181 protein-coding genes and 20 pseudogenes (2 of these 201 running past the window's edge) are annotated in these 230686 nt (G+C 60.6%); 66 read left to right on the top strand and 135 right to left on the bottom strand.

Annotated elements, in window-relative coordinates:
- Positions 1 to 589, bottom strand: a pseudogene (locus LRS56_07040) (amino acid adenylation domain-containing protein) (it extends 5669 nt beyond the left edge of the window).
- A gap of 478 nt (positions 590 to 1067) precedes the next feature.
- Here LRS56_07040 and LRS56_07035 point away from each other — a divergent pair.
- Together LRS56_07035 and adeC are read left to right on the top strand one after the other, a co-directional pair.
- Positions 1068 to 1862 (top strand): helix-turn-helix transcriptional regulator, encoded by a 795-nt coding sequence (locus LRS56_07035; GenBank protein WDU64246.1) that lies wholly within the window; start codon positions 1068 to 1070, stop codon positions 1860 to 1862.
- The gene (adeC, locus tag LRS56_07030) at positions 1862 to 3286 is read left to right on the top strand and encodes an AdeC/AdeK/OprM family multidrug efflux complex outer membrane factor (protein ID WDU64245.1); all 1425 of its coding nucleotides are present in this window, start codon (positions 1862 to 1864) and stop codon (positions 3284 to 3286) included. The genes LRS56_07035 and adeC overlap by 1 nt, the downstream gene beginning before the upstream one ends.
- Before the next feature lie 111 nt (positions 3287 to 3397).
- Here adeC and LRS56_07025 read toward each other — a convergent pair whose 3' ends face one another.
- Both LRS56_07025 and LRS56_07020 read right to left on the bottom strand, forming a co-directional pair.
- A complete protein-coding gene (locus LRS56_07025; protein ID WDU64244.1) occupies positions 3398 to 4330 on the bottom strand; it encodes a pyridoxamine 5'-phosphate oxidase family protein in 933 nt (310 codons plus the stop codon).
- Positions 4331 to 4441: 111 nt separating this feature from the next.
- A complete protein-coding gene (locus LRS56_07020; protein WDU64243.1) occupies positions 4442 to 5314 on the bottom strand; it encodes a LysR family transcriptional regulator in 873 nt (290 codons plus the stop codon).
- 134 nt (positions 5315 to 5448) lie between these two features.
- Here LRS56_07020 and LRS56_07015 point away from each other — a divergent pair, with 134 nt between their 5' ends.
- The 3 genes from LRS56_07015 (at position 5449) to LRS56_07005 (ending at position 8049) form a co-directional block, all read left to right on the top strand.
- Positions 5449 to 6222: a glucose 1-dehydrogenase gene (locus LRS56_07015; GenBank protein ID WDU64242.1), complete on the top strand. Its 774-nt coding sequence runs from the start codon at positions 5449 to 5451 to the stop codon at positions 6220 to 6222.
- Between the two features lie 14 nt (positions 6223 to 6236).
- Positions 6237 to 7289 carry an L-idonate 5-dehydrogenase gene (locus tag LRS56_07010; GenBank protein WDU64241.1) on the top strand — a complete coding sequence of 351 codons (1053 nt, stop codon included), beginning with the start codon at positions 6237 to 6239 and terminating at the stop codon, positions 7287 to 7289.
- Between the two features lie 181 nt (positions 7290 to 7470).
- Positions 7471 to 8049 carry a hypothetical protein gene (locus tag LRS56_07005; GenBank protein WDU64240.1) on the top strand — a complete coding sequence of 193 codons (579 nt, stop codon included), beginning with the start codon at positions 7471 to 7473 and terminating at the stop codon, positions 8047 to 8049.
- Positions 8050 to 8243: 194 nt separating this feature from the next.
- Here LRS56_07005 and fetB read toward each other — a convergent pair whose 3' ends face one another.
- Both fetB and LRS56_06995 read right to left on the bottom strand, forming a co-directional pair.
- Entirely contained in the window at positions 8244 to 9038 is a 795-nt protein-coding gene (gene fetB / locus LRS56_07000) for an iron export ABC transporter permease subunit FetB (protein ID WDU64239.1), read from the bottom strand.
- Positions 9035 to 9712 (bottom strand): ATP-binding cassette domain-containing protein, encoded by a 678-nt coding sequence (locus tag LRS56_06995; GenBank protein WDU64238.1) that lies wholly within the window; start codon positions 9710 to 9712, stop codon positions 9035 to 9037. The genes fetB and LRS56_06995 overlap by 4 nt, the downstream gene beginning before the upstream one ends.
- A gap of 155 nt (positions 9713 to 9867) precedes the next feature.
- Here LRS56_06995 and LRS56_06990 point away from each other — a divergent pair, with 155 nt between their 5' ends.
- Positions 9868 to 10581, top strand: coding sequence for a hypothetical protein (locus LRS56_06990; protein ID WDU64237.1), 714 nt, complete (start codon positions 9868 to 9870; stop codon positions 10579 to 10581).
- Positions 10582 to 10640: 59 nt separating this feature from the next.
- Here the strand turns inward: LRS56_06990 and LRS56_06985 are convergent, their stop codons facing one another.
- The 12 genes from LRS56_06985 to nac form a co-directional block, all read right to left on the bottom strand.
- Positions 10641 to 11474 (bottom strand): ABC transporter substrate-binding protein, encoded by an 834-nt coding sequence (locus LRS56_06985; GenBank protein WDU64236.1) that lies wholly within the window; start codon positions 11472 to 11474, stop codon positions 10641 to 10643.
- A 59-nt stretch (positions 11475 to 11533) separates the two neighbouring features.
- The gene (locus LRS56_06980; GenBank protein WDU65702.1) at positions 11534 to 12262 is read right to left on the bottom strand and encodes an amino acid ABC transporter ATP-binding protein; all 729 of its coding nucleotides are present in this window, start codon (positions 12260 to 12262) and stop codon (positions 11534 to 11536) included.
- A 23-nt stretch (positions 12263 to 12285) separates the two neighbouring features.
- Complete coding sequence (locus LRS56_06975; GenBank protein ID WDU64235.1) at positions 12286 to 13029, bottom strand: amino acid ABC transporter permease; 744 nt, start codon at positions 13027 to 13029, stop codon at positions 12286 to 12288.
- Positions 13030 to 13035: 6 nt separating this feature from the next.
- A complete protein-coding gene (locus tag LRS56_06970) occupies positions 13036 to 13737 on the bottom strand; it encodes an amino acid ABC transporter permease (protein WDU64234.1) in 702 nt (233 codons plus the stop codon).
- Positions 13738 to 13847: 110 nt separating this feature from the next.
- Positions 13848 to 14600 (bottom strand): SDR family oxidoreductase, encoded by a 753-nt coding sequence (locus tag LRS56_06965; protein WDU64233.1) that lies wholly within the window; start codon positions 14598 to 14600, stop codon positions 13848 to 13850.
- Between the two features lie 93 nt (positions 14601 to 14693).
- Positions 14694 to 15467: a 5-oxoprolinase subunit PxpA gene (locus tag LRS56_06960; GenBank protein WDU64232.1), complete on the bottom strand. Its 774-nt coding sequence runs from the start codon at positions 15465 to 15467 to the stop codon at positions 14694 to 14696.
- Positions 15464 to 15856 carry a hypothetical protein gene (locus tag LRS56_06955; protein ID WDU64231.1) on the bottom strand — a complete coding sequence of 131 codons (393 nt, stop codon included), beginning with the start codon at positions 15854 to 15856 and terminating at the stop codon, positions 15464 to 15466. The genes LRS56_06960 and LRS56_06955 overlap by 4 nt, the downstream gene beginning before the upstream one ends.
- Positions 15853 to 16827: a biotin-dependent carboxyltransferase family protein gene (locus LRS56_06950; GenBank protein ID WDU64230.1), complete on the bottom strand. Its 975-nt coding sequence runs from the start codon at positions 16825 to 16827 to the stop codon at positions 15853 to 15855. Before LRS56_06950 ends, LRS56_06955 begins: the two co-directional genes overlap by 4 nt.
- The gene (gene pxpB, locus LRS56_06945) at positions 16824 to 17480 is read right to left on the bottom strand and encodes a 5-oxoprolinase subunit PxpB (protein WDU64229.1); all 657 of its coding nucleotides are present in this window, start codon (positions 17478 to 17480) and stop codon (positions 16824 to 16826) included. The genes LRS56_06950 and pxpB overlap by 4 nt, the downstream gene beginning before the upstream one ends.
- Positions 17477 to 18829 carry an acetyl-CoA carboxylase biotin carboxylase subunit gene (gene accC / locus LRS56_06940; GenBank protein ID WDU64228.1) on the bottom strand — a complete coding sequence of 451 codons (1353 nt, stop codon included), beginning with the start codon at positions 18827 to 18829 and terminating at the stop codon, positions 17477 to 17479. The genes pxpB and accC overlap by 4 nt, the downstream gene beginning before the upstream one ends.
- Before the next feature lie 33 nt (positions 18830 to 18862).
- Positions 18863 to 19273, bottom strand: a complete 411-nt coding sequence (locus LRS56_06935; protein ID WDU64227.1) for an acetyl-CoA carboxylase biotin carboxyl carrier protein subunit — start codon at positions 19271 to 19273, stop codon at positions 18863 to 18865.
- A gap of 114 nt (positions 19274 to 19387) precedes the next feature.
- Positions 19388 to 20293: a nitrogen assimilation transcriptional regulator NAC gene (gene nac / locus LRS56_06930; protein ID WDU64226.1), complete on the bottom strand. Its 906-nt coding sequence runs from the start codon at positions 20291 to 20293 to the stop codon at positions 19388 to 19390.
- A gap of 639 nt (positions 20294 to 20932) precedes the next feature.
- Between nac and LRS56_06925 the strand changes: the two genes are divergently transcribed.
- The 4 genes and pseudogenes from LRS56_06925 to LRS56_06910 all read left to right on the top strand — a co-directional run bounded on the left by LRS56_06925 (position 20933) and on the right by LRS56_06910 (position 25815).
- A complete protein-coding gene (locus LRS56_06925) occupies positions 20933 to 22141 on the top strand; it encodes an aspartate transaminase (GenBank protein ID WDU64225.1) in 1209 nt (402 codons plus the stop codon).
- A gap of 9 nt (positions 22142 to 22150) precedes the next feature.
- Positions 22151 to 23692, top strand: coding sequence for an MFS transporter (locus LRS56_06920; protein WDU64224.1), 1542 nt, complete (start codon positions 22151 to 22153; stop codon positions 23690 to 23692).
- Between the two features lie 63 nt (positions 23693 to 23755).
- Positions 23756 to 25087, top strand: a complete 1332-nt coding sequence (locus LRS56_06915; GenBank protein WDU64223.1) for an OprD family porin — start codon at positions 23756 to 23758, stop codon at positions 25085 to 25087.
- A 392-nt stretch (positions 25088 to 25479) separates the two neighbouring features.
- Positions 25480 to 25815: pseudogene (locus LRS56_06910) on the top strand (formate dehydrogenase).
- A 14-nt stretch (positions 25816 to 25829) separates the two neighbouring features.
- Here the strand turns inward: LRS56_06910 and LRS56_06905 are convergent.
- The 11 genes and pseudogenes from LRS56_06905 to LRS56_06855 form a co-directional block, all read right to left on the bottom strand.
- A complete protein-coding gene (locus tag LRS56_06905; protein WDU64222.1) occupies positions 25830 to 26411 on the bottom strand; it encodes a peroxidase-related enzyme in 582 nt (193 codons plus the stop codon).
- Positions 26408 to 26872, bottom strand: a complete 465-nt coding sequence (locus LRS56_06900) for a CMD domain protein (GenBank protein WDU64221.1) — start codon at positions 26870 to 26872, stop codon at positions 26408 to 26410. The genes LRS56_06905 and LRS56_06900 overlap by 4 nt, the downstream gene beginning before the upstream one ends.
- Positions 26869 to 28128 carry an acyl-CoA thioesterase/bile acid-CoA:amino acid N-acyltransferase family protein gene (locus tag LRS56_06895; GenBank protein ID WDU64220.1) on the bottom strand — a complete coding sequence of 420 codons (1260 nt, stop codon included), beginning with the start codon at positions 28126 to 28128 and terminating at the stop codon, positions 26869 to 26871. The genes LRS56_06900 and LRS56_06895 overlap by 4 nt, the downstream gene beginning before the upstream one ends.
- Positions 28128 to 29692: pseudogene (locus tag LRS56_06890) on the bottom strand (ABC transporter substrate-binding protein). Before LRS56_06890 ends, LRS56_06895 begins: the two are co-directional and overlap by 1 nt.
- A 9-nt stretch (positions 29693 to 29701) precedes the next feature.
- Positions 29702 to 30688 (bottom strand): ABC transporter ATP-binding protein, encoded by a 987-nt coding sequence (locus LRS56_06885; protein ID WDU64219.1) that lies wholly within the window; start codon positions 30686 to 30688, stop codon positions 29702 to 29704.
- Positions 30678 to 31676 (bottom strand): ABC transporter ATP-binding protein, encoded by a 999-nt coding sequence (locus LRS56_06880; protein ID WDU64218.1) that lies wholly within the window; start codon positions 31674 to 31676, stop codon positions 30678 to 30680. The genes LRS56_06885 and LRS56_06880 overlap by 11 nt, the downstream gene beginning before the upstream one ends.
- On the bottom strand, positions 31673 to 32557 hold the full coding sequence (locus LRS56_06875; protein ID WDU64217.1) for an ABC transporter permease: 885 nt from the start codon (positions 32555 to 32557) through the stop codon (positions 31673 to 31675). The genes LRS56_06880 and LRS56_06875 overlap by 4 nt, the downstream gene beginning before the upstream one ends.
- On the bottom strand, positions 32554 to 33528 hold the full coding sequence (locus tag LRS56_06870; protein WDU64216.1) for an ABC transporter permease: 975 nt from the start codon (positions 33526 to 33528) through the stop codon (positions 32554 to 32556). The genes LRS56_06875 and LRS56_06870 overlap by 4 nt, the downstream gene beginning before the upstream one ends.
- Positions 33525 to 34985, bottom strand: a complete 1461-nt coding sequence (locus LRS56_06865) for an NAD(P)/FAD-dependent oxidoreductase (protein ID WDU64215.1) — start codon at positions 34983 to 34985, stop codon at positions 33525 to 33527. Before LRS56_06865 ends, LRS56_06870 begins: the two co-directional genes overlap by 4 nt.
- A gap of 45 nt (positions 34986 to 35030) precedes the next feature.
- Entirely contained in the window at positions 35031 to 37529 is a 2499-nt protein-coding gene (locus LRS56_06860; protein ID WDU64214.1) for a TonB-dependent receptor, read from the bottom strand.
- A gap of 224 nt (positions 37530 to 37753) precedes the next feature.
- Positions 37754 to 38704, bottom strand: coding sequence for a LysR family transcriptional regulator (locus tag LRS56_06855; GenBank protein WDU64213.1), 951 nt, complete (start codon positions 38702 to 38704; stop codon positions 37754 to 37756).
- A gap of 112 nt (positions 38705 to 38816) precedes the next feature.
- On the opposite strand from LRS56_06855, the gene LRS56_06850 reads away from it, so the two are divergent.
- The 4 genes from LRS56_06850 to LRS56_06835 all read left to right on the top strand — a co-directional run bounded on the left by LRS56_06850 (position 38817) and on the right by LRS56_06835 (position 42799).
- The gene (locus tag LRS56_06850) at positions 38817 to 39641 is read left to right on the top strand and encodes an acid phosphatase (GenBank protein ID WDU64212.1); all 825 of its coding nucleotides are present in this window, start codon (positions 38817 to 38819) and stop codon (positions 39639 to 39641) included.
- A 102-nt stretch (positions 39642 to 39743) separates the two neighbouring features.
- On the top strand, positions 39744 to 40562 hold the full coding sequence (locus LRS56_06845; GenBank protein ID WDU64211.1) for a transporter substrate-binding domain-containing protein: 819 nt from the start codon (positions 39744 to 39746) through the stop codon (positions 40560 to 40562).
- Positions 40559 to 41389, top strand: a complete 831-nt coding sequence (locus LRS56_06840; GenBank protein ID WDU64210.1) for an amino acid ABC transporter permease — start codon at positions 40559 to 40561, stop codon at positions 41387 to 41389. Before LRS56_06845 ends, LRS56_06840 begins: the two co-directional genes overlap by 4 nt.
- 36 nt (positions 41390 to 41425) lie before the next feature.
- Positions 41426 to 42799: an LLM class flavin-dependent oxidoreductase gene (locus LRS56_06835; protein WDU64209.1), complete on the top strand. Its 1374-nt coding sequence runs from the start codon at positions 41426 to 41428 to the stop codon at positions 42797 to 42799.
- A 341-nt stretch (positions 42800 to 43140) separates the two neighbouring features.
- On the opposite strand, the gene LRS56_06830 is transcribed toward LRS56_06835, so the two are convergent.
- Genes LRS56_06830 through gabT form a run of 3 tightly spaced genes read right to left on the bottom strand, consistent with a single transcriptional unit; the run spans position 43141 to position 45660 of the window.
- Positions 43141 to 43629, bottom strand: coding sequence for an Lrp/AsnC family transcriptional regulator (locus LRS56_06830; GenBank protein ID WDU64208.1), 489 nt, complete (start codon positions 43627 to 43629; stop codon positions 43141 to 43143).
- 45 nt (positions 43630 to 43674) lie between these two features.
- The gene (locus LRS56_06825) at positions 43675 to 44319 is read right to left on the bottom strand and encodes a 2-haloalkanoic acid dehalogenase (GenBank protein WDU64207.1); all 645 of its coding nucleotides are present in this window, start codon (positions 44317 to 44319) and stop codon (positions 43675 to 43677) included.
- Between the two features lie 48 nt (positions 44320 to 44367).
- Positions 44368 to 45660: a 4-aminobutyrate--2-oxoglutarate transaminase gene (gabT, locus tag LRS56_06820; protein ID WDU64206.1), complete on the bottom strand. Its 1293-nt coding sequence runs from the start codon at positions 45658 to 45660 to the stop codon at positions 44368 to 44370.
- A gap of 193 nt (positions 45661 to 45853) precedes the next feature.
- On the opposite strand from gabT, the gene LRS56_06815 reads away from it, so the two are divergent.
- Positions 45854 to 46780, top strand: a complete 927-nt coding sequence (locus LRS56_06815; protein WDU64205.1) for a glyoxylate/hydroxypyruvate reductase A — start codon at positions 45854 to 45856, stop codon at positions 46778 to 46780.
- An 852-nt stretch (positions 46781 to 47632) separates the two neighbouring features.
- On the opposite strand, the gene LRS56_06810 is transcribed toward LRS56_06815, so the two are convergent.
- The 12 genes and pseudogenes from LRS56_06810 to LRS56_06755 all read right to left on the bottom strand — a co-directional run bounded on the left by LRS56_06810 (position 47633) and on the right by LRS56_06755 (position 61669).
- Positions 47633 to 48718 (bottom strand): tartrate dehydrogenase, encoded by a 1086-nt coding sequence (locus LRS56_06810; GenBank protein WDU64204.1) that lies wholly within the window; start codon positions 48716 to 48718, stop codon positions 47633 to 47635.
- 20 nt (positions 48719 to 48738) lie between these two features.
- Positions 48739 to 50199, bottom strand: coding sequence for an NAD-dependent succinate-semialdehyde dehydrogenase (locus LRS56_06805; GenBank protein ID WDU64203.1), 1461 nt, complete (start codon positions 50197 to 50199; stop codon positions 48739 to 48741).
- A 117-nt stretch (positions 50200 to 50316) separates the two neighbouring features.
- Positions 50317 to 51474, bottom strand: a complete 1158-nt coding sequence (gene argE / locus LRS56_06800; GenBank protein ID WDU64202.1) for an acetylornithine deacetylase — start codon at positions 51472 to 51474, stop codon at positions 50317 to 50319.
- A complete protein-coding gene (locus tag LRS56_06795) occupies positions 51471 to 52625 on the bottom strand; it encodes an FAD-binding oxidoreductase (protein ID WDU64201.1) in 1155 nt (384 codons plus the stop codon). The genes argE and LRS56_06795 overlap by 4 nt, the downstream gene beginning before the upstream one ends.
- The gene (locus LRS56_06790) at positions 52622 to 53998 is read right to left on the bottom strand and encodes an FAD-dependent oxidoreductase (protein ID WDU64200.1); all 1377 of its coding nucleotides are present in this window, start codon (positions 53996 to 53998) and stop codon (positions 52622 to 52624) included. Before LRS56_06790 ends, LRS56_06795 begins: the two co-directional genes overlap by 4 nt.
- On the bottom strand, positions 53980 to 54288 hold the full coding sequence (locus LRS56_06785; protein WDU64199.1) for a (2Fe-2S)-binding protein: 309 nt from the start codon (positions 54286 to 54288) through the stop codon (positions 53980 to 53982). The genes LRS56_06790 and LRS56_06785 overlap by 19 nt, the downstream gene beginning before the upstream one ends.
- Positions 54285 to 56126 (bottom strand): ABC transporter ATP-binding protein, encoded by a 1842-nt coding sequence (locus LRS56_06780; GenBank protein WDU64198.1) that lies wholly within the window; start codon positions 56124 to 56126, stop codon positions 54285 to 54287. Before LRS56_06780 ends, LRS56_06785 begins: the two co-directional genes overlap by 4 nt.
- Position 56127: 1 nt before the next feature.
- Positions 56128 to 57003: an ABC transporter permease gene (locus LRS56_06775; protein ID WDU64197.1), complete on the bottom strand. Its 876-nt coding sequence runs from the start codon at positions 57001 to 57003 to the stop codon at positions 56128 to 56130.
- The gene (locus tag LRS56_06770) at positions 57000 to 57956 is read right to left on the bottom strand and encodes an ABC transporter permease (GenBank protein ID WDU64196.1); all 957 of its coding nucleotides are present in this window, start codon (positions 57954 to 57956) and stop codon (positions 57000 to 57002) included. Before LRS56_06770 ends, LRS56_06775 begins: the two co-directional genes overlap by 4 nt.
- A 13-nt stretch (positions 57957 to 57969) precedes the next feature.
- Positions 57970 to 59607 carry an ABC transporter substrate-binding protein gene (locus tag LRS56_06765; protein ID WDU64195.1) on the bottom strand — a complete coding sequence of 546 codons (1638 nt, stop codon included), beginning with the start codon at positions 59605 to 59607 and terminating at the stop codon, positions 57970 to 57972.
- 95 nt (positions 59608 to 59702) lie between these two features.
- Positions 59703 to 60978 (bottom strand): annotated as a pseudogene (locus tag LRS56_06760) (FAD-binding oxidoreductase).
- 22 nt (positions 60979 to 61000) lie between these two features.
- Positions 61001 to 61669 (bottom strand): haloacid dehalogenase type II, encoded by a 669-nt coding sequence (locus LRS56_06755; protein WDU64194.1) that lies wholly within the window; start codon positions 61667 to 61669, stop codon positions 61001 to 61003.
- A gap of 1294 nt (positions 61670 to 62963) precedes the next feature.
- Between LRS56_06755 and LRS56_06750 the strand changes: the two genes are divergently transcribed.
- The gene (locus tag LRS56_06750) at positions 62964 to 63815 is read left to right on the top strand and encodes a GNAT family N-acetyltransferase (GenBank protein ID WDU64193.1); all 852 of its coding nucleotides are present in this window, start codon (positions 62964 to 62966) and stop codon (positions 63813 to 63815) included.
- Between the two features lie 22 nt (positions 63816 to 63837).
- Complete coding sequence (locus tag LRS56_06745) at positions 63838 to 64551, top strand: cupin domain-containing protein (protein ID WDU64192.1); 714 nt, start codon at positions 63838 to 63840, stop codon at positions 64549 to 64551.
- Position 64552: 1 nt separating this feature from the next.
- Here the strand turns inward: LRS56_06745 and LRS56_06740 are convergent.
- Positions 64553 to 65436: pseudogene (locus tag LRS56_06740) on the bottom strand (LysR family transcriptional regulator).
- 95 nt (positions 65437 to 65531) lie between these two features.
- On the opposite strand from LRS56_06740, the pseudogene LRS56_06735 reads away from it, so the two are divergent.
- The 4 genes and pseudogenes from LRS56_06735 (at position 65532) to LRS56_06720 (ending at position 70265) form a co-directional block, all read left to right on the top strand.
- Positions 65532 to 66667 (top strand): annotated as a pseudogene (locus LRS56_06735) (DSD1 family PLP-dependent enzyme).
- Positions 66657 to 67841 carry an FAD-binding oxidoreductase gene (locus LRS56_06730; protein ID WDU64191.1) on the top strand — a complete coding sequence of 395 codons (1185 nt, stop codon included), beginning with the start codon at positions 66657 to 66659 and terminating at the stop codon, positions 67839 to 67841. Before LRS56_06735 ends, LRS56_06730 begins: the two are co-directional and overlap by 11 nt.
- Positions 67838 to 68668 (top strand): GNAT family N-acetyltransferase, encoded by an 831-nt coding sequence (locus LRS56_06725; GenBank protein ID WDU64190.1) that lies wholly within the window; start codon positions 67838 to 67840, stop codon positions 68666 to 68668. The genes LRS56_06730 and LRS56_06725 overlap by 4 nt, the downstream gene beginning before the upstream one ends.
- Positions 68669 to 68801: 133 nt before the next feature.
- A complete protein-coding gene (locus LRS56_06720) occupies positions 68802 to 70265 on the top strand; it encodes an aldehyde dehydrogenase family protein (GenBank protein ID WDU64189.1) in 1464 nt (487 codons plus the stop codon).
- A 1307-nt stretch (positions 70266 to 71572) separates the two neighbouring features.
- Here the strand turns inward: LRS56_06720 and LRS56_06715 are convergent.
- Complete coding sequence (locus tag LRS56_06715; protein ID WDU64188.1) at positions 71573 to 72061, bottom strand: type VI secretion system tube protein Hcp; 489 nt, start codon at positions 72059 to 72061, stop codon at positions 71573 to 71575.
- Positions 72062 to 72246: 185 nt separating this feature from the next.
- Here LRS56_06715 and LRS56_06710 point away from each other — a divergent pair, with 185 nt between their 5' ends.
- Positions 72247 to 73137: an NAD synthetase gene (locus LRS56_06710; protein WDU64187.1), complete on the top strand. Its 891-nt coding sequence runs from the start codon at positions 72247 to 72249 to the stop codon at positions 73135 to 73137.
- A gap of 573 nt (positions 73138 to 73710) precedes the next feature.
- On the opposite strand, the gene LRS56_06705 is transcribed toward LRS56_06710, so the two are convergent.
- The 28 genes and pseudogenes from LRS56_06705 to LRS56_06570 form a co-directional block, all read right to left on the bottom strand.
- Positions 73711 to 75321 carry an ABC transporter ATP-binding protein gene (locus LRS56_06705; protein ID WDU64186.1) on the bottom strand — a complete coding sequence of 537 codons (1611 nt, stop codon included), beginning with the start codon at positions 75319 to 75321 and terminating at the stop codon, positions 73711 to 73713.
- Positions 75318 to 76172, bottom strand: a complete 855-nt coding sequence (locus tag LRS56_06700) for an ABC transporter permease (GenBank protein ID WDU64185.1) — start codon at positions 76170 to 76172, stop codon at positions 75318 to 75320. Before LRS56_06700 ends, LRS56_06705 begins: the two co-directional genes overlap by 4 nt.
- Positions 76169 to 77119 (bottom strand): ABC transporter permease, encoded by a 951-nt coding sequence (locus LRS56_06695; GenBank protein ID WDU64184.1) that lies wholly within the window; start codon positions 77117 to 77119, stop codon positions 76169 to 76171. The genes LRS56_06700 and LRS56_06695 overlap by 4 nt, the downstream gene beginning before the upstream one ends.
- Complete coding sequence (locus LRS56_06690) at positions 77116 to 78690, bottom strand: ABC transporter substrate-binding protein (protein WDU64183.1); 1575 nt, start codon at positions 78688 to 78690, stop codon at positions 77116 to 77118. The genes LRS56_06695 and LRS56_06690 overlap by 4 nt, the downstream gene beginning before the upstream one ends.
- Positions 78687 to 80030 carry an LLM class flavin-dependent oxidoreductase gene (locus LRS56_06685; GenBank protein WDU64182.1) on the bottom strand — a complete coding sequence of 448 codons (1344 nt, stop codon included), beginning with the start codon at positions 80028 to 80030 and terminating at the stop codon, positions 78687 to 78689. The genes LRS56_06690 and LRS56_06685 overlap by 4 nt, the downstream gene beginning before the upstream one ends.
- Positions 80031 to 80043: 13 nt before the next feature.
- The gene (locus LRS56_06680) at positions 80044 to 82485 is read right to left on the bottom strand and encodes a TonB-dependent receptor (protein ID WDU64181.1); all 2442 of its coding nucleotides are present in this window, start codon (positions 82483 to 82485) and stop codon (positions 80044 to 80046) included.
- A 6-nt stretch (positions 82486 to 82491) separates the two neighbouring features.
- Complete coding sequence (locus LRS56_06675; GenBank protein ID WDU64180.1) at positions 82492 to 83448, bottom strand: ABC transporter substrate-binding protein; 957 nt, start codon at positions 83446 to 83448, stop codon at positions 82492 to 82494.
- Positions 83449 to 83458: 10 nt separating this feature from the next.
- The gene (locus tag LRS56_06670; GenBank protein ID WDU64179.1) at positions 83459 to 84292 is read right to left on the bottom strand and encodes a class II aldolase/adducin family protein; all 834 of its coding nucleotides are present in this window, start codon (positions 84290 to 84292) and stop codon (positions 83459 to 83461) included.
- Positions 84293 to 84733: 441 nt separating this feature from the next.
- Entirely contained in the window at positions 84734 to 86062 is a 1329-nt protein-coding gene (locus tag LRS56_06665) for an LLM class flavin-dependent oxidoreductase (GenBank protein WDU64178.1), read from the bottom strand.
- Positions 86063 to 86148: 86 nt separating this feature from the next.
- On the bottom strand, positions 86149 to 86571 hold the full coding sequence (locus LRS56_06660) for a RidA family protein (protein ID WDU64177.1): 423 nt from the start codon (positions 86569 to 86571) through the stop codon (positions 86149 to 86151).
- Positions 86572 to 86582: 11 nt separating this feature from the next.
- Complete coding sequence (locus tag LRS56_06655) at positions 86583 to 88166, bottom strand: FAD-dependent oxidoreductase (GenBank protein WDU64176.1); 1584 nt, start codon at positions 88164 to 88166, stop codon at positions 86583 to 86585.
- 10 nt (positions 88167 to 88176) lie between these two features.
- The gene (locus LRS56_06650) at positions 88177 to 89100 is read right to left on the bottom strand and encodes an ABC transporter substrate-binding protein (protein WDU64175.1); all 924 of its coding nucleotides are present in this window, start codon (positions 89098 to 89100) and stop codon (positions 88177 to 88179) included.
- A gap of 18 nt (positions 89101 to 89118) precedes the next feature.
- Entirely contained in the window at positions 89119 to 89892 is a 774-nt protein-coding gene (locus LRS56_06645) for an amino acid ABC transporter ATP-binding protein (GenBank protein WDU64174.1), read from the bottom strand.
- Positions 89885 to 90850: an amino acid ABC transporter permease gene (locus tag LRS56_06640; GenBank protein WDU64173.1), complete on the bottom strand. Its 966-nt coding sequence runs from the start codon at positions 90848 to 90850 to the stop codon at positions 89885 to 89887. The genes LRS56_06645 and LRS56_06640 overlap by 8 nt, the downstream gene beginning before the upstream one ends.
- A gap of 12 nt (positions 90851 to 90862) precedes the next feature.
- A complete protein-coding gene (locus LRS56_06635; protein WDU64172.1) occupies positions 90863 to 93256 on the bottom strand; it encodes a TonB-dependent receptor in 2394 nt (797 codons plus the stop codon).
- Positions 93257 to 94075: 819 nt separating this feature from the next.
- Positions 94076 to 94348: a DUF6124 family protein gene (locus tag LRS56_06630; protein ID WDU64171.1), complete on the bottom strand. Its 273-nt coding sequence runs from the start codon at positions 94346 to 94348 to the stop codon at positions 94076 to 94078.
- A 743-nt stretch (positions 94349 to 95091) separates the two neighbouring features.
- The gene (gspD, locus tag LRS56_06625) at positions 95092 to 97338 is read right to left on the bottom strand and encodes a type II secretion system secretin GspD (protein WDU64170.1); all 2247 of its coding nucleotides are present in this window, start codon (positions 97336 to 97338) and stop codon (positions 95092 to 95094) included.
- A pseudogene (locus LRS56_06620) lies at positions 97335 to 97858 on the bottom strand (general secretion pathway protein GspN). Before LRS56_06620 ends, gspD begins: the two are co-directional and overlap by 4 nt.
- Positions 97855 to 98466: a type II secretion system protein GspM gene (gspM, locus tag LRS56_06615; protein ID WDU64169.1), complete on the bottom strand. Its 612-nt coding sequence runs from the start codon at positions 98464 to 98466 to the stop codon at positions 97855 to 97857. The pseudogene LRS56_06620 and the gene gspM overlap by 4 nt, the downstream one beginning before the upstream one ends.
- Positions 98441 to 99484 (bottom strand): PilN domain-containing protein, encoded by a 1044-nt coding sequence (locus tag LRS56_06610; GenBank protein ID WDU65701.1) that lies wholly within the window; start codon positions 99482 to 99484, stop codon positions 98441 to 98443. The genes gspM and LRS56_06610 overlap by 26 nt, the downstream gene beginning before the upstream one ends.
- Positions 99481 to 100206 carry a type II secretion system protein GspK gene (locus tag LRS56_06605; GenBank protein ID WDU64168.1) on the bottom strand — a complete coding sequence of 242 codons (726 nt, stop codon included), beginning with the start codon at positions 100204 to 100206 and terminating at the stop codon, positions 99481 to 99483. The genes LRS56_06610 and LRS56_06605 overlap by 4 nt, the downstream gene beginning before the upstream one ends.
- A complete protein-coding gene (locus LRS56_06600) occupies positions 100203 to 100832 on the bottom strand; it encodes a prepilin-type N-terminal cleavage/methylation domain-containing protein (GenBank protein ID WDU64167.1) in 630 nt (209 codons plus the stop codon). Before LRS56_06600 ends, LRS56_06605 begins: the two co-directional genes overlap by 4 nt.
- On the bottom strand, positions 100829 to 101197 hold the full coding sequence (locus tag LRS56_06595) for a type II secretion system protein (protein ID WDU64166.1): 369 nt from the start codon (positions 101195 to 101197) through the stop codon (positions 100829 to 100831). Before LRS56_06595 ends, LRS56_06600 begins: the two co-directional genes overlap by 4 nt.
- Positions 101194 to 101625 (bottom strand): prepilin-type N-terminal cleavage/methylation domain-containing protein, encoded by a 432-nt coding sequence (locus LRS56_06590; GenBank protein ID WDU64165.1) that lies wholly within the window; start codon positions 101623 to 101625, stop codon positions 101194 to 101196. The genes LRS56_06595 and LRS56_06590 overlap by 4 nt, the downstream gene beginning before the upstream one ends.
- Before the next feature lie 9 nt (positions 101626 to 101634).
- On the bottom strand, positions 101635 to 102060 hold the full coding sequence (gspG, locus tag LRS56_06585; protein WDU64164.1) for a type II secretion system major pseudopilin GspG: 426 nt from the start codon (positions 102058 to 102060) through the stop codon (positions 101635 to 101637).
- Positions 102061 to 102080: 20 nt separating this feature from the next.
- Complete coding sequence (gspF, locus tag LRS56_06580) at positions 102081 to 103283, bottom strand: type II secretion system inner membrane protein GspF (GenBank protein ID WDU64163.1); 1203 nt, start codon at positions 103281 to 103283, stop codon at positions 102081 to 102083.
- Entirely contained in the window at positions 103280 to 104935 is a 1656-nt protein-coding gene (gene gspE, locus LRS56_06575) for a type II secretion system ATPase GspE (protein ID WDU64162.1), read from the bottom strand. Before gspE ends, gspF begins: the two co-directional genes overlap by 4 nt.
- Before the next feature lie 216 nt (positions 104936 to 105151).
- Entirely contained in the window at positions 105152 to 105364 is a 213-nt protein-coding gene (locus LRS56_06570) for a hypothetical protein (protein ID WDU64161.1), read from the bottom strand.
- 509 nt (positions 105365 to 105873) lie between these two features.
- Here LRS56_06570 and LRS56_06565 point away from each other — a divergent pair.
- Positions 105874 to 108626: pseudogene (locus LRS56_06565) on the top strand (glycoside hydrolase family 3 C-terminal domain-containing protein).
- Positions 108627 to 108772: 146 nt separating this feature from the next.
- Here the strand turns inward: LRS56_06565 and LRS56_06560 are convergent.
- Both LRS56_06560 and LRS56_06555 read right to left on the bottom strand, forming a co-directional pair.
- Complete coding sequence (locus LRS56_06560) at positions 108773 to 109387, bottom strand: TetR/AcrR family transcriptional regulator (protein ID WDU64160.1); 615 nt, start codon at positions 109385 to 109387, stop codon at positions 108773 to 108775.
- 62 nt (positions 109388 to 109449) lie between these two features.
- Positions 109450 to 110490 (bottom strand): LacI family DNA-binding transcriptional regulator, encoded by a 1041-nt coding sequence (locus LRS56_06555; protein ID WDU64159.1) that lies wholly within the window; start codon positions 110488 to 110490, stop codon positions 109450 to 109452.
- A gap of 209 nt (positions 110491 to 110699) precedes the next feature.
- Between LRS56_06555 and LRS56_06550 the strand changes: the two genes are divergently transcribed.
- From LRS56_06550 to LRS56_06540, 3 genes are read left to right on the top strand one after another with little or no spacing between them, the layout of a single operon-like run.
- Positions 110700 to 112883 (top strand): TonB-dependent receptor, encoded by a 2184-nt coding sequence (locus LRS56_06550; protein WDU64158.1) that lies wholly within the window; start codon positions 110700 to 110702, stop codon positions 112881 to 112883.
- A gap of 2 nt (positions 112884 to 112885) precedes the next feature.
- Positions 112886 to 114217, top strand: a complete 1332-nt coding sequence (locus LRS56_06545) for an LLM class flavin-dependent oxidoreductase (GenBank protein ID WDU64157.1) — start codon at positions 112886 to 112888, stop codon at positions 114215 to 114217.
- Positions 114214 to 115146, top strand: a complete 933-nt coding sequence (locus LRS56_06540) for a sulfonate ABC transporter substrate-binding protein (GenBank protein ID WDU64156.1) — start codon at positions 114214 to 114216, stop codon at positions 115144 to 115146. The genes LRS56_06545 and LRS56_06540 overlap by 4 nt, the downstream gene beginning before the upstream one ends.
- A gap of 113 nt (positions 115147 to 115259) precedes the next feature.
- On the opposite strand, the gene fecE is transcribed toward LRS56_06540, so the two are convergent.
- From fecE to LRS56_06510, 6 genes and pseudogenes are all read right to left on the bottom strand, one after another.
- A complete protein-coding gene (gene fecE / locus LRS56_06535; GenBank protein WDU64155.1) occupies positions 115260 to 116051 on the bottom strand; it encodes a Fe(3+) dicitrate ABC transporter ATP-binding protein FecE in 792 nt (263 codons plus the stop codon).
- A 4-nt stretch (positions 116052 to 116055) separates the two neighbouring features.
- Complete coding sequence (locus LRS56_06530) at positions 116056 to 117024, bottom strand: iron chelate uptake ABC transporter family permease subunit (GenBank protein WDU64154.1); 969 nt, start codon at positions 117022 to 117024, stop codon at positions 116056 to 116058.
- The gene (gene fecC / locus LRS56_06525; GenBank protein ID WDU64153.1) at positions 117021 to 118010 is read right to left on the bottom strand and encodes an iron-dicitrate ABC transporter permease FecC; all 990 of its coding nucleotides are present in this window, start codon (positions 118008 to 118010) and stop codon (positions 117021 to 117023) included. Before fecC ends, LRS56_06530 begins: the two co-directional genes overlap by 4 nt.
- A gap of 2 nt (positions 118011 to 118012) precedes the next feature.
- Positions 118013 to 118933 (bottom strand): Fe(3+) dicitrate ABC transporter substrate-binding protein FecB, encoded by a 921-nt coding sequence (locus LRS56_06520; GenBank protein ID WDU64152.1) that lies wholly within the window; start codon positions 118931 to 118933, stop codon positions 118013 to 118015.
- A gap of 219 nt (positions 118934 to 119152) precedes the next feature.
- Positions 119153 to 121558 carry a TonB-dependent receptor gene (locus tag LRS56_06515; GenBank protein ID WDU64151.1) on the bottom strand — a complete coding sequence of 802 codons (2406 nt, stop codon included), beginning with the start codon at positions 121556 to 121558 and terminating at the stop codon, positions 119153 to 119155.
- Positions 121559 to 121648: 90 nt separating this feature from the next.
- Positions 121649 to 122130, bottom strand: a pseudogene (locus LRS56_06510) (Lrp/AsnC family transcriptional regulator).
- Positions 122131 to 122248: 118 nt separating this feature from the next.
- Between LRS56_06510 and LRS56_06505 the strand changes: the two are divergent.
- Entirely contained in the window at positions 122249 to 123649 is a 1401-nt protein-coding gene (locus LRS56_06505; GenBank protein WDU64150.1) for an L-lactate permease, read from the top strand.
- Positions 123650 to 123655: 6 nt separating this feature from the next.
- On the opposite strand, the gene LRS56_06500 is transcribed toward LRS56_06505, so the two are convergent.
- From LRS56_06500 to LRS56_06475, 6 genes are all read right to left on the bottom strand, one after another.
- Entirely contained in the window at positions 123656 to 125266 is a 1611-nt protein-coding gene (locus tag LRS56_06500; GenBank protein ID WDU64149.1) for a gamma-glutamyltransferase family protein, read from the bottom strand.
- 17 nt (positions 125267 to 125283) lie between these two features.
- Positions 125284 to 126375, bottom strand: a complete 1092-nt coding sequence (locus LRS56_06495) for a polyamine ABC transporter substrate-binding protein (protein ID WDU64148.1) — start codon at positions 126373 to 126375, stop codon at positions 125284 to 125286.
- A 20-nt stretch (positions 126376 to 126395) separates the two neighbouring features.
- Positions 126396 to 127175, bottom strand: a complete 780-nt coding sequence (locus tag LRS56_06490) for an amino acid ABC transporter ATP-binding protein (protein WDU64147.1) — start codon at positions 127173 to 127175, stop codon at positions 126396 to 126398.
- 2 nt (positions 127176 to 127177) lie between these two features.
- Positions 127178 to 127954 carry an amino acid ABC transporter permease gene (locus tag LRS56_06485; GenBank protein ID WDU64146.1) on the bottom strand — a complete coding sequence of 259 codons (777 nt, stop codon included), beginning with the start codon at positions 127952 to 127954 and terminating at the stop codon, positions 127178 to 127180.
- 12 nt (positions 127955 to 127966) lie between these two features.
- Positions 127967 to 128773, bottom strand: coding sequence for an ABC transporter substrate-binding protein (locus tag LRS56_06480; protein WDU64145.1), 807 nt, complete (start codon positions 128771 to 128773; stop codon positions 127967 to 127969).
- A 63-nt stretch (positions 128774 to 128836) separates the two neighbouring features.
- Positions 128837 to 129505: a GntR family transcriptional regulator gene (locus LRS56_06475; protein ID WDU64144.1), complete on the bottom strand. Its 669-nt coding sequence runs from the start codon at positions 129503 to 129505 to the stop codon at positions 128837 to 128839.
- A 295-nt stretch (positions 129506 to 129800) separates the two neighbouring features.
- Here LRS56_06475 and LRS56_06470 point away from each other — a divergent pair, with 295 nt between their 5' ends.
- The 3 genes from LRS56_06470 to LRS56_06460 are packed head-to-tail and all read left to right on the top strand — an operon-like array spanning position 129801 to position 132263.
- The gene (locus tag LRS56_06470) at positions 129801 to 130529 is read left to right on the top strand and encodes an SDR family NAD(P)-dependent oxidoreductase (protein ID WDU64143.1); all 729 of its coding nucleotides are present in this window, start codon (positions 129801 to 129803) and stop codon (positions 130527 to 130529) included.
- A gap of 15 nt (positions 130530 to 130544) precedes the next feature.
- Positions 130545 to 131378, top strand: a complete 834-nt coding sequence (locus tag LRS56_06465) for a CmcJ/NvfI family oxidoreductase (GenBank protein WDU64142.1) — start codon at positions 130545 to 130547, stop codon at positions 131376 to 131378.
- 36 nt (positions 131379 to 131414) lie between these two features.
- Positions 131415 to 132263, top strand: coding sequence for a helix-turn-helix domain-containing protein (locus tag LRS56_06460; protein WDU64141.1), 849 nt, complete (start codon positions 131415 to 131417; stop codon positions 132261 to 132263).
- Here LRS56_06460 and LRS56_06455 read toward each other — a convergent pair.
- Together LRS56_06455 and LRS56_06450 are read right to left on the bottom strand one after the other, a co-directional pair.
- Positions 132260 to 133738, bottom strand: coding sequence for a class I adenylate-forming enzyme family protein (locus tag LRS56_06455; protein ID WDU64140.1), 1479 nt, complete (start codon positions 133736 to 133738; stop codon positions 132260 to 132262). The two genes, LRS56_06460 and LRS56_06455, sit on opposite strands and share 4 nt — an antisense overlap.
- Positions 133739 to 133740: 2 nt before the next feature.
- Positions 133741 to 134763, bottom strand: coding sequence for an alcohol dehydrogenase catalytic domain-containing protein (locus LRS56_06450; protein ID WDU64139.1), 1023 nt, complete (start codon positions 134761 to 134763; stop codon positions 133741 to 133743).
- Positions 134764 to 134911: 148 nt separating this feature from the next.
- Between LRS56_06450 and LRS56_06445 the strand changes: the two genes are divergently transcribed.
- The 5 genes from LRS56_06445 (at position 134912) to LRS56_06425 (ending at position 142104) form a co-directional block, all read left to right on the top strand.
- Complete coding sequence (locus LRS56_06445; protein ID WDU64138.1) at positions 134912 to 135613, top strand: enoyl-CoA hydratase/isomerase family protein; 702 nt, start codon at positions 134912 to 134914, stop codon at positions 135611 to 135613.
- 105 nt (positions 135614 to 135718) lie between these two features.
- Positions 135719 to 138244, top strand: a complete 2526-nt coding sequence (locus LRS56_06440) for a TonB-dependent receptor (GenBank protein ID WDU64137.1) — start codon at positions 135719 to 135721, stop codon at positions 138242 to 138244.
- Positions 138244 to 139557: an MFS transporter gene (locus LRS56_06435; protein WDU64136.1), complete on the top strand. Its 1314-nt coding sequence runs from the start codon at positions 138244 to 138246 to the stop codon at positions 139555 to 139557. Before LRS56_06440 ends, LRS56_06435 begins: the two co-directional genes overlap by 1 nt.
- Before the next feature lie 21 nt (positions 139558 to 139578).
- The gene (locus tag LRS56_06430) at positions 139579 to 140763 is read left to right on the top strand and encodes an acyl-CoA dehydrogenase family protein (protein WDU64135.1); all 1185 of its coding nucleotides are present in this window, start codon (positions 139579 to 139581) and stop codon (positions 140761 to 140763) included.
- Between the two features lie 15 nt (positions 140764 to 140778).
- Complete coding sequence (locus LRS56_06425) at positions 140779 to 142104, top strand: amidohydrolase (GenBank protein WDU64134.1); 1326 nt, start codon at positions 140779 to 140781, stop codon at positions 142102 to 142104.
- Here the strand turns inward: LRS56_06425 and LRS56_06420 are convergent.
- The 3 genes from LRS56_06420 to LRS56_06410 are packed head-to-tail and all read right to left on the bottom strand — an operon-like array spanning position 142077 to position 144543.
- Positions 142077 to 142523 carry a hypothetical protein gene (locus LRS56_06420; protein ID WDU64133.1) on the bottom strand — a complete coding sequence of 149 codons (447 nt, stop codon included), beginning with the start codon at positions 142521 to 142523 and terminating at the stop codon, positions 142077 to 142079. The genes LRS56_06425 and LRS56_06420 overlap by 28 nt on opposite strands.
- A gap of 56 nt (positions 142524 to 142579) precedes the next feature.
- On the bottom strand, positions 142580 to 143863 hold the full coding sequence (locus tag LRS56_06415) for an ATP-binding protein (GenBank protein ID WDU64132.1): 1284 nt from the start codon (positions 143861 to 143863) through the stop codon (positions 142580 to 142582).
- Positions 143860 to 144543, bottom strand: a complete 684-nt coding sequence (locus tag LRS56_06410; protein WDU64131.1) for a response regulator transcription factor — start codon at positions 144541 to 144543, stop codon at positions 143860 to 143862. Before LRS56_06410 ends, LRS56_06415 begins: the two co-directional genes overlap by 4 nt.
- A gap of 176 nt (positions 144544 to 144719) precedes the next feature.
- Between LRS56_06410 and bamA the strand changes: the two genes are divergently transcribed.
- The 3 genes from bamA (at position 144720) to LRS56_06395 (ending at position 149729) form a co-directional block, all read left to right on the top strand.
- Positions 144720 to 147086: an outer membrane protein assembly factor BamA gene (bamA, locus tag LRS56_06405; GenBank protein WDU64130.1), complete on the top strand. Its 2367-nt coding sequence runs from the start codon at positions 144720 to 144722 to the stop codon at positions 147084 to 147086.
- A gap of 102 nt (positions 147087 to 147188) precedes the next feature.
- Positions 147189 to 148037 carry a lipopolysaccharide biosynthesis protein gene (locus LRS56_06400; GenBank protein WDU64129.1) on the top strand — a complete coding sequence of 283 codons (849 nt, stop codon included), beginning with the start codon at positions 147189 to 147191 and terminating at the stop codon, positions 148035 to 148037.
- A gap of 300 nt (positions 148038 to 148337) precedes the next feature.
- Positions 148338 to 149729 carry a tyrosine-type recombinase/integrase gene (locus LRS56_06395; protein ID WDU64128.1) on the top strand — a complete coding sequence of 464 codons (1392 nt, stop codon included), beginning with the start codon at positions 148338 to 148340 and terminating at the stop codon, positions 149727 to 149729.
- Between the two features lie 584 nt (positions 149730 to 150313).
- On the opposite strand, the pseudogene LRS56_06390 reads toward LRS56_06395, so the two are convergent.
- The 6 genes and pseudogenes from LRS56_06390 to pyk form a co-directional block, all read right to left on the bottom strand.
- A pseudogene (locus LRS56_06390) lies at positions 150314 to 151080 on the bottom strand (TerC family protein).
- Between the two features lie 159 nt (positions 151081 to 151239).
- A complete protein-coding gene (gene gpmI / locus LRS56_06385) occupies positions 151240 to 152763 on the bottom strand; it encodes a 2,3-bisphosphoglycerate-independent phosphoglycerate mutase (GenBank protein WDU64127.1) in 1524 nt (507 codons plus the stop codon).
- Positions 152764 to 152771: 8 nt separating this feature from the next.
- Positions 152772 to 154396: pseudogene (locus LRS56_06380) on the bottom strand (NADP-dependent glyceraldehyde-3-phosphate dehydrogenase).
- Between the two features lie 97 nt (positions 154397 to 154493).
- Positions 154494 to 155273 carry a triose-phosphate isomerase gene (gene tpiA / locus LRS56_06375; GenBank protein ID WDU64126.1) on the bottom strand — a complete coding sequence of 260 codons (780 nt, stop codon included), beginning with the start codon at positions 155271 to 155273 and terminating at the stop codon, positions 154494 to 154496.
- Between the two features lie 3 nt (positions 155274 to 155276).
- Positions 155277 to 156577: pseudogene (gene eno, locus LRS56_06370) on the bottom strand (phosphopyruvate hydratase).
- 176 nt (positions 156578 to 156753) lie between these two features.
- The gene (gene pyk, locus LRS56_06365) at positions 156754 to 158202 is read right to left on the bottom strand and encodes a pyruvate kinase (GenBank protein WDU64125.1); all 1449 of its coding nucleotides are present in this window, start codon (positions 158200 to 158202) and stop codon (positions 156754 to 156756) included.
- Between the two features lie 319 nt (positions 158203 to 158521).
- On the opposite strand from pyk, the gene LRS56_06360 reads away from it, so the two are divergent.
- The 3 genes from LRS56_06360 (at position 158522) to LRS56_06350 (ending at position 161896) form a co-directional block, all read left to right on the top strand.
- Positions 158522 to 160144, top strand: a complete 1623-nt coding sequence (locus LRS56_06360) for a methyl-accepting chemotaxis protein (protein ID WDU64124.1) — start codon at positions 158522 to 158524, stop codon at positions 160142 to 160144.
- Positions 160145 to 160295: 151 nt separating this feature from the next.
- On the top strand, positions 160296 to 161261 hold the full coding sequence (locus tag LRS56_06355) for a GntR family transcriptional regulator (GenBank protein ID WDU64123.1): 966 nt from the start codon (positions 160296 to 160298) through the stop codon (positions 161259 to 161261).
- On the top strand, positions 161258 to 161896 hold the full coding sequence (locus LRS56_06350) for an aldolase (GenBank protein ID WDU64122.1): 639 nt from the start codon (positions 161258 to 161260) through the stop codon (positions 161894 to 161896). Before LRS56_06355 ends, LRS56_06350 begins: the two co-directional genes overlap by 4 nt.
- A gap of 49 nt (positions 161897 to 161945) precedes the next feature.
- Here the strand turns inward: LRS56_06350 and acnA are convergent, their stop codons facing one another.
- The gene (acnA, locus tag LRS56_06345) at positions 161946 to 164627 is read right to left on the bottom strand and encodes an aconitate hydratase AcnA (GenBank protein ID WDU64121.1); all 2682 of its coding nucleotides are present in this window, start codon (positions 164625 to 164627) and stop codon (positions 161946 to 161948) included.
- A 238-nt stretch (positions 164628 to 164865) separates the two neighbouring features.
- Between acnA and LRS56_06340 the strand changes: the two genes are divergently transcribed.
- Positions 164866 to 165582: an ABC transporter substrate-binding protein gene (locus tag LRS56_06340; protein WDU65700.1), complete on the top strand. Its 717-nt coding sequence runs from the start codon at positions 164866 to 164868 to the stop codon at positions 165580 to 165582.
- A 29-nt stretch (positions 165583 to 165611) separates the two neighbouring features.
- Here the strand turns inward: LRS56_06340 and LRS56_06335 are convergent, their stop codons facing one another.
- The 4 genes from LRS56_06335 to LRS56_06320 all read right to left on the bottom strand — a co-directional run bounded on the left by LRS56_06335 (position 165612) and on the right by LRS56_06320 (position 169833).
- Positions 165612 to 166661, bottom strand: coding sequence for an AbrB family transcriptional regulator (locus tag LRS56_06335; GenBank protein ID WDU64120.1), 1050 nt, complete (start codon positions 166659 to 166661; stop codon positions 165612 to 165614).
- On the bottom strand, positions 166658 to 167722 hold the full coding sequence (locus LRS56_06330) for a lactonase family protein (GenBank protein WDU64119.1): 1065 nt from the start codon (positions 167720 to 167722) through the stop codon (positions 166658 to 166660). The genes LRS56_06335 and LRS56_06330 overlap by 4 nt, the downstream gene beginning before the upstream one ends.
- Before the next feature lie 42 nt (positions 167723 to 167764).
- Positions 167765 to 168646 carry a LysR family transcriptional regulator gene (locus LRS56_06325; protein WDU64118.1) on the bottom strand — a complete coding sequence of 294 codons (882 nt, stop codon included), beginning with the start codon at positions 168644 to 168646 and terminating at the stop codon, positions 167765 to 167767.
- Positions 168647 to 168762: 116 nt separating this feature from the next.
- Entirely contained in the window at positions 168763 to 169833 is a 1071-nt protein-coding gene (locus LRS56_06320; GenBank protein WDU64117.1) for an isocitrate/isopropylmalate dehydrogenase family protein, read from the bottom strand.
- Positions 169834 to 170230: 397 nt separating this feature from the next.
- Between LRS56_06320 and dctA the strand changes: the two genes are divergently transcribed.
- Positions 170231 to 171586 carry a C4-dicarboxylate transporter DctA gene (gene dctA / locus LRS56_06315; protein WDU64116.1) on the top strand — a complete coding sequence of 452 codons (1356 nt, stop codon included), beginning with the start codon at positions 170231 to 170233 and terminating at the stop codon, positions 171584 to 171586.
- 54 nt (positions 171587 to 171640) lie between these two features.
- Here dctA and LRS56_06310 read toward each other — a convergent pair whose 3' ends face one another.
- From LRS56_06310 to LRS56_06295, 4 genes and pseudogenes are all read right to left on the bottom strand, one after another.
- A complete protein-coding gene (locus LRS56_06310) occupies positions 171641 to 172591 on the bottom strand; it encodes an amidohydrolase family protein (protein WDU64115.1) in 951 nt (316 codons plus the stop codon).
- A 149-nt stretch (positions 172592 to 172740) separates the two neighbouring features.
- Entirely contained in the window at positions 172741 to 174009 is a 1269-nt protein-coding gene (locus LRS56_06305) for a four-carbon acid sugar kinase family protein (protein WDU64114.1), read from the bottom strand.
- A 116-nt stretch (positions 174010 to 174125) separates the two neighbouring features.
- Positions 174126 to 175151, bottom strand: a complete 1026-nt coding sequence (locus tag LRS56_06300) for an isocitrate/isopropylmalate dehydrogenase family protein (GenBank protein ID WDU64113.1) — start codon at positions 175149 to 175151, stop codon at positions 174126 to 174128.
- Positions 175151 to 175197: pseudogene (locus tag LRS56_06295) on the bottom strand (hypothetical protein). Before LRS56_06295 ends, LRS56_06300 begins: the two are co-directional and overlap by 1 nt.
- A gap of 255 nt (positions 175198 to 175452) precedes the next feature.
- On the opposite strand from LRS56_06295, the gene rraA reads away from it, so the two are divergent.
- On the top strand, positions 175453 to 175935 hold the full coding sequence (rraA, locus tag LRS56_06290) for a ribonuclease E activity regulator RraA (GenBank protein ID WDU64112.1): 483 nt from the start codon (positions 175453 to 175455) through the stop codon (positions 175933 to 175935).
- On the opposite strand, the pseudogene LRS56_06285 reads toward rraA, so the two are convergent.
- Positions 175928 to 176865, bottom strand: a pseudogene (locus tag LRS56_06285) (GntR family transcriptional regulator). The gene rraA and the pseudogene LRS56_06285 overlap by 8 nt on opposite strands.
- Positions 176866 to 177096: 231 nt before the next feature.
- Between LRS56_06285 and LRS56_06280 the strand changes: the two are divergent.
- The 5 genes from LRS56_06280 (at position 177097) to LRS56_06260 (ending at position 181401) form a co-directional block, all read left to right on the top strand.
- On the top strand, positions 177097 to 177756 hold the full coding sequence (locus LRS56_06280; protein WDU64111.1) for an arylsulfatase: 660 nt from the start codon (positions 177097 to 177099) through the stop codon (positions 177754 to 177756).
- 30 nt (positions 177757 to 177786) lie between these two features.
- Positions 177787 to 178575, top strand: a complete 789-nt coding sequence (locus tag LRS56_06275) for a TIM barrel protein (protein ID WDU64110.1) — start codon at positions 177787 to 177789, stop codon at positions 178573 to 178575.
- A 130-nt stretch (positions 178576 to 178705) separates the two neighbouring features.
- Entirely contained in the window at positions 178706 to 179449 is a 744-nt protein-coding gene (gene phbB / locus LRS56_06270) for an acetoacetyl-CoA reductase (protein ID WDU64109.1), read from the top strand.
- Positions 179450 to 179567: 118 nt separating this feature from the next.
- On the top strand, positions 179568 to 180902 hold the full coding sequence (locus LRS56_06265) for a CitMHS family transporter (protein WDU64108.1): 1335 nt from the start codon (positions 179568 to 179570) through the stop codon (positions 180900 to 180902).
- Positions 180903 to 181182: 280 nt separating this feature from the next.
- Positions 181183 to 181401 (top strand): hypothetical protein, encoded by a 219-nt coding sequence (locus LRS56_06260; GenBank protein WDU64107.1) that lies wholly within the window; start codon positions 181183 to 181185, stop codon positions 181399 to 181401.
- A gap of 533 nt (positions 181402 to 181934) precedes the next feature.
- Here LRS56_06260 and LRS56_06255 read toward each other — a convergent pair.
- Positions 181935 to 182424, bottom strand: a pseudogene (locus LRS56_06255) (transporter substrate-binding domain-containing protein).
- Here LRS56_06255 and LRS56_06250 point away from each other — a divergent pair.
- Together LRS56_06250 and LRS56_06245 are read left to right on the top strand one after the other, a co-directional pair.
- Positions 182422 to 183524: pseudogene (locus LRS56_06250) on the top strand (MFS transporter). The pseudogenes LRS56_06255 and LRS56_06250 sit on opposite strands and share 3 nt — an antisense overlap.
- A gap of 62 nt (positions 183525 to 183586) precedes the next feature.
- The gene (locus LRS56_06245; GenBank protein WDU64106.1) at positions 183587 to 184915 is read left to right on the top strand and encodes an OprD family porin; all 1329 of its coding nucleotides are present in this window, start codon (positions 183587 to 183589) and stop codon (positions 184913 to 184915) included.
- A gap of 142 nt (positions 184916 to 185057) precedes the next feature.
- Here LRS56_06245 and LRS56_06240 read toward each other — a convergent pair whose 3' ends face one another.
- From LRS56_06240 to LRS56_06225, 4 genes are all read right to left on the bottom strand, one after another.
- Entirely contained in the window at positions 185058 to 186026 is a 969-nt protein-coding gene (locus LRS56_06240; GenBank protein ID WDU64105.1) for a GGDEF domain-containing protein, read from the bottom strand.
- On the bottom strand, positions 186005 to 186781 hold the full coding sequence (locus LRS56_06235) for a CHASE domain-containing protein (protein ID WDU64104.1): 777 nt from the start codon (positions 186779 to 186781) through the stop codon (positions 186005 to 186007). The genes LRS56_06240 and LRS56_06235 overlap by 22 nt, the downstream gene beginning before the upstream one ends.
- A 46-nt stretch (positions 186782 to 186827) precedes the next feature.
- Positions 186828 to 188468: a methyl-accepting chemotaxis protein gene (locus LRS56_06230; protein ID WDU64103.1), complete on the bottom strand. Its 1641-nt coding sequence runs from the start codon at positions 188466 to 188468 to the stop codon at positions 186828 to 186830.
- Between the two features lie 923 nt (positions 188469 to 189391).
- The gene (locus LRS56_06225; protein WDU64102.1) at positions 189392 to 190132 is read right to left on the bottom strand and encodes a GntR family transcriptional regulator; all 741 of its coding nucleotides are present in this window, start codon (positions 190130 to 190132) and stop codon (positions 189392 to 189394) included.
- Positions 190133 to 190236: 104 nt separating this feature from the next.
- On the opposite strand from LRS56_06225, the gene LRS56_06220 reads away from it, so the two are divergent.
- The 6 genes and pseudogenes from LRS56_06220 to LRS56_06195 all read left to right on the top strand — a co-directional run bounded on the left by LRS56_06220 (position 190237) and on the right by LRS56_06195 (position 196974).
- Positions 190237 to 191592 (top strand): adenylosuccinate lyase family protein, encoded by a 1356-nt coding sequence (locus LRS56_06220; GenBank protein ID WDU64101.1) that lies wholly within the window; start codon positions 190237 to 190239, stop codon positions 191590 to 191592.
- Positions 191593 to 191681: 89 nt separating this feature from the next.
- Entirely contained in the window at positions 191682 to 192983 is a 1302-nt protein-coding gene (locus LRS56_06215) for a cation:dicarboxylase symporter family transporter (protein WDU64100.1), read from the top strand.
- Between the two features lie 60 nt (positions 192984 to 193043).
- Positions 193044 to 194426, top strand: a complete 1383-nt coding sequence (locus LRS56_06210) for a class II fumarate hydratase (protein WDU64099.1) — start codon at positions 193044 to 193046, stop codon at positions 194424 to 194426.
- On the top strand, positions 194423 to 196042 hold the full coding sequence (locus tag LRS56_06205; protein WDU64098.1) for a methyl-accepting chemotaxis protein: 1620 nt from the start codon (positions 194423 to 194425) through the stop codon (positions 196040 to 196042). The genes LRS56_06210 and LRS56_06205 overlap by 4 nt, the downstream gene beginning before the upstream one ends.
- Before the next feature lie 21 nt (positions 196043 to 196063).
- Positions 196064 to 196220, top strand: a pseudogene (locus LRS56_06200) (aromatic ring-hydroxylating dioxygenase subunit alpha).
- 223 nt (positions 196221 to 196443) lie between these two features.
- Positions 196444 to 196974, top strand: a complete 531-nt coding sequence (locus LRS56_06195) for a cytochrome b/b6 domain-containing protein (protein ID WDU64097.1) — start codon at positions 196444 to 196446, stop codon at positions 196972 to 196974.
- Between the two features lie 115 nt (positions 196975 to 197089).
- On the opposite strand, the gene LRS56_06190 is transcribed toward LRS56_06195, so the two are convergent.
- Positions 197090 to 197614: a substrate-binding domain-containing protein gene (locus LRS56_06190; GenBank protein WDU64096.1), complete on the bottom strand. Its 525-nt coding sequence runs from the start codon at positions 197612 to 197614 to the stop codon at positions 197090 to 197092.
- Between the two features lie 818 nt (positions 197615 to 198432).
- On the opposite strand from LRS56_06190, the gene LRS56_06185 reads away from it, so the two are divergent.
- The gene (locus tag LRS56_06185) at positions 198433 to 199575 is read left to right on the top strand and encodes a pectate lyase (protein WDU64095.1); all 1143 of its coding nucleotides are present in this window, start codon (positions 198433 to 198435) and stop codon (positions 199573 to 199575) included.
- Between the two features lie 104 nt (positions 199576 to 199679).
- On the opposite strand, the pseudogene LRS56_06180 reads toward LRS56_06185, so the two are convergent.
- Positions 199680 to 199814, bottom strand: a pseudogene (locus tag LRS56_06180) (type II secretion system protein GspF).
- A 1131-nt stretch (positions 199815 to 200945) separates the two neighbouring features.
- Positions 200946 to 201500, bottom strand: a complete 555-nt coding sequence (locus tag LRS56_06175) for a cysteine hydrolase family protein (GenBank protein WDU64094.1) — start codon at positions 201498 to 201500, stop codon at positions 200946 to 200948.
- A gap of 107 nt (positions 201501 to 201607) precedes the next feature.
- Here LRS56_06175 and LRS56_06170 point away from each other — a divergent pair, with 107 nt between their 5' ends.
- Positions 201608 to 202585, top strand: a complete 978-nt coding sequence (locus tag LRS56_06170) for a helix-turn-helix domain-containing protein (GenBank protein WDU64093.1) — start codon at positions 201608 to 201610, stop codon at positions 202583 to 202585.
- 519 nt (positions 202586 to 203104) lie between these two features.
- Entirely contained in the window at positions 203105 to 203818 is a 714-nt protein-coding gene (locus LRS56_06165) for an SLC13 family permease (protein WDU64092.1), read from the top strand.
- Positions 203819 to 204081: 263 nt separating this feature from the next.
- Here LRS56_06165 and LRS56_06160 read toward each other — a convergent pair whose 3' ends face one another.
- Positions 204082 to 205089 (bottom strand): AraC family transcriptional regulator, encoded by a 1008-nt coding sequence (locus tag LRS56_06160; GenBank protein ID WDU64091.1) that lies wholly within the window; start codon positions 205087 to 205089, stop codon positions 204082 to 204084.
- Between the two features lie 185 nt (positions 205090 to 205274).
- Between LRS56_06160 and LRS56_06155 the strand changes: the two genes are divergently transcribed.
- Together LRS56_06155 and LRS56_06150 are read left to right on the top strand one after the other, a co-directional pair.
- Positions 205275 to 206051 (top strand): class II aldolase/adducin family protein, encoded by a 777-nt coding sequence (locus LRS56_06155; GenBank protein ID WDU64090.1) that lies wholly within the window; start codon positions 205275 to 205277, stop codon positions 206049 to 206051.
- 110 nt (positions 206052 to 206161) lie between these two features.
- Entirely contained in the window at positions 206162 to 207061 is a 900-nt protein-coding gene (locus LRS56_06150; protein ID WDU64089.1) for a bile acid:sodium symporter family protein, read from the top strand.
- Between the two features lie 23 nt (positions 207062 to 207084).
- On the opposite strand, the gene LRS56_06145 is transcribed toward LRS56_06150, so the two are convergent.
- The 10 genes and pseudogenes from LRS56_06145 to LRS56_06100 all read right to left on the bottom strand — a co-directional run bounded on the left by LRS56_06145 (position 207085) and on the right by LRS56_06100 (position 218568).
- A complete protein-coding gene (locus LRS56_06145; protein ID WDU64088.1) occupies positions 207085 to 208206 on the bottom strand; it encodes a phosphotransferase in 1122 nt (373 codons plus the stop codon).
- Between the two features lie 325 nt (positions 208207 to 208531).
- Positions 208532 to 209155, bottom strand: coding sequence for a PqiC family protein (locus LRS56_06140; protein WDU64087.1), 624 nt, complete (start codon positions 209153 to 209155; stop codon positions 208532 to 208534).
- Entirely contained in the window at positions 209152 to 210822 is a 1671-nt protein-coding gene (locus LRS56_06135) for an MlaD family protein (GenBank protein ID WDU64086.1), read from the bottom strand. The genes LRS56_06140 and LRS56_06135 overlap by 4 nt, the downstream gene beginning before the upstream one ends.
- Complete coding sequence (locus tag LRS56_06130) at positions 210815 to 211429, bottom strand: paraquat-inducible protein A (protein ID WDU64085.1); 615 nt, start codon at positions 211427 to 211429, stop codon at positions 210815 to 210817. Before LRS56_06130 ends, LRS56_06135 begins: the two co-directional genes overlap by 8 nt.
- Positions 211426 to 212037, bottom strand: coding sequence for a paraquat-inducible protein A (locus LRS56_06125; protein WDU64084.1), 612 nt, complete (start codon positions 212035 to 212037; stop codon positions 211426 to 211428). The genes LRS56_06130 and LRS56_06125 overlap by 4 nt, the downstream gene beginning before the upstream one ends.
- Positions 212034 to 215095, bottom strand: a pseudogene (locus LRS56_06120) (efflux RND transporter permease subunit). Before LRS56_06120 ends, LRS56_06125 begins: the two are co-directional and overlap by 4 nt.
- Positions 215096 to 215098: 3 nt before the next feature.
- A complete protein-coding gene (locus tag LRS56_06115) occupies positions 215099 to 216229 on the bottom strand; it encodes an efflux RND transporter periplasmic adaptor subunit (GenBank protein WDU64083.1) in 1131 nt (376 codons plus the stop codon).
- A gap of 17 nt (positions 216230 to 216246) precedes the next feature.
- Positions 216247 to 217086 carry a MipA/OmpV family protein gene (locus LRS56_06110; GenBank protein WDU64082.1) on the bottom strand — a complete coding sequence of 280 codons (840 nt, stop codon included), beginning with the start codon at positions 217084 to 217086 and terminating at the stop codon, positions 216247 to 216249.
- Positions 217083 to 218078, bottom strand: coding sequence for a TolC family protein (locus tag LRS56_06105; protein WDU64081.1), 996 nt, complete (start codon positions 218076 to 218078; stop codon positions 217083 to 217085). The genes LRS56_06110 and LRS56_06105 overlap by 4 nt, the downstream gene beginning before the upstream one ends.
- Complete coding sequence (locus tag LRS56_06100) at positions 218056 to 218568, bottom strand: hypothetical protein (GenBank protein ID WDU64080.1); 513 nt, start codon at positions 218566 to 218568, stop codon at positions 218056 to 218058. The genes LRS56_06105 and LRS56_06100 overlap by 23 nt, the downstream gene beginning before the upstream one ends.
- 97 nt (positions 218569 to 218665) lie before the next feature.
- Between LRS56_06100 and LRS56_06095 the strand changes: the two genes are divergently transcribed.
- Positions 218666 to 219355 carry a response regulator transcription factor gene (locus LRS56_06095; GenBank protein WDU64079.1) on the top strand — a complete coding sequence of 230 codons (690 nt, stop codon included), beginning with the start codon at positions 218666 to 218668 and terminating at the stop codon, positions 219353 to 219355.
- Positions 219352 to 220535, top strand: a pseudogene (locus tag LRS56_06090) (ATP-binding protein). Before LRS56_06095 ends, LRS56_06090 begins: the two are co-directional and overlap by 4 nt.
- Positions 220536 to 220850: 315 nt before the next feature.
- Here LRS56_06090 and LRS56_06085 read toward each other — a convergent pair.
- On the bottom strand, positions 220851 to 222473 hold the full coding sequence (locus tag LRS56_06085; protein ID WDU65699.1) for a methyl-accepting chemotaxis protein: 1623 nt from the start codon (positions 222471 to 222473) through the stop codon (positions 220851 to 220853).
- Positions 222474 to 222738: 265 nt separating this feature from the next.
- On the opposite strand from LRS56_06085, the gene LRS56_06080 reads away from it, so the two are divergent.
- Positions 222739 to 223743, top strand: coding sequence for an AraC family transcriptional regulator ligand-binding domain-containing protein (locus LRS56_06080; protein ID WDU64078.1), 1005 nt, complete (start codon positions 222739 to 222741; stop codon positions 223741 to 223743).
- Between the two features lie 186 nt (positions 223744 to 223929).
- Entirely contained in the window at positions 223930 to 224136 is a 207-nt protein-coding gene (locus LRS56_06075; protein WDU64077.1) for a hypothetical protein, read from the top strand.
- A 679-nt stretch (positions 224137 to 224815) separates the two neighbouring features.
- On the opposite strand, the gene LRS56_06070 is transcribed toward LRS56_06075, so the two are convergent.
- The 7 genes from LRS56_06070 to LRS56_06040 form a co-directional block, all read right to left on the bottom strand.
- Complete coding sequence (locus LRS56_06070) at positions 224816 to 226438, bottom strand: acyl-CoA synthetase (protein ID WDU64076.1); 1623 nt, start codon at positions 226436 to 226438, stop codon at positions 224816 to 224818.
- A gap of 194 nt (positions 226439 to 226632) precedes the next feature.
- Positions 226633 to 228111, bottom strand: coding sequence for an aldehyde dehydrogenase family protein (locus LRS56_06065; protein WDU64075.1), 1479 nt, complete (start codon positions 228109 to 228111; stop codon positions 226633 to 226635).
- Entirely contained in the window at positions 228104 to 228535 is a 432-nt protein-coding gene (locus tag LRS56_06060) for a hypothetical protein (GenBank protein ID WDU64074.1), read from the bottom strand. The genes LRS56_06065 and LRS56_06060 overlap by 8 nt, the downstream gene beginning before the upstream one ends.
- Positions 228536 to 228560: 25 nt before the next feature.
- Complete coding sequence (locus tag LRS56_06055; protein WDU64073.1) at positions 228561 to 230069, bottom strand: aldehyde dehydrogenase family protein; 1509 nt, start codon at positions 230067 to 230069, stop codon at positions 228561 to 228563.
- Positions 230070 to 230079: 10 nt separating this feature from the next.
- Positions 230080 to 230310, bottom strand: a complete 231-nt coding sequence (locus tag LRS56_06050; protein WDU64072.1) for a hypothetical protein — start codon at positions 230308 to 230310, stop codon at positions 230080 to 230082.
- Between the two features lie 13 nt (positions 230311 to 230323).
- Positions 230324 to 230578: a hypothetical protein gene (locus tag LRS56_06045; protein ID WDU64071.1), complete on the bottom strand. Its 255-nt coding sequence runs from the start codon at positions 230576 to 230578 to the stop codon at positions 230324 to 230326.
- 5 nt (positions 230579 to 230583) lie between these two features.
- Positions 230584 to 230686: the 3' portion of a cupin domain-containing protein gene (locus LRS56_06040; protein WDU64070.1), read on the bottom strand. It continues 242 nt past the right edge of the window; only the last 103 of its 345 coding nucleotides appear in the window; its start codon lies beyond the right edge, outside the window; the stop codon is at positions 230584 to 230586.

Genomic DNA, 230686 nt, shown 5'->3' with positions numbered 1-230686 from the left:
AATAGGCGCGATCGCGCAGGTAGCGCGCAGAACGGTGGTAGCGCTGATCGGCGTCGATAAAGTCGATATAGGACGCGGCCGTCGCCTCCGATTGCCGACCCTGTTCCAGCGCGGTGTACAGCTGCGCCAGGGATTGCAGCATCTGGCCAAAGCCCCAACCGTCGAGGATCAGGTGATGGGCCTGGGTACCCAGGCGGTAGTGGTTGGCCGCCAGCTTGACCAGGAAAAAGCGCCACAGCGGCGCGCCTTCCATCGCGTAGGGCCGGGCCATTTGCGCCTGCATCAAGGCTTGGGTCGCAGCCTGTGGATCGGGCAAGGCAGAGAAGTCATGCAAGGGCAGGTCCAGCGCCAACGCGGGGGCGAAGCTCTGGCGTGGCAAGCCCGCGGCATCGCTGTGCAGTTGGATGCGCAATGCATCGTGCCGGGCAACCAGCTGCTCAATGGCCTGGCGGATCCGCTCAGGCACCACGGCACCCGCGAAATCGACATAGCCGCCGATGTTGTACAGCGGTGAATCGCCCGCCCGCAGTTGGTCGAGCCAGATGTCCTGCTGGGCGGCAGTAAGGGGGAAGCTGGAGGAATGCTTCATAAGATCCTTCTCATGGGTGCAGGCACTGGCCGTGCAGGGGCGCGAAATGGCCGGATTTGAGCATGCGCCCCAGGGCCCGTCTGACACCTGAAACCCGGACATCCCGGGAGCGGGAAACGGGCTTGGCTGATGGTTCATTGCTGAAACGATTAAAGGGCTGTAGGAGATTGGCTATAACCGGCCGCTGTCGGCTTTTTGAAAAGGTTATTTTATTTTTAATATTTACCCTATATATCAGTTACTTATTCAAATAAAAGGCTGCTTGTCAGGTTTTATTCGCCGGAAACGCACGTGAGAAACGTCGAATTAATGACGATGTTTTTATGGCACGTTGTGTCCCTCGTTTCTGCTACATACGTAGGACGAATCCCCGGGCTAAATACACTCTCGAGTGCCGACTCTGCTTCATGAGGAACGGATCGCCCCGCAGAGGCCCAGGGAGTTTGTGACGGTTTTCGACATCAAGGATGAGATGGCTATGAGTTTGACCAGCAGTATTGCCACCCCGGAAAGCGCGCATTTTTATGCCGAAATGGGCGAGTTGATTTCAAACAGTGGCCACGCGGATTTTGCCGCCCACATGCTGCATCTGGTGGGTAAATGGGTGCCGATCCACTGGGTGGACCTCAGCGAATGGACGTTGGACGAGTTGCGCGATTGCGTGCTCGATATCAAATTGCTCGGCAGCGCCGGCCAGAAGCAAGACCTGCCGCCGCCCCTGCCCCTGCACTCGATGGGCGACCATCCCCTGCTGCGCGACATGCTTGGCATGCAGGATCCGCTGCTGATCCAGCTCAAGGCCAAGGCCAACAGTGCACACCCGCGTGGCACCTCGCACCAATGCAACCTGGTGTCGCGTCAGGGCAACCGGCGCTGTGTGATTTCGTTCTACCGGCCGCCGACCCAGCGCGGTTTTTCGCTGGCCGAGTTGTCGTTTCTCAAGTGCTTGTCGGCCACCCTGCTGCCGCTGATCGAATGCCACGCGCAGAGCCTGCGCCAGGCCCCCCACACCCAGGCCGAACCAGCCCATACCCTGCTCGAGCAATCGCAATTGCAACGTGAGTTCTACAAGCGCCTGTCCCTGGGGGACATCACCCTGTCGGCACGCGAGCAGGAGGTCTGCCTGGGCCTGTTGACGGGCGGCACCGTGCCGCAAATGGCGGAAAAACTCAGCGTGAAAAACAGCTCCATCGAAACCTACCTCAAGCGCGCCGCCGCCAAGCTGGGCGTGAGCGGCCGGCATGGCCTGGCCAAATGGATGGTTGGCGCCTGATGAACACACGCACCCTCACCACCCTCGGCATGGCCTGGATGCTCGGCGGTTGCTCGCTGATACCCGAGTACCAGCGGCCCGCGCCACCGGTGCCGGCGCAGTACCCCCAGGGCGGGGTCTACAGCCTGGCGCAGGCCGGCAGCGCGGCCTCGACAGCGGACTGGCAGGCCGTGTTCCACGACCCGGCGCTGCAACAACTGATTCGCCACGCGCTGGCCAATAACCGCGACTTGCGGGTGGCGGCGCTGAATGTCGAGGCGTTCCAGGCGCAGTACCGTATCCAGCGCGCCGACCTGTTCCCGGCGGTGTCCGCCACCGGCGCCGGCAAGCGTCAGAAGCTGCCGGGCGATGTGACCGGTACGGGCAAGTCCGCGATCACCTCCAGCTATTCCGCGACCCTGGGCATCAGCGCCTATGAACTGGATTTGTTCGGCCGCGTGCGCAGCCTCAGCGAACAGGCGATGCTCACCTACCTGGGCACCGAAGAAGCCCGGCGCAGTGCACAACTGAGCCTGGTGGCCAACGTCGCCAACGCCTACCTGACCTGGCGCGCCGACCAGGAGCTACTGGCCTTGGCCGAGCAAACCCTGGCCGCCGACGACCACAGCTGGCAACTGACCCGCCGCAGCAAAAGCGCGGGCAAGGCGTCGGCACTGGACGTGGTGCAAGCGCGCACCAGTGTCGAAAGCACCCGCGCCAGCGTTGCCCGCTATCAACGCCAGGTGGCTCAGGACCTCAACAACCTGACCCTGCTGGTGGGCGGCCCGGTGGATGAAACCCTGCCCGCCCGCCCGCTGGCCGAGGACCTGGTGGCTCGTGTGCCCGCCGGCCTGCCCTCGGACCTGTTGCAACGCCGCCCGGATATTCTCCAGGCCGAGTACCAGCTACGGGCTGCCAACGCGAATATCGGTGCAGCCCGTGCTGCGTTTTTTCCGTCGGTCAGCCTCACGGCCAACGCGGGCAGCGCCAGCACCGAACTGTCGGGCCTGCTCAAGGGTGGCTCGGGCACCTGGACCTTCCAGCCGCAGATCAACCTGCCGATCTTCAACGCCGGCAGCCTGCGCGCCAGCCTGGATTACGCCAAGCTGCAAAAAGACATCAGCGTGGCCCAGTATGAAAAATCCATCCAGACCGCCTTTCAGGAAGTCGCCGACGGCCTGGCCGCCTCGCAAACCTTTACCGACCAGCTCACTGCGCAACGGGATTTTGTCGCCGCCAACCAGGCCTATTACGACCTGGCCCAACACCGCTACCGCAGCGGCGTGGACAGCAACCTGACCTTCCTCGACGCCCAGCGCTCGCTGTTCAGCTCGCAACAGGCATTGATAGTGGATCGGTTGGCGCAATTGGTGGCGCAGGTGAACCTGTATACGGCCTTGGGGGGTGCGTGGAGCGATGCGTCGGCGTTGACGGCGCGGCGCTAGCGCCTGAAAACCTGTGGGAGCTGGCTTGCCTGCGATGCAGACACCGCAGTCCAACAGTCGTACCGGGGCGATGCTATCGCAGGCAAGCCAGCTCCCACAGGTGAACCTCAGTTACCAACTGCCCATCGCCAGGATGTGCGGCGAAAATGCTGCAAACTGCCAGCTCAAGGCCAACGCTGCCGGGCGGCGCACCAGGTGTTCCACGGTGACCGTCCACAAGCGCTGCGCGCCGTCGAAGCTGGCCACTTGCGGGCCGTCGAGGATCAACGAAGTGCGCCCGGCCACTTGCAGCACATCCCCCGAGGCAAAGTCGATAAACAGTAAGCCCGCCACCGGGTTAAGTTGCAGGTTGCCCAGGGTGTTGAAGAACAGGTTGCCGGCGAAGTCGGGGATGGTCAGCACGTCACCCTCGACGCGCACAAAACCCGTATTGCCACCGCGATGGGACACGTCCACCGACCGCTCACCGCCGACGTCCGCGTAGCTGGCGACGAAAAAAGTATCGGCGTTGCGGATCATCTCCTGTGCGGCGGCGTCCAGGCCGTTGAGGCGCTCGAGCTGAGTCCCGGGTTTACGGGCGATGCCGTCGACCGGTCGCAGCTGGATGTATTTGGGGCAATTGCCGTAGGCGTGTACCACATCAACCGAGAAGCCAGCGTGATCCAGGCTGCCGATGCGGCCGTTCAAGCGATTGCGTCGACGGGTGTTCAGGTCAATCCCGAGCAAGCCCACGGCAGCGCCGCTGTGGAATGCTGCACGGGCAGGGTCGCGTGCAGACGGCAAGCTGTCGACCTGCAAGGTCCGCGGGGCTGGTGAATGAGCAAACCCCGGTGCGCCTTCAAGCATTGTCGCCCAGGGAACACCCTGTTCATCTACCACACCCAGCATCAGGTACGGCAACAAGGGGTAGAAATCCCGGTGTTGCTCCGGCAGATGATCGCGAATCACCTTAGGCCCGACCACGGCCATGCGCTCGGCCACGCCAACCGCTGCTTGCAGGTGCCGTTCGCCGGCATGCCAGGGGGACTGTTCAATCGGGTTCATGGCGACCACCTCTTGTTGGATGCCCTTATGCTGCGCCCGGCCAGCAGTTGAGGGAATACCCACGCTGCGCCGTCACGCAGGAGTGGCCGCGCATTTCACCGTGCTAAACAATCACTCGCCAAATAACTCCACGATCAGATTGAACAGTGTGGTCTTCACCGCGCTATCCAACTCGGTCCAGGCCAGGCCCGTAGTGGCCTGGAACGCGCCCAGTTCCAAGTGGCGCGACACGCAATTGGCCGGCAACGCCCGCGCCGCCTGTTGCGGCAACACGCCTACCCCCAACCCGGCGGAGACCAGCGCGAGCATGGTGGTGAATTCGCCCAGCTGCGAGGCGATCTGCAGGCTGATGCCCAGGGCCTGGATAAACTCGTCGTGGAACCCCGGCGCATAACGCCGCGCAAGAATGTACACCGGCACATCAAGCAGGTCGGTGGGCTGGATCGATTCCTGCGCCGCCAACGGGTGATCCATCGGCAAGGCCACGCAGAAACGCTCATGCAGCACCGCACGGGTCTGCACCCCAGGGTGCGCGGCAGGCAGGCGCATCAAACCAAAATCCAGCAGGCCGCTTTTCAGCGCGGCGGCTTGATCGGGTCCGGGCATGTCCTTGAGTTCCAGCTCGATACGCGGGTAGCGCTGATGCACGGCGCGGATCAATTGCGGCAACAATTGCGGGAGTACCGACGACACAAACCCCAGCCGCACCCGGCCGATTTCCCCACGGCTGGAGGCCCGTGCCGCGTCCGCCGCACGGGCCGCCTGGTGCAAGGTGGCCTGGGCTTCCGGCAGGAATACCCGGCCCGCGTCGGTCAACGTCACCGAGTGACGATTGCGGTCCAGCAGGCGCACGCCAAGGCCGCTTTCCAGCAGCTTGATCTGCATGCTCAGCGCCGGTTGCACAATCGATAACTGCGCCGCCGCCCGGCCGAAATGCAGCTCTTGGGCCAGCACCACAAAGGCGCGCAAGTGCTTGAGCTCCATCCAGCCTCCTCGGTTATCACGGTTTTTGATCAGCCGATCATAAATGAACATTGGACCAGCACCCTACACTGGGGTGAAGTTAGCCTCATCAGCCAATGTTTTGCTATCACCCGCGCGCCCGGAGAAAACTGCCCATGCACAGCGTTCTAGACACCTTTCGCCTCGATGGCCGGCTCGCGCTGGTCACCGGTTCCAGTGCGGGTATCGGCCTGGCTATCGCTCGTGGCCTGGCCCAGGCCGGCGCACGGGTGGTGCTCAACGGGCGCAACCGCAGCACCTTGCGCGACGCGGCCGCGATGCTCACGCTGGAGGGCCTGGAGGTGCACACTCAAGCCTTTGATGTGACCGACAGCGCCGCCATCCAGGCGGCTGTGGCGAATATCGAAGAACGCCTCGGCCCGCTGGAGATTCTGGTGAACAACGCTGGCATGCAGCGACGCGGCCCGCTGGAAGACTACAGCGAGCAGCATTGGCGCGAACTGATCAGCACCAACCTCGACAGCGCGTTTCTGGTGGGCCAGGCCGTGGCACGGGCGATGATCCCGCGCAAGCGTGGGCGCATCATCAATATCTGCTCGGTGCAAAGTGAACTCGGCCGCCCGGGGATTGCACCCTATGCGGCCAGCAAGGGCGCGCTGAAAATGCTCACCAAGGGCATGGCCATTGACTGGGGCCCCCATGGGCTGACCATCAACGGTATCGGCCCTGGTTATTTCAAGACCGAGTTGAACGCCAACCTGGTGGCCAACCCCGAGTTCAGCGACTGGCTGGTGCAGCGCACCCCAAGCCGGCGCTGGGGCGATGTGGCCGAGTTGGCCGGTGCGGCGGTGTTCCTCGCCAGCGACGCCGCAAGCTTCGTCAACGGCCATATTCTGTATGTCGACGGTGGTATTACCGCGTCGCTGTGACTCTGGAGAACCTTATGCACGCCATCGTTTGCCACGCATCAAAAGACTTGCGCGTCGACCCTCAGGACGCGCCGCCCCCCCTCGCCCCCGACCAACTGCGAGTGCGCATTGCCCGAGGCGGCATCTGCGGCTCGGACCTGCATTACTACCAGCACGGCGGCTTCGGCACCGTGCGCCTGCGCGAGCCGATGGTGCTCGGGCATGAAGTGTCGGCGGTGATCGACGCGATAGGCAGCGATACCGGACTGTTCAAGGTCGGCCAGCGCATTGCGGTGTCGCCGTCACGCCCGTGCGGCGCCTGCCGTTACTGCCATCAAGGGCTGCCGAACCATTGCCTGAACATGCGGTTCTACGGCAGTGCGATGCCCTTTCCGCATATCCAGGGCGCGTTTCGCCAGAGCCTGGTGATCGAAACGCATCAAGCGCATCTGCTGGCGGATCATGTCAGCCTCGCCGAAGGTGCGCTGGCCGAGCCACTGTCGGTGGGCTTGCATGCCATCCAACGCGCCGGTGCGGTATTCGGCAAGCGCGTGCTGGTGACCGGCTGCGGCCCGATTGGCAACCTGTTGATCGCCAGCCTGCGCGCTGCCGGCGCCGGTGAAATCGTCGCCGTGGACCTCTCCGCCAGCGCCCTCGCCTGCGCCGAAAAAATGGGCGCCACGCGCACCCACAACCTGGCCGACGGCAACGACGCGCTCAAGCGCTACGCCGCCGAAAAGGGTTACTTCGAGGTGATGTTCGAAGTCTCCGGCAGCGCCGTGGCCTTGCGTAACGGCCTGGAATGCATTGCACCACGCGGTGTGCTGGTCACCGTCGGGTTGGGCGGCGATGTGTCGCTGCCGCTCAACCTGCTGGTCAGCCGCGAGATCGATTTGCGCGGCACGTTCCGCTTCCACAGTGAGTTTGCCCAGGCGGTGGATCTGCTCAACCGCCAGATCGTCGACGTGCGCCCGGTGATCTCCCACACCGTGCCGTTTGACGAGGCGGTGCAGGCGTTCGAACTGGCGGCGGACAAGACCCAAGCGATGAAAGTGGTGCTGGATTTTGGGGTAGCGGACCAGCCCTGATCCCAAGGTTGCGCCCGCGCTGCCGAGCCTACCTCCTGTGGCGAGCGGGCTTGCCCGCGTTGGGGCGCGAAGCGGCTCTGCCTTGAAACATGCGGTGTATCAGGCACATTTTGGCGCCTGATTTCAGGGCTGCTGCGCAGCCCAACGCGGGCAAGCCCGCTCGCCACGAATGAAGACCCGAATGGCCAGCGGACATTTACTCAATCGCCCGATCGTCGACATGCGCTCGGTAATCTTCCACACCGTGCCGTTTGGTTGCGCCCGCGATACCGAGCCTACCGCCTGTGGCGAGCGGGCTTGCCCGCGTTGGGGCGCGAAGCGGCCCTGCCTTGAAACATGCGGTGTATCAGGCACATTTCGGCGCCTGATTTCAGGGCTGCTGCGCAGCCCAACGCGGGCAAGCCCGCTCGCCACGAATGAAGACCCGATGGCCAGCGGACATTTACTCAATCGCCCGATCGTCAACGTGCGCTCGGTGATCTTCCACACCGTGCCGTTTGGTTGCGCCCGCGATGCCGAGCCGATTGTCTGTGGCGAGCGGGCTTGCCCGCGTTGGGGCGCGAAGCGGCCCTGCCTTGAAACATGCGGTGTATCAGGCACATTTCGGCGCCTGATTTCAGGGCTGCTACGCAGCCCAACGCGGGCAAGCCCGCTCGCCACGAATGAAGACCCGATGGCCAGCGGACATTTACTCAAGATCGTCGACGTGCGCTCGGTAATCTTCCACACCGTGCCGTTTGGTTGCGCCCGCGATGCCTAGCCGATTGTCTGTGGCGAGCGGGCTTGCCCGCGTTGGGGCGCGAAGCGGCCCTGCCTTGAAACATGCGGTGTATCAGGCACATTTTGGCGCCTGATTTCAGGGCTGCTGCGCAGCCCAACGCGGGCAAGCCCGCTCGCCACATCAAGCGGGCTAGCCACGACTCGATGGCCAAGGGTTGCAACAACACCTGAGACTCAGGCGCGCTCTTCGAGCCTAAAACGCAAGAACCGATGGCTCGCGGAAAACAACCGTCGGTAGGTGAGCAACACAGCACCGACCGTGCCCAAGGCCGAGGACGCGGCGATCAGAAACATGATCACGATCTGATAACGCACCGCGTCCACCGGGCTCTCCCCTGCCAGCACCTGCCCGGTCATCATGCCAGGCAGGCTGACGATGCCGACCACGGTCATCTGGTTCAGCGTCGGGATCATCCCGGCGCGCACAGCCTGGCGGATCGCTTCCTGCGCCGCTTCCCAGCGTGAACCGCCGAGGGCCAGGATCATCTCGATGGTGTTGCGCCCCGAGGTCAGTTCCTGGGTCATGCGCTCGATGCCCAGCGACACGCCGGTGAGGGTATTACCGAGAATCATCCCCAGGATCGGTATCGCATATTGCGGCTCGTACCAGGGGTGGATGCGAATCACCGCAAACAGGCCCACCGCCGTCACCAGCCATGAACTGCCCCACACCGACAGAATGCTATCGGCCCGCTGCCCGCGATACGTACGCCGCCCACGCCCCGCCGCCGACAGCCCGGCAATCAGGGTCATCGCACACATCAACGGCAGCACCACGTACCAGTAGGCAAATTCGAACACCCAGCCCAGCAGATAACCGATGGCCAACAATTGCACCACGGTGCGCACCGCCGCCCACAGCAACTGGCGCCCCAGGCCCAGGCGCAGCAGCAGCGATAGCGCGCCATTGATCAGGATCAGCGAAGCGGCGATGCCCATGTCCAGCGCGGTGAGGTTGTGATAGTTCATGGTTGGGCGGCCTCACTCAATACACCGGCACTCATCTGCAAGTGGATATCGCTCATGCGCCGGGCCTGGTCGAGGTCATGGGACACCCAGATATAGGCCCGTGCGTTGTCCCCGGCAAACCACGCATCGATCAGCGCTTCGACATCGCGTGAGGACGCCGGGTCGAGCGCGGCAGTGGGCTCATCCAGCAACAGCACTTCGGGGTTGAGTTGCAAGGTGCGGATCAGCGAAACCACCTGGGATTCACCGCCCGAGAGGTCACCGGCGTTCTTCGTCAGGAAGTCCGGGGTTTTACCCGCGTGGCCGAGCAGCGTGGTAACGGCGTGTAAATCAAAGCTGCGTTTGCGCAAGGTCTTGAGGCTGAAGGGGAAGCGCAGATTGTCTTCCACCGTGCCTTCAAGCAACGCCGGGCGTTGGGACAGGTAGCCGATATGGCTGCGGTAGTGAGGGATTTGTGGGTTGGCAATCGGCTGGCCATTCCACAGGACCTGCCCGGAGGTGGGCGCATCCAGCAGCGCCAACGCTCGTAGAAACACGCTTTTACCGGAGCCCGATGAGCCGGTGATCGACACACGATCGCCGTGGCTCAAGGTGAAATTCGTAGGTTGGAGCAAGGGCAGTTGGCGACGCTCGTCGCTGCGCGTGAGGGCGCGGGTTTCTATCAGTGCGTTCATGGACGCAAGATTCCTCTTGATTCTGTTCGGCGCATGGTGAGGCAGGAGGGTCGCGGGGGTCCAGTGTTTGGGCGTATAAGAGTCGGCTGAGTGGCACATGACCTACCTCCGCGCCGTGCCCTCCAGACTCCGCACGCTCACAGAAAGGATGCTCAATGGAAAACCAGAAAGACACCAATGCTCACGTTTCCCAGGTTAACGCCGCATGGTTATGGAGGGTTGTAAAACTTGAAAGCTTGCCGATCATGCTGCTGTTGTTTGCAGTGTTTTATTCAAACGGGTACGCGTATCTAGAGACCTATCACGGCAAGCTCGGCATGCCCGTGAATCGACTGGGATACGACGCGTATCAATTTGTGGTGTTCGGCGGAATCGACGTACTGGTTAAATTCGCCGCACTCCTGATCGTCATCACAGCCGTTGCCATACTTACCTGCTTGATTTACTTCACAGAAAATCCTGATCGGGTACCCTCCTCTACGACGCTACCCCCCATGAGCCGTCGCTACCGGCTATCGCAACGGCTGTCGAAAAGCTACACAAAAGCCAGGCTGCCGGTACGTGTGACGTTGCTGCTCACCTTTCTAGCGATGGGGATGTGGAGTATCTGGACGCTGACGTTCTCTCAATCGATTGCACGCGGAAAGTTGAATGCCTATGAAGAAATTCGTAAGTGCAAACCATCAACCGTCCTGCTCAAAAACCTGGACGTCGTTACAGCCTGCGTCGTCGGCGAGAGCGACGATATGCTGTACCTCATCGACAAACACACTGAAGACGGCAAAATCCTTTTTCAGGAACGCAGCATTCCCAAGGACAGCATCCGCTCAACCACGGGCCCAGCGACGCCACTGGAAAAACCAGCCTGAGCAGGGCCGTTGTGGTGAGCGGGCTTGCCCCAATCACCACAAGAGCATGGGCCTGCGTTTTACGGCAACGGCTCGAACTTCAGCGCACTCAAGCTTTGCACCTTGTCCTCACGCACCATCTTGTATTCGGTGTTCGGCCCGATCCAGCGCTCCCAGATCGCGTCGATTTCGCCGGCTTTTTCCATCGCCATCAACGACTCATTGACCTTGGCCAAAAACGCCGGTTCGTCGCGACGCATGCCCGCACCGATCGGCTCCAGGGCCATCGGCTCTTTCGCCAGCGCCAGTTCGACACCGCTGGCCTTGGCCTGGTTGACCAGCTTGAGCGCGGTCATGGTGTTGGTCACCAGGCCCACCACTTTATTCTGCTGCAGTGCCATGTAGGCCGAACCGGTGTCCTGGAAGGTCACCGGCGTGGCGCCGGCCAGGCGGATCGACTGCTCGGAGGTCGAGCCCTTGGTGGAGCTGATGCGCTTGTCCTTGAAGAAGCTTTTCGGTTGGTCGGCGTTCGCTGCGCGCACCACCAGGGTTTCCTTGGCGATGTAGTACGGGTCGCTGAACTGGATCTGTTCGGCGCGGGTCTTGGTGTAGGCCAGGTTGGCGAAGATCACATCGACGCGGCCCATTTTGACTTCGGGAATCCGCGCTTCAACCGACAACGGTTTGAGCTCCAGGGCCACGCCCATGGTCTTGGCCAGCGCCTTGCACAGGTCGACGTCCATGCCCACCAGCTCGCGGGTTTTCGGGTCCGGCGCGGAAAATGGCGGCACGTCGGCGTACACGCCGCAGCTCAGGGATTGCTTGGCCATGATGTCGCTCAATTGGTCGGCCTGCGCCACGGCGATCGCCAATGGCCCCAATGCCAGCGCGGTAAACAGATGCTTCATACCCATGGGAAATCTCCAGAAAGTTGGACCAGCAAAAATGGCAGAGGGAGCAAAGCCGCCGCAGCTCAATGGGCCCGCAGGTCGGCGATAAAACGTTGCGCTCGCGGGTGCGAAGGCTGGGTGAAGAAGGCGTCGGGGCTGTTCTTTTCCAGAATCTGCCCCGCGTCCATAAACCAGATGGTGTCGGCCACTTCGCGGGCGAAGTTCATTTCGTGGGTCACGCACATCATGGTCATGCCGTCCTTGGCCAACCCCTTCATCACGCTCAGCACTTCACCGACCATTTCCGGGTCGAGGGCGCTGGTGGGCTCGTCGAACAACATCACCGGCGGTTCCATCGCCAATGCCCGGGCAATCGCCACGCGTTGCTGCTGGCCGCCGGACAGCTGCGCCGGGTAGGCACCGGCCTTGTGCGCCAGGCCGACGCGATCCAGCAGCTCCATGGCCTTCTGTTTGGCCGCCGCACCCTTGAGGTTGCGCAGCTTGTTTGGCGCCAGGGTGATGTTTTCCAGCACGGACAGGTGCGGGAACAGGTTGAAGCTCTGGAACACAAAACCGACGCGGCTGCGCAGGCGGTTGATCTGCGCGTCGGTGCCGTGCACGTCCTGGCCGTCGAACAGGATCTGACCCGCCTGGATGTCTTCCAGGCGGTTGACGGTGCGAATCAAGGTCGACTTGCCCGAGCCCGACGGACCGCACAGCACCACCACTTCGCCGGGTTGCACTTCGGCGGTGATGTCGGTGAGCGCCTGGTACTCGCCGTACCATTTATTGATTTTCGAAAACATGATCATTGGATGCATGAGCGCAGCCCTCTTCAATTATCGGTAACCAGCAACGGCTCGCCTGGCAGGGTTTTTCCAGCATCCCCCAGGCGCTTGCGCGCAATGCGTCGCTCCACCCAACCGGCCAGGCGGGTCAGGCCGAAACACAGCAGGTAGTAGATGATCGCCAGGATGAAAAACACCTGGAACGGCTTGGTCAGCAGTTGGTTGTTGACCTGGTTGGCGGCAAAGGTCACTTCCTGCACGTTGATCACGTAGCCCAGGGAGGTTTCCTTGATGATCGAAATAAACTGGCTGATCAGGCTCGGCAGCGCGTTGTACAACGCCTGGGGCAAAATCACCCAGAGCGTGGTGCGCACGTAGCCCAGGCCGAGGGCGCGGGACGCCTCGTACTGGCCACTGGGCAGCGCCTGGATACCGCCGCGAATGATTTCGCACAGGTAGGCGCTCTGGTAGATCACCAGCGTGCAGAGCATGGTCATGAAGCCGGTGATGTTGTGGCCGATCATCAGAGGCACCAGGAAATAGGTCCAGAAGATCACCATCAGCAACGGGATGCCGCGCAGCACGTAGACCCACACCGTGGCGACCCAGTACAGGCCCTTCCACGGCGACACCCGCGCCAGGGCCAGCAGCAAGCCGAACGGGAAGGCCAGCAGCAACGCCAACGCCGCCAGGATCAAGGTACTCGCCAAGCCACCTAACGGGCCGTGGGGGTATTGGCCGATAAGGAACAGCGTCCAGTTCTGCTGCACAATCGAGAACATATCGAACATCGCGGGCTACCTCGCCAGGGCTTTGCTGAAGTGCCGGGCCAGCAACGCGCCGGCGCCCATCAGCAGCAGGGAAAACACCAGGTAGAACACCGTGGCCACCAGGTACGACTCAAAGGTGCGGAAGGTGTAGTTCTCCACTTCACGGCTGGCGTAGGTCAGTTCCATCACGCCAATCGCCATCGCCAGGCTGGTGTTCTTGAACAGCAGCACGGTGTGATTGATCAGCGACGGCAGGCAGTTGCGCACGCCCTGGGGCAGGATCACATAGCGCATCGAACGCACGTAGCCCAGGCCCAGGGCCCTGGACGCTTCGGTCTGCCCGGCGGGAATGGCGCGCAGGCCGCTGCGGATGTCCTCACAGAAATACGCCGCCTGGCACAGCCCCAGGGCGATCACCGAGAACAGGTATTCGGTGTTGTGGTTGGCCAGCCACAGCTGCGCGGACTCGCTGAGCAGCGTCGGCACGCCGAAGTACCACAGCATCAGTTGCACCAGGGTCGGCACATTGCGGTGGTAGGACACGTAACCCGCCACCAGGCGGTCGGCCAGCTTATTGCCGGTCAGGCGCACCGTGACCAGCGTCAACGCCAGCACCATCGCCAGCAGCCAGGCGAACAACGCCAGCTGCAAGGTCATTTCGATGCCCTTGACGATCAGCTCGGCATATTCGCCTTGCAGAATCGCGGCCAAATCGAAGTCTTGCTTCATGGTCAATCCCTATCGGCATTGGGCTAGGGCAGAAATCAAAATCACCCGGCGTGGCCGTGGCGGGATGCAGCGATGACGGATCGGTCCGTTCTGTTTTTAGCGGCTGGATGTCAGCCTTGGTAATCCTGCGGCCGTGCGGTGGAAAGCCCGCCCGGCACTTGCAAGGTCGGGGTGATTTCCATATGCCCGATGTTCACGGCAATCGGCGCGGCAATCGCAAAGGCGATGGCGTTGGCGATGTCTTCGGCCAGGGGCAATTCAAAGCCCTCGACGAAGCGCTTGTAGGTCTCTTCGGAGTCGCCGTGCACATGCGCGAAGATATCCGTGGCCACCCGCCCCGGGCAGATCTCGGTAACACGCACGCGCTTGCCGAACGCATCGATGCGCAGCTGGCGCGAGAGCATGCTCACGGCCGCCTTGGTCGCGTGGTAGGTGGAGTTGCCGCCAAAGTTGTAGGCCGCGGCAATCGAGCTGATGTTGATGATGTGCCCGCAGTCGCGCTCGACCATGCCAGGCAGCGCCAGACGTGCCAGGTGCAGCACGGCACGCAGGTTGACGTCGATCAGCAGGTCGATGCCGTCGGCATCGGCGCTGAGCAACGAGCCGGGTTTGTCGACACCGGCGTTGTTGACCAGGATGTCGAAGGTATTTTCAGCAAACAGCCTGGTCAACCCGGCGAGGTCGGTGACGTCAATGGCGTGGGCGATGCAACCGGTTTTGGCCGCCAGTTCCTGCAGCTTGTCGGCACTGCGGGCCAGGGCATGCACCTGCACGCCTTCCTGGCACAAGCGCTCGACAACGGCGGCGCCGATGCCGGAGGACGCCCCGGTGACCAGCGCGGTTTTGTAGTCGGAAAATGGCATGGGGTGGTCCTTGTGCTACGGGTTATGGTTCGACTCTATCCAGCCTTCAGGCGCTGGACCAAGACGCAATGGTTGTGTGGCGATAAGGCCAGCTTATGACGCGGCCAGCAGCTGCGAGACAGGCGTAATCTGCCCGCCCATGCGCTCGATTTCCTGGCGAATCGTGCGCGCCAGTTCGACCGCGCCGGGGGTATCGCCGTGCAGCAGGATCGAGTGCGCCGGCACCCGCAGCACCTTGCCGCCAAGGGCCGTTACCGTGCCCTCCTCCAGCAGTTGCCGCACCCGGCGCAGCACCGCCGTCGGGTCCTTGATCACCGAGCCCTCGACCTTGCGCGGCACCAGCAGGCAGTCATCGTCATAGGCGCGGTCGGCGAGAAACGTGGTGGCCACGCGCAAGCCGCATTTTTCGGCTGCGCCCTCAATGGCGCGGCTGCTCGACGAGCTGATGATCAGCGCCGGATCGAACGCGGCTACCGCCCGCACCAGCGGCTCGGCCAGCGCGGTATCGGCGGCGGCCATATTGCCCAGGGCGCCGTGGAAGCTCATGTGGGTCAGGCGATGGCCGTTCACCGCCGCAATCCCCGCCAGCGCGCCAAGCTGGTAGATCACATAGGTAGCCAGCTCCTTGATCTCGATATTCATCTGGCGACGGCCGAAACCCATCAGGTCCGGGAAGCCGACATGTGCGCCCAGATCGATGCCACCGGCCTTGGCCAGGCGCACGGTGTTGTCCATGATCAGCGGGTCGCCGGCATGAAACCCACAGGCCACGTTGGCCGACGAGATCAGGCTCATCAGCGCCTCGTCTTCGCCCATGCGCCAGGGGCCGAAGCCCTCGCCCAGGTCGGCGTTCAAATCAATCTTCATGCTTGCTTCTCCACGCCCAGAAACGCTTCGCCATAGCCGACGGTGGTGCCGCACGGCACACGTACATCGACAACCCGTGCAGCGCAGGGGCTGCGCTGTGGCAACAGCAGCTCACCGACTTGCAGCAGTGCGACCAACTGGCCGGCGCTGAGCTGGTCGCCCACGGCCACCAACGGTTCGGTTTGTTGCGGATGGGTCAGCAGCAAGCGACCCAGGCCGGTCGTACGCAGCACCTGGTCTTCAACCGCAGCGACCGCAGGTGCCACAACGGTGACGGGCTCGCCACCGCGCTTGAGCGTCAAGTGCACACCCGGGCGGCTGATTTCGGCACCGGCCAGGTGGTGTTCCTTGAGCCACGCCGCCAACTGGCGAATGTCCTCGAGGGTCATGGTTTAACTCCTTCACGGTGCAGATCCACCAGGCGGCCGACCTCGCGCAGGTAACGTCGATTGGTTTCCAGGGCCTCGACGGCCTCCAGGTAGCTGCACTCGATAAAGCGCACCTTGCTGCCGATAGGCGCCTGCCCCAGGCGCCACAGGTCGGCTTCGATCACACTGCCGAACTTGGGGTAACCGCCGCTGGGCTGGGCGTCGCGCATCTGGATAATCGGCTGGCCGCCGTGCGGCACCTGGATCACCCCCGGCACAATGCCGTGGGAGCGGATTTCCATGGGGGCGATGGGCAGCAGCGCCTGGCCTTCCATGCGGTAGCCGTAGCGATTGCTCTGGGTGGTGATCTTCCACTCACCGGCCCAGAACGCCGCACGCGAAGCTTGCTGGAAACGCTCGTATTCGGCGGCAGGCAACACCCGCATCGCGGGCACCCCATCGATGTGCAACGGCAGCGCCAGGCTCGGCGCCAACACGCCAATGTCCAGCGGCAAGCGGCTGATACCTGGGCGCAAGGCACCGAGTCGATCGCCTTGTTGCAGCGCACGTCCGTGCAGGCCCCCGAACTCGCCACGCAGTTGCGTGCTGCGCGAGCCGAGCACCGACGGCACATCCACGCCGCCGGCCAGGCACAGGTAGGCACGGCTGCCGGACGTCGGGTAACCCAAGTGCAACACCTGGCCTTCGCGGCCCTGGTACACCCAGTTCGGCGGCAGCGGCTGGCCGTCCAACGTGGCGTCGCACGCCGCGCCGGTCACGGCAAATGCGCAGTCCTGCACCAACCGTACTTCGAACGGAAACAACGGTATTTCAATCGCGGCGGCATCTTCGGGGTTGCCCAGCAACAGGTTGCCCAGGGCCAGGGCCAGGTGGTCCATGGCGCCCGAGGTACCCACGCCGTAACCCAGGCTGCCGAAGCGCCCGAAGTCCTGCACGGTGGCCAGGGCGGTGGCCGATAGAATCTCGATCATCGAATGATCCTCTCGATGCGCAAGCGCAGGAAATCCCCCGGCCGCAAGATCGCCGGCGGGGTTTGGGCGGGGTCGAAAAATGCCATTTCAGTGCGGCCGATGGTGTTCCAGCCACTCGGGCCAGCCGACGCGGAGACCCCGGTTTGCACGCCGCCGATGGACACCGAGCCCGCGCCGATATTCAACACCGGCACCTGGCGCCGTGGCGTGGCCAGGCGTGGGTCCATGCCGCCGAGGTAGCAGTAACCGGGGTGGCTGCCCAGGGCATACACCGGGTACAGCGGTTCGCAATGCAGGTTGGCGATGGTCTCGATGTCCAGCCCGGTGTGGGCGATTACATCCGCCATATGCGGGCCGAATTCACCGCCATACACCACCGGCAACTCGACGATGCGCCCTTCCAGGGGCAGAGGCTCGCTCTGCTCCCAGGCTTGCAGCAAGCGCTGGCACAGCCCGTTGAGCTCGCGCGGCGGCTTGAGGAAGGTCAGCATCAGGTTATTCATGCCCGGCACCGCTTCGTGGATCTCGGGCCATTCACTGGCCTGCAATGCCAAGCTCCAGATCCGCTGTTGCGGGGCCAGGTCCAGCTCACCCGGCGCTTCGAACAGCAAGGCGCTGGAGCCCAACAGGCTGATGGAAGGTGCGGTGCTCATGTCGGACTCCTTTGCTGCAACCAGCGCTCCAGGTGATGAATGTCGACACCGCCGGCGCAAAAGGCCGGGTCGTCAAGAATGTCGCGGTGCAGCGGGATATTGGTGCTGATGCCTTGCACAACCATTTCGCTGAGCGCCAGGCGCATTCGCGCCATCGCCTCTTCGCGGGTGGCGCCGTGGGTGATGACCTTGGCCACCATCGAGTCGTAATACGGCGGCACGCGGTAGCCGCTGGTGACATGGGAGTCGACCCGCACGCCAAAGCCGCCCGGCACTTCCCAGCGCTGGATCAAGCCAGGCGTGGGCATAAAAGTCACCGGGTCTTCGGCGTTGATCCGGCACTCCAGAGAGTGGCCGTTCAGCTGCACATCCTCCTGGCGCAGGCTCAGCACCTCACCCCGCGCCATGCGCAGTTGCTGCTGGACAATATCGATGCCGGTGGTCATCTCGGTGACCGGGTGTTCGACTTGCAGACGCGTGTTCATCTCGATAAAAAAGAACTCGCCGTCCTCGTACAGGAATTCAAACGTGCCCACACCGCGATAGCCAATCTGGCGGCATGCCTCGGCGCAGCGTTCGCCGACCTTGGCGATCAATGCGGGATCGATGCCCGGTGCGGGCGCTTCTTCCAACACTTTCTGATGGCGGCGTTGCAGGGAACAGTCGCGGCAGCCGAGCCAGATCGCATGGCCATGGGCATCACACAGCACCTGGATTTCCACATGCCGCGGGTGGCCGAGGAATTTCTCGATATACAGTTCAGGGTTGCCGAACGCCAGCCGCGCTTCTTCACGGGTAAGCCCGATGGCGGCAAGCAACTCACCTTCTGCCTGCACCACGCGCATACCGCGACCACCGCCACCGCCGGCGGCCTTGACGATGACCGGGTAGCCGATTTCAGCGGCGATGGCGAGGATGCTCGCGTCGTCGGTAGGCATTGTCGAATCAGGCCCCGGCACGCACGGCACACCGGCTTCACGCATGGCACGCTTGGCGGCCACCTTGTCGCCCATGGTGCGGATGCAGGCTGCGCTCGGGCCGATAAAGGTCAGGCCGGCGGTTTCGATGCGCTCGGCAAACCCTGCGTTTTCCGAAAGGAACCCGTAGCCAGGGTGGATCGCCTGGGCGCCGGTGACCTTGGCGGCGAACAGCAACGCCGTCTGGTTGAGGTAGCTCAGACCGGGTGCGGCCGGGCCGATGCACAGCGATTCGTCAGCGTTTTGCACGTAGTGGGCGTGACGGTCCGCTTCGGAAAACACCGCCACGGTCTTGATGCCCAGGCCATGGCAGGCACGCTGAATGCGCAGGGCGATTTCGCCACGGTTGGCGATCAGCACTTTGTCGAACATTGGATTCACCTGAATAACGAATACGCGTAAGGGTCAACCGAGCCGGAACAGCGACTGGCCGGCGTCGACTTCAACCCCGGCCTCGACCAGGATCTCAATCACCTGGCCCGCCACCTTGGCCTTGACCGGGTGGAACATCTTCATCGCCTCGATCACCGCCACGGTCTGGCCGGCCTCGATGCTTTGCCCCACGGTCACAAAGGGCGGCTCACCGACGGCGGGCGTCAGGTGCAGCACGCCATAGAGGCTGGCCTTGATGCTCCCGGCAACGGGCGCCGCAACGGTTTTTGGCGCCGCCACTGCCGTGGTCGGCGTAACGCTGACAACCGCCTGCCCCGCCTGCTTGAACAGCCGCAGTGTGCTGTCGCCTTCGGTGAGGCTCAGTTCCAGCAGATCGGATTCGGCCAGCAAATCCATCAACCCCTTGATACGTGCTGAATCCATGTATGGCCCCTGCCTGTCGAGCGTGTCTTGAGTGGATGAGCCCAATCTACCGAGCCCCTCGAAACGCGGCCAAGACGCTTTGGCTTTGGGGTGATAAGCCGACCTTATGACGCCTCACACGGCGCTGCCACGCATCTGCGCCACCAGCTCCAGCAGAATCGCCTTGACCGCCTGGGCCGGCACGGACAACGGCAAATGCCCGGACAGGCACAACGCCAACGGCGCCTCCACCTCGGGCTCGACGATGCGGCACATATGCACCGAAGGGTCCGCGGCCATGACCCGCGCCGACGACTCAGGCAGGATGGTCGAACCGAAGTGGTCGGCCACGGCGGCGGTGAGCGTGGTGGACGATTCAATCTCGGCCACTACCCGCACACCCAGGCCGATACGCAGGAAGGCTTCGTCCACCATCCGACGCATGACGTTGTAGGGGCGCGGCAACAGCATGTCCATGTCGGCCAACTCGGCCAGCGGGATGTCTTCGCGACTGGCAATGGCCGGATCCGCACTTACCAGGTACAGCGGCTCGCGCAGCAGCGAGACGAAACTCAAACCATGCACCTCCCGCCCGCCGTAAAGCACGGCCATGTCCATGCGGCCGTTCATGATCAGTTCGCTCAACGTGGTGCCGAAGTTTTCATTGAGGTACAGCAGAATGCCGGGGTGACGTTCGCGCACGGTGCGCAGCAACGGCAGCGACAACGTCGACGCCGCCGTCCCCGGCGCCAGCCCCACCGACACCTGCCCGGACAAGGCATGGCCGGTGGCATTGATATCGCTCTGAGCCTGTTCGCACTGGCGCAGGATAATCTGCGCATGGCCATACAACACCTTGCCCGCCTCAGTCGGCGTCACGCCGCGCTTGGTGCGGATCAGCAATTGTTGTTGCAACTCGGCTTCCAGGGTCGCCAGTTGCTGACTCAACGCCGGTTGCGCCACATGCAACACATCAGCGGCCTGGGTCATGCTGCCGATGTCGACCAGTTTTACGAAATACTTCAATCGACGCAGGTTCAAAATGGCGATGCTCTTATGCTGGAAATAGAGGGTTTTGCTTTGCTTCTGATCTCAGACGCCCCGTCAACCACGCTGGCCGCACGCCGAGCCTGGGCGAGGTGCGCGGGGCGAGAGCCTTTTGCTTACTGTTGGCTGGGCCGGCTTCCGGCTCTTCCAGAAGTGACCCGCTGTAAGCGCAGAACCACAAGCCGCCGTTACCGCAGAAACGGATATGCACACCACCACACCGCCATCGCAGGCAAGCCAGCTCCCACACTTGAACCGGATTACACCGGGTAAAACTCGACCGACTGTCAGGCCGCCTTCGCGAGCAAGCCCGCTCCCACATTTGGATCGCGTGAAATCAGTCAACTAATCGTCGGCGAAAAGGCTGCCTTCACAGGCAAGCCAGGCCCCACACCGACCTGTGCTGTTTTGCAAAACCCAGGCCACCCCCACAACCAGCCATAAGCCTTCGCTATGGCTAGCCCAAAATCCCCCTGCCAAGCACCCACGCGGCGCACCCTGGGCTAGACGCACCCATTCAGTGCACACCCAGCCATAAGCACTGCCTATCAAACCAGAACAAACTCATCTTATGGCGCCCTCCCCCACCGCTCGTACTGTGAACCCCGTCCACACCACCAACGAGGAACGCCCGTGACTGCCTCCCGCATCGCCGCCCGTGTGCAACGCATCAAACCATCGCCCAGCAGCGCCGCGTCCGACCGCGCCAACGAGCTGCGTCGCCAGGGCCAGTCCATCATCAACCTGGTGGTGGGCGAACCCGACTTCGACACACCTGCCAACATCCGCCAGGCCGCCAGCGCCGCCATCGAACGCGGCGAAACCCGCTACACCCAGAACGCCGGCACTCCAGAACTGCGCCAGGCCATCGTCGACAAACTGGCCCGCGAAAACGGCCTGAGCTACACCGCCCAGCAAATCCTGGTGACCAGCGGCGCCAAGAGCGCGATCTTCAACGCGTTCGCCGCCACCCTCGGTGCAGGTGATGAGGTGCTGATCCCGGCCCCGTACTGGGTGTCCTACCCGGATATGGTGCTGGCCTGCGAAGGCGAGCCCGTAACCCTCGCCTGCCCGGAACACAACGGCTTCAAGCTGACCCCGGAGCAACTGCGCGCAGCCATCACCCCACGCACCCGCTGGCTGTTGCTCAACTCGCCCAGCAACCCGACTGGCGCCAGCTATAGCCACCACGAATTACGCGCCCTGGCCGATGTGCTGCTGGACTACCCGCATGTGCTGCTGATGACCGATGACATCTACGAGCACATCCGCTTCGACGGCCTGGATAACCCGCATATCCTGGCCATCGAACCGGCCTTGGGCGAGCGCACGCTGGTGGTCAATGGTGTGTCCAAGACCTACGCCATGACCGGCTGGCGCATCGGTTACGCCGCCGGCCCCAACGACCTGATTGGCGCCATGGCGACCCTGCAATCGCAGTCCACCAGCAACGCCTGTTCGGTGAGCCAGGCGGCTGCGCTGCAAGCGCTCACCGGCGACCAAAGCTTCGTCAAACAGAGCGTCGAGGTTTACCAGCAACGCCGTGATCGCTGCCTGGACCTGCTCAACGCGATTCCCGGCCTGAGCTGCCGCAAGCCCGACGGCGCGTTCTACCTGTATGTGAATTGCGCCGGCCTGCTGGGCAAAACCACGGCCGACGGCAAGGTGCTGCACACCGACAGCGATGTGGTGATGTACCTGCTGGAAAGCCAGGGCGTGGCAGTGGTCGCGGGCACCGCCTATGGCCTGGCGCCGTTTTTCCGCATGTCGATCGCCACCGCGATCAGCACCCTTGACCAGGGCTGCGAACGCATCAAAGCCGCCGTCGCCGCGTTGCGTTGAGGACCGAACATGACCGTGGCGGCCCACCCTCCCCTGAGTTTCAAGCAAGCCCTGCTGGCGATGCTCGGCATCTCCTTGGTGCTGATGCTCTCGGCACTCGACCAGACGGTGATCGGCAACGCCTTGCCGAGCATCGTCGCCGAGCTGGATGGCTTTGAACTCTATGCGTGGGTGGCCACCGGGTATCTGCTGGCGTCCATCGTCACCATCCCGATTTTCGGGCGGCTGGGCGATTACTACGGGCGCAAGCCTTTTGTGCTGGCTGCCACGCTGATTTTTACCCTGGCGTCCCTGGCCTGCGCCGTGGCCAATGACATGCTGGTGCTGGTGATCGGCCGCGCCTTGCAGGGGGTGGGCGGCGGCATGCTGATCGGCACCGCCTTCGCCTGCATCCCCGAACTGTTCCCTGATACCCGTCAACGCCTGCGCTGGCAGATGCTGCTGAGTGCGCTGTTCAGTGTGGTCAATGCGATTGGGCCGGGCTTGGGCGGTTACCTGACCGGGGCCTTCGGCTGGCGCTCGGTGTTTTACCTCAACCTGCCTTTGGGCTGCCTGGCGTTACTGATCGCCTGGCGTTTTCTGCCCTGGTATCGGCCGACAGTGCGCAGCGGCATTCGCCTGGATTGGCCCGGCGCGTTGTTGATCACCCTGGCCCTTGGCAGCCTGCAATTGTTTGTGGAATGGCTGGGGCATTCGAGCCTGGCACTCAGTGCGGCGCTGGGCCTGGGCTGCATCGCCGCGATGGTCGCGCTGTGGCATTGGGAGCGGCGCTGCCCCCACGCGCTGTTGCCTGCGGCGTTGTTCCGCCTGCCGAGCCTGCGCCTGTTGTTCATCCTCTCGGTGGCGGCCGGCGCGATCATGTTTTCGCTGTTGTTCTACTTGCCGCTGTTGCTGCAGGGCGCCTACGGCTACTCACCCCAGGACGCCGGCCTGTTGATCACGCCACTGGCGCTGAGCATCACCCTGGGCGCCATCGTCAACAGCCGTATCGTGACCCGGCTGCGCAACCCCAACCGCTTGCCGCTGGCGGGGTTTGTCGCGCTGCTGCTGGCATGCCTGGGCCTGGCGGTGGTCGGGCGTGGAGCGTCGTTCAACCTGTTGCTCGGCTTGATCCTGCTGGCCGGCCTGGGGCTGGGCTTTATCCTGCTGAACCTCACGGTCTTCACCCAGACCCTGGCCGACCGGCAGTTCCTGGGGATCGCCACAGCGCTGACGCAATCGCTGCGACTGGTCGGTGGGTTACTTGGCACAGCGGGCATGGGGGTGCTGGTCAACCTGTTGTACAGCGCGAACCTGCAGCGGGTGTTGCTTGCCGCGAATCACGCCGAGGGCATTGCCTTGTATGCCGACCCGCAAGCGCTGTTGCACCCCTCCCTCGAAGCCTCGCCCTGGCTCGACCTGGCCCGCGATGCGCTGGCCCAGTCGGTGGGTGTTGGCCTGTTGCTGTGCGCCGGCATCGGCGTCGTGGCGCTGATGATTCTATACCGCTTGCCGCCGGTGCGACTGCAGGTCGTGCCGGCCACCGTTGCTCCTGCTCCCGAGAAAAAATAGAAAACTTTTACTGCCGCTTTTGACTGCCCTCAAAAACACTAATCACACATGGGGATCACTCCGATGGAGCTTTTCAATCGCGCACCGATAGTACTGGCCGGCCTTTGTGGCTTGCTCATCGCCCAGCAGGGCTATGCCGCAGGGCTGGTGGAAGACAGCAAACTCAACGTGCTGGCCCGCAACTTCTTCAGTAACGCCGACAACCGCAGCGGCGCGGCCGACCCCAACTACACCCAGGAATGGGGCCAGGGGTTTATCGCCAACTTCGAGTCAGGCTACACCCAGGGCACCGTGGGCTTCGGCGTGGATGCCATTGGCATGTTCGGGGTGCGCCTGGACTCCGGAAAGGGCCGTCACTACAACCCGCAAAGCACCGCGTTCAACGGTAACGTGTTCCCCACCGACCACGATGGCCGTGCGGTGGACCAGTTCGGCAGCCTGGGCCTGACCGCCAAGGCGCGCTTCGCCAAGACCGAATTGAAGTACGGCACCCTGGTGCCGATGCTGCCGGTGGTGATGTCCACCGACCGCATGCTGCAACAGACCTTCAATGGCGGCCAGGTGCAGTCGCGGGACCTGGACCACTTCACCTTCACCCTTGGCCAACTGGAACACGTGAAGGGCCGTGGCTCGAGTGACCAGATGGGCATGTCGATCCCCGGCGCCAACAACGCGCGTACCGGTGAGTTCGTCAACAAGTTCTACTACGGCGGCGTCGACTACAAACCCACCAAAGATCTGACCTTGCAGTACTACTACGGCAACCTGCAGGACTTCTACAAACAGAACTTCCTGGGCCTCAAATACGACTGGCAGATCGGCCCCGGCACCCTGCGCACCGACCTGCGCCACTTTGACAACCGCTCTGACGGCGCCAACGGCAACGACCCGGCGTTCTACACCTTCGGCTACTACGGCGACGGCGTCACCAAGGGCAAGGTGGACAGCCGCCTCAACAGCGCCCTGTTCACCTACCTGGTCAACGGCCACACGATTGCCGCCGGGCTGCAGCAAGTCAGCGGCGACAGCGATGCGGTGTGGTTGAACCAGGGCGACGGTTCCACCGCGTATTTCATGACCGAGTCGATGATCGGCAAATTCCAGCGCGCCGGCGAAACCACCTGGCAGGTGCGGTACGGCTATGACTTCGCGTCGGTCGGCGTACCCGGCCTGAGCTTTATGGGCATGTACGAAAGCGGCTCGAATATCCGCACGCCGACGGGCGATAAAAGCGAGTGGGAACGCAACCTGACGGTGAGCTACGTGATCCAGCAGGGTCCGCTGAAAAACCTCAGCATCGCCTTGCGCCATGCCTCGCTGCGCACCGAAGTGACCACCCAGCGCGACAGTGACGAGCACCGGGTGATCGTGAGTTATCCGTTGAGCATCCTGTAAAACACCAGCGCTTGTGGCGAGGGAGCTTGCTCCCGTTGGGCTGCGCAGCGGCCCCACAATCCTGGGAGCGCTACGCACTCCAACGCAAGCAAGCTTGCTCGCCACATTGGGTGGCGGGGCTCGTCAGTTATCCGCTGAACATCCTGTAAAACGCCAGCGCTTGTGGCGAGGGAGCTTGCTCCCGTTGGGCTGCGCAGCGGCCCCACAATCCTGGGAGCGCTACGCACTCCAACGCAAGCAAGCTTGCTCGCCACATTGGGTGGCGGGGGTCGTCAGTTATCCGCTGAACATCCTGTAAAACGCCAGCGCTTGTGGCGAGGGAGCTTGCTCCCGTTGGGCTGCGCAGCGGCCCCACAATCCTGGGAGCGCTACGCACTCCAACGCAAGCAAGCTTGCTCGCCACATTGACGCTGCGCAGCAACGACCAATTCAACACCACCATCTATGGGTATGACGACCGTTTTCGCGGTATCAGCGGCACCCGCGAGGTGATCTTCATGCACCGCAATGACATCGCTCGCCTGGGTTTCGAGAACGGCCAGGGCGTGATGCTGACCACGGCGGTCGAGCCGCAGGTCAAGCGTCAGGTCGGACCGCTGGAAATCGTCGCCTACGACATCCCCGATTACCCCGAGTGCAACCCTTTGGTGCCGCTCTGGCACCACGCTGAACGCAGCAAGGTGCCGGCGGCCAAATCGGTGCCGGTGCGGCTCAGCCTGGCCGGCTGATGCCCACGCCTAGCTCACGGCCACACCGGCTCCCCCAGGTTCAGCATCAAGCGATTGGCCCAGGCGAAGATCGCGATGGCGTGGATCAGGTCAAGGATCTCACCGTCATCCAGACCTTGCTCGCGCAGACCCAGCAACGTGGCGGCGTCGATCTCGCCAGGGCTGAGCGTCAGGTCGATGGCGAACTGCACGATGGCTTTTTCACGTGGTGTGGTCCCCGCGCTGTGCGGGTCGGCGAACACCTGGGCAATCACATCGTTGCGCTTGGCCAATTGTTCGAAACGCTGGGCATGCACCGAGGCGCAGTACACGCATTGGTTGATGCGCGACACCACCGCACTCGCCAACTCACGCTCGGCCCGCGACAGCCCGCCCGGCGCATACATGATCGCGTTGAACGCCAGGGAGCGCTGGCGCAGCACTGCGGGTTGGTGGATCAGCGTCAGGTAGTATTCCGAGACCTTGGCCTGGGGATGGCTTTCTTCCAGCACCGCCACTTGCTCGGGGTTGGCCTGGGCCAGGTCGAGGGTCGGCAGCCAGGCTTTCCAGCCCAGGCTGCGATTGGTGAAGCCTTGAATGTCCAGGGGTTCGCTCATCGCAATTGCTCCAGTGCTTTCAGCCCGCTCGCCAGGCGCACCTGGTAGGAAATAAAGGCGATCAACTGGCTGAGGGTGACCACATCCACCGTCTCCAGGCCCGCGTCCAGCAGCGGTGCCAACGCCTCACGATCACCTTCCACAGGCGCCAGCACCAGGGTGCGGGTGAAGTCGAGGATGGCCTTCAGACGTGGCGAATCCTGGGTCGGTGGCAGGGCTTGCAGGCGCTCAAGGTAGTGCGCCGCCAACTCCGGTTGCGGTGTCAGTTGGCAGGCGTACTCGGCCACCAACAGGCGTTCTTCAAGGCTCAGGCTGCCGGGCAGGTCTTCAGCAAACAATGCCTGGTAGCTGCCTTCGGTAGCATCTGTGACCTTGGCCCGCGCCTGGCGCAGGTTGTGCACCGGGCTGTGCTCGTTGAGCAACAGCCGGGTCAGCAGGTCGGGTAAAACGGAACGACTCATTGCAACTCCTTAAAATATGCGCGGCGCTCGGCCACCGCGTTATGCAGGAAATCCACCACGGCCAGCCATGACTGCTGGTTGGCCTGGGCATTCGCCTCGGGCTGACCGTCATCGCTGTAGGTGCTCGGAATGTTGGGCAACAAAATGCTGTGACCGGCCAGGGGAAAGTCGCGCTGCACCACCGGCCATGGGTGGTTGAAGCGCTGGAGACGCTCGCGGACCATCTGCCCGAAACGGCTGGACGGCCACGCCGCGTCGTCGCCGGCGGTCAGCATCAATACCGGCCCGCGAATTTTTTCCACTGCAATGCGCGCCCGCTCCACCGCCTCCGTGTCCTCAAGGGCGGTGCTCATCGACAGCGCATTGCGCAACCCCGCATCGCGGGCGGCCCACGACGCATGACGGTTGTTGTTCCACAGGTGCACCAGCGGCTGGCCGCGATACAACCAGGCCGGGCCGTCGCGCCCCACCGCCGGGTCGGCGGCGGCCTGCCCGCCATGCACCAGGGCACTCGGCACATAGCCAATCACCGCCGCTACCGACTCAGGAAACATGCTGGCGAGCAACAGCACCAGCTCACCCCCTCGGGATTGGCCGCTGAGGGCGATAAAACCATCGGCCGGCGCCAGTTCGCGGCGCATCCAGGCCAGGCCCTGCTCGAAGTATTCCAACCGGGTGTTGGAAATATAGTCCGACAGCCCCGGCGCTTTGAAATACCCCAGCGCCAACGCACTGTAACCCCGCGACGCATACAGCGCGGCGCGCGCTTCATTGATACCGCCACCGGAGCCATTGAGCACCATCACCGCCGGATGCGGTCCCGCGCCCGCTGGCTGGAACAAGGTGCCCACCAGGCCATCCTCGCGCACCTCGCGACGGGTCACACCGGCAGCCGCCAGGCGTTGCACCAGTACCTGCGAAGGGTCACTGCCTTGTACCTGGATACGCGTGTGCAACGGCTCCAGCACGGCGTCGGGAAACACCGCCGCGCTGTGGCCCTGCTCGATTCGCTGGCTCCACAGCAAGCCCATGCCCGATACGCCGCTGTAATCACCCGCTACCGGCGCGTCACGTTCAAGGTCGACACGCCCCTGGGCGTCGGCAACGAACGTCGCCGCACTGCTCCAGGCGCGGTTGCCACCGCGCAGGGTGCGAGTGGTCAAGGTCACCTGCGCGCCCGGCGCCAGCCCGTCGACGACGATATGGCGCGGCTCATCCAGCAGGCCATCCAGAGGGGTGATTGCCAGGCGCGCCATTACTTTTCCTCCGTCACCATCGACGCGGTGGTGCGATCACTTACCAGAGGATCAACACGCAGACCTTTGCGAGCGGCCCAGATATTCTGGTAGTGGAACAACGGCAGGATGCCCACGTCGTCGCTCACGCGCTTGACCGAATCGCGCAGGATCGCTTCGCGCTTGCCTTCATCGAACTCGGCCGATGACAGCTCCAGGTCCGCGTCCACCTGCGGGTTGCTGTAGCGCCCCCAGTTCGACGAACCCACGCCTTTGCTGGAATCGGCACTGGCCAGCACATTGAGCAGGCCATAGCCGGCCTCGCCGGTGCCATTGCCCCAGGCGATCACAGTGACCGCGTATTCGTTTTTGTTGGCGCGGCTGGCGTACACCGACCATGGCACCACCTGCAGATCGACCTTGATGCCAATGCGCGCCCAGAACTGCGCCACCGCTTGCATCGTTTCCGGCGCCAGTGGGTAGCGGTCGCCGGGCACGTGCACGGTTAGCTGAAAACCGTTCGGGTAGCCGGCTTCGGCCAGCAGTTTTTTCGCCTGGGCCGGGTCGTTGGGAATGTCCTTGACCTCAGGGTTGTAGCCAAAGGTATTGGCCGGCATCCACTGGTTGGCCTCGGTCACGGTGTTCTGCAAGATGCGCTCGACAATCGCCTTGCGGTTGATTGCCAGCGACAGCGCCTGACGCACCCGCACATCGCGCAGCGGGTTCTCGGCCAGCGGCTTGCCCTGGTTGTCACGCACGAATTCATTCGGCCCCGAGCGAAAGCTCGGCTGAATCAACAACGCGCGCAGGCCCGGATAGGCAAACACCTTGACGCTCGGCGTAGCTTGCAGCTTTTTCACGTCCTGGGGCGAAACCTTGTCGATCACATCCACGTCACCGGCCAGCAACGCGGCGGTACGGCTCGCCGGGTTGGCGATAAAGCGATAGTCCACGGTGTCCCACAACGGTGGCTTGCCCCAGTAGTCCTTGTTGCGCTCGAACAGGGTGCGGTCGCCTTGGGCATACGACACCAGCCGATAAGGCCCGGTGCCAATCACCGCCTTGCCGCTGTTGTAGTCCTCGGTGCTGGATTTGGCGCCGATATGCCGGCTGACGATGTAGACCGAGTCGATGTTCTGCACCAGCAACGGGTTGGGCACCAGGGTCTTGACCCGCAGGGTGTAAGGGTCTGGCGCGCTGACCGACTCGACCGTGCGCAGGCTGCTGGAATACGGCGCAACACTGCCGGGCACATTGCGTGCGCGCTCCAGGAAAACACCAGGTCATCGGCGGTGAAGGGCTGGCCGTCCTGCCATTTCACGCCCTGGCGAATCTTGAATTCCCAGGTGTTGGCGTCAATCGCCTTCCAGCTTTCGGCCAGGCCCGGCAGGTTCTTGTCATCGCGACGATCCAGCAGGGATTCCCACACATGCAGTGCGATGGAACGGTCACCGGCGTGGTTGTTCAACTGCGGGTCCAACGACGATACCGGGTCGGCGTAGGCAATACGCAGGGGCTGGGCGGTGGCACCGTTGGCGCCGGTCAACAGCGCGGCAGTCAGTAGCGTCAGCAGCAAGGGCTTCATGGCAAATTCCTAGGAGGCAAGGTTGAGGTGGCAGGCGCTCAAGTGGTCGGGTGACACTTCTCGAAGCGGCGGGATTTCTTCACGGCAACGCGCCGTGGCATGTGGGCAACGCGGGTGAAAGTGGCAACCCGTGGGCGGGTTCAAGGGGCTCGGGATTTCGCCGCGAATCGCCTGGTACTGGCTGCGGCGCAATTCGAACTTGGGGATCTGCGCCAGCAACGCCTGGGTGTAAGGGTGATTGGCGCGGGCGAACAATTCGCCCACCGTTGCCGACTCCACCACCCGCCCGAGGTACATCACCACCACGCGGTCGCAGAGGTGTTCGACCACCCCCAGGTCATGACTGATAAACAGGTAAGTCAGCCCCAGTTGCTCGCGCAGGTCCATGAACAGGTTGAGGATCTGCGCCTGGATCGACACGTCCAGCGCCGCCACCGACTCGTCGCACACCAGCAACTGCGGCTGCACCGCCAGGGCGCGGGCGATGCCGATGCGTTGGCGCTGGCCGCCGCTGAACTGGTGCGGATAACGCTGGCGCAGCTCGGGGCTCAGACCGGCGCGGCGCAACTGCGCGCTGACGTATTCGTCAAACCCCGCACGGTCGGTGAAGCCCTGGCGCAAAGCACCTTCACCGACAATGCGGTCGACCCGCAGCCGTGGGTTGAGGCTGGCGTAGGGGTCCTGGAAGATCATCTGCACCTTGAGCTTTTGCGCCGGGCTCAATGCCTGCATGGGCTGGCCGTCCACCGTGACACTGCCGCCGGAGGTGGGCAGCAGGCCCGCGACCATGCGCCCCAGAGTGGATTTGCCGCAGCCGGACTCCCCTACCAGCCCCACCACTTCGCCTCGGGCAATGCGCAGGTCGACGCGGTCCACCGCGTGAGTCTGCGGGCGGGTACGGCTCAGGCCCAGACGTTGCAGCACGCCGCCAGGCGCCTGGCCAAACTGTTTGCTGACCTGACGCAACTCGATCAGCGGCACGGGTTCATTGGCCATGGGCAACTCCTGGATGGAAGCAACGCACAGTGCGTCCGGGTTCGATTTCAAGGGCCTGCGGCTGCTCGATACAGGCACTGCTGACACGGCTGCAGCGCTCGGCAAATGCACAGCCGGCGGGCATCGACAGCAGGTCGGGGGCCATCCCCGGAATCTGGCGCAAACGCTGACCGCGCTGATTGCGGCTCGGCAGGCTGTCGATCAAGCCTTGGGTGTAGGGGTGCAACGGCCGGTCGAGCACCGCGTCCACACTGCCCTGCTCCACGATGCGCCCTGCGTACATCACCGCCACGTCGTCGGCCAAGCCTGCGACCACCGACAGGTCATGGGTGATCCAGATCAGCGCGGTGCCCTGTTCGCGCACCAGTTTCTGCACCTCGCCGAGAATCTGCGCCTGGATGGTCACGTCCAGCGCCGTGGTCGGTTCATCGGCGATGATCAGGTCGGGGCGATGCAACAACGCGATGGCAATCGCCACCCGCTGGCGCATGCCGCCGGACAATTGATGGGGGTAGGCCCGCAGGCGCTCTTCGGGGCTGGCAATGCCCATCGACGCCAGCGTGTCGCAGGCATGTTGGCGCGCTTCGCGTTTACTCATCGGGTTGTGGGCACGCACCGCCTCGACCATTTGCGTGTCGATGCGCAGCACTGGGTTGAGGGTCATCATCGGGTCTTGAAAGATCATCGCGATACGGTTGCCCTGCAACTGCCGCAATTGGGCCGGGCGCAAGCGGGTCAGATCACGCCCCTGGAACAGGATCTCGCCACCGCTGATGCGCCCCGGTGCATCCACCAGCCCAAGGATGGAAAAGCCGGTGACGGATTTACCCGACCCCGACTCCCCCACCAGCCCCAGAATTCGCCCCGGCTGCAGACGCAGGGATACGTCGCGCACCGCCGGCAGGATGCCGTCGCGGGTATGAAAAGACGTCGACAGGTTGCGCACCTCAAGGGTCGCCGGCAGTACTGCGTTTTCCAGCGCGTTCATCGTTGCAACCTCGGGTTGAGCACATCACGCAGGCGATCGCCCACCAGGTTGATCGCGACGATGGTCAGCAGCAGGGCCAGGCCGGGAAACACACTGATCCAGTATTCGTCGCCGAGCATGAACTGGAAGCCATTGGCGATCAGCAGGCCCAGGGACGGCTCGGTAATCGGTACGCCCAGGCCAAGGAACGACAGGGTCGCTTCCAGGGTGATGGCACGGGCAATCTGCAAAGCGCCGATCACAATCAACGGCGGCAGGCAATTGGGCAGAATGTGCCCGACCAGGATGCGCCAGCGGCTGATGCCCTGGCCGCGTGCGGCCTCGACGTATTCACGGCGGCTTTCCACCAGCGCCTGGCCACGCGCCGTACGGGCGTAATACGCCCACTCCAGCACCACCAGGGTCAGCACCACATTGCCCACGCCTTTGCCCAGCCAGGCCAGGATCATCAGCGCCATGAGGATGCCGGGGAACGACAACAACAGGTCCACCAGGCGCATCAGCAACGCATCCACCCAACCGCCGGCATACGCCGAAATCAACCCGAGCAAGGTGCCGATCACCGCCGCGATCAACGCCGACCCGACCCCCACCAGCAAGCTGATACGCAGGCCGTAGACAATCGCCGAGTACAGGTCGCGGCCCTGCCCGTCGGTACCCAGCCAATAGGTGTAATGCCCTTCGCTGCTACTGGCGCCAGGGGCCAGGCGCGCATCCAGCACATCCAGTTGCATCAGGTCATAGGGGTTTTGCGGGGTGATCCACGGCGCAAGCAACGCCGCCAGCACGATCACCGCCAGAATCAGCAGGCCGACAATGGCCATGGGCGAACGCAGAAAATCCAGTGCACCACGCTGCCATAACGATTCCACGCGGATCATTGCGCACCTTCCAGCCGCACACGCGGATCGAGCAGGCGGTACAGCACGTCCACCAGCAAGTTGAGGGTCACGAAAATCACCACGACCACCATCAGGTACGCCACCACCACCGGCCGATCGAGGCTGTTGATGCTGTCGAGGATCAGCTTGCCGGCGCCAGGCCAGGCGAAAATGCTCTCCGTGACCACCGCGTAGGCGATGGTCGAGCCCAACTCCAGGCCGAGCACCGTCACCAGCGGGATCAAAGTATTGCGCAACACATGCATAAGGGTCACTCGCAGCGGTGACAGGCCCTTGGCCCGGGCGAACTTGACGAAGTCCTGGGGCAGGATTTCGCGCACGCCGGCACGGGTCAGGCGCAGCACCAGGGAGATTTTGAACAGTGCCAGGTTCAGCGCCGGCAGCAGCAAGTGCTGCCAGCCGTCGAGGGTCAGCCAGGACCATTGAATGCCCAGCCACTCGCGGGTGGCCCCGCGACCACTGGCGGGCAACCAGCCCAGGTGCACCGAGAACAGCATGATCAGCATCAGCGCGACCCAGAACGACGGCAGCGAGAAACCGACGATGCTGGCGCTCATCATCAGCCGTGAGGCGAGGTGATCGGGGTACAACCCGGCAAACAGTCCCAGCGGCACACCGATCACAATCGCCATGAGCAAGGCGCTGAAGGCCAGTTCGAAGGTCGCCGGCAAACGCTGCAGAATCAACTGCAACGCGTCTTCGTGATGCACGAAGCTTTTGCCCAGGTGCCCGTGCAACGCGCCATCGAGAAACGTGAGGTATTGCTGCCACAGCGGCTGGTCCAGGCCCAGGCGTGCAATGGCTTGCAAGCGTTCGGCCTGGTTGAGGTCTTCGCCGATCAGGATATCCACCGGGTTACCGATGGCGTTGAGCCCGACGAACACAATCAAGGTCATCAGCAGCATCACCAGCACGGCCTGGCCCACGCGCCGCAGCAACCATGCCGTCATGTGCGCCGCTCCTCGGCGCGCAGGCTGCCGACCTGCCATTCATCACCTTGCAGTTCGGGCTCGGCGTAGGTTTGCATCGCGGCAAAGTGCAACGCGACGTCGTCGTTGAACAACTGCCCCGCCAGGCCCTGGGCCATGCGCTTGGCGCCTTCGCTGATGGCCGGGATGTCCCCCGACACGCCGCCGTAGGTCAGCGCCGCCGGGTAGCTGAAGCAGTGCACGCGGTCCAGCCCGGGGCAGGCACCGGGGATGCGCGGCTGGAATTCGAACAGCGGACCGAGGTCCGGCAGTTGCGACAGCTCCAGGTCTTCCTGGCCCGCAGGGGCGGTGAAGCGGTCGCGCCAGAGCTTGATATGCGGGGCGAACGGCGAGAACTCCGGGCGCAGGTCAAGGTTGCTGCGAAACCCCGTGGCGAACACCAGAAAGTCATAGCTCAACCGCGCCGCAGGGGTGTGCAGCAACAGGCTGCCATCGGCTTGCACCGCCACCGATTCGATCGGGCTGCCCAGCAAAAACCGCGCATTGACGTGACGCGACACACGCAAGGTGCTGCCATGCGGCGGCGGTACCTGTTGCAGGTTCAAGTAGTGGCGGATGCTCCATTTCCAGTCGTCCGGCAAGCGCCAGTAACCGTGGGTCATGCCGGGGCTGCCGGCGCCCTTGCCCTTGTTGATGCGCGGCAAATCCTTGCGCCGCACCAACAGGTCGACGCTACGGGCACCAGCTTCCAGCGCCGTGCCGGCAGCGTCCATCGCCGAGGCGCCACCCCCAATCACTGCGACGCGCTTGCCAGCGAACCAGGCGTCCTGCAGGCCGTCGGCCGAATGCGCCCAGTACTCGCGAGGCAACTGGCGCGCCAGCTCGGGCACCCAGGGGCCGCCCAGACCGTCACGCCCGGTGGCCAGCACCACGTGCCGTGCGGAAAAAACCTGCGCCTGGCCCTGGGCCTCGATGTGCAACTCCACCCGCCCATCGGCCTGGGGTTGTACCCGGGTGACGCGGTGCTGGTTGCGCACATCCAGGCGCAGCACCTGGCGATACCAGCGCAGGTAGTCGGCCCATTGCAGGCGCGGGATCTTGTCCAGCGCCTCCCAGGCCGCCAGCCCGAACTGCGCCTGGAACCAGGCGCGGAATGTCAGCGCGGGCAGGCCCAGGGCCGGCCCGCTCAATTGCTTGGGCGAACGCAGCGTCTGCATGCGTGCCGTGGTTGCCCACGGCCCCTCGAAACCTTGTGGCGCCTGGTCGAACACCACCACGCGCACCCCCAGATGGCCGAGTTCGGCGGCCACCGCCATACCCGCCATACCGCCGCCGATCACCGCCACTTCAAGCAGTGGTCGGCCCTCGAGCTGGCGCGGTTTTACCCAGGGCTGTGCGGGAAGATCGAGCCACTCCAGGTCCTCGCGCAGGCGCGCTTCGAGGGCGGGTAGACCGATGGGGGCGGTGGTGTGCGGCATCGTTGAAGTACTCGATCAAGTGAGCGGGCACGCGGCCCGCAGAGGTTAAAAGTCGATGTTCAGGCGGCTGTAGTAGAACGCCCCGTAGGAACCGAACGGCGAGATCGACGAGTAGTAGGAACCGCCGGAGACGTCAGTTACGGTGTGCTTGTCGGGGTAGACGTTGAACAGGTTGTCGGCGCCCAGGGAGACCCGCACGTTGTCGGTCAGGGCATAGGTCACGTCGACATCGGTGATCCATTTGGCACTGAAGGTTTCATCCACCCCAGTGGTGCCGCTGCCCAGGCGCTTGACCTTGCCGTAGCGAGTGGCGCGTACGCCCACATCCCAATCGTTGACCTGCCAGTTGAGGCCGACGATGTATTTGCTCTTGGGGGTCAGGTCGGTGATGCCACCCAATTCGGTGCGCTCGAAACGTTGCAGGCCCAGGCTTTGCAGTTGCGACGGGTTGGCCTTGAGGTCGGTGATGGTCGCCTTGTTCCAGTTGGCCCCGACGTTCCAGCGCAGGCGGCCGAAACGGTCCAGGTGCTGGGTGTAGTCGGCCACCAGGTCCAGGCCCTTGGTGCGGGTGTCGAAGGCATTGGCGTAATACTGCACTTGCTGCACATGCGAAAAACCATTGGCGGCAAGAATCTGGTCGACCGCCGCGCCCGACAATGGGCTGATCAGCGCGATGCGGTCTTGCAGGTCGATCAGGTAGGCGTCCAGCGCCACGTTGAGGTCTTTGACCGGGGTCCAGGTCAGGCCGGCAGACACGCTTTGCGACTTCACCGGCTCCAGGTCTTCGGCGCCCAGGGCCCGGCCGATGGCCGAATAGGTCTGTACGCGTTTGATCATGATGTCCTGGGTGGTGTTACCCACGGTACGGCGGCCCAGACCGGTCTTGGCATAGCCCTGCTGCACCATCGAGGGTGCGACGAAACCGCTGCTGAGGGCGCCGCGTGCGGCGATTTCCGGGGTGAAGGCATAGCGCGTGGAGAGCTTGCCGGTCCAGGTATTGCCCGAGCTGTCGGTGTAGTGCTCAAAACGCCCGGCCGCGCCGACGAACCATTTATCGGTCACGTCCAGCCCCAGGTCGACGTAGGCCGCCGAGTTGCTGCGGCGCAGGTTTACTTCGTCTTCCGGCAGCAAGAGGTAGTTGCCCAGCGCGCCAATGGCCGCCAACTGGCCGGCACGCGGATGGCCGACCGGGTAGCGGTAGTTGCCGTTGCGGTAGGAGTCCACATCGCCGGATTCGGTGCGGTACTGCTCGAAACGGTACTCCAGGCCGGTGGCGAAGTTCAGCGGGTTACGCGTGCCGATATCGAGCTTGCGGTTGAAGTCCAGGTTGGTGGTCCACTGGGTGAACTGGTTGGTTTGCAAAGTGAAGTCGGTGGGGCTGGCCGTGCCCAGCGAAGGGTTGAGGTTGTTGTCGGTCATCTGCTTCTGGCGGTTGGCGCCATAGGAGGTGCTCAGGTCCCAGCCCCAGCCTGCCAGGTCATCACCACGGGCACCGAAGGTGCTTTGGTAATCGAGGCTTTCAAAGGTGAAATCCGGCGCGATGCCGTCCGGGTACAGCTCATTGATGATGGTGTTGGAATTGGGCCGCCGGAAACCAATGGACACCAGCGCGTCCTGCTTGCCCAGGGTGCTGAAGGAGTACAGCGCGGTCGAATCGTTGAGCGGTAACTCGGCGTTGTACGACAGGTTGATCTGCTCGATCTCCGGCAAGCCGCCGCCGTAGCTGCGCTTCTCCACGGTGTTTTCCCGTGGGTCGGGTTGGCCATTGACCGGGTAGTAGAACGCGCCGGTGGCAACCCCCGAACGTTTGGTGCTGTCCTGCTTCTTGGCGTCCAGCGCAAAGTTGAAGAACCCCTCGTTGGGCAGCGGCAAGCCGTAGTTGAACGTCTGCTGGTAGGTCTCGCCATTGGAGCCCACGCCGCTGGCGTAATGGGAACGGCGCCCGGCCATGGTGCTGGAGCTGCCACCGCTGCTGTCGGACTTGAGGATGATATTGATCACCCCGGCAATGGCGTCCGAGCCATATTGGGCGGCCGCGCCGTCACGCAGCACTTCCACGCGGTCGATGGCGCTGATGGGGATCAGGTCCAGGTCCGCCGGGTTCCAGCCTTCGACCAGTACCGAGTTTTCCGAGGCCACCGAACCACCGTGGCGGCGCTTGCCGTTGACCAGCACCAGCACGTAGCCACCGCCGAGGCCACGCAGGCCAGCCGCGCGCGCCACGTTGCTGTAGGCGCCACCGGTGACCTTGGCCACGTTGAAGGAAGGCAGCAGGTGCTCCAACGCATCGCGCAGCGCAGTGCTGCCGCCCTGCTTCTGCAGGTCCTCGCCACCGATCACGTCAATCGGCACGGCGCTTTGCGCCACCGTACGCTGGTTGCCACGGTTACCCACCGAGACCACGGTCTGCATGACCGGCTCGGCTTTCTTGCGTTCAGTGTCCTGCTCCTCCTCTGCCAACAGCGGCGTGGAAGCCAGGCACAGGCCGGTCAGCGCAAACGCTGCCGGTGAAAATAATGCAGTCGATGAAAAGCTGGGTTGCATCTGCGAACTCCCCGAGAAATCGCCAAAAGGGTGTAACTGGTCGTGCGGCGATTTGCCGAGGTCGGCTGGATGTCCGCGAAGCAAGATGAACTGGGTGAACAGTCATCAATTCGTTTTCGTTATTCATTGGCGCATTGAATGCGGTAAATGAATACTAAGGCGCATCACTTATTCCATCTACTAATTAATAGAGCTATGCATATCTCCAGATTGAATATAAAGCGTCAGCTGGCGTAGATACGCTGCATCAAGGCGTCATGGCGGTTGGCCGGATGGATAATCATGCCGGGCAGCAATTCCTGCGAGGACGCTTGCAGCGCCTCGATCAACGCCTGGGCAACGTCGGACAACGGGCTGGCGTAGGCCGAAATCAAGCCGAAGAAAAACGGGATGGTGCTTTCGATCGGCCGCACCACCACGCCACTGAGCGGTACGCCGAACGCGGTGAACGGGTCTACCAGCGCCACGCCCAGACCGGCACGGGCCATCTGCATGGCGGTCAGCGAGGTGTTGGTTTCGAGGATGTGCTGGGGCTCGGCGCCCACCTCCTCAAAAGCTTTGTTGATACGCCGGCGGAAACGAAACGGGTTGGAAATACTGATCAACGTGTGTTGCGCAAGGGTCTGCATGCTCAGCACCGACTCTGCCGCCAACGGTGAATCCTCGGGCAGCACCGCCACGCAGGACGCCTCCCCGATCCAGTGCACCTCAAGACCCCGATGCTCCAAGGGCAGGCTCACCACGCCGAGGTCGACGGTTTTGGCCAGCACCGCCTGCACCACGCCTTCGGGGGTCAGACTCTGGATCTGCAACTGCTGCGGCCGCAGATTCGCCGGCAAGCGCGCCAGCGCCGGAGGTACAAGCCCAGCCGCCAGGGCCGGCGTGGCAACTACGCGCAGGCTGAGGTTTTCGTCACGCGCAATATTCAACGCACGCTGCTGTACATGCCGCACGCCTTGCAGCGCGCTGTCCACGTCGGCAGCAAGCTTGAAGGCTTTCTGGGTGGGCGTGACTTTCGGCCCACTGCGTTCGAAGAGGGCGAAACCCAGCTCCTGCTCCAACTCCTGGATCAAACGCGTCACCGTCGGTTGCGAACGGCCAAGCATCTGCCCTGCACCGGTGACACTGCCTGCCGACATGACCGCGGCAAATGCTTCCAGTTGGCGTAAGTCCACCCGACTCTCCTTTGAAGTAACTGATGGCGGTGGAGTGTACACAGCGATACCGCTTCGGGGCAGGTCAGTCGATACTGTGCGCCGCCACCTTCCCTTTCGAGGCTGATTTTTAATGCGAAACCTGATCTTCGCCAGCGTGTGCCTGCTGGTCGGCTGCCAGCAAACCCCGCCGGCCAACGACCAACTCGACGCCGTGCTCTGGACCCAAACCTCCATCGAGCATGAACTGATCTACCGCCAGTTATTCGCCAATGCCACCCGCCAGCTCGACGTGGCGCTGGCCGATCCCGACTGGGACGCACTGCCCTTCCCGGCGCGCAACCTCAGCGGCCTGCCGCCGGCGGTGGTGGTCGACATCGACGAAACCCTGCTGGACAACGTGCCGCTCAACGCCCGCGACGTGGTCAACAACCAAATCTACTCCTACGACCGCTGGAACACCTGGGTTGACCAGGCCAAGGCTCAGGCGCTGCCGGGTGCGGTGGACTTTCTGCAAGCCGCCAGGCAAAAAGGCATCAAGGTCTACTACCTCACCAACCGCGAACACAGCCAGGTCGCGGCCACGGTGGAAAACCTGCGCCTGCGCGGTTTCCCGGTTGAGAGCACTGAACAAGTGCTCGCCGCCAGCACCCCCACCGGCCACTGTGAAAGCGCCGGCTACGGCAAGAACTGCCGCCGCCAATGGGTCGCCGGCCACGCCCGCGTGCTGTTGATGGCGGGCGACTCGCTGGGGGACTTCGTACAGGCCGACCACAATAGCCTCGCGGCCCAGCGCAAGGCGGTCGAACCCTATGTGAGCTGGCTGGGCCAACGCTGGTTTTTGCTACCCAACCCGACGTATGGCAACTGGTACAGCGCGCCGTACGCGGACAATGAAAAGCTGCCGTTCGAGCAAAAGCGCCAGCTCAAACAGCGTGCACTCGACCTGCAGGAATAGCCGCAAAACATATAACTGAAAGCGCACTCGACAGCACTTTAAATCATTAAACAGAAAGCATTTATCGCGTTTAAATATAAAAAACTCGCTTGGATGCTTTTTATGAACTTACGCACTGTCACCGCCCTCAGCCTTACTTTGCTACTGGCCAGCCCGGCCGTATTCGCCGGGCAAACCCTGGACCGCATCACCCAATCCAAGCAGCTGGTCGGTGTGTTGATGGAGAACTACCCGCCCTTCTCGTTCCTCAACGAGCAAAACCAGCTGGATGGTTTTGACGTGGACGTGACCAAAGCCGTGGCCGCCAAACTCGGCGTGAAGTTGAAACTGGAAACCCCGTCCTGGGAAGTCATCGCCGCCGGCCGCTGGAACGGCCGTTATGACGTGTGCATCTGCTCCATGACCCCGAGCGCCGCCCGTGGCCAGGTGTTCAACTTCCCGTTCGAGTACTACGCCTCGCCTGCCGTGGTGGTGGTGAATGCCGACGACAACTCGATCAAATCAGCAGCGGACCTCAGCGGTAAAAAAGTCGGTGTGGGCAGTGCCTCCACCTACGAAGCCTACCTGGCCAAGGACCTGGTGATCGAAGGCGCGAGCAAACCCATCGACTACCCGTTCAAGGCCGTGCAGGCGGTGCCCTATGACAACGAAACCATCGCCTTCCAGGACCTCGCACTCGGCACCGGCAAGCGCCTGGATGCCATGGTCACCAACCTGGTAACCGCCAAGGAACGCATCGACCACGACCCACGCTTCAAGATCACCGGCGAGGCGCTGTACGCCGAACCCAATGTGGTCGCCACCGAAAAAGGCGACGCGCAGTGGGATGCCAAGCTGACCCAGGTCCTGGCCGAGCTGAAAAGCGACGGCACCCTGGCGAAGATCTCGCAGAAATGGATCGGCTCAGACATCACCCAATGAGTGTATTCCCCACCCCACCGGCCGTGGTGAAACCACCGCCGGTCAAGCGCAAGCTGCTGTCATTCAAAGTACGCCTGTGGCTGACCTGGGCCGTGATGTTGTGCCTGTTCGCCGGGATGTTCCTGAGCTTCGACCTCAAATTCGCGATCGTCGCCGACAAGTGGCAGAACCTGGTGGGGCTGCACCTGTCACCCCAGGGCTTTCTGCAGGGCGCGGCGTTGACGCTGTTTTTGTGTTTCTGCTCGATCTGGCTGTCGTTGGCCCTGGGCTTCGCCACCGCCCTGGCGCGGTTGTCGGACAGCGCGGTGGCGTTCGGCGTCGCCAGCTTCTACGCCTCATTCTTTCGCGGCACGCCGTTGTTGATCCAGATTCTGTTGATCTACCTCGGCCTGCCGCAACTGGGCGTGGTGCCGGGCGCCATCAGTGCCGGGATCATCGCGTTGTCGCTGAACTACGGTGCGTACCTGAGCGAGATTTTCCGCGCAGGCATCCTCGGCGTGTCCCAGGGCCAACGTAACGCTGCGGCCGCGTTGGGCATGGGCCGGGCGGTGACGTTCTGGCAGATCGTGCTGCCCCAGGCCATGCGCACCATCATTCCGCCGACCACCAGCCAGTTCATCTCGATGCTCAAGGACTCCTCGCTGGTCTCGGTGATGGGCGTGTGGGAGGTGATGTTCCTCGCACAATCCTATGGTCGCTCGTCTTACCGCTACATCGAAATGCTCACCACCGCTGCCGTCATCTACTGGCTGCTCTCCATCGGCCTGGAATTGATCCAGGCCCGGCTGGAACGGCACTACGGCAAGGCTTATCTCCACGGGCGATAGTCTGTCGCCCCACCCTTTTGACCTGCAGGAAGCACCATGTCCGATCCTACCCCGCTGTTATTCGGCCTTTACGAACAAGCCAGTGTCGGCTGTGGCGGCGCGCCCAGCCTGTGGACCCACCCCGCCGACGAGCGCCTGGGCATCAACACCCTCAAGTACTGGTCGAACCTGGCCCGCACGGCGGATGAAGCCAACCTCGACCTGATGTTTTTCGGTGATGTGCTGGGCTTTTACGATGTGTTCGGCGGCAACGAGGCCGCCGCCTTGAAATGGGCCGTGGAAGCCCCCGCCAACGACCCGCTGACCATCATTCCAGCCCTGGTGGCCCTCACCGAAAAGCTCGCTTTCGGCGTCACCGTCACCACCACCTACGAGCATCCGTTTACCCATGCCCGGCGCTTCAGCACCCTGGATCATCTGTCGGACGGGCGCATCGGCTGGAACATCGTCACCTCGTACCTGTCCAGCGCCGCACGCAATTTCGGCCTGGAGCAGATGATCAAGCACGACGACCGCTACGAACGCGCCGAGGAGTTTCTCGACGTGGTCTACAAGCTCTGGGAAGGCAGCTGGGCCGATGACGCGGTGCGCGCCGACAAGCTGGCGCACACCTACGCCGACGGGTCGCGGGTGCGGCCGATCCTGCATGCGGGCGAGCATTACCGAGTGGCCGGGCCGCACCTCACGTCGCCATCGCCGCAGCGTACGCCGCTGCTGATCCAGGCCGGCTGGTCGGCACGCGGGCGGCAGTTCGCGGCCAAGCATGCGGAGCTGGTATTTATCGCCAAATCCAACCCACTGGAAATCCGCCAGGGCCTCGAAGACATCTGGCGCCAGGCCGAGGCCCGGGGCCGCCAGGCTGCGGACGTGAAGTCGCTGACCGTGCTGCGCATCGTCACCGCGCCTACCGCCATCGAGGCGCAGAAAAAATACGACACCCTGCAAAGCAATTATCACCTGCAAGCGCAACTGGTGAGCTACGCCGGCGACACCGGCATCGACATCAGCCGCTACGCCGACAACGAAGCACTCTCGACCCACACCGAAGGCATGACCTCCTACGTGATGAAACCCGACGGCAGCGGCAAACCGCTGACCGCCGGCGAGGTGCGCCAGCGCTTTGCCAACGTGACACGTGGCAGCGACCTGATCCTGGTCGGCACCCCGGAACAGATCGCCGACAAGATCGAGGAACACGCACGTATTTCCGGCACCAGCGGCTATATGCTCAACCCACTGATCAGCCCAGGCTCGCTGAATGACTTTGTCGAACTGGTGATCCCGGCGTTGCAAAAGCGCGGCCTCTACCGCACCACCGCACAAAGCGGCACGCTGCGCTCACGCCTGAGCGCCGACCACAATGACCGCCTGCCAAGCTCGGCATACGGCGCCTCGTTCCGGTTCGCGTAGCTTGCGCTGGGCTTTTGATCTTGATCTCAAACGCCCCATTAACCACGCTGGCCGCACCGAGCTTAAGCGAGGTGCCGAGTGGTGGGGCGAAGCGTTTTTGGTTACTTTTGGCTGGGCCGCATTCGGACTCTTCCAAAAGTGACCCGCTGTAAGAGCGGAGCCATAGGCCGCCGTTACCGCAGCCATGGATATGTACACCGCCACACCGCCTTCGCGAGCAAGCCCGCTCCCACACTTGGGCCGCGTGACACCCGTCAACTATTCGTCGGCAATCGAACCGCTATCGCAGGCAAGCCAGCTCCCACATTTGAATGAGTTCACACTCAAGCCAGGCGGCAATTTCAGTGCCGCAGCAACTTACGCAACGGCACACCATCCTTGAGCACCGGCGACTTGATCACGATATAGCTGAAGTACTTGGAAATGCCGATATTCTTGTCCAGCAAGCTTTCGACAACCTCCTGGTAATGCTGAATGCTGCGCGTCATAAAACGCACCAGGTAATCGTAACCGCCGCTGATCAGATGGCATTCAAGCACTTCATCCACCAAGCGGATATTGGACTCAAACTTGGCGAAGTCTTCGCGCTTGTGGTCGCTGAGGGTGATCTCGGTAAACACCGTGACCGAATCGGTGATCTTGGCCAGGTTCAAGTGCGCCTTGTAGCTGGAAATATACCCGGCCGACTCCAGCCGCTTGACCCGTTGCAGGCACGGGCTGGCAGACAAGCCCACGGCGTCGGCGAGGCTGACATTGGTCATCCGGCCGTCCTTTTGCAGTTCAACCAGAATGCTGATGTCGATCCGGTCCAGCTTTACTAGCCCTTCCATTGCGTACCTCTTGACTGCCATTTGTAAGACAATCTTCTAGCAAAATCAGCGCCGTAAAGACAGCTGATGCTGCGCCACCAGATCCGCCATGCTGTTGATGCAGTAATCCGCCGCACACGGCGAAGGCTGCCGGGCCCGGTGGCGGCCGATCAAACAGCGGTCCAGCGCCGCGTGTGCGCCGACCGACGGTCGCGTCACGTGCAGCACCGGTTGCAGTTGCTCGCCCTGGTCCGTGAGCCATTGCGGGTCTTCAGCCAGGGAAATGAAATCTTCCGGTGCAATCCCCAGCCGCTCGCACAACACCCCGCGATCCTCGGCGTCGCGGTCACCGCGCACCAGCAAGCGATAGAACTTGCGCAGGTACAGCATCGCCCCCGGTGCGTCTTCGAACAACGACCAATTGCCCGCCGAACGGGCAAAGCTCATGCCCTCCTCCCAACTGGCGTGCAGCCCCCAGCTCTCGGCCAGTTGGCGATGGGCAAAACACAACACGCCACTGAAGCCCAGCTCAGCGAAACGCGGGTAGAGCTTGGCGACCTGCGCGTTGAATTCCGCCAGCACCTGATCCTTGGCCGGCTGCCCGCCACGGCTGTCGAGCAGCGGCTGCAACGCCGCCCACACCCCGGAATCGCGATCCACCAGTACTTCATCGCAATCGATCAGCAACGCTCGATAATCTGTCAATCCCATGTGGGGTCAAGCCTCCAATGATGCAGTTGGCCCGTAGCGGGCACAGCCTCAGTTCAAGACCCGTGCCAAGGCGCCGTCGAGGATTTTCAGCGCTTCGTCGACCTGGGCTTCGGTGGTCACCAACGGTGCGAGGAAGCGCAGTACATTGCGATGCACCCCGCACTTGATCACCAGCAACCCACCGGCCCGCGCTTCATCAATCACCCGTTGATTGAGGTCGGCATCCGGGGTGCGCTCCGAATCATTGCGGATCAGTTCCATCGCCAGCATAAAGCCGGTGCCACGCACATCGCCGATGCGCGAGTAGCGCGCCTGCAAACCGAGCAAGCCCTGGCGCAGGCGTTCGCCCAGCACTTGGCTGCGCGCCAGCAACTGTTCCTGTTCAAACGCCTCGATCACCGCCAGCGCCGCCGCGCACGCCAGCGCATTGCCGCCGTAGGTGCCACCCAGCCCGCCGGGCAGCGGTGCGTCCATGATGTGCGCTTTGCCGACCACGCCGGACAACGGCAAGCCGCCGGCCAGGCTCTTGGCCACGGTGACCAGGTCGGGCTGGATGCCCGCGTGCTGGAAGCCGAACCAGGTGCCGGTGCGGCCGAAACCGGTCTGGATCTCATCCAGAATCAACACAATGCCGTGCTTGTCGGCCAACGCGCGCAATGCCTGGAGAAACTCGGGCGGTGCGCTGAGGAAACCACCGTCGCCCTGCACCGGCTCGATGATGATCGCGGCCACCCGCTCCGGCGCGACTTGGGTCGCCAGCAATTCATCCAGCGCCTTGAGCGCGACCTCGCTGGTCACCCCGCGATAGGCGTTCGGGTACGGGGTGTGGAACACCTCCGGCGCGAACGGCCCGAAGTTCTGTTTGTAGGGTTGGCTCATGCCGGTGAGCGTGGTGCCGAGCAAGGTGCGCCCGTGGAAACCACCCCGAAAGGCAATCACCGCCGAGCGATTGGTGTAGGCCCGGGCGATCTTCACGGCATTTTCCACCGCCTCGGCGCCGGAGGTGAAGAACGCGGCCTTATAGGCCTCCTGCCCGCCGATCATTTCACACAGGCGCTGAGCCAGGTCGAGGTAAGGCTGGTAGGCCACCACCTGGAAGCAGGCGTGGGACACCTTCTGCAACTGGGCCTGCACGGCCGCGACCACCTTGGGATGGTTGTGGCCAATATTGAGCACGCCGATGCCGCCGACGAAGTCCAGGTAACGCTTGCCATCCACGTCCCACAATTCGGCGCCCTGGGCACGGTCGATCACCAGCGGGTGCGCGGTAACCAGCCCACGGGGCACGAATTGCTCGCGCTGACGGAGCAAATGAGGGGTTTCGTCGACTTTGCTATTCATGGCATTTCCCATCGTGAGTCCGGCAACCGGAAGGTGGTTGCGATGTTGTCCAGATTACGGCCTGCGCAAAACGGACTACGCCGAACTTGCCCCGTGAGAAATTCGGATCAACTGTTTTGGCCCTGCGTTTCAACAGATCCTGCGCCGGGCTTGGGGGATGATGAGCGTTACCTAAATCCTGCAGGAAATGCCCATGGCCTTGCTCTACAAAGCTGACCCGGTGCGCGGCCAACATTGGCAGGCACTGTTTGCCGAACACGCCCCGGATATCGAATGGCGCGCCTGGCCCGACATCGGCAACCCCGCAGAGGTCCAATACCTGGCCGCCTGGCAGGCACCGGAGGATCTGGCGCAGGTGCTGCCCAACCTGAAGGTGTTGTTTGCGTTGTCGGCCGGGGTCGACCAACTGGACCTGGGTCGCCTGCCGGTGGGCTTGCCGGTGGTGCGCCTGCTGGATCCGGGCATCACGCGTGGTATGTGCGAATACGCGAGTTGGGCGGTGCTCAGCCTGCACCGAGACATGCTGCGCTACCGCCAGCAGCAGGTTGCGCGCTGTTGGCAGGCGCACCTGTTGCAGCCGGCCGCGAACCGACGTGTGGGGGTGATGGGGTTGGGTGCGCAGGCGCAGCAGATTCTGGCGACTCTGGCGCCGTTGGGGTTTGCGTTGTCGGGGTGGGCGCGCAGTGCGCACCGAGTGTCGGGCGTGGAGTGTTATGCCGGAGAGGCGCAACTGGCGGCGTTTCTTGGCCAGTGCGACATTCTTTTGTGTGTGTTGCCGTTGACGGAGCAGACCCAGGGGATTCTGGATCGGCGGCTGTTTGCGCAACTGCCACGGGGGGCGGCGCTGATCAACATGGGGCGTGGGGGGCATTTGGTTGAAGAGGATTTGTTATCGGCGCTGGAGAGTGGGCAGTTGAGTGGGGCGGTGTTGGATGTGCTGCGGGAGGAGCCGGCGGCAGAGGATCATCCGTTTTGGGAGCATCCGCAGGTGGTGTTGACGCCGCATATTGCGGCGATGACGCAGCCGGAGAGTGCGTTTGGGGTGTTGTTGGAGAATATTCGGCGGTTTGAGCGGGGTGAGGGGATGGTGGGTGAGGTGGATCGGGGGCGGGGGTATTGATGTGGGGTATATCCGTTATTTGGGTAACGGCCGCGTATGGTTCCGCTCTTACAGCGGCTCACTTTTGAAGAGCGCAAAAGTAAGCAAAACGCTCTTGCCCCAACACTCGGCACCTCGCCTCCGGCTCGGTGTGCCCGCACGCAGACTTGAATCCGTGGGCCGCCGCGATGGGCCATCCTTGGCCCAGCGCGGCTAACCCGGCGTCCTGCCGGGTTACCCACGGATTCAAGCCTGCGTGCGGCCAGCGTGTTTAATGGGGCGCCAAGGATCAAGATCAAGATCAAAAGCGCAAAAGATCGCTGACTTCGTCAGCGCAAAGGATGTAAGGGCCAGATCAAAAACAAAGCAAAGCAAGGCGGCCTGACAGCCGACCTGATCATTAAAGCCATACTCGGTCAAATGTGGGAGCTGGCTTGCCTGCGATGCAGACACCTCGGTCTGTCAGGCACACCGAGTTGATGCTTTCGCAGGCAAGCCAGCTCCCACAGAAAAGCAAATCCACTGCGTACGCCAAACCGCTCTTGATCTACACCACTCAGGTCGGCTACTAGGCCGCCGTGCTCTGCTTTTGATCTTGATTTTGATCTAAGGCGCCCCGTCAATCACGATGGCCGAACGCAGGCTTGAATCCGCGGGCAACCCGGCAGGACGCCGGGTTAGCCGCGCTGGGCCATGGATGGCCCATCGCGGCGGCCCACGGATTCAAGCCGGAGTGCGGGCACACCGAGCCTAAGCGAGGTGCCGAGTGATGGGGCAAGAGCCCTTTTGGTTACTTTTGGGGCTCTTTTCCAAAAGTGACCCGCCGTAAGGGCGGAACCCATATCAGCCATCACCAAAAAAACGGATATGTACTCAATCAAAAAGCCGCCCAACAATCGCAGCCCCCACCTCCTGAGTAGACCCCGCACCCCCCAAATCCGGCGTAACCACCCCCTCGGCAATCACCCCCTCAATCGCCCGCAAAATCCCATCATGCGCCGCCCGATACCGCCCTTCCCCATTCCCCAGAAAGTCCAACATCAACGCCCCCGACCAAATCATCGCAATCGGATTCGCAATATTGCGCCCATAAATATCCGGCGCCGACCCATGCACCGGCTCAAACAACGAAGGAAACCGCCGCTCAGGGTCCAGATTAGCGGATGGCGCAATCCCGATGGTCCCCGCACACGCCGGCCCCAGGTCAGACAAAATATCGCCAAACAGATTCGACGCCACCACCACATCAAACCGATCCGGTTGCAACACAAACCGCGCACACAAAATGTCGATATGCTGCTTGTCCCACGTCACCTCAGGATACTTGGCCGCCATCAGCGCCGTGCGCTCATCCCAGTACGGCATGCTGATAGAAATCCCATTGGACTTGGTCGCCGCCGTCAAACGCTTGCGCGGGCGGGTCTGCGCCAAGTCAAAGGCGAACTTGAGAATGCGGTCGACACCCCGCCGGGTGAACACCGACTCCTGTAACACGAACTCATGCTCGGTGCCTTCGAACATCTTGCCGCCCACCGACGAGTATTCGCCCTCGGTATTTTCGCGAATCACCACAAAGTCGATATCCCCAGGCTCACGCCCAGCCAGCGGGCACGGTACGCCGAGGAACAGCCGCACCGGGCGGATGTTCACGTACTGGTCGAAGTCGCGGCGGAACTTGAGCAGCGAGCCCCACAGGGAAATATGGTCCGGGACTTTGTCCGGCCAGCCCACGGCGCCAAAGTAGATCGCGTCAAAACCCTTGAGCTGCTCGAACCAGTCCTCGGGCATCATCTGCCCGTGTTCCAGGTAATAATCGCAGTGGGCCCAGTCGAGCACTTCGATGCTCAGGTTCAGGTCCCAGATCCTGGCGGCTTGCTCGAGTACCCGCAGCCCTTCGGGCAACACTTCCTTGCCGATGCCATCGCCGGCAATCGCGGCGATTCTGAATGCCTTGCTCATGGTGCATGCCTCGCAAAAAATCAGTTCAACCCGCCGATATGGAAGGCTTTGACTTCAAGGTATTCGTCCAGGCCGTACTTGCTGCCTTCGCGCCCCAGGCCCGATTGCTTGATGCCGCCAAACGGCGCGACTTCCATCGAGATAATCCCGGTGTTGAGCCCCACCATGCCGAACTCCAGGGCCTCGCCAAAACGCCACGAACGCTGCAGGTCTTGAGTGAAATAGTAGGCGCCCAGGCCGTAGGGCGTGGCGTTGGCCAGGGCAAGTGCCTCGGCTTCGTCGGTAAAGCGCATCAGCGGCGCCACCGGGCCGAAGGTTTCTTCGTTGGCCAGCAACATGCCGGCGTGGGTGTCGCCGAGTACCGTGGGCTGCACAAATTGGCTGTCGCCACCGGGGACTGCGCCGCACAGCAGCTGCGCGCCCTGGCTCAGGGCATCATCGATGTGCCGTGCGACTTTGTTCACCGCTGCGGGGTTGATCAGCGGGCCAATGGTTACGCCGTCTTCCAGGCCGTTGCCGACCTTGAGCTTGCCCACTTCCTCCACCAGGCGCGCAGCGAAACGCGCATAGATACCGGTCTGCACCAGGATGCGGTTGGCGCACACGCAGGTTTGCCCGGCGTTACGGAATTTGCTCAACATGACTCCGGCCACCGCCTGTTCCAGGTCGGCGTCGTCGAACACGATAAACGGCGCGTTGCCACCCAGCTCCAGGCTCAGGCGCTTGATGTGCTCGGCACTCTGGCGCATCAACAGGCGGCCAACGGCGGTGGAGCCGGTAAAGGAAATCTTGCGCACCGCCGGGTTGCCGGTCAGCTCTTCGCCGATGCCGACGGGCAGCCCGGTAATCACGTTGAACACGCCCGCCGGAATGCCGACGCGCTCGGCCAGCACCGCCAGGGCCAGGGCCGACAGCGGCGTGAGGTCCGACGGTTTGACAATGATCGGGCACCCAGCCGCCAACGCCGGCGCGCATTTGCGTGTGATCATCGCGTTGGGGAAATTCCACGGGGTGATGGCGGCACACACGCCCACCGGTTGCTTGAGGGTTAGCAGGCGGCGGTCGCCGCTGGGCGCGGGCATGGTTTCGCCATAGACCCGGCGCGCTTCCTCGGCGAACCATTTGACGAAACCGGCGCCGTAGCGCACTTCGCCACGGGCTTCGTTCAGCGGCTTGCCCTGCTCGCAGGTCATGATCAGCGCCAGGTCGTCGAGGTTGTCGATCATCGCCTGGTACCAGCGCTCCAGCAGCGCCGCACGTTCTGCGGCCGGGCGAGCACGCCAGGCGGGCCAGGCGCGCTCGGCGGCTTCGATGGCGCGGCGGGTGTCCACTGCGTGCATGGCCGGGACCTGTGCGAGCAAGTGGCCGGTAGCAGGGTCGCGGATGTCCAGGGTGGCGCCGCTGTCGGCGGCGATCCATTGGCCATCTACGTAGGCGAGTTCAGCCAGCAGGCTGGGGTCTTGCAAGCGATTCTTGAGCATGGTCGAGTCCTGATCCGAGACACGCTCCAGTCTAGGGAGGTGCCACGGACGAGGATGCCGAAAGCGCGGTCAAAGCAGCGTGCCGTGCTGAAATTCAGCCCAGGACGGCAGGCTCTGCTAGGCCATCAACGAACCGAGCAACCCTTGCAAAAAGCGCTCGCCGGCGTCCATCTGGCTGATCTCGATAAACTCGTCGGGCTTGTGCGCCTGCTCAATGGAGCCCGGCCCGCACACCACCACCGGCACGTCCAGGCGCTGCTTGAACAGGCCGCCTTCGGTGCCGAACGAAACCTTGGAGGTGCCGGTGCCCGGTGCGGCGAATTGCTTGAGAAAACGCACCGCTTCAACACTGGGGTGGGTGTCGAGGCCGGGGTAGACGTTGACGGTTTCAATCTCGATCGCCGCCACGCTGGACAGCTTCTGCGCCTCGCGCACGATCACTTCGGCGCGCTCACGCATCTGCTCCAGGAACTGGTCCAGATCGTCGGCCGGCAGGTTGCGCACTTCAAAATCCAGGCTGCACAGGTTGGGCACGATATTCAGCGCCTTGCCGCCGACAATCTGCCCGACATGCACCGTGCTGTAGGGCACGTCGTAGTCGTGGTCCTGGGCGCCGTGTTGCTGCAACTGCTGCTGGCTCTCACGCAGCGCGGCGATAAAGTCGCAGGCCACATGGATCGCGTTGACCGAGCGCGGCGCCAGCGAAGAATGGGCCTCCTGGCCCCGACAATAGGTGCGGTACGAGCCCTTGCCCTTGTGCCCCAGCACAAATTGCATATTGGTCGGCTCGCCGATCACACACAGAAACGGCCGCACCGGTGCCAGGTGCAGTACATCGAGCAAGCGCCGCACGCCGACACAGCCAATCTCTTCGTCATGGGACAGGGCCAGCTGCAGCGGGCGGTTCAAGGTGTGGTCGGCGGCATCGAGCATGGCGTCGATGGCCAGGGCGATAAAGCCCTTCATGTCGCAACTGCCGCGCCCATAGATTCGCCCATCCTGCACGGTGGCGGCGAAGGCCGGAAAGGTCCACGCCTGCCCCGCCGCCGGCACCACGTCGGTGTGCCCGGAGAGCAATACGCCGGGTTGCTCCTTGGGCCCGGTGCTGGCGAACAGGTTGGCTTTCTTGGCGCTTTGATCCTTGACGATCAGCGACTCGATGCCCTTGGTCAGCAGCAGGTCGCGCACGTAGTCGATCAGGGCCAGGTTCGATTCCGATGACACCGTGTCGAAGGCCATCAGCTGTTTGAGAATCTCGAGAACGCGGGGTTTCATGAGGCCTGGCTCCGTTGCTCGGCAGGGAGGGCGAACCGGGTAATGGAGAACGGCTCGATCGGGGTACTGGTGCTGCCGGTGGCGAGCAGTTCGGCCATCACATCGCCGACGCCCGGGCCGAGCTGGAAGCCGTGCCCGCAAAAACCGAACGCATAGAACAAGCCGTCGACGGTGCCGCTGGGGCCCATCACCGGCAGCGAGTCCGGCAGGTAGCCTTCGATGCCACTCCACACCCGGATGATATTCAGGTTGCCCACGCCGGGCAGCAGGCGGCGCATCTGGTTGATTTGGTTGATGATGCTGCGCGGCTCCACATAGGCACGACGGTTGAGCATGTCCGGCTTGCTGCGGTAACCACCACCGATCACGATATTGCCCCGGGGGATCTGGCGGAAGTAAATCACTTCCTCGGGAATCTTGGTGTACACGCCGATCACCGTCGGCAGCGCGTAAGGCACCGGCTCGGTCACCGCCATTTGCGGACCGTTAGTGTCCAGCGGCACGGGTTCGCCGAACTGCGCCGAGAGCTTCTGGCCCCAGGCGCCGGCGGTGATCAACAGTTGCGCGGCGTGGAACTGGCGGCCATCGGTGGTGGTGATGTGAAAATCAGCGCCGACCTTCTGCACCTCGGCCACTTCAGTACGTTCTTCAATCTGCGCCCCCAGGCGCCGGGCGGCGCGGGCAAACGCCGGCGCGGCGAGGCGCGGGTTGGCGTGGCCATCGTGGGGCGCATAGGAGCCGCCTTTCACGTCCGGGCCAAGGAAGCTGAAGCGTTGATGCAACTCCGCGCCGCGATAGATTTTCAGGTCCAATTGTTCAGCTTCCGGCGCGTCGGCATAAGCCTCCAGCTCGGCGATTTCATCTTCGCGATAACACACGCGCATATGCCCGCTGGGGATGAATTCCAGATCGTCGTCGATCAGTTCCGGCAGGCGTTTCCACAACGCCCAGGAGCGATTGGCCAACGCCAGTTGCCCAAGGAACCGTCCCTGCCGACGCACGTTACCGAAGTTCACGCCGCTGGCGTACTGGCCGATCTGGTCGCGCTCCAGCAGGATGACCGACTGCCCGCGCCGACGCAGGAAAAACGCGGTGGCCGAGCCCATCAGGCCGCCGCCGACAATCACCACATCTGCTTTTTGCACGCTCATGACGAAACCTCCTCGGTCAGCATCGACAACGGTTTGACTGGCGCCTGGCCGCGCTGGCGACCAACCTCCTGCACCTGCACGCCCGCCTCTGCAGCAATCACTTCTGCCCCCGCCTGGGAGCAATAACGCCCTTGGCAACGACCCATGCCAACCCGGCTGAAGGCCTTGGCGCGGTTAACTTCGCAAGCGCCCTTCTCATTCACCGTGCGGCGCAATTCGCCGGCGCTGATCATCTCGCAGCGACACACAATGGCACTGTCCGGCAGCGCCTTGGCCTGTTCGCTGGGCCAGGGAAATGCCTGGGCCAGGCCGAGGCGAAATTGGTCCATCACCGCCAACGCCTGCTGTTGTTCATCGCGCAGGCCGGTGTTGACCGGTTGCTGCCAATCTTCAAGCAGGGCCAACGCCACCAGGCGCCCGGCGTGCTCGGCGGCATCGGCGCCGCGTATTTTCGAACCGTCACCGGCGGCATATACACCTTTGACCGAGGTGCGCCCGGCGTCATCCGTGGCCAGCCACCATTGGCTGGAGGCCTGGTCGAACGCCATGGCGCAACCGGCCAGGTCGCCCAACTGGGTTTCCGGGCGCAGGTGGTAGCCCAGCGCGACTGCATCGGCCTGCACCGTCACGGTCTGCCCGTTGCCCGCAACAAAACGCACGCCACCGACGCCATTGGCGGCATCGCCCATCACTTGCAGCGGCTTGATACCCAGGTGCACCGCCACCTTGGCGCGGTACAGTTGCGCCAGCAGCTTGAGCCCGGTGAATAGCACGCCGGGGCGCGCCAGCAGCTTGGGCAATGCCTTGATTCGCAGGCTCAACGGCGAGGTGTCGAGCACCGCCGCCACTTCGGCGCCGGCTTTGACGTATTGGCTGGCGACCAGGTACAGCAACGGCCCGCTGCCCATGAACACCACGCGATGGCCGATGGACACGGCCTGGTTTTTCAGGGCGATCTGCGCCCCGCCCAGGCTGTAGGTGCCCGCCAGTTGCCAGCCTTCGATAGGCATCAAACGGTCGGTAGCGCCGGTGCACAGGATCAGCGCGTCGTAATCCACCGTGCTGTGGCGGCCCTGGCTCACGCAGCACAGTTGCCCCGGCGTGAGGTTCCACACCAGGGTGTCGGGGCGGTAGTCGATGGCGTCGCGCAGGCGGTCGAAACTCTGGTGCAGGTCCTGGGCCTTGGCGGCTTCGCTGCCGTACAAGGTGGTGTAGTCGCGGGTAAACCCGTGCGGCTGACGACGGTAGATCTGCCCACCGTCGCGGCGGTTTTCGTCAATCAGGATCGGTTTGATCCCGGCCGCCAGCAGGGTTTCGGCGCAGCGCACCCCCGCCGGTCCAGCGCCCACAATAACTACCCGTGCAGTGGCCATGTCGCCTCCGGTTGTGTGGTAACGATGTCCAGCCCCTCACGGACTTCATTGGAGCAGGCGCGCAGGCGTTCGCCGCTGCGGGTCCACACCCAGCAGTCCTGGCACGCGCCCATCAGGCAGAAACCGGCGCGGCGCCCGCTGTCGAATTCGGACTGGCGCAGCGCGTTGCCCTGGGTCAGCAGCGCGACCATCAGGGTGTCGCCCTGCAAGGCCTCGACGGCTGCGCCATCCACGGTCAGGCTGACCGTCGGCCGGCCCTGTTCGGCCAGCCTCACAAAACGCCCGTTCATGCATAGGCTCCCAAGCTGATGGTAGTGACGCCCTGCTGGGTATTCAGCAAGTGGGCGCTGTCGTGGTGGCAAAGGATTTCACCGCCGTTGTCGAGGGTGCGGCGGCTCGGCGCGGTGCGGTTGCACAGGCCATCGACGCGTACCGGGCAGCGGTTGAGGAAGGTGCACAGTTCCGGCACGTTGGCCCGTTCGCCAATCGCCGGCAGGGTTTCGCACGCGGTGCCGCACGTTTCCAGCCAGCCCTGGCGCAGCTCGGGCACCGAGTGAATCAGCAGGTCGGTGTAGGGGTGGAACGGTGGCTCGGCAAACGACTGGCGGCTGCCAGCCTGCACTTTGTGGCCGCTGTACATCACCACAATGTCATCGCACAGCGCACGCACGGTGGAGATGTCGTGGCTGATAAACAGGTAGGACACCCCCAGTTGCTGGCGCAGGTCGCGCAGCAGTTCGAGGATCGCCGCGCCCACCACCGTGTCGAGTGCCGAGGTCACTTCATCGCACAGGATCAGGTCGGGCTTGGCCGCCAGTGCGCGGGCCAGGTTGACCCGCTGCTTTTGCCCGCCGGACAGCTCATTCGGACGCCGCTCGGCCAGGGTGCGCGGCAGGCGCACCAGGTCCAGCAACTCACCGACGCGGGCCTTCAAGGCGGCGCCCTTGAGACCGAAATACATCTTCAGCGGGCGGCTGAGGATGGTCGCCACGCTGTGCATCGGGTTGAGCGCGGTATCGGCGTTCTGGAACACCATCTGGATCCGCCGGAATTGTTCCGGAGTGCGCTCGGCCAGGCTGCCGCCCAAGGGTTGCCCGTCGAAGGCCAGGCCGCCGAGGGCCGGAGTCAAGAGCCCGGCCACCACCCGGGCCAGGGTGGATTTGCCCGAGCCCGACTCGCCGATCACGCCAATGGCCTGGCCACGGCGCACGGTGAGGTCGATGTCTTCAAGCACGCGGATCGCCGGCATGCCGTGCATGTTTTTGTTGCCGTAGCCGGCGGTAAGCCCGGTGATCGTCAGCAGCGGCACGTCTTCGGCAACGCCGCAGGGCGGCCGAATGCTGGCGTCAGGCCGTGCGGCCGCCAGCAGGCTGCGTGTGTATTCGTGGGCCGGGGCCTTGAGCAATGGCGCCGTGGCGCTTTGCTCAAGAATCTCGCCGCCGTTGAGCACCACGATCTGGTCGGCCATTTGCGCCACCACCGCCAGGTCGTGGGACACGTACACCGCCGTGGCGCCGCGCTCGCGCACCACCCGTTTGAAGGCGCGCAGCACGTCGATCTGAGTGGTCACGTCCAGCGCCGTGGTCGGCTCGTCGAGCACCACCAGCAGCGGGTCACTGATCAGCGCCATTGCCGCCATCACCCGTTGCAGTTGCCCGCCGGAGACCTGGTGCGGGTAGCGCCGACCGATACGCTCGGGGTTGGGCAATGCCAGGTCGCGAAACAAACCGATGGCCTTGGCTTCCAGCTCGGCGCGAGTGCCGAGGCCGTGGATCAGGGCGCCCTCCACCACCTGGTCGATAAGTTTTTTGGCCGGGTTGAAGGCCGCAGCGGCGCTTTGTGCGATATAGGACACGCGGTTGCCGCGCAGGCTTTGCAGGTGTTTTTCGCTGAGGGCGAGCATGTCGTGCTCACCGATCTGCACCACCCCACCGGACAACCGACAGCCGCGCCGGGCATAGCCCAGCAGGGCCAGGGCGATGGTGGTCTTGCCCGAGCCGGACTCACCGATCAACGCCAGCACTTCGCCTTTTTCCAGGGCAAAGCTCACGCCTTTGACGATTTCTACCTCGCCGTGCTCGCCACAGGCGACCACGCGCAGGTCTTCGACGCGAATCAATTCGGTCATTTCAATGGCCTCCCGTGCGTCGACTACGTCGTGAGGACAGGTAGTCGATCAACAGATTCACGCCGATGGTCAGCGTGCCGATGGCCAGCGCCGGAATGATGATGGCCAGCGCGCCCTGGTTGAGGCCGCCGATGTTTTCCCGCACCAGCGAACCGAGGTCGGCGTCGGGTGGTTGCACGCCAAGGCCGAGAAAACTCATGCCGCTGAGCAACAGCACGATGTAGCCAAACCGCAGGCCCAGGTCGGTCAAGACCGGGTTGAGCATGTTCGGCAGGATTTCCATGCACGCCACATACAACCGGCGCTCGCCGCGAGTACGCGCCACCTGCACGTATTCCAGGGCTTCGATGTTGACCGCCATGCTGCGGGCGACGCGGAATGAGCCGGGGATATAACTGATCACCGCCGTACAGATCAGCAGGGTCACGGAGGAGCCAAAAGCCGAGACCATGATCAGTGCAAGCATTTTGCTCGGGATCGAGATGAAGGCATCCATGATGCGGCTGATGATCTCGTCCAGCCACTTGGGCGAGACTACCGACAACAGCGCACACCCGGTGCCGAAAGTGCTGGCCAGCAAAGCTGCCACCAGCGCCAGCCCGACCGTAAACCGCGCCCCTACCAGCACCCGGCTGAGCATGTCGCGGCCCAGGTAATCGGTGCCGAACGGGTGCGCGAGGCTGAAGCCTTCGAAGATGTTATCGGACACCACCTCACCCACCGGGTGGGGCGCCAGCCACGGGCCGAGCAGCGCTACCAGCAGCCAGGCGACGCAGACCACGCCGCCCACCAGACCCAGCCAGGACGGGCCGCTGGAGACCTTGGCCAGCGCCAGGGCGGAGGAGACAGGCTTGGATTTCGCAATGAGGTTGTTCATTGGTTTCTCAGCCTCGGATTGGACAGGATCGCGCACAGGTCGGCGAGCAGCACCAGGCCCAGGTAGGCCGCGCAGAACAGCATGGTGCACGCCTGCACCAGCGCCATGTCGCGGTTAGTCACGGCATCGACCATCAAGCTGGCAATGCCGGGGTAGTTGAAAATGGTTTCGACGATCACCACCCCGCCCAACAGGTACGACAGGCTCAGGGCGATGGCGTTGGCAATCGGCCCGATGGCATTGGGCAAGGCATGGCGCAGCACAATGCGGATCGGGCTGACGCCTTTGAGGCGGGCCATTTCCACGTAGGGGCTGTCGAGCTGGTCGATCACCGCAGCGCGGGTCATGCGCGCCATTTGCGCGACGATCACGCAGCACAGCGTCATCACCGGCAAGGCATAGGTGCGCAAAAACTGCAGCGGAGAGCTGATGTCACTGGCATAAGACAGTGCCGACAGCCAACCGAGGTTGACCGCAAAAATCAGCACGGCCAGGGTCGCCACCAGAAACTCCGGCACGGCGACCATCGCCAGGGTGACGAAGCTCAGGCAGCTGTCGATGCGCCCGCCCCGGCCCATCGCCGAGCCGATGCCGAGCACCAGCGCCACCGGCACCGAGACCAGCGCCGTGGCGCCGGCCAGCATCAGGGTGTTGGGCACCCGGCCGGCCATCAGTTCACCCACCGGCATGGCATTGGAGACCGACACGCCCATGTCGCCGGTGAGCAGGCTTATCAACCAGTGCAGGTAACGCAACACACCGGGCTGGTCCAACCCCAGTTTCAGGCGCAGTGCCGCCACCTGTTCAGGGGTGGCGAACTGGCCCAGGGATTGTTGCGCCGCGTCCCCCGGCAGTACCGCCGTGATCGCAAACACGACCATGGACACGATCAACAAGGTCACGACCCCCGCGCCGAAGCGCCGGCCGATCAACCACAGTGTATTGCTATTCATCGCCCTGCCCTCCTCAAGCGTCCAACCACACCTGCTCGGCAAACATGTAGCCCATGAAACCGCCCAGCGGGTTGGTGCCGTAGCCTTTGACGCGCTGGTCGACGCCATCGATGTTGCTGATGAACACCGGCACGCCGATACCGCAGTGGTCGTGCACCAGGGTCTGCATGTCGCCATACATCTTGGCGCGCTTGGCGTCATCGGTTTCGCCACGGGCCAGCATCAGCAACTGGTCGAACTGGTCGTTCTGCCAGCCGGACTCGTTCCACGGCGCCTTGGACTGGAAGAACTGCGAGAACATCACGTCGGCATTCGGCCGTGGGTTGATGTTGCCGAAGCTCAACGGGTGCTTCATCCAGTGGTTGGACCAGTAGCCGTCGCTGGGCAGGCGGTTCACGTCAAGCTTGAGCCCGGCCTGTTTCGCCGATTGCTGCAACAGCACCGCAATGTCCACCGAGCCGGTGGCGGCCGGCGAGGCCATGACGGGCATGGTGATGCTTTCCATGCCAGCTTTCTTCAGCAGGAACTTGGCCTTTTCCGGGTCGTAGACCGTTTGCGGCAAGTCGGTGTTGAAGTAGCGCGAACCCGGCGCAATCGGGTGATCGTTGCCCACCACCGCAAAACCACGGAACACCGCGGACTTGACCTGTTCACGGTCGAGCAGCAGCTTCATGGCCTGGGTGAATTCCGGGCTTTTGCCGGGCAACTGGTCCTGGCGAATGATCAAGTCAGTGTAGTTGCCCGACGGCGCATCCACGACCCGGTGTTTGGCACTCGCAGCAATACGCGTGGTGGAGCGCGGGTTGACCTCATTGATCATGTGCACGTCGCCGGACAGCAGCGCGTTGACCCGCGACGGCTCGTCGGCGATAGCGATGAATTCGATCTCGTCGAGGTACGGCAGGCCGGGCTTCCAGTAATTCTTGTTGCGTACCGCAATCGAACGTACGCCAGGCTTGAACTCGCCCACCGTGAACGGCCCGGTACCGATGCCTTTATTGAAATCGGCGGTGCCCTCGGGGACGATCAACAGGTGCGACACCGCCAGGATCGACGGCAGCTCGGCGTTGGGCGCGCTGAGGCGAATCTGCACTTCGTTCGGGCCGCTGGCCTTGATCTCGGCGAACTGCTCCATCAGCGGCATGACCTTGGAGCCGGTCAGCGGGTCTTTGTGGCGGTTCAGCGAGAACACCACGTCGGCGGCGGTCAGGGCCTTGCCGTTGTGGAAGGTCACGTCTTTGCGCAGGGTGATGGTCCAGACGGTGGCGTCGGTATTGTCAATGCGCTCGGCCAATTCCAGCTGCGGCACCAGGTGCTTATCGAAGCGGGTCAGGCCGTTATAGAACATGTAGTGGCGAGCGTAGTCGGTGGACAGCGCGCCCTTGGCCGGGTCGAGGGTGTCGGCGGTGGAGCTGGACATGCCGGCCACGCGGATCTTGCCGCCCGGCTTGCCTTTGCCCTCGGCGGCCGCTTCATCGGCGAACAGCTTGCCGGCGGCGCCAAACAGGCTGCCGGCGCCAGCGGCGGCGACACCGGCCACACCGAGCATTTGCAGGGCGTTGCGGCGCGACATGCCACGGTTGAGACTTTCGAACACCCGCAGGCTCTCCTGGCCGGAGATGAGCTCGGGTGTGTTTTTGTTGTCAGTCATATCAAGGCTACCTGTCGATAATCGGAAGAATCGAGTGCTCACGGATGTCCGGAGCGTCCTGGAAACACAAACGACGGTGACGCAACAACGGCAACTCAGTGCAAATAGTCCTGGAAGCGGTAGTAAGCCCCCACGAACGGCAAGAACCAGGGCTTGCCGAAATGCCCGGGAATCGCCGGCCATTCCAGTTCGCGCCACGGGTTGGCCGCGGTATTGCCGGCCATGACCTCAGCCATTACCTGACCCATGTGCACCGACATCTGCACCCCATGGCCGCTGTAGCCCATGGAGTGAAACACGCCGCCATGCTGGCCGGCGCGGGGCAGGCGGTCGGACGTCATGTCCACCAGGCCACCCCAGCAATAGTCGATCTTCACGTGTGCCAACTGCGGGAACATGTTCAACATTGCCGCTTGCAGCACCTTGCCGCTCTTGGCGTCGGAAACGCTGTCGGACATGGCAAACCGCGCACGCCCGCCAAACAGCAGGCGGTTGTCCGGGGTCAGGCGAAAGTAGTTGCCGATCATGCGGCTGGTCACATAGGCCCGGTGCTGTGGCAACAACTGGTCGATCAGCGCCTGTGGCAAGACTTCGGTGGCGATGACAAAACTGCCCACCGGCACAATGCGCCGACGGTACCAACCGAGGTCGCCATGCTGGCAGGCGCCGGTGGCCAGCAGCACCTGCCCGGCGTGCAGCGCGCCCTTGGCAGTGTTGACCTGATAACCGCCGGCCTGGGCTTTCCAGTCCTTGACCTGGGTGTGCTCGTAAATCATCGCGCCACGCCGCGCCGCCGACTCGGCCAGACCAACCCCGAAGCGGCCGACATGCATCTGCACGCCGTTGCGTTGCAGCAGGCCGCCGTGGAACTGCGCCGAGTTGACTTCGGCATGGGTCTGCTGCGCGCTGAGCAACTCGACATCGGCATCCACCTCCTGGCGGATCAGCTCACAGGTGCGGGCCAGGCCTTCGTAATGCATAGGCTTGGCCGCCAGCTTGAGCTTGCCGTTGCGCACCAGGTCGCAGGCGATCGCTTCCTGCTCGACCAGCGACACCACCGTCTGCACCGCACTTTCATACGCCTGGTAATAGGCACGCGCCTTGGCGGCACCGAGGCTGGCGTGCAACCCGGCGTAATCCTGGGCGACCCCGGTGTTGCACTGCCCACCGTTACGCCCCGAGGCTTCGCCGATCACCCGCCCGGCGTCGAGTACCACCACACTGGCACCCTTGAGCGCCAACGCCCGCGCCGCCGCCAGGCCGGTGAACCCACCGCCGACCACAGCCACATCGACCTGCTTGGGCAAGCCGCTCCAGCTGGGCACCGGTGAACGCCGGTGCGGTGTCGAGCCAATAGGATTCACTGCCCATGTCTTACCCTCAAGGTGTGCGTTTACAGACCGACCAGCGCCGGCAGCCCACCGATATCGGTGATCTGCTGGTAACCGTAGAACGCATTGGCCGGCACTTCGTGGCCACGGGCAACGAAGGCCTTGTTTTTGATCTTCATGTCATGGGCCGGCATCAAGTCGTAACGGAAGCTTGAAGACACATGCAAGATGTCTTCCGGGCCGCAGCCGAGGTTGTCGAGCATGAATTCAAAGGCCGCCAGGCGGGGCTTGTAGGCTTGGGCCTGTTCGGCGGTGAAGACCTTGTGGAACGGCGCGCCGAGCTTGTCGACGTTGGACATGATCTGACTGTCGCTGGCATTGGAGAAGATCACCAGGGGAATCTTGTCGGCGATCTTCGACAGGCCGGCCGGCACGTCCGCATGGGGGCCCCAGGTCGGTACGGCGTCGTAATACAGCTGGCCTTCTTCGCGATAGTCGATACCCCAGCGTTTGCAGGTACGGGCCAGGGCGGTCTTGAGGATTTCGTCGTATGGGCGCCAGTCGCCCATGACTTGGTCGAGGCGGTAGGCCGAGAAGTCTTTGACGAACTGGTCCATCTGTTCGGGCTTGATGCGATCGGCGAACAGCTCGCGGGTCATGGTGCCCATATGGAAGTTGGTCAGCGTACCGTAGCAGTCGAACGTAATGAATTTGGGACGAAGAAAGCTCATTGAGTGCGGTCCTGAAGTTCGTTGAGTGTGACAAGCGTTCACTGCCCTGGCGGCGCGTCGGCCTCTTTGCAGCACAGGTTCATTACACCACTGTGAAATCAGCATATGCCGTCTAAAAAGACCTTCGCTCAATACAAACCACCGTTTTGGTGGCCGGGCTCAGCAGACTTTGCGGTGCGCGCCAGGCTTGGGCAGGGCCTTTGTTTGTGCGCTTTTAGGGGGCTTTGGGGGGTGGGGAGGCTTAAGAACGGGGGGTGGGGGCGGCAGAAAGTGTGGCTGGGTGATTGGGGGCATATCCGTTTCTGCTGTGACGGCTGATAGTGGTTCCGCCCTTACGGCGGGTCACTTTTGGAAAAGAGCCCCAAAAGTAACCAAAAGGGCTCTTGCCCCAACACTCGGCACCTCGCCTCCGGCTCGGTGTGCCCGCACTCCGGCTTGAATCCGTGGGCCGCCGCGATGGGCCATCCTTGGCCCAGCGCGGCTAACCCGGCGTCCTGCCGGGTTACCCACGAATTCAAGCCTGCGTGCGGCCAGCGTGTTTTACGGGGCGCCAAGGATCAAGATCAAGATCAAAAGCGCAAAAGATCGCTGACTTCGTCAGCGCAAAGGATGTAAGGGCCAGATCAAAAACAAAGCAAAGCACGGCGGCCTGACAGCCGACCTCGGTCAAATGTGGGAGCTGGCTTGCCTGCGATGGCATCGACTGGGTTTGCCTGATGTACCGAGTTGCCAGCATCGCAGGCAAGCCAGCTCCCACAGAAAAGCCCACCCCACTGCACACGCCGAACCGCTTTTGATCTACACCACTCAGGTCGGCTACTAGGCCGCCGTGCTCTGCTTTTGACTTTGATCTGAGACGCCCCGTCAATCACGCTGGCCGAACGCAGGCTTGAATCCGTGGGCAACCCGGCAGGACGCCGGGTTAGCCGCGCTGGGCCATGGATGGCCCATCGCGGCGGCCCACGGATTCAAGCCGGAGTGAGGGCACACCGAGCCGGAGGCGAGGTGCCGAGTGATGGGGCGAAGACCTTTGCTTACTTTTGGGTCTTTCCAAAAGTGACCCGCTGTAAGAGCGGAACCATAGGCAGCCGTTACCTAAACAACGGATATGTACTCAACCATACCCCGTGGCATTTGCTGCCGCCCCCCACCCCGAATTAAGTAGTAACTGTGGTCTAGCCCCAAACCCCACAAGGAATCTACCGAATATCGCCACACCCCTTGCCAGCCCCCAACCCAGATGGGATACAACCCCCCTGACGTCACAAAAAACAACGCTCTACGGAGGCTCGCCATGCCCGCCCTGCCACACCCCGCATACCTCTACCGCCCAATGACCGTGGCCGACCTCCCCGCCGCCCACGCCCTGTCTGTGCAACTCAAATGGCCCCACCGCCTCGAAGACTGGGCAATGCTGCAGCGAGTCAGCGAAGGCTTTGTGGTGATGGACGGCGACCGGCTGATCGGCAGCGCCTTCACCTGCCCCCAGGGCGACTACGCCACCATCGGCCTGGTGATTGTCAGCAATGACTACCAAGGCCAAGGCATCGGCCGTCGCCTGATGGAAAAAGCCCTCGCCGCGTGCGATGCGCGCACGCCAGTGCTCAATGCCACCCTCGCCGGCGCGCCGCTGTATGCGAGCCAGGGGTTCGTCGAATTCGGCCGAGTGCAGCAACACCAGGGCCAGGCGTTGGTGCCCGAGCTGCCGGCGCTGGCCGCGGGCGAAACCTGCCGCGCTCTACGCGCCGATGATCACGCCAGCCTGCTCGCGCAGGCCAAGGCCGCCAGTGGCCTGGACCGCCGCGAAGTGCTGCGTGACCTGCAGGTGGAGCACGCCGTGGGCATCGAACGCGATGGCCAGCTACGCGGCTTTGCGCTGCTGCGACCGTTTGGCCGTGGGCGCTGCATCGGCCCGGTGGTGGCGGAAAATATCGAGCAGGCCAAACACCTGATCGCCACGTTACTGGCCCAGGTGCCGGACACCTTTGTGCGCATCGACATCCCCGTCGCCTGCGGCCTCAGTGACTGGCTCGAACAGGCAGGCCTGAAGAACATCGACACCGTCGCGCAGATGGCCCGAGGCACGCCGCCCCAGGCCAGCCAAGGCGTACACCCCTTTGCCCTGATCACCCAGGCGATTGGCTGACTTTCCTCCCGGAGCACTCCCCATGTCATCTCCCGGTATCCTGCTGTTGGCTCGCGCCGACGGCAGCCGTGTTGTCACGTCTTTCACGCCTGGCGCCGTGAGCGCGCTGGACCCGTTCGGCGACAGCCGTCAACTCGCCTGGCGGGGCGACGATGGTGTGTCCGCAGGCGTGGTGGCCTTCAGCGGCGACGCCGTGATCGAAGACTTCCCCTACAGCGAAACCCTGGTGGTGCACGCAGGCCATGTGGTGCTCAGCAGCGCCGAACAGACACTGCAATTGGGTGTCGGCGCCAGCGCCGTGATCGGCCGTGGCACACGCCTCACGGTGCAGGCGAGCGCCGGCAGCCAATGGGCGTTCTGCAGCGTCGACCAGGCCGATGCGCCCGTCTGCCCGGGCCTGACCTTGCTCGACCCGCGCACCCTGCTTAACCCCTCCGCCGCGCCGGAGCCACAGATCCTGATCGGCCCCGCCCCGCAGTGCCGTGCGTTCAACCTGTTCGACGATGCGGTCACCGAGCTGCGCATCGGCATTTGGGACTCGACGCCCTACGCCCGCCACGGTCGCCCGCACAAACTGCATGAATTGATGCACCTGCTCGAAGGCAGCGTCACCCTGCAAGACAACGAAGGGGACGCGGTCACGGTTAATCCCGGGGACACAGTGTTTGTGGCCAAAGGGGCGCCGTGCGCCTGGACCAGCACTGTGTATGTACGCAAGGTCTACGCGGTGAAGTAACTCAGGCTTTCAACGCCTCTTCCAGAAACGTCACCAGGGCCTGGACCCGCGGGCTGCGCAATTTGCGCGACGGCACCAGCAGCAGGATCGGCGCGCTGTCAAAACTCCAGTCCGCCAACACCCGCACCAGGCTGCCGCTGGCCACGGCGTCGCTCACATCCCACTGTGAGCGCAGCACCAACCCCAAGCCTTGCTCGGCCCAGCGCCGGGCAACGCTGCCATCGTTGCTCAGCAACGCCGGTTCTAGGCGCAGCGTCTTGCGGCTCTGCCCTTTGCGCAGGTGCCACAGGGTCACGTCTTCATCGTTTTCCCGAATACAAATGCAGCGATGGGACGCCAGTTCGTCCGGCAAAACCGGCACGCCGTGGGCTTGCAGGTAGGCCGGGCTGGCGCACAACCAGCGCTCGTTTGGCGTGAGCGGCCGCGCCGTCCACAGGCTGTCATTGAGATGGCCGATATGGATCACCGCATCGCTGTCGTGACGATCAGGCCAGGGGTCTCGCGCAAATCCAGGTGCAGGCGCAGCTGCGGGTGCACTCTGGCAAACCGCGCCAACAGCGGCGCGATGCGCTGCCGGCCATAACCAAACGGCGCCGCCAGCCGCAAGGTGCCCACCAGCGTTTCGTCCTGTTGCCGGAACGACTCCGGCAACGCTTCCAACTGCTCCAGCAGCAGCGCGCTTTCCCGCGAAAACCGCTCGCCATCCGCCGTAAGGCTGAGGCGGCGTGCATCGCGATTGGCCAGGGTCAGCCCCAGCAGCGTCTCCAGTTTGCGCAGGCGCATGGAGAGCGCCGGCGGCGAGACGTTCAAGGCTCTGGCGGCGGCACTCAGTGACTCGGAGCGTGCAAGGGTCACCGCAAGTCGCAGGTCTTCGATAGAAATCATTCAATTTTACTTAATGATTGATTAGCTTTGATTGAACCATAAGTTAAGGATCGCTGAGTAGCGTGATGCCTGTACCCAGCCACTCGAGTTCCGCCATGTCCACACCGATTGCTTGCCTCGACACGCCTGCCGCCCTCGTCGATATCCCGCGAATGCAGCACAACATCCAGCGTATGCAGCAGCGCATGGGCAGCCTGGGCGTGCGGTTGCGCCCGCACATCAAAACCAGCAAGTGCCTGCCGGTGATCCAGGCCCAGATTGCCGCAGGCGCCAGCGGTGTCACGGTTTCCACGCTCAAGGAAGCCGAGCATTGTTTCGCCGCCGGCATCCGCGATGTGTTCTACGCCGTCGCCATCGCACCGGGCAAACTGCCTCAGGCCCTGGCACTGCGGCGCAAAGGTTGCAACCTGAGCCTGCTCACCGACAGCGTCCCAGGCGCCCAGGCGATCGTCGCGTTCGGGCAGCAGCATGACGAACGCTTGAACGTATGGATCGAAATCGATTGCGACGGCCACCGCTCCGGCCTCGCCGCGCAAGACCCGGCACTGCTCGACGTTGCACGCACCCTCAGCGATGGCGGCATGCAACTGCGCGGTGTGATGACCCACGCCGGCTCCAGTTACGAGCTGGACAGCCTGCCCCCCTGCAAGCACTGGCCGAGCAGGAACGCGCAGTCTGCGTACGCGCCGCAGAAAACATCCGCGCCAGCGGCCTGGCGTGCCCCGAGGTGAGCGTCGGCTCGACCCCCACGGCACTCTCCGCCCTGAACCTGGACGGCGTCACCGAAGTGCGGGCGGGCGTGTATGTGTTCTTTGACCTGGTGATGCGCAACATCGGCGTGTGCCAGGCCGATGAGTTGGCACTGAGCGTGTTGACCACAGTGATTGGCCATCAGCCGGACAAAGGCTGGATCATCACCGACGCCGGCTGGATGGCGATGAGCCGCGACCGTGGCACCCAGCGCCAGCGCCAGGACTTCGGGTATGGCCAAGTGTGTAGCGAAGCGGGCGACTGGATCGAAGGCGCGCTGGTCACCGGCGCCAATCAGGAACACGGCATCGTCACCCTGGGCGGCGCCGCCCATGACGATCTGGTCACGCGCTTCCCCATCGGCAGCCGGCTGCGCATCCTGCCCAATCATGCCTGCGCGACCGGCGCGCAGTTTCCGGACTATCACGCCGTGGACGCTGACGGCGGCGTGCACACGTGGAGCCGTCTCCATGGCTGGTAATTGCTCAGTCTCAAAAAGCGATGTGCTGATCATCGGCGGCGGCATCATGGGCGCGTCGTCGGCGTTTTTCCTGCGGCGGCGCGGCTGCTCGGTGACGTTGCTGGAGCGCGATCAGATCGGCCAGTACGCCAGCGGTGTGAACTTCGGCAATGTACGCCGCCAGGGCCGCTACCTGGGGCAACTGGAGCTGGCCAATCGGTCGTGGGCGCTGTGGAAACGCCTGCCGGAGCTGATCGACGACGACCTGGAGTTCATCCCCAGCGGCCACATGCGCGTGTGCTACCGCGAGGATGAAATCGCCGAACTCGAGGCCTACGCCGCCGCACCGGAAGCCGCGCAACTGGACCTCAAAATCTATCGCGGCGCCGAGCTGCACCGACGTTTCGGCTTTCTCGGGCCGGACGTGAAAGGCGGCTCCTATGCGCCGCACGATGGCCACGCCAACCCACGCTTGGCCGCGCCGGCGTTTGCCCGCGCAGCCCGGCGCCTGGGCGCGCGCATCGAAGAAAACACCGAAGTGGCCGATGTCGAAAAGGTCAACGGCCTGTTCCACGTCACCACCACCGACGGGCAATTATTTGTCGCCGAACAGCTGTTAATTACTGCCGGCGCCTGGGCGGCCAGGTTGTCCGAGCGCTTCGGTGAACCAGTGCCGCTGGAGCCCAACGGCCCGCAGATGTCGGTCACGGAACCGGTGCCCTACGCCTTGCCTACAGTGATCGGCGTGTTCACCAAGATCAAGGAAGAGGTGATCTACTTCCGCCAGATTCCACGCGGTAACATCATCATCGGTGGCGGCGCTCGCTGCACGCCGGACATGCTCAACCGACGGGCGTTTTTCAAACCCGAGAGCCTGCTCAACCAGATGCGCCAGATGAAACGGCTGTTACCGGGCGCCGAGAAGCTGAACATCATCCGCGTGTGGAGCGGTATCGAAAGCTATACCCCGGACTCCCTGCCGGTGATGGGCCCGAGTGGCAGCGTGGACGGGCTGTTTTATGCGTTCGGCTTCTGTGGCCACGGCTTCCAGCTCGGCCCAGGGGTTGGGGATGTGATGGCCGAACTGATCAGTACCGGCAGCACCAGCACCTTGATCAGCCCCTTTGATATCCGGCGGTTTACCCAACCTTCGACGGTGCCTGCCAACGCTCCCACCACAGGAAAACTGATATGAACCACGCCTATACGTATCGCCCGGCCACTGCCGCCGACATGCCCGCCGCCCACGCGCTGTCCGTGCACCTGAAATGGCCGCACCGCGAGGAGGACTGGGCGATGGTGCAGCGCACGTCCGAGGGTTTTGTCGCCGAACATGATGGGGCGTTGGCAGGCGTCGCGTTCACCTGCCATCAGGGTGCTTATTCTTCCATCGGCCTGGTGATCGTCAACGCTCAGCACCAGGGCAAAGGCATCGGGCGCCGGTTGATGAACCTGTGCCTGGAGGCTACGGCCCCGCGCACGCCGATCCTCAATGCCACTGAGTCCGGGGCACCGCTGTACACCAGCATGGGCTTCCTCGACTTTGCGCGCATCCAGCAACATCAAGGCGTGCCGCAGATACCCCTGATCGATTCCAACTGTCGCGAATTGAGCCTGGCCGATTACCCCGAGGTGATCGAACTGGCGAATGCCGGCAGCGGCCTGGACCGCACCGTGGTACTCAACGATCTGCTGCCGAAGGCCGAGCACGTAGTGGGCATCGAGGCAGACGGGCAACTCAAGGGGTGCGCCCTGCTCCGCCGGTTTGGTCGGGGCCACCTGATAGGTCCGGTGGTCGCGCAAAACCAGGAACAGGCCAAACAGTTGATCACCCACCTGCTGCGGCGGATTCCGGGGGCCTTCGTACGCTTCGACATTCCCACCGCCTGCGGGTTGGCCGACTGGCTGGAAAGCCTGGGCCTGCCCTGCGTGGATAAAGCCCCGCGCATGGTGCTGGGCGTGCCGCCGCAATCGAGCGGCGGCATCACCCAGTTTGCGCTGGTGACACAAGCCATCGGCTAGCTCGCCAGATTCAGCAGATTGTCCCTTGCAGCGGTGAATAACGGCATCTTTGGGCTGGAGCCTTTTGCTAGCTTAGCCACATACAGAGCGGTGCTGTTCGCAGCACCTATTAACGCGCCAGGGAGCCCGTTGGATGACCACATACGCTTCGAACAGCTACAGCGCTGATGCGCAAACGTCCCAGCAGTTTTACATCGACGGCCGCTGGGTGGCCCCGGCCATTGCGGCCAGTTTGCCGGTGGTCAATCCGGCCAGTGAAGCGGTGGTTGCCGAGGTCGCACGCGGGTCGGCTGAAGATGTCGATCGGGCCGTCGCGGCAGCGCGTGCGGCGTTTGCCGGTTGGTCGGCGACCAGCGCGGAGTCAAGAGCAGAGGTGCTGGGGAAAATCCACGCGCTGATCCTTGAGCGCAAAGAGCAGCTGGCGCAGGCGCTCTCCCTGGAGATGGGGGCGGCCATCGGTTTTGCGCGGGCGATGCAAGTGCCGCTGGCGGCCGAACACGTTCGGGTCGCCCGTGACTTGCTGTCCAGCTATCGCTTCCAGACCGTTGAAGGCGGCACTGCCATCGAGCGCGAACCCATCGGCGTCTGCGGGCTTATCACGCCGTGGAACTGGCCGTTGTATCAAATCACCGCCAAAGTCGCCCCGGCCATTGCCGCCGGCTGCACCGTGGTGTTGAAGCCCAGCGAACTGTCGCCCCTGAGCGCCCTGCTGTTTGCCCAACTGGTGCATGACGCCGGCCTGCCGCCTGGGGTGTTCAACCTGGTGAACGGCAGCGGCGCCGAGGTCGGTGCTGCCATGGCGGCGCACCCGGATATCGACATGATATCCATCACCGGCTCCAACCGCGCCGGCGCGCTGGTTGCCCAAGCGGCCGCGCCAACGGTGAAGCGCGTCACCCAGGAGTTGGGCGGCAAGTCGCCGAATGTCCTGCTGCCCGACGCCGACTTCGCCAAAGCCGTGCCGTTGGGGGTGATGTCGGCGTTTCGCAACGTCGGGCAATCCTGCAGCGCGCCGACCCGAATGATCGTGCCCAAAAACCGCCTGGCCGAAGTCGAAGCCTTGGCGGCGGCAACCGCCAATGCGCTTATCGTGGGTGACCCGCAATCGGAAGACACCCAACTGGGGCCGATTGCCAACGAAGCCCAGTTCAATCGGGTCCAGGCCATGATCCAGGCCGGCCTCGACGAGGGCGCGAAACTGGTGTGCGGCGGGCCTGGGCGGGTGGCGGGTTTTGATAAAGGTTTCTATACCCGGCCGACGGTTTTCTCTGAGGTGGACAGCGCCATGCGCATTGCCCAGGAGGAAATATTCGGCCCGGTGCTGTGCATCATTGCCTATGAGACGGTGGATCAAGCGGTCGCCATCGCCAACGACACGGTCTACGGGCTGGGCGCCCACGTTCAGGGACAAGACCTGACCCTGGCACGCGCCGTGGCATCGCGTATTCGTGCCGGGCAAGTGCACCTGAACTACCCCGCATGGAATCCGATGGCGCCGTTTGGTGGCTACAAACGCTCGGGCAATGGTCGGGAGTATGGCGTGCAGGGGTTCGAGGAATATCTGGAAACCAAGGCCATTGTGGGGTTTGGTGAGTGATTCAGAGGGGGGGCGAGCAGAACCTGCCTGACTGGAATCGGCCTCTACACACGTTTCCAAGGGGCTATCACCTACCCATGTAGCGAGCGGGCTTGCCCGCGTTGGGTTGCGCAGCAACCCTGGAACCTGCACCTCGGTTAATCCTCACACAGTGCGGCGGCGCTTATTGGGGCTGCTGCGCAGCCCAACGCGGGCAAGCCCGCTCGCCACAGGAGCGGAGGCAAGGTGTAATGGCAGTGCCGCAAGCGTCAACGCTTTTTTGCAGGGCGTTCGTTTGCAGAACCTGCCTGACTGGAATCAGCCTCTACACACGTTTCCAAGAGGCTATCACCTACCCATGTGGCGAGCGGGCTTGCCCGCGTTGGGTTGCGCAGCAACCCTGGAACCTGCACCTCGGTTAATCCTCATACAGTGCGGCGGCGCTTATTGGGGCTGCTGCGCAGCCCAACGCGGGCAAGCCCGCTCGCCACAGGAGCGGAGGCAAGGTGTAATGGCAGTGCCGCAAGCGTCAACGCTTTTTTGCAGGGCGTTCGTTTGCAGAACCTGCCTGACTGGAATCGGCCTGTACACACGTTTCCAAGTGGCTATCACCTACGCATGTGGCGAGCGGGCTTACCCGCGCTGGGTTGCGCAGCAACCCTGGAACCTGCACCTCGGTTAATCCTCACACAGTGCGGCGGCGCTTATTGGGGCTGCTGCGCAGCCCAACGCGGGCAAGCCCGCTCGCCACAGGAGCGGAGGCAAGGTGTAATGGCAGTGCCGCAAGCGTCAACGCTTTTTTGCAGGGCGTTCGTTTGCAGAACCTGCCTGACTGGAATCAGCCTCTACACACGTTTCCAAGGGGCTATCACCTACCCATGTGGCGAGCGGGCTTGCCCGCGTTGGGTTGCGCAGCAACCCTGGAACCTGCACCTCGGTTAATCCTCAGACAGTGTGGCGGCGCTCATTGGGGCTGCTGCGCAGCCCAACGCGGGCAAGCCCGCTCGCCACAGGAGCGGAGGCAAGGTGTAATGGCAGTGCCGCAAGCGTCAACGCTTTTTTGCAGGGCGTTCGTTTGCAGAACCTGCCTGACTGGAATCGGCCTGTACACACGTTTCCAAGGGGCTATCACCTACCCATGTGGCGAGCGGGCTTGCCCGCGTTGGGTTGCGCAGCAACCCTGGAACCTGCACCTCGGTTAATCCTCAGACAGTGCGGCGGCGCTTATTGGGGCTGCTGCGCAGCCCAACGCGGGCAAGCCCGCTCGCCACAGGAGCCCGCTCGCCACGGGAGCCTGCTCGCGACAGATTAGGGCACGTGGCGAGGCTTCAGGCTTTTACGTTCTGGCGGATATTCCAGCCAAACTTCACCGGCCCGCCGTCCTTGGCGCCATCGGCCTTTTGCGGCTGGTAGCTGACGTCGACGGTGGCGAAGTTCAAGGCAATGCTGTCGTACAACACGTCATCGCTACTTTCAGCACCAGTGCCGTAGGACACCACCATCACTTCTTTCAGAGTGATCACCAAGTACTCCACCGGGCTGGCCCCGCCCGCCTTGCGTACCACCAATCGCGCCTCCGGGTAATGCTTGCCGCTGGCGCAGGCCATCATCAAGTTGGGGCTGGATTTATCCAGCGGTTTTGTCAGGTTCAAGTTATTAAAATCAGCCTTGCCCGCACCGCCACCGCTGCCGGAATGCATCGAGCCGGTCTGCGAAAGCCCCCATGCCCACCGAGTGATATCGATCTCCTCGCGATGCGCCTGGTCGCGTGATTCGCCCTTGATATCGCCGAGTTTCAAAAACATATCGACTGCCATGTGTGCTCCCTCTCCTGTCATGCGTCGGTGGTGACGTGGGTCGCACTTTTCCCGAATCGGGGCGGTGTTCACAAGGTGGTAAAGCGGATTCAGGAAGCGCCTTCCGGCAAAAGACGAAACTTCCGACATCCATCGGGGGCGCCGCATCTTTACTCTTTCGACTCCCGCCAATCAGGAGTTAAGGAATGACTGCCGCCCTGCTCAAGGATGGATTCCCTTCAGCCCATCTCACCACGCGCCAACGGCTTGAAAGCAGCATCGACCTGCGCCGGTTGTTCTTCGCCATCGACACCGACCCGGCGCTGATTGGCGCGGGCGTGGTGTATATCGATGAGGCGTTCAATGTAGTGGTGCTGCGTGAGTTTCAGGCGATTTGCAGGGTGCAGCCGATCAAGGTGGTACTGCGTGAGGCGCCGAAGTACGTGGGGGCGGTGGAGTTCAAGCGGATGTTGGAGCATGAGCCGCGGGAGTCCAAGTTGGTGATGGAGGCGGTGAAAACAGCAGCCGCATGTACGGGAGCGGCACTGAGTTGGATGGTCGTTACCGGCGGGTTTGTACTGATGCCATTTACGGCGGGAACAAGTGCGGTGATTACGTTTATTGGTCAGGCCGCCATGGCTGCCAGCATCGCCCAATGTTTAATTGGTGTAGGTAGAACCGGCACCGAAATGATCTCGCCGCAAAGTCTTGACCGCCTAGACAGCGAAGCATGGTTCCAGGCAGTAACCGCCGTGCTGGATGGCGTTACATTTTTGGGAATCGGGGCATCAGCGTTGACTACGGTAAAAGCGATCAACGTCAGTACAAAAGCAACGGGACAGCCCCTAACGCAGGTGCTGAAAAGACTCACCCGACAGGAGCGAGCGAAACTCAATGATGAATTGCTCAGAATCCAAGACCCGCGATTGACAATCAAACTGCTCAAGCTGAAACAGGCCGCTGGCACCGCCTCCAAGCGTATCAGCGCGACAGATATGCGACACGCAACGGCCAACCACATTAGAGATGCATTGGCTGCAACATTAGGACTTACCAACGCTATTGCTATCGGACTCTATGAAGAGTTCAGCCAATGAAGAAGCAGAGAGCACTAAAAGCCCTGGAGAAGATGGGGCACAGCAGTAGGCTTTCCGACTTAAATACGCTGAGCGGAAAAAATCTCTTCTACTCGGTGTTCTACATTGAAGACCCACGACCGCTGCGTAAACGTTACGGTCCTGTGATGGGTGGATGGATGCTTGCCGGGTGTTTTTCAGTTGCCATGACCGGGTTGCTGATATTGGACACTTATCTGTCACGAGCCCCTGAGGATGCGACGCTACGCAATTGGTTTTTTAGCGGGTTGGCAATACACGTGGTGTTTTCTATTGCCCAGATACAGGTGCTATACGGCCGCCCCCACTGGGCCTGGGTCAATATCGCGATCTACCTCATCTGCCTGCTGGTATCACTTCCCGCCATCGCCTACCGCCCCAACACTTATCTTTACTCGATGGCCCTCCTCTCCCCCCCTGCTCGGTCTGCTGATCATCAACAGCAACCGCTGCCGCGAACTGCGGCAAAAGTCGGTGGAGATACGCCAAAAGCGCGAAGCCATCATCGCGACCCTGAAACAACAGGGTCGCTGGAAATGGTGGTAATTATTCCCCTTAACCCACCGCCAACAACCGCCCCGGAATATCCGCCAACAACCCCCGCGTGTAGTCACTGGCAGGCGCGGCGAAAACCTGTTCGCAGGCGCCTTGCTCCACCACCCTGCCCGCCTGCATCACCACCACATGGTCGGAAATCTGCCGCACCACTGCCAGGTCGTGGGAAATAAACAAATAGCTCAAGCCCAGTTGCGCCTGCAACTGCGCCAGCAAGGCCAAAATCTGCCCCTGAATCGACGCATCCAGCGCCGACAGCGCTTCATCCAGCACCAGCAACTGCGGCTCCAGCGCCAACGCCCGCGCAATCGCCACGCGTTGGCGCTGCCCACCGGATAACTCAACCGGGCGGCTGCCCAGCAGCCGCGCCGGGAGTTCTACCTGCTCCAGCAAGCTCGCTGCCCGCTGCCGCCGCCAGGCAGCATCGCCGATATCAAACGCCTGCAACGGCTCGCTGATGATCTGTTCCAGGCTCAGCCGTGGGTTCAGCGATGCATAAGGGTTCTGGTAGACCACCTGGATCTGCCGCCGCAACGCCAGCCATTCGCGGCGCGATACGTGGCTGATGTCCTGGCCGTCAAATACCACGCGGCCGCTGTCGAGTTGCTCCAGGCCGAGAATCAAACGGGCCGTGGTGGATTTGCCCGACCCGGACTCCCCCACCAAGCTGGTAGTGCCATGCCGTGGCAGGTGAAACGATACGTCATCCACCGCCAGCGGCGCCGGTTGGCGCCAGGTGGAGAAGTCCTTGCGCAGCCCGTGCACCGTCAACAGCGGGGACGCATCGGCACTCGCCGCACTCACCGGCCGCCGCTGCTGCACCAACCGACTTGGCGCGGCGTGCAACAATTGCCGGGTATAAGTGTGCTGCGGCGCCTCGAACACGCGGCGGGCGTCGCCGGTTTCGACGATGCGTCCCTGGTGCATCACCAGCAAACGGTCGGCACGGTCCAGCGCCACACCCAGGTCATGCGTGATCAGCAAGACCGCCGTGCCGCGCTCGCGGGCCGAGGCTTGCAGGCGGTCCAGGATCTGCCGTTGCACCCCTACATCCAGGGCGCTGGTGGGCTCGTCGGCGATGACCAGCGGTGGGTCGTTGGCCAACGCGATGGCGATCAACACCCGCTGGCGCATGCCGCCGGAGAGTTGATGGGGATAGCCACGCGCCACGCGTTCGGCGTCTACCAGCCCGACTTCGCGCAGCAGCGCCAGGCTGCGTTGGCGCGCCAACGGCTTGGGTACGCCATGCAGGGTCAACGCCTCCACCAATTGGTGGCCGATGCGCTTGACCGGGTCCAGGGACAAACCCGGGTCCTGCGGCACAAAACCCACGCTACGCCCGCGAATGCTTTGCCACTGGCGCTCGCTGGCCGTGGTCAACTCCTGACCCGCCAGGCGGATGCTGCCGGATTCGACCTGCGCGTTACCGGCCAGCAAGCCCACCAGGGCCGCCGCCGTGGTGGATTTGCCCGAACCGGACTCGCCGACAATCGCCAGGATCTCCCCGGCCTTGAGTTGAAAATCAATCCCAGCCACGCCCTCAGTGCGCCCGTCGCGGCCGTGGTAGGCGATGCGCAGGTCGCGCACCTCCAGCAAACTCTGCTCGGTCATCGTCCAGCTCCTTGATCCTGCTGCAACGCCCGCGCCAGTTGGTTGGCCGACACCACCACCGCCGCCACCACCAGGCCCGGCAGGCTGGTGTACCACCACGCGGCAATCATGTAGTTGCGCCCTTCCGCCACCAACAGGCCCCATTCGGGTTGCGGCGGCGGCGCGCCAAAACCGAGAAAGCTCAGGGCCGACACCGACAGCACTGCGCTGCCGAATTCCAGCGCGGCCAGCGCCAGCACCGGCGCGCTGGCGTGGGGCAGGATATGCCGCACGATAATGGTCCACGGCCCCACGCCACAGGCCGACGCGGCCTCGACAAAGGTACTGGCCCGCCAGCGCAACACCTCGCCGCGCACCAGGCGGGCAAAGGTCGCCACTGAGGACAAGCCCACCGCCAGGGCGATGTTCAGCGTGCCGAACCCCAGCACCGTGATCACCGCCATCGCCAGCAGCAACGCGGGGATCGCCATCAGCACTTCCACGCAGCGCATCAGCAGCGCATCCACCCAGCCGCCAAAGAACCCCGCCAGCACGCCGAGCACGATGCCGCTGAACAAGGCAATCAGCACCGCCAGCAAGGTGGCGCGCAAGGACAGCCCGGCGCCGTACACCGTGCGGCTGTAAAGGTCGCGGCCCAGATGGTCGGTGCCGAACCAGTGCGCCGCAGAAGGACGCTGCAATGCATCGGCCGGCACCCCGAGCAAGGGGTCAACATGCGTGAACAGCTGCGGCCACAGCGCCCAACCCAATACCAGCAGCAGGACGATCACGCCCAACGGCAACAACGGGCGGCGGCGCAACACACCAAAGTGTCGCGGGCGAGACAAAACGGCGGTCAGTGCAAGGCTCATCGTGCGGCTCCGCGAATACGTGGGTCGAGCAAGGGGTACAGCAGGTCCACCAGCAGGTTGACCGCGATAAAGATCAGCGCGGCCAACACCACCACGCCCTGTACCACCGGAATATCCTGGGTGCTGACCGCGCCCTGGGCCAGGCGCCCGACGCCTTCGCGGGAGAACACGGTCTCGGTGACCACCGAGCCTGCCAGCAGCGAGCCGACAATCACCCCGCTCAAACTGAGGATCGGAATCACCGCGTTATGCAGCACATGGGCGAGCAGCACGCGCAGCGGGCTCAGGCCCTTGGCGCGCAGGGCGTCGACAAACGGCAGGCGCGAAGTGGCGGCCAGGGAACGCGCCAGCACCTGGGCGATCACCGCGCTGGTGGGGATCGCCAGGGTCAGCGTCGGCAATACCAGCGAGGCCAGGCCCTGGTTGCCCATGGCCGGGAACCAGTGCCAGCCGAAGGAAAACCACTGCAACAGCAACAGCCCGACCCAGAATGTCGGCAACGATACGGCCACCGCCGGCAACCCCAGCAGCAGGTCATGCAGCCAGCGCCGACGGGTCAGGCTGGCGACCAGCGCCAGGCTCACCCCCACCACCAGCGCCACCGCCAACGACACCAGCGCCAGTGCCGCGGTCTTCGGCAAGGCCTCGGCCAGTGACGCCGACACCGGCTGGCCACTCTGGATCGAGTTGCCGAAATCCAGCTGCACCGCGTGCCACAGGGCAATGCCGTACTGCACCGCCAGCGGCTCGTCGAGGTGGTACTGCGCGCGCAACGCCGCCACTTGCTGCTGGTTGAGCGTGCTTTGCTCGCCGCTCTGGTTGAGCATGATGCTCACCGGGTCGCTGGGCAGCGCATACAGAATCACGAACGACAGGCTGAACGCCGCCCACAGCACCAGCAACGCTTGGCCGCCACGGGCCGACAGGTACAGCAGCGTGCCCCTCATGGCTGCAACCAGGTATCGAAAAACTGTAGGCGCGACGACGCCTCGTAGTGCAGGCCCTGGACCTCTTTGCCGTGGGCCAGCACGGTCGCCAGTTCCACCAACGCAATCGCATGGCCGTCACGCAATAACAGCTCGCTCGCCTGATCGATCAGCGCCTGGCGCTGGGCGCTGTCGAGAGTCTCGGACGACTCGCGCAACAGCTGGTCCACCGCCCCCGGCTCACGCTTGTTGATGTTGTAGCCCTGGGCGTAATACACCGTGCGCAGCACGTCCGGGTCGGCGCGGGTCAGGTTGAGAAAACGCACACTGAAATCGCCCCCGGCCTGAATCGCCGTGACCTGGCTGATGGTGGATTTATTCAACTGGAAGTCGATGCCCACGGCTTTGAGCTGCTGCTGCACCAGTTCCAGGATCGGCGTCTGCTGCCAGTAGTCCAGGCGAAACGCCAGCCGCTTGCCGTCCTTGACCCGCACCCCATCCGCGCCGACTTGCCAACCGGCCTCCTCCAACAGCTTGCGTGCGACCTCCGGTTCGTAGGCCAGCAGGCTGGAAAAGTCGCGGTACAGCGGCGTGCTGCTAGCGAGCAAGGCTGTCGCCGGTTTCTGGTAGCGGGAAATAATGCGCTGCAACTGCGCCCGGTCAATCGCCTTGTTCAGCGCCTGGCGCACCTTGATATCGGCGAACAACGGTGTCGATTCGTTCAGCGCCAGGTTGAACACCACGCCTGGGTTGGCCCGGGTCAACAGCACCAGGCCCTGGCCCTCGATGCTCGGCTCATCCTGGGGTGCGACACTGGTGTTCACCTCGATCTGTCCGGACGCCAGGCTGCCCAGGCGCACACCGGATTCGGGGATGATCAGGAATTCGATGCCCTCAAGCCACGCCTTGCCCTTGTGGGCAGCCAGCGACGAGCCCCAGGCGTAGTCCTCGCGACGCGTCAGCGCGACCTTCTGGTTATGCACGAACGACTTGAGCACAAACGGCCCCGACCCGACCAATTGGCCCTGGCACCGGTCACCGGAGGGCAACGCCAGGTTGGCCGGCGACAACAACCCCAGGGTCATGGTCGAGGTGGCTTGCAGGAACTGCGCATTCGGCTGTTCGAACTCGACCACCACCGTGTGGCTGTCCGGCGTGTCGATACGCTTGAGGCCGGCGAGGTAGGTCGAGCCCAGAATCGAACGTGCGCCCAGCGCCACGATGGCCTCCAGGTTGGCCTTGACCGCCGCCGCATCCACCGCCGCGCCGTCGCTGAAGGTCTCGCCCTGGCGCAGCACGAAGGTAAAGCGCCGTGAATCCGCGTCCACCGTCCAGCGCTCGGCCAGCCACGGCACGATAGCGCCGGTGAGCGGGTCCTGGTCGGTGAGCGAGTCCACCAGTTGCCGCCCCACATTCAGCGCCGTGTTATTGCCGGCCTGCTGCGGATCGACACATTGCGGGTCGCCGTCCAGTGCTACGCGCAAGGTGCCGCCGCTACGGGGTTTGGATGCGTCGCCCTGGCTGACCTCGCCGGAGGGGCCGCCGCACGCCGCCAACAGCAGCGCCAGGATTGCGACTGAAAGCTGCCTCATGCCTGCGCTCCTTGATGACGGTTGGCGATATACGGCAAACCGAGGTTTTCGCGCAGGGTCCGGCCCTGGTACTCATGGCGAAACAGCCCGCGCCGCTGCAACTCCGGCACCACGCCGTCGGCGAAGTCAGTGATGCCTTGGTGCAAGCCGGAGAACATCACGTTGAAGCCATCGGCGGCGCCGTTTTCGAACCACTCCTGGAAATCATCCGCCACGCTCTCAGGCGTACCGATCAGGATGCGATGCCCACCGGCAGTGAGCTTGTTGAACAGCTCGCGCACGGTCGGGCGCTCGCGGCGGATCAGGTCAAACACCAGCTTCTGCCGGCTCTTGTGGGTGTTGGTGTCGAACTGTTCCGGCGGCAACGGCACCAGCGAATCAAACGGCAACTCGGACAAATCGAACCCCAGGCTGGTAAAGCGCGAGATCGAACGGAGGAACGCCTTGGGGTCTTGCAGCTCCTGCAACTGATCGTATTTGGCCTGGGCTTCGGCCTGGGTGCGGCCGATCACCGTGGAGACGCCCGGCAGCACTTTCAGGTGCTCGGGGTTGCGCCCCAGGCCGGCCGCCGTCTGTTTGATTTCGCGGTAGAACGCCTGGCCCTGCTGCACCGTGTGCTGGGCGGTGAAGATCAACTCACCGGCCCGTGCCGCCAGGCGCCTGCCGGCGTCGGACGAACCGGCCTGGGCAATCACCGGGTAGCCCTGCACCGGCCGCGAGGCGTTGAGCGGGCCCTGCACCTGAAAGTGTTTGCCGTGGTGGTTGAGCACGTGCAACTGGTCGGTATCCAGCCATTGCCCGGAGGCTTTGTCCTGGATAAACGCATCGTCGCCCCAGCTGTCCCACAGGCCGGTGACCACGTCGTAGAACTCTTCGGCGCGCTCGTAGCGGTCGGCATGCTGGATGTGATCATCACGGTTGAAATTCTCGCCGCCGCCCAGCGACGTCACCAGGTTCCAGCCCACCCGGCCACCGCTTAAGTGGTCGATATTGGCGAACTTGCGCGCAATGTTGTACGGCTCGTTGTAGGTGGTGCTGGCGGTGGCGATCAGGCCGATATTGCGCGTGGCCAGCGCCAGCGCCGGCAGCAGCACCAGCGGGTCCCAGCGCACGCTGTTGGGCCCGCGTGCCAGGGCCAGCGGGTCGAGGTCGACGTTCACCGAATCGTTGAAAAACAACGCATGAAAGCGCGCCGCCTCGAGCTTCTCGGCGATCCAGCGGTAATGCTCGAAGTCGCGGAACGAGTCACTGCCCGCACTCGGGTGGCGCCAGGCGGACCCCATGATCCCGGCACTGGGGATGAAGGCGCCGAGCAATATTTGTCGATCTTGTTGGCTCATGTCGCAGTCCTCATCAGAAGTTGTAGGTGGCGCGGGTGTACCAGAACGCACCGTACGGATCGAACGGCGAGATGCTGCCGAACTTCGGAAAGCCGTTGATATCGCCTTGGGGGAATGCGTTGTTGTCGGCCTTGACGTTAAGAATGTTGTTGGCGCCTACCGCCAGGTTCAGGTCCTTGGTCAGGTTGTAGGCCACCTCCAGGTCGGTGAGCCACTTGGCGCCGTAGGTCACGTCATAGGCGGGGTTGGTGTCGCGGGCGATCACCTTGTCGTAACGGGTCAGGCCGGCGTTGATGTCGAACTTGTCGACCTTCCAGTTGGCACTCAGGATCAGCTTGGTCTTGGGGTTGGCCACGGTCAGGTAACCCTGGGCCACACGGTCGAACAGCACCAGGCTGCTGCCCACGGCGGTGAGCGCGGCGGGCGTCGACTTGATGCTGTCGATCGTGGTTTTGTTGTAGTTGGCGGCCAGCCCGTATTTGACGCTGCCGAAGGCGCCGTAGTCGACGCGGTAGTCGGTGACCAGGTCGATGCCACGGGTGGTGGTGTCGGCGGCGTTGGTGAAGTATTTGACCCGGTAACCTGGGCGGTAACCGTTGGCCTGCAGGATCTGGTCGACGCCGTTGCCGAACAGGAAACCGGTCTGGGCAATGCGGTCGCTGATTTCGATCTGGTAGGCATCCACGGTGATATTGGCTTGCGGCACCGGCTTATAGGCGAAGCCGAGGCTGATGTTGCGCGACTTCTCCGGCTTCAGGTCCTCTGCGCCGAGCGCCTGGGCCAGCGGTGAATCGACCCGCACCGACTTGGCCTCGACAAACTGCGCCACGCCATTGACGGTGGTGTATTGGTTGGCGGTTTGCGCATACACCGACTGCGACAGCGACGGCGCACGAAAGCCGTTGCTCAAGGTGCCGCGCAAGGCGAATTCCGGGGTGAAGTCATAGCGCATCGAGAGCTTGCCGCTGCTGGTGTTGCCGGAGCTGTCGTCGTAGTGCTCGAACCGCCCGGCCACGCCCACATAGAATTTCTCGGTGGGGTTCAGGCCCAGGTCCACATAGCTGGCGTAGCTGTTGCGGCTGGCCTGGCCTTCGTCCTCCGGGGTCAGGGTAATCGCGCCCTGGGCGCCTACCGCCCCCGGTTGCCCGGCCAGCGGGCCGCTGGGGTAGGTATAGCCGCCATTGATATACGACAGCGGGTTGCCCGACTCGGTCTTGTAGCGCTCGTGCCTGTGCTCAAGGCCGGCCGACACTTGCAGCGGCTTGCTCAGGCCGACTTCAAAGGCGCGGGTCAGGTCGAGGTTGTTGGTCCACTGGTCGAAATAGTTGGTGTAGGTGGTGAAGTGGGTCGGGCTTGACGGGCCGAGGGACGCGTTGAGGGTCTCGTCGGCGCCGGCCACGCCTTTGTCGCGGCCGAAAGTGGAGCTGAGGTCCCAGTTCCACTCGGCGACCTTGCCCTTGCCGCCGGCCGCCACCTGGTAGTCGGTTTCGCGCAGGGTGTAGAACGGCGCGGTGCCGTCCGGGTAAATCGACGGGATGATATTGGTCGAGTTCGGCCGCCGGTAGTTCTGCCCGCCCCGTGCATCGCGGTTACTGAGGGTGGAAAACGAATACAGGGTCACATCGTCCAGCGGCAGTTCGGCGTTGTAGGCGACGTTAATTGCCTTGATTTTCGGCAGGCCGTTTTTCTGCACATCCTTGTCGTTGGCCTCACGCGGGTCGGCGGAGCCGTCAGGCTGGCGATAGTAGAACGCACCGGTCGCATCCCGGGCGCGCACGGCGGTCTGCTGGGACTTGGCGTCCAGCGACAGGTTGAAAAAGCCGTCGTTGGGCAACGCAAAACCGTTGTTGAAGGTCTGGCGAATGGTGCCGCCGTCGCCCTTGGTGTATTCGCCGTAGGAGGTGCTGACCGAACCGCCATTGTCGTTCTGCTTGAGGATGATATTGATCACCCCGGCAATCGCGTCCGAGCCGTACTGCGCCGAGGCGCCGTCGCGCAGCACTTCGATATGGTCGATGGCGCTGACCGGGATCATGTCCAGGTCCACCGGGTTGGTGCCGTAGGCTGCCGTGGAATCGAGGTTGATCACCGCGCTGTTGTGGCGGCGCTTGCCGTTGACCAGCACCAGCACGTTGGAGCCGTTGAGGCCGCGCAGGCTGTAGGGCCGGGCGATACTGTCGTTGGAGGAGCCCGATGGCCGCTGGGAAAACGACGGCAGGGTTTTCTGCAAGGCAGCGCGCAGGCTGCTGGAGCCGGTTTTTTCAAGCTGCTGGGCGCTGATCACGTCGATCGGCGCAGGGCTGCTGGTGACGGTGCGCGCCTCGCTGCCGCGGGAGCCGGTGACGATCACCGTGTCCAGGGTGTCATCGCCGGCGCCATAGGCGGGCAACATGGAAAAACCAGCGAACATCAGCGGGGCGAGTTGCAGGGCGGATCGGTAGGCAATGGGTTTCATGGCAGGTCAACTGTTCAGAATAGGGTTGAAGTCGTCGCGCCACAGCGGTCGTGCATCGACGCTCTGGCTGATCAAATGGTTGGCGTAAAACAGGTCGGCCACCTGTTGCTGGGAAGCCATGGCGTCGGCATCGATACCTTGCAGGCGGCCCGGCCGGCTGCGCTGCTGGAACTGGCGCAGGTACAGGGCACGGTCGATACCGGTCAGCGCTTCACTGCGCTCGGCCCAACGTTCGGGGTGGGCGTTGACCCAGGCCCAGGTGGCTTGCTCACGCCGCAAGAAATCGCCTACCTGGCTGCGGCGTTGAGGGTTGGCCAATACCTGTTGCGTGGTCGCAATCACGTAATTGCCGGAGTAGTAGCGACTGACGTCCGCCAGCAGTTCGCCGTCCATCTGGCTGGTGGCTTGCAGCGCACTGATGCCGCCGGTGGCGATGGCGTCCACATGGCCGTTGCGAAACGCCGTGAGCGCGTCCTGCATCGGCAGCGGCACCGCCGTCACATCGGCCAGGGACAGGCCGTTCTGCGCCAGCATGTTCAACACGAAATAGTGGGTGTTGGTGGCCCGTACATAGCTGATGGTCTTGCCCTTGAGGTCCTGGACCGTACGGATGCCGCTGGTTTTTTTCACCACCAGGCTCGTGTCGTTCTGGTCGCCCTGGTAGAGCGCCACCAGCGCAATCGGCACCTTGGCGATCGAGGCGAAAATCGGCGGGATCTCGCTCATGAACGCATAGTCCAGGTGGCCGCTGCTCAAGGCTTCCAGCACCAGGTTGCCGCCGCTGATATCCACCCATTCCACCGGGTAGGGCGTGTCGGCCTGGCCGGCGTCGGCCAGGAACGACGCGGCTGTGCCCTTGTAGCGCCACACGCGCAGGGGCTCGGCCGCTTGGGCGCCCAGCAGGGATGCGGCCGCGAGCGTGCCGCCGGCCAGCAATAATTGCCGACGAGTCAGGGTGTGCATGGCGGGCGCCTCAGTTGAGCAGGTCGGGTTCTTCGGTACGGATCTGGTCCCACAGCGGCAGGAAGTTGAGCCAGGCGAAAAACTCATGGCGCGCCTTGTCGATGCCGCCTTCCAGCGCATCTGGCGCAGGCACCAGCGGCGTCCCGGCCGAACGCGCCAGCAGGTGCACGCGGGCGGTGTCTTCGGCGAGGATGAAACGCCAGGCGGCGCTTTCCACGGTTTCACCGGTGACCCACAGGCCGTGGTTCTGCCACACCAGCAGGTTGTTCTGGGCGAAGGTCTCGACAAACGCCTGGCTGACGATGTTGCGATCCTGCTCCAGCGCGCCGCCGGCGGTGCGCAGGGCATGGCGCGCAAAGATCACCTGGTCATTGAGGAAGGCCCCGGACTCGGCGGTAATCGGTTCGAACAGCTGGCCCAACGACGACCACACCCGGCCATGGAAACCGTGAAAGTGCGCGATCCCCACCACCTCCGGGCGTGCCTGTTGCAAGTCGTGGTGCAGCTCCAGCGCGCTGGTATTGAGCAAGCCTTCGCCCTCCACCACCTGGCCCTCGCCATCCACCCGCAGCAGGTGCGACACGGTGATCTGCGAGAACGGTACGCCCAACGGGTTGATCCAGTAGTGCTCGGGGTGGACCGGGTCGCGGGCGGTGAAATGCCCCGCCACGCCTACTTCAAAACCGAGGCGCCCGAACAGCCGGTAGGCGGCGGCCAGACGTTGTTTACGGTGCAGGCGCTCTTGCAACGGGTCGTCAAGTTTGGGCACGGCGCCCAAGGCCAGGCGATTGTTGGCGTAAGGCAAGGTGTAGATGGTTTGCGGGAACAGCGCGGAATGACTCATGCGGGCAACCCTGATCAGGCAGTTTTTTATAGGCGAACGAAACCGTGGCTCGGCGAAGGCCGGCGACGAAAACGCAAGGACGGTGTGGCGGCGGGAAGTGCGGTCAGGTCGTCATGATCAGGGGGCCCCTCGCAGGTGATTACAGCGAATGCTCTCCTCCACCATGCGAGGGGTCGGGTCGAGTGTGTCGTTAGAGAAATATCTCTGTACTGAAAGATATTCGTCTAAGAATCGTCTGTAAAAGGCTTTGTAGTTATATTCTAATAATCAGCTTTTTTAATATCTAACATCAAAAATAATCAAAAAAACGCATTAACAAAAATCAACCCCCAATCCAAATGTGGGAGCGGGCTTGCCCGCGAAAGCAGTGGGTCAGTCAATAAATTACCGCCTGACACACTGCTTTCAAGCACTGGCGCACTCCCCAATCGTTGACCGCGTTCAGGCCGCACGCGCCGCCGTATGCCGATTCACCGGCACCGGTAACCCCAGATGCCCCCGCAACGTACTGTGGCTGTACTCACTGCGAAACAACCCACGCTCACGCAGCAGCGGCAGTACCTGATCGGTAAACCGTGCAAAGTCCTCCGGTGCGCCCACATGGATATTGAAACCATCCACCGCGCCTTCAACAAACCAGCGCTCGATCTCGTCCGCCACGGTCTTGGGCGAGCCGACAAAACTGGAGAACGGCTTGGCAAAACGCAGCGCCGCCTGGCGCAAGGTCAGCTTCTGATCACGGGCCACTTGCTTGATGTTCTCGGCGTGCCCGCGATAGCCGTTGCTGCCCAGGTCGCCCAGCTCCGGGAACGGTTCATCCAGCGGGTACTGGGTGAAGTCGTGGTAGTTGAACGGCCGCCCCGGTTGCACCAGCGCTTTGTTCAGGTCCAGCTCGCCATTGCGTTCGCGGTCGATGGCCTGGGCCTGTTCGTCGGTGTCGGCAATGATCGGCGAAATGCCCGGCAGGATGGTCACGTGATCCGGGTTGCGCCCGGCAGCGGCGGTGCGTTGTTTGATGTCGCGGTAATACGCCTGCGCGTCCTCGAAGTTACCCACGCCGGCAAAAATCCCCTCGGCATAATTCGCCGCCAGGCTGCGTCCGGATTCGGAAATCCCGGCCTGGAAAATCACCGGCTGGCCCTGGGCCGAGCGCTGGATATTCAACGGCCCGGTCACCGAGAAAAACTCGCCATGGTGGTCGAGGCGATGCTGACGCTGCGGGTCCAGGAACACCTTGCTCGCCTTGTCCCGCACAAACGCGTTGTCCTCGTAGGAATCCCACAGCCCTTGCACCACGTCCAGGTGTTCGGCCGCACGGCGGTAGCGCTCGGTATGGTCGATATGCTGTTCAAGGCCAAAGTTGCCGGCCGCGCCTTCCAGGCCGGTGGTGACCACGTTCCAGCCGGCGCGACCGCCGCTGATCAGGTCCAGGGAAGCGAACTGGCGCGCCACGTTGAAGGGTTCGGTATACGAGGTGGTCAGGGTGGCCACCAGGCCGATCTTCGACGTGGCACCGGCCACCGCCGACAGCAGCGTCAGCGGCTCCAGGCGATTGAGAAAGTGCGGCGCCGAATCCGCGGTGATGTAGGGGCTGTCGACGATGAACACCAGGTCGAACTTCGCCGCTTCGGCCTGCTGGGCCTGGGCGCGATACCAGTTGATATCCACACTGGCGTCGCCTGGGATCTGCGGGTGCAGCCATTCGTTTTGCGCGGTGCCGACGCCGGTAAGGATGGCGCCGAATTTGAGTTGCCGAGGGGATATGGGCATTGCACTGCTCCTTCATGGATGAACATGAACCACCGTGGCGAGCGGGCAAGCCCGCTCGCCACGACAAGCTTTATCGCTACAACAATTCAAACGGTTCGGGCGGCGATGGCTTCGACTTCCACCAATGCGCCAGGCAAGGGCAGCGCCACTACTTGCAGGGCAGTGCGTGCCGGTTTGTTGGGTTGCTCGGGCGTGCCGAAAAACTGCGTATAGCCGCGCTGCAAACCCGCGAAATCGAGCTTGCCGTCGGTCTCTTCGGCGCCCACCAGGAACACGCGCAGTTGCACGATATCGCCAAGATCCAGGTCTTGCTGGCGCAGGATCCGGCGCAGCTTGTTGAACACCGACACCGTCTGTACTTCGGTATTTCCATACACCCCCGGCACTTGCGGATCAGCCGGGTCGGGCAAGGTGCCGCTGACAAAAATCAGGCTGGCGGAGGCCGGTACGGTGACGGTCTGCGAAATCGGAAAATCGCCGACGCTGGTGCGTTGAATGCTGTCGCTCATGGTTAAGCTCCTTATGAGGCGGCCAATGCCGCAAGGTGTGTTTGCCGGGTAACCCGTTCAGCCAGTTGCGCAACCACATGACGCGCCGAGTTGGCCGCCGATTCCTGCCAGATGCCGACGCCGCTTTGCACCAGGCCGTCGCCGGCGAAATACACGCGGCCATGGCCTTGCTCCAGCAGGGCGCTGGCGTCAGCCGGGAAGTGTTCGCGTTGCAGCCACGGGCCTTCACTGAAGGGGATCTGTTCCCAAGACACCGCCAACGGGTGGCGCAGGTGTTTGGAATAGCCCGGATGCAACAGCTCCACAGCTTCCCTGGAGGTGGCGTACTGCTGGTCGAACGGCCGTGCGCCAAACACATCGGCGCCCTCCCCGGTCACGTAGCCCGCTACCAGCAAACCTTCGCGGGTGTTGAGGTCGTTGCTCGGATACCACAGCAGGCGCGCCGGGTGCTCGATCCACGACAGGCCGCCGTAGGTGCGGTAGTCGGTCTCCCAGAAGCGCGGCGATTGCCACGCCACCTTGGTTGCCTGATCGCTGCGGGTGGTGAGCAAGGCGGCCTTGATCGGGTCGCTGAAATCGGTGTCGAGTTTGGCCAGCAGCGGCAGCGGCAAGGTCGAGACCAGATAGTCGGCACGCACCACGTTTTCGCGGCCGCTGAGCTGGTCGTGGTAGGTCACCGCCACGCCGCCTTCCAACTGGCGGATTTGCCGCACTTGGGCGCCCAGTTGGACATGCCCGCGCACGCGCTCATAGAAGGCGTCGGTGATGCGGTCCATGCCGCCGACCGGCTGGAACATGGTCGCCGAAAACTCTGGAAATTCGGTGTGCAGCAACGCGCCCCACAGCTCCGGGTGCAGCAATTGATCCAAGGCCAAGGGGCTGCGGCTGGCGGGCAAGGCGCCGGGATGCGCGGGGGATTCAAGGTGCCCCGAACGAATCGTGCCCTCAAAAGCCAGCTCCTGGGACAGGTCGCCATACACCTGCAAAAACGCCAGCAAGCGCGTGCGTTCATCGCGGCTCAACACATCGTCGAGGGCGTCGCGCTGTACCGCTTTGGCCAGCAACCCGGACACGTGCCCACGCACATCGTTGATCGCCTGGCCGACGGTAAATGCCGGCTGTTGCAGATCCGGCCGCACCTGGGCGCCATGGCTGCTGTTGACCAGCACTTCCAGCGGCACACCCAACTCACTGCAGTAGTCGAGAATGGTCCGATGCTGGCTGGGAATCCTTGCCGGGCCGGCGTTGAAATACAGGCCCTGGTCGAAGGCCACGGTTTGCGTGCGGCCGTCCTTGTAGTCCACGCGGTCGCCGTGGCGCAGGGTCCAGGTGCGCCCGCCCACGCGGTCACGGGCCTCCAGCACTTGCACGCTGAACCCGGCGCGGGTCAGCTCCAGGGCGGTGACCAAGCCGGCAATCCCGGCGCCGAGCACCAGCACGCGAGTGCCTTGCCCCAGGCCGTCCTTGAGCTTCAGCGGTTGCGGCCGTCGGTGTGACGACGGCCCCAGACCCAATACCGCCAGCGCGTCCTTGAGCGCTTTTTCGCCGCCTACCGCAGCCAGGCTGGAGAGCGCTTCACGTCGTGTCAGTCCCATGTCGATTCTCCTAGTCCGGCAGTCCCGGTGGGTTGATCAGCGACTTGTCGACACGCTCCACGTCCAGGCCCCAGCGTTGCAGCACCTGTTCGTATTGGCCGCCGGCAATCGCGCCTTCCAGGGCGGTGTGGATCGGTTTGACCAGGCCGTTGTCCTTGCGCGTGGTCACGGCGATATCCGCCTGCAATGGCCAGCCACCGTTGACGGTGCCGACACGCTTGATGCCGCCCGTGATCGCGGCGGAATAGGCGTACACCGAGTTGGGCCCGAACAGCGCATCGCTGCGCCCCGACTGCACCGCCAGCTGCGCGGCGGCCTGGTCGTCGAAGTACTGCAACAACGCGGGCTTGATGCCGGCCTTTTCGTTGGCCTCGTTCCAGGCCAGCAGGACTTTTTCCTGGTTGGTGCCGGAGCCGACGATGATCTTCAGGCCGGCAATATCTTGCGCCTGCTTGATCTCGCTGATCTTGCTGGTGCTCTTGACGTAAAACCCGAGCACGTCCTGGCGATAGGTGGCGAAGTCAAAGCGCTTTTTGCGCGCCTCGGTCACGGTGACGTTGCTGATCACCGCGTCATATTTGCCCGAACTCACGCCCAGCGGCCAGTCCTCCCAACTGGTCTGCACCACGTTGAGTTGCAGGCCCAAACTATCAGCGACAAGCTGCGCCGTGTCGGCTTCGCTGCCGATGGTGGTCTTGTCGTCGTTGGCCAGCAGCGCCAGCGGCGGCCCGGCCACACCGGACACAGCCACGGTGAACTTGCCCGGCTGGGCGAACTTGAAGCCCGGCGGGATCTGCGCGATGGCCGCTTCGTTGCGCGGCACATGGATGCGCGGGCGGTCGGGGCTGAGGTCGACCTGTTGCACGGCGAGCGCACTTTGCGCGGCACTGACGGCCAGCGTCAGCAAGGCCACGCGGGCGGTATTGATCAACATGGGCAGTCACTCCTTGAACTAAAGCACCTTGCCGAGAAAGGCCACGGTGCGGGGATGTCGGGGTTGGCGGAAAATCTGTTCGGGCGGGCCCTCTTCGATCAGTTGCCCGTCGCAAAGGAACACCACGTGGTCGGCCACCTCGCGGGCAAAGCCGATCTCGTGGGTGACGATCACCAGGGTCACGCCCAGCCGGGTCAGGCCCTTGATCACATCGAGCACCTCGCCCACCAGTTCGGGGTCGAGGGCGGAAGTCGGTTCATCGAACAGCAGCACCTTGGGGTCTAGCGCCAGGGCGCGGGCAATGGCCACGCGTTGCTGCTGGCCGCCGGAGAGTTGGCGCGGGTAGGCATCCACCTTGTCCGCCAGGCCGACCTTGGCCAGCAGCTCGCTCGCTTTGGCCTGCGCCTCAGCCTTGCTCCAGCGCTTGTGGGCCAGCGGCGCTTCGGCGACGTTTTCCCAGGCGGTGAGGTGCGGGAACAGGTTGAAGTTCTGGAACACAAAACCCACGTCGATGCGGCGCTTGAGAATCTCGCGCTCCTTGAGCTCAAACAGCAGATCGCCCTTGCGCCGATAGCCCACGTATTCACCGTCGATGGTGATATGCCCGCTGTCGATCTTCTCCAGGTGGTTGATGGTGCGCAGCAAGGTGGATTTGCCCGAGCCGGAAGGCCCGAGAATCACTGTGACCTTGCCCGGGTCGATGGTCAGGTCGATGTCTTTCAATACCTGCTGGTTGCCAAAGCGCTTGCCCACGCCCTGGATCTGGATACGGCCTGCGCGTGCTTCAGCCATGGGTCTTCTCCTTCAGCCAGGCGCGCAGGCGCTGCAACGGCGTAGGCGGCAGCACACGCGCGGTGCCGCGTGCAAAGTGGCGCTCGACGTAGTACTGGGCGCTGGTGAGCACGGTAGTGATGATCAGGTACCACACGGTGGCGACGATCAGCAGCGGGATCACCGCCTGGGTGCGGTTGTAGATGACCTGCACGGTGTAGAACAGCTCCGGCAGGGCCAGCACGTAAACGATGGACGTGCCCTTGACCAGGCCGATGATTTCGTTGAAACCCGACGGCAGAATCGAGCGCAGCGCCTGGGGCAGGATGATCCGGAAAATCCGCCGCGAGGCCGGCAAACCGAGGGCCGCCGCCGCTTCATGCTGGCCGGCGTCGACACCGATCAGGCCGCCGCGAATGATCTCTGCCGCGTAGGCCGCCTGCATCAGGCTCAGGCCCAGCACGGCCACGGTGAATTGGCTGAGTACATCCACCGTCGACCACTCGGCGAACACCACGCTGGTGAACGGCACGCCGAGCACAATGTGGTCATACAGATACGCAAAGTTGTAGAGGATGATCAGCACCAGCAGCGCCGGCATCGAGCGGAAAAACCAGATATAGCCCCACGCCAGGGCCGCCAGCAGTGGCGAACCCGACAGCCGCGCCAGGGCCAGCGCGGTACCGAGGATGATGCTGAACACCGTGCTCAGCAGTGTCAGCAGCAGCGTCTGGCCGAGGCCGCGCAGCACCGACGGCGAGAAAAACCACTGGCCGAACACGCCCCACTCCCAACGCGGGTTGGTGGCCAGGGAATGCACAATGGCGAGCAGCACCAACGCGGCGAAGATCGACCCCGCCCAGCGCCAGAGATGCCTCGCGGGCACCACTTGCAGCGCTTTGATCGGTGTAGACACACGGGCCTGACGCACCGGGCTGGACGCGTCAATCAGGTCGTAGGATTTGGCAACGATGGGCATGTTTTATTCCTCTTAGAAGGCGTAAGTCAGCCGGGTGTAGTAGTACCCGCCGGTAAAACCGTAGGGCGAATAGGTGCCGTAGCTGCTGACCATGGTGCTGCTGGGCACGCCTTGTTTCTTGGGGTAGACGTCGAACAGGTTCTTGGCGCCGATGGCCACGTTGAGGTCTTTGGTGAGGTTGTAGCCAAGGTCGAGGTCGGTGATCCATTTGGCGCTGTAGACCCGGTCGAGGCTGCGGTCGTCCGAGACGTTGACCTCTTTGTAAGAGCCGTAGCGGGTCAGGGCCAGGTTGAGATTGAAGCGGTCGATGCTCCAGTCGCCGCCCAGGATCAGCTTGGTGCTGGGCTGCACGCCGGTGATCAGGTTGCGCGCCTGGCGGTCCATCAGGTCATAGGACGTACCGAGGATCGTGGTGGACTCCTTGTAGTTGAGGATCTTGGTCTGGTTCCAGTTGAACGCCGCCGTCCACTTCAGCGCGCCGTATTGGCCCAGGTCCTGGTTGTAGTTGCCCACCAGGTCCAGGCCCTTGGTGCGGGTGTCGGCACCGTTGATGAAGTACTGCCCGCCGGAGGTCGACGTGATGCCATTGCCTTGCAGCACCTGGGTGATCTCCGAGCCGAGCAAGGTGCCGGTCAGGGTGATGCGATCACGCAGGTTGATCACGTAGGCGTCGGCGGTGAAGTTCAGGCGATCGGTGGGTGTAAGGGTGAAACCGAGGCTGAAGCTGGTCGAGCGCTCGGGCTTGAGTTCCTGGGCGCCGAGAGCCTGGGCAGCCGCCGAACCCACCGGCAATACCCCGTAGTTGATCGACTGATACACCCCGTTCACCACGCCATAGGTGGTGGAGCGCGCACTGAACAGGCTGTTGGCCAGGGACGGCGCCCGGAAGCCGTTGCTCACGGTGGCGCGCACCGCGAACTCGGGGGTGAAATCGTAGCGGGTGGTCAGCTTGCCGCTGCGGGTGGCGCCCACGCCCTGGTTGTAATGCTCGTAGCGAAAGGCGGTGCCCACGTACCAGTCCGGCACCGGGTTAAAGCCCACGTCCACGTAACTGGCCAGGCTGTTGCGCGAGGCGCTGCTTTCCTCGTCCGGCGAAATCCCGTTGGTGACCTGCGCCCCGGACGACGCGCAGTTGCCCGGCGCCACGCAGTAGCCGCCGTTGGCATAGGACGCATAGTCACCGGCCTGCACCTCATAGGTGTCGCGCCGATGCTCGAAGCCGTAACTCAGGTCCAGCGGCTTTTGCAGGCCGACATCGAAGCCGCGCTTGAAGTCCAGGTTGGTGGTCAGCTCGGTAGAGATCCAGGTGCCGGAGGTGAAGTGATTCGGCGTGGCCTCGCCCAGGGACGGGTTCTGGTTGTGCGTGGTGCCCTGCTCCGCATCGTTGCGCCCGTAGGTGGTGGACAAGTCCCAGTCCCACTCGCCGACCGTACCCTTACCGCCGAATGCGGCCTGGAAGTCATCCTCATCGATAAACCAGGTGGGCGTGTAGCCACCGGGGTAACCGTTGGGGCCGGTGGTGATGGTGTTGGTGATGGTCGGCAGGCGGAAGTTCTGACCCTGCTCGGCCTTGCGCCGCGAATAGGTGGTGAAGGAATACAGGCTGAAGCTGTCATCGATCGGCAACTCGGCGTTGTAGCCCAGGGTCAGCAGGTTAGTCTTGGGCGTGCCGTAGCCGCCGTAAGTGGAGCGGCCGGCCTGCTCGTAGGCCTGAGCGTAGGTGTAGCCGTTGGCGCTGGCCTTGTTGTCGTCGTTCTGGCTGCGCGCATCCAGCGCCAGTTGCACGATACCGCCGTTGCCGATTTCGAACCCCTTGTTGAGGCTTTGTTGCACGGTCTGTTTCTTGCCGTCGTAGCCCTGGCCGACGTTGGTCACCGAGGTGCCGCTGGTGTCGGCCTTGAGGATCACGTTGATCACCCCGGCGATGGCATCCGAGCCGTACTGGGCGGCGGCGCCGTCACGCAGCACTTCCACGTGGTCGATGGCGCTGATGGGGATCAAGTCCAGATCGGCCGGTGCCGCGCCGGTGTTGATGCCGTTGATATTCAAAGTGGCGGCGGTGTGGCGGCGCTTGCCATTGACCAGCACCAGCACTTCGGCGGCGCTCAGGCCACGCAGGTTGGGCGCCCGGGCGATGCCGCTGGCGTCCCAACCGGTTTTTTCCGGCAGGGTCAGCGAGGGGATCACTGCGCTCAAGGCTTCCATCAAACCGGGCTTGCCGGTGCTCTGCAATTGCTTGGCGCTGACCACGTCGATTGGCACGGGGCTGCTGGTGACGGTGCGTTGTTCGGCGCCACGGTTGCCGGTGACTACGACGGTGGACAGGGTGCTGTCGTCCTGGGCCTGGGCGGTGCTGGCCAATAAGGCGAGTGTTAATAGGGCGGTGGGTTGCAAGACTTGCTTCATAGCCATTCTCAGCTTTTTCAAATCGCGAGGTCGGGCGGTCACGCGGCATACGGGGGAGCGCGTGGTGCACGGTTGGGGGTGTGGCGGCGATTTGGAGCTAGGTGTGGCGGGGGGTTGAATTGGCAACATACGTTGAACTCCCTTCCAACGATTCTGCTGCGGGGTTGATTGCCCGGTTAGGTGTGCAGAATCTTGATTACGCTGGGTACCATCCGAGGTCAGGGGTAGGCTGTTGCGTTCAAACATAACGGAATGGGTTTTGAAAATATAATGCTATTTGGGCATAAGCTAATATTCTTGTATTTCATTATTTTTTGGGGTTTTTATTCATAAAAATGATGTCTTTTTGAGATTGGGCTTTGGGGTGGGTACATATCCGTTATTTGTGTTATGGCGGCTTATGGTTCCGCTCTTACAGCGGGTCACTTTTGGCAAACGCCCCAAAAGTAACCAAAAGGTCTGTGCCCCATCACTCGGTGCCTCGCCTAGGCTCGGCATGCCCTCACTCCGGCTTGAATCCGTGGGCCGCCGCGATGGGCCATCCTTGGCCCAGCGCGGCTAACCCGGCGTCCTGCCGGGTTGCCCACGGATTCAAGCCTGCGTTCGGCCAGCGTGATTGACGGGGCGCCTGAGATCAAAATCAAGATCAAAAGCAGAGCACGGCGGCCTAGTAGCCGACCTGAGTGGTTGGATCAAGGGCGGGCTTTTCTGGGGGAGCTGGCTTGTCGGGTCGCCGCATCGCTGCGATGCTGGCAACTCGGTGCATCAGGCAAATCGAGTTGATGCTTTCGCGGTGATGCGGCAAGCCAGCTCCCACAGTTAACGCACTGAGGTAACAGGACTGGTTTTATCCAGCGCCTTGTCCACCAGCAGTTGTACGCCTTCGAGCATTCGGCATAGGCCCAGGGCTACGTTGCGCTGGGCACCGTCGATTTCAAAGGCCAGGTGGGTGGCGATATCGCTGATGGACGCCAAGTCTTGGGAGGCATTGACCAGCAAGGTCTCCGTGTCCAGATCGGCGCGCAGGGTGAAGAGCCCTTCGCAGGCGTCGGCGCCTGCAGAGCTTGGGGGATTTGGGCTGTCTTTAATCATGGTGGAACTCCTGGTGGTGGAGCTACCATCACTCGCGGTCAAACGAAATGGGGTGGCAGCTGTACGCGGGTTGACCGACCGGAACCAGTGATCCGGCATACCCGAAGGTATCCCGCGCACAGCTGCCGCGACACGATACATCAAGCTTGGAAAAAACGCCTGATATAGGTCTTGGGTGCTGAGCACACTGGTTTAGTCGGACGGTCAAATCCGATCGCTGAATGGTCAGCGACGAAAAGGAGGTTAGTCAGCGCAGTTCCGAGCGACAACCTGAAAGCCTTGTCGGAAAATTCCGAGACCCTGCGATACAGACAACTAGCTACATCAGGTAAACCGAGTTGATGCTTTCGCAGGCAAGCCAGCTCCCACATTTGACCGAGTATGGCTTTAATGATCAGGCCGGCTGCCAGGCCGCCTCGCTTTGCTTTGTTTTTGATCTGGCCCTTACATCCTTACCGCTGACGAAGTCAGCGATCTTTTGCGCTTTTGATCTTGATCCTGGGCGCCCCGTAAAACACGCTGGCCGCACGCAGGCTTGAATCCGTGGGCAACCCGGCAGGACGCCGGGTTAGCCGCGCTGGGCCAAGGATGGCCCATCGCGGCGGCCCACGGATTCAAGTCTGCGTGCGGGCACACCGAGCCGGAGGCGAGGTGCCGAGTGTTGGGGCGAAGCGTTTTTGGTTACTTTTGGCGCTCTTCCAAAAGTGACCCGCTGTAAGAGCGGAACCATAGGCAGCCGTTACCTAACCACCGGATATACACACAACCTCACCCCCCGGCCGCAACAACTGCATCTGCTGCCGATAATCATCCGTCACCTGCCGCGCCTGACTGCTACTGGTAATCACCCTAGGCGTAATCAACACAATCAACTCCGTGCGATCCTTGGACTTACTGGTATTCCCAAACAACCACCGCAACCCCGGAATCTTCCCAAGATAAGGCACCGCACTCACACTCTCCGCATTGTCCTGCTTGATCAACCCCCCCAGCAGCACCGTCTGCCCACTCTGCACAGCCACCTGCGTCGACACCGACCGCGTAGAAATACGCGGATTATTCTGCGTGTCACTACTCGACGACGCCTGATCCTGCGCATCACTGACCTGCTGCTGAATATCCATATACACCAACCCCCCCGGATTAATCCGCGGCACCACATCCAGGATCACCCCGGTCTGCACATACTCAACACTGCTCAACGTGGTGTCAGAGGTGCCGGTATTCACCGTGGTCTGGCTGATCGGAATGTTGTCACCCACCTGAATCTGCGCCGGCTGGTTGTTCATCACCACCAGCGACGGCGCCGACAGCACCTGGGTGCGCCCATTGGTTTCCAGCGCGTGCAAGGCCACCTGCAGGTTGGAACTGACAAAGGAATAAAACAACGAATCCGTAGCGCCCAAGCCCGCCCCGCCACCGCCCAATGCGCCCTGGCTGCCGGCGGTGTTGCCCACGGTGGTGCTGGTGGAATTACCCGCCAGGCGCCCCAAGTACCACTGCACGCCCAGGTCCAGTTCACCGGTGAGTTTGACTTCGAGGATGCGCGTCTCGATCTGCACTTGCAGCGGCGGGTTGTCGAGGCGTTTGATCGCCGATTCGATCTCCTTCCATTGCACCGGGCGGGTGCGCACCAGCAGTTGGTTACTGCTTTTTTGCGCGGTGATGCGGGTGCCGGCGTCGAGGCTTTTGGCCGGGGCGTCTTCGGTGGTGCCCTGCTCGGCGCTGTCCGGCTCGGCTTCGGGCTCCTGCGCCTCGTCGTCAGCGGCGGGCTGGCTGTTATTCAGGTTGTTGCTCAGGCCACCGGGCGTGCTGCCGGAGGTGCTGTTGGTGCCGGGCGACGACAAGGTCGCCGTGCGCAAACCGGGGGCGACCTTGGCCGGGGTGTCGTCCTTGATCGCGCCGCTGCCGTAGATTTGCCGCAGGTATTTGGCCAGGTCCGTGGCCTTCATATTGCGCACGTCGTACACGTACATCTGTGGCTCGTTGCCGCCGCCTTCATCGATGGTGTGGATCCAGTCGCCGACTTCGCTGAGGTACTGCGGCTGCGACGAAATCGCGACCACCGAGTTGGTCCGCTCGATCGGCAAAAAGCGCACCATGCCTGCCAGGGGCATGCCGCTGTCGGGGCCGAACATCTTTTGCAGCTCGGGCATCAACTCGGCCACCGAGGCGCGTTGCAGGCCGAACACCCCCACCGACATGCCCTTGAGCCAGTCCACGTCGAAGGTGTCGATGGTGTCCTGGTAGTTGGCCAACTCTTCCGGGGTACCGGCCAGGCTCAGCACATTGCGCGCCGGGTCCACCAGCAGGAAGGCATTCTCGCGGGCAAAGGGCTTGAGCAGTTTCTGCATCTCGGTGGCCGAGATATAACGCAGCGCAAACAGCCGCGCCGACAGGCCGCTGGAGGGCTGCGACACGCGCATCTCAGGCACCAGCTTGCCCGCCACCGCCTGGTTGGCCGGCAGGATCACATACCGGTTGCCCTGCTTGATCATCGCGTTGTCGGTCCAGGACAACAGGGTTTCGAGAATCGACAGCGCCTGCTGCTTGTTCACCGGTTTTGAGGTGGAGAAGCTGACGTTGCCTTTTACCCCCTGCGCAATGCTGTAGTTCTCGTGCAGCAGGTCGCCCATCACGCTGTTGATCACCGCCTCGATCGGCTGGTCGGCGAAGTTGAACACGATGTCACCGCTGCCCTCCTCCTTCATCGCCGGTGCCGCCGACGGCGGGCGCACGAATTGCTGGTTGCCGCGAATCAATTGGCGCTGCGGCGGGGTTTTCGCCTGGGGCTGGCCGCTGTCGACCGGGGCCTGTTCGCTGGCCGGGTCCACGGGCGGGCGTTGCGAGCCGGTGCCCTGCATCGCCTCATGCAGCAGGGCCTCGTCCGGGTCGAGATGCTCGGGGAAGGTGCCGCAACCCGCGAGGGCAACGGCGCTGGCCAGGCAGAACACGGTGGTGCGCAAAGCGCCGGGGAAAGTATCGATCAAGGGGCGGACTCGTGAGGAAGGGTAATCGGGGGGTAGTCGACGGCGCAGGCAAACGCAGGGCGCGCAGGCTCAGGGTCTGCGTGCGGCCATCCAGGGCAAAGCGTGCTTCGCGGGGCGTAAGGTGTTCCAGGCGCCAGCCATTGGGCAGGGTCTGGTCTTGATGGACTTTCAGCGGCGGGCCATCAGCGCGCTTGAGCAAGGCGACGCGCAGGTTGCCGTCGAGGACGATTCCGGTCAGGGTCAGGCTCGACAGGCTCGAGACGGCTGCCTCGCCGACCGCCCGATCTGGGCTGCGGTCGGGGCTGAACAAGGGCGCCTGCCAGGTGCCGGCGAGGCTTTCCAATGTCGCACTCGGGGCCGCCAGCACCTTGGCTGCGGCGTTGGCGCGTGCATCGGGCGCAGGCGCCGGCAACCACTGCGGCGCATCGCCGATGCTGCTGAGAATGCCGACCATCAGCAGGCCCAACAGCCCCGCCACGCCGAGCAACAGCCATTCCAGGGGGCGCAATGCAGTGATCATCGGCGCACCTGCTGGGCGGCGGCCGGTTGCAGGTAGCCGCGCACCAACAGGTGCACCACCAGCTTGCCGGCGCCGCCGCTGACGGGCGCATTCGGCGGGCGGCGGATGCTCATTTCATCCACGAACAGAAACGGGCGCTGGTACTCCAGTTCATGCAGGATCGCAGTCAAGGGTTCGATGGCACAGTCGAGGGTCAGGCTGACTTTGACCTGGCGATACGGCTCGCTGTCGTCCTGTTCCGGGGTGATCGGCATGCGCTGGGTCAGGCTGCAGCCGCCACCGAGGCCGGCGCGGCTGTTGATCAGGTCGGCGATGCGTTGCATCAGGTCGGCGGCGACGGCGCTGGGGTCATCGCCGGGCAACAGGCTGGTACTGCTGGCCGGGTCCTGCCGCGCTTGCTCAAGCTGTTGGCGCAGGGAGTCGCCCTGAAGCAATACGCCGGCGTAGCGCTGTTGCTGCTCGCGTAACTGCTCGGCCTGCTCGCCCATGGTGCGCAGGGGGCCGGCGAACCAGCTGTCGATCAGCAGCCAGTAACCGGCGCCGAGCACCAGGGCCAGGCCGATCAGGGCCGCGCCACGGCGTTCACGGGGTGTCAGTGGTCGGCGCATCGGCGGCCTCCTGGTGCAGGTGGGCGCGCAAGGAAAACTGATCCTTGCCGGTTTGCGCGTCGGGTTGGATCACCCCTTCGAACTGGGCGTTTTCCAGGCTGTGGCAGCCCTTGATCCGGGTGATCAGGGCACTCGCCTTGGCGCTTTGCCCGGAGAAGGAAACGTCGGCACCGTCATTGACCTCCAACTGGTCGACCCAGGTATCGGGCGGCAGGCAGGCGGTCAGTTCGTTGAGCAGTGCGGCCAAGGGCGGCTGGGCCGTCTTGCGCCGGATCAAATACTGCGCGGCGCCACGGGTATTGAGCAGTTGCTGGCGCAGGGCCTGGACCTCGGCGACCTGGGCCCGTTGCTCACGTACGCTTTGGTGCATGGCGTCAAGCACGCGCTGGCGGTCGTTGAGCCACAGCAGCATGGCCGCAATCAACAGCGCGCCGCACAGCCACGGCAAGCTGCGTTGCAAGCCTTTGCCCGCAGGCCGCTGGCGTGGGCGCAAGGGCGCCGGTAACAGGTCGATGCCCATCGGCGCACCGGCGGCGTCCTCCACGTCCACGGCATGGGGCTGCAAGCCGAGCGCGGCGCAGTCGCTGAGGATCTGGTCCAGGCGTTCGCGCAGGATCGCCACCAGCGTTACCTGCACGTGGGTGGCGGTGCGGCGCTCCTGACGCGCCACGAAGTACAGCTGGGCGGCGTCGAACGGCGTGAAGCGGTCCAGTTCATAGCCGACCACAGTCGACAGGTTGCGCGCCGCGGCCGGTGGCAGCTGCAGGGTTTGCACCAGCACCGCCGAGGGCGCGAGCAACAGCACCTGGCGCACCTCGCCCGCGAGGGGAGCTACGGGCGCAGTCAGCGGCCAGCGGTAGACATGCTCGGGGATGTCCTGCAGCGACAACCATCCCGGCAAGCAGGCGCGCAATTCCTTGAGCCACAGCCGCCACCCCAGTTGCAACAGGCTGCCGCGCCAGCGCTGGGCGATCGGCAGCGCCAGCACCTGCAGCCGCGCGGATAAGTGTTCATTTATTCTTGCCAACGTAGCACTCGATAAGGTTGTGCGCTGCCTTGCGCGGGGCTCAATAACACCGTGGCTTGCAACCGGGCGTGATAGCCGCCGGGGCGTTGTGCGCGGCTGTCGACCACCAGCACATCGCCGGGGTCGGCGCCCACCGCACTCTGGTGCGGCAGGTTCAGTGCGCGGCGCATCAATGCGCTGGCGAACGCCGGATCGGGCCGGTCCAGGCCACTCCACAGGCTGATTTCGGGTACCAGCGCGCTGTACAGCGCCTGGCTCATGCCCGGCAGTTGCCGCAGTTCTTCCACCACGCGAAACGGCGCCAGTCCCTGGTTGCGGCGTACTTCCAGGTCTCTGGCGAGTTGGTTGGCCTGGGCCTGTGTCGCACCGCAGGCCAGGGCCAGGCGGGCAAAGTCCGCCACCTCGGCGCTGTTCAAATACAGCTTGCCGCGCTCACTGCGCAGGCTGACGTGCAACTGCGCGTCATCGAACACCAGCGGCACTTCGCGCCCGTCGGCGATCCATTGCTTGCGCTGCAACGGATCAGCCAGCGCCTGCATCGCCAGCGCCACTCCCGCCTCGGCAGCCAGTACCGCCTGGGTATGCTGGCGATGCCAGGCAGCCTGGCGCGTTTCCAGTTGTACCCAGCCAGCCAGCCCACCCAGCAACAGGCTGAGCAAGGCCAACACCCACAGCACCAGCAGCAAGGCGACACCACGCTGATGCCTGATCATTCTGGAGCCCCGCCGGACAGGTTCAGGCGCAACGCAATCACCTGGGTAACCCACGGCACCGGCCCATTGACCCGCGCCGCAATGCGCACCGCATACGGCAGGCGTTTGGACCACGGCCAGTCGCTGATCCAGCCGGTGGCCTGGCCCTTGGGCGACACACCGCGATAGCTGAATTGCAGGTCCTGGATGCCGTTCAACAACACCTGCGGCTCACTGCGCGAGGCCGGCACACTGACCTGTGCCGATGACTCGAATCGGGCGAACGCCACTTGCAAATCGCGCTGCGCCTCGGGGCCCGTCAACTGCAAAGTGAAACGCTGAATGCCGCCGCCGAGCACGCCGGGCAAGGTCGCGACAAACTGCATGCGCTGCGGCCCGCCGCTGAAAAACCCGTCGACCTGGCTGTCATCCTCGGTGACGTCCAACGGCAGCGCCTCGCTGATGGCGCTGCGCAAAAACTGCTGCGCGGCGCGCATTTCATCCAGGCTGACCGTGTAGCGCTGCGCCTTGAGCACCGCACGATTGGCCCCCAGCAATGCACCGCCGACCAGCACCAGCAACACCCCGAGCAAGCTGAGCACGATCATGATTTCGAGCAAGGTGAAACCCTGCTGATGCCGCTTCACAGGCCGGCCCTGTCATTGACGGCACGCAGTTTCAAGGTGCTGAAACTGGCCTGCCGCGAACCTTCGCTGACGCGCAGGTCAAGGCGAAACAGCTGCGGCTGCCCGATCCGGGTGGGCTGCTGGGCGATGCGCAGTTGCCAGCCGATACCGTCCAGCTCGCCCTGACGCACGCCATTGGCCAAAGGCCCCGTCGCTTCCTGATCCAGCACACTGATGGCGGCATGGGTCAGGCGGTCGCTGTGGGCAACTTGCAGCAGCGAACGCGCACTCTGGCCGAAGGCGACCAGCAGCACCGTGCTGCAAATTGCCATCAGCACCAGCGCGGCGAGCATTTCCAAGAGCGTGAAACCGCCTTGAGCCTTCATGGCAGCGCCTTGGACTGCACGCTGCCGGTCAGCCAGCCAATATCGATGCGCCAGCGCCGGCTGCCGTTGGCCAGCAGCAGGTTGCCGCCGGTGGAGCTGCCGTCGGGATAGAAGTCCACCGCCGAGCCCGCCTGCTCGGCGGTATGCAGGGTCACTTGCAGGTCGGCCGGCCAGTGCTGCAGCGGCCGACCCGGGGCCTGGAAGCTCAGGCGGCGCAGGTCAAACCGTGTGCTTTGGGTGGTGCCGCTGACAATCGCCCGCGCTCGCGTGCTGCGCAACGCCTCGACCATCTGCCCGACCGCCTGGCGCTCTTTGGCGGCGCGCAGGCCCTGTTGCAAGCCAAATCCCACCAACCCGGCGGCGATGCTGATCAAAACGATCACCACCAGCATTTCCAGCAGAGTAAAGCCGCGTTGGGGGCTGAGCATGGTCGCCGGTTATTCCCAGTTGCCCAGGTCGGCGCTGTAGCCTTCGCCGCCGGGTTGGCCGTCCTGACCGTAGAAAATCAGGTCAAAGGCGCCATGTTCACCGGGGAAGCGATAGCCGAACGCGTGGCCGAACGGGTCCTTGAGGTCCGACGGCTTGGCATACGGCCCAGCCCAGCCTGCGCTGTTGCCGGGTTTGTCGACCAGTTGCTGGAGGGTCTTGGGCGGCGAGCCGACATCCAGGCCATAGCTTTCGATCTTCATGCTCAGGCTGGCCAGCTGCGCCTTGCCCGCGCCGTATTTGCCCTTGTCCACATTGCCGCCGACCTGGCGTACCACGATGGTCGCGACGATGCCCAGCAGCACGATCACCGCGAGCATTTCCAGCAAGGTAAAACCGCCCTGGCGGCGGGCGGGCTTGAATCGGGTATGGCGCATCGGCTTGCTTCCTTAAGGGTTCATATATTGCTGGTGAGGCTCATCAGCGGCAGCATGATCGCGAGCATGATCACCGCCACCAGCACCGCCATGACCACCGTCAGCGACGGCACCAGTGCGGCGAGCAGGCGGTCGATACCGCGCTTGGCTTCCACGTCGAACACGTCGGCGACCTTGAGCAGCATGCTGTCCAGTTCACCGGCCTGTTCGCCGACTTCAATCATTTGCAGGGCCAGGTCCGGCAGCAGCGGTTGCGTGCCGAACGCGCTGGCCAGGGTGCCGCCGCCCTTGACGGACTCGGCAGCCTGGGCAACCTGGGCTTGCAGGGCGCGGTTGGTGCAGACCTGCCGGGCGATCACCAGCGCCTGCAGCAGGGCCACGCCGTTGCTCAGCAAGGTGCCCAAGGTGCGCGCCAGTCGGGCGGCTTCGACCCGTTGCAGGAGCGGGCCGATCACGCGCAGGCCGAGGACGCGGCGGTCGTATTTTTCGCGGCGTTGCGGGTCGCGCAGGCGTGCGGCCAGGGTCCAGACCAACACGATCAGCCCCGCCAGCACCGCCAAACCATAGGCCCCCAGAAATTGGCCGAGGCCCAGGATCACTTCGGTGATCAGCGGGATGGGCACGCCCAGGTCCTTGAAGATCGGCACGAACTGCGGCACCACGTAAGCCAGCAATAAGGCCAGCGAACCGAGTACGCCGACCACCAGAAACGCCGGATAGATCAGCGCGTTGATCACCTCGCCCCTCAGCAACTGGCTACGCTCCAGGTAGTCGCTGAGCTGGCGCAGAGTGTTTTCCAGGGCGCCGCCGGCCTCGCCCGCACGCACCATGCTCAGGTACAGCGGCGAGAACTGGCTGCCCTCTTCTTCCAGCGCCTTTGATAAAGGCTGGCCGGCTTTTACATGTTCGCGAATTCGCTCGATAAGGGCGCGGGTCTGCGGCTGCCCGGGTTGTTTGAGCAGGATGCCCAGGGAGCGTTCCAGCGGTTGGCCCGCGCCCAGCAGCGTGGCCAGTTGCTGGGTGAAACTGACCAGGGCCGCGCCATTCAATTGACCACGGCCCAATGCATTGCGCAGCCCCTGGGCACCGGCGACGTCGATCTGCAGCAACAGCAGGCCGCGCTTGTGCAGGACGGCGACGGCGGCGTCCTGGTCCTTGGCTTCAAGCGTGCCGTTTTGCGGCTGGCCCTGGCTGTCCAGGGCGCGGTATTTGAACAGGCTCACGCGCCCTCTCCACGGGTCACGCGCAGCACTTCTTCCAGCGACGTCACCCCGGCCACGGCCTGGCGCAGACCCTCTTCATGCAGGATGCGCAGGCCGCCACGGCGGGCGGCCTGCTCCAGCGTGGCGGCGTCTGCCTGGCGCATCAAAAGGCTGCGCAGTTCGTCATTCATCACCAGCAATTCGGTGATTGCACTGCGGCCGTGGTAACCGCCACCGGGGGCATCGGCGCGGGGGCGATAGAGCCGGATCGGGCGCTCGTCGGTAAAGCGATCCAGGCCATGCTCGGCGATCAGTTCGGGCGGCGCATCGAAGGCTTCGCGGGTGGCCGGGTCGAGGCGGCGCACCAGGCGCTGGGCCAGGATGCCGTTGACCGTCGAGGCGATCAGGTAGCTTTCCACGCCCATATCCAGCAGCCGCGTGATACTCGCCGCCGCGCTGTTGGTGTGCAGGGTCGAGAGCACCAGGTGGCCGGTCAGGGAGGACTGGATGGCGATGCGGCAGGTTTCCAGGTCGCGGATTTCACCGATCATGATCACGTCCGGGTCCTGGCGCACGATGGAGCGCAGCGCACCGGCAAAGTCCAGGCCGATGGCCGGTTTGACCTGAATCTGGTTGATGCCTTCGAGCTGGTATTCCACCGGGTCTTCCACCGTGATGATCTTGCGTTCGGCGGTATTGAGGCGTGACAACGCGGTGTACAGCGTGGTGGTTTTGCCCGAACCGGTGGGGCCGGTGACCAGCAGGATGCCGTGGGGCCGTTCCAGCACTTCGAGGAAGGTTTGCAGGCGCTGGCCATCAAAACCCAGGCTCTGGAAATCGAACTGCACGGTCTGCCGATCGAGCAAACGCATCACCACCGATTCGCCAAAACTGGTGGGCACCGTGGACACCCGCAAGTCGAGTTCCTTGCCCTGGATGCGCAGCATGATCCGCCCGTCCTGGGGCAGCCGCCGCTCGGCAATGTCCAGCCGCGCCATGATCTTCACCCGCGAGATCACCGCCGCCGAAGAACTGGAAGGCGGCGCCTCGGCCTCGTGCAGCACGCCGTCGATGCGGTAGCGCACTTTGAGCTGGTTTTCGAAGGGTTCGATATGGATATCCGAGGCGCGATGTTCCACGGCGCGCTGCAGGATCAGGTTGACCAGGCGTATCACCGGCGCTTCGGAGGCCATGTCCTTGAGGTGTTCGATGTCTTCCAGCGCACCGCCCTGCTCGTCGAGGTTTTCGATCAGGGTGCCCATGGCCGAACGGCCTTGGCCGTAGTAGCGCTCGATCAGGGTTTCGACCTCATTGCGCGGGCCCACGGCCAGCCACACCGGCACGCCACAGGCATAGGCCATGGCCTGGAACGGGTACACCTGCGACGGGTTGGCCGCCAGCACCCGCAAGCCACCCTGGCGCCAGCCCACGGGCACCACCTGGTAGTGACGCATAAAGCGCTCGGTCAATGCCGGCAGGGGGTCAAGCAGCGGCGGCGCGGCGTCGGCCAGCAGCAAGGGCGCGTCGAGCAAGTCGGCCCAGGCGCGGGCCAGCTCCACTTCCGAGACCAGCCCTAAACGGGTGAGCAGGCCGAGTAATTCAGTGTCGCCCCCTTCCTGGGAAAGCCGCCGGGCGCGCTCCAGGTCCACGGTTTTCAGCCCGGCATTTTGCATCAGCCACGCGCAAACCTGTTCGGTATCCGGGATGTGCGTTTGGCAGGCGTCGATGGGGGTTGAGGGGGCTGGGCATGGGCGGCTATCTGAGGGGCTATGTAGAAACCCTTGTGGGAGCGGGCTTGCTCGCGAAGGCGGTGGGTCAGTCGATGAATTTGTAGACTGGAACACCGCCTTCGCGAGCAAGCCCGCTCCCACCCGGAACTGCGGTTGCCGTTAGTTGGACGTCTTGGACGTAGTCAGCGGCCGCCCACCCTTGGTGGTTTCAGCCTTCTGTTTCTTCACAGCCTTGGCGTCGTGGGTCTGGGTCAGCACCGTGGAATCAGTGGCCCCGGACTTCGCGTCAGCATCCGTGGACTCAGCCGCCATTGCCGCGCCACTTAGCGCAACGCCCAGTACAACACCGGCACCCAACAGGGAAATCTTCATCAACTTTCTCCAGATCAAAAACAGCAGATAGCCCAAGTGGCGCCTTGAACTCGGTCAAGACCCTACACCAAAGCATTGTGTATTACAGCCTGTATAAAACATGGCACTTTAGAACTATCGAGCAAAGCCACTAGTTCGCCATGCCTCGATAAATTTTCTTAAACCAATCGACTGGTAGGTTTAGCCTTAGTTCCGAAACGTAAGGAATTATTTCTTATTTCACGCAAAAATTAGCTTTTGTTTGACTTATAACCGCAAGAATTGCCTTAATTATGCGGTTTTAGCGGTTCAGAATGCCATCGCGTGATATCGCATAGACATCATCCACAACAATAATTAATACAATTATTACATTAATAAAACTGCGGATTTCGCCAAATAGTTGCAATTAGCCATCGGTTAAAAATTGCGATCAAGGGTAACTATTGCCCGTAAAAAAGTGACGAGCGTGCACGGCAACAGGCACTTCTCGGCGCCCACTATTGACTGAACAGTTGTCGGAGAGACCCATGAATAAACGCAAAATGATCGGTGCCCAGTCGGCGTTCGCCCTGCTGGCACTGGCCGTGTCCCAGGTGCATGCGGCCACCAGCCCCGCGCTGGATGAAGGCCGGGTAAGCCGTGCGGAAAAAGCCGCGGATAAAACCCTGGCGAAGATGACGATGGAAGAAAAACTCGCCTACATCGGCGGCACCGGTGGCTGGGACGTCAAGCCGCTGACCCGGTATGGCATCCCGCAGATTCACGGCGCCGATGGCGGCGTGGGCGTGCGTTATACCAGCGAAGGCAACGCCCAGGGCGTGGTGTACCCGTCGGGGCCGAACCTGGCGGCCAGCTGGAACCCGCGTCGCGCTATCGACCTGGGCCGCGCCCTGGGCTACGACACCGCCAGCGGCGGCTATCAGTTCGTCACCGGCCCCGGTGTGAACCTGTACCGCATGCCCTACAGCGGCCGTGCGTTCGAATACTTGTCCGGTGAAGACCCATTCCTGGGTGCCAGCCTGGGGCCGGCGGTGATCAACGGGATTCAGTCACGCGGGGTATGGGCCAACGCCAAGCATTTCGCCGCCAATGACCAGGAAAGCAACCGCTTCCACCTCAATGAAATCATCAGCGAGCGCGTGCTGCGCGAGATGACCCTGCCGCCGTTCGAATCCGCCTCGAAAAACAGCAAGGTCGCGATGATGATGTGCGCCTTCCAGAAGGTGAACGGCGAGTTCGCGTGCCAGAACAAGCACATCATGCGCGACATTCTGAAAACCGAATGGGGCTACCCGGGCTTCGTGCAGAGCGACTACAACGCAGTGGTCGACGGTTTGCCGGCAGCACAGGCCGGCACCGACCTGGACATGATGGGCTACCAGATGAACAGCACCATCCTCAAGCCGTACCTGGACAGTGGCGAACTGAGCAGCGCGACCATCGATGACAAGGTGCGGCGCATCCTCAAGCAGATCTACCTGTACAAGTTCGACAGCAAGGCCCCGCTCACCAGCCACAACATGAACAGCGCCACCAGCAACCGCACGGCGCTGAATGCCGCCCGCGAAGGCATTGTGCTGCTGAAGAACCAGAACAGCCTGTTGCCGCTGGACGCGAACAAGGTCAAACGCATTGCGGTGGTCGGCACCCTGGCCAAGTACGCGCCGCCTACCGGTTTCGGCAGCGCCAACGTGATGGCCGCCAATTACATCAGCGAACTGAGCGGCCTGCAGCAGCTGGCGCCTGGGGCCAAGGTCGAGTTTATCGACGGGCTGTCCCTGGATCCGGCGACGTCCAGCTGGACCCACGCCGACAAAGATGGCAACAGCGCCAAAGGCCTGAAGACCGAGTTCTTCAGCAACACCAACTGGTCCGGCGACCCGGCTGCCAGCCGTACCGATACCCATGTCGACCTCGACTGGTCCACCGACAGCCTGCCGGTGAATGGCGATACCGCTGCCACCTCGATTCGCTACAGCGGCCAGATCACTCCGACGGTCAGCGGCGAACAGGTGTTCAAGGTCCGCGCCGACGGTGCGGTACGCCTCTACGTCAACGGCAAAAAAGTCCTCGATAACGGTGACGGCAAGCCGCTGCCGAACAACAGCATTCCGCCGACCATCCCGGTGTTCGCCAAGGTCAACCTGGAAGCCGGCAAGCCGGTGGATATCAAGCTCGAATACTCACGCCGCAACGGCTACCTCTCGACCATGGGCGGCCTGGTGGGCGTGCAGATGAGCTGGGCATCGTTGGTTGCGCCGCAGGATCTGGCCCAGTACGACGCCGTGCTGGTGGCCGCCGGTAACAGCAACGAATACGAAGGCGAAGGCTTCGACCACAGCTTCGATTTGCCGGAGTACCAGAACCTGCTGATCCAGAGCATCGCCAAGGTCAACCCGAATACCGTGGTGACCCTGCACGGCGGTACCGGCTTGAAGATGAGCGACTGGATCGACCAGGCACCGGCCGCGCTGCATGCGTTCTACCCGGGCCAGAACGGCGGCCAGGCCCTGGCGGAGATCCTGCTGGGCAAGGTCAACCCATCGGCCAAGCTGCCGATCAGCATCGAACGCAACATCGAAGACAACCCGATCTACGCGACTTTCCCCAAGTTCGACAATCAGGAAACCCTGTCCGAGATGAGCTACAAGGACGACCTGTTCCTGGGCTATCGCGGCTACGAGAAAAAAGGCATCAAGCCGCTCTACCCGTTCGGCTATGGCTTGTCGTACACCACCTTCGGCTACAGCAACATCAGCGTGACCCTGGGGTGGCGGTGGCGGGTGCGCCGATCAAGGTGTCGTTCGACCTGGCCAACACCGGCAAGGTGGCGGGCGCCGAAGTCGCCGAGTTGTACGTGGGCCAGAACAACCCGAAAGTCGAGCGCGCCATCAAGGAGCTCAAGGGTTACAAGAAGGTGTTCTTGAAGCCTGGCGAGAGCAAGCGCGTGACCATCGAGCTGAATGATCGCTCGCTGGCCTACTACGACGTGGCGAGCAAGCAATGGGTGGTGGACGCCGACAGCTTCAACTTGTCGGTGGGCGCGTCCTCCCAGGACATTCGCCTGAACGCCAAGCTGGTCAACCCGTTCCGTCAGGAACTGTCGACCACCACCAGCAACCCGCTGCCGCGCTCGGCGCTCAATTCGACGCTGCGTGAGCTGCCACAGGTGAAAACCGGTGGTGTGCTGCACCAGAACGAAGGGGATAGCGGCACCAGTGAGGGTGATGGCTATGACATGAGCGATGACACTACCCAGGGCAGTGCTGCGGGTAACTGACGGGTAAAAGAGGTGCTTTGTGTGGGAGCGGGCTTGCTCGCGAAAGCGGTAGATCAGTTAAAGATACATCACTGAGACACCGCATTCGCGAGCAAGCCCGCTCCCACATTGGACCGTGCCCACTTTAGATTGCCAAATGGCCATCCTCAGGCCCTGATCGCCGCATCGACCCGCGCAATGTAGGTATCGAAACGCGCCACCAGGTCCACCTGTTCCGGAAAGCGCAGCCACTGGATCTGCAGGCCATCCATCATGGCCAGGATTTCTTCCACCAGCCCGGCGATGTCCACGTCGCTGCGCACCTCCCCCGCCGCCACCAGGTCGGCAAACTGCCCCTGCAAGCGTCGGTGTATCCCCGCATAGCGCTCCTGAAACCAGCTCCAGGCCGGTTGGGTGTCGAGCAGGCTTTCGGCATTCAAAATGGTAAAGGCGCGCACCACCCCAGGCGCGGTGGCGTTCGAACGGTTGATCGCCCGCAGGCTGCCGAGCAAGCCGGACAGTGATTTCTCGGCGCGCACTTCATCGGCAATCCGTTGGTTGACCTCATCTCGACGTTGCAGCACGCCCATCAGCAATGAAATCTTGCTGGGAAAGTGGTGCAGCAGGCCGGCCACGGAAATCCCCACAATCGCCGCCACCTGGGCCATCGAGGCGCCGCTGTAGCCTTCGAGGGAAAACACCTGCAGGGCCGCGTCCAGCAGCTCTTCGCGGCGTTTTTCACCTTTGGGGGCGCGACGGGTCTTGGGGGCGGGCTCGGTCATGGGAACATCCTTGTGGGCAGGCTTGCACCGTATCCAAATTGCCCCTGAGCCGCAAATAAAGCTCAGGCGCTTTCCCGTTCGATCAAGCGGCAGTCCAACAGGTTCAGGCGTTGTACCTCATCATCCACCGGCAATACCCCAAGGCTTTCCAGCACCCGTGTTGCCGCCAGCACGCCGATTTCCAGGGCCGGCGGCTTGATGGTGCTAAGGCTCGGCAACAGCATTTCGGCAAACGGATAATCGCCAAACCCGAGCACCGCACAGTCCTGCGGGATCTTAAGCCCCGCACGCTGCCCGGCCAGCAGGCCGCCGGCGGCCAGGTTGTCATTGGCGAAGAAGATCGCGTCGGGCGGCGTGGCGTGGTTCATCAGGGTTTCCATGGCCTGCTTGCCCGCCTCGAAAGGCGCACGGTCAGCGCCGGGGGCGAACACCCACGGCTGTACACCCAACTCGCTCAGGGTCGCGACAAATCCGTCACGCCGCTCCAGTGCGCTGAAGTCGCCCGTGGCGCTGTTCTGTACAAAGGCGATGCGCCGATAGCCCTTGCCATGCAGGTAGCGTGCGGCCGTGACGCCGACTTCATAGTGGGAAAAACCGATCTGCAACGGCTCGCGGGCGGGCACGTAGTCCCAGGTTTCCACCACCGGGATATCCGCGTCGGCGATCATCTTTTCGGTGCCTGCGCTGTGAAAGCGGCTGGTCAGCACCAGCGCCGCCGGCGACCAGCCGAGGAACGCACGCACCGCGCTTTCTTCCTGCTCGGCACTGAAGTAACTGGATGCCAGCAGCAGCTGATAACCATGACGGCTGAGGGTGTCGCTGAAGCCCTGAATCGTGTTGGCAAAGATCGGCCCCGAAATATTCGGGATCACCATCGCGACAATCCTGCCCCGCGCCGAAGCCAGCCCGCCGGCCACCAGGTTGGGCACATAACCCAGTTCGGCCACCACCGCGGCAATCCGCTCGCGCCGCTCGGGCGAGACCTGCTCCGGCTGGTTGAAATAGCGCGACACGGTAATCGCCGACACCCCGGCCTGGCGCGCCACGGTGTTCAGGGTGACGCGCCCGGCGCCACGGCGTTTGCGCGGTTTGTCTTCGCTCACGGAGTGATCCTGTTAAAAACCAAAAAGAATATAGGACTAATTTTTTAGTATTTGACGCTCTAAACCAGACCTACCAATAATGCCGATGTTAGCGCTAACAAAGCGCGTTGTCTGCTACTCGCTCGAGCGAATGCCCAAGACAGTTTTACAGGCGCTGACGGTCGCAAGAACCGCAGCGGTTCAGGGCATTCCTTTCGAGCGGACACAGCATGCACAAGCACACTCACTTACTCCTTCTGGCCGGTATGACCGCCCTGCCCCTGCCCGCAGCCTTTGCCGCTGACGAGCCGCAGGCCACCCTCCAAGCGGTGACGGTCACCGCCACGCGCCGCGAAGAGTCACTGCAAAAAGTCCCGGTGGCGGTCTCGGTGCTGGACGGCGAACAACTGGAGCGCGACAACCGCAACGGCGTGGCAAGCATCGCCCAGCAGGTGCCGTCGCTGAACTTCCGCACCGGCGCGTCGAACAAAGACACCTCGTTGTTTGTGCGCGGTGTGGGCACCATTTCCACCTCACCCGGCGTCGAGCCGACGGTGGCCACGGTGATCGACGGCGTGGTCTACGCCCGCCCCGGCCAGGCCACCCTCGACCTGCTGGACCTGGAGCGCATCGAGGTGCTGCGCGGCCCGCAAGGCACGCTGTTCGGCAAGAACGCCTCGGCCGGCGTGCTGAATATCACCAGCAAGGCGCCCACCGCCGAGACCCACGGCTACATCGACCAGTCGTACTACAGCGGCAATGAAAGCCGCACGCGTTTCGGCATCGGCGGCAGCCTGGTGCCGGATGTGCTCAAGGGTTCGATCAGCACGCTGTTCGGCAGCTACGACGGTAACGTCGATAACCAGCACAATGGCCAGGAGGTCAACGGCTACAACCACAAGGGCATTCGCGGCAAGCTGGAATTCACCCCGAATGACGACGTAAAACTGACCCTGATCGCCGACTACATGCAGTCCCACGACGACGCGCCGAATGGCGTGGTCAGCAAATCCCTGACCCCGGCGTTCAGCAATGCCCTGAGCCCGGTGCGCGCCTCCAGCGACAACCGCGACATCAACACCGACACCCGCAGCCATGTGGAGGATACCAACAAGGGCCTGTCCGCGCAGTTGGACTGGAACCTCGGTGACTACACCCTGACCTCGATCACTGCCTGGCGCGGCTGGGACAACACCCAGTACCAGGACGGCGACCGTCTCGGCACCGTAACCGCGGCCTTCCCCGGCACCGCCGACAAAGGTGAGCTGGCCTTCGACCAGTACTCCCAGGAACTGCGCCTGGCCTCGCCCAAAGGCGAGTTCCTGGAGTACGTCGGCGGCCTGTTCTATATGCACGGCAAGGACGAAGAGACTTACCAGCGTACGCTGACCACCACCACGCGCACCGACCGTGGCATCGCCGACTACAGCACCACCAGCGACAGCTACGCGGTATTCGGCGAAACCACGCTGAATTTCACCTCGCGCTTTCGCGGCATCGCCGGCCTGCGCTACACCCACGATGACCTGAAATACGATCACCGCCGCGTCTCCACCTCCGCCACCACCGTCAGCGGGATTCAACCGGCCACTTCCAGTTCCGGCTCGGTGGATGAAGACGGCTGGTCCGGCCGCCTCGGCGTGCAGTACGACCTCACGGACAACATCACCAGCTACCTCACCTATTCGCGTGGCTACAAAGGCCCGGCCTACAACGTGTTCTTCAATATGCAGCCGCGTGACACCGACGCGCTCAAGCCGGAAACCTCCAACACTTGGGAAGCCGGGATCAAGGCGACTGCCTGGAACAACCGCCTGACGACTAACCTGGCGGTGTTCCACAGCGACTACGACAACTACCAGGCGAACTTTTTCGACACCGTTGCCGGGCAAGTGGTGACCCGCCTGATCAACGCCGGCAGCGTCAGCACCGAAGGCGTCGAGCTGGATTACGCCTTGCAGGCCACCCAACAGCTGAAACTCTCCGGCGCCCTGGCCTACACGCGTGCACGCATCGATGAGTTCGCCTGCCCCGCCGGTGCGGCGGCCACCTGCAACGTGAATGGCAAACCGTTGCCCTACAGCCCGGACTGGAAAAGCTACGTGCGCGCCGACTACACGATCCCGCTGGATAACGGCCTGGACATCGAACTGGGCACCGACTACAGCTGGCAGAGCGAAGTGCAGTACGACATCAGCCAGAACGTCGACACCCAGCAAGGCGCCTACGGCATCTGGAACGCCAGCGTGGCCCTGGCCGACTACAGCAACGGCTGGCGCGTAGCTTTCCTGGCCAAGAACCTCGCCGACAAGTCCTACTCCCCGCTGCTGGCCAGCGGCGGCAATTACATCTACCGTGCCGTACCCCGTGACGATGAACGTTACTTCGGTGTGCAACTGCGCAAGGATTTCTAAGCATGAGCCGACAACTGACACTCGGCGCCTTCCTGATGGCCACCGGGCACCACGTGGCCGCCTGGCGCCACCCGGACGTACCGGCGAATGCCGGGCTGGATTTCGCCCAGTACAAACACCTGGCGCGGGTGGCCGAAGCGGCGAAATTCGATGCACTGTTCGTGGCCGACAGCATCGCCGCCGCCACCGGCGACGTCGCAAGCCGTATGGCGCGCTCGGATCATTTCGAGCCGCTCACCCTGCTCTCGGCGCTGAGTGCAGTGACCGAGCACATCGGCCTGATCGCCACCGCCACCACCAGCTACAACGAGCCCTACCATGTGGCGCGCAAATTCGCCTCGCTGGATCACCTGTCCGGCGGGCGAGCCGGCTGGAACCTGGTGACCTCGGATGCCGCCGCCGAAGCGCAGAATTTTGGTCGCGATGAACACCTCGGCCATGCTGAACGCTACAGCCGCGCCCGCGAGTTTCACCAGGTGGTGACCGGCCTGTGGGACAGCTGGGAGGACGATGCTTTCGTGCGCGACAAGGCCAGCGGCAACTATTACGACCCGGCGAAACTGCATGTGCTGGATCACGTCGGCGAACACTTTCAGGTCAAGGGCCCGCTGAATGTGGCGCGCTCGCCCCAGGGCCAGCCGGTGATCGTGCAGGCCGGCTCTTCCGAGGCCGGCCGCGAGCTGGCCGCGCAGACCGCCGAAGTGGTGTTTACCGCGCAGACGTCACTGGCGAATGCCCAGGCGTTTTATGCCGACCTCAAGGGGCGCTTGAGCCAGTACGGCCGCGAGGCGGATTCGCTGAAAATCATGCCGGGCGTGTTTGTGGTGGTCGGGCAGACCGAGGCCGAGGCACAAGCGAAGTTCGAGGCGTTCCAGGCCCTGGTGGAACCCGAGGTGGGCGTCGCTTTGCTGGGGCGCATGCTGGGCAATTTCGACCTGTCCGGCTACCCGCTGGACGGGCCGCTGCCGCCGCTGCCATTGACCGACAGCGGGCAACGCAGCCGCCAGCAACTGCTGAGCGAGCTGGCTGAGCGTGAACAGCTGACACTCGCGCAACTGGGTCGCCGGATCGCCGGTGGCCGTGGGCATTACAGCCTGATCGGCACGCCTGCGCAGATTGCCGATGAGCTGCAACACTGGTTCGAAAATGGCGCGGCCGATGGCTTCAATATACTGGTACCGCATTTGCCGGGCGGCTTGGAAGACTTTGCCCAGTGGGTGGTGCCGGAACTGCAACGACGCGGGCTGTTTCGCACGCAATACAGCGGTTCGACGCTGCGCGAAAATCTGGGTCTGGCACGCCCGGCCAATCGTTTTACCGAGGGCAAGGCATGAAATTTCCAGCACTGATAGTGGCCTTGCTGGCCGTGACTCAAACCGCCTGGGCCGCCGAGCCCGCCACCCTGCGCATCGGCTACCAGAAAGGCTCCATCGCCCTGGTGCTGGCCAAGGAGCATGGCCTGCTGGAAAAACGCTTCCCGCAGACGGCCGTGAAGTGGGTCGAATTCCCCGCCGGCCCGCAGATGCTCGAAGCCCTCAACGTCGGCGCGCTGGATGTGGGCTCCACGGGTGATATCCCGCCGCTGTTCGCCCAAGCCGCCGGTGCCGACCTGGTGTACATCGGCGCCGAGCCTCCCAAGCCGACGGCCGAGACCATTCTGGTGCGCAATGACAGCCCGCTGCAGTCGGTGGCGGACCTTAAGGGTAAGAAAGTCGCGTTCCAGAAAGGCTCCAGCTCCCACAACCTGATCCTGCGCGCCCTGAATAAAGCCGGGCTCAGCTACAAGGATATCCAGCCGGTGTACCTGCCCCCTGCGGACGCCCGCGCCGCGTTCGAACAAGGCAGCGTGGATGCCTGGGCCATCTGGGAACCCTACTCGTCTCTCGCCTTGAGCCAGAGCCCCAGCCATGTGCTGGCCAATGGCGAGGGCCTGGGGCTGTCGGGCCCGGTGTACACCGCACGGCGTGACTACGCCCAGGCCAATACGGCCTTTATCCATGATTTGCTCGGTGAACTCAGCGCCGCCGAAGCCCTCACCCGCAGCCAGCGTGAGGACAGCCTCAAGGTGCTGACGCGCTTTATGGGCCTGCCCAGCGAGGTGATCGCACGCTATATGGATAACCGCCCGCCGTCGCCGATTTTGCCGATCGACGACAAGATCATCCAGGCTCAGCAGGCGACAGCGGATTTGTTTTATCAGAATCGATTGTTGCCCAAAGCGATTGAGGTGAAGAAGGCTGTATGGCGCATTGAAACCCACTGAGATCCAAAATGTGGGAGCGGGCTTGCTCGCGAAGAGGGCGTGTCAGCCAATGCATCCTGTGACTGACACACCGCTTTCGCGAGCAAACCCGCTCCCACATTTTTTTGACCGGATCAGGCGTGATGGCGGGTGCTTTTTTCTACCACGCACATCGGCGTGCCGGACACCGGCTCATTGATGATCTGCACCTGCACCTCAAACACCTGGCGCATCAACTCGGCACTGATCACCTCCCCCGGCGCACCATCCGCCACCAGCCTGCCGCCCTGCATCACCGCCAAATGGTCGGCGTAGCGGCACGCCTGGTTGATATCGTGGAGCACGGTGATCACGGTCTTGCCTTCGGCGGCCAGTTCGCGCATCAGGTCGAGCAGTTCGACCTGGTGGCTGATGTCGAGGTAGGTGGTGGGTTCGTCGAGCAACACCACCGGCGCGTTCTGTGCCAACACCATCGCCAGCCAGGCGCGTTGGCGCTGGCCGCCGGAGAGGTCCGCCAGGGCGCGGTCGGCCAGGTTGTCCAGCGCCAGGCGCTGCATGGCCTGGGTCACATGGGACTGGTCGTTGCCGCTCAGTCGCCCCCACAGCGAGTTATGCGGGCTGCGGCCGTAGGCGACCAGCTGGCGCACGCTGACGCCTTCCGGCACCGGCAGCACCTGGGGCAAGAACGCGATCTGCCGCGCCAGCTGGCGGGCGGACAGGCTGGCATAGGGCTGGCCATCAAGGGTCAATTCACCCTGGGTCGGCTTGAGGATGCGCGCAAAGGTCTTGAGCAAGGTCGACTTGCCGCAGCCGTTGGGGCCGATCAGCGCGGTGACTTTGCCGGTGGGCGGCGCGAACGAGAGGCCCTGCACGATGCGCGTGGTGCCGTAGCCGATATCGAGTTGTTGCGCGTGGAGAATACTCATGGGATCAGCCCTTGAACCGTGCCAGCAACCAAAGAAAATACGGCGCACCAATCACCGCCGTGAGAACCCCCGCCGGGATTTCGCTGGGCGCGATCAAGGTGCGCCCGAGGGTGTCGGCCAGCACCAATAGCAGCGCGCCGATCAGCATCGCTGCCGGCAACAGGCACTGGTGATGCCCGCCCACCAGGCGCCGCGCCATATGCGGCGCCACCAGGCCGATAAAGCCGATCGGCCCGATCACACCCACGCCCAGGCTGGTGAGCAGCACCGCGCAGGCCATCGCCAGCCAGCGTGTACGGCCGAGTGCGGTGCCCAGGCTGTGGGCCGCTTCATCGCCCAGGGCAATCAGGTTCAACGGCTTGGCCAGGCACAACCCCAGCGGGATCAGCAGCAGAAACGGCAGCACCAACGCCACATGGTGCCAGTTGCGGCTCCACAGGCTGCCGGTCAGCGCGAGCAAGGCGGTGTTGATATCCAGCGGGTGGGACAGGATCAGAAACTCGGTGACGCTGGACAAGGTCACCGCAATCGCCACCCCGGACAGCGCAAAACGCACCCCGGAAAAACTCACGCCGGTGTTGTACAGCGCCAACAACAACGCACCACCAGCGCCGCCCAGGCACGCCACCAACGGCAGCCAGGCAATCGGCAGCTGCGGCCAGCCGATGATCGCCACGGTCAGCGCCAAACCGGCGCCTTGGGTCACGCCGAGGATCTCCGGCGAGGCCAGCGGGTTGCGGATCACGCCCTGCACAATCGCCCCGGCCAGGCCGAAGGCTGCCCCTGCGAGGATCGCGATCAGGCTGCGTGGCAGGCGGTGGTTCCACACTTCGAAGTCGAGGGCGTCGTGGGCCAACAGGCGCTCGAGTACGGTGGCGGGCTTGAGCCACAAGGTGCCGGCGCTGAGGCTGATAAACGTCGCCAGCAGCAACAAGCCGAGCAGCAACCCCAGGCGAAAACGTGGGCGAATCATAGGGCGCGCCTGGCAAGAAACAGAAAGAACGGTGCGCCGATCAAGGCAGTGACCACCCCCGCCGGGGTTTCCACCGGGAAGGCCACGGCGCGGCTGAGCAAGTCGGCGCCCAGCACGATCACCGCGCCCAAGGCCGCGCTCAGCGGGATCAGCCAACGGTAGTCATTGCCGAGAAACTGGCGAAGGATATTCGGCGCGATCAGCCCGACAAACCCAATCGGCCCCACCGCGCAGACACTCGCCCCCACCAGCAACAGGCTGGCGACAAACACCTGCAGGCGCAGGCTGGCGATGCCCACGCCCAACGAGCGGGCGGCGTCTTCGCCGAGGTTGATCAGGTTCAAGCGCGGCGCACACCACAGCGCCCACAGGCCGCCGATCAAGGTGCACGGCCAGAGCAATTGCACCTGGGCGGCACCGACGTTGGCCAGGGAACCGGCCAGCCAGCTCAACACGCTTTGCGCCTGCGCTTCGACCAGAATCACCGTGAGCCGGGTCAACGCGGCACACAACGCCGCGACGGCCACACCGGCCAATACCAGGCGCCCCTGGGCGGTGGTCGGCGACCAGGCACCGCCAAGGCTGAACACCGTGACCCAGGCCAGCGCGCCGCCCAGGCAGGTCATCAGCAATGCACCACCGGCAAACGGCGGCGCGACCAACCCGGTGGAAAACAACGCGAGCCCCAAGGCCGCCCCCGCCGTTACACCAAACAGCGAAGGCGATGCCAGGCGGTTGCGCGTGATGCCCTGCATCAGCGCACCGGCCAGGCCCAGGCAGGCCCCCACCAATGCCGCGCACACGGCGCGGGGCACGCGCAACTGGGCGACGATATACGCCATATTGCCGCCCACGCTGCCCTGATGCACCAGGCCATTCCAGGCGTCGGTCGCCGTGATGGTGAACGGCGACCAGCTGTACAGCGAGAGCCAGAATAACAAGGCGCCCAGCAGCACAATGCCGGTCGCGGCCAAACTGCGCTGCACGATTACTGGCTCAGTACGGCTTTGCCGCCCTTGAGAATCGCCAGGGCGTCTTCGGCGATCTGCTCCGAAGCCAATACGCCGCGATTGCGTGCCCAACTGTCGCCGTCGACTTCAGCGACATGCTGGCTACGCACCGCGCCGAGCACTTGCCACAGCGGCTGCTTGCTCCAGCTGTCGACAATGCTTGGGCGACGGTAATGGCCGACCAGCAACCAGCCTGGGTCGAGGGCCAGCAATTGCTCCAGGCTCACAAACTCAGTCGGGGCGGCGTTGGCGCGCACCGACGGCACCTTCAAACCGATGGCTCGCAGCACACTACCGGCATAGGAATCCGGCCCATGCACCGAGAAGCTGTCTTCCCGGGCCACACCGAACAACACGCTGGCACCGGCGGGGATCTGCGCGGCAATCTTTTTCAGGTTCTCGCGGTTCTGCGCGATGCGCGCTTGCATCTGCGGGCTTTTGCCCAGGGCCTTGCCGATCAGCTCGGCGGACGTGAGGCTGCCCTCATAGTCTTCGCCACGCGAGGGCAGCAACAGGGTCGGCGCAATGCTTGCCAGGTCGCTGTACAGCGCCTGATGGCGGTTGAGGTCGGCGACGATCAGGTCCGGCTTGAGCCGGGCGATTTCCTCGATGCTCGGCTGCGAGCGCAGGCCCACGGACTTCCATTGCCCGATGGCCTGGCGCACACGCGGCAGCACGCGGTTGGCATCGCCATCGTCGGCAGCGCCCACCGGGGTCACGTCAACCGCGGCCAGGCTGTCGAGAAAGGAAAACTCCAGCACCACCACACGCTTGGGCGCATCCGGCAGATGCACCGCGTGCTGGCCGTCGTTGAGGTCGATGGGTGCAGCGCTTAAGACGCTTGAAGAGAACGCCAGGAGGCAGGCGGCCAGGGTGGGGATGGAGCGCAGCATTCGCATGACAAGTACCTCGGCGTTAACACACCCCAGCGAGACAGGCTGGGGAAAACGGCGGGTACTATTCCATATCAGGGCGACGTGATCAAAAAACATTCTCATTAACGCTGAAAATCAGGTGTAGGAGCTGGCTTGCCTGCGATCGCGGTGGGTCAGCTCCAGATAGATTCGCTGATACACCGCTATCGCAGGCAAGCCAGCGCCTACATTTTTAATCGGCGTCTAGAAATCGACCGTGGCCGACAGCAGGTAGGTACGCGGTGTCGACAAGGTCAGCCCCGGCTCACTGTCATCCGAGGCGCCGGCCGAGCTCCAGTAGCGTTTATCGGCGACGTTCTCCACATTCGCACGCAGGGTGATGTGCTTGTCATCCACCTTGAACGCATACCGCGCGCCCACGTCGATCCGGTTCCAGGCGTCGATTTCCTTGACGTTGGACTGGTCCAGGTACTGCGAGCTTGAGTAGATGCCGCGGCTGGTCAGCGTCAGCCCTTCCAGGGTCGGTACATCCCATTCGGCGCCCAGGTTGACGTTGTACTTGGGCGTGGCCGGGGCACGGTTGCCGTCATAGGTGCCATTGGTGGTGTTCTGCAGTTCGCTGTCGATATACATCACGCCGCCGAGCAGGCGCACGCCTTTGAGCGGTTCACCGAACACACTCAGCTCCGCCCCGGTGTTCTGGCGCTTGCCGTTGGGGCCGAACACCGTAGTCACGGCATTGGTTTCGTAGGCAGGCTGCTTGATACGGAACACTGCGGCGGTCACGGCGAAGGCACCGGCGTCGTACTTGGCGCCCACTTCCACCTGGCGGCTGACAAACGGCGGGAAGATTTCATCGTCGTTGATCGAGGTCGACGGTGCGACCTTGCCCTGGCTCAAGCCTTCCATGTAGTTGGCGTACAGCGACAGCTTGTCGGTGGCCTTGAACAGCAAGCCACCGGACGGCGAGACTTTCTCTTCATCGTAGCCGGTAGGGCCTCTGACCCCATTGTTCCAGTCATCCACCTTGACCCGCTGCCAGCGCGCACCGAGGGTCAGCAACAGGCGGTCGTCGAAGAAGCCCAGGGTGTCGGACAACGCCACGCCGGTGGAGCGGTTCTCGGTATACACCTTCGGATCGGCGCGGGTGGCGACCGATGGCGTCAGCGTTTGCACCGGGTTATAGAGATTGCTGCGCCCATTCGCGTAGCGTGCGCCGCCGTTTTCAAAGTCCATGTAGAAGTAGGTGGCGGCCAGGTTGACCTCATGGCTCACCGGCCCGGTATGGAACCAGTTGCGCACACCAGCGGTGTAGGTGCGCACATTTTCATCGCGGGTGAAATCCCGCGGCGACACGGTGAAATCACCGGCCGCGTTGGTCACGGACACCGCATGGCGCAGGAAGTCGTGGTTACTTTTACGTGCGCCCACGCCGCCGTAGAGCATCACGTTATCGCTGAGGTCGTACTCGCCGTTGAACGTACCAAAGGTGTCGTTGGTGCTGGCCTTGCTCCAGGACTGCGCATAGTTGCGGCGCACATCGTTGGCACTCGGCACTGGTGCGGCGGCGGCCACCTGCACACGCTCCTGCGGGGCATCGGTGTCGCGCTCGGTGTGGCCGATATCGGTGGAAAGGCGCAGGCGCTCGCCACGAAAATCCAGGCCCAGCACGGCCATTTCACGGTCGACGCTCTGGTGGTCCCATTCGGTATCACCGGACTGCTTAACGCCGTTGAAGCGGATGCCGAACTTGTTGTCCTCGCCAAAGCGCCGCCCGATATCCACCGCGCCGCCCGCCTGGCTGTCGGAGGCCCAGTTGCCGGTAAACGAGTTGATGTCCTTGTCGGTGGCACGCTTGGGCACCACGTTGATCCCGCCGCCGACGCTGCCCCGCGGCGAAATACCATTAATCAGTTGGGTGGGACCTTTGAAGATGTCGACGCGGTCGGCCATTTCCATGTCGATGGTGTAGGTCGGCAGCACGCCGTACAGGCCGTTGTAGGCCACGTCACTGTTGAACAGGCTGAAGCCGCGAATGGTGAACTGTTCATAGCGCCCACCGGCCGGGTTGGTGGCGCGTACCGAAGGGTCGCTGGCGATCAGGTCGCCGAGGGTGCGCGCCTGCTGGTTTTTCACCGCCTCCTGGGTGTAGGTGGTCATGCTGAACGGGGTTTCCATGAAGTCCCGCGTGCCCAGCAAGCCTTGCGAACCGCGCCGCGCCACCTGACCACCGGCGTAGGTGTCGCCGTCGTAGAGGCCGGTGGTGCCGAGGATGGAGGTCGGTGCCAGTTCCAGGCTGCTGCCATCCGGCGCCGGCACCAGCATGTAGTCGCGCTCGCCCATCGGCTGCAGTTGCAGGCCCGAGCCTTGCAGCAGGCGGGCGAAGCCCTCTTCCACCGCGTACTCGCCGGATAAACCACTGCTGCTGCGCCCGCTGACCAGCGCCGGGTCGATGGACAGGTTAACCCCCGACAACCCCGCAAAACGGGTCAACGCCGCGCTCAGGCTGCCGGCCGGCACCTGGTAGCTGCGGCGGGCGGAGGTGTCTTCGGCATAGCTGACGGCGGCGAAGAGTGGGCTGGCGCTGAGGCTCAACATCAGGCTCAGTTTCAGCAACGGGCGCAAGCGCAAGGGTAGAACTGCGGACATTGGAGGAAGCTCTCGATTTTGTTCACTTACCTGGAATGACAGGCGAAGTGAAAAAAGGGGACAGGCTTCGACGAATCTTTTTAAAAAGCTTCAACCGACCGGCACTTCCAGCCCGACCTTGACCCGATCCAGCGCCACCAGGGTCTTGAACCACTTCACATTGGGGTTCTCGGCAAACAGCCGCCCGGCGAGTTCTGGTACTCCTGCATGCTGGCGACATTCAACACCAGCACGAAATCCACCTCACCGGCAACGTAGTAACACTGCTGCACCTGGGGCGCGCAGAAGCTCGCCTTGGTCGTGGTGAGTGCGTCGATGCTGGTGCGCTCCACGGACACCTCGGCAATGATGGTGATCGGCTTGCCGGCCTTGACCGGGTCGATCACCGCGACATTCGCGGTGATCACCCCGCCCTCCTCCATGCGCTTGAGGCGCCGCTGCACGGCGGCGGTGGAGAGGTTGACCTTCTCGGCCAGGGTGCGCAGGGGCAAAGCGTTGTCACGCTGCACCAGCGCCAGGATCGACCAGTCAAAGCCGTCCAGGTCCAGCAGGGCAGAAGCAGGTTTGGCCATTGGCACGCTCTCGACAGGGTGAGAAATTTTATCGAAAACAGCCTCGATTCAGAGACCAATGACGACCGGGACCTCAATACTATCCCAACTCCTTCGGCATGCAGCAATGGAGTGTCCCATGGCGTTTTTGATCCACCTGTCACCGGTGTTGCTGGTGATGTCGATGCTGATGGTTTTGCGCCGCCCGCCAGTGCAGGCGGCCATGGCCGGTGCAGGTCTGGTGGCGGTGTTGTGGTTGATGGATGGCTTTATGGCCAGTGCGGCGCTGGCCGCATTCAAAGACACGGCCGTATTGTTTGCCAGCACTGCGTTGGTGATCGTGCCGGGCCTGGCGTTTGTGATTCTGATCGAGCGCAGGGGCGTGAACCAGGCACTGGCCGAATGGGTGCAGGCGCTGGGGTTGAAGCGCGCCGAGCGGGTGATGTTTATCGTGCTGGGGCTGGCGCCGTTGCTGGAGGCCATGACCGGTTTCGGCGTGTCGCTGATCGCCACCGTGCCTTTGTTGCTGAGCCTGTTCGAGCGGCGCATTGCGCTGCGTGTGGCGCTGACCGGGATGGCGATCATGCCGTGGGGCACGCTGGGGTTGGCGACGGTGATCGGCGCGTCCCTGGCCCATGTGGAGGCGTCGACGCTGGCCGCCACCTCGGCGCTGACCAGCGCCCCGGTGTTTATCGCCCTCGCGGCACTGGCTTCATACCTCTGCGGCGTGGGTATCACCCGTGTACTCGTGGGCCTGGGGTTGCTGTTTCTGGCAGTGCTCTACGGCTTGAGCCGTTGGTTGGGCCCGGAGGTGGCCGGCGTGGGCGCGGGGCTGAGCGTCGCCGCCGCGACCTTGCTGCTGGCGCTGTATCGACGCCGCGGCGCAACGGCTCTGGCCTGGCCGCGCAGCGCCTGGCCGTACCTGGCGCTGATCATGTGCATCGTGCTGCTCAAGGCCCTCAACGCGCTGACCCACCTTGAAGACGCCTGGGTGGTGCGCGGCACGCACGTCGCCTGGAAACCCCTGGCGTCACCGGGCATCGCCTTGCTGCTGGTGCTGCTGTGGGTTCGTCGCGGTGGCGGCGATGGCCTGCTCGGCGCACTGGCGGTCCGGGCACGGCGGCCGTTGCTGACGATTCTGTTGTTCCTGGCCATGTCGCAGATGATGCTCAAGGCCGGCTTCCTCGACGGGCTGGTGCAGGTGCTGAGCGGGTTGCCCGACATGGCGGTTGTGCCCTTGGTGGCGCTGCTGGGCGGGCTGTCCGGCTATATGACCGGCTCGAATGTGGGCGGTAACGCGATCTTCATGCCGGCCGTGGCCTTGTTGCCCGAGGCCTCGCGCTGGCTGCTGGCCGCGCTGCAAAACAGCGCGGCCGGGCATGCCGCGCTGGGCTCGCTGTCGATTGTGATGCTGGTCCTGGGGCTGGCCAGGACCAGCCCCGAGGAAGAAGGCCAACTGGTGCGCTTCGGCTTCGGCCTGGCCTGCCTGAATACCGCACTGGTGGCCTTGGCGGGCGGGGTGTTGCTGGCGCTGCAGTAGCGCGCCTTACCACACCGCAATATGCGAATCGGCCCGCGGCTCGGTGCCGCCGCACAGTACCCCGCTGACCGGGTCGCGCAGGATGATCTGCCCGCGCCCGTAGTCGGTGAGGTCGCTGTCGACCTGCACCTTGTGCCCCCGCCGCGCCAGGGCATTGGCCAGGTCGCGGGAGGCGCCCTGTTCGATGCCGACCTTCATATCGCCCAGCCATTGCCAGCGTGGCGCATCCAGCGCGGCCTGGGGGTTGAGCCCGAAATCCACGAGGTTCATCACCATTTGCACATGGCCCTGGGGCTGCATATAGCCGCCCATCACGCCGAACGGCCCAAGGGCCTCGCCGCCTTGGCTGAGGAAGCCGGGGATAATGGTGTGGAAGGTTTTTTTGCCCGCGGCCAGGCAGTTGGCATGGGCCGGGTCGAGGCTGAATTCCTGCCCGCGATTCTGCAGGGCAATGCCGCTGTCGGGCAGCACCACACCGGAGCCGAAGCCGTGGTAGTTGCTCTGGATAAACGAGACCATATTGCCGTCGGCGTCCGCCGTGGCCAGGTACACCGTGCCGCTGGCGTGGGGGTCGCCGGGTTTGGGCGGTTGCGCTTGTTCGCCGATCTGCTCGCGGCGGCGGGTGCTGTAAGCGTCGCTCAACAGATCGGCGACCGCCACGCGCATGTGCTGTGGGTCGGTGATGTAGTGCAGGCCGTCGCTGTAGGCGAGCTTCATCGCCTCCAGCTGACGATGCCAGGTCTGCTGGCTGTCGCGGTGATCAAAGCTGAAGCCTTCAAGGATTTTCAGCGCCATCAGCGCGACTAAGCCTTGGCCGCTCGGCGGGATTTCCCAGACGTCGACCCCGCGATAGGTGATGTGGATCGGCTCGACCCACTGCGCACGGTAATCCTTCAGATCACCGGCACGCAGGTAGCCGCCGCTGGCGCGGGAGTGGGCATCCAGGCGCTCGGCCAGCGCGCCGCGATACAGGCTTTCGCAACGCGTGGCGGCCAGTTCCTCCAGGGTTCGTGCCTGGGCCGGGTTGCGAAAAACCTCCCCCGCCCGGGGTGCGTGCCCCTCGATCAGAAAAGTCTCGAACCAGGCGTCCAGCACCGGGTCGCGATGGGGGGTGAATTCGTCCACGGCGATCTGCCATTGATGAGCGACCACCGGCGACAGGGGGAAACCCTCCCGTGCCAGGCTGATTGCCGGTTGCAGCAGCTCGGCAAACGGCAATTTACCGAAGCGTTGCGACAGCTCCGCCCAGGCCGAGGGGCAGCCGGGCACTGTCACCGGGGTCCAGCCATACAGCGGCATCCGGTCATGCCCCGCCGCCTTGACCGCCTCGATACTCAAGGCCGCCGGTGCGTGGCCATTGCCGTTCAGGCCATGCAACTGGCCCTTGCACCAGACCAAGGCAAACGCATCGCCGCCCAGGCCGCAGCCGGTCGGTTCCACCACGGTCAGGGCCGCCGCCGTGGCGATGGCGGCGTCGATCGCATTGCCGCCCTTTTGCATGATTTCGATACCGGCCTGGGCGGCCAGCGGTTGTGAAGCCGCAACCATGCCTCGGCGGGCAAACACGCTCTGGCGTTGCGACGGATAGGGGTACTCGTGAGCAGAAAATTTCATCATGGCAAAGGCTCTTCGATTCATTGGCCGGACTTGATGCGGTTCCATTCCCGGGTCATCAGGCGCTGGATGGTTTCCGGCAGGTCGGCGGAGACGAACGTGTGGCTGATCACCTCGTCGCCGGGGTAAATGCCCGGGTTGCCGCTGACCTTGGGGTCCATCAGGGGCGTGGCCTCCTTGTTCGGGTTGGCATAGCCGACGTAATCGCTGATCGGCGCAATCACTTCGGGGCGCAACAGGTAGTTGATCAAGGCATGGGCGTTGGCCGCGTTACCGGCATCCTTGGGGATCGCCAGCATGTCGAACCACAGGTTCACGCCTTCCTTGGGGATCAGGTAGCGGATGTCGATGTGTTTGCCGGCTTCCCTGGCGCGGCTCTGCGCCTGCATCACATCGCCGGAATAACCGATCGCCACGCAGATATCGCCGTTGGCCAGGTCGGCGGTGTATTTCGACGAGTTGAAGTACGTCACCGACGGGCGCAATTGCATCAAGCGTTTGGAGGCTTGCTTGTAGTCATCGGGCCGGGTGCTGTTGGGGTCCAGGCCGAGGTAGAGCATGACCTGGGGGATGATCTTTACCGGCGCATCCAGAAAGGCCACGCCGCAGCTTTTGAGCTTGGCCAGGTTGTCGGGCTCCAGGACCATGGCCCAGGAGTCCAGCACCGCGTCCTGGCCCAGCACGGCGCGGACTTTTTCAGCGTTGTAGCCGATGCCCACGGTGCCCCACATGTACGGCACGGCGTAGCGGTTGCCGGGGTCGGCGGCTTCCAGGCGTTGCATCAGGCGCGGGTCGAGGTGCTTCCAGTTGTCCAGCAACCCGCGCTGCAGCGGCTGGTAGGCGCCGGCGCGAATCTGCTTGGACAGGAACTGGCTGGAGGGCACCACCACGTCATACCCCGAGTGCCCGGACAGCAACTTGGCTTCAAGCATTTCGTTGGTGTCGAAGATGTCGTACTGCACCTTGATGCCGCTGTCTTTTTCGAAGTTCTTCAAGGTGTCGGGGCCGATGTAATCGGACCAGTTGTACACCTTGACTACCGGCGTGGCCGCCAGGGCCACAGGTGCAAGGGCGGCGCAGCAGAGGGCAACACACAAGCTCGATAAACGCATGGCGGTTTTCCTTGGAAGGGTCATAACACGCGGCTGAGAAAGGCTCGGGTACGGGGGTGGCTGGGGTGGCTGAAGATCTGTTCCGGCGGCCCTTGCTCGATGAGTTCGCCGCTGTCGAGCACCACCACGCGGTCGGCCACTTCACGGGCAAAGCCCATTTCGTGGGTGACCACCACCATGGTCATGCCCTCCTCGGCCAGCTCCTTCATCACTTGCAGCACTTCGCCGACGGTTTCCGGGTCGAGGGCGCTGGTGGGTTCGTCGAAGAGCATGGCCTGGGGTTTCATCGCCAGCGCCCGGGCAATCGCCACCCGCTGCTGCTGGCCGCCGGAGAGCATCGACGGGTAATGGCTGGCCTTGTCCGCCAGGCCGACCCGCGCCAGCAAGCCCCGCGCCTGCTCCAGCGCTTCGGCACGCGGGGTGCCGAGCACCTGGATCGGCGCTTCGATAATGTTTTGCAGCGCGGTCATGTGCGGGAACAGGTTGAAGCGCTGGAACACCATGCCAATGTCGCGACGCTGCCGGGCGATGTTGCGCTCCGAATCGCGCACCAGGCTGCCGTCGCTGCGCTCGCGGTAGCCCATGGCCCGGCCGTTGACGCGGATGCGCCCGCCCTGGATGTCTTCGAGCAGGTTGATGCAGCGGATAAAGGTGGTCTTGCCGGAGCCCGATGCGCCGATCAGCACCACCACTTCACCGCGCCGGACTTGCAGGGAAATACCCTTGAGGATCTGCAATTGGCCGAACGACTTGTGAATGTCCAGTGCTTCGATGATCAATTCGTCACTTGGGTGCGCCATGGTTATCGTCCCCTCAGCAGTTTCAAGGTGCTGCGCCCGAACATGCGGCTGGCTGCCGGGGGTGGCGCAGAAGGCCGGTCGGACTGGCTGAAGCGCGCCTCGAGCCAGCGCTGGAACAAGCCCCACAGCGTGGTCAGCGTGAGGAAGTACAGGGCCACCACCAGATACAACTCAAACACGCGGAACGTCGCCGAGGTGATCATCTGGGTGCTGAGCAGCAGCTCCTGCACGCCGATCACGCTGACCAGGGTGGTGTTCTTGAGCATCACGTTGAACTCATTGCCCAGCGGCGGCACGATCACCCGGAACGCCTGGGGCAGCACGATGCGCCGCATCAGCTTGGCGAAGCCCATGCCCAGCGAGCGCCCGGCTTCGTATTGGCCCTTGTCCACTGCGCCGATGCCGGCGCGGATGATCTCGGCCATGTACGCGCCCTCGTTAAGGCCCAGGGCGATGATTGCCGCCTGGATATTGCCGGGCACGATCAGGCCGAACAGCTCGATATCCTCAAAACGGAAGATCCCGCCCGCCGCCAGCGCCGTGTACAAAAACACGATCTGCACCAGCAACGGCGTGCCGCGCATCAGCCACACATAAAACCGCACCGGCAGGTGCAACAGCGGGTTCTTCGACAAGCGCAACAGCGCCGCCGCCAGCCCCAGCGCGCAGCCCAGCAGCATCGCCGACACCGCGATCAGGCAGGTCAGCCAGAGCCCGGTGAGGTATACCCCGCTGGGCTGCAGCAGGTACTGCCAGAACACATCCCAATTGAAATTCATCGCCGGTTTGCCTCAGTCGAGTGTGTCGCTGCCCACGTGCCATTTGTTCAGCAATTGCAGGTAGCTGCCATCGCTGCGCATGTCGCTGATTACCTGCTGCACGGCGGCGCTCAGTTGCGGGTCGTCCTTGCGCATGCCCAGCCCGGTGAGGATGCGGCTGAACGCCGGCACACCTTCCTGGAACAGATCCGGGGCCATCGCCGCGTAGTAACCAGCGGTTTCCACGGTGGTGCCGTAGGCGTCGACCTGGCTGATGCGCAGGGCCTGGAAGGCGTCGGTGTCGGTGTTGTAGACCACCAGTTTCATCGGCGGCTTGCCGGCCTTGATCAGGCCCTCGTTCTGGGTATCGAGCAGGCTCTTGATGGTGGAGCCGTTGAGCACCGCGACCTTGTGCCCGGACAGGTCATCCAGCGCCTTGATGCCCTTGGGGTTGCCCTTGGGCACCACCACCGACTGGCTGGAATACAGGTAGTTGACGATGTCGATCACCTGGCGCCGCTCGGGCTTGTCGAACAGTTGGTCGACGATCATGTCGCACTGCTGGGCGAGCAACGCCGGCACCAGCCCGGAGAACGGAATCACCCGCCATTGCACCTGTTTGTCGCCCAGGCGCTTGGCGATTTCCAGGCCCAGGTCAACCGTGAGCCCGCGGGGTTTCTGGGTTGGGTCGAAGGACACCAGCGGCGGAGAATCCATCCCCGAGCAATACACGAGTTTGTCGACGTTGCGCAGGCGCTCCGGCACCTGCGGCGCGGCAACCGCCCATTGAGTACAGAGGCCGAGGGCGACAGCCACCAGCAAGGCACGACGTTTATGCATGACCAGACACTCCAGTTCGTTGAATAACGGGGCAGGACTCAACGTCAAAACACGACAGCTTTATTATTTTTCGGTTTGCAGGAACTGGATCAGCGCCGGCACCGTGCCTTCGATGTGTTCGCGCACCACGGCTTCGGCGCGGGCCGCATCACCGGCGCGTATTGCATCGAGGATTACCGCGTGTTCCTGGCGTGCGCTGAGGGGTTTGTCGCCGTGCTGCAACCACAGGCGCATGGGCGCTTCCACCAGCGAGTACAGCGCCGAAATCTGCTTCATCAGGCGCGGGCGGCCGCTGAGGCTGCACAGGTATTCATGGAAGGCGCGGTGGCGGCGGACCCACTCGGCACTTTCGTCGCGGTAGTCGTCCATCTCATCCAGCAGGCGCTCCAGGGCCGCCAGCTGGCGCTCGCCGATGCGGCCTACGGCAACCCGCACCGCCAGGCCCTCCAGGGCGCTGCGCATTTCGAAGACCTCGTGCAGTTCATCGATGTCCAGGCCGCTGACGATCGCACCGCGATTGGGCCGCAGGGTCACCAGGCCCTGCGCATCCAGGCGGCGAAACGCCTCGCGCACCGGCATGCGGCTCATGCCGATTTCGCTGGCGATGTCTTCGGCAATCAGCCGGTCGCCCTTGCGGTAGCGGCCGCCACAAATGGCCTCCAGCAAGAAGTTGTAGGCCTCCTCCTCGGCGGTCAGGGGCTGGCGGTCAACGTAAGCGGGAGCAAATTGCATCGGCAGCACCTTTTGAATTTTTGTATCCAATTATCCACGAATGCAAAAAAGCAGAATGCGTGCCAACTGGCCAGGTAATCCGCCAAGTGTTTGATTCGGCATGAATAGCTGAAAAACGCAGGCGGGCGCCGTGCAAGCCGTGCGCAAGAACCTGCTACCAAACAGCGCAGAAATCGCCCCAACAGTGGGCACAAGTAACAAGCGGTGGGCATAACCTTAGCTGTCGATGTTCTTATTCTTCGCGCCCGGCCATGGGTAGATTGGTAGCCACGTAACCCATTGGAGGATGTGGCGCATGGCGGAATCAGTGGTGTGGATTGCCGGGGTCGGCGCGGTCGCCGGGCTGGGTGCCGCCTTGGCGCGGCGCTTTGCCCGCGAGGACTACCGCGTGGCGGTCAGCGGCAGGAGCCTGGACAAGTTGCAGGCGGTGGTGGCGGATATAGAAGCGAACGGCGGCAAAGCCAATGCAATCGTGGCCGACTCGGGCCTCGAAGCCGACGTGCTCGCCGCCATCGCCCAGGTCAATCAGCTCGGCACACTCAAGGCGGCGATCTTCAATGTGGGCAATTCGGTGTCCAAGCCGTCGCTTGAGTTGAGCGCCGAGCTGTTCGAGCAAACCTGGCGCGCCTCGACATTGGGGGGCTTTTTATTCGCCCGCGAAGCCACCCGCGCCTTGCTCGCCAATGGCGGCGGCAGCCTGTTGTTTACCGGCGCCACCGCGTCACTGCGCGGCAAGCCGCCGTACACCGCCTTTGCAGCAGGCAAGGCCGGGCTGCGCTCGGTAAGCCAGTCGTTTGCGCGGGAATTCGGCCCACAGAATGTGCATGTCGCGCATGTGGTCATCGACGGTTCCATCGACGGCGAGCGCGTGAAAAGCCGTGCACCCGAGTACCTGGCCAAGCTGGGCGAAGACGGCGCATTGCGGCTTGAAGACATCGCCGACGCCTATTGGTACCTGCACACCCAACCGCGCAGCGCCTGGACCCAGGAGCTGGACTTGCGACCCTTCAAGGAACCGTTCTGACACCGGGAGGTGGTGATGGGCACCCATCAATCGCAACTCGCGCCCGCCTCCGTGCTCGGCGTACTCAATTACCTGCAAGACACCGGCGAGCGCCCGGTGAACTACACCTACCCGCCACCCGATGGCGCGGCCCAACGCAGCGGCGTATTCGACCCGACCCAGGTGACCATCCACAATGCGCGGTTGCTGGATGCACCGGCGAGCCTGCAGCGCGAGGGCTTCGAGAAGGTCGAGCACGCCAGCGCGGTGGCTAACCTGGAGGATGACGAGCAGGTGCGCCAGCACTACTACCCGGAAACCGAAGCCCTGCTCAAACAGCAGACCGGCGCGGTGAAGGTGGTGATCTTCGACCACACGATCCGCGTCGATGACCCCGGCCGGGAAGCGCGTGGCCTGCGCGAACCGGTGCGCTACGTGCACAACGACCAGACCGAGCGCTCGGCCATCCGCCGCGTCCGCGACCACCTGCCGGCAGAGGAAGCCGAACAGCGCCTGCTCAAGCGCTTTGCGATCATCAACGTGTGGCGGCCCATCGGCGCGCCCGTGCTGAGCACACCGCTGGCGCTGTGCGATGCGCGCAGCCTGGCCGAGAGCGACCTGCTGCCGAGCGATCTGGTGTACCGCGACAAGGTCGGCGAGACGTTTTCGGTCAAGGCCAACCCGGCCCACCGCTGGTATTACTACCCGCAGTTACAGCCCGATGAAGCCTTGCTGCTGAAGATCCATGATTCGCGCCAGGACGTGGCCCGGCGCAGTGCCCACACCGCCTTTGATGACCCGACGACGCCAGAGGACGCGCCGCCGCGCCGCAGTATCGAATTGCGCGCACTGGTGTTCTTCGACACGTAAATCAAGGCTTCACCCAGCAACGGATCGCGGCTAACCTTGGCCACCGGCCAAGCCTGCGATCCGCGCTTGCCGAACAAAATGATTTCGGAAGCCGCTGCCACCATGGATATTTCTTCGACACCTCCCCTGCCTGCCAGCAACAAGGAAAATGCCGGCGGGCGCGTTCAGGTAATCGACCGCTCAATCGTGCTGTTGCGCACCCTCTCGGGGCTCAAGCACGGCGCCAGCGCGCTGGACCTTGCGCGACTGACCGGTATCGACCGCACCACCATCCACCGCCTGCTCAAAACCCTGACCCACTGGAGCCTGATCGAGTCCCAGGGCGGCACCTACCGCATCGGCCCGGAGTGCCTGATCTATTCGGCGGCGTACCTGAACCGGCTGAACCTGCGCAAGATCGCCCTGCCCTACGCCATCGAGTTGCAACGGGTGATCGGCGAACGCCAGGCGATTGTGTCGTTGTCGGTGCCGGTGGGCGACCAGGTGGTGTTGATCGAGCGCATGTGGACACCGACCACGCCGCTCAATGTGATTGTCGACCTTGCCGACCAATTCCCCATCGACGGCAGCCCCAGCGGGCGTGCGGTGCTCGCCACCTACAGCGAGGCGGCCGCGCAGGCGATCCTCGGTGCAGCGCGCTACGCCAAAGCCCTGCCGGCGCTGGAGCAGATTCGCAACCAGCAGGACTTTGCCTTCGGCCATGGTGAGTTCAAGCCGGGCCTGTCGTCGGTGGCGTTTCCGATTCGTTTGGAAGCCGGGCAAGCGATTGGTGCGGTGGTGGTCGCCGGCCTGGAAATGGAAGACGAAACCCACCCCGGCTCGTCCCTGGCCAGCCATGTGCGCCGCGCCTGTGAGGGCATCGCGGCGCAACTGGGCAACCTTTAGGGTTGCAGGTTGAGCGCGGCGAACAGGCGGTTTTTCTGCACCTTGCCGTAATGCGAGCGCGGCAGTTCGTCGATAAAGTAGACGCGGCGCGGCACCTTGTAGCGTGACAACCCGGCGCGGCAGTGGTCCATCAACTGCTGCGCCGAGAGCGGCTGCGAACCGTCCAGCACCACGGCGGCGCACACCTGTTCACCCCACTCCAGATCCGCCAGCCCGAACACGTGAGCGTCCTGCACGCCGGGGTGGCTCAACAGGTTCTGCTCGACTTCACCGGGCTGTACCGACTTGCCGCCGCTGCGAATGATGTCCTTGCAACGCCCCAGCACCCCTAGCTGCCCGTCCGGGCCGATGCGGCCGAGATCGCCGCTGCGCAGCCAGCCGTTGTCCAGCGTCTGGGCGCTGAGTGCTTCAAGCTGCCAATAGCCGCTCATCAATTGCGGGCCGCCGAGCAGAATTTCGCCGACGCCGTTTGCGTCCGGTTGATCGATGCGGATCGCGGCGCTGAACAACGGTCGGCCGACCACACCTTCGCCACTGTCGCCGGCCGCACGCACCGCCGCCATTTGCGCGGGCGAGAGGTAGCAACTCCAGGGCGCCTCGGTCATGCCGTAGAGCACGCCGATGCGTTCACTGAACAGGCTGCACGAGCCTTCCAGCACTTCGCCGGTCAACGCGGCAGCGCCCACATCCAGGCTTTTGAACGCCGGCAGATCGGCGGGCGCGCTGCCGGTTTCGCGCAGCAGGCGCAGCAGTTGCGTGGGCACCAGGGAGCTGAACGCCACGCGGTACTCAACCAGCTGGGCCAAAAATGCCTTGGCGTCGAAACGCCCCGCCAGCACCACCTGGCCGCCACTGAGCAGATGGCCGAGCACCGCCACCGCCGCAATCGGCCACAGTGGCCGCACATTGAGCAGCACATCGCCCACCGCAGCGCCACGGCCCATCACGATGTTCTGCAACACCGCGCACAGGCTGGCGTGGCGATGCATCACCGCCTTGGGGGTGCCGGTGGTGCCGCCGGTGTAGTTCAGCGAGGCGAGTGACTGCGGCGGTTGCGCCGGGCGTGAGGCGTTGTCGACGGGGTTGATCGCAGTGAGGGAGTGCAGCGCCAGGCTGCGGATGCACAAGCCTTGCGCCACGGCGGCGTACTGCTCGGAAAACAGCAGCAAGGCGGCGCCTGCATCCTGCAACTGCGCAAGCAACTCGTCAGGCGCCAGCGCCGGGTCCAGCGGCACGCGCACACGCCCGGTGGCCATGCAGCCGTAGTCGGCCAGCAGGTAGTCGAGGCTTGCGTCGGCCAGCAGCGCGACCCGCGCGCCGGGCGCGATCTGCAAGTGGTCCAGGGCCTGGCCGACGCCGCTGAGGGCGCGATCCAGCTCGGCAAAGGTCAAGGTGCGCGCACTGGCCGGTTCGTGCAGTGCGATCTGGTCCGGCCATTTGCAGGCGGCCTGGCTGAGCAGCGTACTGATATCCATGCTTACCACCCACTCAACACAATGCGCCCGCTGACCTGGCGCGATTCCAGCAGCGCATGGGCCTCGGCCACCTGATGAAACGCCAGCACGCGGTCGATCAACGGCTTGACCTGCCCGCCCCTGATCAACGCCAGCGCCAGGCGCACTTCCTCCAGCGTCGCACTGCCCGAACCCTGCACCCGCAGGCGTCGGCCAATCAGCAGGCCGGGGTTGATCGGCACGCTGGCCGGTGCGACGTTGCCCAGCACCACCACGCGCCCGCCGAGGGCCATGCTGCGCAGGGTGTCTTCGAGGGTGCTGCCGAGGTTTTCCATGGCCACGTCCACGCCGCGCTTGCCGGTGAGTTTCCACACCTCGGCGCTGTAGCTGCCGGCACTGACGATCACCTCGTCGGCGCCCAGTCGATGGAGAAAATCGCGTTTGTCGGCGCTGCCTGTCACGGCGATCACCCGCGCTCCGAAGGCTTTGGCCAATTGAATCTGATGAGCCCCCAGGCCACCGCTGGCACCGTTGATCAACACGCTTTCGCCGGGTTTGAGCGCCGCCTCGCCGAGCAGTGCACGCACGCTGGTACCAATCGGGCACGACGCCAAAGCGGCCTCGACATAGCCTAGCCCGTCGGGCAGTTCGATGGCGGAAATCGCCGGCACACGCAGGTATTGGGCATAGGCACCCTCGGTATCCACCGATGGCAGGCCCAAGGCGCGGCACAGGTCCTGGCGCCCGCGCAGGCAGTCACGGCACTGGCCGCAAAAACGCCGCTGATAGACCACCACCCGCGCACCGACCGCCAGTTGCTGCACCTCGGCGCCGACCTCAACCACTTCACCCGCCACTTCATGGCCGAGCACCACGCCGGTGTGCGCCCCCGGCAAGTGCCCGGCGCGGTGCAGCAGGTCGTGATGGCAAACCCCGGCCGCCTCGACTTTAACCAGCACTTCAGCCGCGCCAACCTGCGGGGTGGGCACCTCCTCGACCTGCAGTTGCTCCGGCCCGCCGAAGGCTTTTAGAACTATGGCTTTCATTTTTTATAACCGTTTATGACCCGATAAGAATATGTTCATATAACAAACATCTTGTTTGCATTGTGCACATCCTTTAAGTTTTCCTCACTTTGACGCTGACCTCAAGGGGCAATCGCGTCTTTCTTCCACTCCTGATGAAAACCCCACCATGACAGTCGAGTACCACACTATTGGCGAAGGAATTCTGGTGGTTACCCTCAACCGCCAGGAACGCCTGAACGCCCTGGACAGCCAGGCCAAGCACGAGTTGGCCGAGGTTTGGCAACGCGCCCAGCAGGACACCGGCGTGCGCGCCATCGTGCTGCGCGGTGCCGGTGAGCGGGCGTTTTGCGCCGGTTCCGACCTCAAGGAAATCCAGGCCACCGGCGAAACCGTCAGCAGCGACGTACTCGCCCGCGCCCTGCCCGGCGTCGGCAACGACCTGAGCAAACCGGTGATTGCCGCCTTGCACGGGCACACCCTGGGCCTGGGGATCAGCCTGGCGATTCACTGCGATTTCCGTATTGCGCGGCACGACACGCGCTTTCACTTCCCCGAAGTGCAGCACGGCATGTTGTCCGGCTTCAGTGCAATCACCCTGCCCAGCCTGATCGGCGAGGCGGCGGCCCTGGACATCATGCTCAGCGCCCGTCAATTCGACGCCCGTGAAGCGCTGGCCATCGGCCTGGTCAACCAGGTGGTGGACGACCCCTACGCCAGTGCGCTGGAACTGGCCGCACGCCTGGCCAGCCATTCGGCCAAGGCCGTGGCGTGGACCAAGACCTTGCTGCTGGCCGAACGCAAGGCCCGTCTCCTACGGCAGATGGCACTGGTCGACCAGGCCCGCCAGGACGTGATGCTGGGGCGTTGACCTCAACCCATAACTAGAAACAGCCAACACATAAGCCTCCCCAGTACTGTCAGGAACTCCCACCATCAGGAATGGAAAGCGGCACCTAAACATTGGAGCCTCACCATGTCTCGCCCTTACACTCGCTTTCGTCCCAGGCTCAGCCTGCTGACCGTCGGCATCCTCGGGCTGTGCGCCCAGCAGGCGGCCCTGGCAGAAGAAACCCCGTCACGGCCTTCGGCGGCCGGCGACACCGCCTTGCAGACCGTGGTGGTCACCGGTGCCCGCGACAGTGGCCGCACCGTGGCCAAGAGCCTGGCGCCGATCGATGTGATCAGCGCCGACGACCTCGCCCGCTCCGGCAAACAGAACCTGCGCGACGCCCTGGCCGCCAGCGTGCCGTCCTACACCAACGCCGCCGGCTTTACCGGCGGCACCGGCTTGTCGGTCAAGTCCGCGACTTTGCGCGGCCTGGGCGGCAACCATGTGCTGGTGCTGGTCAACGGCAAGCGTCGTCACAACACGTCGCTGATCTTTGTGCAGACCGCCGCCACCTCCAGCGGGCAGTCGCCTGCCGACCTCGATCTGATCCCCATCGCCGCCGTGGACCATGTAGAAGTGCTGCGCGACGGCGCGGCGGCGCAATACGGTTCGGACGCAATTGCCGGGGTGATCAATATCATCCTCAAGCGCAACCCTTCCGGCGGCAGCGCCAGTGCCTTGTATGGGCAGTACGCCAACCGTGTGGGCGGCAAGGGCAATTTCGGCGCACGTGGCCAAGGGCAGATCAACCAGGGCTTCGAGCTGCCAAATGAGGGTTTCTTCAGCCTCAGCGCTGATATCGGCATTCAGGAAAGCTCCAACGTGGCGGGCGCGGTGCCGGATCGCACGAGCATTTACTTTCGCCAGAACGGCCAGCCTGACCCACGCGAAACCAGCGAAAGCCGTTACCGCCAGCAGCTCGGCCAGCCGCGCTCGCAAACCTACAACTTCGGCTACAACGCCGAGCTGCCGCTGAACGCGGAGTACACCCTGTACTCGTTCTCCACCCTCAGCCACCGCAACTCCACCAGCTGGGGCACCTACCGTACCGCCAACTCGCCGCAGAATATTGTCTCGGTGTACCCGGACGGTTTCTCGCCACGGTTTGTGGTGGAAGAGGATGACTTCCAAAGCGTATTCGGCGTGCGCAACGATGACCTGCTCGGCTGGCATTGGGACCTGAGCACCAGCTACGGCTACAACAATGCCAACACCCGCAACGAGCGCTCGCTGAACCCGTCCCTGGGGCCGAACAGCCCGCAAAACATGGACGGCGGCAACCTGATCGCCAGCCAGTGGACCAATAACCTGGACCTGACCCGTGCGTTCGATACCGGGCTGTTTGCCAAGCCGCTGAACGTGTCGACCGGCCTGGAATTTCGCCGCGATGGGTTCGAGATCCAGGCCGGCGAATACGCGTCCTATGCCGATGGCGGCTACGTGTTCCCCGCCGGCAGCCCACTCGCCGGCCAACGCCCCAACCCCGGCGCGCCCGGGCTGGTGGGCTTCACCCCGGCGGATGCGCACAACTATTCACGCACCAACACCGCAGGCTATGTCGACTTCAGCCAGAGCCTCACCGACCAATGGGACGTGAGCCTGGCCGGGCGCTTCGAGCACTACAGCGACTTTGGCGACACCGGCAGCGGCAAGTTCTCCACACGCTATGCCTTTACCCCGCAGTTCGCCGTGCGCGGCACCGTGAGCAACGGCTTCCGTGCGCCGTCCCTGCAACAGCAGTTCTATTCGTCGTCGCTGACCGCCTGGCGCACCAGCCCGATCACCGGCCAACTGGAACAGGCCACCACGCGTTACGTCACGGTCAACGACGCCGCCGGCCAGGCGCTGGGCGCCAAGGAACTCAAGCCTGAGCGCTCGATGAACTACAGCCTTGGGTTTGTCGCCACGCCCACCGAGAACCTCGACATCACCGTCGACATGTACCAGATCGACATCAAGGACCGCATCCTGCAGACCAGTAACCTGCAGGGCACCGCCGTGTCCAACGTGCTCGCGGCGCAGGGGCTGAACCCCAACCAGATCGTCTCCTACTTCGGCAACCTGGCCGACACCCGCACCCGTGGCATCGACCTGGTGGCGGACTACCGCTACGACCTGGGCCGCTACGGCAAGACCAAATGGACCCTGCTCAGCAACCAGAGCCTGCAAACCATCGAGAAAATCAAAGAGCCCGCCGCCCTCGCTGGCACCGGTGTGAGCGCGGTCGGCCGTGACCGCCAGGGCAACCTGACCTCGGCCTACCCGAAAAACACCACCTCGTTGAACGCCGCCTGGCAACTGGGGGATTTCGAGGTAAACCTCAAGGAAACCCGTTACTCCAAGGTCACCGGGCGCAACCAGATTTCCGCCAGCCGCGACGAGGTGATCCGCCCGGCGTTCATCACCGACTTAAGCGTGGGCTATTGGCTGAGCGATGCGGTGAAAGTCACCGTGGGTGGCGAAAACATCTTCGACCGCCGCCCGCAACAGCTCAATGACGAGGCCAAGCGCTTCTATTTCTTCCCCACCGATAACCCGACCTACAGCTGGTACTCGCCCTATGGCCTGGAAGGCGCCTACTACTTCGCCAAAGTCGACGTGAGCTGGTGATGACCAACTTCGAACGCCCGCAGGCGACCTTCGACCAGCGCCTGTACCGCAAACTGGCGTGGCGAATCATGCCGTTCCTGTTTCTGTGCTTCGTGCTCAATTGGCTGGACCGCGTCAACATCAGCTTCGCGCACTTACAGTTCAAGACCGACCTGAACATCAGCGATGCCACGTTCGGCATCATTGTCGGGGTGTTCTCCATCGGCTACCTGCTGTTCGAGATCCCGAGCAACCTGCTGCTGGAAAAGATCGGCGCAAAAAAAACCATGATGCGCATCATGGTGCTGTGGGGCCTGGTGACCATCGCCACCGCGTTTGCCCAGACCCCGGCGCAGTTCTATGTACTGCGGGTGTTGCTGGGCGCGGCCGAGGCCGGGTTCTTTCCGGGGGTGATTCTGTACCTCACCTACTGGTTTCCGGCCAGCCACCGGGCGCGGATCACCTCGCGCTTTATCATGGCGATTGCGGTATGCGGGATTATCGGCGGGCCGCTGTCGACTGCGATCATGGGGCACTTCGCCGGGGTCGGCGGGTTTACCGGCTGGCAATGGCTGTTCGTGATCACCGGCATTCCGCCGGTGCTCGCCGGGTTGTTCGCCTGGTATTGGCTGGACGACAAACCGGCCTCGGCCAAGTGGCTGAGCGCGGATGAAAAACGCGCCATCGAACAGGCCCTGGCCCATGAGCGGCAGGCGCGCAAGCCCGGTGGGCACTCGCGGTTTGTCGAGGCGCTGAAAGACCGCAAAGTGTGGTTTATCACCCTGGCCTACTGCCTGACCATCATGTGCACCGGCAATGTCACCAATATCTGGGCCCCGTCGATCATCCGCGATTCGGGCATCAGCAACCTCGGGCAACTGGGGTTGTTGTCGGCCCTGCCCTATGTAGTCGGGGTGTGCCTGATGCTGTGGGCCTGCCGCCATTCGGATGTGCAGCAGGAGCGGCGCTGGCACTTCGCAGTGGGCGGCCTTACGGCGGCCGTGGCGATGCTGATCCTGCCCAATTTCCTGTTCAGCCCGTACTCGGCGATTGCCGTACTGACCCTGATGACCAGCGGTTACCTGGTAGCCACGGCGATTTTCTGGACCATCCCCACGTACTACCTGTCGGACCAAGCCAAGGCCGCAGGCTTGGCGCTGGTCAATTGCTGCGGGCAGATCAGCAGCCTGCTCACGCCGATCATGATCGGCGCGATCAAGACTTCCACCGGCAGTATCAGCCTGGCGCTCTATATCGTGGCGGCCCTGGTGGCCGGCGGCACCTTGATCCTGTTGTTCGGCGTGCCACGCAGCGCCTTGCGCGATGCTTCCTGACCTTCTTTGATGGACTTTTCCATGACCGATTACCTTGCCCTCGCCCACCAACTGGCCGCCCAGATCCAACCCGGCGCCGCCGACCGTGACGCCGGCAGAATCCTGCCCTACGCCCAGCTCGACCTGATCCGCGAATCGGGCCTGGGTGCCGCCCGGGTGCCGGCGGAATATGGCGGCGGCGATATCAGCCAGCTGCAGGTGGCGCAGATTTTCATCAGCCTGGCCAAGGCCGACCCGAGTGTGGCGCAGGCGTTGTTTCCGCACTTCGCCACGGTCGAGCACCTGCGTCTGATTGCCAGCGCCGAGCAACAACGCGAATACCTCGGTGCCTTTGCCGAGCGCCAGTTGTCATCTGGCGCGATTGCCGAACGCAGCGGCACCTTTCGCGGTGAAATCCATACACGCCTGGAGCGGCGCGGTGAGCAACTGGTGCTCAATGGCAGCAAGTTCTACAGCACCGGCTGCCTGTTTGCCGACCTGCTGAAAATCCAGGCGGTGGACGCGGACGGTAACGCGGTGTACGTGATGCTGCCCGCCGACACCACAGGTATCACCCTGCTCGACGACTGGGATGGCATGGGCCAGCGCGTGACTGCCAGTGGCACGACCCTGCTGGAGAATGTGCCGGTGCGCCAGGAGCAGGTGATCCCGCTGGCGCAGTGGTACCAGCGCCGCAACTATGTGGGGGCCAGCGCGCAACTGATCCATTGCGCCATCGATATCGGCATCGGCCTGGCCGCCCTGGAGGATGCGGTGGAGTGGGCTCGCACCGGCACGCGGCCGGTGCGTGAAAGCGGTGTGGATAATGCGCGCAACGACCCGTACATCCTGCACACCCTCGGCGATCTGGCCGCGCGCATCCACGGGGCCGAGGCGCTGGTGGAGAAAGCCGCCGGGGCAGTCGACCTCGCCGCCCGCACCCAGTTGCAGGGGTTGGCGCAGGCAGAGGAGCTGGAGGCGATTCTGGTGCGTTCGTCGATTGCGGTGGCCGAAGCCAAGATTGCCTCGACCCGCGCCGCCCTGCATGTGTGCGAGCGCCTGTATGAAGTCGGCGGCGCCGCTACCACCCAGTCGCGCTACAACTTTGACCGGCACTGGCGCAATGCGCGCACCCACACCACCCATGACGCCCTGTCTTACAAGTACAAGGCCATCGGCGACTACCTGCTGAACGCCAAAGCGCCGCCGATTGCGTTCACTTACTGAGCCGGGAGGCGGCGTATGTTACGTGTGAGAACTGCCGGTTTTTCGCTGCTGATGTTGTCGGGGGCGCTGTCGGCCGCCGAGCCCTGGGACGACCTGGATCGGCAGATCAACCAGGCGCTGCCCGGTGTGATCGAGCTGCGCCATGCCATTCACCAGCAGCCGGAATTGGGCAATCGCGAGTTCCACACCAGCCAACGCATCGCCCAGCGCCTGCGTGAACTGGGGCTGGAGGTGCAGACCGGTATCGCCCACACCGGCGTGATCGGCATTTTACGCGGCGGCAAACCCGGCCCGGTGGTAGCCATACGCGCCGAACTGGACGCGCTGCCGCTGACCGAACAGACCGGCCTGCCCTACGCCTCGACGGTGCGCAGCAAAGATGAAGGCGGTGACTTTCGCAGCCGTGGCCAGGAGGTGGGCGTGATGCATGCGTGCGGCCACGATGCGCATATGGCCATGGCGCTGGGCGTTGCCGAGGTGCTGGCGGCGCATCGCGATCAGTTGCCCGGCACGCTCAAACTGATTTTCCAGCCGGCCGAGGAAGGCCCGCCGCTGGGCGAGCAAGGCGGCGCGCAATTGATGATCAAGCAAGACGCGCTGCAAAATCCGGCGCCGGCGGTGATCTTCGGTATCCACGTGACGGCGGGTACGGCGGGCACCTTCACCCTCAGCCGACAACGCACCACGGCGGCGGCCGATACCTTCGTCGCCCATATTATCGGGCGTCAGACCCATGCCGCCTTCCCCTGGACCGGCATCGATCCGGTGCCGGTGGCGGCCCAGGTGATCCTGGCCTGGCAAACCATCCCCAGCCGCCAGTCGAACCTCAGCCTGTTGCCGGCGCCGGTGATTTCGGTGGGCCGCATCGAGGCTGGCGACCGCCACAACATCATCCCCGCCGAAGTGCGGCTGGAAGGCTCGATTCGTACTGTCAGCGATGAACAGCGCGAGGATGTTTTGCAGCGCATGACCCGCACCGCCGAGAACATCGCCGAAGCCTCCGGGGCCTCCGCCAAGGTGGACTACCTGCCCGGCAACTACCGCGCCGGCTACAACAATACCGCGCTGGTGGACGCGTTGATGCCCGTGCTGCAACAGGTATCGACCACACCGGTACGGATCGACAACGGCACCTATGGCGCCGATGACTTTGCCGAATATGCCCGCCAGATCCCCGGCCTCTTCATGCGCATGGGCGTGACGCCACCGGCGCTCGAGGGCAAGACCGTGTGGCCCACCCACTCACCGGGCTTCCAGGTGGATGACCCGAGCCTCGCGGTGGGGATTCGCGCCCTGAGCCGGATGACCCTGGCTTATATGGCCGCGCATTCGGCCGAGTAGATGACGGTCTGCGCACTGTTGGCCGCGACGGTCTGCCGAGTGAAGTAGGTATCGCCTTCGTCGGTCAGAATCTCGTAGTCGGCCTTGCGGGCTTCGCTGGCGTGTTTGATGATTTTCAGCACCCGCTGGAATTTCACGCTTTGTGTGCCGTTCTGGTTGGGCCCGGTCAGCACATTGACGCTTTGAAACCAGCCCGCGTGCTGCTTGTTGCCCACCAGTGCACGGGTCATCGCCTCGAACCGCTCCAGCCGGGTGAAGCCCCACAAGGTCTGCTCTGCAACCGTCGCGCCCGGTGTGGCAGCGCCGGTAAACACAAACAGATTGATCGCCGGGGTGTCTTCGCAAAAGAAGTCGTACGGAACCAGGCCGTCGACCATTTTGCGGCCGGACACAAAGCCTTTTTTATGCACCTGAAACATCGCCACCTCCTCTCAATCATGGCGAGGAGTCTAATGAGGCGCGACGTACAGGGCGGTCAAGCCAATGTAATGTCGTGTAAAGATCGCGCATTGTGCAGGTTGATCTGCACCGTCAGCCCACCACCCGGCTCATTGCATGCCTGGATGCTGCCGCCGTGCATCTGCACCGCCCTTGCGGCAATGGCCAGCCCCAGGCCAAAGCCCACGCTGGCATCGCCCACGCCCCGCTCGAAGGGATGGAAGATGCTTTGCAGTCGGCCATTTTCGACGCCCGGCCCGTGGTCGGTGATCCGTACGTTCAGGCGGGTGGCCTCAGCATTGACCTGCGCCGAGACCTGCACCGTGGTGCCCGGGCGGGTATAGCGCACGGCATTGCGGATCACATTCTCGAAGCAGCGGTACATCAACTCGCCACTGACGCAGGCAATAAACGGCGGGCAGGCGTCCAGCTGCACGCGGCAGCCTTTAATCCCGGCTTCGAACTGCGCGTCTTCAACAATCATCACCAGCAATTCGATGATATCCAAGGGCTCGCGCTCGATGCTTTCGGGCCGGCCTTGCAGGCGTGCCAGGGTCAGCAGCGCCTCGATCAGCGTGTCCATGCGTTCGGCTTCGCGCTCGATGCGTTCGAGCATTCCCAGGCGCTCCACGTCCTGGCGCAACAGGCCGATGGCTGCCTGCATGCGCGTCAGCGGCGAGCGCAGTTCGTGGGAGATGTCGTGCAACAAGTGCTGCTGGGCTTCTACCAGCACCTTCAACTGGTTGGCCATGCGGTCGCAGTCTTCGGCCAGGTCGACGATTTCATCGCGGCGCTTGCCCATGGCGGGCTTGACCCGGGTTTCGAAGCGACCCTGGGCCGCGTCGCTCATCGCACGTCGCAGGTAAGCCAGCGGCCAGGCCAGGTAGTACGCCATGTAACCGCTGAACAGCGCGCTCATCAGCGTGCCAATGATCAGTGGGATCTGGTGCCAGGGCTTGCCGGGATCTTTACCGGGGGCGTGGGTGGACCTGATCGACAGCGCCAGCCCCTCCTTGCTGATCACCGATTGCTCATAGGCCGGCTCTGTCACGGGCGCGCCCACCAGCAATTTACCGGTGCTGTCATAGACGCCGATGGCCTGATCCGGTGGGTGCTCCCAAACGGTCAGCAGTTGGCCGGCCGCTTCGACACCGAACTGTTGCAACAGCTTTTCTTCGGCCGCCAGCATGGCTTCCACATGCGGGTCATTCGGCCTAAAACGCCCCAGCTCAAGCACGCCGACCCCCACCAGAAATGTCAGGGTGGTCGCCAGCCAGAAGGCCAGGAACAACTTCCAGAACAGCAAGCTGGGTTTGATCATTCGGCAATCAACAAATAGCCGAGGCCGCGCACGCTCTGGATCCACGCCTTGGCGTCGGGCCGCGGCCCGAGTTTTTGCCGGATGCTGCTGATATGCACGTCGATACGCCGGTCGTAGCGCGTCAACGGGCAGCCCAGGGCATTCAGCGACAGGGCCTTCTTGCTCACCACCTGCCCGGCACTGCGGGCGAGTTCTTCAAGCAAGCTGAACTCAGTGCTGGTCAGGCCCAGCTCGGCACCGTTCCACAGGGCCTGGCGCTTGCCCGGCCATAACACCAGCGCGCCGGTCTTGATCACCTCGTTGGTCGGCTGGCCCACCGGCTGCACCCTGCGCATGATGGCGCGCAGGCGGGCCACCAACTCACCCGGGGAACTGGGCTTGGGCACATAGTCATCGGCGCCTAGCTCCAGGCCGGTGATGCGGTCGATGTTGTCGCCACGCGCCGTCAGCAGTACCACCGGCACCTGGCTGACGGCGCGAATACGCCTGAGCACCTCGATGCCCGAGCGCTGGGGCAGCATGACGTCCAGCACCACAATGCTGTAGCGCCCCGAAAGCGCCTCCACCTCGCCCTCCTCGCCCGTGTGCACGGCCGTGGCCTCGAAGCCTTCGCACGCCAGGTATTGGCTAAGCATTCCAGTCAGTTCCTGGTCGTCGTCGACTAGCAATACAGAGATCATCACGGGCTCGTCTGTGGAGGGGTGCGCATTATCAGCTTCACAGCGTGATTTCGGGCCAACCTTTACCTAACTTGACATTCGGTTAACCGCACCAAACGCCACGCGCTCTTATGCTGGGTGTTCACCCGTCCGGCCGCGCCGGCGCTGCTTGTCGATGTGTTCTGGAAAAGATCTTGATGAATTTTTCGCGCCTGCTCTGCTCGGTTGCGCTGCTGCTCAATGCCTCACTGGCACTCGCCCAAGGTTTCAAAATCTCGGATATTCGAATCAACGGCCTGCAACGGGTCTCTGCGGGCAGCGTGTTCGGCGCACTGCCGTTGAACGTGGGCGACGAAGCGGACGACCGGCGCCTGGTGGATTCCACTCGTGCGCTGTTCAAGACCGGTTACTTTCAGGACATCCAGTTGAGCCGCGAAGGCGACGTGCTGATTATCAATGTAGTCGAGCGCCCCTCGGTTGCCAGTATCGAGTTGGAAGGCAACAAAGCGATCTCAACCGATGACCTGATGAAAGGCATGAAGCAATCCGGGCTTGCCGAGGGCGAGATTTTCCAGCGTGCCACCCTGGAAGGCATACGCAACGAGCTGCAACGCCAGTACGTGGCCCAGGGCCGCTACTCGGCATCCGTCGACGCGCAAGTTGTGACCGAGCCGCGCAACCGCGTGGCCTTGAAGGTCAAGATCGATGAGGGCGAAGTGGCGTCGATCCAGCACATCAACGTGGTGGGCAACAGCGTATTCCCGGACGAGGCATTGATCGATCAGTTCACCCTCAAAACCAGCAACTGGCTGTCGTTTTTCAAGAACGACGATAAATACGCACGGGAGAAGCTCTCCGGCGACCTTGAACGTCTGCGCTCGTACTACCTGGATCGCGGGTATATCAACATGGATATCACCTCGACCCAGGTCTCGATGACGCCGGACAAGAAACACGTCTACATCACCGTGAACATCCACGAGGGCCAGAAATACACGGTGCGCGAGGTGAAACTGAGCGGTGAGCTGAAAGTCCCGCAAGACCAGGTCCAGTCATTATTACTGGTGCAAAAGGGCCAGGTGTTTTCGCGCAAGCTGATGACCACCACCTCGGAACTGATTACCCGCCGCCTGGGCAACGACGGCTATACGTTCGCCAACGTCAACGGCGTGCCACAGGCTCACGATGAAGACCACACGGTGGACGTCACATTCTCCGTCGACCCGGGCAAACGGGCTTACGTCAATCGCATCAACTTCCGTGGCAACACCAAGACTGACGACCAGGTGCTGCGTCGTGAGATGCGCCAGATGGAGGGCGGCTGGGCGTCGACCTACCTGATCGACCAATCCAAGGTGCGCCTGGAACGCCTGGGGTTCTTCAAGGAGGTCAACGTGGAGACACCGGCAGTGGCCGGCGTGGATGACCAGCTGGATGTGAACTATGCCGTGGAAGAACAGGCGTCCGGGTCGATCACCGCCAGCGTCGGTTTTGCGCAGAGCGCGGGCCTGATTCTGGGTGGGTCGATTTCCCAGAACAACTTCCTCGGCACCGGCAACTACGCCAGCCTGGGGCTGACCCGTTCGTCGTACCAAAGTAAATACAATATTGGTTTTACCGACCCCTACTTCACCGCCGACGGGGTGAGCCTGGGTTACAACGCGTTCTACAGCAAGACCGACTACAACAAGTACTACGATGATGGGGTTTCCTATTACGCCATCAACAGTTTCGGCCTGGGCGCAACCCTCGGCTACCCGATCAACGAAACCTCGCGCCTGAGTGTCGGCCTTACGGCACAACACGACAGTATCGAACCCGGTACCTACAGCGCCGACGAGATCTACGATTTTGTCGAGCGCGAAGGTAAGGAGTTCACCAACTTCAAGGCCAACCTTGGCTGGTCCGAATCGACGTTGAACAAAGGCATATTGGCCACTCGCGGGTACTCGCAAAACCTCAACCTGATGGTCACGGTGCCCGGCAGCGATCTGAGCTTCTACAAAATCGATTACACCGGGCAGACCTACGTGCCCGTCACCAACAGCACGACCCTGCGCTTTCATACCAAACTCGGCTACGGCGGCGGCTATGGCTCGACGGACGGGCTGCCGTTCTACGAAACCTATACGGCGGGCGGCGAAGGCACCGTGCGCGGCTTTGAGAGCGGCACCCTCGGCCCGCGCAACACACCCGCCACCGGTGCTTATGCGAGTGCCGGGCAGGCGTACTACTCGGACCGGGACACGGAAGCGCTGGGGGGCAATATCCTGATCACCGGAGGCGCGGAATATTTGTTCCCGGTGCCGTTCATCAAAGACAACAAATCCGTACGAACCTCGGTGTTCTGGGATGTGGGGTCGGTGTACTCGGACAAATGCTACCTCAGCACCACCCAAGGCTGCGGCAGTGTGGACCTGGGCCAGATGGCCAGTTCCGTGGGGGTGGGCGTGACGTGGTACAGCCCAATGGGGCCGCTGAGTGTCAACCTGGCGTACCCGATTCGTACGCCCGAGAATGCGGACAAGCAGGTATTCCAGTTTTCCTTTGGGCAGACGTTTTGATACGGGCCCAGGGCTGCCGGCGTACTTATCTATTTTTTCATGAGGAAACCCTGTAGGAAAAATCTGGTCAGCTGATATACGCACCTGACACTGACTGCACGGATGAGCCAGATGAAACATATGTCCTTCGCCGATACCGAGCGTGCTGGCAACAGCACGCGGCCTCCATATGCCTTAAACCCCAGCCCTTGGCGTGCGCTGACCACGCACGATTTTGATGACTGCCGAGATACTCAAACCGGCGCGGTTTTCATTATTGCTTCAGGGGTGTCGGCCAGAGCGTTTCCACTCGAAAAATTCGCCCACGTGCCTATGATCACCATGAATGGCGCGATTTCGATGTTCCTGAACACCGACATAAAACCGTTTTTTTACGCCTGCACCGACAAAAGCTTTTCCGAGCAACAGCCCGAATTATTCAAACACGCCATGGCCATCAGCCAAAGAGTCGCACTGTGGGAAGACCATGCGCGCTCAGCGCCTGTTCGTCCAAGCGGCGAGCTATACACGCTGTCCAAGGCCAAAAGACCCTCCTGGATCGACTCTGTGCTCGGCCGGCATAGCGCGCTGGTCGCCAATCATTCCCTGCGATCCATTGGGGAGCGCCCGGTTGGCTTCAGTAAAAACATGAGCGAGGGCTTTTTCGACGCCCGCACCGTGGCTTATCTGGCGGTCCAACTGGCCTTCCATGTCGGCTTTTCCAAGGTCTTTCTGGTCGGCGTTGACCTGCAAGAAAATGTGGGGAGGTTTTACGAAACCTCAGCCTCCAACCACTCCCCCTGCGGGCTCGATCAGCACTACCACACGCGGATACTGCCTTCGTTCAAGCTGATGTCAGAGAAAGTCATGGGCGATGAGTTCCGGGTTTACAACTTATCCGACACTTCACGGCTTCCCGACGAAATCGTCCCGCACGTAAGCCTCGCGCAGGTTGAGGCGATGCTTGGGTAGCGTGCTAGAGGTCGAGCAGACGGTTTTCTGCAGGCATGAAAAAAGCCCAATCTTTTCAGATTGGGCTGAGACATTGAAAAATATGGTCGGGACGGAGTGATTCGAACACTCGACCCCTAGCACCCCATTCAGTTAATCACTAGACATCCCTAGTTCGCACAACACCTCTATAGAATTCTAAGACTCAGTAAAATAGGACCTTTCAGCGATTAACTCTTCCAACAACCGCTATCCTGACCTACCCTTAGCTGACGGATACGTGGGAGTAAATGTGGGAGTAAATTTCTCAGAAGGTTGATTATGGCCAAGCTCACCGCCAAAGAACTAGAAGCACTCACTGAGCAAGATGTCGGCACCGTTATACGCGACGAAGGCAGCCTCTCAGGCAGGGTCTCACTCCGCAAAAAAGGTGTCGCCATCCCCTTTTACTTCCAATTTCGTTGGGAAGGTATTTACACCCGCTTTTCCTGCGGTACCTGGCCAAACAAGTCGTTGACCGAAATCCGCAAGGAGCGCAACGAAGCGCGAGACCTTGTAGCTAAAGGGATCAATCCTAATGAAAACAAGCGCGCCGGGAAGGTCAGACAAAAAGCGGAACTGGCTGCTCAACTCGCGGAGGCCGATCGGCAAAAGTCTAAGGAGCTAACGCTCCTGGACCTGGCGGAAGAATGGCTTCGCGATGGTGTGGCACGCAAGGATGGTAATGCCGAGCTACGGAGAAAGTTCGCGAAAGATCTTTACCCCGCCCTTGGCTCAACAGTCATCAGTTCAATCAGTGAGCATGACCTGCGGAACCTGGTGCGGTCTGTAATGGCTCGCGGCGCTACTCGTCAAGCCATCAGTCTTTTTTCGGATATCGTTCAGATGTTTGGATGGGCTAAAAAACGCCAGCCATGGCGAACGCTGCTGATTGACGGAAACCCAGCAGACTTGGTCGAAATCAACAAACTGGTACCCAGTGACTACCAGGAGGAGCGAACTCGGATCCTCTCCTCTAGCGAACTTCAAGAACTACACCACCGCTTTGAAAAAATGACTGCGGACTACGCAGCACTACCTGCCGGCGAAAAGTACGATGGGATTCGCCCACTCAAACCAGAGTCCCAACTTGCGCTTTGGATCTGTTTGGGAACGCTATGCCGGATCGGTGAACTTCTTCAAGCCGAATGGAAAAACGTAGACCTGGAAAATGGCGTCTGGTTTATTCCCGTGGCAAACGTCAAAGGCAGCCGTGGAAAGAAGCAGGACCACCACGTGTTCCTATCTGCGTTTGTGACCAACTATTTCAGCAAGCTTCGGTTGCTTACGGGACACTCTCAATGGTGCTTCCCCGCAAAGCATCATGATGGTCATGTCGATCTCAAGGTCGTCAGCAAACAGGTGGGAGACCGCCAATCACGCTTCAAAAATCGCAAACCACTTTCCCGTCGCCGACATGATGACACCCTGGTGCTGTCCGGTGGTGCGAATGGGGAATGGACACCCCATGACTTGAGACGAACAGGAGCAACCATGATGCAAGCCTGGGGCATAAGCCTTGACGTGATAGATCGGTGCCAGAACCATGTGCTCGCAGGTTCTCGGGTCCGCCGGCACTACTTACATCATGATTATGCCGAAGAGAAAAAAGCAGCCTGGAGCCTGCTGAGCGAGAAGATCACTGAGATCATGATTGACCAGGATGGTTTGTAGGGATTTGAGACAAAATAGAAGGTCATCGCCTCCGCCATCTTTATACGACAAAGCCCTGATCATTCAGGGCTTTGTCGTTTCTGTAGTTTGACAAATAGCGCCAGCCCACACCCTGGATGGGTCTAGCTTTTCGACCAGCGGCTAATTCTTCGTAGGGTCTCGTGCCTGCACTTATGGTTCTGAAGAACCGATTTAGAGGCAGCTTCCGGAGGAAACGCGGGGAACGAAAGTAGAGATCTTGAGCTAGCTTCGACGCGATCCACAAATTACGCACAAACAGAAACGCCGGTCAGTGAGTGGCGTTTCTGTGAATTTGGAGAGGGAAACGAGACTCGTATCTGGTGTCCGACTCATTGAAATCTAAGGGGTTTCTTTTCTTGCCGGAGCAGGAAAAGACTTAATTCTGGACTTGTTTTTGACGGGTATCAAGGGCCAAGCAGAGGCGCTTCGGGCTACGCGATTTAATACGACCCACTGCAAGAAGGCGATTGTATCGGGGCCTGTCACACGTCCGACCTGATTGCCATGCGAATCCGACCACCTTGGTAAGTGCTTGAATTCCTACGCGTGCAATCAGTCAGCCTTCACTGCCCTCTACTTCCCATGCATTGCTCGCCCACACCCTCAATGCTTGGGCCTTTTTTCTGACCGGCCCGCACACGAATGTTCAACGTCTCCACCAGCAGTGAAAAACCCATCGCAAAATAGACGTAGCCTTTGGGTACATGAAAACCCAAGGCATCGGCAATCAGTACCATACCCACGACAATCAGGAATGCCAAGGCAAGCATCTTCAAGCTTGGATGCCTATCGATAAATGCACTGATTGCGCCCGCAGCAAGCATCATGATCACGACAGCGACCATGATGGCCGCGATCATCACCGGTACGTGAGAAACCATTCCAACAGCCGTGATGACCGAGTCCAGGGAAAAAACGATATCGATAATCGCGATCTGGATAATGGTGCTCAGAAAACCGGCGCCTTTTTTACCGAACTCAGATCCCCCTCCTCCCCGCCTTCCAACTCCTGAAAGATCTCGCTGCTGCTCTTCCACAACAGAAACAGTCCACCGAAGAAAAGAATCAGGTCGCGACCGGAAATCCCTTGATCCCAGACATGAAACAGATCAGCAGTCAGACGCATTATCCACGTGATGGACAGCAGCAAGAGAATGCGCGTAACCATGGCGAGGGCCAGGCCAAAAAAACGTGTTCTTGACTGCATGGGTTTTGGCATACGGCTGACCAAAATGGAAATCATGATGATGTTGTCGATACCCAACACTATTTCGAGCACTGTCAGGGTAAAAAACGCGATCCAGATCTCCGGATTGAGAAACCATTCCATAACGTCAAAACTCTCGTTTGTTCAGAAAAAAAGGCATCGCCCGGTTTGGCGATGCCGCATGCTCAAAGTGAGCGAGTCGTGGTAAGCCGCATCGCCTCGACAACAGGGGACCAATCCCATCATCAGATTGGCGATGCACTGATGGCGCCTGCTGGCCAATCAGACGGTAAGCAGCGACTTGCCATCCATCTCCGACGGAACAGGCAAACTCAGCATCTGCAACAAGGTTGGCGCGATATCACACAGCCGGCCGTTCTTGAGCCCCGCACGACCGAGTTGTTCACTGACCAGAATCAGGGGAACGGGATTCAAGGTGTGAGCGGTGTGTGCCTGACCCGATTCAACATCAAGCATCTGCTCGACATTGCCATGATCGGCGGTAATCAGGCATTCGCCGCCCGCAGCCAGCGTCGCTTCCACGACACGGCGCAAGCAGTCATCAAGTACCTCAACGGCCTTCACCGCGGCATCAAAAGAACCGGTGTGTCCCACCATATCGCCATTGGCGTAGTTGCAGACGATCAAATCGAACGTGCCGCCGTCGATGGCGCGTACCAGGTGATCCGTCAGCAGCGGCGCACTCATCTCTGGCTGGAGATCATAGGAAGCGACATCAGGTGACGGAATCAGGATCCGCTCCTCACCTGGGAAAGGTTGCTCTCTCCCACCGTTGAAGAAGAACGTGACGTGGGCGTATTTCTCGGTTTCGGCAATGCGCAGTTGTCGCTTGCCAAGAATCGCCAGGTATTCGCCCAAGCTGTTATTGATCGTCTCAGGAGCGAATGCACAGGGGCAATCCAGCTCTTCGGAATAGCGGGTCAATGTCAGCAATCGATCTTTGGGCACAACAAGAGGTCGCTCAAATGCGTCGAAGTCAGGTTGGATCAATGCCTCGCTCAACTCTCGAACACGATCGGGACGGAAGTTCATGAAGATCAGTGCGTCATCGGGTCCAACGCGCACAGGCTGCCCAATCGTTGTCGGCTTGACGAACTCATCCGATTCTCCACGTTCGTAGGCCGCTGACAACGCCTCGGAAACAGTCGCTGCATGATGCTCAGCGTCCGCTGAGACAATCAGACGGTAAGCAGCTTCGACCCTCGGCCAACGGTTATCGCGATCCATCGCATAGTAACGACCGACCAACGAGACAATCCGACCTGCGCCCAAACGAGCGAACTCATGCTCCAGGGCATCAAGCGATGCCTGCGCGCTTTTAGGTGGCGTGTCCCGGCCATCCAGGAAGCCATGCACGTAGATTCGTTCGATGCCTTGTTCGGCAAGACACCGGCAGGCCGCGACAATCTGATCGATGTGACTATGAACGCCGCCAGGAGAAAGAAGCCCCATGACATGCACAGCGCCATCGCGGGCCTTTAACCTCTGGAGCAGTTCCAGCAAGGCCGGGTTACGGGCAAACTCTCCATCCGCCAGGGCCTTATCGATTCGAGTCAGGCTCTGGTAAACCACCCGGCCTGCTCCGAGGCTCATATGCCCAACTTCGGAGTTCCCCATCTGACCTTCAGGCAATCCAACCGCCAGGCCAGACGTTTCGATCTGGTTGTTGGCAAAGCGCTGAAGAAGTGCATCGAATGTGGGCTTTCTGGCCGCTGCAAAAGCATTCGACTCCGTTGCCTGTCGAATGCCGACACCGTCGAGAATAATCAAGGAGCGCGTAGTCATCATGCCCCCTAGAAGATGTAATCGGTGGTCAGGAAACTCGACTCACGCCGACGAATGATGTCGCTGACCAACTCTTTGTTGCTCTCCTGGAACTTGGTGGCCACCAACGTCCGGATGGAAAAGACCCGCAACGCATCATGGACTGACAAGGTGCCTTCGGCAGAGTTTTTACGACCATTGAAAGGAAAGCTGTCCGGCCCACGCTGGCATTGCGCGTTGATGTTGATCCGCCCCACCTGATTGGCGAACGCATCCACCAGTCGCCCCACTTGTGCGGGGTCGTTGCCGAAAATACTCATTTGCTGGCCGAAGTCCGAGTCGAGGACGTAGTCGATGACCGTTTCCAGGTCACGGTAGACCACCACCGGCACGACCGGTCCGAACTGCTCTTCGTGATACACCCGCATCTCGGCGGTCACCGGGTAAAGCAACGCCGGGTAGAAGAATGTCTCGCAGACTTCACCACCTCCGGCATTGACCACCCTGGCGCCTTTGCTGACGGCGTCGGCCACAAGGCCAGTGAGAAACTCAGTCTTGCCGGGCTCCGGCAATGGCGTCAAAGCCACTCCGGCTTCCCAGGGCATGCCGGGTTTCAACTGGGCAAGCCTGGATTGAAACTTATCCAGAAAAGCGTCAACTACACTCTCATGAACGAAGAGGATTTTCAGTGCCGTGCAACGTTGCCCGTTGAACGACAGGGAACCGGTAACGGTTTCGGATACAGCGTTATCCAGATCAACATCCGGCAGGACGATGCCCGGATTCTTGGCATCCAGGCCGAGTGCAGCCCGCAAGCGATGTGGCTTGGGATGCAGTTTTTTCAGATCGCTGGCGGCCTTGTTGGTGCCAATGAATGCGAAGACGTCGATCTTGCCACTGGCCATTAACGCGCTGACAGTCTCTCGTCCGCTACCGTAGATAATGTTAATGACGCCAGCCGGAAAGCTGTCACGGAACGCTTCAAGCAAAGGTCGGATCAGCAGCACGCCAAACTTGGCGGGTTTGAACACCACGGTATTGCCCATGATCAAGGCTGGAATCAATGTGGTGAACGTTTCGTTAAGTGGGTAGTTGTAAGGCCCCATGCACAGCGTCACCCCCAGCGGCACGCGACGGATCTGCCCCAGGGTGTCCTGTTCCAACTCGAAACGGCTGGATCGACGATCCAGTTCCTTCAGGGCATTGATGGTGTCGACGATGTAGTCGCAAGTGCGGTCGAACTCTTTCTCGGAGTCCTTGAGATTCTTGCCGATCTCCCACATCAACAGCTTCACGACAGCTTCGCGTTGTTCACGCATGCGCTTGAGGAAAGCCTCGACGTGGCGAATGCGCTCGACCACGCGCAGGGTCGGCCAGGCACCCTGGCCCCGGTCATAAGCCTGCACCGCGGCGTCCAATGCGGTCATGGCGGCCTGCGCATCCAGCAACGGCGTACTGCCCAGAATGACGGACGCATGGCCTGATTCTTTTTCAGGCACACAGGGCTGCGCACGGCCGCCACTGGACCTTCCCACAATCGCAGCTCACCGTTGACGAGATACTCTCGCTGTTCGATCGCTGGGCCTGGGCGGTACTGGGCGGGAATGTCGTCAGCGCTTGGGAACAGTGCTTCGAGACGGCTGTTCAAAGTCATTTCATACCTCGGTGCTTGTAGGCGACGCGGGTCGGGAGACAGGATCGATCCGAGCCCCCGCGTCTACACATTCAAAAGAATTCATAGGGCGCAACGATCAGATCGTCGGCTTGGCCTGGGCTGCCTCGCAGATGGCAGCGAAGAACATCGCGTCCAGGGATGCACCGCCGATCAAGCCGCCGTCTATGTCTGGCTGATTGAACAATCGCTCTGCATTGTCGGCCTTCACACTTCCGCCGTACAAAATCCTGCAATCGGCGGCTACACAGTCATGGTCAGCCAACCATTGCCGGATGTGGCGATGCACCGCTTGCGCCTGTTCAGGTGTCGCCGTTTCGCCCGTGCCTATGGCCCACACCGGCTCATAGGCAATCACGCCTTTGGCCAATTCATCAATGCCCACGGCCTTGAGTACGGCATGCAACTGAGTGGTGACGACGGTTTGCGTTTCGCCGCTCTGGCGCTGGGCAAGGGTCTCGCCAACACACAGGACCGGAATGAGCCCGGCCTGCAAAGCCGTAGCAAATTTCTTCGCCACACAGGCATCATCTTCGCCATACAGCGCCCGACGCTCGGAGTGTCCGACCAACACGAAGCGACAGCCAATATCGCCAAGCATGGAGCCGCTGACCTCCCCCGTGTGAGCACCTGACAGCTCAGTACTGAGGTTCTGGGCGCCCAGTACAACGTCCGAATCATCGAGCAGATCCGCGACGGTAGCGAGATAGGGATACGGCGGGCAAAGCGCGATTTCGACACGTTCGAAACTCGAAATCACCGGCAACAGCCCCCGTAGCAAGGCCGCGCTGGCGGCGCTACTGCCATTCATCTTCCAGTTACCGATGACCAGTTTCTTCTTGTTCGCAGAGGTCGACATGGCTCAGGCTTTCCTTTGCAAAAGATCGGAGGTGTTGTACGGCGCACGCCCCTGCAGCGCCTCTTCGATGCGCAGCAGACGGTTGTACTTTCCAACCCGGTCGGATCGGCTGAGCGAACCCGTCTTGATCTGCCCGGCGCAAGTGGCGACCGCGAGATCGGCAATCGTGGTGTCTTCGGTTTCCCCTGAACGATGGGAGATCACGGCGGTGTACCCCGCATCCTGAGCCATGCGAATCGCGTCCAGCGTCTCGCTTAGCGTTCCGATCTGGTTGAACTTGATCAGGATGGAATTGCCGATGCCTTTCTGAATGCCCTCTCGCAGGATCCGGGTGTTGGTGACGAACAGATCGTCCCCCACCAGTTGCAGATGCCCAAGTTTCCGGGACAAGCCAGCCCAACCGTCCCAATCACTCTCGTCCATCCCGTCTTCAATGGAAATGATCGGGTACCTGTCGCACAGCATGGCCAGGTAATCGGCGAACCCCGCCGAATCAAATGACTGGTCTTCACCCGCGAGCACGTAGTGACCGTCTTCATAGAACTCGGAGGCAGCACAATCGAGTGCCAAGGTAATGTCCTTGCCCAACTCGTAACCCGCTCGACTGACCGCATCTTTGATAACAATCAACGCTTCTTCGTTGGAAGCCAACGAAGGGGCAAAGCCCCTTCATCCCCCACCGCGGTGCTCAAGCCTCGCTCCGACAGAACCTTTTTCAAGGCATTGAAGACCTCGGCGCCCATGCGCAGCCCTTCACGGAACGACGCAGCACCGACGGGCTGAATCATGAACTCCTGAATATCGATGTTGTTATCGGCATGCTCGCCACCGTTGATGATGTTCATCATGGGCACCGGCATGCTGAACCGGCCTGGCGAGCCGTATAACGCCGCCAGATGTTCATACAAGGGAATGTTCTGGACCTGGGCGGCGGCTTTGGCCGTTGACAATGATACGGGAAGAATCGCGTTGGCGCCCAGGATGCTCTTACTCTCCGTGCCATCCAGGGCGATCATGGCGTTGTCGATTTCGCGCTGGTTCAAGGCATCCAATCCAATGAGGCACTCGCGAATCGGATTGTTCACATTCTCGACCGCTCGCATGACCCCTTTGCCCATGTAGCGCAATGCGTTATCCCGCAGCTCGAGCGCTTCCCGTGAACCGGTCGAGGCACCAGAGGGGACGCTGGCAGTAGCACTGACTCCGTTGTTGAGGGTCACCACCGCTTCGACGGTCGGGTTCCCCCGCGAGTCCAGTATTTCCCGGGCAGCGATGTGTTGGATCAAGCTATTTTTACTAAGCATCTTTTCCCCATTCGGATGGTTCGCAGCTGGCGTGGTGTTGTTCTGCGACCTCAGCAGTTCCTGCTGTTCCGCATACTGCTCACGAAAATCGAAGTCTCTAGACCAAACGTCGCGAGCACGGTTATGCGCCTCGTCGTGGTCCGGTGAATTGATCGCACTCATCAACGTCTCCTCACTCAGCGAATGGTTTCACCAACGCATACGACGCGAAGGGAGTTGGTGCCACCCTGGGCGTTGGCGTGGTCGCCCTTGGTAATCAGTACGTGATCGCCAGCCTTGACCACTCCGCGCCGGGTCAATTGCTCCACGGCCTTTTCATTCACCAACTCTGGGGCGTACTCATCACTGTCGAACGGGATGGTGGTGACACCACGAAAAAGCGTGACCCGGTTCTGGGTAGCCAGGTTGCGAGAGAATGCAAAAATGGGCAGGTGTGAGCGGATACGCGACATCAAACGTGGGGTATCACCGCTTTCGGTCATGCAGATAATGGCTTTGACACCATGCAGGTGGTTCGCCGCATACATCGCCGACATGGCGATGGATTCGTCGATCTTGTGGAACACCTGATCGACACGGTGCTTGGAACGATGGGATTGCGGGTGTTTTTCGGCACCTATGATGATCCGATGCATGGCCTCGACCGTCTCGATCGGATAGGCCCCGGCAGCGGTTTCCGCAGAGAGCATCACCGCGTCGGTACCATCGAGCACCGCATTGGCAACGTCAAACACCTCGGCGCGAGTCGGCATCGACTGAGTGATCATCGACTCCATCATTTGCGTCGCCGTGATCACAACCCGATTCAACGTGCGGGCGCGCTCGATAATCAGTTTCTGTACCGCCACCAATTCGGCATCGCCGATCTCCACGCCCAAATCGCCACGGGCGACCATCACCCCTTCCGACGCTTCGATGATCGCATCCAGAACACGCAGGTCATTGACGGTTTCGGCGCGCTCGATCTTGGCGATCAGGCCTGCCTGGCCTCCCGCCTCATGCAGCAATCGACGCGCTTGTTCCATGTCCGAAGCATCCCGTGGGAACGACACGGCCAGGTAGTCCACTTGCATCTGTGCAGCAGTCTTGATATCGGCGAAATCCTTCTCGGTCAGCGCCGATGCGGAAAGCCCGCCACCTTTGCGGTTGATCCCCTTGTTGTTGGAGAGAGGCCCACTGACCAGGACTGCACAAATCAATTGCGGCGCCTCGACCGCCAGGACCTTGAGCTCGATTCGCCCATCATCAAGCAACAAAATGTCACCTGGCCGGCTATCTGTAATCAGGGCCTCGTAGTCGATTCCAACACGTTGCTGGTCGCCAGCATCCTTGTCCAGGGAAGCGTCGAGAATGAACTGCTGGCCCTTTTCGAGAACGACCTTGGCTTGCGCGAAACGCGCAATTCGAATTTTCGGACCTTGCAGATCAGCCAGGACCGCCACGAACCGTCCGTGCTTGGCCGCCAGCTCCCGTACCAACCGGGCACGAGCAATATGATCTTCGGCTTTGCCATGAGAGAAATTCAGACGCACGACATCCACGCCCGCCTTCACCAGCCCCTCTATAGCTTCGACCGACTCGGTTGCTGGCCCCAAGGTGGCCACGATTTTGGTTCTGCGCTGCATGACAGATGCTTCCTCGAACAAGGTTTTATTATTGAACGGCTAAAGAAAATCCGGGTTTGCCCGATGAATATTTGAACGTAAATATTCAATCTACTGAAAAAGCCATGAGCGCTGACGGCAACCCACGCTTGGTCTCTAATGGAGAGATCCCCCAATATTCTCTGACCAAAAGCAAAGTTTGCAGATTCAGTCGCCTCAGAAGGCAGCCAAAAAATATTGGCATATTGACGCATAAAAATGCAATATTATTTTGCCCCATACAAACACACGTTTCCGGTCAAGACTCGGACTACGCCACTCTAATGAAGGGACACCACTCATGATGCCAAGACATCTCTCAATCGCCGGTCGAATGATCCTCGGGTTCGTCATCATTGCCGCGCTGAGCGTCGCGCTAGGGGTATTCGCCCTGCGACAGATTGACGAGGTGCAGGACCAATCGATCCAGATCAAAGACAATTGGCTCCAGCGGGTTCGGGCGCTGGGAGCGGCGAATGCGGCGTTGAACCGCTACCGCATGGGGTCGATGCAGCACATCCTTTCAGTCAGCGAAAAAGATATGCAGTCCTACGAGGAAAAGACCGCGGGGCGCCTGCAACAAGTCCGTGAGCAGATGCAACGCTACGGACAACTGCTGGTCAGCGACGAAGAAAAAGATCGCTTGAACGCCTTCAACGCCAGCCTTGAGGTTTATGCAAAAAATCACCTCGAATTGCTCAAGCTTTCTCGTCAAGGAGATAAGACCGGGGCCAGGGAATTTTTGATGAGCATCAGGGACTCGTACGACCAGATGACGAAAAACTTCGACGACCTGATCGAACGCTCGAACCAAGGCGCGGAAGCTGCTGGCAATCACTCGGTCGATGCTTATCAAAGCGCCGTCAGGGGAGTCGTGCTGGTTATCATCCTGGTCGGCATTGGCACAATCCTGGTGGCATGGCTGCTGACCCGCAGCATCACTGCACCGCTCAATGTAGCGGTAAGAGCGGCCAGGACGATTGCCGAGGGGGATCTAAGCAAAACCATTCAACCGACTGGAAATGACGAAACCTCCCGTCTGCTCGAATCCCTGGCGACCATGCAGGACAACCTGATCCAAACCCTGGGTCGGATCTCCGGCTCATCGAAACAGCTGACCAGCGCCACTGCCCAGCTGAACACCGTCACCGCGGCGTCAGGCCAGGATATTCAGCAGCAACACGCAGAAATCGAACAGGCAGCCACGGCGGTCAATGAAATGACTGCCGCCATTGAGGAAGTAGCACGCAACGCGCAGTCCACTTCAGAGCTGTCGGTGGCGTCCCGGGACATTGCTCTTCGAGGCCAACAGCGCATGGTTGAAACCTTGGGGGCAATCGAAACGCTTACCCGAGACGTGCAATTGAGCTCCAGCCAAGTGGAAGGCCTGGCGCAACAGGCACAGGGCATTGGGAAAGTGTTGGACGTGATTCGCACGATCGCCGAACAAACCAACCTGTTGGCGCTAAACGCTGCCATCGAGGCAGCACGGGCGGGTGACGCCGGACGTGGTTTCGCGGTAGTCGCCGACGAGGTCCGCGCGCTGGCGCACCGCACCGCACAGTCCACCCGAGAAATCGAAGCCATGATCAGCGGTATCCAGAGCGGAACGGATACCGCCGTGTCGACCATGCTCAGCAGCAGTGAAAACACCCGACTTACGCTGTCGCTGGCCCAATCTACCCAAAGTGCGCTGGCAGAAATCGTGGCCGCCAACGATGACATCAACCAACGAAACCTGATGATCACCACGGCTACCGAAGAACAGGCCCACGTGGCACGCTCGGTGGACCGAAACCTGCTCAATATACGTGACCTCTCCGTTCAGTCAGCGACCGGCTCGCAACAAACCACAAGCGCTTCTCAATCCCTTGGCCTGCTGGCTCTGGAGCTGAATGCCATGGTGCAGCACTTCAAAATGTGAATCAGATACGTGCAATTTTTTGCACAATGCCATGCTAAAAAGTAGTCATACGCGATAAAACCTGATCGAATCGGAGCCATGCAGCATCTGATCTCACAATCCTGACCCGGATTGTGTTCTGTCGCCACCCATTGCGTAAGTGATAACAGTTATGGCCTCAAGCGCCCTAGTACAACGAATCGCTGCCGAGATCCGGCAGAAGATCCAGACCGGCGAGCTAGCGCCGGGCGCTCATCTCAGCGCACAAAAAGTCGCCGATGAGTTCAATGTCTCGCGCTCTCCCGCCCGGGAAGCCTTGGTCTCGCTTTCGGAGCAAGGTGCTCTTGAGCAGTTGCCCAATCGCGGATTCTTTGTGCTGGAGTCGGTGCAAGACCCCACGCAGATCCATGACGAGGTGCTGCCTCTTGAAGAGCCCGACGAGTATTACCAACTTTCGGAAGACTGGCTGAACAATGCGATCCCGAGTGAGGTCACGGAGCAATTCCTGCGTACTCGCTACAACCTGACCAAAGCCCAGGTCATCGACATCCTCAATCGCGCGGCTAAGGTCGGATGGGCTGAGCCTAAACCAGGTTATGGCTGGCGCTTCCTGGATGTGGCGAAGACCCCGGAAACCCTTGAACAGATTTATAAGGTGCGCTCGCTAATCGAGCCCGCGGCACTCCTAGAACCGACTTACCTGCACGATCTGGTCAAGCTCCAGCGCTTGAAAAAAGAGCAGCAGGACATGATCAACGGCGGCATCGATAACCTGCCGGCAGATGTACTCCTCAAAAACGGTATTCGTTTCCACGAGGAATTCATCAAGCTCTCCGGCAACCCGCTTTATCACATGATCCTGGTGCAGATGAACAACATGCGGCGGCTGATCGAATACCGCTCGATGATCGACCGCAAGCGCCTCTACAAGCAATGCGCCGAACACATTCGGATGATCGAGCTGGTGGAACAGGGCCATAACCTGGAAGCCGCGCATTTGATGAAACAGCACCTGAGCGGCTCTTTTGCCCATAAATCGCCGATCCTGAAACTACGATCGGAGTCCGCCGCAACGCCCTCTTCACTTTCAGGCCTCGGCACTGGCCTCACATCACTTATCGAGGAGATCACACGTTGAGTAACGAAGAACAGCTACGTGAAGAAATCTGCGCCGTTGGAAAAAGCCTCTACGAACGCGGCTACACCGTAGGCAGCGCGGGGAACATCAGTGCGCGCCTGGAGGATGGCTGGTTGATCACCCCCACTGATGCGTGCCTGGGAAGACTGCGGCCAGAGGAGATCGCCAAAGTCAGCCGGGACGGTACTTGGGTGTCGGGCAGCAAACCGTCGAAAACCCTCGAATTGCATCGCCAGGTGTACGACCGAAACCCTGAAGTCAACGGCGTGGTTCACACCCATTCGACCTCGCTCGTAGCACTGACGCTCGCCGGGGTGTGGAACAACGACGATATCCTGCCGCCATTGACGCCTTACCAAGTCATGAAGGTCGGTCACATCCCATTGATTGCCTACCAGCGCCCCGGTTCACCCGAGGTGGCGGCGCAAATGGCGCAACTGGCCAACAAGGTCCGCGGGGTCATGTTGGAGCGCCTGGGCCCGGTGGTTTGGGAAAGCTCTGTCTCCAAGGCGAGTTTCGCCCTGGAAGAGCTGGAGGAAACGGCAAAGCTCTGGATGATGAACGATCCCAAACCTGCACCGCTGGGTGAAAACGCAATTGAAGAGTTGCGCCAGGTGTTCGCTGTCAAGTGGTAGCCCCCAAAGCGGTCTTTGAACACTGAAGTTCAAAGACCGCTTTTTTGGTTTAAACCGCCTCGGCCACGACCTTACGCACGACGTACGGCAAAATACCGCCCTCCCTCAAGTAGAGGGTTTCCTGCTGGGAATCCAGTTGCAGAATCAACGACACCGACGCCTGCCCACCGTCAGCGCGATTGATCGTCAGGGTCACCGGATTGGCGCCCACCCGCAGTGCATCCAGACCGCCGAAGTCAAGTGACTCATCGCCCCTCAGTTGCAAGCTCGCGACATTGCCCCCCGCTGCAAAGGTAATGGGCAAGATACCCATGCCGATCAGGTTGCTGCGATGGATACGCTCAAAACTTTGCGCGATGACGGCTTTGACGCCCAGCGTGGCCTGCGCCTTGGCAGCCCAATCACGGCTGGAGCCCGCGCCATAGTTGAAACCGGCAATGATCACCAGTGGGACCTCCTTGGCGACATAGCTCAGCGCCGCGTCGTAGACCCGTTGAACAGAACCGTCGTAGGCCAGGGCGAATCCCCCCTCCCCCGGTTGTCGCTCCAGCAGCTGATTCCTCACTGCCCGATTGACGAACGCACCGCGCATCATCACCTCGTGATTGCTGCGGCGAGTCGAGTACTGATTGAGGTCCTCGGGGTTTTCGCCGCGTTCAATCAGCCACTGCCCGGCCTGGCTTTCGAGTGGAATCGCACTGGCCGGCGAGATGTGGTCGGTGGTGACGTTATCACCCAACACCATCAACAGCCGCGCGCCTTGAATCAACAGCTCGGCGCTAGCCTGGGGTTTGACGTTTTGCAGATAAACAGGTCGACGCAAATAAGTTGAATTCGGTGCCCACGGGAATTGCACACTTCCGCTGGCCGACAGCGCCTGCCAGTGGTGAGTGCCGTCCCACAGCATCGCATTGCGCTTGCGGAACAGCTCAGGGCGAACGGTCTGCCTGACCAGTGCATGGATCTGCTCTTCGGTCGGCATCAGCTCATGCAGATAAACATCATTGCCCGCCGCATCTTGCCCCAACGGCTCGTTCTGGATATCCATGTTGATCGTGCCAGCCAAGGCGTAGGCAACGACCAGCGCCGGCGAAGCCAGGTAACCGACCTGCACGCGCGGATTGACCCGTCCCTCGAAGTTGCGATTACCGGACAACACCACCACGGTCTTGAGCCCATGATCGGAAAAGCGCTCCATGTGCTCTTCGAGGCTACCTGAGTTACCGATGCAGGTCATGCAGCCGAACCCGGCCAGTTCAAAACCCAGGGCCGAGAAATCGCCCAGCAAGCCCGCTTGCTCCAGGTAATCAGCCACCACCCGCGAGCCCGGCGACAACGAGGTCTTGACCCAAGGCTTGCTGCGCAAACCACGCCGTTGGGCGTTGCGAGCCAGCAATCCGGCCTGGATCATCTGGCTCGGGTTGGCGGTGTTGGTGCAACTGGTGATCGCGGCCAGAGAAATGGCGCCATGGGTCAACGCCTGGCCAAACGAAGGCTCGAAGTACTCGGCCTCATGGTCCGAGGAGCGGGCAATTACGCCCTCACGCTCCCCCAGGATGTCTTGCCGGAAAGAGGGTGCGGCATCCGACAGTTTGCGCCACTGATGTGGCTGATGCGGCCCGGCGACACTGGGCTCGATGACCGCAAGATCCAGCTCGATCACGTCATCGAAGTGCGGCTCGGGCAGTGAGTCGTGTCGCCATAGACCTTGTGCTTCAAGGTAGGCTTGGATGCGCGCGATGGTGTCCTCGCTGCGCCCGGTCAGGTGCATGTATTGCATCGTGCTGTCGTCGAACGGGAAGAACACCACCGTGGCACCGTATTCAGGAGCCATGTTCGACAATGTGCCTCGTGCCGCCCAGCCGAGTCTCGACAACCCAGGACCGCAGAACTCGACGAATTTCCCCACTACGCCTTTGGCACGCAGTATCTGGGTGATGCGCAAAGCCAGGTCGGTGGCGGTTACTCCGGGTCGCAGTTCATTGCTCAAGCGGATGCCGACGGTTTCAGGAAAACTGATCGGCACCGGCTCGCCCAGCATGGCTGCCTGCCCCTCCAGCTCCCCCACGCCCCAGCCCAGCACGCCAATGGCGTTGATCATGGGCGTGTGGCTGTCGGTTGCGACGATGTCGTCAGGATGCAGCAGCGGCTGGCCATCGGTGGTCCGGCTTTCCCAGACCACGGTGGCCAGTGACTCCATATTGACTTGGTGGATGATCCCGGTACCCGGTGGCACGACCTTGAAATTCGTCAGGCTCTTTTGCGCCCACTTGATGAATTCGTAACGCTCGGTGTTTCGCCGATAATCGATGTCCAGGTTCTTTTCGACGGCATCCGGCTCGGCATAGCGCTCGACGATCACGGAATGATCGATGACCAGCACCGCCGGAATCATCGGGTTCATCGTTTGCGGCGCGCCGCCCATTTCAGCCACCATGTCCCGCATGCCGGCGAAATCGGCCAGCGCCGGCAGACAGGTGGTGTCGTGGAACATTAACCTGTTGGGATAGAACGGCACTTCGCAGGCGGGCGCGCCGTCCCGTATGCAGGCGATGACCCCGTCCAGCGCCGCCGGCGAGCAACGCGCCACATTCTCCAGCAGGATGCGAATCGAATAGGGCAAGCGTGAGAGTTCGTCTCGGCTCAGTATTTTGTGCAGATCCACGTAGGCGTAACGAATGTCACCCACTTGAAGATGGTTTAAATAACGTGCATCGACGGCTGAAATCATGGATGGGTCATTCACTGATTGAGAGCATGAACGAACGACGCGAAGAGGTCGTTCAATTGGCCCCAGCCTAACCAATGGCCGGCCTGAGTAAAATTGAGCGTTGGGCAAGCCAGCGTTCGTCAATGGAGAACGCTGGCTTGATGAGCCTGAAATTGTCAGGCGCGGCGCACTGCCCTACTCTCGGGCCGATGACACCTTCCCTGGAGAACCCTGTAAGCCCACCCCTAGCGCAGAAGCCCTGAACGATCTCGCCCCGACTGGCGTACTCAGAGCCGCCATCAATTTTGGCAACCCGGTGCTTGCGCAGCGCAATACCGAAACAGGACAGCCTCAAGGGGTTTCCGTAAGCCTGGCTGTGGAGCTGGGTAGACAACTGGGTGTTCCGGTCGAGTTCATCACGTATGACGCCGCGGGCAAGGTGTTCGCGGCCTTGGCGCAGCAGCAATGGAACATCGCGTTCCTGGCTATCGAGCCGGTGCGCGAAGCCCAGGTCGCCTTCAGTGAGCCATACGTAATCATCGAGGGCACCTATCTGGTCAAGAGCGACTCGCCGTTCCACAAGATGGAAGATCTGGATCAACCCGGCGTGCGGATCGCCGTCGGCCAGGGCGCGGCTTACGACTTGTACCTGAGCCGAACCCAGCAACATGCATCGCTCGTCCGTGCGCCGACCTCCGCAGGCGCGGTGGACCTATTTCTGAACGAGGGTCTGGATGCAGCAGCGGGTGTACGTCAGCCACTGCTCAAGGTTGCCGAAGCCAACAGCGGGTTGCGCGTGCTGGAGGGATACTTCACCTCGATTCGCCAAGCGATGGGCGTTCCCGTGCAATGCGTCGCAGCTGCGGCCTACGTCAGGGCGTTTCTGGAAGAACAGAAAGCCAACGGTTTCGTCCGCAAGGCACTCGCCGACAGCGGTCAGAGCGATGTCACGGTTGCTCCCTTGCAGGGCCATTGACACTTCACCCATGGTCAGTTGAAACGCCGCTACCTCACTCCACGACGAAGGCGTTTCAACCACGCTTTATGCACTGGCTCGGCACACAGCATCACCACCACCAGCCGCATGATCTGCATCGCCATGACAATACCGACTCCCAGATTCAGGGCCTCGGCAGTCAGGTACATCTCCGTACTGCTGCCCGGCATCATGCCCAATGCCAGCGTCATCACCGGAAAGCCGAGCCAATACCCGATGCCAAGAGCCAGCATCAGTGTGCAGCCGATCATCGCCAGGGTGAACAGCGACACCTTGAGCAGGAAGGTCGGTGAGGCCCGGAAGAATTGACGATCAAAATAGCCACCGAGAGCGCAGCCGATCATTAGCTGACCGTAATGACTGAGCTGCACGGGTAGTGCCGTTTGCAGGTTGAAACTGGCGGTGAAAAGGGCGCACAAAGCCATCGGACCAAACATCCATGGATTAGGCAACTTGTAGCGTTTCCAGATCATCGCCGTCAGCGCTCCACCTACCAGCAGCGGAAGGAGCCAATACCAATCACTCGGCAAACGGGCATGCACCGCCGCCGGAGAGATTTTCGCGGTAAAAAACATCGCGGGCGGGACACACAGTACGATCAACACCAGGCGTACGCTGTGAGCCGCGGCGATCTGACTGACGTTGGCCTTGTGCCTGATCCCGGACTGAATCATTTCTGAAAAATTGGCCGGCATGAACGCAAAAAATGCGGTTGTCAGGTCCATGCCCCGACGCCGCATGAACTCGATACCGAGCAGTGCGAGGAACAGGGTCAGAAACGCCGCGAACAGCATCATCGCGAAATGCCCCAGGATCTGCTCCAGTACCACAGGCGTGAAGTGCAAACCGATGGAGGTCGCAATCATCCATTGTCCGGTCAGGCGCCCATAGGGAATTTCCCCCACGCGCCAGCCCAGGCAACGCACCAGGATCACCGCCAACATCGACCCGATGATCCACGGCAGCGGCCAGTCGAGATAGCTGGCGACCAGAGCACCGGCAACGCCAACCACGGGTGTCGCCCACCACGATCGCATCGAGGCGAAGAACGCCTTCATGCCCTCGGGCCACCGAAGATCATGCACACCGGACTGCCTGTCTCGATCACCTCTCCCGTCATGGCCAACTCCCCAGTCGTTGGGTCAACCCTGAAAACCACGATCGTATCGCTGTCCTCATTGGCGGCGTACAAGAAGCGCCCGTCGGGTGACAACGCAAAGAATCGTGGCGTCCGACCTTCCGTCGGCGTCGCCGACTTGAATGTCAGCCAACCCGTTTGCGGGTTGATGTTGAAGAGCGCGATGGTGTCGCTGCCCCTGTTCGAGGCGTACAGGAAACGACCTGTTGCATCGACTTCAATCTCTGCAGCGGTGCTGTCGCCAGTAAAGGACTCGGGCAGCGCAGAAATCACCTGCTGCGGTTTAAGCTCGCCGCTTTTGCCGTCGAAGTGATAGATCGCGACCGTGGAGTCCAGCTCATTGACCGAGTAGACAATCGGCAGCCCAGGATGAAAAGCGACATGACGCGGCCCCGCCCCTTTTCGCGTGGCGACGAAAGGACAGTCCGCCGGCAGCAGCCTACCAAGTGACGAATCGAATCGATAAGTGAAAATCCGATCCAACCCTTTATCCGGAACGAGCACAAACTTTCCACTGGGATCAAATGGGTTGAAATGCGGTTTCGGATTCTTCTGCTCCACTCGATGGGGTCCGATCGGCCCGACAGTCGACACTTGATCACAGCGTTCACCCAGCTCGCCCGAGGCAAGGATCGGTAGAACAACGACCGAACCACTGTAGTGATTGCTCACCACGAGAAAATCACCGTCCGGCGAAATCGCCAGATGAGCCGGATTGTGGCCGTGGGTATTCTGGCTATTGAGATAACTCAATGTGCCATCGGGATTGATCCTGAAGGCACTGGCCTGGTCCGTATCGCCATGGACGCAGTAGAGAAAATCCTGTTGCTCACTGATGGCCAGAAAAGACGGGTTTACCAATCCATCCACCAGTTGCACATGGCTCAGGCATCCCGTCTGGGCATCCATGCTGTAAACATTGATACCGTTACCGCGAGCATTTCTTTCACGAGTGGTACGACAGCCGACATAAATAAACATGAACTCACCTCGCAGGGCGAACAGACGCTTTCACCGCGCCTGTCACGCGGTCAAGTGCGCAACGAACGCACGGGCAGTAGGGGGTAGGCCTTCAAATCGACGAGCGACGATTTGCAACTGACGTTTGGCCCAGGGCTCGGCAAGCGTGACCGCCTGCAAATGAAAGGGCCGTAGATACGGGCGCAACACATCACGGGGCAATATGCAGATGCCCAGGTTGGTCGAAACTATCCTGCACATGCATTCAAAACTGGAAACGCGAACGCGCTGCCTGACCGTTTTGCCCAACGACTCGGCTTGTTCAGTCAACAGCCGGTGGACCGAACTTTCCAGGTGAGGGCCGATGAACTCATAGTGCAACGCCTGCTCGAAACGGGCGTGCGCCTGCCCCGCCAGCGGATGATGTTCGGCAACCGCGATCACCAATTCATCCGTGCGATAGGGCAGTGTTTCCAAGTCCAGGGAGGATGTCTGTTCGGCGATGAAACCGACATCCGCCCGCCCATCTGAAACGGCTCGCACAATGGCCGCGCCGACGCGCTCCTCGATGTCGAACTTGATGTCGGGATAGGTTTCCAGGAACGAGCCGATGTCCAGGCTCAACTGTTGCGCCAACGCGGAGGTGATGGCATGCAAGCGCACATGGCCTTTGATACCGGCGCCGTATTCACTCAGCTCCTGATCCATCTTCTGCAGGGTTTCATTGACCTGCAGCGCGTAATGACGCAGCGACTGCCCTGCGGGCGTCAGCTCCATGCCACGGGGGTAACGAATGAACAGGGGCGAACCTACTTTCTCTTCAAGCTCGCTGATTCGTTTACTGACCGCGGACGTCGCCAGATGACAGAGTTGCGAGGCCTTTGTCAGGTTTCGCTGCTCCGCCACTGCCATGAAAATCTCCAGGCTGAGCAGATCATGGCGCATGGACCACTGCCTTCTCGAACTCATCTAACAATTTGAATGTCCCCGATGCTTTCTTGTTATTAATCGCGCAACACTCCGGACAACGGGCGGCATGACCGGCATGCCGCCCGAGCCGATCAGCCCAGGATGACCTTGGCGACCGCTTCGCCAAACGCCTTGGTGCCGAACGAACCACCCAGGTCCGCGGTACGTTGCTCTGGGTTCTTCAGCACCGCGTCGACCGCCTTGTCCATTGCCAGGCCCGCATCGATCAAGGCATGGCTGTCATGATGTTCACCCATCCATTGCAGCAACATGCCCACCGAAAGAATCATCGACACCGGGTTGGCTTTGTCCTGGCCGGCGATGTCAGGCGCAGAACCATGTTGGGCCTGGGCGCAGCAATGAATGTCGCTAGCCATCATCGAACCGGCCAGCCCCAGGCTGCCGGACAACTCGCTCGCCAGGTCGCTGATGATGTCGCCGTAGAAGTTCGTCGCCACCAGCACGTCAAAACGCTCGGGGTTACGCACCAGGTGTGCCGTCGAGGCATCGACCAACAGGTCGTCCAGCTCGACTTCAGGGAAGTCCTTGGCCACGTTACGCACGCACTCCAGGAACAGGCCGTCGGTCATGTGGAAGCTGTTGGCCTTGTGGATGGCGGTGACCTTCTTGCCACGCTTCATGGCCAGTTCAAAGGCACGGCGAGCGATGCGGTCGCTGCAATGACGAGTGATCTTGCGCGTCGACAGGGCCATGTCCGGGGTCGGCATCACTTCGCCCCAACCTCGGCTCATGTTGCGGTCCGGGTAAAAGCCTTCCGTCGCTTCGCGCATGATCACCAGGTCCATCGTCTTGCCTTCCTTCATGTTTGAAGTCAGGAACGGACGGGTACGCGCAGGACGCACGTTGGCGTACAGGTCCAGGCCGATACGGAAGCCGGCGGAGACGTTACGACCGCCCTTCTCCGGCACCGGATAATCGGCGTGGGACTGAGTACCCAGAATGATGCCCTCGTAGCCCTTGGCCTTTTCCAGCACTTCTTCACGCAAGGTGGTGCCGTATTTTTCAAGGCTGGTGAAACCAACGTCGTCGTAATCGAACGCCAGGCCCAGATCGAATTTTTTGTTGGCGGCTCGCAGGACCGACATCGACGACTCAACGATTTCCGGACCAATACCATCACCAGGAAGAACCAAAATACGCATCGAACACCCCTTGCTTATTGTTGAGCTGATTTTCTGGAGCCGGTGCGTCAGGCACCGCCTCGATTTATGTATATCGTAAATACAAAGTACAATATTGGCGAAGCGAAGTCCCTAAATGATCGCTGCCGTTCATCACGACCTGTCCGGCAGTATCGTTTTCGCCTTCGCAAGATTGCATTTTATTGCATTAATATTCAATTTACTCAACCTTTTCATCTCATCTCCGTTCAAAATTCTTCCTTTCATCTTGTCTTGGCAAAAAGAATTGTCTTTTGTTGCATCAAGAGGCAATTTAAATTCGCTCACACGACGCTCGCCACACCAGGGAATGCTTTTCCTGTGTCGGCCGACAACAACAATTAGGAGCTTTTCGGCTCCAGACGTCAGGAGTTTTCCCGTGAAATTCGCGCTACTACGCCCGCTAAAACCCCTCTACATCCAAGTCCTGCTCGGGGTCATCCTCGGAACCCTTTTTGCGCTTTTTGATGCCAAAGCGGCCGTGGAAATGAAGGTGCTGGGGGATGTCTTCATCAAATTGATCAAGATGGTCGTCGCGCCAGTCGTATTCGCTACGGTGGTGGTGGGCATCGCCAGAATGGGTGACATCCGCTCGGTTGGCCGGGTGGGCGCCAAGGCACTGCTATATTTCGAGATCGTGACCACCGCGGCACTCGTTATCGGCCTGCTCATCGCCCACCTGATGCAGCCAGGTGCCGGCATGAACATCGATCCCAAGAGCCTGGATATGTCGGCGGTGGCGGGCTACGCAAAGATTGCCAGTGAGCAGTCACTGCGCGAATTTTTCCTGCACATCATTCCAGACTCGGTCATGGGCGCCTTCGTGAATGGTGAAATCCTGCCCGTCGTGTTCCTCGCCGTTCTCTTTGGCGTGGCATTGGCGCAAGGCGGAAAACGAGTGGCCACTTTCGTGGATGTGATCGACCAAGGGTTGATCACGCTATTCTCCATCATCGGCTACCTGATGAAATTCGCGCCCATCGGTGCTTTCGGTGCTATCGCATTCACCGTTGGCAAGTATGGAATCGGCAGCCTGGCGACGCTCGGCTATCTGATGATGGCGTTCTACACAACCTGCATCGTGTTCATCTTCGGGATTCTGGGACTCATTCTGAAAGTGTGTGGCGTGAACATCTTCGCTTTTCTGGGCTACCTGAAAACCGAACTGCTGATCACCCTGGGAACCGCCAGTGCGGAGCCGGCATTGCCGGGGCTGCTGCAAAAACTGGAGAAGCTGGGCTGTGAGAAAAGCGTGGTAGGCCTCGTCGTACCAACCGGGTACGCCTTCAACCTGGATGGTGTGTGTATTTACCTGACCATGTCCGTGATCTTTATCGCCCAGGCGACCAACACGCCACTTACGCTTTCCCAGGAGCTGACCGTACTGGCCATCGGGCTGTTCACATCCAAGGGCATGAGCGGCGTTCCTGGCAGTGGCTTTGTCGCTTTGGCGGCAACCCTGGCGAGTGTCCACGTGCTGCCACTCAGCGCCATTGCGTTGCTCGTAGGTATCGATCGATTCATGGGCGAAGCGCGAGCCGTCACATCGATCATTGGCAATGCCGTGGCCGGGATCGTGATCTCGAAATGGGAGGGTGCGCTGGATACAGAGCGCATGAATCAGGTCCTGCGGGGCGAATACGTCGAGCCAGAACCGGAGGTCGAATCGCAGTCATATCCTATTCCGGCCTCGCCAAACCACACGGAAGCCGATGGGGTGACCACGCATTCCTGAATCTTGGACAAGCAAAAAGGGGCGCCAGGCGCCCCTTCTGCTTGAGCCCCCCTATCAAAAACCGTAGAGCTTGGCCGGGTTATCGACGAGAATTTTTTCGACCATGGCATCGCTCTGTGCCCACACTTGCAACAAATCAAACATCGACGCGTCATCGGGCATCGGCTTTTTCTTCGACTGCAGGCTCGGATGCGGCCAATCGGTCCCCCAGACCACACGTTCTGGCGCCAATGCAATCATTTCCCTGGCCAAGCTTTTGACATCATCGTAATCGGGGCCACCCAGTACCGAGTCCTGATAGGCACCTGAGACTTTTACCCACGCCTGATCCCGATCAACCAGTCGAGCAATCATTTTGAACACGGGATGATCGCTCCAGTTCTCCAAAGGGATTCGGCCGAAATGATCGAACGCGATTTGCACAGGCAAGCGAGACAGCAACGCCTCCAACTGGATTAATTCGTCTGGTCGCGTGTGGATCTCCACATGCCAGCCCAGGTCTGCGATGAGTTTTGCCAGGGGCTCAATCATCTCGACGGTGGTGGCGCTTCCCGTTCCAAGGTTGAACCGTATCGCTCGAACACCGAGCTCATGCAGGCGACGCAACTCACTGACCTTGACCTTGTCATCCACGACCGCGACGCCCCGTGACTGCCGGCCAAGCTTGGCTAACGCGGCCAGCATGCAACGATTGTCAGTAGCGTAGGACGATGGCTGAATCACAACGCTGCGGGTCAGTCCCAGCCGCGCCTGAATACGTCGATAGTCTTCCACGCTTGCGCTTGGAAGATTTCGATCATCGTAGTAAGGGAACGCCCGATCATAGATGTGATGATGGCAGTCACAGGCGAGTGGAGGGACGCGCAGGCGAGGCGACTGGGTGCCACTACTGAAAGGAAAGGCTTCATCGGCAAAGCTGTAAGCCATATGGGTCGCGGCGAATCCCAACCCGCCCAGCCTGCCGAGATTTTTTATGAATTGACGACGATTGGAAGGTCTGAGCACTTCTTTATCCTTATTTTTATTGTCTTGGGTGAAGGCGTATATCCAATAGCAAAGAAGAGCAGGCAAGGCTGCAGGCGCTGATTGTCAGCGCCCTCCTTCAAGCCAAATACAAAAATATGCGGGCCTGGAGGGCGCCCTGGCTGGGCAAATCACGGCGCGCAGGCCAACGCCTTCTCGAAGAAATCGACGGTACCAAAATTTCCGGATTTCAGCGCCAGAGCAACCAGGTCATCCCGCAAGCCGAGTGTCCATGGCACACCCGGGTCAATCGTTGCGCCGATTCTCAGCGCCTTGACCTGGAGAGCCTTGACCACCGCACCGGACGTTTCGCCACCGGCCACCACCAGTTTGCGTACACCCATTTCGTACAGGCCAACCGCAACCGCGGACAGGGCGTCTTCCATGAGTTGACCCGCGGCTTCCACACCAAGCTTTTGCTGGGCGAGTTTGACAGTCTCTGGCTCTGCGCTTCCGTAGATCAAGACAGGGCCCTTTTGAACCAGGTCCTTGGCCCACTCAAGTGCTTCAGCGACTTGATCGTGACCATTGGCCAAGAGCAGTGGGTCGAGTGAGAAACTTGGATGTTTTTTTTGCCAGTGTGCGACCTGACTGTTGGTCGCCACTGAACAACTGCCGGAAACAACAGCGCCCAGACCTTGGATGGCGGGCAGCGCCGAGGCGGCCGCACCGTCTCCGAGCAAACCTGTACGACGAAAATTGTCGGGTAGACCCAGCGCCACGCCGGAGCCACCGGTAACCAGTTTATGGTCCGCAACAGCCTCGCCGATCGCATACAGATCCTCATCGTCGATCGCATCGACGATGGCATAGCCCTGGCCCTGGGCCGCAAGGTTTTTGAAGGCCGTTGAAATGGCTTGTGCACCTTTGTTCACGACCGAATGCGCAACGAGTCCTACTGGCTTGCGCGTCTGCTGTTGCAGCACTCGAACCAGATTGGAGTCGGTCATGGGCGTCAACGGATGATTGCGCATGCCGGATTCGCTCAGCAACTGCTCGCCAACGAACAAGTGGCCGTTAAAGATCGTGCGTTTGTTTTCCGGAAATGCAGGACAGGCTACCGCAAAGACAACACCCAAGGCATTGGCGAGGGCGTCGGCGACAGGACCGATATTGCCCCGGGAGGTCGAATCAAACGTCGAGCAATACTTGAAAACAAATTGTTGGCAGCCCGTCGCGCGCAGCCACTCCAGCGCGTCGAGCGACTGAGCGACAGCCTCTTCGGGACTGATGGTGCGGCTTTTCAGAGCAATCACCACCGCATCAATGTCATCCGGCAAGGGCCCCTCGGGCACTCCGATCACTTGCAGCGTTCGCATCCCACCCCTGACAAGCGTACTGGCCAAGTCAGTACCGCCCGTAAAATCGTCTGCGATGCAACCGAGTAGTAAGTGACTCACTGTTCTCTCCTCGCGCCCCTCCCTTGGTTACCTCAAGGAAGAACAGGCATTCTCTTGTTTTAACCGCGCAACACTCCGGACAACGGGCGGCATGACCGGCATGCCGCCCGAGCCGATCAGCCCAGGATGACCTTGGCGACCGCTTCGCCAAACGCCTTGGTGCCGAACGAACCACCCAGGTCCGCGGTACGTTGCTCTGGGTTCTTCAGCACCGCGTCGACCGCCTTGTCCATTGCCAGGCCCGCATCGATCAAGGCATGGCTGTCATGATGTTCACCCATCCATTGCAGCAACATGCCCACCGAAAGAATCATCGACACCGGGTTGGCTTTGTCCTGGCCGGCGATGTCAGGCGCAGAACCATGTTGGGCCTGGGCGCAGCAATGAATGTCGCTAGCCATCATCGAACCGGCCAGCCCCAGGCTGCCGGACAACTCGCTCGCCAGGTCGCTGATGATGTCGCCGTAGAAGTTCGTCGCCACCAGCACGTCAAAACGCTCGGGGTTACGCACCAGGTGTGCCGTCGAGGCATCGACCAACAGGTCGTCCAGCTCGACTTCAGGGAAGTCCTTGGCCACGTTACGCACGCACTCCAGGAACAGGCCGTCGGTCATGTGGAAGCTGTTGGCCTTGTGGATGGCGGTGACCTTCTTGCCACGCTTCATGGCCAGTTCAAAGGCACGGCGAGCGATGCGGTCGCTGCAATGACGAGTGATCTTGCGCGTCGACAGGGCCATGTCCGGGGTCGGCATCACTTCGCCCCAACCTCGGCTCATGTTGCGGTCCGGGTAAAAGCCTTCCGTCGCTTCGCGCATGATCACCAGGTCCATCGTCTTGCCTTCCTTCATGTTTGAAGTCAGGAACGGACGGGTACGCGCAGGACGCACGTTGGCGTACAGGTCCAGGCCGATACGGAAGCCGGCGGAGACGTTACGACCGCCCTTCTCCGGCACCGGATAATCGGCGTGGGACTGAGTACCCAGAATGATGCCCTCGTAGCCCTTGGCCTTTTCCAGCACTTCTTCACGCAAGGTGGTGCCGTATTTTTCAAGGCTGGTGAAACCAACGTCGTCGTAATCGAACGCCAGGCCCAGATCGAATTTTTTTGTTGGCGGCTCGCAGGACCGACATCGACGACTCAACGATTTCCGGACCAATACCATCACCAGGAAGAACCAAAATACGCATCGAACACCCCTTGCTTATTGTTGAGCTGATTTTCTGGAGCCGGTGCGTCAGGCACCGCCTCGATTTATGTATACCGTAAATACAAAGTACAATATTGGCGAAGCGAAGTCCCTAAATGATCGCTGCCGTTCATCACGACCTGTCCGGCAGTATCGTTTTCGCCTTCGCAAGATTGCATTTTATTGCATGAATATTCAGATTGTGCAACCTTTGTGCCCACGACCACCCTCTACCCGGAATCAAGAGACTCAGCCCATGACTGTCAAAACATCTGACCTGTGCGATCAGTACCCGGACACCATTCGCGTCCTGGCCCCAATTTTCAGCGACTTTGGCGCTAAGAATGACTTCGAAGGCCGCGCCTTCACCCTCAAGTGCTTTGAAGACAATTCCAGCATCAAGGAGATAAGCAGTCTGCCGGGCCATGGCAGGGTGCTGGTTGTCGATGGCGGGGGGAGTGATCGCTACGCGCTGTTCGGCGATGTGATCGCAGAAGACCTGGTGAAAAACGGTTGGGCCGGCGTTCTGATCTACGGTTACATCCGGGATAAAGCGGCCCTGCGCACTATGCCAATCGCCATCAAGGCGCTGGGCACCTCGCCGCGTAAGACTGTCAAGCGTAACGAGGGGCAGATTGCAGTCACGGTGGAGTTCGCCGGGCACGCCATCGCAGATGGCGATCAGTTATACGGCGACGATGACGGCGTGGTGCTACTGAACGAGCCGCGCGCTAACTGACAACCGAGACCTCAAGGCTGCGCTGGTGCTCCAGCTCATCCTTGGCCTCTTTGTCGGTTTTTTGCCGGCCGACGACATCGAGGTGATTGCGCAGAAACTCCGCGGCAGCTTCTCGCTGCCCACTTTCAATGAGGTCCAGTAGATGGATGTGTTCCTTGCACTGGTTGATCAACCGAGGTCGATCGACGTTGGCCTTGTAGGCCATGAATCGACGCAGCTGGTTTTGCCGGCGAATAGCTTCGAGAAAAAAAGCATTGCCAGAGCAACGGACCACCAGTTCATGAAGCTGCGCGCCCACTTGGAAAAGCTGCGATCGCGAAAGGCTGAAAATATCGCCATCCAACATCTTTTGCTGGACCTCCCGGGCCTTTGCAAACGCTACCTTGTCCACCTCGTAGCCTGGCTCCAATACGGCGGCAGGCTCGATCGCCATTCGAAAACGGTAACTCTGGATATGCGCCTTGGAGTCATGCAGGAAGCTGTTGATCTCCCACCCCTGCCCTGGCTTGCGCTCAATCATCGCTTCATTGGCCAGTCGATTCAGGACCTTCATGAGCTGCCCTCTCGGCACCTCGTACTTGCGCATCAGCTCGGCTTCAAAAAACGTCGTCGGGATATCGCCGCGAAGTACATCGTCGACCACTCGCAAGTAAAAGTCTTCGAATGGGTCGACTTCCAGGGGAGCTTCCGGCTGTCGATTCCTCGCGCATCCGTCGTCAGAAAATAGCCCCGATTCGGTTCCTTGGTGGCGAGCCCCAACTCAGCCAGCAAAGCGAAACCTCGGCGGATGGGCGAACGGGAAACCCCCAACTCCTTGGCAAAAGACTCCTCGCGCAGTGGATCACCGGCGCGCATCGACCTGGCTCTAGCCATATCAATGATCTTGGGAGCCAACTGCTCGGCAAGGTCTTTTTTTATTTTGGGCTTCATTTTGGATTGTTCGCCCGCCAATGGTGATTGAGGAATCGATTCTGCTGAATTCATGGAAACCGGCTATCCGAGGAAGATGGCGTCAATTGCGAGGATCCTGGGGTAGAGCCTTGCTCATCCCTGACCATCCCTTGAAAGAAAAATAACACACCTATTGCACATCAACACGCCGCTGAGATGTCGCGATATCACCGGCTATCAACTTGATCGACCACAACCTGAGGTTACGTCATGACCGCACCACGCATTTATTTGATCCATGCAACACCGGTATCGATTGCTCCCATAACTGAAGCTTTCACACGGCTTTGGCCCGAGGCCAAGCTGGTCAATCTGTTGGAAGACTCGCTTTCCGGCGATTTGGCAGACGCGGGCGAACTCACCCCGGCATTGAACGAGCGCTTCTTGAAACTCGCCACCTATGCCGCGCAATCGGGGGCTGACGCCATCTTGTTCACCTGCTCGGCATTCGGTGACGCCATCGACCTGTGCAAACGCTCCCTGAACATTCCCATCCTCAAGCCGAACGAAGCCATGATCGAGCAAGCCATTGAGCGCACGTCAAAGATCACCATCCTGGCGACCTTCCAGCCAGCCATTACTTCAATGACTGAAGAGTTCCAACGCTATGCAAAGCAACAAGGCGTTGCGCTGGAACTGACGACCCACGTTTGCCCCGGAGCATTCGATGAATTGCGAAAGGGTAACGTTGATCGCCATGATGCGTTGATCGCCGATTCGGCGCGAACGCTGACGAACAGCGAATTGCTGTGTTTCGCACAATTCTCAATGACCAGCGCAGCACAACAGGCCAGCCAGACGAGTGGCCTTGCCGTGTTGACCACGCCTGACAGCGCTGTACTGAAGCTGCGTGGCCTGCTGGACGCTTGAAGCCGTCATAAAGATTCCGGAGCTACACGCATGATCAAGTTAAACGCACATATTGGTTTCCAGTTTACGGAACTGCCTTTTTTGGAACGATTCTGCGCTGCCGCAAAATCAGGCTTTCGAGCGGTCGAGTTCCCCTCGCCCTATGAATACGAAGCGACACAAATTGCGGGGCTTCTCGATGAATATCACCTTCAGATGGTGCAATTTTCCGCACCAACTGGCTCCACAAGGGGGACCACCGGCATTTGCTCCTCGAAGCAAGCGTTCCTGGCAGAAATCACCCAAGCCGTCCAATACGCAAAGACCCTGGACTGTAAAATGCTTCACCTGATGTCGGGTGTATCACTGCCTGAACCCGAGGTGATTGCCGACAGCGGCCTTTACCGGCGCAATCTGAGGTACGCGGCAGACTTCCTGGCCGACGAAGGTATTGAACCCCTGATTGAGGTCATCAGCTCAACTGAGGTTCCAGGTTATCTCATGAGTCGCTTCGACTTTGCCGAGCAAATGCTTGAGACGATTCCCAATCTGGGCCGGATCCTGGACACCTACCACACGGAGTTGCTTGGCGAGGACTGTCTGCGAAAGCTGAATCAGTGGTGGCCGCGAGTGAGCCATATCCAAGTGGCCGACTTCCCGGGCAGACATGAACCGGGGACTGGCACTATCGATTTTCCCAAGCTGCTTTCCCTGCTCGAAGACCATGCTTATCAGGGCTGGGTGGGATGCGAGTATCGCCCTCATACCTCCACACTCGAAGGCCTCGACGGTTTAAGGAGAACCCTAAAGCCCAGCCCGCTGGAAGATGAACGTTGGTAAGAAAACGTTTCTTTTTGCAGAAATTGTACCGCGTTACCTTGCAAAACAATTTGGAGTGGAGTTTATTAGGACCAGTAGCCTGATGGCTGCACGCAATGCTCCCAACAAAAAACACAACAGGAGTGAACGCATGACCAAGAAAATCGCATTTGTGACTGCTGGCATGGGAAACCTCGGCACAGCAGTCTGCCAGCGTCTGGCGCGGGACGGCTTTACCGTCGTCGCGGGCTGCGGGCCTGATTCCCCATTGAAGGACACCTGGCTGGCCCAACAAAAGGCACTTGGCTTTACCTTCATTGCATCGGAAGGAAATGTGGCGGATTGGGACTCCTGCCGCCAAGCCTTCGAGCAAATCAAGAAAAATGTCGGCCCCGTGGATGTTCTCATCAACAACGCCGGCACTGCCCGAAACGTCGTGTTCCATGACATGCAGCCCAACGACTGGACTACTGTCATCGATACCAACCTCAACTCGCTGTTCAACGTGACCAAACAGGTTATCGATGGCATGGTCGGGAGAGGCTGGGGACGGGTCATCAATATCTCGTCGGTAAACGCCCAGCTGGGTCATGTGGGCCAGGTCAACTACTCCACCGCCAAGTCCGCCATCCGGGGCTTCACTCGCGCATTGGCACGAGAAGTCGGGCCTCGCGGCGTCACGGTGAATACGGTGTCCCCTGGCTACATCGAGACAGCCAAGCTCAAGTCCGTCACAACCACCGAAGTCATGGATCGCATCATTCAGGACATTCCGACTCGACGACTCGGAACACCTGAGGAAATTGCCTCCGTGTGCGCCTGGCTTGCATCCGATGAAGCCGGATACGCCAACGGTGCCGACTTCTCGCTCAACGGTGGCCTTCACATGAGTTGATACCCGTGTGAGACTCAGCGGCAACCCGCTGGATCGACCCAAAATACAGCGGGAACCTTGATGCGCTTTGAGCGCAGATCCCATAAAAATAATTGTACTTTACGTCAAGGTGATACAAATGCTTTCACTACTCGGCTACGGCATGATCGTGACCTTCATGGCGCTGATCATGACCAAGCGGTTGTCACCCTTGGTAGCCATGACAACAGTTCCGATCGTATTCGCGCTCCTGGCGGGATTTGGCCCGGACATGGGCAATATGATGATCGACGGTCTGAAAAAAGTGGCTCCGACCGCGGTCATGGTGATGTTCGCAATCCTCTACTTCGGCGTGATGTTCGATACGGGTCTGTTCGATCCGATCATTCGCAAGTTCATCAAGTTGATCAACGGCGACCCGATGAAGGCCGTTGTGTTTGCCGCACTGTTGGCCGGTTTGGTATCGCTGGATGGCGACGGTTCCACCACCTACATGATTACCGTCACTGCGATGCTGCCACTGTTCAAGCGTCTACGACTGGAGCCACTATCGCTCACTTGCGTGGTGATTCTTGCAGCGAGTGTGACCAACCTGCTGCCGTGGGGCGGTCCACTGGCGCGTGCCGCGGCGTCCTTGCAGGTCGATACATCCGAACTGTTCATCCCGCTCATTCCCGTCATGGTGGTCGGCTTCCTTGGCGTGCTGGCACTGGCTTACTTCATCGGTATTCGCGAGCGTCAACGCTTGGGCAAACTGCGCTTGTCGGTGAGTGCCGCCGCCACCGTCTTTGATGATGAGTCAGATGGAAGCTTGCCATCCATGTCGGATGAAAATGCCGAGCTGCGTCGCCCAAAACTGTTCTGGTTAAACGCCAGCCTGACAGTGGGATTGATGGCCGGGCTGGTGACGGAGGTGTTACCCCTCTCCATTCTATTCATGGTCGCGTTCTCCGTTGCCCTGGTGATCAACTATCCACACATGAACGATCAGCGTCGCCGCATTTCCGCGCATGCTCCGACCGCTTTGAACCAGATCGCGATCTTCCTGGCAGCCGGTATCCTGGCGGGCATTCTGTCCGGCACCGGCATGGTCAATGCAATGTCGGCGAGCTTCCTGGCCATGCTGCCCGCGACCTGGGGCCCTTACATGGCACCGATCACCGCGCTAGCGAGTATTCCGGGCACGTTCTTTATGTCTAACGACGCCTTCTACTATGGCGTATTGCCGGTCCTCGCCAAGGCTGCCGAGGTGTATGGCATCACTCACGCGGAAATCGGCCGCGCTTCGCTGGTGGGTCAACCAGTCCACTTGCTCAGCCCCCTCGTGGCCTCGACCTACCTGCTCTGTGGCTTGGCCGGCGTGGAGTTCAGCGACCATCAGAAATACACCATGAAATGGGCGTTCGCGCTGAGCTTCCTCATCTTGCTCGCCTGTCTGCTGCTGGGACTGTTCCCATTGGCGGCGGGTGTCTGACGAAAACACGCCAGCTCTGCATATCAACGTTACGCAATAACAACAAATCCCGGAGACAGAAATGTCTCTGGGATTTTGTTGAGTACGTTCAGTACGACCATGAGGCTTTGACTCGGAAAAAAACCGGTAGATCAAACGTCGGTTGGACATTACCGCACAGTTGAGCACAATCCGATGATGGCCCGTCGCCGAGCGGAGCGCTTTATGCCCGACATCGCTCCAGACAACGATGACTCTAGTCAACGACTTGCAGCAATACTTCCAGGATCAACAACCGTAGTTGAACCAGGAACTGGATCTTCAACAGGTGGCCAAGGCCTGTGACATCGACTTAACTGCTGAATCGGCTGAAAGATTCTCCGTTGAAGTGCTCGAACATTCAGCAGTGCATTTAACGCCGGGGCATTTTTCAGGCACAAAAAAAGCCACTCATCTGAGTGGCTTTTTTCTGAATCTTGGAGCGGGAAACGAAACTTGTATCATGCATCCAACCAGTTGAAATATAAGGGTTTTATTTTCTTTCTGAAGCAGGAAAAGACTCGATTCTGGGGTATTTCAAGAGCGGAAAACGGCGTAATTCTAAGCAAGACTATTGGATTCTATCCAAAGCCAATGGACGAACGATCATCAAGCTGGGATCAGGGTGACCTGATGGCCCACGCGTAACGAGATTTCGCGACCACCAAGATAAACGTCTTGCTCATGTCCATCCGCAGTCCTGATCCAGTTTTTACCCTCGACGTATTTACGCGGTTCGCCGATCCTTTACGGCTCAACATTGCACCGCGCGCGATCTCGATTCAGCAATGAAACTGTCGTAGGTGAAGGTGTGTATCTCTGCTCCTTGAGGTGAAGACGTCCGATGGGTATTGAACGGGAATTTACATCAGCAGTAAATGCCGTTGAATGGCGGTCACCCGGTTCTGAGGGCAACGGTGTGGGAGCAAACATCAGGCATGATAAAACCCGGCGCTGGAGTTCTCGCCGGGCTTTTTCAGCTCGCCATTGCTCAGCAATGGAGGTTCATCGGACTCAAGGCAACGGATCGAACTTCAAGCTGCTGAGGCTCTGCACTTTATCCTCGCGCACCATTTTGTACTCAGTGTTTGGGCCGATCCAGCGATCCCAGATTGCATCGATCTCCCCGGCTTTCTCCATTGCCGCCAATGACTCGTTGACCTTGGCGAGGAACGCCGGTTCATCCCTGCGCATGCCCGCGCCAATCGGCTCGAGCGCCATCGGCTCCTTGGCAAGCGCCAATTCGATACCACTGGCCCTGGCTTGATTGACCAGCTTCAAGGCGGTCATGGTGTTGGTCACCAGGCCCACGACCTTGTTCTGCTGCAAGGCCATGTAGGCCGAGCGAGCCAGTGTCCTGGAACGTCACCGGAGTGGCCCCGGCAATTCGGATCGACTGCTCGGAGGTCGAGCCTTTGGTGGAGCTGATGCGCTTGTCCTTGAAGAAGCTTTTCGGCTGATCGGCATTCGCCGCTCGCACCACCAGGGTTTCCTTGGCGATGTACTCAGTGTGGTCAACGCCATCGGGCCAAGGTGGGCGGTTATCTGACGGGGGCTTACGGTTGGCGCTCGGTGTTCTACATCAATCTGCCGCTGGGCTGCCTGGCGCTGTTCTTTGCCTGGCGTTACTTGCCTTATTACCGCCCGCTTCAACAAACGAAGATCAGCCTCGACTGGCCCGGCGCCTTGCTGATTGCGCTGGCGCTGGGCAGCCTGCAATTGTTCGTCGAGTGGCTGGGGCATTCCAGCCTGATGCTGAGTGCCGCGCTGGGTTTGAGTTGCATCGTGGCAACTCTCGCCTTATGGCGCTGGGAACGCCGCTGCCAGCACGCACTACTGCCAGCGGCGTTACTCGGGTTGCCGAGCATGCGCCTGCTGTTTGTGCTGTCGATGGCGGCCGGGGCGATCATGTTTTCGTTGTTGTTCTATCTGCCGCTGTTGCTGCAAGGCAGCTACGGCTACTCGCCGCAAGATGCCGGCCTGTTGATTACGCCACTCGCGCTGAGCATCACCCTCGGCGCCATCGTCAACAGTCGGATCGTGACTCGTTTGCGCAATCCGAACCTATTGCCACTGTGCGGTTTTGTAGCGCTGCTGCTGGCGTGCCTGGGCTTGGCCATTGCCGGGCGAAGTGCTTCATTCAACGCGTTACTCGGCTTGATCCTGCTGGCAGGTCTTGGCCTGGGTTTCATCCTGTTGAACCTGACGGTCTTCACTCAAACCCTCGCCGAGCGTCAGTTTCTAGGGATCGCTACTGCACTGACCCAATCGCTGCGCCTGGTAGGCGGCTTGCTTGGAACCGCCTCGATGGGCGTGCTGGTCAGCCTGCTTTACAGCGCCAACCTGCAACGACTGTTTATCGCCCAAGGGCACGCTGACGGACTGGCGTTGTACGCCGACCCACAGGTCCTGTTGCGCCCCGATGCCGCCCTGCTCCAACACCCGCAATGGCTGAACCTGGCCCGCGATGCCCTGGCTCAGTCGGTGGGCGTCGGCTTGCTGCTCTGCGCCGGCCTCGGCGTGTTGGCACTGTTCATCCTGTACCGCTTGCCGCCCGTAAGACTGAACGTCTTACCGGCCACCGTCGCTCCTGAAAAACAATAAAAACTCTACAGCCGCTTTTGACTGCCTCTCACAACACTCAATAACTCATGGGGATGACTCCGATGGAGCTTTTCAATCGCGCACCTAAAGTAGTGGCCGGCATTTGCGGCCTGATCATCGCTCAACAAGGGTATGCCGCAGGATTGGTGGAAGACAGCAAGCTCAGCGTGCTGGCCCGCAACTTCTTCAGCAATGCCGACAACCGCAGCGGCGCCGCCGACCCCAACTACACCCAGGAATGGGGTCAGGGCTTCATCGCCAACTTCCAGTCCGGTTTTACCCAAGGCACGGTCGGTTTCGGCGTGGACGCTATCGGCATGTTCGGCGTCCGCTTGGACTCTGGCAAAGGCAGGCACTACAACCCGCAAGGCACGGCGTTCAACGGCAACGTCTTCCCGACCGACAACGGGCGTGCCGTGGATGAGTTCGGCAGCCTGGGCCTGACGACCAAGGCAAAGTTCTCCAACACCGTATTGAAATACGGCACGCTGGTGCCGATGTTGCCGGTGGTGATGTCGACTGACCGGATGCTTCAACAGACGTTCAACGGCGGACAAATCGAGTCCAAGGACCTGGAGAACTTCACGTTCACCCTCGGCCAGTTGGAGCATGTCAAAGGCCGCGGTTCGAGCAACCAGATGGGCATGTCGATTCCCGGTGCAAACAATGCGCAAACCGGCGAGTTCGTGAACAAGTTCTACTACGGCGGCGTGGATTACAAAGCCACCAAAGACCTGATGTTGCAGTACTACTACGGCAACCTGCAGGACTTCTACAAACAGAACTTCCTGGGTCTCAAATACGATATGCAGGTCGGCCCCGGCACACTGCGCACCGATTTGCGGCACTTCGACAACCGCTCCGACGGCGCCAACGGCCATGATCCCGATTTCTACACCTTCGGCTACAACGGCGATGGCGTCACCAAAGGCAAAGTCGACAGCCGCCTGGACAGCGCGCAATTCACCTACCTGGTGAACGGCCATACGTTCTCCGCCGGCCTGCAGCAAGTCAGTGGGGACAGTGATGCGGTCTGGCTGAACCAGGGGGACGGTTCGACAGCCTACTTCATGACGGAATCGATGATCGGCAAATTCCAGCGCGCCGGGGAAACCACTTGGCAGGTTCGGTATGGCTATGACTTTGCGAAAGTCGGAATTCCCGGCCTGAGCTTCCTGGGCATGTACGAAAGCGGCTCGAACATCCGCACCCCCACTGGCGACAAAAGTGAATGGGAACGCAACCTGACAGTGAGCTATGTGGTACAGCAAGGGCCGCTCAAGGACCTGAGCATCGCTCTGCGCCACGCCTCACTGCGTACCGGAGTATCTACACAGCGGGACAGCGATGAGCATCGGGTGATCATCAGCTATCCGATGAACATTCTGTAAGGCGTTGAGGCCCGGCGTTACGCCGGGCTTCCATTTGTTCATCACGCCACGACGCAAACCAGCGCCCCTCAGCACGGAGGCGCCTCTGACGCCCCGCTCAAGACCTGCTTACTAACACCCTGTTGTTCGGTGTCTCGTCACGCTACGCACGAGTGAACAACCACTCGGTCTCGCCCGTCGGCCTTGGCCTCATAGACCGCATCATCAACTCGCTGAGCAAGTGATCAAGCGACTCCCACGTCTGCCATTCAACCACTCCAAAGCTGCAGGTCACGTGGCCGACATCTGCGAAAGAGCCAGCCCCAATAGTCTGTCTCAGTTTTTCCGCCATCTGGCCAGCGGCGCCAAGCGTCGTGTTCGGGCAAATCAAGATGAATTCTTCCCCACCCGTTCGGCACAGAATATCGCTGCTACGCGTCGTTGAGCGAATCATCTGACTCAGTTGCCTGAGCACTCGATCGCCTTGGAGATGACCAAAACAATCGTTGATTCTCTTGAAGTGATCGATGTCAAACATCACCACGCAGAGGGCCAAGGCACCGTCCCTCGACTCGATCAGTAAACGCGCCATGGACTGCTCAAAGTAACGGCGGTTATAAACGTCGGTTAAATAATCCGTGGTACTGAGTCGCACGAGCTCTCCCGTCCTCTCCTCAACCAGAGAGACTGCCCGCGCACGCTGACTGATCAGTAAGTAGATGACCAGCGTCAGCAGCAACGTCAGGCAGCCGCCGGCAGCGGCAACGCGATAGAGGTTTAGATGATTATCGTTGAGGCGCAGAAAATTCCTGGTCGCACTCAATTTGAGCGTGTAACTACGGTCGGCGAATGTCAGCTTATGCTGGGCGTAAAGTTGCGAACCTACCGCCGGTTCGCGACTGCGATACACCTCTTTTTCGTGTTGATCAGCGTCGTTCACTGTGAGTACAACGTTCAGATACTCCAAGCTGGACACCGGAATATTTTGCTCCATCAAGAAGCTCACTTGCATCGTTGCAAGCGCGAAACCTCGCAGGCCGTCATCACCCGTTTTCTTTAATTCGTCGTCAAATACCGGAGCGACGAAGAAGATAACGGTTTGCCCATTCATCATAACCAACGGCTCGGACACCGCCATCTTCTGGGACGCCGGGCTTGTTGCAGAAGAGCCAAGCGACCAGGACGCGAAACAATGTCCATACCTGGGCTAACGGTCGCGTCGGTGTAATCGTGCGCGACCAAATAGAGAAGAATGAAATGTTCGGGACGACTCTGAATCGGCACCCTTCCGCGAGTTGCAGGGTCGCGCTCGTGCAATGAAACATCGCTCACGCCATCAGACAGCGCCTTGGCGCGCAGATCGTCCAGGCCCTGTTCCGAAACGCGCTGCAGCCATCCGTAACTTTCGCCTTCATTGATTAACGGCGTCACAAACCAACGAAACTCCTTATCAGTCACATCGTCGGCGTTGATAAAGAATCGTCGGAGGCTGTCCAACTGAAGGGTCTGAATGACAAAGCGCCGTTGAATACGGCTCACTCGCTCATCCACCGCAAAATCAAAAGGCCTCTTGATTGCGGCTTGATTTAACTGGTCAGTGATCGCACAAACAGCGGCAGTGACAGGCATACCTAGCGCCAACACCACAGCACACAAAATGCCATCTGCGAAGGAAATCGCCCGATAGCTACGACACACCGCCGATAGGTTAATCATTTTTCCGGCAAGAGTTGAATGAGACAGACGCGGTGTCCGGATACGCTTCTGGAATCGCGGTACGAATTCTACCAGTGCTAATATTACATCGCCATTACGCGCCGATAGGTGAGCGCTTGCTTGCGCTGGGCTTTGCAATGAATCGCAGCTCAATACCGCTGGCTGCGCCAAGCACGTACGCCTGTATAGCCGCTGATCCTAAGTGGATAGCGGCCCCTCACAGCTTGAAGCGTTTGACCAGTTCATTGAAGGAGCCGGCCAGCCGGGAGAGATCCTGCGAAGAAGCCGTAGTCTGGTGAGCACCGGCGGCTGTCTGTGTCGACAGTTCCTGGATGTTGACCAGGTTTCGATCAACCTCACGAGCCACGTGGGCTTGCTCCTCGCAGGCACTGGCAATGACCAGGTTGCGGTCATTGATCTGACCTATACCTTGCGCGATCTGTTCGAGGGCGTCGCCGGTCGCCTGCGCCAGGGTTTGCGTATTGGTCACCAGGGACTGGCTCTTGCCCATCGCCAGCACCGCCTGATCGGCCCTCGATTGCACCGCGCCAATCATGCTTTCAATTTCGCCTGTTGAGGATTGTGTTCTCGCGGCCAGGGCACGTACTTCGTCAGCGACTACGGCGAAACCACGACCTTGCTCCCCTGCTCGGGCAGCCTCGATGGCGGCGTTGAGGGCCAACAGGTTGGTTTGTTCAGCAATGCCACGAATCACGTCGAGCACCTTGCCAATATCTCTCACCTGCACCGCCAGATCTTCAACGATGGTGGTCGAAGACTTGATTTCTGCAGTCGCGCTGTTCACGGCTGCGACCGCATCACGTGCCTGGCCAACGCCATGAGTGGCTTGCGAACTGGCTGACGCAGACGCCTCGGACGCTGACATCGCATTACGGGCGACCTCCTCTACTGCCGAGGTCATTTCGGTCACCGCGGTAGCTGCCTGCTGAATCTCGTCATTTTGGCGCAGCAGCCCTCGGCTGCCGTCTTCCGTCACAGCGTTGAGCTCCTCAGCAGCAGAAGCCAGTTGGTTGGATGCGTCAGCAATTTGGTGGATCGTGGTTTTCAGACTTTCCTGCATTTTGCCCAGCGCCGTGATCAATTGTCCGGTTTCATCACGCGAAACACTGTTGATGACGTGAGTGAGATCGCCCTGTGCAATGCGCTCAGCACTCGTAACGGCCAAAGCGATGGGGCGACTGATCACTCTGCTGATGAACATGCCCAGGAGCAGTGCCGCAAGAAAAGCGATGCCGATGCCGATGTACAGCGTGGTTGTCGCTGATCTTGCCATAGCGTCAGCGTCCTGAGCACCTTCGCCGATTTGGCGATTGTTCGATTCGACGATGATGGTCAGCTCGTCCATGACCGTACTGAAACCTCGTTGCAGATCACCCGACATGATAGATCGAGCGGATGCAATGTCTCCGGCTTGCAAGGCAGTAACGACCCGTTGCACCTGAGCCTGATAATCCGGCCAGTCCCGCTCCATCTTGTCGCCAGCGGCGCGCTCATCATCAGCCAATGGCGTCGCACGGTAGATCGCAAATGCCTTTTCGCTGGCTGCGCGGTTCGCCGCCAGACTACTGAGTATCTCGTCCTTGGCGCGCTGTGGCGCGTCGGAGACGGTGGCGGAGATGAGGCTATACAAATCGCGTTGCTGCGCAATTGCGTTGCTTTTGGTTTCTGCCGTTTTCGCGACAGAAATGAGGTTGTTGGAAAACACCAATCTGAGACTGTCCGATAACTGAGAGACACCTCGGCTGCCCAACATCCCGACCACAAGAGTAATGAGTGCGCATACCCCGAATGCAGCGATTAATTTGCTGGACAATTTCGCATCACGAAACCATGCCATAAGACTTCTCCTAAATATCTGCCTGAGGAAATGGAGCAAGAAACCAGGCACGCTGAAAGTCGCAGCACAGGCTCGTTTGGTTTTATCGGCATCGTTATTCAGCGCTTTAATGCCGTCGGTCCGCATACATGGATGCCGAGCAAGTCACACCCCGGATGCCGGTGTCGCTCCGTAACAGGCGTTTCGGAGCGCTCTTGCAGAGGGGATCATCAGCTAGCATCGTTAAATAAAAATGGAAAAACTTCCCCCTAGCGAGCAGTGCGCGCCCCTATGTTTCCTCCCGTCTTGCAATCAATGCCCGCCCCCCTACTCGACGACCCGTATCTACCTGCATTGGCTGTCGGCGCTGGTCATCCTCTGGGCTGTTGGCGCTGCCCCTAGATTGACCCAATTGCCGACGCAAGACTGCCCCATCTCCAAACCTGCAAAAATCCAGCACAGACAATGATTCACGAGGGATCAGACTGGGGCAGTGAAATCTCGGCAACAGGGTCAACTCGGCATCGGCGCCGACAACGTGCCGACAGTCAGGAATACCGTACTTCCGCAAGAGTTGAACAAGTAGATCAACTTCAGTGACGCAGAGCGTGATCGAATGATGAAACCTGACTACAGCTACATCATTGAAAACCAGTCTGCGCTGCTCGAAGTCTGGCATAAGACTTTTAAAGGCTAGTATCGCAATGCAGTATGACGGGCCTGCACGGGAGGCAGAAACTGACGAGGTCCTTCGAGATGGAGCTGTTCCTTAGCAGCTTACGAACTGGCTCGACGATCACGCGTGCGCAACAACAGATGGTTGGCACGGATGCGCCGTTGCAGCGTCGAGCGGCTGATACCCAGTTGCTCGGCCGCCAGAGAAACATTTCCGATGGGGGCTGCGTATGCCTAAGCTCCACCGAATACCTCAGCGCTCACCCAAATCAGCTTCTATCTCGCGTCATCTGCATCACTAATGTGAAACGGTCGCTAGGATAGACCGTTTCAGAGACCGCAATCAGCGCGCCCGCCTCGTCCCGGTACTGACGAATAATATTTAAGCCAAGCGCACCTGCTTGTGCCTTAAGGCAAGACGCCAAGTCAGCCGACAATTGCACCGGCCGAACCTCTTGATCCACGACATCGATATGCCTGGAGAACGCCCTGCCGATCAGCGCGGCAATCAGTTCATCGGGATGAGCTTTCGCATCCGGGATGATCTGCTCGTAAGCCTTCTCTGCATAGACGTCCGTCCAGCAGAACGGCGCATGACCCTCATCATCATCCACTTTGATGCTTGAAACACAGAAATAGTGTCCTCCGGGCTCCAGCCCCAGGCGCTTGGCTAGCGCGATGTCGGCCACAAAATGGCGAACATCCTGGATATCCCTGATATGGGTTTCTGCCACATGCACCAGGTCCGCCACCGAGGCCATCGACTGGGAATAGCCGCTCTTGGGCGAAGACGCTTCTACTCGGGTGCCTACCCGTTTACGCCGGGACACCATGCCGTGGCCCTGTAGCTGCTCGATCGCCGCACGTACCGTATGCCGGCTCACCTGGTACAGAGCGCAGAGTTCGAATTCTGTCGGCAGTAGAGAGCCGACGGGATAGCGCCCATGGCCAATTTCGTCGATCAAATCCCTAGCCACTGCTGCATAGCGTTTCGGGTTCATGCCTTCCATCTGTACCTCGCTCATGAGTTGACAGTGTAACAGGACAAGGGCAATCATAATGTACGGACATATAATATATGTACGATAAATAACAACATATTAGGATTTCCCTCATGTCCAGCACCGTCTTCGACTCCGCCCTTTTTCGCGATATGTTTGGCACTGCCGAAATGCGCGGCGTGTTCTCCGACCAAGCCCTGATCAAACGCTACATCGAAGTGGAAGTGGCCTTGGCCCGCGCTGAAGCGCGTTGTGGGGTGATTCCGGCAGAGGCCGCCGAGCAAATCGCCGCCCTGGCCACCTATGAATCCCTTGATCTGGCGTTGATGCAGCACGAAACCGAAATCGTCGGTTACCCGATCCTGCCGTTAGTGGAGCAACTGTCGAAAACCTGCGGCGAAGCCGGGCGCTACGTGCACTGGGGCGCGACTACCCAAGACATCATGGACACGGCGGTGGTCCTGCAAGTACGCGCAGCCCTGGCGATCGTCGAGCGTGACATCCAGGTTGTGCGCGGGTTGCTGGCCGACCTGGCCCAGCGTTATCGCGATACCCCGATGGCAGGCCGCACGCACCTGCAACACGCCCTGCCCATCACGTTTGGCTACAAGTGCGCGGTCTGGCTGAGCATGTTCGACCGCCATGCCGAACGGCTGGTGGAATTGCGCCCCCGAGTCGAAATCGGTCAGTTCGCCGGCGCGGCAGGCACCTTGGCCTCCTTGGGCGACAAAGGCCTGGACGTGCAAGAGGCACTGATGGCCGAACTCGGTCTCGGTGTGCCGCAGGCAACCTGGCACGTGGCCCGGGACGGGCTCGCAGAAACGCTTAACTTCCTGGGCCTGGTCACCGGTTCTCTCGGCAAGATCGCGCTGGACATCATGATGATGATGACCAGCGAGCTGGGCGAAGTTTACGAGCCCTTCGTCAAGGGCCGTGGCGCCAGCAGTACCATGCCGCAAAAACGCAATCCGATTTCCTGCGAACTGATGTACGCCGCCGCCAAAGGTGTGCGTCAGCACGCCGGGCTGATGCTTGATGCCATGATCCAGGACTTCGAGCGCTCCACGGGTCCGTGGCAGGCGGAGTGGATCGCCATCCCCGAAGCCTTCGCCTTGAGCGCAGCGTCCCTGGGCCAGGCCAAGTTCATGCTCGCAGGCCTTGAAGTACGCCCCGAACGCATGCGCAAGAACCTCGACATGACCCAGGGGCTGATTGTCGCCGAGGCGGTGATGATGGGCCTGGCACCGGCCCTTGGCCGCCAGGTGGCTCACGACGTGGTATACGCCGCATGCCGCATGGCCAACGATCAAGGAACCAGCCTGCTGGATGCGTTGCTGGCTCAGGGCGAAGCCACCGCACAGCTGGACCTGGTCGAGCTGCAACGTCTCACCGACCCCGCCAATTACCTGGGCCTTGCCCCGCAGATGGTGGACATCGCCCTGGCACGTCCCGGCGCAGTAAAACGCTGATGCCAAGGGGCGCACATGCCCAACCGTGCGCCCTTTTATTGCTGCACACACTGTCAATACTCGCCAATAACAACAACGAGATCGTAGACATGTCCACGACGCAGAAAAAACCGTTCTACAAGGACCTGACGTTTCAGGTCGTCGCAGCAATGGTTCTGGGGATTGCCTTTGGCTTCCTGGCACCTGAGCTGGCTGCCAAATTCAAAATCCTCGGCGACATCTTTCTCAAACTGATCAAGACCGCCGTAGCGCCACTGGTGTTCTTCACTGTGGTGCACGGTATCGCGTCGGCGGGAGACATCAAACGTGTGGGTAAGGTTGGCCTGCGCGCGCTGATTTACTTCGAGGTGGTGTCCACCATCGCCCTGGCCATCGGCCTTGTGTGGGGCAATCTGCTGGAAATCGGCTCCAGCATGCATAACGCCCACCCCAGCAGTGCGGCGGCCGCGGCGGCCAGTGCAGCTGTGGCCAAGGGGCACGCTCCGGCATCGACCATGGACTTTTTATACGGGATATTCCCCGACAACTTCGTCGGCGCCTTCGCCGGTGGGCAGTTGCTTCAAGTGCTGGTTATTTCGGTTCTGTTTGGCTTCGCCCTGCTTGCCCTGAAGCCGGAACGCCGTTCAGTCATTGAGGATGGCTTGAGTCGTATCTCCGAATGCTTCTTCGAGTTCATCAACCTGATCATGAAGTTCGCCCCACTCGGCGCATTCGGTTCCGTCGCCTACGCCGTGGGCAGCAACGGCACAGCGGTGTTGATGTCGCTGGCCAACCTGGTGTTGATGTTCTACGTGTGTATCGCGTTCTTTATCTTCGTGGTGCTGGGTGCGGTGTGCCGAGTTTCCGGCTTTAGCCTCTGGCGCTTCTTGAAGTACATCAAGGATGAAATCTTCATCGTGCTAGGCACTGCCTCATCAGAAAGCGCCCTGCCACGCCTGCTGCAAAAACTTGAAAAATTCGGTTGTTCGAAACAGAGCGTGGGCCTGGTATTGCCCACAGGTTATGCGTTCAACCTGGATGGCACCTCGATCTATATGTCGTTGTGCGTGCTGTTTATCGCCAATGCCTATGGTGTGCCCCTGAGCTGGGAACAACAGTTGGGCATCATCGCTATTATGCTCGTCACGTCCAAGGGCGCAGCGGCCGTCTCCGGGGGCAGTTTCGTGGTATTCGCGGCCACTGTCACAGCCATCGGTGTGCTGCCGGCTGAAGGTCTTGCCCTGCTGTTTGGCGTTTACCGCTTCATGTCCATGGCGATCGCCACCTGCAACACCATCGGCAATAGCGTCGCCACGGTGGTGGTCTCCAAATGGTCGGGCGAGTTCTCAGAGCAGACAGCGCAGGTTGAGTATGAACGTGTCCTTGGACGCCCCGCAGGCGCTGCCCTTTAACGCTTAGCGCTGTGCGGCACGGACCGTATCGGTCCGTGTCAGTGCTTCTGGGAGATGTTTATGTCCAACACAAGAATTGAACACGATGCATTCGGGCCGGTCTCGATCCCGGCGGGCCGATACTGGGGCGCACAGACCCAGCGTGCCCTGGCCGTTTTTGGCCGTGGCCGGGAGCAGTTTCCGGCCTGCCTGGTGCGCGCTTTCGGGCAACAGAAACTGGCGTGCCTGCAGGCGAACGTGCGGCTCGGCGCCGTATCGACGGATCTGTCCAATGTCATTGCGCGCGCGGCGCAGGAGCTCATCGATGGCAAATTCGATGATCATTTCCCGCTTTCCGTCTGGCAGACCGGTTCAGGCACTCAAACCAACATGAATGCCAATGAGGTGATTGCCAATCGTGCCAACGAACTATTGGGCAATGAGTTAGGCAGTAAATCTCCGGTGCATCCCAATGACCACGTCAACTGTTCACAATCGTCCAACGATAGTTTTCCTACCGTCATGCACCTTACGACACTGCTCGAGCTACGCACACGGTTGCTCCCGGCCCTGGACAAACTGCGTGGCGAATTGAAGGAGAAGGCCACCGCCTGGTGCGACGTACTGAAAATAGGACGCACCCACCTGATGGATGCGGTCCCCATGACCCAAGGCCAAGTGTTCGACTGTTTCGCCCAACAGATCACCCATGGCATAGCCCGTATCGAAGCGTGCCTGCCAAGGCTGCGCCTGCTTCCACAGGGAGGTACAGCTGTCGGAACTGGGCTCAATGCGCCTGCCGGATTCGACTTGGCCTTTTGCGAGGAACTGACGCGCATTACCTCAGAAGTGTTCCAGGCCAACCCCTGTAAATTCGAAGGCATGGGTACCCATGACGCCCTCGTGGAGGTGTCAGGGGCATTGAATGTGCTAGCGGTTTCATTGACCAAAATTGCCAACGATATTCGACTGCTCGGGTCAGGCCCGCGCTGCGGACTGGGTGAGTTACAGGTCCCTGACGACGGACTCACGTCCTCGATCATGCCGGGCAAGCGCAACCCCACCATTGCAGAGGTATTGGTCCAGGCAGCAATGCAGGTGATAGGCAACCACACCACCATCACCCTCGCCGGTGCATCCAGCACGTTTGAGTTGAATGTCGCCAAGCCGGTATTGATTCAGAACCTGTTGCAGTCCATCGATGTGCTGAGCGACAGCGTGAACATCTTCAGCGAAAAGTTGATCAAGGGGCTGGACGTCAATCGGGCGCGGTTGGCCAGTAACGTTGAGAACTCACTGTTAATGGCAACCGTATTGAATCCGCTGCTGGGCTACGACCGCGTGGCCCAGATCACTCAAAAAGCCGCGCAGGAAAGACTCTCGCCCAAAGACGCCGCCGTAGCATTGGGGTTCATGACCGCAGAGCAGTACGACCAACAGGTCAAGCCAGAGACGATGATATGAATCTGCGATCCTTAGGAATTGCCCGACGCAGTTTACTGTGCTTCGGGATTATCGCTATTGTAGTTGCTGTACTGGGCCTATTTGGCCTGTATCAAATGTCCAGTATTCGTGCCGAAAGCGAGCAGATTGAGCAGGAGTCCATTCCAGGCATCATTTCCAGCGATAACCTCGCCCTTCAGCTCACGCGTATTCGGGCCGAAGCCCTGCGCCTGGTGGCCGTGCCCGCCAATGTGAGCACCACTCAGGAAACGATCAAACGGCTCAGCCAGGGTGTCGACGCTGAGTTTGCGAAGTACCAGCCGAGGGTGGCCAGCGACGATGAGCGCAACAATTTTGACCAGTTGCTGACTATCTACCGAGATTACCTGATCCAGGCAGACCAGCTTGCGCTGCTGGTCAAACAGGACAAGGTCGACCAGGCCAGGGAACTGATCATGTCGACCATGGCTAGGTCCGGCGCCAAAATGAACGAATTGTCCGCCAGGCTTCAGGCCGACAAAGTCGCGGCGGCCAGCCATCACAGTGACGCTGGCAAATCCCTCTTCAACCAGTCAAAATCCATCACCATGGCGGCCATCACGCTCGCGCTGGTGCTGACGGTCTTGCTGTCGTGGCGCTTGACACGCAGTTTGACAATCCCGATCAATGCCGCCGTTCTTGCCGCCCGCACGATTGCCTCGGGCGACCTGACTCGGCGCCTCGACACTCAGGGTGCAGACGAGGCCGCCCAATTGTTGCAGTCGATGGACGTGATGCAGTCCTCCCTGCGCGACACCCTTAAACATATCGGTAAGTCCGCAGAGCAACTGGCGTCCGCGACGGAGCAGATGAGCGCTGTGATGAGCCAAAGCGCTCAAGGCCTGCAACAGCAAAACAGTGAGATCGAAATGGCCGCCACGGCGGTAACCGAAATGAGCCAGGCGGTTGAACAAGTCGCCTCAAATGCGGCGACCACATCCTATGAATCCGAGACAGCCGCGCATACAGCCCAGCGCGGCCAGATTCAATTGAACGATACATTGAGCGCAATCAGCACGCTGACCGATAACGTATTGGACGCGTCGCAACAAGCCCGCGAACTGGCTGAACAAACCAGCGACATCAGCCAGGTTCTAGACGTGATTCGTGCGGTGGCCGAACAAACTAACTTGCTGGCGTTGAATGCGGCGATCGAAGCGGCCCGTGCCGGAGAAGCAGGTAGGGGCTTCGCAGTCGTTGCTGATGAAGTGCGCTCGCTGGCACACCGGACCGGTGAGTCCACCCGCGAAATCGAGGTAATGATCGACACGATCCAGCGGGGTACCCACCGCACAGTCGAAGCCTTGCTGACCAGTGCCGACCAGGCGCGGCATACCCAGAAGCAAGCCCTGGCTGCCAACCAGGCGCTGGGCGCCATCGCCCAAGTGGTCTCGGGTATTGATGAACGTAACCGGGTAATTGCCACCGCAGCCGAGGAGCAGGCTCAGGTCGCACGCGAAGTGGACCGCAATCTCGTGCGCATTCAAGACCTTTCGATCCATACCAGCACCGGCGCACAACAGACCTATAGCGCCAGCCAGGAATTATCAAGGCTTGCAGGTGACCTCAGTGGTTTGGTCGCTCGGTTCAAGGTTTGATGGCGCGTTCGAATACCAGGCCCTCGGTTCTGACGCGTGGCCCTGCGCGACAACAACCCTAACGACGATTTGCTGGTGGACCGCTGGCAGATCTGTCGCGTCACCTCGTCCAGCCATGTGCGAATCGAAGTCGGCGTGGTCCACGCCGGCAAAAGTGGCTACAACGCCGCCCACACATTAAGCCTCAAGCTTCGTTGTGGACTTCATCACCCCGCAAACCGGTAATTCGACTGCGCGATTCGCCGCCAGACTACTGAGTATCTCGTCCCTGGAACGCTGCGGCGCGTCGGAAACGATAGCCGCTCCATACAGGCGTTTCGGAACGCTCTTGCAGAGGGGATCATCCGCCAGTATTCTGAAATGCAAATGAAAACACTTCCTACTAACGAGCTCCGCTCCCCATGGTTTCTCCCGTCTTGCAATCAATGCCCGCGCCCTACTCGACAACCCGTATCTACCTACATTGGCTGTCGGCGCTGGTCATCCTCTGGGCCACAGTGAGCGGTTTTGGCGTGGCTTTGCTTCCCGTGAATTATCCACTTCGACAATGGGTGGAAGCTTTCAATCCACAAATAACCTCGCTGTTCATTCCGATATTTGCCTGGCGTCTTTGGCTGTACCTTAAGTCACCGTCCGAACAGTCCTGTGGCGCTGCAAGTCTACAAAGACGCGTCGCCAAGCTTACCCACACACTGGTCTATGTCTGTGTGAGCGGTGTATTGCTGACCGGTGTGATGATGATGAACCACCCAGTCATGCTCCTGGGTGTCATGCCCTTACCGCAGATACTTTATGCGCTGCCAACCTTGGAAGAAGCCCGGCAGGTGCATCATGTGCTCTGCGCCATACTGGCTACATTAGTGGTGTTACACCTGTCTGCGGTCTTGTGGCATCAGCTTCGGGGCCGATCCGTGTTGGAGCGCATGCGGTAAAGCCCAGTTGTTCTCTTTCAGCGATGTAGGTTTAAACACTGATCGAGATTAAACAACAGCCTGACCCGCCTGAAAAAGTCTCTACACATTCATACGCTTAAGCACAAATGCTGAATCAGGAAAGCGGCGTCTCCAAAAATTCGTTAAGTATCGCATCAACCAAATTTCTCAACAGAGGGCCTCCAGCCCCTAGGTGCGGCCCCAGTACGTGACAAACCTGCGAAAGTTTAGGCAAACCTTCTGCCACCTCTGTCAACCCCTCCGTTATGTTCCTGCTACTAAGAAGTGTAACGCCGAGCCCATTTAAGACAGCAGCCTTTATCCCCTCCCTGCTTGGGCACTCAAATACGCTTTCAAGCTTCAAGCCAACCTCTTCCAACTTCTGCTTTGCGGCAAGACCATAAAAGCTGTTTTTATCGAAGGAGACGAAAGGTACACGACCATTGAATACCAATGGGTGATTGACCGACTCTACCCAGTGCAAGTCCTCGCGCCATAACTCATTATCGCCAGGAATTTTTTGATGAACGAAAACTTGCAAAATAGCCAAATCTATCTCTGATGTATTCAGCCATTCACTCAACAGCAGGCTTTGAGCCACCCTGATATTTATCGAAGCGAGGGGATTTGTAGTGGTCAACTAGTCCCGGAAAGACGTTAAATTTTTTCTCGGCCTCAGCTGGGGCCAGCCCGTTGTTGAAACGGCGCGGTAAAATCCAGTTGTGCCGATGGGCGAATTTACCCGGTCGTCGCAACACTGGAGCTAGCTAATAGCACAATAGCGCATGGATCCGCACCAATTTTAAGGGGATTTACCTGCTTGCCAAGACGGGTTTACTCATTAAAAAGTCGCAACGACCACTCTGTGGCTCACGGGTTGATCTGCGAATGCGTTCAACAGTAATGGAGCCCGATCACCTAGTATGCGGTGGCACTCGTTAAGCGTTCATGTGCTGAATAAATTCGCCGGAGAGGCCCTAACAGGATAAGGCGCACGCAGAGTGATGATCGATTTTCCCCAAACGACGTAACCACCTTTTCAGCCGGTTATCATCGGCAGACCTCAGGGTCCCCCCTGATTCTACGCAGGTAAAAGTAGTTTCAGGCGCAATCGGTTGAAAAAGTTCGCATGACAGACCTATCGCAGAAGTTAGCCGTCCGCAAACCTACACCGCTCACCCACTAAAAAACTGCGCATCAATACGGCGCTAGCGTCCCGGAAGCTAGCGATCTGAGTACCGAGCGAATTACTCACTATGTCGGTTACAGCGACATCCGGTCGCGTTCGCGTCTGTCACAAAGCCTATTCAGTTGTACGACAACGCACGCACCTATGTGATAGAGTTTCTCATGTAGCGGACGTTCGATTCGCTGCAATGGCGACATGGACGTCCGCTCGAGAAACGTGCCGAGTATTGGCGCGATTACGACTCAAGTTAATCAAGGATCTGATTAATCATGGCAAAATTTTCAACCTTCTCTACCTGCAAACTGGCCAGCGCTATCGTCGGCTCCCTGCTGTTTGCCAGCCTGCCTACACATGCCGCCGATATCTGGTTGGATGTCGCCACCACAGGCTGGGCTACGCAGAACGGCGGTACCAAAGGCGGTTCCAGAGCGGCGGCGAATGATATCTACACCGTTAAAAACGCTGCTGAGCTGAAAAAAGCCCTCAGCGCTACCGCGGGCAGCAACGGCCGTATCATCAAGATCACCGGGATCATCGACATCAGCGAAGGTAAGGCGTACACGAAGACCGCGGATATGAAGGTACGTGGTCGCCTGGATATTCCTGGCAAGACCACCATCGTCGGCATCGGCAGCAATGCAGAGATCCGCGAAGGTTTCTTATATGCCAAGGAAAACGACGTGATCATTCGCAACGTCACGATTGAGAATCCCTGGGATCCTGAGCCGATTTTTGATAAAGACGATGGCAAAAACGGTAACTGGAACTCTGAATACGACGGCCTGACCGTCGAAGGTGCCAACAACGTGTGGGTTGACCATGTGACCTTCACCGACGGCCGCAACACCGATGCGAAGAATGGTACTGAAAACGGCCGCCCCAAGCAGCACCATGACGGCGCGCTGGACGTCAAAAACGGCGCCAACTTCGTGACCATTTCGTACACGGCATTCAAGTCGCACGAGAAGAACAACTTGATCGGCTCCAGCGACAGCCGCACCACCGATGATGGCAAGCTCAAGGTGACGATCCACAACAGCCTATTCGAGAACATCTCTGCCCGCGCCCCGCGAGTGCGCTTCGGCCAGGTGCACTTGTACAACAACCATCACGTGGGCAGCACCAACGATAAGGTCTATCCATTCGTCTACGCACACGGCGTTGGCAAAAACTCAAAAATCTTTTCTGAGAAGAACGCGTTCGAAATCAGTGGCATCAGCGGCTGCGACAAGATTGCCGGCGATTACGGTGGCACTGTCTATCGCGACCAGGGCTCGACACTCAATGGCAGCCTACTGAACTGCTCCATGAATTCGAGCATCGGATGGACCCCGCCTTACAGCTACACGCCACTGGCAGCCGACAAAGTGCCTGCTGACGTGAAGGCGAAGGCTGGCGCCGGTAAGATCTAAGTGAACCGACAACCCAGTGAGAGAAGCCCTCGGTAACGAGGGCTTTTTTGTGTGGCTAAACGGCGCGGCTACGGAACCAACTGGTTGATCTCGATGATCGGCAATCACGCCGCCATCACAATCACCACTGCGCCCATCACCACAATCATCAGGGGCTCCAACAGGGCAGTCATGCCCATGGCCCGACGCTTGATATCACGCGACAAGGACTGCCCTGCGCCCTCGATCATCGGCGGCACACCGGCATCGCCGATAATCGCCAATGGGGAAGGAAACCGTGCGTTTTTTAATCAGACACACCGCGTTGATGAACGTCTCATCAAGAAGCTGGCCGAACATCGCATTGCTGACGTACCCTTTTTCGACTTGGTGGCTTTACTCCGCTGCAGTCCAGAATGTAGCACTGCGCTTGGGCACTTAGTCTTTTCTATTTGCTCTTGTCTTGTTACTGCACAGCCGGCGCCTGACGTACTACTCATCCCGGACGCCTCTTCAGCCAAGCGTCTGCTGCAGAACCTGACGGCTGCAGAGCTTGGTATTCCGGCCAGTTCTCTCAAAGAGCTTGAAGCTCTGTGATAGATCATTCGTTTACGCGCAGCGGTGATGACTAGCCCGTCAAGCTGCATTTGCGTATAGGCTTGCTCATCATCGCCATGTCCCCTCCAAACCTTCTGCAGAAGGTTGATAAGTGGACAGATCGAGCACTCAACGACGTAGCTCCTCAATATCTCATCGTATGGGTGCGGAGGATATTTTTTAGCTAGACACCGTTTTTAGCCTTTTAAAGTAGACAACCACGCCAGAAGAACGCCATACCTATTCCAAATCTTTCAAGGCTCAGGTTATTCATGAGTGTGTACAGCCCGACGCTTCGATTGCTAGATTCGCACTCAGCCATAGCCTCAACACAAACCTCGGTCACTAATGAATTTGAGTGCACGCACTAAATCAGATCACAATGCGCCTGACGTCATTATTCGAGAATAAAATCGCCGAATATCGTTAATTGTCGAGGCTCTAGATCGCAGTAGGCCCGTGCCAATTTTTTGAGGGTTGCGCCTCCCAATTCGGCAATACCAGCAGTAACCGCCCATAGCGTAGCTCCTCCTGAATATCTCAAGTCTCGAGCAGCGAAATGCCTAACCCGGTTAAGCACCAGTCATCCAGTACATCGCCACAGACGCTGCAATGAGTGCCGCGGACCGGAACTCTCAATTCCCGTCGCCCATTACGCGTGGCCAAATATTTTGCAACAACCTCGGATTGGCGAACACCACGCAGTGGTCTTGCTCGAACTCCGACGGCTGCGCAGGCAGAGATCCTGGAACGCATTTGAAATGTGCGCATGCCGCTTAGATTACGCAGCGCCTTCAGAGCGTACGCGCAAGGTATTCTTCAGTTGATATAACTTCCGCATAACCAAATGCCAGTGCTGCCATAAAAGCGGCATGGACTTGCGCTGCGGGAACCTTTGCACCCTTAAACTCCAACTCATGAGTGGCACACGCGTCAGCGACGACCGTATTGGCGAAGCCAAGGTCTGCTGCGGCCCTGACCAAAGCGTCCACGCACATGTGGCTCATGTTGCCTATGATGGTGAGTTGCTCGATACCCTGTTCGTCAAGGATAGACTTGAGCGGTGTATCAAGAAACGCATTGACCTGATTTTTTAAGATAACGGGTTCACCCGCAAGAGCGATCACCTTGGTATGAGTCTTTGCGCCCTCACTTCCCGGCTCAAAAAACGGTGCATCGTCTTCAACGAACTCATGCCGAATATGCACGACAAACTGGCCACCACTGCGCGCATGGGCCAAGAGACGAGCCGAGTTGTCAACGGCCGAATCTACACCTTCAAGGGGCCATTTACCTGTTGCAAAATAATCGTTTTGAATATCCACCAACACAAGAGCTCGCTTACTCATGACACACTCCATCGTTTGAGTTTGGGTATTAATGAATGGATAGCCTAGGGCGTAAACTGCGGTTCGAGAATTGCCAAAACCGACAACGTTGGTGGAAAAACTGACAAATGACTAAGAGCATCGCCACAGTACAGGTTGGTATCTTGCTTTATCCAGGTGCACAGCGCTCGGCCGTCTACGGCATCACCGATATCTTCGTGGTCGCCAACCAACTGTTGCTGGAACACCCCGAAGTAACCGCGCCTAACATAAATGTCAGTAATTGGCAGCTTGGTGATCAGGGCTCTGTGGTCTGCGATGACGTATCTCTGGGTACTCATTGCCCTGACATCGTCATCGTACCGCCGTGTCTAGGCGACCATCTCGACGTATTGAAGGCCGATTCCTTCGTTACAGCGGTGAAGTCCTGGCACAGCGCTGGCGCGCTTGTATCTTCCGTGTGTGCAGGTGCTTATCTGCTAGCGGAAGCGGGCCTGCTGAACGGTCGCACAGCGACGACGCACTGGAGCCTGGCGAATGATCTCGCAATCAGGTACCCCCCTATAAGGGTCAACGTCGATAGGATGATCATAGATCACAGCGATGTGATTACTGCTGGAGGACTCATGGCCTGGACGGATTTGGGCCTGACGCTGGTTGAACGCCTACTCGGCTCCAGCATTGCGGCAGAAACGGCGCGTTTTTTGGTGCTGGATCCGGCTCGTCACTCCCAGCAGTGCTTTAAACGCTTTGTACCTAATCTGTCTCACGGAGATGAGGTGATCTTGAAAACTCAGCATTGGCTGCATACGCTAAATGGACAAACTGGCGGCATAATTAATATGGCGAAATACGCGAATCTGGGAGAACGCACGTTACTACGTCGTTTCCATCACGCAACAGGCCTGACACCAACTGAATACTGCCAGGCCTTGCGCGTCGGCAAAGCCTGTGAGCTTCTAGAGTTTACCAACCGTTCCATTGAGCACATTGCCTGGGCGGTTGGATACCGTGACACAGGCGCGTTTCGCAGACTGTTCAACAAAGCCACGGGATTAGCACCCGCCAACTATCGAAGCCGTTTTGGGGCCGCTCGAAAACGCTGAAACGGGTAATCATTCAATACAGCCTAAAGCACGCTCTATCGGTGTACGACAGCCCATTCTGCGCAGGACAAAACGCACGCGTGGCGATCGCTCACTCGACACCGACCTGCCGTTGGTCGATGCGCAGCAGGCCGGTATTAGCTCCGCACGATCTTGTACCCTACGGTACGGCTATCAGGAGAGCATAGGATTGCAGCTTAGACGCTGGATAGTGCCGACACGCTACTCAGTCAAATGATCGACAACAACCAAATCGAGAGCCGGATTCGGTGATCGACTCTTGATCGCTCGAACTGGTTATTTGTCGGATCACTGCTCAGCGGCAAACGATGTTCAGGGGCTGCCTGTTTGCTCAAATGCTCGTAGATGCTATTCGAAAGCACGAAGACATATGAAAATACATCTGAGCTCTTCCTACCGCTGATCCCCATGATGATAGGAGGCTTCCTGGGCGTGCTGGCCCTGGCCTGTTTCATCGGTATTCGTTAGCGTCAGCGCCTGGGTAAGCAGCATTTGTCCGTGGGTGCTGCAGCCACCATCTTTGACGATGAAGGTGATGCTGGCCCACCCTCCAAGACGGATGAAAACGCCGAGCTACGCCGTCCGAAACTCTTCTGGCTGAACGCTGGTCTGACCATCGCGCTGATGGCCGGTCTGGTGGTCGAAATACTGCCGCTTTCCATCCTGTTCATGGTCTCATTCTCGATAGCTCAGGTTATCAACTACCCGCATATGAACGATAAGCGCCGCCGGATTTCCGCGCATGCGCCGACCGCCTTGAATCAGATCGCGATCTTCCTGGCAGCCGGGATTCTTGCAGGCATCCTGTCTGGCACCGGCTTGGTCAATGCGATGTCAGTAAGCTTCCTGGCAATGCTGCCGCAGACGTGGGGCCCGTACATTGCGCCGATCACTGCGCTGGCGAGTATTCCGGGTACGTTCTTCATGTCCAACGATGCGTTTTACTACGGTGTGTTGCCGGTAATGGCCAAGGCGGCAGAAGTATATGGCATTACCCGCGCTGAAATCGGCCGTGCCTCGCTGGTCGGTCAACCGGTCCACTTGCTCAGCCCGCTGGTGGCATCTACCTACCTGCTCTGCGGCCTGGCGGGTGTCGAGTTCAGCGATCACCAGAAGTACACCATGAACTGGGCTTTTGCGCTGAGCTTCCTGATCTTGCTGACTTGCTTGTTACTTGGGCTGTTCCCGTTAGCAGCGAGCGTGGCGCCCTGACACCGCAGTGCGGGATTGCTAAACGTACGCAACCGCAAAATCAAAAAACAGGGAGATCATTCTTCCGGCTTTTTATTGATAAAGATCATCGCATCCTGACCCACCTCAAATTGCTGGATGACAATTTTCGGTGGTTTGCCGGTAGATCACTCCTTCCGTTACTTGGGCATGGACCGATTCATGCGCGACCAATTCAAAGCTCAACAGCAGCGCCAGATAACTGTCGAGTTCTGCGCACGCTACAACGCCCCTCTTGCGCCCTGTCAACCCACCAGCCTAGCCCGATACTCATTGGGCGTGGTGTCGAACCAGCGACGGAACGCGCGAAAGAAGTTGCTGGGAGCCGCGAACCCCAGAAGATAGGAAATTTCTTGCAGAGGGAGTTTAGGCTGGGTCAGGTACTGCCTGGCCAAATCGCGCCGGGTGTCATCGAGCATCCGATGAAAACTGGTGCCCTCCTCCATCAATCGACGCTGCAGGGTACGCTCGGAGAGCAGCATAGTTTTAGCAACCTCTTCACGCTTGGGTTCGCCTTGGGGCAGCAAACGGCAAATCAACTGACGCACCTGATGGCTGACCTGACCGTCCGAAAAGCGTGTCAGATAGTCGCTCGCGAAAAGCTCGTGCAACCGAGACAACGCTTCATTGGCCGTTGGCAAGGGCGCATGCATATCAGCCCGGTCGAACAACACAGCATAGCGCTCGGCATTGAACCGCAAGGGTCCTTTGAACGTCTCGTGGTAAGGCTCCAAGGCTCGCGGCGGTTCTCCTCGAAAACTTACCAACCTAGGTTTCAGAGGGCTAAAGGCTAGCCAGTTACAAAATGCAATAAAATACGCCAGCGCCCCTTCCGCGCTTTCTCTGCTCGCCGGCAAGCGATCACCGTGGATGACCAACGTCAATTCATAACCATCGAGCATAGGGTGGAAGCTGAAATCCGCCCCATCTCCAATGATGCGCTGATAGCGTACAAGGTTGGAAATACCTTCATGCAAATTGCGACTGGACATCAAGGCATATCCCACCACATTAGTCGCCGACAGCCGCACAACCCGGGCCATGTTCAAACTGATGGCGGGATTACCGGAAACCTTGACAGCCAATTGCCACAAACGTGTCATGTCATCTTGCGCAAAACGGGCATCGGGATCGCCTAGCGCCGAGAAGGACATGCCCAGATGTTCGAAAAGCTCAGAGCAATTGACCCCATCCATTTCCAGTGACTGAACAATCGCACTGGCCCAACTGGAGGATGTAGTGCGCTCGCTCATATACGGACTCAAGTTCAACACAGAGCGACTGTTCTACCTAGCGCCAGCCCCCAAGACAAGCCCTGGCGTCATCCGCACGGATAAGGTGTCCGGCAAGGCGACCAGTCTGGCTGCCAAGGCGAGTTTCGGCTTTTTTGTTTTCCACTAGACTCAGGCCGCACTCTATCTATGACAAGGTCGGTACCGTGAATGCTTCCCTCCAATTGCCTAATATAAAAAACCTGGTATCCGACGTCGAATGGCAGACCCGTATCGACTTGGCCGCCTGTTATCGCCTGATCGCGCTGTATGGTTGGGACGATCTGGTGTTTACCCATATTTCCGCCAAGGTGCCAGATTCCGAAGATTTCCTGATTAACCCCTTCGGCTTGATGTTCCATGAAATAACTGCCTCCAGCCTGCTCAAAGTGGATTTGGCAGGGACCAAGCTGATGGGCAGCACGTTCGAGATCAACCCGGCCGGCTACACCATCCATAGCGCCGTCCACCAGGTTCGCCACGACGTCAATTGTGTGGTGCATACCCACACCGCAGCAGGGGTCGCCCTGTCGACACAAGAAGCAGGCCTACTGCCGCTATCGCAGCAGTCGGTGTTCATTCTCTGCAGTCTCAGTTACCACGACTATGAAGGCGTTGCGCTACGTGATGATGAAAAAGCACGACTGCAAGCGGATCTGGGCGATACCGACTTCATGATCCTGCGCAACCATGGGTTGATGACCTGTGGCGCAAGCATCCCCGACACCTTTCTTAGGATGTTTATCCTGCAGCGTGCCTGTGAGATCCAACTGATGGCGCAAGGCACTGGCGTTGCGTTGACCAGGATTGCGCAGCACATTCTTGATAGTGCCCAGCAAATGATCAACGGGGCGATGCGCTCCACAAACGACATGGGCGGATCGCTGCCTTGGCCGGCACTGCTGCGCAAATTGGACCAACAAATGCCGGGGTACGATGCCTGAGCAGTGCTCACTCCAGACTCCAACGCCTTGCATTACGATAACTCAGACCGTGCACGACTCTATACGGGACGCACACTGATTTGAACGCCCCTCCTGCGAGTACAACAATAATGACCGCCACCCCCTTGTTATCTGCCTTTCTCCCCATCGCCCTAGGGATCATCATGCTGGGCCTGGGCCTGTCGCTAACCCCGACGGATTTCTCCCGCGTGGTGAAGTACCCCAAACCGGTACTGATCGGTTTAGTCTGCCAGTTACTCCTGTTACCTCTAATCTGTTTTCTCATCGCCAAGGGTTTCAACCTGGCGCCCGCTCTAGCCGTCGGCTTGATGCTGCTGGCAGCCTCTCCCGGCGGAACCTCAGCCAACCTCTACAGTCACCTTGCACACGGTGATGTGGCCTTAAACGTAACCCTGACCGCAGTCAACTCGGTGATTGCCATTCTTACCATGCCACTGCTGGTCAACCTGTCACTGTTGTATTTCATGGAGGCCGACCAGGCCATTCCACTGCAATTCGCCAAGGTGCTGCAAGTATTCGCGATCGTTCTGGTGCCGGTCGGTCTGGGCATGCTGATAAACAGGTGGGTACCGCACTTCGCCGCAAGCATGGAGCGCCCGATGAAAATCGCCTCCGCACTGTTCCTCGTCGGCACCGTTATCTTGGTATTAATCAAGGATTGGCAGACCTTCCTGGATTACGCACCGGTCGTCGGGCTGGCGGCTCTGCTGTTCAACCTGCTCAGTCTCGGTATCGGCTATTTAGCCCCGCGCATGTTCCAAGCGCCTCAGCGGCAAGCCGTGGCCATTGGCATGGAAATCGGGATTCACAACGGTACCTTGGCCATCGCCCTAGCGCTTAGCCCGAGTCTGCTGAACAACTCGACAATGGCCATTCCCGCCGCCATTTACAGCTTCATCATGTTTTTCACTGCCGCGGGCTTTGGTTGGTGGGTCAACACGGCCCACGGCAGGGAGTTGAAACTGGAAAAACGCGAAACAGCACGCTAAGTAGGCCTTGCAGATTCAGTCTGCTAAAAATGTGGACTCAGCACGCCAGAGTCAAGCACTAGTGGCGCGAAGTCTTCGCAGGCACTAGCGGGGAATGACTCTCGGACCGCGGTGAAAATGGCCGCACCCATCAATTCAAAGGATACAGAAGTGGCAACACGGAACACTTCCAGTTCAATCTCAAGGTTATCGCAACTGTGCAGAATATCCGGGTCTACGCTAATCTGCTGCTTGCTGCCGAGCACGAGGAGTAACGCCGTACGGGCAATGACCAATGGCCAGAGCGCTAGAAGTTCTGCGTGGCTCAGTGGATTGACTGCATGGAACGCCTTGATCGTGGCCAGGATGTAAAGAGGATCGCCTTTGGCATATTGCAGCAAAGAGGCGCAAGTCACTGAAAGGTCAGTTATGCGCCAGCCATGTACAAGGCTTCCAAAATCGATGACTCCCTGCACCTGCCAATTAAAGTGCGCATTGCGCCGCCAGAGCACATTGTCTTCGGTAATATCCGAATGAATCGCCTGCATAGGTAGTGTTTCGATCAAAGCCTGCAAGCGCTGGTCGGCCTTTTGCGCCGCGTCGGCTATCCTCGCTCGCAGGCTTGCGTCGGCAACGATGGGTAGCAATTCGCTGATTACCGCACTTGCGTGTCGCGGGCCCGACCACAAGGTTCGCTCGAGGCCCTGGTGCTGAAAAGTCGCCAGAGCCAGGCTCATTTGCCCACAGAATCGACCAAGTTCAGCCGCCGCTTCGCTGTCGATATGCTGGAGGTCAGCGAGCGAACAGCCTTCTATAAACTCCAGCACACGTACATGAATAAACTGCCCGGCGATGTTCAAGCTCAACAGCTCCCCTCCACTCGCGGCCGGTATCACTCGCGGAGTATGCAAGTTCGGGTGCCTGACCAGATGTTTGAGGGCTTCGTTCTGGGCTTGCAGCTCCAATACGGCGCAGTCGCCCCGGCAAATTTTCAGGACATAACGCTGCTTTCCTGTATCGAGACGATAACTGAGATCCTGCTGACTGCCCAGAGAATGCAAGGTACCACTGAGATCGTAGTAAACCTCCAGCACCTCCAGGGCGCACTGCATGGAGATTCGAGGATTAGGCAAATTGGCTCGGTGAATCAAGATAGCTAACGACATGCAACAACTCCTAAGCATTCTGAATGTTAACGTCCAGACCAATACATAATCCTAATCCGCACGCTTTATGCGTTTGAAATTAACATCCGGAGTGGCAGTTATAATGGTGCAGCTGCCTATCCACAGGTATTCATCAGCGCATTAAAATGCCCCTACTCAAACGTAAGAAAATTCAGTTGCCCTGCTTCAGATCATAACGATCACCTGACGCCCAGACCAATCATCGGCAGCCAAAACAGTATCTTTGAAAGTCCAATTCAAGGATCTGAGCATCACCGGCGTTCGTCTCTCAAAGACGGTTAAATTGCACCACGGAAAATGGCATTTAGCTGCAAAATTTCCGATCCGAATCATTGAGCGTAGTGCTTGCCGCCCAATGGCCAGCCGCCGTTGCAATAACTTCAGCCAACCGATCAAGCACCTTCTGGTGAGCCAATACCAGACTGTTCAATTCCGAATTGGCGGGCTGGCTCAGCCTACTGTTGCATGTCATTGTGCGAGCAGGCTGCCTGCCGTCCCCAAGCAGGCGCAGCGACCACTCGGCATCCACCAAAGCATACTGCCCGGGTAATGAATCAAAACGCTTAACCACAATCTGCACCGAAAGAATCGGACGCTGTTTGTCCTTGGGCAGTCCGGCCAGATTGCTTGTACCTAACCGGCGCTCCAGGCGATCAGTGATCGCGGCTTTGAACTCATCTGACAATGGTGCGCTCCACCGATCACTTTCGAGAACCATCAGTCCCGTCTGGTTTTTTCTCACCACCAATTGAGGCATATCGACCTGGATGGGGACCCGGACGTTAAGCATCTCGAACTGAAAATCAGCAAGTGGGGACGGCGTTTCGCCGCTCAACGAGGTAATGCTTTGCAGGGTGTAATAACGCATATCTGGAGAGCTGCAGGCCGCCAGTGCGAGCGTGACGAGCAGCACCAATGTACGCTTCATGGTTGTGCCTCCACTGAAGCGTTAGCCGGGACTTTATAGGCATCTGGCTCGCCTTGCTTGATGCGGCCACGGATTAATGCTTCGGGGTTGCGGCTGATGAAATCTGTCAGGATCCGCACCGAGCGCGCGGCCTTCTGGATTTCGTCCATGGTCTGACTGATCTGCTGCCGAGCGGGCGAATCTTCCGCGAAGGTCGAAGTGGCGACATCCATTGTTTTTTGAGACTGCGCCAGCGCCCCGTTTATTTGAGGTAGAACATCGGCGTTGACCTGCTTTAGTACTTTTTGCATTTCGCTGAGATTGCCATTGAGGTTGCTGGCAATTTCGGCCATCGGAAGCTTGCTGATCTTTTCAACGATCGCCTGTACCTGTTCTTGCACCTTCTCAAAACTTCCAGGTACCGTGGGGATCATCAGTGGCTTTGCCCTGACTTCGAAGAGAACCGGAGTGGCATTGGGAATAAAATCCAACGAAATATAGAGTTGCCCAGTGAGCAGGTTGGCGGTGCGCGCCTGGGCGCGCAATCCCTGTTTGACAAACACACCAATCAATTGCGCGGTCCGCGCCTCGTCCGCAGTCCCCAACTCCTTCACGATTTTCTCATTGGCCATACCTAGGCGATTCGGATACATCACCGCCCCCACTATGCTGGAGAAGGATTTCGTATTGGCGTCATAATCCAAATCGACGGATACCACACGACCTATGTTCACGCCCATGAATTCAACAGCTGAATTGATCTCCAACCCCCGCAAAGACTGCTTGAAGATCATGCGCAGATAACCCGGTTCTCCATCAGGTGGCGCAAGTGCTGCTTCTTGATCATTGAACAGGTTGAAGCGGGTATGCTCAGCCGCTCTGTTTGCATCTGGGCTATAGGTTGGCTCAATGAATGCCACCCCCCCAGCCAATACGGTAGAAAGAGACTCGGTTTTAATCTTAAGTCCGTCAGCGCCCACAGTCAGACCAATCCCACTCGCATTCCAAAACCGCGTATCAGTGGTAACAAACTTGTCGTTGGGCGCATGAACAAAGATGTCCGCGTCCACTCCCTTGCCATCGTCTGATAGACGATAAGCCACCACTTGCCCAACCTGAATACGCCGGTAGTAGATGGGCGAACCAATATCGAGCGAGCCTAGATCCTCTGCGTGCAAGGTAAAACGCGTACCTTGCTCCCCATAAGTAACGGGTGGTGGAGCTTCCTGACCCACGAAGCGTTTTTTTGTACGTTCGGATTTACCAACATCGGCACCAATAAAGGCCCCCGAGAGTAGCGTGTCGACTCCGGAAATACCGTTGGCGCCAATGCGCGGGCGTACCACCCAAAACATCGAGTCCTCCGCGCTGAATGAGCGAGCATCGGCATTGAGTTGCACCGTGGCCGTTACACGGGTGCGGTCCTTGCTCAGAGCAATAGCCGTTACCTGGCCGATGACCACGTTTCTGTATTTGACTTGGGTTTTATTGGCCTCCAGCCCCTCTGCGGTCTGGAAGCTGATGAATATCTTAGGCCCCGCGGAAAGCGTGCTGTGGATCACCATCGAGAGCCCGACCAGCGCGGCGATAATAGGCACAAGCCACACCAGCGATACGCTGAACCGCCGAGTATTGAAGACGGGAACACCGACGGCGGGCGAATGATTGGAGTTGGGGTGATCAGACATCTTTAACCTCTGCATCCCAGATAAGCCGGGGATCAAAACTCATGGTGGCCAACATCGTCAGCACAACCACCAAACCAAAAAAAACGATCCCCAGTAACGGATCGATAGAGCTCAGTGAGCGGAACTGCACTAAGGCTGCAACCAGAGCGACCACCAGCACATCGAGCATTGACCAGTAGCCAACAAGCTCGATGAAGCGATACAGACGGCTGCGTTCGCGCATCGCCCATTGGCTTTTGCGCTGGCAGGTCACGAGCAGGACACCCAAGACCAGGAATTTGATGCAAGGCACGACGACACTGGCAAAGAAGATCAACGCCGCAATGTCCCACGAACCGCTCTTCCAAAACTCGACGACCCCACTCAAGATGGTGCTTTCGCTGGCCTTGCCGAGCATTTTGGTGCGCATGACTGGCAGAACATTTGCCGGGATGTAGAGAATCAATGAAGCCAGAAGCAGTGCCCAGGTGCGCGAAATACTGTCGACTTTTCTGCCATGAACGACAGATTCGCAGCGCGGACAGCGTTGTTCATCCAGCGAGCAAATGTGCCTGCAGATGTGGCACAACTTCATCTTCAGCTCTCGGGCGTAGACCGGCAGGTTCATTTGAACTGGCCCTCCAGGTCGTCCCAAAGGCGGCGTATGTCCTTTCCCGAAATCAGAATCAGCAGCACGTTTAGCACGCCCAGCGCCCATAAGCCGAGTCCTGGATGTACATTGAGGATCCCCGCCAGTTTGATGATTGCCACCAGAATGCCCAGCAGGCAGACCTCCAACATGCTCCATGGCCGCAATTGCTCAAGCGTACGCATGCAGGTCTTGAAACCTGGGGCCACGAGTCCTGCGTTGGCGAAAGCCAACAGCCAGCAAAGCAAGACGATCTGTAGCATGGGCACCAGGATGATGGTCAAGCCGGCGACCACGGCGATCGGCGTAATCCGACCTTGAGCAAGCGCCTCCACCGATTGCCACAGCGTGGCTGAATTACTCAGCCCCTGCATGCTGATGCTGATAACCGGAAACAGGTTGGCGAAGAAGAACAATATTGCTGTGCTGATCGACAAAGCGAACAGGCTTTGCACACTCATCGTTCTCCCACGCGCCAAGACCGCGCCGCAACGGGTGCATACGGCTTTCTGAGCCTTGATCAAAGGCACCGATTCAAAACAGGAGTCACAATGCTCACAGACGATCCAGCGATGATTGGTTTTCATGGGGCAGATTGAACCGAGGAATGGCGAAAGCTCTCGGGCTGCTTCTTGAATAGCAACCAGTAAAGAACAGGAATCAGCCCCAAAGTCACTAATGTTCCCAGTGCCAATCCCCCCATAATGGTGATCGCCATACCTTTCCAGAGCGGCCCGGCAAACAACATCAGTGGTACCAATCCGATGATGCATGTCAGCTTGGTCATGATGATAGGTCGTAGGCGTTTGACTGCGGCACTGACCACCGCCTCACGCAGCAGCATGCCTTCAGCCAACTCAGCCTCAATACGCTCAAGCAACAGCACCGCGTTGTTGACGATGATTCCCGCCAGCGAGAGCAGGCCAAAAGTGGCCATGAAGCCAAAGGGAGAACCGCTCAACAACAGCGCCACCGCCACCCCAATCAGCACAAATGGCACGCTGGAAACAACAATCAATAGCTTGCGAAAAGAGTTGAACTGCCAGACAAATAGCAGAAGCATCGCTATCAGGGCATGGGGCAGATACTGCAGCAGTGCCTGATTGGCTTCCGCCGAGTCCTCTATCTCTCCACCCAGTTCGATTCGGTAGCCGCTGGGCAGATTCAAGGCCGCTATTTGCGGTGCCAGATGCTCAATGATGGAACTGGCCGTCAGTGACGGGTTGTGCCCAACCACAGTGATGGCCCGCGCCATATCGCGTCGCTGGATCGTCGAGGCCTCAGCTTCGGACTGCAACGTCGCAAGGGCAGACAACGGTATTGCCTGGCCACCATTTGATGGGTAGACGAGCGTGTTGATTAGATCGCTGGCAGGTGTCAACGTCGTCGAGGGCTCCCGGACGATAATCGGAATGCTGGTCTCACCGTCCTGCATCGATGACACCTGTAGCCCGCCGTTTCGCATCTGCAACGCCTGGGCAATATCCTTACTACTGACACCTGCCCTACGGGCCTTGTACTGATCGACCACAACGCTGTAACGAACGAGTCGGATCTGCCAGTCATTGCGCACATCTAGGGTGCCAGGTAGCGCCTGCAAGTAACCTTCGATATTTTCTGCGACCTCCCGCAGTACGGCTTCATCAGGTCCTAAAACCCGATAAATCGCAACGCCCGCCTCCGTGGTCGCCATGGAAAACCGCATGGGCTGTGCCTGAACCTCAGGATGCTTGGAAAGCAAATAGTTTCGGGTCCTCTTGATGACCCGATCAATATCCACGCCTTCGCGCACGCTAACGGTAAAGTAGGCGGTATTCGGCGCAGAGATTGGAGGGTTCAACCCCAGTACGATGCGCGGCCCGCCGTCACCGACATAACCGATGCTGTCGACAATATCCTGATCCATGCTCAGCCACAGACTGATGTCGCGTACGGTTTGCAACGTGGCACGCGAGCTGATGCCGGGCTCCAGCGTAATAGGAATCTGGAACTGCTTTCGATCGGATTTCGGCAAGAAGTCATAAGGCACGTGAGTGAGAACAACGACCGCTCCCATCAGCAATCCACACATGCTGCAAAGGAAGAGATACGGGTGCTTCAAAAGGCCGTTGATGAGGCGACGATAGCCACTGTAGAACCTCGAATCATAGCGACTGGTATCAGTGGCATGAACGGTGGCTTTGGCAAAGTAAAAACACAACAGTGGCGTCACCGTCACACTCAGCAGCCAGGAGCCCAGCAGCGCAATCGCCACAACAGTGGCCAGAGAACGCAGGTACTCATTGGTGCTGGTTTGACCTAGAAAAAAAGGCGAAAACGCCAGTACGATGACCAATGAGGATGTCAACAACGGAATCATCAACGTGCGCCCAGCATCCTCACAGGCTTTACGACGATCCTCGCCGGCATGCAATCGACGCTCGATGTCCTCTGCGATAACGATGCCGTTATCCACCAGCAACCCCAGCGCGAGGATAATTGCGGCGGTCGAAACCATCTGCAGTTCGACCCCTACGGCGCGCATCACAATGAGTGTCCCCAGAATAGTCAGGGGCACGATGGCTCCAACGACAAGACCGGTGCGCCAGCCCAGGAACAGCATCACGACCCCCATGACGATGACTACAGTTTCCATCATCACGTGTTGCATTTTTTCCATTTGGGAATGGACGACATCGGGTTGAAACGTCACCACATGCAAAGCAAAGCCCAGTGGCAGTTTTTGCTCGATCTTGGCAAGACGTACACGTAAAGACTTTCCGAACGCTTCGATATTGCGATCAGATTGCATGGAAACCGCCAATACAACCGCGTCCTGCCCCCGGTACACTGCCGCCGTATCCGGAGGATCCTTGGGGGCCACAGACACACTGGCCAACGTTTCAAGCAGCAGGGTTTCGCCACTCGGCAGCTGGATCGGCAGGCGGCGCAATCCCTCTTCTCCAAGTACTTCACCGGTAACGGTCAGCGTCGTGCTCCGCTCACCGACAAGCGGATTTCCGCCTGGTGCGATTACATTTTGGTCCTGAAGCTGTTGGAAAAATTGTTGTACCGACAGGCCCGTAGCGGCGAGCCGATGGCGGTTGAAATCCAGGTAAAACTGATCGTCCTGCAAACCGTAGATGCCGATCCGTTCCACACCGGCCAACGCATAAAGTTCATTGCGCAGGCCCTTTATGACACCGCGCAACTCGCTCATGCTGTAGCCAGACGCAGTGACTGCGATGGACGCCACCGCCACTTGGCCGAATTCATCATCGAGATTCGGACCCTGAGTGCCAGGGGGAAACTTGCGCTCAACTCGCCAAGCTTGGCCCGTACACGCTGCCACAAGATGCCCAGATTCTTCACGTCATCATGAGCGGTGACCTGGATAATCACACTCCCGGGACGCACGGTGGTGATCAATCGCTTGATCTCTGGTAGTTCACGAAGCTTTTCTTCGGTGGGCCTTGCCAACAATTCTTCGGCACGTTCAGTCGGCAGCCCCATATAAGTGACGCTGACCACCGCATCACGAATCGTGACAGACGGCTCCTCCTGAGAGGGGAAATTCAGAAAGGTATAGATACCCGCGACGATGATCAAAAGGCAGGTAGACAGAGTGAGACGACTGGCGCTCATGGCGCTGCGGGTAAGACTCATGATTCAGTTCCGTGCCAAACGGGAAGTGGGTTGGAACATGCTCACTGTCTGGCCATCAGAGAGAAATGCGACTCCTGCGGTGACCACCTGCTCACCGCCGACCAAGCCATTGGCGATCACAGCGCGCCCATGATCAATGCCTGAAAGCGAGACATCACGAATCGCTATACGACCATCATCCGGGTGATAAACAAATACTTTAGCGTGGGAACTGTCAGCCCCCATCCTTAACGCTTCTATCGGCACAAATAGCCGACGAGGCGCCCGTGAATTGGTTTTCAGCAACACCGTCGTACCACTGGACAGCGCCGCTGAAGAATCGCGCAGGCGAAAAATACAGGTCTGGACCAAGCCGTTATCAGCTTTCGGTGATATGCCCTCCAGGACCAGATCGAATGGTGTAGAAGACGTCCCTGTGTCGTAAGCAACGGCGCTGTCGCCAGGTTTAAGTTGTGCAGCTTGATCGATGGGAACAGCAGCCACGACCTGCTGATCACCGAGTGACTCGACTTCAAGGACAACCTGATCAGAGGTCAATTGAGCAAACTGTTCACTGTGTCGTGCGAGCACACGGCCGGGAAACGGCGCAACCATCTGGCCACGCTCTACTTCACGGCGAGCGAGTGCCAGATCCGAATCCGCCCGGTGTCGCTCGGCAAGAGCTTGCTGATAAGCCACCGAAGCGGCCTCCACCACGCTTTGAGAGACGCTGCCGGCAGCAAATAAATGCTGCTGGCGACGCAGGTTACTGCTGCGTTCGGCCACCTGAGCGAGGCCGAATGTGGAAGCCGCTTGCGCTTGCTGAAGGCGAAGACGCGCAGGTTGAAGATCCAAGGTCGCAAGCACCTGGCCAGACTTGAACGAATCACCTACATCAACATCCAGCTGCGCCAGCTGCCCCCCCGATTCAAAAGCGAGAGCGGCCCGATGCCGCTGGCGGACAATGCCAGTGGCACGCAGGTTGTCGACATTGTCCTCCTTGACCACCTCGACTTTGACCGCACGATTGAACTGCGGGGCAGCGGCTTGCTCTCGGGAGCAGCCACTCAACACCATTGCGAACAGGCCAAGGCACCAACAACTTGATTGGAGCATCCGACTCAGACTGCTAGACGCATCAAAACAGCATTGCATGGCTAGCTCCCGCGCCATCAAAAGGTGTAGTTCAGAGCGAATAAACCGGTGCCCTCGGCATCCGCTTTTACCAACGGGCTTCCCCGGGTCTGATCGGTGTAGTGAGTGACGCCCAAGCTGGCCAATGTAGACCAATGAGCATCGAACATGTGCTGCCAGTTAAGCGCCGCTGAATAGGCGTAAATTCCACTATCCGCTTTGAAAGAAGAGAACCCTGAGAGTTGGCTTTGCAGCTGGGTGACACCAAAATAGGTCTGGTTGTATTGACTGTTACCGGCATGCGCATCCAGATCGACGGTAATCGAATCGCTATCACTGTGATAGGCAATGCCTTCGACACCCAGGCGGAAACGATTGCCACGTCGTTCACCGGCTACCCGCAACTCTGCCTCAGCATTGACGGACAGCCATGGCAAAATCTGTTGGGCAACATTGAGGTCGGCAACGGTTGCACCGTCGACGGTTCCCATTCCTTTCAAGTCAGTGGAGCCGGCCTGGCTATCGCTGTCTTTATCCTTACGACCGAAATCGTAATTGAGGGCAGCACTCGCGCTGAAACCCGAAGCTGTTTGGAATTGCAAGCCCAGGCCGTGAACCGTGTCCGCGAAGAAAATGCCTCGCTGGATACTCACGACCGGCAGCACCTGGTTACGGTACAGATCCGAACCCATGTAGCGCGGAAGAACAGCAGCACCCAAGCCCAGAGTTAAGGACGTCTTGTCACCAAAAATACTTTGATCGGTCGATGTGGAAGGCACGTCCGCGAGGCTGATACTACTAGCCAACAGGGTCGCAGAGGACAGCAGGACTTGTGCGAGTCTGAGGGAAAACTCGCGAGGGATAGTTACACCATTCATAGGGATACTCCGTTTTCAGGTAGGCGTTGGGAAGGCGTGGCGTCTGCACCGCAGAGCGCGCGATATAGGTTCAGGCGATTCATCAAAAGGTCGTGACGCAACTGGCGCCACACAATGTCTGCTTGGTTAACGCTGACCGTGGAGGCCAGGACCGTCGTGCGGTCCACACCGCCATCGGCATAGGCAATCAATGTTCTGCGGGCCTTGTCCTCGGCCAGGCTGCGCAGTTCGACTTCACCGCGCATCTGCTCCAGAACCAGTCGCCGCTGGTTCAGAACATCAGCCATCTCACGGAAAGCAACCTGGATGGTCTTCTCGTACTGGGACACGGCTATCTGCTTGCGCACCTTGGCGAGGTTCAGGTTGGCACGACTACGCCCACCATCGAAGAGCGGTACGTTCAACTGCGGGCTGAACAACCAGGTGCCATTGCCTTCGCTAAATAGCGGGCGCAGGCTGTCGCTCTGCACGCCAACACCGGTGCTCAATTTGATCGAAGGAAAAAACGCTGCCCGAGCCGCCCCAATGTTTGCGTTGGAGGCCTTCAGGTACTCCTCGCTCTGACGAACGTCGAAACGCTCCAGCAAACGCTCCGACGGCATATCGGTAAGTCCCGCGGCGCTGTCATAGGAGGCGTATGCGATCTCTGGACCGAACGTGGGAAGCGCCGCAGCGTATCCGGTCAGTAACAGCAGCGCCTGAGATGCTGTGGAATCATTGGCTATCGCGACGGACAATTGTTGATGAGCCCGTTCGGTTGCAACGCGTTGCACCTCCACATCATCAATAGACACTGCTCCCTGGCGCTGCTGGTCTTCGATCAGATGCAACATGTCTTGCTGGGCATCGTTGATACGCTGCGCATCAGCCTTCAACGCGGTGGCCAATCGTTGTGAAAGATAAGTGCGTGCAACCTCAGTCACCAATGCGCTTCTGGCGGCCTGCTGCCCATAAGTCGTGGCGAGATAGTCATGCCGAGCAGCCTCGGACAAGCTGCGTAATCGGCCGAAAAAAGTCCGGATCAAAATCTGAAACGCCCAGCGTGGCTAGCGTAATGTCCTGGCCATAACGCTCTTCGGAAGCCGCGTTATTGAAATGTTGCCGGTCACGCTCAACCCCCAAGCCAAGCGTCGGTAATCGATCAGCCCGAGCCACGCCATAGCCAGCCCTGGCCTCCTTTACTCTCAAACAAATCAAACGAAAATCGCGGTTATGACTCAGCGCCAGACTTACCAAACCATGCAGTTCGCCATTGGGTGACAGATCCTTGATCAACCTGCGCTCGTCCTGCAGCAACTCAGGAATTCCCTCGCCCATTTTCAAATTCAAGGCGTCTGAGCTCTGACTCGCTGGAACGGGTAACCCCGGTCGTTTATAAATCGGCGCAAAGGAGCAGCCTGCGATAAACAGCGTCAGACACATCAATGCCCATAGGCGTCGGTACGAATAAAATTGCTTGGACAGTGGTACGAGAGTCGACATAGGATCTTCGTGACATCGTGGTCTGGACGAGATCTTATGTTGCTAGTTTCAATAAACCGTCCACGAAATATCAAGATTTGATCAAGAGGTCGCGGCTGTGTCAGGAAAACGTATTTTAATCGTCGAAGACGACACCGACAGCGCCAGCATTTTAGAGGCGTACTTGATTCGAGATGGCTTTGAAGTCGCATTGGCCGAAGATGGGCTAGTTGCAGTGGAGCTGCACAAGCAGTGGAGACCCGACTTGATCCTGCTAGATGTCATGTTGCCCAAGAAAAGCGGTACTGAAGTACTCGCAACAGTAAGACGCTGCAGCGACACTGCGGTGATAATGGTCACGGCGATGGGCGACGAACCAGAAAAGCTTGGAGCTCTGCGCTACGGGGCGGATGACTATGTCGTCAAACCTTATAATCCTAAAGAAGTAGTAGCGCGGGTTCACGCGGTGCTGCGCCGAATAAACTATATTCGAACAGATGAAAAAAACCTGCGCTACAAACATCTGCTAGTTGATCTCAATGCCTATACTGCCAGTATTGAACATCAGGGGCGTGAAACGGTATTAGTAGATCTTACACCTACCGAATTCAAGCTTTTAACAACTCTACTTTCCACTCCAGCCAAGGCATTCACACGTGAAGAGCTACTTGAAGTTTGCATGCCGGAAAGTGAAGCACTTTCCAGGGTTATCGATACCCATGTACACAACTTACGCCGCAAACTTGAAACTCATGAAATCGAAGGCGTCTTAGTTACTGTCCGATCGATCGGGTATCGATTCAAATGAGCACAATAAAGTTCCAACTCAAACGAAAAAAGAAACCTCTTTGGCACTGGGTGGGCATACGTATGAGCATGCTCGCCATTAGCGCCTTGATCATAATCGCGTTCAGTATGTGGCTTCATTTCGCGCTAGGCGAGTCAACGATGCTCGCAAGTATCCCCGATGAGACCAGAGTCGAATTCAAGCATCTACAAGCCGATCCGCACCTTAACGAAGCCAGACTATGGGAGCTTTTTAAGCAATATTACCCCGTCGAGAGTCTCCTACCGGGTATCGCCAACAACGATTGGTTGCTGCTTGCAGCGCTTGTGGCAGGGGCGATGCCGATAATACTACTCTGTGGCTTCCTTCTTTCACGGCCATTATCAAGTCAGTTCTCATCTATCGCCGAAGTTGCACGCTTAGTAGCCCAGGGGATTTCAAAACACGACTGCCATCGAATCCCAATGCATCCGATGAAATACAATGTTTGATTGGCGACTTCAATAGCATGACAACACAGTTAGAACGATATGAGCAGGAGGTTCGTGAATCCAGTGCCATGATCGCCCATGAACTGCGCACCCCCTTAAACGCTGCCATGGGCCGAGTACAAGGAATCATTGATGGCGTCTTTCCCGGCGATCTCAATCAGTTACAGATGGTCAAGCGCCAACTCGATCAGTTGAACAAACTCGTCAATGACCTGCACCTGCTTTCACTTGCACGTGCGGGGCAGCTGATTTTGGAAAAAAGCGAGTTCAGTGTACGCAATCTGGTTTCTGAACGCCTGAATTGGTTCAGTGCACAATTCATCACGGCAGACATCAAGCCCGACGTGCAAATCCCCTCTGACCTTCGACTTAAAGCGGACAGGGATCGAACAGGTCAGATCGTGAATATCATGATCGACAACTTTTTCCGCTATGCCGCACAAGGCGGCTCACTCGAAATCGCCGCGAAATCTAACGGTGACAAGTTGACGCTCTCTTTCGCAGATCGCGGCCCGGGCATTGATACAGCGGATGTTGACAAAGTGTTTGAGCGCTTCTGGCGTGCTGAGCGCTCACGCGCCCGGCCTTCAGGAGGCAGCGGCCTAGGACTGTCGATTGCACATGCTATCTCTAGTGCCCATGGAGGCAGCATTTACCTAACCAATCGCACTGGGGGAGGATTATTGATTCAAGTTGAAATTCCGACATGAAGTCATCATAAATGGGTCAACACATTTGACGCCAATGCATTAACGCACCTACTGGGGGCAATGCGAGAACGCTAACGCCCCATCAATCGCCCACATCATTTTTAGACGTACCAAAAAAACTTAGCATGCAGCCCTGATACACACTGATTTGTATAGATGATCAAAACTGCTTTAGCCGAGTACTCATTTTCACTGGGTAAACGACCTCTACCGCGGTGAGGCCGCATGAAGGGAACACCAAGGCAATTTAGCAAAAGCTGTCAGTGGGCCTATATGAGCCCCCGAAACCAAGACAGTTGAACACCTGACGGATTATCAGAGTTCGAACTTTTGCAGCGTCATCCTCAGTTCACTTGCAAGCTTCGCCAGAGCGGCGCTTGCACTCAGTGTCTGATCCGAACGAACTGACGACTGCATTGAGAGGTCACGGATACGCACCAGGTTATGATCGACTTCGCGAGCTACCTGAGCCTGCTCCTCGGAAGCACTGGCAATCACCGTATTACGCTCGTCGATTCCCGCTACGGCCGAAGTAATCAAGGCCAACACGTGACTGGTCGACTCGGCTTGCTCGCGGGTACGATCAGCCTGCTCGGTGCTAGAGGTCAAGGCAAATAAGGTATCGCGAGTGCCTTGCTGAATCTTCTCGATCATTGTCTCGATCTCTCGCGTCGACTCACTGGTGCGATGCGCTAGGGCCCTAACCTCATCAGCTACCACGGCAAAACCACGGCCGGCCTCTCCTGCCCTGGCGGCCTCAATGGCGGCGTTAAGTGCCAGCAGGTTGGTTTGTTCAGATACCGAACGAATCACCTCCAGCACGCGACTGATATCCTGAGTACGCGACGATAGCAGCATTGCCCGCTCTGAAGCACTGCCGATAAATTGCGCCAACTCGGCAACTGAACGAACCGTCCGGTTGAGTTCCTCTCGGCCCTGGCGCGCTGCGTGAGTAGAAGAGCGTGACTCTTCAGCGGTTGCCACAGCATTTCGCGCGACTTCCTCCACGGCCTGACTCATCTCGGTCACAGCAGTCGCCGCCATCTCGATTTCACTGTTTTGTGTATTAAGATCGGCATGGCTGTCGCGCATCAAGGCGTCCATTTCCTCGGCTGCGGAGCCGAGTTGCTCAGAGGCCGCCCCCACATGGGAAAGTGTGGTCTGCAAATTCGATCTCATTCGCTCCATTGACTGTAGTAATAGCGCGGCCTCATCGCCGCCGCGAACATCCACCGCTATTCGACGCAGATCACCGGAAGCAATTATTTCTGAGGTGCTAAGTGCTTGTCTGATGGGACCAGCCAAGCTGATCGTCAGGCGCCAAGCCAAAATCACAGTGGAGAGTACCGCAAAAACTAATACCAACCAGATGACGACTTTTGCATTGTCGTAAGCATGACTTGCACGAACACTCGCGCTGGCTTTTTCATTGTCGTTGAATGTTTCCAGCGTTTTAAGGTGCCTGGAAATTTCCTGGGCGACCGTTGTCATTTCTACCATTAAAATTTCTCGGGCAGCCTCTCGTTGATTGGCCTTCAGCAAGTCAAATACACGCTGCGCGTCGGCACTGTATTGACGATAGAGCGAGGCAATCGCGTCGATCAACTCAGCTTCACCGGCGGAACCGATCAGCGGTTTGTACGCAGAAATCGCGGCATCAAACATCTGTAGTTTCGACTGAAAGTTCACGTAAGCGCCAGGCAGTTGTTGTTCATAGCTGGACAGCAGCTTGATGGAGTCGACTCGAGTATTGGCGAACGCCAAAGCAATGTCGTCTCCCAAGGCGATGCCCGGCAGCGAGCTGTTTTCGATAATCAAGCCCTCGCTTCGGATCGCAGACATTTGGTGAATGCTAAACAAGCCAAGGCCGGCAACAACTATGACGATCAACGCGAAACACACAATCACACGTTTGGCAATGTTAAACCTTCTTAAAATCATCATTCAAATTCCCTGCCTACCATTAATAAAAAATAAATACGTAATCGTTTGCCAGCTTGTGTAGATCAGAGTACCTAGCAGACATGCTCCAGCTGTCCGTACCCTGAATTGTGACTGCGTACCACGCGCGGATGAATACATTCGCCAGAGAAAAATGCATTAGCCATCGACACATGATCCATTAAATGCGTTAAATTCAAGCCTCAGAAAGACCATCACAATAAAAATAAGGGGACCTCACTCACTTACACACAGGCTGAACATGCCAAGCATCTTTTCGCCCTTCGCTCACGCGTGCATTGAAGCCGTAACGGCCACCGAAAAAGGCACGCTCAGTTCTCGCATTCCCGCTCGCCCCGCAAAGGAGCCTGGCGCACGCAACGACATCCCGCTCACTCATCTCAACCAGTTGCTTACCCTGGCACAACAGCGTCAAAACAATGAAGACATCGGTTTGTTGGCCTATCAAAAGGCTCATCCCGGCAATCTGGGCGTGCTGGGTTATGCCATCATGTCCAGCGCGACAGTCCTCGATGCGCTCAAGCATATGGTTGAGCATCACTCTACGATCGGGCTCGGGTTCTGCATGTTTCTCGATGAACAGCCGTGCACAGTCACCATTTCCGGCGGTGCTGCCAACCCACAAATTTTCACACTTCCCAGAGTGTTCATCGACGCCGTGACGTCCATGACTCTGGGGCTGCTTCACTGGCTTGTTCCGAAAGAGCGCATCGTGCCGTTATGTGCCGGGTTCACGTACCCCAGACCGGAAAATGTCCGGCAGTTAGAAGAGCTGTTCGGTCACCGGATAGCGTTCTCCGCCGCGACCAACTCACTGACCTTCAGCCGCAGTGATTGTGAACTTTCAATATCCACATTCGATCCATCTCTGCAGTCGATCCACACCAGTCATCTAAAAATGCAGCAGCGTGCGCTGGAAATCGATGACACAAGCGCGCAAACAAAGCGAGTGATCCTCAAGCACCTGCATGAGGGAAAATCGTTGACGATGGAAGGTGTACTCAAGAGCATGAGTCTCACGCAACGGCAACTTACACGCGCACTGAAAACACAAGGCGTGTCGTTTCAAAACTTAGTGGATGAAATTAAGCGCACGCACAGCAGCGATTTACTAACCCATACTACACTCTCATTCAAACAGATCGCCTACAGCGTCGGCTTCAAAAATCAAAGCGCCTTCAACAAGGCATGCGAACGATGGTTTGGAATGTCTCCAGGCAACCATCGGGCAGCCTACGGGCCCTGAGTTCACGACTGATCCTAGATCACGCATTCAAAACAAGCGACTAAGTCTAATCATGGTAAGTCAAGCACGCGCGTTCATCTACACGCCATTCCTTATCCTCAGACGACATCTGTTTATCCCAACTCAACTTACACTCCAAACTCGTTACGAATAGAGGGAGAATCCAAAAAACGGAGCACAGAACTGATGACGACCGAAAAATTGAATGACGACTTGAAAGGTTTACTGAAGAGTTTGAAAGGACAAGAACACTCCCTGAGCGTGCAGGATCGCGCCGTTGTGCTCGCAGCGCTGAGTGAACTCCTGATGGCCACACGCAACTTGAATCAGCAACTCGGCGCCTTGGACGCGCAGTTGAATCCACCGAAGCGCGCTCTGTACCTGGTTAAGTAATCGTTACTGGCGCCCTAGCGAACGTTACGCTGCAGGTTGTTCATCCATCAGCACATAGATCTGTGAATGGCCAAACTAAATAGCGCGTCGTTTCTCACGACTCTCGACGTTGCAGACCACCTGCGGATTATCCTGGTGAATAAGTTTTCGTTTGGATGGGATTTGAATGTTCGAGGGGTGAAAGCAAACTTAACAATCCTAACCGTCCGGCCAAGTCACCTACCGAACTCTAGCATTAAGGGCGATGGTGTCCGCGTATTTTTAAGCGAACGCGATCACCCTTATCGCTAGGATTTCCATGCGCCAACTACCACGAAGCGTTGGCGACTGTCATAGATCCTCTTCACTGCGAAGCTCTCGGCTCTTATCATCGCAACTTTTCGACCAGTCAGTGAGACGTTCGGCCATCGCTGATGAGCGTTCTGCTAATCCCCGCTCTATGACGAATTCACCAAGTGAAATCGCGTCTTGTGCGGAGCGGGATAGACATCGCATTAGGACACGCCTATCACTCATTTTCGCTGACGAAGCGATGCTAAACAAAGCTCCTTTTTTCATCCCCGCCAAGCCAACTGGTGTGAATCTCGAAAGCTTCAAACAGCTTTAATTTACGACGAAACTTGCCCACGCTCCGCTTTGATAGACAGTGAAAGGGAAGCCAACCAGGAAGACCTACAGCCTATAGAGCCTTCGCCCAATCTCGTAGTAGGTATTTCTGGACCTTTCCCGTCGACGTCTTTGGCAGCTCAGTGAACACAACAGTTTTGGGTAGTTTGAAACCCGCGAGATGCTTGCGACAGAAGAAGATAATGTCAGCCTCTTCGATCTCCTGATAACCAACTTTTAGAGTAATAAAAGCACATGGTGTTTCCCCCCATTTTTCGTCAGGACGAGCGACAACCGCAGCCTCCAACACCCCTGGATGACGGTATAGGACGCTCTCAAGCTCAATCGTGGAAATGTTTTCGCCACCAGAGATAATGACGTCTTTCAATCGATCCTTGATTTCCACATACCCATCAGAGTGACAAACGGCTAAGTCACCGGTATGGAACCAGCCCCCCTTAAAGGCCTCACGTGTCGCTGCAGGATTTTTTAGATAGCCCTTCATCACCGTATTCCCGCGCATGAATACTTCCCCCATGCTGATGCCGTCGCAAGGCACGGGTTCCAACGTCTGCGGATCAGCAACCATCAGTCCTTCGAGCGTAGGATAACGCACCCCTTGACGAGATTTAATCTTTGCACGCTCCTCAAGTGACAGCCCATCCCATTGAGCATGCCAGGCACAAACTGTTACCGGACCGTAAACTTCGGTAAGCCCGTATACGTGCGTGATCTTGATCCCCATCTCCTCAATGGCTCCGATGACTTTAGCCGGTGGAGATGCGCCCGCCACCATCGCATTGACCGAATGATTGATGGTGGCGCCCTGCGACTCAGGTAAGTTTGCCAGGGCATTAAATACTATAGGCGCGCCACACAGATGGCTAACCTTGTGCTCGTGGATAAGGGTTAGGACGGTTTGCGGATCTACACGCCGCAAGAACACATGAGTGCCAGCCAGCGCAGTAACTGTCCATGGATAACACCAGCCATTGCAATGAAACATCGGCAGCGTCCAAAGATAGATAGGATGATTACCCATCGCCCACGTCATCTGATTACCCAAGGAATTGAGATAGGCTCCGCGGTGATGATAGATAACGCCTTTAGGGTTACCGGTAGTGCCAGAGGTGTAGTTAAGGGAAATGGCTTGCCATTCATCTCTGGGCCATTGCCAGGCGAACTGCGGATCGCCTCCGGCCAGGAGTAATTCATAATCCAGATCGCTGACAGCGCTGCCTTCGCCATATTCCGGATCGTCTACATCAATCACCAATGGCGGGTTAGACGATAAACTTAGAGCCTTGCGAATAACCCCATGAAATTCACGGTCAGTGATCAAAACCTTCGCCTCTCCATGTTCGAGCATAAAAGCGATCGCTTGCTCGTCCAGGCGCACATTCAAAGCGTTAAGGACAGCGCCGATCATTGGCACACCGAAGTGGACCTCGAGCATCGCCGGTATGTTGGGCAACATCACCGCCACCGTATCTCCTTTGCCAACCCCCAAGGCGCTAAGAGCACTGGCTAGACGGCGGCAGCGTTCATAGGTTTGTCGCCAGTCACGGCGAATAGAACCATGGATCACAGCAAGATAGTCGCCGTAGACGGAGGCAGTACGCTCAATGAAGCTCAACGGAGAGAGAGCCATATGATTGACCGGCAAGGGCGTCAGGCCCAGTTCAAAAATAGACATAAGGTCTTCCTGTGAGGGAGATCACCAGCGGTACACCAACGCTGGAAAAGTCCAATGGCTGATTGTTAGCTCTAATCAGGTTCCAATCACGGCGCCGACGACAGCGGCGCTGCTACAACACGACGTTCAAGAGTATTAGCAAGCGTAACAGCTACGCCGAATGCTGAGTCGTTAGGAATCGCTACTAATGCATTTTACTTGGAATACCAGCCCCAGGATCCGCCACTGTATTGGGTGATTTGCTTGCTTTCGAGATAGTTGTTATAGCCCCACTCTCCCAGCTCGCGCCCTATACCACTCTGCTTGTAGCCGCCCCACGGCACCTGCACGAAAGTCGGTTGCGAGCAATTAATCCAGACGATACCGGCGCGAAAGCGTCGGGCAACACGTTCGCAACGTGGGATATCCCGCGACATAACCGCCGCCGCCAACCCGAAAGGTGAGTCATTGGCCAAGCGTACTGCTTCGGCTTCAGTATCGAAGGCGCGCAGGCATACCACTGGGCCGAAGATTTCCTCACGCCACACCGAACAGTGCTCCGGAACGTCGGCGAAAATCGCCGGGGTCAGGTAATACCCTTTATACAAATGGCCCGGGCGAGTGCCGCCCGAAACCAGACGTGCGCCCTCGCGCTGACCGACCGCAATCGCTTCCAGGACTTTATCCAGTTGACTCTTGCTGACCAGTGGCCCAAGTTTTACGCCGTCGGCAAAGCCTTCGCCGATCTGGATTTGCTCGGTGGCCGCGATCAGTCGCTCCAGTAGCGCCGGGTACAGCTCGCGCTCCACCAACACCCGCGAAGTCGCTGAACATACCTGGCCCTGATTCCAGAAAATCCCGAACAGAATCCACTCTACCGCCGCATCTAGATCACTGTCGGCAAAAATCACGAACGGCGATTTACCGCCCAGTTCAAGGCTGATGTTTTTGATCCCTGCCGCGGCGGCTTGCATGATCTTGCGCCCCGTCGGGACGCTGCCAGTGAAGGCGATCTTGTCCACGTCTGGATGTTCCGCCAACGGTGCGCCGGCCTCGTGCCCCAATCCGGTGACGACATTCAATACTCCAGCCGGTAAGCCTGCCTTATCAGCAATGCTCGCCAGTTCGAGGGCTGTCAACGGCGTCATTTCAGAAGGTTTTAGTACCACAGTACAGCCCGCCGCCAGCGCCGGAGCGACTTTCCACGACGCCATCAGCATCGGGAAATTCCACGGAATAATTGCCGCAACCACGCCCACCGGCTCCTTGATCACCGAGGAGTCGAAGCGCTCATCCAGCACGTTGACCACCTGCTTGCTGTACTGGTCAGATCCTTCGGCAAGCTCCGCATAGAAGTCGAAGCAACCGGCCGTGTCAGCGATGTCCCACAGGGCTTCCGGGAGCGGCTTGCCATTGTCGCGGACTTCAATGGCCGCCAACATTTCCTGTCGCGCCCGAATACCATCGGCCATTCGCCGTAGCACTTGCGCTCGTTGCGCCCCTGTCCAGTGCGGCCAGTCGCCTTCGTCGAAGGCCTTACGCGCGGCGGCGACGGCCAGGTCGATATCTTCTGAGGTGGCGGCGGCGACCTTCGCCAGAACCGATTCATCGCTCGGATCAATTGTCTCGAACACACCGCGCTGTATCGGCGCTACCCATTTGCCGCCGATGTACAGCCGTTGATAATCACCCATGGCAAACTCCTTGATTATGCGACTGCTTCAGACAAACGTTTTGCAGGCGGCTGAACGCGCGTGCACTCAGGCCGCTACCCCCACTCACCACCGGCCCATAGACCCCACGAGGTTCAATACATACGTCAATTGCCAATGTATCAGCACCAAAAAACCGCGTATCTGCCGCTAAAAGGCCGGCCCCCAAACGCATAAGCGCGCGGCATCGGCGCTGTTGAAAACGTTGCCCGGCCGCGAGTAGTGGCTCGCAATCATTAACTACGAGCACTTCATTCTCATTTACCTCCACCGCCGCCAGTACTTGACCGAGCAAAGGCAGATTACTCACGAAGAGCATAACTTTCGGCAGTTGCGAACGCATGCGAGTGCGCTGCCCGGTAGAAAGAACCACTGTCGGGGTTGACCAGAAAATGTTGTCGATCATTGCCGTCCTCCCGAGTATCACTAGATCAAGCTTGGTCGCGATAAAAAACGTCTTCGGTGTACGGAAACCACCAGTCCTGAATCTTCGGCTGGTGATCGATGATGACCATTTTCGAGCGACGGAACGCTTCAAGACCCTGACGCCCAAGTTCACGTCCCAGGCCGGACATCTTCCAACCACTAAACGGCAGAGCGTCGTTGTCGATCAGTGGGTTGTTGACCCATACCATCCCTGCCTCGAGGCGATCGGCTGCCTCCATGGCTTCTGAGAGGTCGGTGGTGAATAGTGACGCCCCAAGACCGAACGGTGAGTCATTGGCCAGGCGCACGGCTTCGTCAAAATCGCTGACACGGCAAATCGCCGCGACGGGGCCAAAACATTCTTCCTGGAGAATCGCCATGTCGTGGGTCACATTCGTGAGAATGGTTGGCTCGTAGAACCAGCCCACTGTGTGCTGTGGCGGAATTTGCCCGCCGCACACCAGGACTGCCCCCTTGGCCAATGCGTCGTCGACCAGGCGCATGACCTTGTTGCGAGCGGCTTCACTAACCATCGGGCCGATTTCCGTATGCTCCAGACCATGGCCAATGCGCAAGGCACGCGTAAGTTCGGCGAACTTCGCCACGAACTCATCGTGGATCTCGTCAACCACGTAGAAGCGTTCTGCCGAGGTGCAGACCTGCCCACTCAGGTGAAACGCAGCGGTCACCGCCCCTGCCGCTGCAACGTCCAGCGGTGCATGCCTGGAGATGATCAACGGGTCGCTGCCACCAGCCTCGATGACACACGATTTCATCTGTTCGGCACACGCCACCGCCACTGCCTTACCTGCCGCAACGCTGCCGGTAAACGCCACCACATGCGTACCGCCGGACCTCACCAACAACTGTGCCGTCACCGAATCACCCGGCACGCACGCCACCAAGCCTGGCAACAGCGAAGTGAAATGCTCCATGAATTTAAGGGTACAAAGGGTTGTGACTTCGGCGGGTTTGACGATGCAGGCATTGCCCGCCGCCAGCGATGCGGCGACCGTCCAGCACATCAACAGGATCGGAAAGTTGAAAGGCATGATGTGCACGCTGACGCCATACGGCTCATAACGCACATGCTGGAAGGAGCCGACCTGCGTGGCGCCAGCAACCTTGCCCGCATCATCCCGCGCCATTTCCGCATAGTAACGAAAGATCGACGCGCAATTCGCCAGTTCACCTATGGCTTCGGGAAACGGCTTGCCCATTTCCAGTGTCATCAAACGCGCAACTTCGCGATTGCAGTCGACGTTTTGTTCGATGGCATTCGCCAATTGATGCAATCGCGCAGCACGGCTTTTGGCATCGACCATACGCCATTGCTTTTGGGTGGAGGTAGCGGCATCGATGGCAGCTTGCACGTCGTCCTTGTCGCAAAGGCCGACCTGGCCGACACGTTGCAGTGTCGCTGGATCAAGCACCTCGCGCACACGGGCATTGCTCAATGAAAGATAGCAGGGGTTGATGAAACGCAGTGCTGTATCAGTGTTGAAGGTAGCCATGGAGTGATCCTTAAACCAATCGATAAGGGGTTTCGTACAAAGACGCCAGCGTTGCCGGCGGTAACTCATCGCAGCAGCCCGCAGTCGGCAACACCTTCGCGAGCTTGCAGCAACGGTTGTCTACATCAAATTCGCGCAGCACCAACGTATCGACGGCCAACTGATAAAGCGCCAACCAGGGATGCCCAGCCGCGAACAATCGGGTGTAGGTGTAGTGACCAAAGTCTTCGATCAACGCCAAATCCGCTTCTTCGTTAACCTGCACCAGCTCCGGCGCAAAAAAGGCCAAGCCGGGGCAAGTGACGTGCGACCTGCATAAACGGACGAATCGGTTCGCTGTGAGGTGGCGAATCCATTAACAGCAGCCCTTCTCCGCTCAAGCGAAAATAGCGACGCATGGAGGCATCAGTCGGCAGCGCAACCAGTTGCGCCTGGGCGAAGACGACGCGCGTCAGAAAAACTGCGCGTTGGCCTTCTCGGGGTGATGGTGAGGCACGTGTTTCAGTCATGGCAATCACCGGATCATGTAGACCTTTCTCACCGTCTCGTGGACAGTGCATACGCCTTTCCAGTCCTTGCGAAAAAAGGCAGCTGTGTCGGGTTTGATCTCGATCACT

This window comes from Pseudomonas poae (genome assembly GCA_028869255.1).
Taxonomy (GTDB): Bacteria; Pseudomonadota; Gammaproteobacteria; order Pseudomonadales; family Pseudomonadaceae; genus Aquipseudomonas; species Aquipseudomonas poae_C.
The sequence above is the reverse complement of the archived record's forward strand: the minus strand, read 5'-3'. Positions and strand labels throughout refer to the sequence as shown.

Coding starts and splice junctions, on each gene's coding strand:
- LRS56_07035 (WDU64246.1), top strand. CDS start 1,068: ATGAGTTTGACCAGCAGTATTGCCACCCCGGAAAGCGCGCATTTTTAT.
- adeC (WDU64245.1), top strand. CDS start 1,862: ATGAACACACGCACCCTCACCACCCTCGGCATGGCCTGGATGCTCGGC.
- LRS56_07025 (WDU64244.1), bottom strand. CDS start 4,330: ATGAACCCGATTGAACAGTCCCCCTGGCATGCCGGCGAACGGCACCTG.
- LRS56_07020 (WDU64243.1), bottom strand. CDS start 5,314: ATGGAGCTCAAGCACTTGCGCGCCTTTGTGGTGCTGGCCCAAGAGCTG.
- LRS56_07015 (WDU64242.1), top strand. CDS start 5,449: ATGCACAGCGTTCTAGACACCTTTCGCCTCGATGGCCGGCTCGCGCTG.
- LRS56_07010 (WDU64241.1), top strand. CDS start 6,237: ATGCACGCCATCGTTTGCCACGCATCAAAAGACTTGCGCGTCGACCCT.
- LRS56_07005 (WDU64240.1), top strand. CDS start 7,471: ATGGCCAGCGGACATTTACTCAATCGCCCGATCGTCGACATGCGCTCG.
- fetB (WDU64239.1), bottom strand. CDS start 9,038: ATGAACTATCACAACCTCACCGCGCTGGACATGGGCATCGCCGCTTCG.
- LRS56_06995 (WDU64238.1), bottom strand. CDS start 9,712: ATGAACGCACTGATAGAAACCCGCGCCCTCACGCGCAGCGACGAGCGT.
- LRS56_06990 (WDU64237.1), top strand. CDS start 9,868: ATGGAAAACCAGAAAGACACCAATGCTCACGTTTCCCAGGTTAACGCC.
- LRS56_06985 (WDU64236.1), bottom strand. CDS start 11,474: ATGGGTATGAAGCATCTGTTTACCGCGCTGGCATTGGGGCCATTGGCG.
- LRS56_06980 (WDU65702.1), bottom strand. CDS start 12,262: ATGATCATGTTTTCGAAAATCAATAAATGGTACGGCGAGTACCAGGCG.
- LRS56_06975 (WDU64235.1), bottom strand. CDS start 13,029: ATGTTCGATATGTTCTCGATTGTGCAGCAGAACTGGACGCTGTTCCTT.
- LRS56_06970 (WDU64234.1), bottom strand. CDS start 13,737: ATGAAGCAAGACTTCGATTTGGCCGCGATTCTGCAAGGCGAATATGCC.
- LRS56_06965 (WDU64233.1), bottom strand. CDS start 14,600: ATGCCATTTTCCGACTACAAAACCGCGCTGGTCACCGGGGCGTCCTCC.
- LRS56_06960 (WDU64232.1), bottom strand. CDS start 15,467: ATGAAGATTGATTTGAACGCCGACCTGGGCGAGGGCTTCGGCCCCTGG.
- LRS56_06955 (WDU64231.1), bottom strand. CDS start 15,856: ATGACCCTCGAGGACATTCGCCAGTTGGCGGCGTGGCTCAAGGAACAC.
- LRS56_06950 (WDU64230.1), bottom strand. CDS start 16,827: ATGATCGAGATTCTATCGGCCACCGCCCTGGCCACCGTGCAGGACTTC.
- pxpB (WDU64229.1), bottom strand. CDS start 17,480: ATGAGCACCGCACCTTCCATCAGCCTGTTGGGCTCCAGCGCCTTGCTG.
- accC (WDU64228.1), bottom strand. CDS start 18,829: ATGTTCGACAAAGTGCTGATCGCCAACCGTGGCGAAATCGCCCTGCGC.
- LRS56_06935 (WDU64227.1), bottom strand. CDS start 19,273: ATGGATTCAGCACGTATCAAGGGGTTGATGGATTTGCTGGCCGAATCC.
- LRS56_06920 (WDU64224.1), top strand. CDS start 22,151: ATGACCGTGGCGGCCCACCCTCCCCTGAGTTTCAAGCAAGCCCTGCTG.
- LRS56_06915 (WDU64223.1), top strand. CDS start 23,756: ATGGAGCTTTTCAATCGCGCACCGATAGTACTGGCCGGCCTTTGTGGC.
- LRS56_06905 (WDU64222.1), bottom strand. CDS start 26,411: ATGAGCGAACCCCTGGACATTCAAGGCTTCACCAATCGCAGCCTGGGC.
- LRS56_06900 (WDU64221.1), bottom strand. CDS start 26,872: ATGAGTCGTTCCGTTTTACCCGACCTGCTGACCCGGCTGTTGCTCAAC.
- LRS56_06895 (WDU64220.1), bottom strand. CDS start 28,128: ATGGCGCGCCTGGCAATCACCCCTCTGGATGGCCTGCTGGATGAGCCG.
- LRS56_06885 (WDU64219.1), bottom strand. CDS start 30,688: ATGGCCAATGAACCCGTGCCGCTGATCGAGTTGCGTCAGGTCAGCAAA.
- LRS56_06880 (WDU64218.1), bottom strand. CDS start 31,676: ATGAACGCGCTGGAAAACGCAGTACTGCCGGCGACCCTTGAGGTGCGC.
- LRS56_06875 (WDU64217.1), bottom strand. CDS start 32,557: ATGATCCGCGTGGAATCGTTATGGCAGCGTGGTGCACTGGATTTTCTG.
- LRS56_06870 (WDU64216.1), bottom strand. CDS start 33,528: ATGACGGCATGGTTGCTGCGGCGCGTGGGCCAGGCCGTGCTGGTGATG.
- LRS56_06865 (WDU64215.1), bottom strand. CDS start 34,985: ATGCCGCACACCACCGCCCCCATCGGTCTACCCGCCCTCGAAGCGCGC.
- LRS56_06860 (WDU64214.1), bottom strand. CDS start 37,529: ATGCAACCCAGCTTTTCATCGACTGCATTATTTTCACCGGCAGCGTTT.
- LRS56_06850 (WDU64212.1), top strand. CDS start 38,817: ATGCGAAACCTGATCTTCGCCAGCGTGTGCCTGCTGGTCGGCTGCCAG.
- LRS56_06845 (WDU64211.1), top strand. CDS start 39,744: ATGAACTTACGCACTGTCACCGCCCTCAGCCTTACTTTGCTACTGGCC.
- LRS56_06840 (WDU64210.1), top strand. CDS start 40,559: ATGAGTGTATTCCCCACCCCACCGGCCGTGGTGAAACCACCGCCGGTC.
- LRS56_06835 (WDU64209.1), top strand. CDS start 41,426: ATGTCCGATCCTACCCCGCTGTTATTCGGCCTTTACGAACAAGCCAGT.
- LRS56_06830 (WDU64208.1), bottom strand. CDS start 43,629: ATGGAAGGGCTAGTAAAGCTGGACCGGATCGACATCAGCATTCTGGTT.
- LRS56_06825 (WDU64207.1), bottom strand. CDS start 44,319: ATGGGATTGACAGATTATCGAGCGTTGCTGATCGATTGCGATGAAGTA.
- gabT (WDU64206.1), bottom strand. CDS start 45,660: ATGAATAGCAAAGTCGACGAAACCCCTCATTTGCTCCGTCAGCGCGAG.
- LRS56_06815 (WDU64205.1), top strand. CDS start 45,854: ATGGCCTTGCTCTACAAAGCTGACCCGGTGCGCGGCCAACATTGGCAG.
- LRS56_06810 (WDU64204.1), bottom strand. CDS start 48,718: ATGAGCAAGGCATTCAGAATCGCCGCGATTGCCGGCGATGGCATCGGC.
- LRS56_06805 (WDU64203.1), bottom strand. CDS start 50,199: ATGCTCAAGAATCGCTTGCAAGACCCCAGCCTGCTGGCTGAACTCGCC.
- argE (WDU64202.1), bottom strand. CDS start 51,474: ATGAAACCCCGCGTTCTCGAGATTCTCAAACAGCTGATGGCCTTCGAC.
- LRS56_06795 (WDU64201.1), bottom strand. CDS start 52,625: ATGAGCGTGCAAAAAGCAGATGTGGTGATTGTCGGCGGCGGCCTGATG.
- LRS56_06790 (WDU64200.1), bottom strand. CDS start 53,998: ATGGCCACTGCACGGGTAGTTATTGTGGGCGCTGGACCGGCGGGGGTG.
- LRS56_06785 (WDU64199.1), bottom strand. CDS start 54,288: ATGAACGGGCGTTTTGTGAGGCTGGCCGAACAGGGCCGGCCGACGGTC.
- LRS56_06780 (WDU64198.1), bottom strand. CDS start 56,126: ATGACCGAATTGATTCGCGTCGAAGACCTGCGCGTGGTCGCCTGTGGC.
- LRS56_06775 (WDU64197.1), bottom strand. CDS start 57,003: ATGAACAACCTCATTGCGAAATCCAAGCCTGTCTCCTCCGCCCTGGCG.
- LRS56_06770 (WDU64196.1), bottom strand. CDS start 57,956: ATGAATAGCAATACACTGTGGTTGATCGGCCGGCGCTTCGGCGCGGGG.
- LRS56_06765 (WDU64195.1), bottom strand. CDS start 59,607: ATGACTGACAACAAAAACACACCCGAGCTCATCTCCGGCCAGGAGAGC.
- LRS56_06755 (WDU64194.1), bottom strand. CDS start 61,669: ATGAGCTTTCTTCGTCCCAAATTCATTACGTTCGACTGCTACGGTACG.
- LRS56_06750 (WDU64193.1), top strand. CDS start 62,964: ATGCCCGCCCTGCCACACCCCGCATACCTCTACCGCCCAATGACCGTG.
- LRS56_06745 (WDU64192.1), top strand. CDS start 63,838: ATGTCATCTCCCGGTATCCTGCTGTTGGCTCGCGCCGACGGCAGCCGT.
- LRS56_06730 (WDU64191.1), top strand. CDS start 66,657: ATGGCTGGTAATTGCTCAGTCTCAAAAAGCGATGTGCTGATCATCGGC.
- LRS56_06725 (WDU64190.1), top strand. CDS start 67,838: ATGAACCACGCCTATACGTATCGCCCGGCCACTGCCGCCGACATGCCC.
- LRS56_06720 (WDU64189.1), top strand. CDS start 68,802: ATGACCACATACGCTTCGAACAGCTACAGCGCTGATGCGCAAACGTCC.
- LRS56_06715 (WDU64188.1), bottom strand. CDS start 72,061: ATGGCAGTCGATATGTTTTTGAAACTCGGCGATATCAAGGGCGAATCA.
- LRS56_06710 (WDU64187.1), top strand. CDS start 72,247: ATGACTGCCGCCCTGCTCAAGGATGGATTCCCTTCAGCCCATCTCACC.
- LRS56_06705 (WDU64186.1), bottom strand. CDS start 75,321: ATGACCGAGCAGAGTTTGCTGGAGGTGCGCGACCTGCGCATCGCCTAC.
- LRS56_06700 (WDU64185.1), bottom strand. CDS start 76,172: ATGAGCCTTGCACTGACCGCCGTTTTGTCTCGCCCGCGACACTTTGGT.
- LRS56_06695 (WDU64184.1), bottom strand. CDS start 77,119: ATGAGGGGCACGCTGCTGTACCTGTCGGCCCGTGGCGGCCAAGCGTTG.
- LRS56_06690 (WDU64183.1), bottom strand. CDS start 78,690: ATGAGGCAGCTTTCAGTCGCAATCCTGGCGCTGCTGTTGGCGGCGTGC.
- LRS56_06685 (WDU64182.1), bottom strand. CDS start 80,030: ATGAGCCAACAAGATCGACAAATATTGCTCGGCGCCTTCATCCCCAGT.
- LRS56_06680 (WDU64181.1), bottom strand. CDS start 82,485: ATGAAACCCATTGCCTACCGATCCGCCCTGCAACTCGCCCCGCTGATG.
- LRS56_06675 (WDU64180.1), bottom strand. CDS start 83,448: ATGCACACCCTGACTCGTCGGCAATTATTGCTGGCCGGCGGCACGCTC.
- LRS56_06670 (WDU64179.1), bottom strand. CDS start 84,292: ATGAGTCATTCCGCGCTGTTCCCGCAAACCATCTACACCTTGCCTTAC.
- LRS56_06665 (WDU64178.1), bottom strand. CDS start 86,062: ATGCCCATATCCCCTCGGCAACTCAAATTCGGCGCCATCCTTACCGGC.
- LRS56_06660 (WDU64177.1), bottom strand. CDS start 86,571: ATGAGCGACAGCATTCAACGCACCAGCGTCGGCGATTTTCCGATTTCG.
- LRS56_06655 (WDU64176.1), bottom strand. CDS start 88,166: ATGGGACTGACACGACGTGAAGCGCTCTCCAGCCTGGCTGCGGTAGGC.
- LRS56_06650 (WDU64175.1), bottom strand. CDS start 89,100: ATGTTGATCAATACCGCCCGCGTGGCCTTGCTGACGCTGGCCGTCAGT.
- LRS56_06645 (WDU64174.1), bottom strand. CDS start 89,892: ATGGCTGAAGCACGCGCAGGCCGTATCCAGATCCAGGGCGTGGGCAAG.
- LRS56_06640 (WDU64173.1), bottom strand. CDS start 90,850: ATGCCCATCGTTGCCAAATCCTACGACCTGATTGACGCGTCCAGCCCG.
- LRS56_06635 (WDU64172.1), bottom strand. CDS start 93,256: ATGAAGCAAGTCTTGCAACCCACCGCCCTATTAACACTCGCCTTATTG.
- LRS56_06630 (WDU64171.1), bottom strand. CDS start 94,348: ATGATTAAAGACAGCCCAAATCCCCCAAGCTCTGCAGGCGCCGACGCC.
- gspM (WDU64169.1), bottom strand. CDS start 98,466: ATGCGCCGACCACTGACACCCCGTGAACGCCGTGGCGCGGCCCTGATC.
- LRS56_06605 (WDU64168.1), bottom strand. CDS start 100,206: ATGATCAGGCATCAGCGTGGTGTCGCCTTGCTGCTGGTGCTGTGGGTG.
- LRS56_06595 (WDU64166.1), bottom strand. CDS start 101,197: ATGAAGGCTCAAGGCGGTTTCACGCTCTTGGAAATGCTCGCCGCGCTG.
- LRS56_06590 (WDU64165.1), bottom strand. CDS start 101,625: ATGCTCAGCCCCCAACGCGGCTTTACTCTGCTGGAAATGCTGGTGGTG.
- gspG (WDU64164.1), bottom strand. CDS start 102,060: ATGCGCCATACCCGATTCAAGCCCGCCCGCCGCCAGGGCGGTTTTACC.
- gspE (WDU64162.1), bottom strand. CDS start 104,935: ATGCAAAATGCCGGGCTGAAAACCGTGGACCTGGAGCGCGCCCGGCGG.
- LRS56_06570 (WDU64161.1), bottom strand. CDS start 105,364: ATGAAGATTTCCCTGTTGGGTGCCGGTGTTGTACTGGGCGTTGCGCTA.
- LRS56_06560 (WDU64160.1), bottom strand. CDS start 109,387: ATGACCGAGCCCGCCCCCAAGACCCGTCGCGCCCCCAAAGGTGAAAAA.
- LRS56_06550 (WDU64158.1), top strand. CDS start 110,700: ATGCACAAGCACACTCACTTACTCCTTCTGGCCGGTATGACCGCCCTG.
- LRS56_06545 (WDU64157.1), top strand. CDS start 112,886: ATGAGCCGACAACTGACACTCGGCGCCTTCCTGATGGCCACCGGGCAC.
- LRS56_06540 (WDU64156.1), top strand. CDS start 114,214: ATGAAATTTCCAGCACTGATAGTGGCCTTGCTGGCCGTGACTCAAACC.
- fecE (WDU64155.1), bottom strand. CDS start 116,051: ATGAGTATTCTCCACGCGCAACAACTCGATATCGGCTACGGCACCACG.
- LRS56_06530 (WDU64154.1), bottom strand. CDS start 117,024: ATGATTCGCCCACGTTTTCGCCTGGGGTTGCTGCTCGGCTTGTTGCTG.
- LRS56_06520 (WDU64152.1), bottom strand. CDS start 118,933: ATGCGAATGCTGCGCTCCATCCCCACCCTGGCCGCCTGCCTCCTGGCG.
- LRS56_06515 (WDU64151.1), bottom strand. CDS start 121,558: ATGTCCGCAGTTCTACCCTTGCGCTTGCGCCCGTTGCTGAAACTGAGC.
- LRS56_06505 (WDU64150.1), top strand. CDS start 122,249: ATGGCGTTTTTGATCCACCTGTCACCGGTGTTGCTGGTGATGTCGATG.
- LRS56_06500 (WDU64149.1), bottom strand. CDS start 125,266: ATGATGAAATTTTCTGCTCACGAGTACCCCTATCCGTCGCAACGCCAG.
- LRS56_06495 (WDU64148.1), bottom strand. CDS start 126,375: ATGCGTTTATCGAGCTTGTGTGTTGCCCTCTGCTGCGCCGCCCTTGCA.
- LRS56_06490 (WDU64147.1), bottom strand. CDS start 127,175: ATGGCGCACCCAAGTGACGAATTGATCATCGAAGCACTGGACATTCAC.
- LRS56_06485 (WDU64146.1), bottom strand. CDS start 127,954: ATGAATTTCAATTGGGATGTGTTCTGGCAGTACCTGCTGCAGCCCAGC.
- LRS56_06480 (WDU64145.1), bottom strand. CDS start 128,773: ATGCATAAACGTCGTGCCTTGCTGGTGGCTGTCGCCCTCGGCCTCTGT.
- LRS56_06475 (WDU64144.1), bottom strand. CDS start 129,505: ATGCAATTTGCTCCCGCTTACGTTGACCGCCAGCCCCTGACCGCCGAG.
- LRS56_06470 (WDU64143.1), top strand. CDS start 129,801: ATGGCGGAATCAGTGGTGTGGATTGCCGGGGTCGGCGCGGTCGCCGGG.
- LRS56_06465 (WDU64142.1), top strand. CDS start 130,545: ATGGGCACCCATCAATCGCAACTCGCGCCCGCCTCCGTGCTCGGCGTA.
- LRS56_06455 (WDU64140.1), bottom strand. CDS start 133,738: ATGGATATCAGTACGCTGCTCAGCCAGGCCGCCTGCAAATGGCCGGAC.
- LRS56_06450 (WDU64139.1), bottom strand. CDS start 134,763: ATGAAAGCCATAGTTCTAAAAGCCTTCGGCGGGCCGGAGCAACTGCAG.
- LRS56_06445 (WDU64138.1), top strand. CDS start 134,912: ATGACAGTCGAGTACCACACTATTGGCGAAGGAATTCTGGTGGTTACC.
- LRS56_06440 (WDU64137.1), top strand. CDS start 135,719: ATGTCTCGCCCTTACACTCGCTTTCGTCCCAGGCTCAGCCTGCTGACC.
- LRS56_06435 (WDU64136.1), top strand. CDS start 138,244: ATGACCAACTTCGAACGCCCGCAGGCGACCTTCGACCAGCGCCTGTAC.
- LRS56_06430 (WDU64135.1), top strand. CDS start 139,579: ATGACCGATTACCTTGCCCTCGCCCACCAACTGGCCGCCCAGATCCAA.
- LRS56_06425 (WDU64134.1), top strand. CDS start 140,779: ATGTTACGTGTGAGAACTGCCGGTTTTTCGCTGCTGATGTTGTCGGGG.
- LRS56_06420 (WDU64133.1), bottom strand. CDS start 142,523: ATGTTTCAGGTGCATAAAAAAGGCTTTGTGTCCGGCCGCAAAATGGTC.
- LRS56_06415 (WDU64132.1), bottom strand. CDS start 143,863: ATGATCAAACCCAGCTTGCTGTTCTGGAAGTTGTTCCTGGCCTTCTGG.
- LRS56_06410 (WDU64131.1), bottom strand. CDS start 144,543: ATGATCTCTGTATTGCTAGTCGACGACGACCAGGAACTGACTGGAATG.
- bamA (WDU64130.1), top strand. CDS start 144,720: ATGAATTTTTCGCGCCTGCTCTGCTCGGTTGCGCTGCTGCTCAATGCC.
- LRS56_06400 (WDU64129.1), top strand. CDS start 147,189: ATGAGCCAGATGAAACATATGTCCTTCGCCGATACCGAGCGTGCTGGC.
- LRS56_06395 (WDU64128.1), top strand. CDS start 148,338: ATGGCCAAGCTCACCGCCAAAGAACTAGAAGCACTCACTGAGCAAGAT.
- gpmI (WDU64127.1), bottom strand. CDS start 152,763: ATGACTACGCGCTCCTTGATTATTCTCGACGGTGTCGGCATTCGACAG.
- tpiA (WDU64126.1), bottom strand. CDS start 155,273: ATGTCGACCTCTGCGAACAAGAAGAAACTGGTCATCGGTAACTGGAAG.
- pyk (WDU64125.1), bottom strand. CDS start 158,202: ATGCAGCGCAGAACCAAAATCGTGGCCACCTTGGGGCCAGCAACCGAG.
- LRS56_06360 (WDU64124.1), top strand. CDS start 158,522: ATGATGCCAAGACATCTCTCAATCGCCGGTCGAATGATCCTCGGGTTC.
- LRS56_06355 (WDU64123.1), top strand. CDS start 160,296: ATGGCCTCAAGCGCCCTAGTACAACGAATCGCTGCCGAGATCCGGCAG.
- acnA (WDU64121.1), bottom strand. CDS start 164,627: ATGATTTCAGCCGTCGATGCACGTTATTTAAACCATCTTCAAGTGGGT.
- LRS56_06335 (WDU64120.1), bottom strand. CDS start 166,661: ATGAAGGCGTTCTTCGCCTCGATGCGATCGTGGTGGGCGACACCCGTG.
- LRS56_06330 (WDU64119.1), bottom strand. CDS start 167,722: ATGTTTATTTATGTCGGCTGTCGTACCACTCGTGAAAGAAATGCTCGC.
- LRS56_06325 (WDU64118.1), bottom strand. CDS start 168,646: ATGCGCCATGATCTGCTCAGCCTGGAGATTTTCATGGCAGTGGCGGAG.
- LRS56_06320 (WDU64117.1), bottom strand. CDS start 169,833: ATGCGTATTTTGGTTCTTCCTGGTGATGGTATTGGTCCGGAAATCGTT.
- rraA (WDU64112.1), top strand. CDS start 175,453: ATGACTGTCAAAACATCTGACCTGTGCGATCAGTACCCGGACACCATT.
- LRS56_06280 (WDU64111.1), top strand. CDS start 177,097: ATGACCGCACCACGCATTTATTTGATCCATGCAACACCGGTATCGATT.
- LRS56_06275 (WDU64110.1), top strand. CDS start 177,787: ATGATCAAGTTAAACGCACATATTGGTTTCCAGTTTACGGAACTGCCT.
- phbB (WDU64109.1), top strand. CDS start 178,706: ATGACCAAGAAAATCGCATTTGTGACTGCTGGCATGGGAAACCTCGGC.
- LRS56_06265 (WDU64108.1), top strand. CDS start 179,568: ATGCTTTCACTACTCGGCTACGGCATGATCGTGACCTTCATGGCGCTG.
- LRS56_06245 (WDU64106.1), top strand. CDS start 183,587: ATGGAGCTTTTCAATCGCGCACCTAAAGTAGTGGCCGGCATTTGCGGC.
- LRS56_06230 (WDU64103.1), bottom strand. CDS start 188,468: ATGGCATGGTTTCGTGATGCGAAATTGTCCAGCAAATTAATCGCTGCA.
- LRS56_06225 (WDU64102.1), bottom strand. CDS start 190,132: ATGGAAGGCATGAACCCGAAACGCTATGCAGCAGTGGCTAGGGATTTG.
- LRS56_06220 (WDU64101.1), top strand. CDS start 190,237: ATGTCCAGCACCGTCTTCGACTCCGCCCTTTTTCGCGATATGTTTGGC.
- LRS56_06215 (WDU64100.1), top strand. CDS start 191,682: ATGTCCACGACGCAGAAAAAACCGTTCTACAAGGACCTGACGTTTCAG.
- LRS56_06210 (WDU64099.1), top strand. CDS start 193,044: ATGTCCAACACAAGAATTGAACACGATGCATTCGGGCCGGTCTCGATC.
- LRS56_06205 (WDU64098.1), top strand. CDS start 194,423: ATGAATCTGCGATCCTTAGGAATTGCCCGACGCAGTTTACTGTGCTTC.
- LRS56_06195 (WDU64097.1), top strand. CDS start 196,444: ATGGTTTCTCCCGTCTTGCAATCAATGCCCGCGCCCTACTCGACAACC.
- LRS56_06185 (WDU64095.1), top strand. CDS start 198,433: ATGGCAAAATTTTCAACCTTCTCTACCTGCAAACTGGCCAGCGCTATC.
- LRS56_06175 (WDU64094.1), bottom strand. CDS start 201,500: ATGAGTAAGCGAGCTCTTGTGTTGGTGGATATTCAAAACGATTATTTT.
- LRS56_06170 (WDU64093.1), top strand. CDS start 201,608: ATGACTAAGAGCATCGCCACAGTACAGGTTGGTATCTTGCTTTATCCA.
- LRS56_06160 (WDU64091.1), bottom strand. CDS start 205,089: ATGAGCGAGCGCACTACATCCTCCAGTTGGGCCAGTGCGATTGTTCAG.
- LRS56_06150 (WDU64089.1), top strand. CDS start 206,162: ATGACCGCCACCCCCTTGTTATCTGCCTTTCTCCCCATCGCCCTAGGG.
- LRS56_06145 (WDU64088.1), bottom strand. CDS start 208,206: ATGTCGTTAGCTATCTTGATTCACCGAGCCAATTTGCCTAATCCTCGA.
- LRS56_06140 (WDU64087.1), bottom strand. CDS start 209,155: ATGAAGCGTACATTGGTGCTGCTCGTCACGCTCGCACTGGCGGCCTGC.
- LRS56_06135 (WDU64086.1), bottom strand. CDS start 210,822: ATGTCTGATCACCCCAACTCCAATCATTCGCCCGCCGTCGGTGTTCCC.
- LRS56_06130 (WDU64085.1), bottom strand. CDS start 211,429: ATGAACCTGCCGGTCTACGCCCGAGAGCTGAAGATGAAGTTGTGCCAC.
- LRS56_06125 (WDU64084.1), bottom strand. CDS start 212,037: ATGAAAACCAATCATCGCTGGATCGTCTGTGAGCATTGTGACTCCTGT.
- LRS56_06115 (WDU64083.1), bottom strand. CDS start 216,229: ATGCAATGCTGTTTTGATGCGTCTAGCAGTCTGAGTCGGATGCTCCAA.
- LRS56_06110 (WDU64082.1), bottom strand. CDS start 217,086: ATGAATGGTGTAACTATCCCTCGCGAGTTTTCCCTCAGACTCGCACAA.
- LRS56_06100 (WDU64080.1), bottom strand. CDS start 218,568: ATGTCGACTCTCGTACCACTGTCCAAGCAATTTTATTCGTACCGACGC.
- LRS56_06080 (WDU64078.1), top strand. CDS start 222,739: ATGCCAAGCATCTTTTCGCCCTTCGCTCACGCGTGCATTGAAGCCGTA.
- LRS56_06075 (WDU64077.1), top strand. CDS start 223,930: ATGACGACCGAAAAATTGAATGACGACTTGAAAGGTTTACTGAAGAGT.
- LRS56_06070 (WDU64076.1), bottom strand. CDS start 226,438: ATGTCTATTTTTGAACTGGGCCTGACGCCCTTGCCGGTCAATCATATG.
- LRS56_06065 (WDU64075.1), bottom strand. CDS start 228,111: ATGGGTGATTATCAACGGCTGTACATCGGCGGCAAATGGGTAGCGCCG.
- LRS56_06060 (WDU64074.1), bottom strand. CDS start 228,535: ATGATCGACAACATTTTCTGGTCAACCCCGACAGTGGTTCTTTCTACC.
- LRS56_06055 (WDU64073.1), bottom strand. CDS start 230,069: ATGGCTACCTTCAACACTGATACAGCACTGCGTTTCATCAACCCCTGC.
- LRS56_06045 (WDU64071.1), bottom strand. CDS start 230,578: ATGACTGAAACACGTGCCTCACCATCACCCCGAGAAGGCCAACGCGCA.